The 192,692-nt window shown below is 70.3% G+C and carries 146 protein-coding genes and 1 riboswitch; of the genes, 81 read left to right on the forward strand and 65 right to left on the reverse strand.

Translation table 11 applies throughout. The features are described from left to right. Positions 1–367: 367 nt before the first annotated feature. Positions 368–2,407 carry a PilZ domain-containing protein gene (locus K8625_RS26175; RefSeq protein WP_223749480.1) on the forward strand — a complete coding sequence of 680 codons (2,040 nt, stop codon included), beginning with the start codon at positions 368–370 and terminating at the stop codon, positions 2,405–2,407. A gap of 82 nt (positions 2,408–2,489) precedes the next feature. Here K8625_RS26175 and K8625_RS26180 read toward each other — a convergent pair whose 3' ends face one another. Both K8625_RS26180 and K8625_RS26185 read right to left on the reverse strand, forming a co-directional pair. Continuing rightward, entirely contained in the window at positions 2,490–5,459 is a 2,970-nt protein-coding gene (locus K8625_RS26180; protein ID WP_223749479.1) for a M36 family metallopeptidase, read from the reverse strand. Between the two features lie 278 nt (positions 5,460–5,737). After that, complete coding sequence (locus tag K8625_RS26185) at positions 5,738–6,721, reverse strand: NYN domain-containing protein (protein WP_223784221.1); 984 nt, start codon at positions 6,719–6,721, stop codon at positions 5,738–5,740. Positions 6,722–6,967: 246 nt separating this feature from the next. Here K8625_RS26185 and K8625_RS26190 point away from each other — a divergent pair, with 246 nt between their 5' ends. Then, positions 6,968–7,450: a hypothetical protein gene (locus tag K8625_RS26190; RefSeq protein ID WP_223784222.1), complete on the forward strand. Its 483-nt coding sequence runs from the start codon at positions 6,968–6,970 to the stop codon at positions 7,448–7,450. A 73-nt stretch (positions 7,451–7,523) separates the two neighbouring features. Here the strand turns inward: K8625_RS26190 and fba are convergent, their stop codons facing one another. Next, a complete protein-coding gene (fba, locus tag K8625_RS26195) occupies positions 7,524–8,618 on the reverse strand; it encodes a class II fructose-bisphosphate aldolase (RefSeq protein WP_223784223.1) in 1,095 nt (364 codons plus the stop codon). Positions 8,619–8,732: 114 nt separating this feature from the next. Then, entirely contained in the window at positions 8,733–9,509 is a 777-nt protein-coding gene (locus tag K8625_RS26200; RefSeq protein ID WP_223784224.1) for an HAD family phosphatase, read from the reverse strand. 206 nt (positions 9,510–9,715) lie between these two features. On the opposite strand from K8625_RS26200, the gene K8625_RS26205 reads away from it, so the two are divergent. The 6 genes from K8625_RS26205 to K8625_RS26230 all read left to right on the forward strand — a co-directional run bounded on the left by K8625_RS26205 (position 9,716) and on the right by K8625_RS26230 (position 15,679). After that, positions 9,716–11,029, forward strand: coding sequence for an aspartate aminotransferase family protein (locus K8625_RS26205; RefSeq protein WP_223784225.1), 1,314 nt, complete (start codon positions 9,716–9,718; stop codon positions 11,027–11,029). A gap of 18 nt (positions 11,030–11,047) precedes the next feature. Beyond that, positions 11,048–12,085 carry a zinc-binding dehydrogenase gene (locus K8625_RS26210; RefSeq protein ID WP_223784226.1) on the forward strand — a complete coding sequence of 346 codons (1,038 nt, stop codon included), beginning with the start codon at positions 11,048–11,050 and terminating at the stop codon, positions 12,083–12,085. A 20-nt stretch (positions 12,086–12,105) separates the two neighbouring features. Continuing rightward, entirely contained in the window at positions 12,106–12,744 is a 639-nt protein-coding gene (locus K8625_RS26215) for a hypothetical protein (protein WP_223784227.1), read from the forward strand. Positions 12,745–12,810: 66 nt separating this feature from the next. Next, positions 12,811–13,728: a carbohydrate kinase family protein gene (locus K8625_RS26220; RefSeq protein WP_223784228.1), complete on the forward strand. Its 918-nt coding sequence runs from the start codon at positions 12,811–12,813 to the stop codon at positions 13,726–13,728. 26 nt (positions 13,729–13,754) lie between these two features. After that, a complete protein-coding gene (locus K8625_RS26225) occupies positions 13,755–14,630 on the forward strand; it encodes an SDR family oxidoreductase (RefSeq protein ID WP_223784229.1) in 876 nt (291 codons plus the stop codon). An 8-nt stretch (positions 14,631–14,638) separates the two neighbouring features. Next, entirely contained in the window at positions 14,639–15,679 is a 1,041-nt protein-coding gene (locus K8625_RS26230; RefSeq protein WP_223784230.1) for a hypothetical protein, read from the forward strand. An 11-nt stretch (positions 15,680–15,690) separates the two neighbouring features. On the opposite strand, the gene K8625_RS26235 is transcribed toward K8625_RS26230, so the two are convergent. After that, positions 15,691–16,443 (reverse strand): pyridoxine 5'-phosphate synthase, encoded by a 753-nt coding sequence (locus tag K8625_RS26235; RefSeq protein ID WP_223784231.1) that lies wholly within the window; start codon positions 16,441–16,443, stop codon positions 15,691–15,693. Between the two features lie 147 nt (positions 16,444–16,590). On the opposite strand from K8625_RS26235, the gene K8625_RS26240 reads away from it, so the two are divergent. From K8625_RS26240 to K8625_RS26290, 8 genes are all read left to right on the forward strand, one after another. Next, positions 16,591–16,770 carry a hypothetical protein gene (locus K8625_RS26240; RefSeq protein WP_141326135.1) on the forward strand — a complete coding sequence of 60 codons (180 nt, stop codon included), beginning with the start codon at positions 16,591–16,593 and terminating at the stop codon, positions 16,768–16,770. 116 nt (positions 16,771–16,886) lie between these two features. Beyond that, on the forward strand, positions 16,887–17,708 hold the full coding sequence (locus K8625_RS26245; RefSeq protein WP_223784232.1) for a hypothetical protein: 822 nt from the start codon (positions 16,887–16,889) through the stop codon (positions 17,706–17,708). A gap of 5 nt (positions 17,709–17,713) precedes the next feature. Continuing rightward, on the forward strand, positions 17,714–18,025 hold the full coding sequence (locus K8625_RS26250) for a hypothetical protein (RefSeq protein ID WP_223784233.1): 312 nt from the start codon (positions 17,714–17,716) through the stop codon (positions 18,023–18,025). Continuing rightward, positions 18,018–19,079: an iron-containing redox enzyme family protein gene (locus K8625_RS26255; RefSeq protein ID WP_223749465.1), complete on the forward strand. Its 1,062-nt coding sequence runs from the start codon at positions 18,018–18,020 to the stop codon at positions 19,077–19,079. The genes K8625_RS26250 and K8625_RS26255 overlap by 8 nt, the downstream gene beginning before the upstream one ends. 11 nt (positions 19,080–19,090) lie before the next feature. Continuing rightward, a complete protein-coding gene (locus K8625_RS44255; protein ID WP_305070918.1) occupies positions 19,091–22,195 on the forward strand; it encodes a peptidase domain-containing ABC transporter in 3,105 nt (1,034 codons plus the stop codon). Continuing rightward, positions 22,182–23,426, forward strand: coding sequence for an HlyD family efflux transporter periplasmic adaptor subunit (locus K8625_RS43860; protein WP_255665981.1), 1,245 nt, complete (start codon positions 22,182–22,184; stop codon positions 23,424–23,426). The genes K8625_RS44255 and K8625_RS43860 overlap by 14 nt, the downstream gene beginning before the upstream one ends. A gap of 126 nt (positions 23,427–23,552) precedes the next feature. Continuing rightward, positions 23,553–24,014 carry a helix-turn-helix domain-containing protein gene (locus K8625_RS26285; RefSeq protein ID WP_223784234.1) on the forward strand — a complete coding sequence of 154 codons (462 nt, stop codon included), beginning with the start codon at positions 23,553–23,555 and terminating at the stop codon, positions 24,012–24,014. Between the two features lie 39 nt (positions 24,015–24,053). Beyond that, positions 24,054–24,641 carry a PIN domain-containing protein gene (locus tag K8625_RS26290; protein WP_223749462.1) on the forward strand — a complete coding sequence of 196 codons (588 nt, stop codon included), beginning with the start codon at positions 24,054–24,056 and terminating at the stop codon, positions 24,639–24,641. A 9-nt stretch (positions 24,642–24,650) separates the two neighbouring features. Here K8625_RS26290 and K8625_RS26295 read toward each other — a convergent pair whose 3' ends face one another. From K8625_RS26295 to K8625_RS26305, 3 genes are all read right to left on the reverse strand, one after another. Further along, positions 24,651–25,646, reverse strand: coding sequence for an ABC transporter substrate-binding protein (locus K8625_RS26295; protein ID WP_223784235.1), 996 nt, complete (start codon positions 25,644–25,646; stop codon positions 24,651–24,653). A 67-nt stretch (positions 25,647–25,713) separates the two neighbouring features. After that, a complete protein-coding gene (locus tag K8625_RS26300) occupies positions 25,714–26,493 on the reverse strand; it encodes an ABC transporter permease (protein WP_223749460.1) in 780 nt (259 codons plus the stop codon). A gap of 3 nt (positions 26,494–26,496) precedes the next feature. Next, positions 26,497–27,396, reverse strand: a complete 900-nt coding sequence (locus K8625_RS26305; protein ID WP_223749459.1) for an ABC transporter ATP-binding protein — start codon at positions 27,394–27,396, stop codon at positions 26,497–26,499. A gap of 214 nt (positions 27,397–27,610) precedes the next feature. On the opposite strand from K8625_RS26305, the gene K8625_RS26310 reads away from it, so the two are divergent. Together K8625_RS26310 and K8625_RS26315 are read left to right on the forward strand one after the other, a co-directional pair. Further along, on the forward strand, positions 27,611–27,961 hold the full coding sequence (locus K8625_RS26310) for a hypothetical protein (RefSeq protein ID WP_223749458.1): 351 nt from the start codon (positions 27,611–27,613) through the stop codon (positions 27,959–27,961). Positions 27,962–28,016: 55 nt separating this feature from the next. After that, on the forward strand, positions 28,017–29,684 hold the full coding sequence (locus K8625_RS26315) for a serine/threonine-protein kinase (RefSeq protein ID WP_223784236.1): 1,668 nt from the start codon (positions 28,017–28,019) through the stop codon (positions 29,682–29,684). Between the two features lie 118 nt (positions 29,685–29,802). Here the strand turns inward: K8625_RS26315 and K8625_RS26320 are convergent, their stop codons facing one another. Next, positions 29,803–30,495 (reverse strand): tetratricopeptide repeat protein, encoded by a 693-nt coding sequence (locus K8625_RS26320; RefSeq protein WP_223784237.1) that lies wholly within the window; start codon positions 30,493–30,495, stop codon positions 29,803–29,805. A 74-nt stretch (positions 30,496–30,569) separates the two neighbouring features. Next, positions 30,570–31,142 (reverse strand): hypothetical protein, encoded by a 573-nt coding sequence (locus tag K8625_RS26325; protein ID WP_223749455.1) that lies wholly within the window; start codon positions 31,140–31,142, stop codon positions 30,570–30,572. A gap of 187 nt (positions 31,143–31,329) precedes the next feature. Here K8625_RS26325 and K8625_RS26330 point away from each other — a divergent pair, with 187 nt between their 5' ends. The 3 genes from K8625_RS26330 (at position 31,330) to K8625_RS26340 (ending at position 35,570) form a co-directional block, all read left to right on the forward strand. Next, on the forward strand, positions 31,330–32,421 hold the full coding sequence (locus tag K8625_RS26330; protein ID WP_223784238.1) for a glucose 1-dehydrogenase: 1,092 nt from the start codon (positions 31,330–31,332) through the stop codon (positions 32,419–32,421). A 12-nt stretch (positions 32,422–32,433) separates the two neighbouring features. Then, on the forward strand, positions 32,434–34,290 hold the full coding sequence (locus K8625_RS26335; protein WP_223784239.1) for a glycoside hydrolase family 15 protein: 1,857 nt from the start codon (positions 32,434–32,436) through the stop codon (positions 34,288–34,290). Positions 34,291–34,382: 92 nt separating this feature from the next. After that, positions 34,383–35,570 carry a major royal jelly family protein gene (locus K8625_RS26340; RefSeq protein ID WP_223784240.1) on the forward strand — a complete coding sequence of 396 codons (1,188 nt, stop codon included), beginning with the start codon at positions 34,383–34,385 and terminating at the stop codon, positions 35,568–35,570. A gap of 54 nt (positions 35,571–35,624) precedes the next feature. Here the strand turns inward: K8625_RS26340 and K8625_RS26345 are convergent, their stop codons facing one another. Then, positions 35,625–36,059: a DUF6209 family protein gene (locus tag K8625_RS26345; RefSeq protein WP_223784241.1), complete on the reverse strand. Its 435-nt coding sequence runs from the start codon at positions 36,057–36,059 to the stop codon at positions 35,625–35,627. A 133-nt stretch (positions 36,060–36,192) separates the two neighbouring features. On the opposite strand from K8625_RS26345, the gene K8625_RS26350 reads away from it, so the two are divergent. Beyond that, entirely contained in the window at positions 36,193–37,323 is a 1,131-nt protein-coding gene (locus tag K8625_RS26350) for an App1 family protein (RefSeq protein WP_223749448.1), read from the forward strand. A gap of 327 nt (positions 37,324–37,650) precedes the next feature. Here the strand turns inward: K8625_RS26350 and ppk1 are convergent, their stop codons facing one another. Next, entirely contained in the window at positions 37,651–39,807 is a 2,157-nt protein-coding gene (gene ppk1, locus K8625_RS26355; RefSeq protein ID WP_223749447.1) for a polyphosphate kinase 1, read from the reverse strand. A gap of 183 nt (positions 39,808–39,990) precedes the next feature. Between ppk1 and K8625_RS26360 the strand changes: the two genes are divergently transcribed. From K8625_RS26360 to K8625_RS26370, 3 genes are all read left to right on the forward strand, one after another. Further along, entirely contained in the window at positions 39,991–40,524 is a 534-nt protein-coding gene (locus tag K8625_RS26360) for a hypothetical protein (protein ID WP_223749446.1), read from the forward strand. A 63-nt stretch (positions 40,525–40,587) separates the two neighbouring features. Continuing rightward, positions 40,588–41,076 (forward strand): Fur family transcriptional regulator, encoded by a 489-nt coding sequence (locus K8625_RS26365; RefSeq protein WP_223749445.1) that lies wholly within the window; start codon positions 40,588–40,590, stop codon positions 41,074–41,076. Between the two features lie 224 nt (positions 41,077–41,300). Continuing rightward, complete coding sequence (locus K8625_RS26370) at positions 41,301–42,842, forward strand: HAMP domain-containing sensor histidine kinase (protein ID WP_223749444.1); 1,542 nt, start codon at positions 41,301–41,303, stop codon at positions 42,840–42,842. Between the two features lie 6 nt (positions 42,843–42,848). On the opposite strand, the gene K8625_RS26375 is transcribed toward K8625_RS26370, so the two are convergent. The 4 genes from K8625_RS26375 to K8625_RS26390 form a co-directional block, all read right to left on the reverse strand. After that, complete coding sequence (locus K8625_RS26375; protein ID WP_223749443.1) at positions 42,849–43,754, reverse strand: MBL fold metallo-hydrolase; 906 nt, start codon at positions 43,752–43,754, stop codon at positions 42,849–42,851. Between the two features lie 155 nt (positions 43,755–43,909). Next, positions 43,910–44,389: a cupin domain-containing protein gene (locus tag K8625_RS26380; RefSeq protein ID WP_223749442.1), complete on the reverse strand. Its 480-nt coding sequence runs from the start codon at positions 44,387–44,389 to the stop codon at positions 43,910–43,912. Positions 44,390–44,506: 117 nt separating this feature from the next. Further along, positions 44,507–45,424 (reverse strand): TIGR02266 family protein, encoded by a 918-nt coding sequence (locus tag K8625_RS26385; protein ID WP_223784242.1) that lies wholly within the window; start codon positions 45,422–45,424, stop codon positions 44,507–44,509. A 69-nt stretch (positions 45,425–45,493) separates the two neighbouring features. Beyond that, positions 45,494–46,846 carry an RtcB family protein gene (locus K8625_RS26390; RefSeq protein ID WP_223749440.1) on the reverse strand — a complete coding sequence of 451 codons (1,353 nt, stop codon included), beginning with the start codon at positions 46,844–46,846 and terminating at the stop codon, positions 45,494–45,496. A gap of 397 nt (positions 46,847–47,243) precedes the next feature. Here K8625_RS26390 and K8625_RS26395 point away from each other — a divergent pair, with 397 nt between their 5' ends. Further along, positions 47,244–47,585, forward strand: a complete 342-nt coding sequence (locus K8625_RS26395) for a hypothetical protein (protein ID WP_194869587.1) — start codon at positions 47,244–47,246, stop codon at positions 47,583–47,585. A 454-nt stretch (positions 47,586–48,039) separates the two neighbouring features. On the opposite strand, the gene K8625_RS26400 is transcribed toward K8625_RS26395, so the two are convergent. Continuing rightward, positions 48,040–49,608 carry a hypothetical protein gene (locus K8625_RS26400; protein WP_223784243.1) on the reverse strand — a complete coding sequence of 523 codons (1,569 nt, stop codon included), beginning with the start codon at positions 49,606–49,608 and terminating at the stop codon, positions 48,040–48,042. A gap of 265 nt (positions 49,609–49,873) precedes the next feature. Here K8625_RS26400 and K8625_RS26405 point away from each other — a divergent pair, with 265 nt between their 5' ends. The 3 genes from K8625_RS26405 (at position 49,874) to K8625_RS26415 (ending at position 52,718) form a co-directional block, all read left to right on the forward strand. Continuing rightward, positions 49,874–50,788 carry a sigma-70 family RNA polymerase sigma factor gene (locus K8625_RS26405; protein WP_223749438.1) on the forward strand — a complete coding sequence of 305 codons (915 nt, stop codon included), beginning with the start codon at positions 49,874–49,876 and terminating at the stop codon, positions 50,786–50,788. A gap of 109 nt (positions 50,789–50,897) precedes the next feature. Further along, complete coding sequence (locus K8625_RS43865) at positions 50,898–51,197, forward strand: pilus assembly protein N-terminal domain-containing protein (RefSeq protein WP_141333045.1); 300 nt, start codon at positions 50,898–50,900, stop codon at positions 51,195–51,197. A 60-nt stretch (positions 51,198–51,257) separates the two neighbouring features. Continuing rightward, positions 51,258–52,718: a protein kinase gene (locus K8625_RS26415; protein WP_223784244.1), complete on the forward strand. Its 1,461-nt coding sequence runs from the start codon at positions 51,258–51,260 to the stop codon at positions 52,716–52,718. 13 nt (positions 52,719–52,731) lie between these two features. Here K8625_RS26415 and K8625_RS26420 read toward each other — a convergent pair whose 3' ends face one another. The 3 genes from K8625_RS26420 to K8625_RS26430 all read right to left on the reverse strand — a co-directional run bounded on the left by K8625_RS26420 (position 52,732) and on the right by K8625_RS26430 (position 54,496). Next, entirely contained in the window at positions 52,732–53,481 is a 750-nt protein-coding gene (locus K8625_RS26420; protein ID WP_223784245.1) for a DUF4142 domain-containing protein, read from the reverse strand. Positions 53,482–53,579: 98 nt separating this feature from the next. Further along, the gene (locus K8625_RS26425; protein ID WP_194869471.1) at positions 53,580–54,038 is read right to left on the reverse strand and encodes a PaaI family thioesterase; all 459 of its coding nucleotides are present in this window, start codon (positions 54,036–54,038) and stop codon (positions 53,580–53,582) included. Between the two features lie 5 nt (positions 54,039–54,043). Next, a complete protein-coding gene (locus K8625_RS26430) occupies positions 54,044–54,496 on the reverse strand; it encodes a PaaI family thioesterase (RefSeq protein WP_046710288.1) in 453 nt (150 codons plus the stop codon). A 188-nt stretch (positions 54,497–54,684) separates the two neighbouring features. Between K8625_RS26430 and K8625_RS26435 the strand changes: the two genes are divergently transcribed. Then, positions 54,685–58,083 carry an amidohydrolase family protein gene (locus K8625_RS26435; protein ID WP_223784246.1) on the forward strand — a complete coding sequence of 1,133 codons (3,399 nt, stop codon included), beginning with the start codon at positions 54,685–54,687 and terminating at the stop codon, positions 58,081–58,083. 172 nt (positions 58,084–58,255) lie between these two features. After that, a complete protein-coding gene (locus tag K8625_RS26440; RefSeq protein ID WP_223784247.1) occupies positions 58,256–58,561 on the forward strand; it encodes a hypothetical protein in 306 nt (101 codons plus the stop codon). A 68-nt stretch (positions 58,562–58,629) separates the two neighbouring features. Here the strand turns inward: K8625_RS26440 and K8625_RS26445 are convergent, their stop codons facing one another. The 7 genes from K8625_RS26445 to K8625_RS26475 form a co-directional block, all read right to left on the reverse strand. After that, entirely contained in the window at positions 58,630–59,223 is a 594-nt protein-coding gene (locus K8625_RS26445; RefSeq protein ID WP_223784248.1) for a hypothetical protein, read from the reverse strand. A gap of 197 nt (positions 59,224–59,420) precedes the next feature. Then, positions 59,421–60,407 carry a nucleotidyl transferase AbiEii/AbiGii toxin family protein gene (locus K8625_RS26450; RefSeq protein ID WP_223749432.1) on the reverse strand — a complete coding sequence of 329 codons (987 nt, stop codon included), beginning with the start codon at positions 60,405–60,407 and terminating at the stop codon, positions 59,421–59,423. Then, complete coding sequence (locus tag K8625_RS26455) at positions 60,404–60,985, reverse strand: hypothetical protein (RefSeq protein ID WP_223749431.1); 582 nt, start codon at positions 60,983–60,985, stop codon at positions 60,404–60,406. Before K8625_RS26455 ends, K8625_RS26450 begins: the two co-directional genes overlap by 4 nt. Positions 60,986–61,173: 188 nt before the next feature. Further along, positions 61,174–62,661, reverse strand: coding sequence for a DUF1570 domain-containing protein (locus K8625_RS26460; RefSeq protein ID WP_223749430.1), 1,488 nt, complete (start codon positions 62,659–62,661; stop codon positions 61,174–61,176). Positions 62,662–62,780: 119 nt separating this feature from the next. Further along, a complete protein-coding gene (locus tag K8625_RS26465) occupies positions 62,781–64,235 on the reverse strand; it encodes a hypothetical protein (protein WP_223749429.1) in 1,455 nt (484 codons plus the stop codon). A 37-nt stretch (positions 64,236–64,272) separates the two neighbouring features. Continuing rightward, positions 64,273–65,151, reverse strand: a complete 879-nt coding sequence (locus K8625_RS26470) for an SDR family oxidoreductase (RefSeq protein WP_223784249.1) — start codon at positions 65,149–65,151, stop codon at positions 64,273–64,275. Positions 65,152–65,216: 65 nt separating this feature from the next. Then, positions 65,217–65,852, reverse strand: a complete 636-nt coding sequence (locus K8625_RS26475; protein ID WP_223749425.1) for a TetR/AcrR family transcriptional regulator — start codon at positions 65,850–65,852, stop codon at positions 65,217–65,219. 101 nt (positions 65,853–65,953) lie between these two features. Here K8625_RS26475 and K8625_RS26480 point away from each other — a divergent pair, with 101 nt between their 5' ends. The 3 genes from K8625_RS26480 to K8625_RS26490 are packed head-to-tail and all read left to right on the forward strand — an operon-like array spanning position 65,954 to position 71,303. After that, the gene (locus tag K8625_RS26480; RefSeq protein ID WP_223784250.1) at positions 65,954–67,663 is read left to right on the forward strand and encodes an acyclic terpene utilization AtuA family protein; all 1,710 of its coding nucleotides are present in this window, start codon (positions 65,954–65,956) and stop codon (positions 67,661–67,663) included. 5 nt (positions 67,664–67,668) lie between these two features. Beyond that, positions 67,669–69,285, forward strand: coding sequence for an acyl-CoA carboxylase subunit beta (locus K8625_RS26485; RefSeq protein WP_223784251.1), 1,617 nt, complete (start codon positions 67,669–67,671; stop codon positions 69,283–69,285). Between the two features lie 14 nt (positions 69,286–69,299). Then, complete coding sequence (locus tag K8625_RS26490; protein ID WP_223784252.1) at positions 69,300–71,303, forward strand: acetyl-CoA carboxylase biotin carboxylase subunit; 2,004 nt, start codon at positions 69,300–69,302, stop codon at positions 71,301–71,303. Positions 71,304–71,402: 99 nt separating this feature from the next. Here the strand turns inward: K8625_RS26490 and K8625_RS26495 are convergent, their stop codons facing one another. Then, positions 71,403–73,778, reverse strand: coding sequence for a YfhO family protein (locus K8625_RS26495; RefSeq protein WP_223784253.1), 2,376 nt, complete (start codon positions 73,776–73,778; stop codon positions 71,403–71,405). A 107-nt stretch (positions 73,779–73,885) separates the two neighbouring features. Beyond that, entirely contained in the window at positions 73,886–75,073 is a 1,188-nt protein-coding gene (locus K8625_RS26500; protein ID WP_223784254.1) for an MFS transporter, read from the reverse strand. Between the two features lie 113 nt (positions 75,074–75,186). Here K8625_RS26500 and K8625_RS26505 point away from each other — a divergent pair, with 113 nt between their 5' ends. Both K8625_RS26505 and K8625_RS26510 read left to right on the forward strand, forming a co-directional pair. Beyond that, positions 75,187–76,197: an isopenicillin N synthase family oxygenase gene (locus tag K8625_RS26505; RefSeq protein WP_223784255.1), complete on the forward strand. Its 1,011-nt coding sequence runs from the start codon at positions 75,187–75,189 to the stop codon at positions 76,195–76,197. Between the two features lie 12 nt (positions 76,198–76,209). Further along, positions 76,210–76,662 (forward strand): hypothetical protein, encoded by a 453-nt coding sequence (locus tag K8625_RS26510; RefSeq protein WP_223784256.1) that lies wholly within the window; start codon positions 76,210–76,212, stop codon positions 76,660–76,662. Positions 76,663–76,668: 6 nt separating this feature from the next. On the opposite strand, the gene K8625_RS26515 is transcribed toward K8625_RS26510, so the two are convergent. From K8625_RS26515 to K8625_RS26540, 6 genes are all read right to left on the reverse strand, one after another. Continuing rightward, positions 76,669–77,139 carry an NUDIX hydrolase gene (locus K8625_RS26515; protein WP_223784257.1) on the reverse strand — a complete coding sequence of 157 codons (471 nt, stop codon included), beginning with the start codon at positions 77,137–77,139 and terminating at the stop codon, positions 76,669–76,671. Further along, positions 77,136–78,026, reverse strand: coding sequence for a DUF2380 domain-containing protein (locus K8625_RS26520; RefSeq protein WP_223784258.1), 891 nt, complete (start codon positions 78,024–78,026; stop codon positions 77,136–77,138). The genes K8625_RS26515 and K8625_RS26520 overlap by 4 nt, the downstream gene beginning before the upstream one ends. 72 nt (positions 78,027–78,098) lie before the next feature. Beyond that, positions 78,099–78,473, reverse strand: a complete 375-nt coding sequence (locus K8625_RS26525) for an iron-sulfur cluster assembly protein (RefSeq protein ID WP_223784259.1) — start codon at positions 78,471–78,473, stop codon at positions 78,099–78,101. After that, a complete protein-coding gene (locus K8625_RS26530) occupies positions 78,470–79,543 on the reverse strand; it encodes an amidohydrolase family protein (protein ID WP_141324563.1) in 1,074 nt (357 codons plus the stop codon). The genes K8625_RS26525 and K8625_RS26530 overlap by 4 nt, the downstream gene beginning before the upstream one ends. Before the next feature lie 47 nt (positions 79,544–79,590). Beyond that, the gene (locus K8625_RS26535) at positions 79,591–81,930 is read right to left on the reverse strand and encodes a PAS domain S-box protein (protein WP_223784260.1); all 2,340 of its coding nucleotides are present in this window, start codon (positions 81,928–81,930) and stop codon (positions 79,591–79,593) included. Between the two features lie 251 nt (positions 81,931–82,181). Further along, positions 82,182–82,925 (reverse strand): cyclopropane-fatty-acyl-phospholipid synthase family protein, encoded by a 744-nt coding sequence (locus K8625_RS26540; RefSeq protein WP_223784261.1) that lies wholly within the window; start codon positions 82,923–82,925, stop codon positions 82,182–82,184. 404 nt (positions 82,926–83,329) lie between these two features. On the opposite strand from K8625_RS26540, the gene K8625_RS26545 reads away from it, so the two are divergent. The 4 genes from K8625_RS26545 (at position 83,330) to K8625_RS44560 (ending at position 88,212) form a co-directional block, all read left to right on the forward strand. Then, the gene (locus K8625_RS26545) at positions 83,330–84,811 is read left to right on the forward strand and encodes a M20/M25/M40 family metallo-hydrolase (protein ID WP_223784262.1); all 1,482 of its coding nucleotides are present in this window, start codon (positions 83,330–83,332) and stop codon (positions 84,809–84,811) included. A 146-nt stretch (positions 84,812–84,957) separates the two neighbouring features. Continuing rightward, on the forward strand, positions 84,958–86,076 hold the full coding sequence (locus K8625_RS26550) for a hypothetical protein (RefSeq protein ID WP_223749414.1): 1,119 nt from the start codon (positions 84,958–84,960) through the stop codon (positions 86,074–86,076). Between the two features lie 163 nt (positions 86,077–86,239). Next, the gene (locus tag K8625_RS26555; protein ID WP_223784263.1) at positions 86,240–86,848 is read left to right on the forward strand and encodes a hypothetical protein; all 609 of its coding nucleotides are present in this window, start codon (positions 86,240–86,242) and stop codon (positions 86,846–86,848) included. A gap of 137 nt (positions 86,849–86,985) precedes the next feature. Beyond that, positions 86,986–88,212: an adenylate/guanylate cyclase domain-containing protein gene (locus K8625_RS44560; RefSeq protein WP_223749412.1), complete on the forward strand. Its 1,227-nt coding sequence runs from the start codon at positions 86,986–86,988 to the stop codon at positions 88,210–88,212. Positions 88,213–88,333: 121 nt separating this feature from the next. Here K8625_RS44560 and K8625_RS26565 read toward each other — a convergent pair whose 3' ends face one another. Beyond that, complete coding sequence (locus tag K8625_RS26565; protein WP_223784264.1) at positions 88,334–90,136, reverse strand: MDR family MFS transporter; 1,803 nt, start codon at positions 90,134–90,136, stop codon at positions 88,334–88,336. 181 nt (positions 90,137–90,317) lie between these two features. Then, positions 90,318–90,532, forward strand: a riboswitch (cobalamin riboswitch). 264 nt (positions 90,533–90,796) lie between these two features. On the opposite strand from K8625_RS26565, the gene K8625_RS26570 reads away from it, so the two are divergent. From K8625_RS26570 to K8625_RS26620, 11 genes are all read left to right on the forward strand, one after another. Beyond that, a complete protein-coding gene (locus tag K8625_RS26570) occupies positions 90,797–92,161 on the forward strand; it encodes an aspartate aminotransferase family protein (RefSeq protein WP_223749410.1) in 1,365 nt (454 codons plus the stop codon). Beyond that, complete coding sequence (locus K8625_RS26575; RefSeq protein WP_223749409.1) at positions 92,158–93,717, forward strand: aldehyde dehydrogenase family protein; 1,560 nt, start codon at positions 92,158–92,160, stop codon at positions 93,715–93,717. The genes K8625_RS26570 and K8625_RS26575 overlap by 4 nt, the downstream gene beginning before the upstream one ends. 21 nt (positions 93,718–93,738) lie before the next feature. After that, positions 93,739–95,118: an acetyl ornithine aminotransferase family protein gene (locus K8625_RS26580; RefSeq protein WP_223784265.1), complete on the forward strand. Its 1,380-nt coding sequence runs from the start codon at positions 93,739–93,741 to the stop codon at positions 95,116–95,118. Positions 95,119–95,129: 11 nt separating this feature from the next. Further along, positions 95,130–96,038 (forward strand): CoA transferase subunit A, encoded by a 909-nt coding sequence (locus K8625_RS26585; RefSeq protein ID WP_223749407.1) that lies wholly within the window; start codon positions 95,130–95,132, stop codon positions 96,036–96,038. Continuing rightward, a complete protein-coding gene (locus K8625_RS26590; RefSeq protein WP_223749406.1) occupies positions 96,028–96,798 on the forward strand; it encodes a CoA-transferase subunit beta in 771 nt (256 codons plus the stop codon). The genes K8625_RS26585 and K8625_RS26590 overlap by 11 nt, the downstream gene beginning before the upstream one ends. A 24-nt stretch (positions 96,799–96,822) precedes the next feature. Beyond that, positions 96,823–98,019: a thiolase family protein gene (locus K8625_RS26595; protein WP_223749405.1), complete on the forward strand. Its 1,197-nt coding sequence runs from the start codon at positions 96,823–96,825 to the stop codon at positions 98,017–98,019. Continuing rightward, a complete protein-coding gene (locus K8625_RS26600; protein ID WP_223784266.1) occupies positions 98,019–98,351 on the forward strand; it encodes a hypothetical protein in 333 nt (110 codons plus the stop codon). The genes K8625_RS26595 and K8625_RS26600 overlap by 1 nt, the downstream gene beginning before the upstream one ends. A gap of 123 nt (positions 98,352–98,474) precedes the next feature. Continuing rightward, on the forward strand, positions 98,475–100,421 hold the full coding sequence (locus K8625_RS26605) for a lysyl oxidase family protein (RefSeq protein ID WP_223749403.1): 1,947 nt from the start codon (positions 98,475–98,477) through the stop codon (positions 100,419–100,421). Between the two features lie 12 nt (positions 100,422–100,433). Continuing rightward, positions 100,434–101,582, forward strand: a complete 1,149-nt coding sequence (locus tag K8625_RS26610) for a cysteine desulfurase family protein (RefSeq protein WP_223749402.1) — start codon at positions 100,434–100,436, stop codon at positions 101,580–101,582. Between the two features lie 97 nt (positions 101,583–101,679). Further along, positions 101,680–102,906 carry an ABC transporter permease gene (locus tag K8625_RS26615; protein WP_223749401.1) on the forward strand — a complete coding sequence of 409 codons (1,227 nt, stop codon included), beginning with the start codon at positions 101,680–101,682 and terminating at the stop codon, positions 102,904–102,906. Positions 102,907–102,918: 12 nt separating this feature from the next. Next, on the forward strand, positions 102,919–104,142 hold the full coding sequence (locus K8625_RS26620; RefSeq protein ID WP_223749400.1) for an ABC transporter permease: 1,224 nt from the start codon (positions 102,919–102,921) through the stop codon (positions 104,140–104,142). A 101-nt stretch (positions 104,143–104,243) separates the two neighbouring features. Here K8625_RS26620 and K8625_RS26625 read toward each other — a convergent pair whose 3' ends face one another. Continuing rightward, complete coding sequence (locus tag K8625_RS26625) at positions 104,244–104,414, reverse strand: hypothetical protein (protein WP_223784267.1); 171 nt, start codon at positions 104,412–104,414, stop codon at positions 104,244–104,246. 176 nt (positions 104,415–104,590) lie between these two features. Next, a complete protein-coding gene (locus tag K8625_RS26630) occupies positions 104,591–105,319 on the reverse strand; it encodes a hypothetical protein (RefSeq protein ID WP_223784268.1) in 729 nt (242 codons plus the stop codon). Positions 105,320–105,470: 151 nt separating this feature from the next. On the opposite strand from K8625_RS26630, the gene K8625_RS26635 reads away from it, so the two are divergent. Beyond that, positions 105,471–106,718: a phosphatidylserine/phosphatidylglycerophosphate/cardiolipin synthase family protein gene (locus tag K8625_RS26635; RefSeq protein WP_223749398.1), complete on the forward strand. Its 1,248-nt coding sequence runs from the start codon at positions 105,471–105,473 to the stop codon at positions 106,716–106,718. Between the two features lie 8 nt (positions 106,719–106,726). Here the strand turns inward: K8625_RS26635 and K8625_RS26640 are convergent, their stop codons facing one another. Next, positions 106,727–107,146 (reverse strand): DUF3575 domain-containing protein, encoded by a 420-nt coding sequence (locus K8625_RS26640; RefSeq protein WP_223784269.1) that lies wholly within the window; start codon positions 107,144–107,146, stop codon positions 106,727–106,729. 236 nt (positions 107,147–107,382) lie between these two features. Beyond that, positions 107,383–108,018, reverse strand: a complete 636-nt coding sequence (locus K8625_RS26645; RefSeq protein WP_223784270.1) for a hypothetical protein — start codon at positions 108,016–108,018, stop codon at positions 107,383–107,385. A gap of 257 nt (positions 108,019–108,275) precedes the next feature. On the opposite strand from K8625_RS26645, the gene K8625_RS26650 reads away from it, so the two are divergent. From K8625_RS26650 to K8625_RS26660, 3 genes are all read left to right on the forward strand, one after another. Beyond that, positions 108,276–108,800, forward strand: a complete 525-nt coding sequence (locus K8625_RS26650) for a GNAT family N-acetyltransferase (RefSeq protein WP_223784271.1) — start codon at positions 108,276–108,278, stop codon at positions 108,798–108,800. Between the two features lie 215 nt (positions 108,801–109,015). Continuing rightward, a complete protein-coding gene (locus tag K8625_RS26655; RefSeq protein WP_223784272.1) occupies positions 109,016–110,071 on the forward strand; it encodes a hypothetical protein in 1,056 nt (351 codons plus the stop codon). Between the two features lie 38 nt (positions 110,072–110,109). Beyond that, complete coding sequence (locus K8625_RS26660; RefSeq protein WP_223784273.1) at positions 110,110–111,381, forward strand: hypothetical protein; 1,272 nt, start codon at positions 110,110–110,112, stop codon at positions 111,379–111,381. 272 nt (positions 111,382–111,653) lie between these two features. On the opposite strand, the gene K8625_RS26665 is transcribed toward K8625_RS26660, so the two are convergent. The 3 genes from K8625_RS26665 to K8625_RS26675 form a co-directional block, all read right to left on the reverse strand. Beyond that, on the reverse strand, positions 111,654–112,556 hold the full coding sequence (locus K8625_RS26665; RefSeq protein ID WP_223784274.1) for a hypothetical protein: 903 nt from the start codon (positions 112,554–112,556) through the stop codon (positions 111,654–111,656). Between the two features lie 64 nt (positions 112,557–112,620). Further along, complete coding sequence (locus tag K8625_RS26670) at positions 112,621–113,979, reverse strand: sigma 54-interacting transcriptional regulator (RefSeq protein ID WP_370640388.1); 1,359 nt, start codon at positions 113,977–113,979, stop codon at positions 112,621–112,623. Positions 113,980–114,010: 31 nt separating this feature from the next. Continuing rightward, the gene (locus tag K8625_RS26675) at positions 114,011–117,040 is read right to left on the reverse strand and encodes a serine/threonine-protein kinase (protein ID WP_223784275.1); all 3,030 of its coding nucleotides are present in this window, start codon (positions 117,038–117,040) and stop codon (positions 114,011–114,013) included. 266 nt (positions 117,041–117,306) lie between these two features. Here K8625_RS26675 and K8625_RS26680 point away from each other — a divergent pair, with 266 nt between their 5' ends. The 12 genes from K8625_RS26680 (at position 117,307) to K8625_RS26735 (ending at position 133,809) form a co-directional block, all read left to right on the forward strand. Next, positions 117,307–117,717, forward strand: coding sequence for a hypothetical protein (locus K8625_RS26680; RefSeq protein ID WP_223749391.1), 411 nt, complete (start codon positions 117,307–117,309; stop codon positions 117,715–117,717). A 251-nt stretch (positions 117,718–117,968) separates the two neighbouring features. Continuing rightward, positions 117,969–119,453: a CoA-acylating methylmalonate-semialdehyde dehydrogenase gene (gene mmsA, locus K8625_RS26685; protein ID WP_223784276.1), complete on the forward strand. Its 1,485-nt coding sequence runs from the start codon at positions 117,969–117,971 to the stop codon at positions 119,451–119,453. A gap of 49 nt (positions 119,454–119,502) precedes the next feature. Continuing rightward, positions 119,503–120,756: a GTP cyclohydrolase II gene (locus K8625_RS26690; RefSeq protein ID WP_223749389.1), complete on the forward strand. Its 1,254-nt coding sequence runs from the start codon at positions 119,503–119,505 to the stop codon at positions 120,754–120,756. Next, the gene (locus K8625_RS26695) at positions 120,749–121,960 is read left to right on the forward strand and encodes a URC4/urg3 family protein (RefSeq protein ID WP_223784277.1); all 1,212 of its coding nucleotides are present in this window, start codon (positions 120,749–120,751) and stop codon (positions 121,958–121,960) included. Before K8625_RS26690 ends, K8625_RS26695 begins: the two co-directional genes overlap by 8 nt. 31 nt (positions 121,961–121,991) lie before the next feature. Then, positions 121,992–122,630, forward strand: a complete 639-nt coding sequence (gene upp, locus K8625_RS26700) for a uracil phosphoribosyltransferase (RefSeq protein ID WP_141329226.1) — start codon at positions 121,992–121,994, stop codon at positions 122,628–122,630. A 164-nt stretch (positions 122,631–122,794) separates the two neighbouring features. Beyond that, positions 122,795–124,069, forward strand: a complete 1,275-nt coding sequence (locus tag K8625_RS26705) for a DUF4215 domain-containing protein (protein WP_223784278.1) — start codon at positions 122,795–122,797, stop codon at positions 124,067–124,069. A 420-nt stretch (positions 124,070–124,489) separates the two neighbouring features. Further along, positions 124,490–125,047, forward strand: coding sequence for an MXAN_0125 family MYXO-CTERM protein (locus tag K8625_RS26710; protein WP_223784279.1), 558 nt, complete (start codon positions 124,490–124,492; stop codon positions 125,045–125,047). A gap of 377 nt (positions 125,048–125,424) precedes the next feature. Continuing rightward, positions 125,425–126,858: an EGF domain-containing protein gene (locus K8625_RS44260; protein WP_305070679.1), complete on the forward strand. Its 1,434-nt coding sequence runs from the start codon at positions 125,425–125,427 to the stop codon at positions 126,856–126,858. Between the two features lie 222 nt (positions 126,859–127,080). Beyond that, entirely contained in the window at positions 127,081–127,593 is a 513-nt protein-coding gene (locus tag K8625_RS26720; protein ID WP_223784280.1) for a hypothetical protein, read from the forward strand. Positions 127,594–127,722: 129 nt separating this feature from the next. After that, positions 127,723–129,081 carry a CapA family protein gene (locus K8625_RS26725; RefSeq protein ID WP_223784281.1) on the forward strand — a complete coding sequence of 453 codons (1,359 nt, stop codon included), beginning with the start codon at positions 127,723–127,725 and terminating at the stop codon, positions 129,079–129,081. 153 nt (positions 129,082–129,234) lie between these two features. Continuing rightward, complete coding sequence (locus K8625_RS26730) at positions 129,235–131,499, forward strand: membrane dipeptidase (RefSeq protein WP_223784282.1); 2,265 nt, start codon at positions 129,235–129,237, stop codon at positions 131,497–131,499. Between the two features lie 201 nt (positions 131,500–131,700). Continuing rightward, positions 131,701–133,809, forward strand: coding sequence for a putative metal-binding motif-containing protein (locus K8625_RS26735; RefSeq protein WP_223749381.1), 2,109 nt, complete (start codon positions 131,701–131,703; stop codon positions 133,807–133,809). A gap of 126 nt (positions 133,810–133,935) precedes the next feature. On the opposite strand, the gene K8625_RS26740 is transcribed toward K8625_RS26735, so the two are convergent. Further along, on the reverse strand, positions 133,936–134,325 hold the full coding sequence (locus K8625_RS26740) for a hypothetical protein (RefSeq protein WP_223749380.1): 390 nt from the start codon (positions 134,323–134,325) through the stop codon (positions 133,936–133,938). Between the two features lie 722 nt (positions 134,326–135,047). On the opposite strand from K8625_RS26740, the gene K8625_RS26745 reads away from it, so the two are divergent. After that, on the forward strand, positions 135,048–136,883 hold the full coding sequence (locus tag K8625_RS26745) for a putative metal-binding motif-containing protein (RefSeq protein ID WP_223749379.1): 1,836 nt from the start codon (positions 135,048–135,050) through the stop codon (positions 136,881–136,883). Here K8625_RS26745 and K8625_RS26750 read toward each other — a convergent pair. Continuing rightward, complete coding sequence (locus K8625_RS26750; protein ID WP_223749378.1) at positions 136,868–138,187, reverse strand: chloride channel protein; 1,320 nt, start codon at positions 138,185–138,187, stop codon at positions 136,868–136,870. The genes K8625_RS26745 and K8625_RS26750 overlap by 16 nt on opposite strands. 220 nt (positions 138,188–138,407) lie before the next feature. On the opposite strand from K8625_RS26750, the gene K8625_RS26755 reads away from it, so the two are divergent. Beyond that, positions 138,408–139,496 carry an SGNH/GDSL hydrolase family protein gene (locus tag K8625_RS26755; RefSeq protein WP_223749377.1) on the forward strand — a complete coding sequence of 363 codons (1,089 nt, stop codon included), beginning with the start codon at positions 138,408–138,410 and terminating at the stop codon, positions 139,494–139,496. A 94-nt stretch (positions 139,497–139,590) separates the two neighbouring features. Here K8625_RS26755 and K8625_RS26760 read toward each other — a convergent pair whose 3' ends face one another. Then, complete coding sequence (locus tag K8625_RS26760) at positions 139,591–140,496, reverse strand: hypothetical protein (protein WP_223784283.1); 906 nt, start codon at positions 140,494–140,496, stop codon at positions 139,591–139,593. 190 nt (positions 140,497–140,686) lie between these two features. On the opposite strand from K8625_RS26760, the gene K8625_RS26765 reads away from it, so the two are divergent. The 5 genes from K8625_RS26765 to K8625_RS26785 all read left to right on the forward strand — a co-directional run bounded on the left by K8625_RS26765 (position 140,687) and on the right by K8625_RS26785 (position 145,037). Beyond that, positions 140,687–141,250, forward strand: a complete 564-nt coding sequence (locus tag K8625_RS26765) for a hypothetical protein (protein WP_267698721.1) — start codon at positions 140,687–140,689, stop codon at positions 141,248–141,250. After that, the gene (lnt, locus tag K8625_RS26770; protein ID WP_223784284.1) at positions 141,247–142,878 is read left to right on the forward strand and encodes an apolipoprotein N-acyltransferase; all 1,632 of its coding nucleotides are present in this window, start codon (positions 141,247–141,249) and stop codon (positions 142,876–142,878) included. Before K8625_RS26765 ends, lnt begins: the two co-directional genes overlap by 4 nt. 154 nt (positions 142,879–143,032) lie before the next feature. Then, positions 143,033–144,190 (forward strand): bestrophin family protein, encoded by a 1,158-nt coding sequence (locus tag K8625_RS26775; protein ID WP_223749373.1) that lies wholly within the window; start codon positions 143,033–143,035, stop codon positions 144,188–144,190. Between the two features lie 95 nt (positions 144,191–144,285). Beyond that, a complete protein-coding gene (locus K8625_RS26780; RefSeq protein WP_143097513.1) occupies positions 144,286–144,699 on the forward strand; it encodes a hypothetical protein in 414 nt (137 codons plus the stop codon). Between the two features lie 197 nt (positions 144,700–144,896). Next, a complete protein-coding gene (locus K8625_RS26785) occupies positions 144,897–145,037 on the forward strand; it encodes a hypothetical protein (protein WP_170300575.1) in 141 nt (46 codons plus the stop codon). Between the two features lie 55 nt (positions 145,038–145,092). On the opposite strand, the gene K8625_RS26790 is transcribed toward K8625_RS26785, so the two are convergent. Next, positions 145,093–146,619 carry a GMC family oxidoreductase gene (locus tag K8625_RS26790; protein ID WP_223784285.1) on the reverse strand — a complete coding sequence of 509 codons (1,527 nt, stop codon included), beginning with the start codon at positions 146,617–146,619 and terminating at the stop codon, positions 145,093–145,095. 168 nt (positions 146,620–146,787) lie between these two features. Between K8625_RS26790 and K8625_RS26795 the strand changes: the two genes are divergently transcribed. Continuing rightward, entirely contained in the window at positions 146,788–147,684 is an 897-nt protein-coding gene (locus K8625_RS26795; protein WP_223784286.1) for an alpha/beta hydrolase, read from the forward strand. A gap of 53 nt (positions 147,685–147,737) precedes the next feature. On the opposite strand, the gene K8625_RS26800 is transcribed toward K8625_RS26795, so the two are convergent. The 17 genes from K8625_RS26800 to K8625_RS26880 all read right to left on the reverse strand — a co-directional run bounded on the left by K8625_RS26800 (position 147,738) and on the right by K8625_RS26880 (position 183,851). Beyond that, entirely contained in the window at positions 147,738–149,198 is a 1,461-nt protein-coding gene (locus K8625_RS26800) for a reverse transcriptase family protein (protein WP_223784287.1), read from the reverse strand. A gap of 410 nt (positions 149,199–149,608) precedes the next feature. Further along, positions 149,609–151,453, reverse strand: coding sequence for a GNAT family N-acetyltransferase (locus tag K8625_RS44565; protein ID WP_223749368.1), 1,845 nt, complete (start codon positions 151,451–151,453; stop codon positions 149,609–149,611). Beyond that, positions 151,450–157,980 carry a HEAT repeat domain-containing protein gene (locus tag K8625_RS26810; protein ID WP_223784288.1) on the reverse strand — a complete coding sequence of 2,177 codons (6,531 nt, stop codon included), beginning with the start codon at positions 157,978–157,980 and terminating at the stop codon, positions 151,450–151,452. Before K8625_RS26810 ends, K8625_RS44565 begins: the two co-directional genes overlap by 4 nt. A 54-nt stretch (positions 157,981–158,034) precedes the next feature. Further along, positions 158,035–160,764, reverse strand: coding sequence for a hypothetical protein (locus K8625_RS26815; protein WP_223784289.1), 2,730 nt, complete (start codon positions 160,762–160,764; stop codon positions 158,035–158,037). A 100-nt stretch (positions 160,765–160,864) separates the two neighbouring features. Next, a complete protein-coding gene (locus K8625_RS26820) occupies positions 160,865–161,689 on the reverse strand; it encodes a phospholipid scramblase-related protein (RefSeq protein ID WP_223784290.1) in 825 nt (274 codons plus the stop codon). 42 nt (positions 161,690–161,731) lie between these two features. Further along, on the reverse strand, positions 161,732–165,052 hold the full coding sequence (locus K8625_RS26825) for a carboxypeptidase regulatory-like domain-containing protein (RefSeq protein WP_223784291.1): 3,321 nt from the start codon (positions 165,050–165,052) through the stop codon (positions 161,732–161,734). A gap of 60 nt (positions 165,053–165,112) precedes the next feature. Then, entirely contained in the window at positions 165,113–165,799 is a 687-nt protein-coding gene (locus K8625_RS26830; RefSeq protein WP_223784304.1) for a 1-acyl-sn-glycerol-3-phosphate acyltransferase, read from the reverse strand. A 110-nt stretch (positions 165,800–165,909) separates the two neighbouring features. Beyond that, positions 165,910–169,458 (reverse strand): AAA family ATPase, encoded by a 3,549-nt coding sequence (locus K8625_RS26835; RefSeq protein ID WP_223784292.1) that lies wholly within the window; start codon positions 169,456–169,458, stop codon positions 165,910–165,912. Beyond that, positions 169,455–170,708: a DNA repair exonuclease gene (locus tag K8625_RS26840; protein WP_223784293.1), complete on the reverse strand. Its 1,254-nt coding sequence runs from the start codon at positions 170,706–170,708 to the stop codon at positions 169,455–169,457. The genes K8625_RS26835 and K8625_RS26840 overlap by 4 nt, the downstream gene beginning before the upstream one ends. Positions 170,709–170,796: 88 nt before the next feature. Next, a complete protein-coding gene (locus tag K8625_RS26845) occupies positions 170,797–174,054 on the reverse strand; it encodes a carboxypeptidase regulatory-like domain-containing protein (RefSeq protein ID WP_223784294.1) in 3,258 nt (1,085 codons plus the stop codon). A gap of 82 nt (positions 174,055–174,136) precedes the next feature. Continuing rightward, on the reverse strand, positions 174,137–176,677 hold the full coding sequence (locus K8625_RS26850; protein ID WP_223784295.1) for a carboxypeptidase regulatory-like domain-containing protein: 2,541 nt from the start codon (positions 176,675–176,677) through the stop codon (positions 174,137–174,139). 246 nt (positions 176,678–176,923) lie between these two features. Then, positions 176,924–180,160, reverse strand: a complete 3,237-nt coding sequence (locus tag K8625_RS26855) for a carboxypeptidase regulatory-like domain-containing protein (protein ID WP_223784296.1) — start codon at positions 180,158–180,160, stop codon at positions 176,924–176,926. 66 nt (positions 180,161–180,226) lie between these two features. Continuing rightward, positions 180,227–180,448 (reverse strand): hypothetical protein, encoded by a 222-nt coding sequence (locus K8625_RS26860; RefSeq protein WP_223749358.1) that lies wholly within the window; start codon positions 180,446–180,448, stop codon positions 180,227–180,229. Positions 180,449–180,584: 136 nt separating this feature from the next. Continuing rightward, positions 180,585–181,454: a cyclopropane-fatty-acyl-phospholipid synthase family protein gene (locus K8625_RS26865; RefSeq protein ID WP_223749357.1), complete on the reverse strand. Its 870-nt coding sequence runs from the start codon at positions 181,452–181,454 to the stop codon at positions 180,585–180,587. After that, entirely contained in the window at positions 181,451–182,188 is a 738-nt protein-coding gene (locus tag K8625_RS26870; protein ID WP_223749356.1) for a hypothetical protein, read from the reverse strand. Before K8625_RS26870 ends, K8625_RS26865 begins: the two co-directional genes overlap by 4 nt. Next, the gene (locus K8625_RS26875; RefSeq protein ID WP_223749355.1) at positions 182,185–183,537 is read right to left on the reverse strand and encodes a HAMP domain-containing sensor histidine kinase; all 1,353 of its coding nucleotides are present in this window, start codon (positions 183,535–183,537) and stop codon (positions 182,185–182,187) included. Before K8625_RS26875 ends, K8625_RS26870 begins: the two co-directional genes overlap by 4 nt. Further along, positions 183,534–183,851 carry a hypothetical protein gene (locus K8625_RS26880; protein WP_223784297.1) on the reverse strand — a complete coding sequence of 106 codons (318 nt, stop codon included), beginning with the start codon at positions 183,849–183,851 and terminating at the stop codon, positions 183,534–183,536. Before K8625_RS26880 ends, K8625_RS26875 begins: the two co-directional genes overlap by 4 nt. Positions 183,852–184,355: 504 nt before the next feature. Between K8625_RS26880 and K8625_RS26885 the strand changes: the two genes are divergently transcribed. From K8625_RS26885 to K8625_RS26895, 3 genes are all read left to right on the forward strand, one after another. Beyond that, positions 184,356–185,255, forward strand: a complete 900-nt coding sequence (locus K8625_RS26885; RefSeq protein WP_223784298.1) for a halocarboxylic acid dehydrogenase DehI family protein — start codon at positions 184,356–184,358, stop codon at positions 185,253–185,255. 260 nt (positions 185,256–185,515) lie between these two features. After that, positions 185,516–186,418 (forward strand): alpha/beta fold hydrolase, encoded by a 903-nt coding sequence (locus K8625_RS26890; RefSeq protein ID WP_223784299.1) that lies wholly within the window; start codon positions 185,516–185,518, stop codon positions 186,416–186,418. Between the two features lie 66 nt (positions 186,419–186,484). Then, complete coding sequence (locus K8625_RS26895; protein ID WP_223784300.1) at positions 186,485–187,147, forward strand: hypothetical protein; 663 nt, start codon at positions 186,485–186,487, stop codon at positions 187,145–187,147. Here K8625_RS26895 and K8625_RS26900 read toward each other — a convergent pair. Continuing rightward, positions 187,126–187,839, reverse strand: a complete 714-nt coding sequence (locus K8625_RS26900; RefSeq protein WP_223749350.1) for a site-specific DNA-methyltransferase — start codon at positions 187,837–187,839, stop codon at positions 187,126–187,128. The genes K8625_RS26895 and K8625_RS26900 overlap by 22 nt on opposite strands. 152 nt (positions 187,840–187,991) lie before the next feature. On the opposite strand from K8625_RS26900, the gene K8625_RS26905 reads away from it, so the two are divergent. From K8625_RS26905 to K8625_RS26915, 3 genes are all read left to right on the forward strand, one after another. Then, positions 187,992–188,777 (forward strand): alpha/beta fold hydrolase, encoded by a 786-nt coding sequence (locus tag K8625_RS26905; RefSeq protein ID WP_223749349.1) that lies wholly within the window; start codon positions 187,992–187,994, stop codon positions 188,775–188,777. Between the two features lie 25 nt (positions 188,778–188,802). After that, entirely contained in the window at positions 188,803–189,243 is a 441-nt protein-coding gene (locus K8625_RS26910; RefSeq protein ID WP_141332580.1) for a hypothetical protein, read from the forward strand. 243 nt (positions 189,244–189,486) lie between these two features. Further along, positions 189,487–192,093: a right-handed parallel beta-helix repeat-containing protein gene (locus K8625_RS26915; RefSeq protein WP_223784301.1), complete on the forward strand. Its 2,607-nt coding sequence runs from the start codon at positions 189,487–189,489 to the stop codon at positions 192,091–192,093. The last annotated feature ends 599 nt before the right edge of the window (positions 192,094–192,692 follow it).

Genomic DNA, 192,692 nt, shown 5'->3' on the forward strand with positions numbered 1-192,692 from the left:
CCCTGTGCCGCACGGTTCATCCGAGCCCCTCGGGGATCCGCGACCCCGGCGCCGATGTCGAGGAGGCGACGGGGAGCCTGCCCTCGTGGGCGGACAAGACTCGATACGTGCCGGGATGGGTGAAAGCGGACCCGACGGCGAAGCGGTGGGTGTGTCTGGCTTCCGCGAGGCGACTTGTCCCTGAATCCCAGGGGGTTGGCGCGCCGGATGTGGTTCCGCCACGCCTGTACTGTCGAACAAGTTCCCCGCCCCGCAGGAGTGGGCAGGCTATATGAACCCCGGTTCACCCAGGTGGTATCCGTACCGGGGGACTGCTTCCTTTCGCGCGAAGTCGTACAATCGACTCCCTTCTCACAACGGAGCTGGCATGCAGGCGGACACACGGGACGGGACGCGCGGCCGGGAGTCGGTGCTCGGCTACCGGGTGGGGACGGAGCTGACCGCGGTCGCCTCGTTCGGCGACGGTGACTCGCCGGGCCGCCTGGTGCAGCTCTCGCTCGAGCACCTGACCTTGCACCTGGACTCCAGGTCCTTGCCGAGCCCCGGACAGGCCGCGTCGGTGGTGCTGGGCCAGGGTGAGCGCTGGGCCACGTCGCTGGCCGCGGAGGTGACGGAGGTGCGCGGCGGCAAGCCGGAGGTGAGCCTGCGCTTCGTGTCGCCGCCGCTCGACGCGGGCCGGCGCATCGTCACGGTGCTGGAGGCGCTGCGCGACAACGGCCTGCTGTTGCCGCCCGAGACGCGGCCCGTGTGGAAGGAGCGCATCGACCGCAAGGAGCGCGTGCTGCGCATCTGCGAGGCGCTGGTGGGACGCCAGGCGCGCGGAGTCGCCCGCACGCCACAGGGCCAGAAGGTCTGTGTCACCGCCGTCCACTTCGACGCGCACAACGGCCGCATGGGCTGGCGCTTCGAGGGGCCGCTGCCGCAAGGGCCCTTCGTGCTGGAGGCCTTCGGCTACAGCAGCGTCGTCCACCTGGAGATCCACGACGCGCGCGAGGAGGCCGGCTGGGTGATGATGTCCGTGCCCACGGAGGTGGTGCGCTACCGCCACCGCTGGCTGCGCCGCGCCCCGCCGAGCAGCCCGTGCACGCTGTCCTTCGACCACCCGCTGTGGCCCCAGGTGCACGTGCGCCGGCCGGTGTTGGATTTGTCCTATGAGGGCCTGGCCTTCATGACGGAGCCGGGCGAGGACCTGCTCTATCCCGGGCTGCGCCAGCCGGTGCTGGAGGTGGCCATGGAGGGCATGGCGCCGGTGCGGCTGCGCGCGGAGGTGCGCAACATCTCCGGCACCGCGGCGGGCCGTCGGTGCGGCATGTCCGTGCGGCCGCTGGACGCCGAGGGCGCCCGCGCGTGGCGCGCGCTGGTGGAGGCGCAGATGCATCCGTCCACCCGCGTGGAGGGTGACTGGGGCGACGCCACGTGGAAGCTCTTCCAGGGCTCGGGCTACTTCGGGCTGCCGGGCAAGTCGCCCGAGGACTTCACCGAGGAGCGCCCCTGGTTCGACGCCACGCAGGAGCGGCTGGAGGGCCGCACGCGCCTGGGCTACCGCGTGGTGCGTCCGGCGGGTGAGTCGCTGGAGGCCACGCTGTCCGTGGTGAAGCCGTACGAGGGCACATGGATGGCGCACCAGCTGGCGCGTCAGGCGGTGCCCGGTCAGCGCAGCTCCGCGCGCGAGGCGCTGCGCGACATCTACCTGCGCGGCTACGAGCCCACCCAGGTGGACCCCGACGTGAAGTGGTTCATCGCCTACTGCGAGGCGAACGTGCGCTGGGTGCGCTTCACCAAGTTCGACTTCGCCAGCTGGTACGAGCACACCGGGCAGGCCAGCCTCACGCCCTTCCGCCTGATGGAGGCGGAGGTGGAGCGCGACTGGGACCACCCCGAGGACGTGGACGTCGCCGTGCCCACCGAGGCCGAGCAGGCCCGGTTCTTCCAGGAGGTCGAGCGCACCCGCCCCGTGGCGTACCGCGAGGCGCTGGACCTGGTGCCCGAGCGATTCGAGCTGTCGCGCGCGCGCACCAAGTGGGGCGAGGCGGGCCTGGGCCGCGAGCGCGAGCTGCGCGTGGCCCGCGTGGACGGCAAGGCCGTGGCCTTCGCGGTGATGGAGTCCGCACAGCCGGGCCTCAACCTCTTCAACGTGCTGGACGGCGTGCGGCTGGTGACGCTCACCGACGACGCGCAGCCGGAGACGCAGCGGGCCCTGCTCGCGCTGCTGGCGCACGCCGCGGAGTGGTACCGCCCGCGCGGCCGCCGCGTCTTCGTGCACTACGTGGAGTCGGCGTGCGTGGAGTACGTCGAGCGCGCCGCCCTGGCGGATTTGGGCGAGGGCAAGCTGTGGATCATCTCCTCCGCGCTCCTGCCCGAGTTCCTCGAGCACCTGTGCGAGGCCACCACGCCCCGCGTCGCCTGAGACGACGAAGGCCGGGTGGCCCTTGAGGGCACCACCCGGCCTCGAGTGCTTCAGGTCGGCCTCACACGAGGCCGACAAGGGCCTACTGCACGGACATGCGCACGTAGTACGTCACGCCGCCGATGTCCTGCGTCTTGGCCTCCTCGTGCTTCGGGTCCTCGAGCACGGCCGCGAACTCGTACTGGACGAAGTCGTCGGTCTGCTTTCCTTCCTTCCACTCGCGGTCCCGGAACTGGAGGCCCACGGGGAACTCCTGCTCGGGCTCCAGCCGGATGGCGATGCGGGCCTTGGTCGGGTCCGTGACTTCGAAGCGCGTCTCGCCCACCTGCTCCAGGCCCTCGATTTCGCCGCCCTGCGCCTTCAGGTGCTCCATCAGCTCGCGGCCCAGGTCCACCACGATTCCGCCGCGCTCGAGCAGCGGGCGCTTGGCCTGCACGGTGCGGTCCTGGAAGCGCAGGTTGAACAGGCGGCCTTCCGTCAGCGTGTTGCGCAGGATGAACGTGGCCTCGGAGAAGCCGAACGGGATGAGGTTCACCACGTTGGTGTTGCGCCAGATGATGTTGTTGTTCTGGCGGGTGTTGTGGTCGGGGTTGCCCAGCTCCGGGTGCGTCATCGGGTCCTGCCGCGTCACCAGGCGCGCCAGCAGGCAGTAGTGGCCCGCGGCGGCCGGGTTCCACTGCACCACCACCTCGTCATCCGCGCCGGCCGGCAGGTGCACCACCTTGGCCTCGCCAATCTCCACCCAGAGGTTGGGCCACGAGGTGCTGGTGGCCGCGGCGGTGCCGTACACCTTCACCATCACGTTGTGCGCGTCCACCGTGCTGCGGTTGCGCACCTTCACGTGCACGAAGTTCGGCTGGCCGGCCTCCGGGTTCTCGTGCGGACCGGGCGTCGCCGTGGTGCGCACCCAGATGTCCTCGCTCTCCCACATGCCGTTGGCCGCGGTGGCGGCGTCCGGCTCGGCGCCCGTGTCCCACGGCTTGTCCTTGCCCCACACGTCCGTCTTGCACGCGGCCGGCACGTTGAAGCCGTTGACGGGCGCGGTGCTGGCGGGGCCCACCGAGTTGGCGTCCACGCCCAGGCCGAAGTCGGCGAAGGCCGTCCACAGCCGGCACACGTCCTCGCCGTTGTTCAGCGCCGTCGCGGCCGTGATGATGCCGTCGCGCACCTGGGTGAAGGTGGGGCCGCAGGGCGTGTTCTTCAGGCCCTCGTTGAAGTACAGCATCATGCGCTGGTTACCGGCGCCGCCCGCGGCGTTGTACAGGTTGGTGCTGAAGCCCCAGCGGTCCACCAGCGACCAGTAGGCCTCCCACATCGCCTGCGCGAAGACGGAGCCCACGCCATGCGGCACGGCCATGCCGTTGATGCTGGCGTAGGTCCAGTTGTTCACCGTCTGGTTGGTGCTGTAGCGCTTGGTGCGGATGCCCAGGCCCGTGGTGGGCTGGCCCATGGCGTAGGTGCCCATGCCGCGGCCCTGCGGCCCGGTGTCCGTGGGGCGCGCGGTGTACATCAGCGCCAGGAAGTCGCTGATGCCCTCGCCCGGCTGCTGGTTGTTCTGCAGGCAGTTGGCGTTGCTGGGGCCACCCACCTGGCGGTTGGAGATGCCGTGCCCGTACTCGTGCACGATGATGCCGCTGTCCAAATCACCGTCGCGCCGGGGGAAGGTCTGGTTCCAGACGAACATCTCCATGCGCGGGCGCTGCCCGTCCGGCGGAGACGTGAAGTAGGCGTTGTTGAGGCCGTAGCCGTCCTGCGCCTCGGCGCGCACGGAGTCGTTGCCCAGGCCCCCGTTGCCGTAGGTGTTGTGCTGGAAGTTGCCGGCCGCCTCGTCGAACCCGTACTGGTACTGGATGTCGTGGATGATGTTGTTCCAGTAGAACAGGTTGGTGATGGCCGCCGGCTTGTACGTCGACGGGTCCTGCGTCAGGTCCAGCAGGAAGCTGCAGGTGAGGCCGGGGCCGCAGTCGGGCTGCAAGAGGGGCGGCACGTCGGCGTTGGCCGAGTCGTCGTAGGCGTGGACGTTGTTGCCGCGGTGGAGGGTGTACTCGGCCCCGGGGATGCCGTCGGTGTCGTGCCAGCCGTAGGGTGACGCGATGAGGTTGGCGGGGTTGAGCAGGCTCAGCCGGCCGTCCATGGGCGGCAGCGGCGTGTTGTGGATGGGGCTCTCCACCGGGCGCCGGTAGACGGAGTACGCGTCCGACGCCGTCCAGTCGAAGCGCGTCCACACCTCGCCGGTGTTGGCGTCCACGGTCAGGTCGTAGACGTGCTTGCTGTCGGGCGTGTGGACCTGGAAGTTCCACACCAGCCGGGCGTCACCAGGGCGGATGGGCAGCAGCGCGAGCTCGGCGTCGATGGGCTCGGTGGACAGGCCGGACTGCTCCACGCGGGTGCGCTGACGGGGGCCGTCCTGCTTCTCCAGCGCGCGGGGCGCGGTGGCCAGCTTCAGGCCGAGGTGACGCGCGGCGCCGGTGACGGCGGCGGCGGCGCCCAGGCGCGGCTGGATGCTGGCGACGCTCCGGGCGAGCGACGGCAGGAAGTCGCTGTGCACGCTGAGCACGCGGCCCTGGCTGTCGACGTTGATCTGCAGCTGGCCGTTGTAGAGGGGCAGGCCCTCGTGCGTCTGGCGCAGGTAGAGGTGGGTGATACCCGTCTGCCGCGAGTAGACGCGGTCGGTGACCTCCAGGCTGGCCAGGTCCTTGAGCTCCAGGCCGAGCAGCTCGTACTGGTTCTGGACGAAGGTGAGGCCGACGGCGAGCGCGTCACCCTTGAGGGGGGAGGTGAGCGCGCCCACGGGGTTGACCAGCGAGCGCACCAGGCCCGTGGTGGCGTCGTGCTCCACGCGCAGCTCGGGCACGCTCTTGCGGAGCTGGGCCGCCTTGTCCTGCTGCTTCGCGCTGAGGCCCTGGCGCAGGCCCTGGTTGTGGGCGACGCGGGCGTCGTGGCTGCGCACGCCCTCCGAGCCTTGGACGACGGCGAACGCCGAGGGCGCGCTGCAGACGCCCATCAGCACCAACGCCTGGGTGAGGCGTCGGCGGAAATGACCCTGTGACATGTTGGAATGCTCCGCGGTGAGGGCCGGTGGGGGATTTGAAAACCCGGCGAGCCCGCACAGAGCAGTGGACGTGCCAACGACGTCTTCCGGGCCAACACCGGAAGCGCTGTAGCGTGGGCCGTCACAAAAACGGCGGATTCGTAGCGGAAGGCGTCACGGATGACGGCGGTGACTTCGCCGTAACTTCTGGAGATTCCTGGGGTCCAGGTCGAACCCCCCCGTTTCATGCGACGACCTGGGGGCGTGGAGCCGCTGAGCGGCCCCACTGCGCCACGGTGTTACAGCCCGTCGTCCTCGTCCGGGTCGGGATAGGACTCCAACTCCTCCTCGACCTCCTCGACGCGGCCCTTGCCGTGCTTCTTGCCCTTGGACTCCTTGGGCTCCTTGGTGTCGCCAGTGTGGCCCAGGTCCGCGTCGGCGCCGACCACGTACCACTGGCGGCCCTGCTGGATGCGGCGCAGCACGCCCTCCTGCTCCAGCGCGGCGAGCAGCTTGGCGAAGGTGGCGAAGCCGTACTCGCTCTCGTCGAAGTCCGGCTCCTTGCGGACGATGGTCTCCTTGATGAGCGAGGGGTTGACCGGGCCTGTCGCGCGGGCCAGCAGGTTCTGCACCACCTCGCGGGCAATCTGCGGCACGTCCGACTTGGCGTGGCCCTTGTTGCCCGACGGCGCCTGCTTGTCGGCCTCCGCCTTGCCGCCCTTGCCCCCGGCATCGCGCCCATGGCGGCCGCGCTTGCCGTGCCCCGCCTCCTCGGACGCTCCACCGTGACGGCCCTTCTCACCCTTCTCCGAGCGCTGACGGGTGCGCAGGTAGATGAACTCGTCACACGCGTTGACGAACAGGGGGGAGGTGGACTCCTTCACCGCCAGCCCGATGACGGTGCGGCCGTTCTCGCGCAGCTTGTACGCCAGCGGGCAGAAATCACTGTCGCCGGAGGCGATGACGAACGTGTCGATGCTCTCTCTCGCGTAGCACAGCTCCAGCGCGTCGATGACCAGGCGCATGTCCGCGCCGTTCTTCCCCGCGCGCGTGGAGGGCGGCACGTCGATGAGCTCCACGCCGAACCGGTGCAGCCCAATCTTCGCGTCGCTGAAGCGCGACCAGTCACAGTAGGCGCGGCGGAAGACCACCTTGCCCTTCTCCAGCAGTCGGTCGAGCGAGGGCTGGAGGTCGAAGTTGGAGGCGCTGATGCCTGTATTGGTGACGAGGTTCTCGAAGTCGAGAAAGAGGGCGATGCGGTGCTCGTTGGTCCGACCGTTCACGTGAGGCCTCTGCGGTATGGCGCCCCGGCGCGTCTTCCGTCCGGAAGGGCGCCCGCCGGGCCTTGCGGGTGCACCCTAGCCTGTTCCCACCGGCATGGGGCGCGGGTGTTCGCCGGCTGAACACTCGGGCCACAGCGTCGGCCTGTCCTTCCGGGAGGAGGCCGGGGCGCCCTCCAGGCGTGAGCGCCGGGGCGTGACCTAGCTTCGGGCAAACGGGTCGAGGACCCCCCAGCCGGAGCATGCGTCATGACACGAACGAGGTGGAGTCGCTGGAAGAGTCTGGCCCTGGCGGTACCCGCCACGGGAGCGCTGCTGCTGCCAGCCGTCGGCGCCGCGGAGATACCCAACCATGACTCGCGAGAGTACCAGCAGAGCCAGATTGAGTTCGACAGAACCACCACGCGGGCCTCCGTCCTGCCGCCGCTCAACCTGGGTGGCATGATTGGCGTGGACGTCACGCCCACCCAGGGCCAGGTGCCCATCGTCCAGGGGCCCAAGGTGGACACGCTGCCGGACCCCAAGCGCACGAAGCAGATCTCGGGCGAGGTGGTGGAGCTGGGCAACGACGTCCTCTACATCCAGGAGGATCAGCAGGGCGCCGTCATCCCGCTGGACCTGCAGGCGCTGCGCCTGACGCAGACGCCCCGGGAGGGCCAGAAGGTGGTGGCCGACTACCAGGTGGAGAACCAGACGCGGAACCTGGCGACGGCGCTCCAGGGAGAGAAGTGAGCGCCGCCTGCTTCAGGGGAACCACTCCGGGGGAGCCGCCATCCAGCGCGCTCCTCCCCCGGATGGGACGTGACTACCTGGCCTTCTTGCCGACGACGGTGTCCGGGCGCGCGTTGTCGCCGTACTTGCCCGCCGCGTAGTCACGCGCCATCTGCTCCAGCGTGACGTGCGGCACCTTCTTCGCGTGGCCGGCCTGGCCGAACTGCTTCATGCGCTCCTCGCACACGGCCTGCATCGCCGCGCGCGCGGGCGTCAGGTAGTAGCGCGGGTCGAACTCCTCCGGCTTCGCGGTGAACGCCTTGCGGATGGCGCCGGTGATGGCCAGGCGGTTGTCCGTGTCGACGTTGATCTTCCGCACGCCCGCGCGGATGCCGCGCTGGATCTCCTCCACCGGCACGCCGTAGGTCTCCTTGATGCGACCGCCGTTGGCGTTGATGATGTCGCACAGCTCCTTGGGCACGGAGCTGGAGCCGTGCATCACCAGGTGGCAGTTGGGGATCTTCCTGTGGATCTCCTCGATGCGGCTCATCGCGAGCACGTCGCCGCTGGGCTTGCGCGAGAACTTGTAGGCGCCGTGGCTCGTCCCCATGGCGACGGCGAGCGCGTCGATGCCCGTGCGGTTGACGAAGTCCACCGCCTGGTCCGGGTCGGTGAGCAGCTGGTCCAGGGTCAGCTTGCCCTCGGCGCCGTGGCCATCCTCCTTCTCGCCCATGCCGTGCTCCAGGGAGCCCAGCACGCCCAGCTCACCCTCCACGGACACGCCGAAGCGGTGCGCCACGTTCACCACCTCGCGCGTGACGGCCACGTTGTACTCGTAGCTGGACGGCGTCTTGCCGTCGTCCTCGAGCGAGCCGTCCATCATCACGCTGGTGAAGCCCATGCGGATGGCGCTGATGCACGTCTCCGGCGAGTTGCCGTGGTCCTGGTGCATGACCACCGGAATCTCCGGATACAGCTCCACCGCGGCCTGCATCAGGTTCCGCAGGAACAAGTCGTTGGTGTACTTCCGCGCACCGCGCGACGCCTGGATGATGGCCGGGCTCTGGGTGGCGCGCGCGGCCTCCATGATGGCCTGGATCTGCTCCATGTTGTTGACGTTGAGCGCGGCGACCCCGAAGTTGTTGGCGGCGGCGTAGTCGAGCAGGGGACGCAGGGCGATGAGCGGCATGACTGTGTCTCTCCGTGGCGGATTGGAAGAAGTGAGTGAGGGCGCCTGAGTTAGCACGGACGCGGCGGCGGACGCCCCCAAAAGCTCGCCGGCCGCGTTCCCCAGCGGACGCTGTCAGCGACTGGCCACCGGGTGCAATTGGACCAGCAAGGGCAGGCTCGCCGCGCGCTCCATCAGCCGGGGCTTGGGACGCACCGCCACCGGCACCCGGGACGCACCGAGCATTTCCAGGTCGAACACGTTGTCGCCGAAGGCCGCGTACAGGGGGCGCTGGGTGCGGGCCCTGAGGCACGTCACCTTGCCGGGGCCATAAGGGATGGGCGACACCACGTCCGTCCACACCACGCCGTCGCGGGACTGGGGCGTGCTCGCCACCACCTGCTCGGGGGGGATGCCGACGACGCGCGCGGCGGCCTGCACCACGGCCAGCGGCGAGGCGCTCACCACGTAACAGGGCACGTCGTGCGCTCGTGCCCACTCCAGGACACGGTGAACCTCGGGGTGGACGCGCTCGGCCACGCCGTGTGACTCCACCACGCCGCGAGCGAAGGCGGACAGCGCCTCGAGCGTCCAGCCCGCGGCCACCCAGGTGGCCATCTCGCAGATGTCCTTCTCCGGAATGCGGCCGGCCTGGAAGGCGGAGAACATGCGGCGGGCCAGCGTGCTGGGGCTGCCCTCGGTCTCCAGGCCGTAGTGGGTGGCGACGGCCGTGAGGCGGGGCCGCACGTCCTCTCGCACGGCGTCGTGCCCCGTCATGCTCATGAACAGGTCATCGCCGACGTCGCCGCTCCACAGCGTGCCGTCTCCGTCGAAGGCCAGCACTCCGCCCGGCATGGCCTCCCGCTCGCGGGCGATGCGCTCCAGCGTCTGCTCCACGTGCTCCGTCTTCATGGCGGACATCCTGGCCGCCCATGCGCGCGCGGCCAACCCCTGTCTTTGTTTTCACGCGGAGGTGACGCGTCCTGCGAGCTGCCCGCGCGAAAAGCGCCGGGAAATGGTGACTCACCGACGGATTTTCAAGACCCCCGTTGAGACACCAGCAGCGGGGATTCGAAACGTCCAAGGGGGGACGTTTCATGCCGTTCGGGGGAGCGCGCATGTCCGGTCTCAATCTGAAGGTCCTTCCTGGGGAAGGCCCGGATGTACGAGAGGGTGCGTCCGAAGTCGCGACAGAGGGCGTCTCGAGGGCGGAGGACTTCGTCCGGGGACGCGGCATCCGGCTGGTGCGGGAGGACGGCACGGCGTTCCTCGACGCGGCGTCGGGCACCTTCAACGTGCCGCTCGGCTATGACCACCCGGAGGTGGTGGAGGCCGTCGTCGAGCAGCTGCGCCGCATGGCGCACGCCAGCTCCTCGCTGATGGCGGCGCAGGCGAAGCAGGTGCTCTCGGAGCTCCTCGCGCATGCCCCGAGTCACCTCACGGCCGGATGGATGCGCGACATCACCGGCTCCACCGCCAACGAGTGCGCGGTGCAGGTGGCCCAGAAGGCCACGGGAAAGACAGACGTGCTGAGCCTGTTCCTGTCGCATCATGGGCAGACACAGTTCACCACGGCGATTTCGGGCAACGCATTCCGGCGCAAGGGCTTCCCGGAGGCGGTGTCACCACACTCGGTGAAGGTGCCGGCGCCCTACTGCTACCGGTGCTTCTACAAGGCGAAGTACCCCGGCTGCGGGATGCTGTGCGTGGAGCGCATCAGCGACTTCGTGGAGTACGCGAGCAGCGGCTCGGTGGCGTGCATGCTGGTGGAGCCGGTGCTGGGCAACGGCGGCAACGTGGTGCCGCCGCCGGGCTACTTCCAGGCACTCAACAAGCTGTGTGAGGAGAAGGGCATCCTCCTCATCGCGGACGAGGTGCAGACGGGCATGGGGCGCACCGGGCACCTGTTCGCCTCGGAGGCGCTGGGCTTCAAGCCGAACATCGTCACGCTGGCCAAGGGGCTGGGCGGCATCGGCGTGCCGGTGGCGGCGGTGCTCTTCGAGGGCGCGCTGGACGTGCTGGAGAGCCACGAGCACTCCTTCACCTCGGGGTGCAATCCGGTGGCGCTCACCGCGGCGTCCGCCACGCTGAAGGCGATGACGTCCGGTCACCTGCTGGCGAACGTGCGTCGCAACGGAATCATCCTGGGCGAGCTCTTGCGCACCCTGGCCACGCGTCACCCTTGCGTCGGGGACGTGCGGGGGCTCGGGTACATGTGGGGGCTGGAGCTCATCCGCGAGGATGGCTCGCCGGACGTGGAGAAGACGCTGGCGCTCATCCGCGTGGCGCAGGAGCGCCACCAACTGGTGCTGCGCGGCTCGCGCTACAGCTTCGGCAACGTGGTGAAGGTGCGTCCGCCGCTCATCGCGACGCAGGACGACCTGGAAGAAATCGTCGCGCGGTTGGGCCGCGCGCTCGCGGACGTGGGCTGACTCGAGGGGGCGTGTCACATGCGGGCATTGGTGTATTCAGCGGCCTGGGAGCTGTCGCTCCAGGAGCACGCGGAGCCGGCGGCGCCGGTGCGGGACGAGGTGCTGGTGCGCGTGCGCGCCACCGGCATCTGCGGCACGGACCTGGGCATCATCGGCGGCGAGTACGCGGCGAAGCCCGGGGTGGTGCTGGGCCACGAGTCCTCGGGTGAGGTCGTCGCCGTGGGCCCCGCCGTGCGCGACGTGCGGGTGGGGGACCGCGTCGTCATCGACCCGACCTTCTTCTGCGGCCAGTGTCGGCTGTGTCGCTCGGGTCGGCAGAACCACTGCGAGCGCAAGGGCGAGACGGAGACGGGCGTCAGCGCGGACGGGACGATGGCGCCCCTGCACAGGACGACGGAGCGCTTCCTCTACACGCTGCCCGCGCACGTGGGCTTCGAGGAGGCGAGCCTCACCGAGCCCTTGAGCTGCGCCGTCACGGGCGCGAACCAGCTGCGCCTGCGGCCCTCACTGCGCGCGGTGGTGCTGGGGGGCGGACCCATGGGCGTGCTGTACGCGTGGGTGCTGTCGAGCCTGGGGCTGACGGGCACGTTGGTGGAGCGCGCGCCGGGGCGGCGGGAGCTGTGCCGCGAGGTGGTGGACCGACGCTGGGCGGTGGCCGAGTCACTGGACGAGGTGTGCGCGCGCTACGCGAGGGACGCGGCGCCGCTCGACCTGGTGGTGGACACCACGGGCCGCATGGCGGGGGACGTGCTGCCCAGGCTCTCGCGCGGCGGACAGCTGTTGCTGGTGGGGCTCAAGCGTCACGAGGTGCCGCTGGACGTGGGCGCCATCGCGGACCGGAGCCTGTCCGTGCAGGGCTCCATCGATTCGTTGGACGGCAGCTTCGCCACCGCGCTGCACCTCATCGGCTCGGGCGTCATCCCCGCGCGCCGATTGGTGTCGCACCAGCTTCCGCTGACGCGCTTCCGGGAGGGATTGGCGCTGGTGGGCTGCGACGTGGACGCGCGGCGCCAGGGCGCTCCCGCGGGCGCGCTGAAGGTCGTCCTCCAACCCTGATGCGAGCGAGGCCCACGCACATGATTCACGGACTGCTGATTGAAGGCACGGACTACGCGGGCAAGACGACGGTGTGCAAGCTGTTGGGCGCGAGCCTGTCGGCGGCGGGGCTGCCCGCGCGGCTGGGGCACTGCTACGTGCACGACCTGCCCATCCTCGACCACTTCCTGGCCGAGGCGAAGCTCACGCCGGACCTGCTGCGGATTGATTGGTTCTACTCGGCGAACATCCTGCTGGACCTGGCGCGGTGTCATCGCGGGCTGCCGTCGGGGTTCCTGGTGCAGGACCGGCACTGGCTCAGCCAGGTGGGGCGCAACCGCTTCTTCCATCCGGAGGCGGCGGGGTTGCCGAGTCAGCTCATCTGGGATGAGCACCTCCCGTTCGCGTTCAACTACTACCTGACGTCCACGCCGAAGGCGAAGCGTGAGCGCTCGCTGCTGCGTCCCTCCAAGTCGGTGCGGGACACGTACCTGCGCGACAACCCCGAGCGTCACCAGGCCTACGACGAGTTCCTCGTGTCGCTGCTGCCGCCCGAGGAGCGCTGGGTGGTGGTGGACACGAGCGAACTGCGGCCGGAGCAGGTGGCCGAGCGCATCGCGACGGACGTGCTGCGGCGGCTGCATGCGGAGGCACCGGTGCGTCCGGTGGTGGCGCGCTAGGTGGCGACGGCGGGGGAGCGACGAGGCCCGAGGGGCGGGCAGGCAATGCGGACACGGGGTGGTGACATGGAAGTGCTCGTCATCGGCAACAACACGGTGGACATCGTCTTCTCCACGCGCGAGGCGCTGGTGACGGACGGGAAGGTGCAGGCGGACGGCCTGCGCTTCTTCGGCGGCGGGCAGGGCGCCAACGTGGCGGCGATGCTGGGCGCGCTGGGGGTCACCACGCGCTACTTCGGTGTCTTCGGTGGAGGGGACTTCGGGAGGCTCGCGCGCGGCTCGCTGGTGGAGGCGGGCGTGCGGGTGGAGGGCAGCCTCACGGTGGCGGACTGTCCGCAGCACACGGCGGCCATCGTGGTGGACACGACGCACGGCACGCGCTCGCTGGTGATGCACAAGGACGCGCGGCTGCGGATGGACGGTGTCCCGGTGGAGGCCGCGCCGATGGATGCGTGTGGCCTGGTGTACCTGGACGGGCACGAGCCCGCCTTCTCGCTGGCGCTGGCGAAGCACGCGCGGGCGCGGGGGCTGCCGGTGTTGGCGGACGCGGAGGTGGCCGACGAGGCCCGGCCGCTGTTGCCGCACCTCACGAGCCTGGTGGCGCCTGGGAAGGTGCTGCGCGAGCTGACGGGGGAGCGGGAGCTGGCCTCGGCCGCGCGGGCGCTGCTGGCTGGAGGGCTGCGCGTGGTGGTGGGCACGCTGGGCGCGGAGGGGTGCGAGGGGTGGACGTCGGATGGAGAGCACCACCGCGTGTCGGCGGAGTCCTGCGAGGTGGTGGACACGACGGGTGCGGGGGATGCGTTCCACGCGGGCTACATCGCGGCGGTGCTCGCGGGGCAGGGCTTCGGTGAGGCGCTGCGCTTCGCGACGAAGGTGGCGGCGGTGAAGTGCGGCGCGCCGGGACCCCGCGCGGGAGCGGACCGGCTGGCGCTGCTGGGCACGGCACTGGGCGCGAGCGGGGGCGCGTCCTCTTCGCTGCTGTAGCGGCGAGGCGGACACGAGGCAGGGTCATGAAAGTCATTGTCACGGGAGCGAGTGGGTTCCTGGGCCGTCGCCTGATGCGCGCTCTGCGCACGAGCGGAGCCCAGGCCGTGGGGACCTGGAGCACGACGCCGCGCGAGGGCCTGGAGCGCCTGGACATCACCGACGCACGCGCCGTGGACGAGGCCTTCGCGGCGGGACGCTTCGACGTGTGCATCCACGCGGCGGCGCGATGCAACCTGGATGACTGCGAGCGAAACCGGACGCTCGCGTCGACCACCAACGTGGTCGGCACGGGCCACGTGGTGGAGGCCTGCCGACGCACGCGCACCCGTCTGCTCTACGTGTCCACGGACCACGTCTTCGACGGCGCACCCACGAGCGCGTACGTGGAGACGGACGCACCCCGACCGTTGCAGCACTACGGCGTCACCAAGCGGGAAGGAGAACTGCTCGCGCTGACACTCGAGGACGCGCTGGTGCTGCGCGTGCCCCTGCTCTACGGCCTCGCGGGGCCGGACGAGAAGGCCACCTTCGTCACGTCCACGCTGGAGCGGCTCGCGGCGGGCCAGCCCGTGTACGCGGATGGCGAACAGGTGCGCTACCCGGTGCTGGTGGACGAGGTGGCGGCGATTCTCGCGCGCCTCGCGGGGGGAGGCGTGCACGGCGTGCTGCACTTCAGCGGCGCCGAGGCCACCACGAAGTACTCGTGGGCGAGGCGACTGGCGCATGCCTTCAACCTGGACGTGACGCTGGTGCACGCGCGCAAGGAGTCGTCGCTCGCGGCGCGTCCTCGCGACAACCGGTTGGGCTCCACGCGGCTGTCCGCGCTCGGGTTCGAACCGCCGCTCACGCTCACGGAGGGACTGGACGTCCTCCGTCACCAGCGGGAGGCGGCGCGATGAGGGGGCCCGTGTCGGAAGGAGACTGGCGCGGCGTCGTGCGCGACGTGCGGGTGAACGGCCACCGCGTCACCAAGCGCGCCACGCACGGCCGGGACAAGCTCCTGCGCGAGGTGGCGTGGCTGAAGGCGCTTCCACCCAGGGCCGTCGGGTACTTCCCGCGGGTGCTGGAGGTGCGCACGGGGGAGGGCTGGGCCGAGTACGACATGGACTTCTGCCCGTGGCCGGACATGTCGCGCGTGCTGGTGGACGGCACGCTGACGGTGGACGAGGCCATCTCGGGGACGCGGAGTCTCCTCGACTTCGCCTTCGACGTGCTCTACGCGGACCATCACCGGCCGGCGCCGGAGGACTTCTTCCACGTCAGCTACGTGGACAAGTTCTGGCGCCGGGCGAGCGCGGGCCGGGGCATGTCCGAGCGCTTCGACCGGCTGTGCTCAGCGGAGCAGTTGGACATCCACGGCCGGGTGTACCCGAGCGCGGCGTCCCTGATGCGCGAGCTGCAACGCGACACCGTGTTGCTCGCGCGACTGCGTCCACCGTGCCTCGGTCGGTTCCACGGGGACTTCAAGTACGACAACGTGCTGTTCGAGCCTGCCACGGGACGCTTCCTGTTGCTGGACCCGCGCGGCTCCACCGTCACCGGGGACTCCGACAGCGACTACATGGAGGACCTGGCCAAGCTGCGCACGTGCACGCGGGGGCTCTACGACCTGGTGCGCGCGGGCGCGGCGCGGGTGAGCGAGGGCGAGGGACGCATCTCGTGGGAGTGGGCCTCGTGGGCCGGGCCGGCGTTGCAGCGCTTCGCCGCGCTGGACGCATGGCTGGTCGACGAGCTGTCTGTGAAGGCCCGCGTGCGGAGGGACGCGGACTGGCGCGTGCGGCTGGACGTGCTCGCGCCGCTGCTGCTCCTGGCGAACGCGCCGTTCCAACTCGCGCCCGTGAATCCACGGACCGAGGACATCGCGCTGGTGCTGCACGCCACGGGCGTGCGGTTGCTCGCGGAGGCGCTGGAGCTGCACGGCACCCGGGACCTGGGGGTGTCGCCATGACGGCGAGCGAATCACTCCTCCGAGGCCGCCTGGAGGAAGCCGGGCAGCACTTCACGCAGCCCCGCGATGACCGCCGCGGCCACGAAGGCATGTCCCACGGACACGAGCGTGGGGCGCACCGCGCGGATGAGCGGCGGCAGGTGACGCCGGTCCAGGTCATGCGCGGCGTTGACCTCCAGCCCGAGCTGACGCGCGCGGTCCGCCGCGAGCGCGAGGGCCTCCAGCGCACGCTCCCGCGTGGGGGTCTCGAAGCCCTCGACATACGCACGGCAGTTGAGCTCCACCGCGGCGGCGCCCGCGCGTGCGACGAGGTCCACGGCCGCCGGCTCCGGGTCCACGAACACGGAGATGCGCGTGCGTCCCTGGAGCGAGCGCACCCAGTGCGCCAGCCGTGCCTGGTCATCCTCCGCGCGCCAGCCGCGCTGCGTGGTGAGGTGCTGGGCCTCGAACGGTGTCACCACCCAGCAGCCGACGCCGGGCGTCCGCTCGAGCAGCGCGCCCAGGTCCTCGCGCAGGTCTCCGCCCACGTGCAGCGAGGCGCGCTCGTCACGGATGACCTCCAGTCGCGAGAGCGCGGAGACGTCCTCGGGCTTCACGTGCCGATGGTCCGGCCACTGGTGCACGAGCAGCGCGCGGCAGCCGCCGTCGACGAGCGCCCGCGCGGCCTCGCCGAGGTCGGGGACGGCGCTCCCACGCGACGAGCGCAGCAGCGCGACCTTGTTGAGTCCCACGCGAAGCACGGGTGTCGAGGCAGCGGCACGCATCCACGGTCCTCCGGATTCCAGGGGACCCATCCTCGCACGGGCGTCGCGCGGGGACTCGTTCGATTCAGGCGGTGGGGTGTGGCCGCCACAGGTGCAGCACGCAGCACGTAGCACGCAGTCACAACCGACACATCAAGGAGCATCACCATGAACAAGCCCCGCAGCGTTGCCATCAAGCTGTCCGCCGACACCATGAAGTGCGTCGTCGGTGGCGCCATCACCACCACGAACATCCCCGTCGTCACCCTGCCGGGTCCCATCGTCACGGGCCCGGTGGTGACGGGTCCCATCCTCGAGGGGCCGGGCCGCGTCTTCCCGGTGCTGTGATTTCGCCGGTGAAGGCTGACCGCGTGGGCCGTTGAGGCTCATGCAGGGGGGCGCGGGCCGCCTGGAAACGGGCCCGCGTCGTCCTTCCTCTTCTTTTTTCCGATGTGGCGGCCCTCATGACGCAGCCTTCGCGTGACGACCTGGTGGACCTCCTGGGTGTGGACCTGGGCCAGCTGTTGGCGCTCGAGTCCCTGACGCCCGCGCTGGAGGCCGCGGTGTTCCTGTCCGGCTCCCTGGTGGAGGGCATGGGCAACGCCTTCTCCGACATCGACGTGTTCATCGTCGGCGGGGGGGAGCCGAAGGGCACCAGCCTGCACAAGGCGGGGGAGGCGCTCTTCTCCGTGCACATGCTCGGCAAGCGGCGCGTGGACTTCGAGTACTGGAGTGACGCGGCCGTGGAGCGGCTCGCCGCGAAGCTGGCCTCGCTCGACCTGAAGGAGGGGGGGCCGGACAACGTGATGATGGAGCGGCGGATGACGGAGGACGAAATCGTCTTCCTCCACCGCGTGCGCACGGGCGTCGCGCTGACGCACGACAGCCGCCTGGAGCGGCTCCGCGCCCGCTTCGACTTCCCTCGGCTGTCGCGGTGGTTGCAGGAGGTGAAGATTCGCGAGGTCGACGACGCGCTCGAGGACCTCTACGGGATGATGGAGCAGCCGGACGTGGCGCTGATGCGCGCGCGGGAGCTGCTCAACTCCACCTGCGACGCCTTCTGTCACGCGCGGGGCAGCACGAACATCCGTCGCAAGTGGCGCACCAGAATCCTGGGGCAGCTCGCCGCGAGCGGTGACGCGGAGGCACGCACGTTCGAGCAGCGCTTCTGGGAGCTCCAGTTCCCCGACGGCGCGCGGCTGAGGGCGCAACCGGAGGCGCTCAAGGCCTATCTGGAGACGTGCATCCGGCTGTGCAACCAGCTCACGGATGTCATCGAGGGATGAGCGCCATGGACCTGCTCGTTCCCGTCACCCATCTGCGCGTGCGGCGGCGCCGCGCGGAGGGCCAGGTGCACCTCATCCTGGACAACTACTACTTCGACCTGGACGAGGGCACCGATGCCGTCTGGCGCGCCTGTGACGGCGTGAGGACGGTGGTCCAGGTGGCCGAGGTGCTGCATCGCGAGCGGGGCTGGGACCTGGAGCTCGCGCTTGCCGTCACGCGCCACACGTTGGGCGCCTTCGTTCAGCAGGAGCTCGTCTCGCTCGTGGCTCCTGCTTCTTCTTCCAACCCTTCAGCAGGCGGTGAGAACCATGAGTGACAGCAACGGCCACCTTCCCATCATCGGACGTGCCTGGCATCCCTCGACGCGCGAGCCCGGGCCGCTGCATCCCGCGATGCGGCTGTCCCTGGCGAGCTGGGTCCGTCCCGACGGGCTCGCGCGGCGCGAGCTGGTGCTCGGTGGGGCGCAGGGCGAGCCCTGGGAGGTGATGACCATCGACAGCGAGAGCGCGGAGAAGGCCTGGCGCGTGATTCCGCTGTTCGACGGGCAGCGCACGCTCTCGGAGCTGGCGCGGGAGACGAAGCTGGGTCTGGAGCTGGTGTCGTCGGTGGCGCAGGACCTGTATCACCGCGCGGTGTTGGTGCAGACGAGCGCGTTCGAGGTGGACGCGCTGGCGTACTACGAGCACCTGCGCTCGCTGGCGGGCATCGCGCAGCAGCGCTGGGGGCCGTCGGCGATGTTGCACCGGTTCTGGACGGGGCCGGTGTCGCGGCGCCTGGCGGTGGGGTACCTGCTGGAGAACTACCACTTCGCGCTGGCGGCCTCGTCGCACCAGAGCGCGGCGGTGGCGTCGCAGCCAACGGAGCGGTTGAAGACCATCCTGAGCGAGCACCTGTCGTTCGAGTACTGGCACCACGCGTGGTTGAAGCGCGGGTTGCTCGCGGCGGGGTTGACGGAGGTGGATTTGGAGCGGGCGTCTCCGCTCATCTCGATGCAGGCGCTCATCAACCACCTGCGGTGGTTGGGCATGGCGGATCCGCTGTCGTACTCGGCCTGTATCGGCGTGGGGGAGGGAGACCCGACGGCGCTGGCCACGGTGGGGAAGTTCTGGGAGCGCTTCACCGAGCACGGGGTGTTGCCGGTGGAGGCGTACGGGCCCTTCCGGGACCATGACGTGGGGGACTGCAGTGATGACCACGACCAGTTCGGGCGGGAGCCGTTCGCGGACTCGGGGCCGTTGACCGCGGCGGACCAGGCGCGCATCCGTCGCAGGCTCATCACGTTCTGCAGATTGACGATGGCGTACCACCGCGAGCTGCTCGACTTCTACGGTCCGGACGAGGGGCCGCTCGTCTTCACCGTGGAGGATTGAGTGGCGGCGCCATGAGCGTGCTCGCGGACAGCGTCGAGACGTTCGCCCTGGATGCGCGACGTGTGTCCGGGGTGCTGCGCATCCTGCCGGAAGAGGTCCGTCGACATCTGGAGCGCGCGGGGCGCATCCGTGTCTTCGCGCCGCAGGAGTTGGTGGCGACGCACGGACAGCCGTGTGACTCGGTGCTCCTGGTGCTCGAGGGGATGCTCGTGATGGGGCACCTGGGCGCGAGCCACGGTGCGTTCCTCCGGGTGACCCATGTGGCGGCGGGGGAGCTGTACGGCACGCACGCGCGTGACGTGGGGGCGACGCACGGGTTCGATGTGGTGGCGAGCGGCGGCGCGCGGGTGCTGGAGGTCCCGGGTGCTGCGTTCACGGAGGCGCTGGCCCTCGACGAGACGGGTGGACTGAAGGCGCTGCTGTGTCCCGCGCTGCGACGGGCGTTGCTGGACCTGTTCGTGGAGGACGTGGAGCCGGAGGGCGCGCTGCGGCTCGCGGCGTGCTTCCGGGAGAGCACGGTGCCGGAGGGCACGGTGCTCATGCCCGCGGGGGCCACGGCGGCGGAGTGGTGGGTGCTGCGCCAGGGCTCGGTGCGCTACGGCGAGCGGGCCCTCGGGCCGGGCGAGGACTTCGCGCTGGATGCGCTGCTCCTGGATGCGCCCGTCTTCGCCGCGGCGACGGCGCTGGAGCCGAGCACGCTCTTGTCGGCGCCCCGAGGGGCCACGGCCGAGGTGCTGCTGCGCTTCCCGGGAGTCCGCCGGGCGCTGGGGCGACGGGTGGCTCGCAGCAGCGCGCAGTTCAACCGCTGGCCGCACGTGGTGCTCACGGATGTGAGCGCGCCACCCGAGGTGCCCCCGGAGGAGGAGTCCTCCCTGGAGCTGCCCGAGCGACCCAGCGCCGCGTCGGGATGGAAGCCGGTGCCGTTCTACCGCCAGCAGGAGCACATGGACTGTGGGGCCGCGTGCCTGCGCATGGTGGCGCGGTACCACGGCCACGAGCTGGACTACCCCTCGCTGATGAAGCTGGCGGGCGTGAGCCGCTACGGCACCAGCCTGTTGGACCTGTCGCGCACGGGGGAGCAGCTCGGGTTCATCACCACGGGCATCCAGGCGGATTGGGAGCTGTTGCGCTCGGTGGACCTGCCGGCCATCGCGCACCTGCAGGACCGGCACCACTTCGTCGTGGTGTGGCGGGTGACGCGCAAGGGTGTCGTGGTGGGGGACCCGTCGTTCGCGACGCGCACGATTCCGCGAGAGGCGTTCGAGCGTTCGTGGAAGGGGATGTTGCTGCTGCTCAAGCCGTCGGACCGGATGACGACGGCGGTGGCGCCGCTGGCCCCGAAGCAGCGCGAGCAGTCCGCGCTCGGGCGCTTCTCGGTGCTGCTGCGCCCCTATCGCTGGGCCATCGCGGAGCTGGTGGGGCTGTCGCTGTTGTTGCAGGTGTTGGCGTTGGCGTTCCCGCTGGGGAGTCAGGTCGTCATCGACCGGGTGTTGATGCGAGCGGACACGGCGTTGCTCGACGTGCTGCTCGTGGGGTTGCTGGGGACGGCGGTGGTGTCCGGGGTGTTGTCCTATGCGCGCAGCTACCTGGTGCTGGAGGCGTCCACGCGCATCGAGCGCGACGTGGTGGAGACGCTGTACCGGCGCATCCTGGATGGGGCCTCGGGCCTGTTCCAGCGCTTCACGACGAGCGACATCCTCAACCGGTTCCTCGAGGTGGGGTTGGTGCGCGGGTTCATCGTCGACAACGCCATCGCCATCACCATTGACGTGGCGTTGGTGTTGAGCACGGCGGCGGTGCTGACGCTGTACTCGCCGGTGCTGGCGGTGCTGGCGTTGGCGTTGATGCCGTTGCACCTGTTGGTGTCGGCGGTGGTGGGGCGGCAGGTGCGCAACCACACGGTGGCGTACCTGTCACAGCATGACCTGTACCAGACGCACCTGATGGACTCGTTCAAGGGCTTCGAGTCGCTCAAGGCGCACGCTTTGGAGCTGCCCTTCCTGCGCACGATGCAGCGCCTGTTGGCGCCGTCGCTGCAGCACGGCTTCAAGGCGGCGATGCACGGGGCGATTGGCGCGAGTGTGTCGCAGACGTTGGACCTGATGGGCAGCGCGCTGGTGCTGTGGGTGGGCTCGAAGGCGGTGCTGCGAGGAGAGCTGACGGTGGGAGCGCTCATCGCGGCGACGCTGTTCGCGCGGCAGATGAGCGGGCCGTTGGTGCGACTGGCGACGCAGTGGCGGGACTACCAGCGGGTGCGAGCGCATCTGGAGCGGGTGGGGGCGGTGCAGGACGTGGCGGGGGAGGGGGACAAGCGGGCCTCGGCGGTGTTGGAGCTGCCGAGGGTGAAGGGGCACCTGCGGTTTCGCGGGGTGAGCTTCCGCTATGGGAGTGGCAGGGAGTCCAACACGTTGGAGCGGTTGGACTTGGAGTTCGCGCCGGGCGAGGTGGTGGCGCTGGTGGGGCCCTCGGGGTGTGGGAAGAGCACGCTGGTGCGGCTGCTGTTGCGGTTGCATGACCCGAGCGAGGGGACGGTCTCGATTGACGGCTACAACCTGCGGGACGTGACGCCCGAGTCGGTGCGTGGGCAGATAGGGATGGTGACGCAGGAGACGCAGCTGTTCTCCGGCACGGTGTTCGACAACATCGCCTGTGGGCGTCCGGTGACGGAGCAGGCGGTGGTGAGGGCGGCGCAGCTCGCGGGGGCGTACGACTTCGTCACGGAGCTGCCGTACGGGTTCCAGACGTTGGTGGGGGAGCGCGGGTTGACGTTGTCGGGAGGGCAGCGGCAGCGGGTCATCATCGCGAGGGCGTTGGTGACGGACCCGCGCATCCTCATCTTCGACGAGGCGACGGCGGCGTTGGACCCGCTGGCGGAGCAGGCGATTCACGACCGGCTGCGAGACATCGTGCGAGGGCGGACGACGCTCATCATCAGCCATCGGCTCCAGACGTTGCAGCACGCGGACCGCATCGTGGTGATGAACGAGGGGCGCATCTCACAGATGGGGACGCACGAGTCGCTGATGTCGGCGCAGGGCAAGCTGTACAGCGCGCTCGCGCAGGCGACGCCGAACTGGAAGCGCCATGGCACGGAGGTGGGGCATGGCGGTGAGTGAGGACGCGTATCGCGAGCTGCTGCCGGTGCTCGACTTCCCGAGGACGCGGCAGGTGTTGCGGACGCTGTACCTGGTGTGCGCGGGGCTGGCGTTGCTGGGCTTCGGCGCGTTGTGCTTCATCGAGCTGGACGTGGTGGTGCGAGCGCAGGCGGTGGTGGCGCCGGTGGGGGAGACAGCGCGAGTGCAGGCACAGCGCTCGGGGGTGGTGGCGGACATCTCGGTGCGCGAGGGGCAGCCGGTGGAGCAGGGAGCGGTGCTGCTGCGCCTGGATGACGCGCAGGTGCGGACGCGCTTGAAGCTGCTGGAGCAGCAGGTGGCGGAGGCGCGAGGACGGGTGTCGATGTTGGAGGCGCTGGTGGCCTCGCGAGCGGACGCGTACGGGGTGCAGGTTCGCGTGCGGAAGGCGACGGCTGTGGAGACGGTGGCGAGGCTGGAGGCGGCGCGAGCGCAGGTGAGCGCGAAGGAGCGGGAGGCGGAGGCGCGAGCGAGGGATGCGCGGCAGGCCGAGCAGCTGAAGGCGAAGGAGTTCGTGGCGCCGGTGGAGGCGGAGAACGCGGCGACGGAGGCGGAGGTCGCGCGCTCCCAGGTGGAAGCGGCGAGAGCGGCGGCGCGCGAGCTGGAGGCGAGCCTGGGGCGGCTGGAGTTGGAGCAGCGGGGGTTGGAGGGGGACGCGAGGGTGGCGTCGTTGGCGGACGGGGCCGCGTTGGCGGCGGCGAAGGTGGAGTTGGAGCGGTACGAGGGAGAGCTGGAGGAGACGCGGCTGGAGGTGGCGAGGTGGGAGGTGGTGGCGCCGCGAGCGGGGACGGTGCAGGGGCTGACGGTGTTCGACCGGGGAGACGTGGTGCAGGCAGGGAGTGTGTTGGGGTTGGTGGTGCCGTCGGAGGATGCGTTGGTGGTGCGCGCGGCGGTGACGTCGGAGGGAATCACGTTCCTGCGAGAGGGGCAGGCGGTGCGCATCAAGCTGGACGGCTATCCGTTCCAGGATTTCGGTGTGTTGTTGGGGGAGCTGTCACGCGTCGCGGGGGACACGACGCGGAGGCAGGACGACACGCTGGGGGCCTCGCCCTATCGAGTGGACGTGAGGGTGCCGGAGGCGCCGCGTTCCACGGCGGGAGTGCCCGTGAAGCTGCGTCCAGGGATGACGGGCACAGCCGAGTTCGTGGTGCGCCGCGAGCGACTCGTCTCCGCGTTGATGCGCCCGCTGCGGGGCGTGGACAGCCTGGGGCACTGACGGGTTTGACAGATGTTATACGGCTGTTTAAATCAGGTTGGCGAATTTAGCGATTTTGAATCGAGTCGAGTGATTCAAACCCCTGAATAAACAGGGATTCCTTTGCTGCTGTAGCGGAGTGCCCGCATGCTGACCAACCTCGACGACCCCGTCGCGCTTCCTCCCGAGAAGCGCCCTATCGCCGAGCAGATCCATCTGCAGCTCACCCAGGGAAAGGCCGCGTCAGGGGCTCGCCCGAAGTCGCCGGTCCTGCTCTTCCCGAACGGCGCTCAGGTCGAACTGCCGCCAGAGGCCGCGGAGTTGCTGCGCACGCTCTTCGCCGCGCTTGCCAAGGGAGAGCCGGTGAGCATCGTGCCTTCGAGGAAAGCGCTGACCACGCAGCAAGCAGCGGACTTTCTCAACATCTCACGCCAGGGACTCGTCAATCTGTGTGAGTCCGGGAAAATCAAATACACCCGAAGCGTCAAGCATCGACGCATCCTTTTCGAGGACCTCCTGCGCTATAAGCAGCAGCGGGACGAGGCAAGGGCGAGTGGTCTTCGAGAGCTCACGCAGCTCAGTGAAGACGACGAGGATTACTACAGCTAGGGCCGGTCGAAGCACGCCGGCCCGCTGCGGGGTGGGGGCGTGTTCCCAGCGGTCTTTCGGGTGTTCATCGACGCGAACGTGTTCTTCTCGGGAGTGACGCGCGACACCCTGTTGCGCGTCGCTTCGGCCGGTCTCATCCAACCGTATTGGAGTGACCGCGTCCTCGAAGAGTTCCGACGGAGCCTGATAGCGAAGAGGAACCGCACCCCGGAGTCGATCGACAGGACGCTCGCCCTGTTGGAGCTGCATTTCCCCGACTCGAGGGTGACAGGCTACGAGCACCTGGAGCCCAGCATGAGAAATCATCCGGGGGACAGGCATGTCGCCGCCGCGGCCTTCAAGGCGCAGGCGCAGGTCCTGGTGACCAACAATCTGAAGCACTTCCAGAAGGAAGACCTGCCCGACTTCATGGAGGCGCAGTCCGCTGACGGCTTCCTGCGGAATCTCTTCGACCTTGATAGTGAGACGCTGCTCCAGATTCTCCGACAGCACGCCGAGGAGAAGAAAAAACCTCCGCAGACCTTCGAGCAGCACCTCAATGCGCTGTCGAAGCCGCTCCCGGGTTTTGTTCAGGACGTGCGCGACTATCTGCGCTTGCTCGACTCCGACCCGGATGGAAGCGCATAGCGCGCTGCCTCAATCCCTCGCCCTGCGAGCCTCCTCGAGCAGGCTCAAGTCCACCAGCCCGCTGATGTCCGACGCGGGGATGAAGTGCAGCTCCTGCGCATGCCGCGCGGCCGCCGCCAGCGCGGAGCCCACCGGGTCCAGGCTCGGCTCCAGCCGTGAGAACGCCCCCTGCAGAATCGGCGGCTTCAACGGCTTCTTCGTCAACTGCCCGAACGCCGCGTTCACCGCCGTGGCGAACGCCTCCGGCTCCTTCTCCCACCGCTCCGTCAGCTTCACGTGCGCGCGCAACAGCGCGACGATGCGCGGCCGCTGCGTCTCGATGGCCTTCCGCGTCGTCACCACCACCGTCGTCGGATACCGCCCACCCGGCCACAGCGACTTCTCATCCACCAGAACCTGCCCGCCACCCCCCGGCTCCAGCAGCATGCGCGTGCCCCACGGCTCGGGCACCCACGCACCCTCGATTCCCCCGCGCAGGTACTGCACCAGGATGTCCGAGTTGCTCAGCGGCACGATCTGCAAATCCCCCGTGCCGTCCAGGTTCGTCTCGATGCCCTGCTGCTTCAGCCAGTAGCGCAGCGCGATGTCCTGCGTGTTCCCCAACTGCGGCGTGGCCAGCTTCTTCCCCTTCAGCTCCGCCGCGCTCTTCGCCGTGCGCGTCACCAACACCGCGCCCCCGTTCACCGCGCCCGCGATGACCCGCAGCTCGCGCCCCGCCTTGAGGAACGTGTTGATGGACGGCCCCGTGCCCACGTAGGACACATCCAACGAGCCCGCCACCAACGCCTCCATCGCCGCGGGCCCCGCGTTGAACTGCTTCACCTCCAGCTTCCCCACCCCAGGCTCCGACGCGAACGTCCCCTCCGCGTTCCCCACCAGCGCCTGCGCATGCGTGATGTTCGGGAAGAACCCCAGCCGCAGCGCATCGTCAGGCCCTCGCGCCGACTCGCGCTTGCACCCGACGCCCATCAACACCACGACCGCCAGGAAACGAAGAAGACGCATAGGCACCCAGCAGAAGGACGCGAAGCCAGCACTGGCAACACGTGTCACGACACGAGCGTCGGGCGCTTCACATCGCCGGCTGCAAACCCCAGCGCCGGCGCAGCCGCCCCTCCACCGTCTGGAAGAAGACACGGTCCACCGTCACGCCGATGAGCACGATGGCCACCATCACCGCCATCACCTGCGGCACGTCCATCAGCTCGCGCCCCACCGTGAGCAGCTGCCCCAATCCCCCGGACACGAACAGCAGCTCCCCCGCGAGCAGCGCGCGCCACGCGAAGCTCCACCCCAGCTTCAACCCCGTCACGATGCCCGGCAGCGCCGCCGGCAGCAGCACCCCGAACTGGAAGCGCAGCCCGCGCACCCCCAACGTGCTCGCCACACGCAACAGCTGCGGGTCCACTCCCTGGATGCTGTCCTCCGTCGCGATGGCGATGCCCAGCACGCTGCCCATCACCACCACGAACAGGATGGCCCCGTCCGTCAGCCCGAACCACAGGAGCGCCAAGGGCAACCAGCAGATGGACGGCAGCGCCTGCAGCCCCATCACCACCGGCTTCACCGCGTTGCGGAAGAACGCCAGCCTGGCCATCAGCAGGCCCAGCGGCACGCCGATGCCCACCGACATCACGTACGCGCGCCCCAACCGTCCCAATGAGCGCAGCGTCGCGCCCCACAGCTGCCCGCCGGACGCCAGCCGCCAGAGGCTCTCGGCCACGGTCATCGGCCCGGGGAACAGGTACGAGGACCAGATGCCCATCCGGGCCACGCCCTCCCACACGCCGAGCAGCAACAACACCAGCCCCAGCTTCTGGGAGTAGTTCTTGAGCGCCGAATCACGCTTCATGGCTCACCTCACCGGACGAGGCAGTCCCGCCACGGGCAGCGCGGCGGAAGGCTCCTGGGCGCGCGGGGGCTCGGGCTCGGGCTCGCTCTCGCGCTCCACCTCGCGCAAGAGCCCCTGGATGTGGCGCACCATCTCCGTGAGGGCCGCGTCGTCCGGATGACGCGGCATGGGCAGGTGGACCTCCAAATCCCTCACGATGCGCCCGGGCCGCGGAGCCATGAGCACCACGCGCGAGCCCAGCATCAGGGCCTCGTGCACGTCGTGCGTCACGAACACCACCGTCTTGTGCGTGCGCATCCAGATGGACTGCAACAGCTCCTGCATGTGGATGCGCGTCTGCGCGTCCAGCGAGCCGAACGGCTCGTCCATCAGCAGCACCGTCGGGTCCACCGCGAGCGCCCGCGCCAGGCTCGCGCGCATCTTCATGCCGCCGGAGAGCTGGTGGGGCAGCGTGTCCTCGAACCCCTGGAGCTGCACGCGGCGGATGTACTGGTCCGCGCGCTCCTTGCGCTCGGCGCGAGGCACCCCCCGGGCCGCCAGGGCGAAGGTGATGTTCCCCCGCACCGTGAGCCACGGGAACAGCGCCGCCTCCTGGAACATCAGGAGCCGGTCCGGCCCTGGCCCGCCGATGCTCTGTCCATCAATGGACACCGTGCCGCCAGTGGGGCGCACGTGGCCCGCGAGCGCGTAGAGCAGCGTGGACTTGCCGCAGCCGGACGGGCCCAGGAGGCAGACGAACTCACCCGAGCGGACGTTCAGGTCCACGTCCTTCAAGGCCACGACCTTGTTGCCGTAGCGATGCCCCAGCTGGGTGACGGAAATCTTCGCGCGCGCGGCGCTGACGTCGGCCGGACGCAAGAAGCGCAGCGAGCTTCGCCATCGGCCGAGGAGGGCACGCAGCATCGGCCACAAGCTAGGCACATGTACGCAAGACGGAAGGGGGTGTGGGCTGCCTCGGGGGCACCCGTCACCCTGCTTCCTCGCTCGCCGGGAGGGGAGTGTCGTCTCCTCCACACTCCGTCATCGGCCTCCGGACCTCTTCGCCGGACGTCCGAAAACTAGGGATGCCTCCGCCGCTTGCTTTCCGCGCCTGCTCGACCGCCTTAGACCCGGGGGCATGCTGAGTGTCGTGACCGATGTGCTGGGGGACCTGGTGGTCGGGGTGCTGTCGGTCTTCGCGAAGGACAAGCGCGGCGGCGCGTGGGCCCTGGTGCTCTACCTGCTCCTGGGGTTGGGGCTGGGGGGCCTCAGCGCGATGTTCTGGCCGGAGCCGCTCGTCGACGACTTCGAGGGCGCGCTGCTGCTGGGGTTGGCGTCACCCATCCTGGCGGGCGCGCTGGTGGCGGGCTTTGGGGGCGTGAGCGTCTGGGATTGGCGCTATGCGTTCGACCGGGCGCGGTTCGGCCTGGGCTTCGGCGTGACGCTGGGCGTGGGGCTGGGGCGCGTCATCGGGTTGCTGGTGTCCTAGCGTCCGGAACGAGGGGGGTTCCTTTCCCGGGGGAAGCTGGGGGAACCTGCGCGCAATGCACGTGGGGAGATATCAGCTCGTCCGCAAGCTGGCGACGGGCGGCATGGCGGAGGTGTTCCTGGCGAAGGTGGCCGGGCCCGGGGGCTTCGAGAAGACGCTGGTGCTCAAGCGCATCCTCCCGCACCTGGTGGAGGACCCGTCCTTCGTGGAGATGTTCCTGGAGGAGGCGCGGCTGGTCGCGCAGCTCAACCATCCCCACATCGTCCAGATCTTCGACTTCGGTGAGGCCGAGGGCAGCTACTTCCTGGCGATGGAGCTCATCGACGGGCCGAACCTGCGCCGCTGGCAGCGACAGGCCGCGTCGAGAGGACGCCCGCTGGCGCCCAACATCTGCGCGAAGGTGGTGGCGCTCGCGGCGGAGGGGCTCGCGTACGCACATGACTTCGCGGACCCGGGCACGGGGCAGCCGCTCGGGTTGATTCACCGGGACGTGAGCCCGGACAACATCCTGGTGTCGCGGCAGGGCGCGGTGAAGGTGGTGGACTTCGGCATCGCGAAGGTGGCGGGGCAGAAGCACCGCACGCAGACGGGCATCGTGAAGGGCAAGGTGGCGTACATGCCACCCGAGCAATGTCAGGCGGACCCGCTGGACCGGCGCGTGGATGTGTATGCGCTGGGGGTCGTCCTGTATGAGCTGCTCACGGGGCGGCTGCCCTTCGAGGGGGCCACGGAGCTGGCGATGATGCAGGCCATCGTCTCGCGTCCGCCGGTGCCGGTGAGTCGCCACCGCGCCGATGTCCCGAGCGCCTTGCAGGCCATCATCTCCACCGCGCTCGAGAAGGACCGGGAGAAGCGCTATCCCGACTGTCGCGCGCTCCAGGCGGACCTCGAGCGCTTCGTGTTGTCGACGGGCGAGCCCGTGGGCGCGTATCAGATTGCGCAGTCCGTGGAGCAGGTGGTGGAGGAGCGCGCCACCGCGACGCCCGCGCCCATCACGAACCGCGAGGCCCAGCGCACCGCGCCCTCGGGCCCCGCGCGCGAGAAGCGGGCCGAGGCGAGAGACGCGGCCGTGTTCGAGCAGACGACCCAGCGGCGGCCTCACAAGGACGTGGGTGCGACGCGCGGGAAGAAGCGCGTGCCGGCGGCTGTCGCGGGCGTGGTGCTGCTCGTCGCCGGTGGTGGCTATGCGCTGCTCGGGAGAGCGCCGTCCGGGCCCGTGGTGCCCGAGGTGTCGGTGAACAGGGGTGTCACGACGGAGGCACTGCCCGTTCCCTCCGACGCGAGGCTCGCCGAGACGACGCCCATGGAGGGAGTGCGACCCGTGCCTTCCGAGGTGAAGCCCACGCAAGGAGAACAGCCCGCGCCCTCCGGCGTGGAGCTCTCCCAAGCCGAGGAGGCCGCGCCACGGCCGACAGAGCCCTCCGCGCCCGATGCGGACGATGGCCTCCTCGCACCCGTGACAGGCAACACCGAGGGCACGCAGCGCAAGGGCGGCTCCGCGCGAGCGGTGACAGGGACGGTGGAGTTCCGCATCCGCCCCTATGCCGTCGTGTATCTCGATGGCAAGAAGCTGGGCGAGACGCCACTCGGCATCATCGACGTGGCCGAGGGCAACCACACCATCACCGCCGTGAACTCACGGCTGGGCAAGCGCGTGACGCGCAGCTTCGAGGTGAAGGCGGGGACCGCGAACGTCTTCAAGCTGAACCTGACGCAGGAGTGAGCGACGTCGAGGCCTGTCGAGTGCTCGGGCGAAGTCCCCGCTCGTGGACCCGCCGTGGAAGGTCTCGACGCGCGCCGGAGTCGCGCATCGCCCTCCCGCCAGCGCACGCCACCCCGCGCTACGGCTCGTCCTTCTTCGCCACATCCGGGGACGCGGGAGGAGGCTCCTCGGGCTTCTTCTTCGAGCCCATCACCGAGTCGAGCGCCGAGCCCAGCGCGTTGCCGACGTTCTTCCCCAGCGTGGACCCGGCGGCGCCCAGCTTCGAGCGCAGGTCCTTCTTCTGCGGCGCCTCCGGCTCCGGCTCGGGCGCGACGGGGGCGGGGGCTGGCGTCTCCTGGACCGCGACGGCTGGGGGCACCTCGGTTTTCGCAGGGGCCTCGGGCTCCTCCACCTTCGCGGGAGGCGCGGCCGCGGAGGCCGTGCCCTGCTGTCGCCGGACCTGCTTGCGCACCGACTCGAAGTCCCGCTCCACCTTGGGACCCGTGGCGGCGGGCAGCACGGCATCGGGCTTCAGGGACAGGCCCGCGCGGAACTCCTCCAGCGCCTGCTTCCTGCGTCCCAGGTCCGACAGGACCAGACCCCGGTAGAGCGCCACCTCGACCTGCTCGTCGGGGGTGGAGGCCACTTGCCTCGCCTGGGTCAGCCAGTGGAGGGCTTTCTCGTACTCCAGCGCTTCGTACTGCGCGCCCGCGCGCTCCATGCGGCGGCGGAACGGGCTCACGTCCTCCGCCAGGGCCAGCCCCGGCGCGAACCAGGCCCACAGCACCATCACCCATGCCCCCCAGCTTCTCAGGGTTCTAGACGCTTCCATGTCTGGCAACGCTAACACGGAGTCCCCGGACAGGAACCGGCCCGCCCCCGGGGCGATATCCACCCGTGCTCACGTCATTCCGAGACGCGGGCTGCTTCCAGGCGTCGGTGCATCCGCGTGCGCCACGCGAGCCACAGGCTGAACACGAGCAACCCCACGCCCACGCCGGTGAAGGCGCCGCCCACGCGCAGCGAGGAGCGTCGGTCATCCCGCGTCACCTCCAGCGACTGCGTGGCGGGCGAGGCGAGGTAGCGCTCCACCTGCTCCTTCACCGCGGTGGCCTCGCTCTCGACGGTGGCCCACTGGGCGAACAGGGGCAGCTTGCCCTGCGTCGTCATCAGCTCCGGCCGGAAGATGGGCACGGACTTGCGACGGGCGCTCTTCGTGCGCTCCACCTTCACGGACTGAATCGCGTCCAGCGGCAGCGTGGCCACCGGCTCGCGCGTGAGCCAGCCTGACTTCGTGAGCGTGCAGGGGCCGCCCGGCGCGCAGTGCAAATCCATCCGCGACTTCCCATCCAGCAGCCACAGGCCGAGCACCAGGAACGGCAGCGCGAGGATGAGGAACGCCACCGTCCCAATCGCCGTGGAGCGGCTGGCCAGGGGCTTGTCGTCGTCGATGGGGATGGCGGGGGTGGGCTCGCTCACAAGCTCCACTCATAGACCCGCGGGCCCCGGCCCGCAGCGGTTTCGTGCACCCCTCGCGTCGGAAAGAAGCCCCCAGGCGGCGAGCGAGCGGGCGCACCGCGCCTTCCACCCCGAGCCCCCTGGTGTCACGGCCTCCGGGTGAACACCTCAGACAGGATTCCGCACCCGCCTGTCGCAGGAGCCGCGCATGAAGGCCGTCGCCGTCTTTCCCGGGAAGCGAGCGGTGCGCGTCATCAACGACGCGCCCGAGCCCCAGCTCCAATCGCCGACACAGGTGAAGGTGCGCACCCACGAAGTGGGCGTGTGCGGCACGGACAAGGACATCGTCTCCTTCACCTACGGCTCGCCGCCGCCCGGCCTGGACTACCTCATCCTCGGCCACGAGTGCCTGGGCGAGGTCATCGAGGTCGGCTCCGCCGTGAAGGGCGTGCAGAAGGGCGACCTGGTGGTGCCCCGCGTGCGCAGGCCCTGTCCCCACGCCATCTGCACCGCCTGCCGTGGCGGCCACCCCGACTACTGCATCACCGGCGACTTCACCGAGCGCGGCATCAAGGAGGCGCACGGCTTCTGCTCGGAGTTCTTCGTCGAGGACGTGGCCTACGTGCACCGCGTCCCCTCGGAGCTGCGTCAAATCGCGGTCCTCACCGAGCCCCTCACCATCGCCCAGAAGGGCCTGCGCCAGCTGGGCCACATCCAGGAGCGCCTGCCCTGGAGGCCCGCGCCGGGGCGCGCGGTGGTGCTCGGCGGCGGACCGGTGGGCCTCTTGGGCATGCTGGCCCTGATACGGCGGGGCTTCGCCACCACGGTGTACTCGCACAAGCGGCCGCCCAACCCGAAGGAGGCCATCGCGGGCGAGGTGGGCGCGCCCTACCTGTCCACCCAGGACGTGTCCGCCCAGGAGCTGGTCCGCCGCGTCGGCGCCGCGGACGTCATCTACGAGGCCACGGGCGTGGCGAAGGCCGCCGTGGACGTGCTCGGGGCGCTGGCGCCCAACGGCGTGCTCATCCTCACGGGGGTGCCGTCGCACGGCGAGGAGCTGACGGTGGACGGGGCCGCGCTGCTCAAGCAACTGGTGCTCCACAACCAGGTGGTGTCCGGCACGGTGAACGCGGCGGCGCTGGACTTCGACATGGCGCTCGAGGACCTGAGCCACTTCCGGGCGACGTGGCCCGGCGCGGTGGAGCGGCTGCTCACCGGACGGTATCCTCCCGAGGCCTTCGTCGACGTGGTGACCGGCAAGGTGTCGGGCGGCATCAAGAACGTCATTTCCTTCCGTTGAAGCGAGGTGCGCATGGGGGTGGGAAGAAAGGCGGTGGCGGGGGATTCGGTTCCCATCGAGGACCACGGCGTCATCGGTGACCTGCGCACGGTGGCGTTGGTCGGGAACGAGGGCACCATCGACTGGCTGTGCTACCCGCACTTCGACAGTCCCAGCATCTTCGCGTCGCTGCTGGACCCGAAGAAGGGCGGCCACTGGAGCATCCGCCCCGAGCGGGACGGCGTGCTGCACAAGCAGTTCTACTGGCCGGACACCAACGTGCTGGTGACGCGCTTCTACACGGCGGAGGGCGTGGGGGAGCTGGTCGACTTCATGCCCATGGAGCACAAGGGCATCAAGCAGGTGCGCGAGGTCATCCGCCGCGTGCGCGTGGTGCGCGGTGAGCTGTCGTTCGAGATGGAGTGCTTTCCGGCCTTCAACTACGCCCGGGACTCGCACCAGACGCACCTCATCGGCGGAGGGGCGGCCTTCGAGTCGAGCTCGCTGCAGATGACGCTGTCGTCCTCGGTGAAGCTCGAGCGGGCGGAGCGGGGCGTCACCGCGCGCTTCAAGCTCAAGGAGAACCAGTCCGCGGTCTTCTCGTTGCGCGAGGGCCTGCGCAAGTCGTGCGAGGACCTGGTGCACGACCACGCGTCCTCGGAGTCGCTGTTCCGCGACACGGTGGACTACTGGCGCCACTGGCTGTCGAGCTGTCAGTACACGGGCCGCTGGCGGGAGACGGTGCAGCGCTCGGCGCTGGCGCTCAAGCTGATGACCTTCGAGCCGACGGGGGCCATCGTCGCGGCGCCCACGTGCAGCCTGCCCGAGTCACCCGGTGGCAGTCGCAACTGGGACTACCGTTTCTGCTGGCTGCGCGACGCGGCCTTCACCGTCTACGCGTTCCTGCGCATCGGCTTCAAGAAGGAGGCGGCGGCCTTCATGCGGTGGGTGGAGGCGCGGTGCGCGGAGCACGGGGACGGGCCCCTGCCGCTGATGTTCTCGCTGGACGGCAGCCCGGTGCCCCAGGAAGAGGAGCTGTCGCACCTGGAGGGCTACGGCGGCGCCAGGCCGGTGCGCATCGGCAACGCGGCGGCGGACCAGCTCCAGCTGGACATCTACGGCGAGCTGATGGACTCGGTGTACCTGTCCAACAAGTACGCGGCGCCCATCTCCTACGACTTCTGGATGCACCTGCGCCGGTTGGTGGATTGGGTGTGCGAGCACTGGAACCAGCCGGACGAGGGCATCTGGGAGATACGCGGAGGCCGGCGGCACTTCGTGTACTCGAAGCTGATGTGCTGGGTGGCGCTGGACCGGGCCATCCGGCTGGCGGACAAGCGCAGCTTCCCGGCGGACCGGGCGCGGTGGCTCGCGACGCGTGACGCCATCTTCGAGGAGATCATGGTCCAGGGCTGGAGCGAGAAGCGCGGCTCCTTCATCCAGGCCTATGGGAAGGACACGCTGGACGCGGCGAACCTGTTGATGCCGCTGGTCTTCTTCCTGTCGCCGGTGGACCCCCGGATGTTGTCCATGCTGGACCACCTGCGTCAGCCGCCGTCGCAGGGGGGCCTCGCGTCGGACGGGCTGGTGTACCGCTACGACGTGGAGGCGACGCTGGACGGCATCCCCGGCAGCGAGGGGACGTTCAACCTGTGCAGCTTCTGGTTGGTGGAGGCGATGACGCGGGCGAACTCGGCGCGGCCGGACCTGCTGGAGGAGGCGCGGCTGATGTTCGAGCGGATGCTCGGCTACGCCAACCACGTGGGGCTGTACGCGGAGCAGACGGGCATGGGGGGCGAGTCGCTCGGCAACTTCCCCCAGGCGCTCACCCACCTGTCGCTCATCAGCGCCGCCTACAACCTGGACCGGACGCTGGGGCGCAAGGACTGACGGCGAAGAGAACCACTCGTCGTCGGCCTCCGTATTGAGGGAGAGTGATGACTCACCACGTCTGGTGGGTGTCCCTCTCCCCAATCCCGCTCATGGCCGAACCGACCGTCTCCGCTCCCTCGTCGTCCCCCGCACCTCGCGCGCTCGTCGCCCGGGGGCTCAAGGCCGTCATCGCCGTGGTGGGCCTGGTGGCGCTCGCGCTGGTCGGGGTGCGGCTGCGCTACGGGGGAGGCGAACCGTACCCGGACGTGACGGGCATGCCCCTGCTCCCGGACAGCGCGCTGGAGGAGGTGGTGCGCAGCCCCGAGCCCATCGGCAACGTCGCGGTCTCCTCCACGGGCCGCGTCTTCTACACACTGCATCCGGAGAGCCGGCCCCAGGGCGCGAAGCTGTTCGAGTGGGTGGACGGCAAGGCGGTGCCTTTCCCCTCGGAGGCGGTGCAGGCGCGGCTGTTCGACACGGTGCTCGGCATCACCATCGACCGGCGCGGCTGGCTGTGGACCATCGACCACGGCAACCACGGGCTCGGTGTCCCCCGGCTGCTCGCCTTCGAGCTGGCCACCGGCCACCTGGCGCACGAGTACGACGTCCCGCCGCAAATCGCCCCGCCGGGCTCGTTCCTCCAGGACCTGCGCGTGGACGCGCGTGGCCAGACGGTGTTCATCGCGGACGTGGGCTTCTGGCGGCGCTCCCCGGCGCTCATCGTCCACGACGTGGCGACGAAGGAGTCGCGCCGCGTGCTGGAGAAGCACGACGCCGTGTTCCCCAAGGACTTCATCATCCGAAACCCCATCAAGGACATGGTGTTCTTCGGGGGGCTCGCCGCGCTCAAGTGCGGCGTGGACGGCATCGCGCTGGACCCCAGCGACGAATGGCTGTGGTTCGCCGCGATGAACCACGACACGATGTACCGCGTGCGCACCGCGGACCTGAAGGACCGCTCGCTCGATGACGAGGCCCTCGGCACGCGCCTCCAAGCCGTGGGCAGAAAGCCGCTCAACGACGGGCTCAGCGCGGACACCGAGGGCAACGCGCTGGTGACGGACGTGGAGCACGGCGCGGTGCTGCGCATGAGCCCGGAGGGACGCCTGGAGACGCTGGTGAAGTCCCCGCGCCTGCGCTGGGCGGACGCGCTCAACCACGGGCCGGACGGCTGGCTCTACGTGGCCGACAGCGCCATCCCCCACCACATGCTCCAGTCCAAGGCACACATCGCCGCGAACGCGCCGTACTTCATCTACCGCTTCAAGCCCGGCATCGGCGGCATCGCGGGCATGTGAGCCGCCAGGCAAGGCGGGCCCGGAGCTCGCGCGGCCTCCGGGCCTCCTGCCGAATCACTGCACGTTGAAGTGGTAGTTGTTGCCGAAGTTGGAGTCCCACGCCTGGCAGCCCCAGCGGCTGGTGTTCTCGAACCAGATGGCCAGGTCTCCGCGCGTGCTGAGCGGGATGGACGGCGCGGGCGGGTTGGGCGTGGAGGAGAACCCCGCCACCCAGAAGCTCTGCACCGGCCCGTTGTTGAACTGGTAGTGGCCCGTAATGGTCCACCCCGGCGTGGTGGCGTTGATGTTGCCCCGGCACTGCGTCAGGCGCGACACGTCGAAGACGATGCTCGCCGTGGCGCCGAAGGGCAGGGGGTTGGATGACGCGAACACATTCCAGCCCTGCGAGGGCGACTGGAAGGTGATGCTCGGCGTGGACTGCGACCAGGCCACCGAGGCGACGAGCAGGGAAGCGGCGGCCAGCAACCAGCGGACATGACGACGCAGCAAGGCGTGACTCCTTGTCGAGTGGGGGACGGCACCTGGGATACGGAGCGCGCCCGCGACCTGGCGCGCGGCTTTGCTCCGCCTCGGGCCCCGGAGTCTTCTACAGTCCCCCCTCCCACTCCTTACGCTCCGCGCCATGGCCGACTTCAGACCCGCCTTCTACCGACTCGCCGTCCGCGTCGACGCCCGCTATGACGCAATGAGCCGGAGCCTCCGCCGCTCGCTGGGCATCGCCCCGCCGCTGCGCATCCTCCCGTACCGGGGCCACGGCACCCCCGAGCGCGCGGTCATCAAGGCGCGCGTGCTGGAGGACCGCCACATCCAGCCGCAGCAGCGACGCCACACGGTGTGGAGCAGCGCGGTGGCCTCCTACAAGCGCTACATGACGCGCGAAATCGCCGGCGCGAAGGTGGCGGTGCGCTGGGGCGACAAGCGCTGGGAGGGCACCACCGACGAGGAGGGCTTCCTGGAGCTGTGGGTGCCCCCGCCCGAGGGCGTGCGCTCGGGCTGGCACATGGTGGAGCTGGAGCTGCTGTCGCCCGAGCCGGAGGGCGTGCCGCGCGTGGCCGCCCCCGTGCGCGTGGCCGGGACGAGCGCGCGCTACGGCGTCATCAGCGACATCGACGACACCGTCATCGTCACCGGCGTGACGGACCTGCTCAAGCGCGCCTGGGCCCTGTTCCTCACCGAGCACCGCGTGCGCCTGCCCTTCCCGGGCGTGGACGCCTTCTACGCGGCGCTCCAGGCGGGCGCGGACGGCCAGGGCGACAACCCCATCTTCTACGTCTCCAGCAGCCCCTGGAACCTGTACGAGCACCTGGACGAGTTCCTCGCCCTGCACCACATCCCCACCGGGCCGCTGCTCCTGCGCGACTGGGGCCTGTCCAGCACGGGCTTCGCCCCCGGCGGCGGCCACGGCCACAAGCTGGAGAAGATTCGCGGGCTGCTCACGGACCTGGACCACCTGCCCTTCATCCTCATCGGCGACAGCGGCCAGGAGGACGCCGAGCACTACCGCACCATCGTCCGCGAGTTCCCCGGCCGCATCCTCGGCGTCTACATCCGCAACGTGCCCGGCCACCCCCGCCGCGCCCGGGAGCTGGAGGCCATCGCCGCCGACATCCGCGACGCGGGCAGCCAGCTGCTCGCCGTGGACGACACCACCAGCGCGGCGCGTCACGCCGCCCGCTCCGGGTGGATTCAGTGGAAGGAGGTCCTCGAGGTGGAGGCCCACCGCCGCGAGGACTCCGAGCGGGGCCCGGGGTGAGTCAATTTCAGCTCTGACGGCAAATTATCGTTAAGGCTTGAATTCGGACCTGCAACTGTGGCAGAGGCGCGCCTGATTCTCCGGTCTTTCCTCTGTTTCCACACCCCTGAAGGAAGCGAGGCCCCCGTGGCCAGCAGGTCCATTCGTTTCGCCGGACGCTCCCCGCGTTGGTACCGGGTGCGCGCCATCGCCCGGAGTCCGAAGCCCCCCAGGCTCCTCTCCTGCGCCCCGCGCGCGCGCCCACGCCCTCCGGCGCGCCCTCCGCGCGGCAAGGCCCGGTGCTCCTGGTGGACGGCGAGGTCCACCTCGGCGCGCTGAGTCGGGGCCTCAGGGCAGGGGACGGGCCCCGGGGAACTGGGCGGCCCGCGTGGCGCGCTCCATGATTTCGCCCTGGGCCCAGCGCTTCTCGCCGCCGGCCGGTGGCACCAGGCGCTTCCAGGTGCCATCGGCTTGCAGCTCCCACGCGTGGGTGTTGTCCGCGAGGCTGCGCTCCAGCGAGTCGCGCACCTGCGCGGCCAGCGTGGGGTCCTCCACCGGCGCGAGAATCTCCACCCGGTGGTCCAGGTTTCGAGGCATCAGGTCCGCGGAGCCGATGTAGCAGCGCAATTCCTGTCCCCGCTCGAAGAGGTACAGGCGCGCGTGCTCCAGGAAGCGGCCCAGCGTGGACACCACGCGGATGTTCTCGGAGACGCCGGGCACGCCCGGGCGCAGGCAGCAGATGCCGCGCACGTTGAGGTCCACCTTCACGCCCGCGCGGGACGCGTCGTAGAGCGCGCGGATGATGATGGGGTCCACCAGCGCGTTCATCTTCATCTGGATGCGCGCGGGGCGCTCCAGCGTGTGCGCGACGACGGTGGCCTTGATGTGCTCGAGCAGCCCCTCGCGCATGGTGAGCGGCGCCACCAGGAGCTTGCGGAAGCTCTTGGGCCGGCCGAAGCCGGTGAGGTAGTTGAACAGGTCCGCCACGTCCGCGCCGATGTCCGGGTCCGTGGTGAACAACCCCATGTCCGTGTAGAGCCGGGCCGTCTTCGGGTTGTAGTTGCCCGTGCCCACGTGCACGTAGTGCCGCACCCGCTCGCCCTCGCGCCGCACGATGAGGATGGCCTTCGCGTGCGTCTTGAGCGACGGAATCCCATACACCACGTGCACGCCCGCCTCTTCCAGCGCGTTGGCCCACTTGATGTTGGTGCGCTCGTCGAAGCGCGCCTTGAGCTCCACCATGCACACGGCCTGCTTGCCGTTCTCCGTCGCGGTAATCAGCGCGGGCACCAGCGGGGAGCTGTCCGACGTGCGGTACACCGTCTGCTTGATGGCGAGCACGTCCGGGTCCGCCACCGCCTCCGTGACGAAGCGCTCCACCGACGAGCCGAACGAGTCGTAGGGGTGGTGCACCAGCAAATCCCCCCGCCGCATCGCCGCCATCACCGTCGTCCCCTCGGGCGCGTCCGAGTCCGGGCGCAGCCGGGGCTGGGTGACGGGCGTCCACGGCGGGTCCTTCAGCTCCGGGAAGCCGGGCGCGAAGGCGATGGCCTGCAGGTCCCCCAGGCCCAACAGCCCCTGCTCCTCGTACACCTGCCGCGACTCCAGCCCCAGCGCCTCCACCAGCGGCTCCAGCAGCTTGGGGCTCATCCCCGCCTGCACCTCCAGCCGGATGACGTCCCCGAAGCGCCGCTGCCGCAGCTCCGTCTCCACCGCCTTGAGCAGGTCCTCCGCGTCCTCGGACACGGTGAAGTCCGCGTCGCGGGTGACGCGGAACAGGCTCCAGCTGAGCACCTCCATGCCCGGGAACAAATCTCCCAGGTGCTGGGCGATGACCTCCTCCAGCGGCACGAAGACGTTGTTCTTCAGGGGCAGGAAGCGCGGCAGCAGCTCCTTGGGCACCTTCACCCGCGCCACGCTCTCCTCGCCCGCGTCCGGGTCCCTCAGGAGCACCGCGAGGCTGAGCGACAGGTTGGAGATGTACGGGAAGTGTCGGCCCAGGCCGATGGCCAGCGGCGTGAGCACGGGAAAAATCTGTTCCTTGAAGCGCTGGTCCACCTGCGCGCGCTGCTCGGCGTCCAGGTCCTTGGCGGAGAGGATGCGCAGGCCCTTCTCCGCGAGCGCGGGCCGCAGGAGCTTCTCGAAGATGGCGCTGTGGCGCTTGCTCTGCTCGAAGATGCCCTCGTGCAGCTTGTCCAGCGTCTGGCCCGGGGACGCGCCGTCGGGGACCAGCCGGGCCACGTTGCCGCGCACCTGCTCGTGCAGGCGGGCGACGCGAATCATGAAGAACTCATCCAGGTTGCGCGCGTAGATGGCCACGAACTTCAGCCGCTCGAGCAGCGGCTCGTCCGCCGACTCGGCCAGCTGGAGCACCCGGTCGTTGAAGGCCAACCAGGACAGCTCGCGGTTGAAGAAGAGCCCCTCCTCCGGGTCGGTCCCCGCGGGCAGGACGTCTCTCTCCAACGGCTTCTGGGTGCTGCGTCCGGCGGCCCCTCGCTTCGCCATCTTTCACGGCTCCTGGGTTCCTACCTCGGCGGGGGATGTAGCAGGACGGCAACCCCCGGATTGTGAACTTCCGTGTCACGAAGGGCAGCCCCTCCGCCCCCGATGTAAGGCCTGGGAAGGCGCCGGGCAGGCGTTACCGGACAGGACGCGTGGAGTTTCTTGCATCCGGGCTGTTGGAACGGCATGTCAGTCGACGTGAGCCCGACAGAGAACCCGCCGAACGCCGCCCTGGTTGCCGAGCCAACGGATTCGAGCAACCTCTTCACGGCCTTCCAGAAGGAAGGCAAGGCCTCCAAGGGCCGCTGGGCCGTGGCGCTCGTCGCGGCCCTCATCCCCGTCACGCTGGCGGTGGGCTTCTGGGTGATGGCCCGCGAGCAGGCGAACACCTTCCGCGTCGTCACGCCCCATGGCTTCAAGTCCATGCATGGGGGCATGACGTCGGACCAGGTGGTGGCGCTCCTGGGCCGGCCCATGACGCGCGAGCAGGACGCCACGGGCGCGGACTGCTACCGCCACGGCACGCCGTCGATGGAGAAGGAGTTCTTCCTCGTCTATTCCGTCTGCTACCAGGACGGGAAGCTGAAGGACGTGAAGCAGCAGAAGTTCTCCGCCTGGTCCGTGGACCCGGAGACGGGCAGCTTCGAGGCGCCCTCCGGTGGCGAGGCCCCGTCCTCCCCCGCGCAGGCGCCCGCCGCCCCGGGGACGACCCAGGGCTGAGCGCCCACGCCCGGGGTGTCGCCTGACTGGACGTGAAGTGCGACCCAGTCGCATGATGCGGCCATGCGTCGGGCGTCTCATCCATCCATGCTGGGCCCCGAGGGGCTGAACCGTGCGCTGGAGCATCTTCGCGCCTTCGTGCGGCGCAAGGGGCTCAAGAGCTCGCTGGTGCGCGAGTCGGTGGCTCGCGCGGCGCTGGAGCACGTGGGGCACTTCACGGCGGAGGAGCTGGTGCGCTCCGTGCGGGAGCGGGGCGCGGAGGACGTGCACCCGGCCACCGTCTACCGGGTGCTGCCGCTGCTGGTGGAGGCGGAGCTCATCCACCAGACGCTGGTCTCCGGCGGCGAGGGCCAGCGCTACGAGCGCGCCTTCGAGCGCGAGCACCACGACCACATCATCTGCTCCTCGTGCGGCAAGGTGGTGGAGTTCCACTTCGAGGCCATCGAGCTGCTCCAGAACGACGTGGCGAAGAGCCTCGGCTTCCGGCTCACCGGGCACATCCACGAGCTGTTCGGGGTGTGCTCGGCTTGCGAGCCCCTCGCCAGGACGTGAGCCGGCGCCTCCCGGATGGACGGCCCCGGGCTTCTATGCGACTGAATCGCAAGATTGCCCCCAGCATCGATGCTGACGCTCCGTTCATGGATGGGCTCTCCCACGTGAGTGATATCCGGAGCCGCTGAGACTGTTCACGCGTGAGCGCGTCGGCGCTCCTCGGGTGGGGGTGTAGGCGCGACCTGCGTGTCCTCACCTTAGGGCCTGTCCGGAGGGGGGCGGGTGTGGGGCGGCCGTGGACGTTCTTCCAGCGCGTGGGCGCTGGTTTCATCGCGGCCCTGCTCGTCGCGCTGGTGCTGACGTGCACGTTGGCCGTGGAGCTCGTGTCCGCGCGCTCCAATCGCAGGGCGAACCTCCTGGCGATGTCGATGGACCGGCTGGAGGTGGAGCGCCTGCGCAGGGCCTTCACCGACAAGGTCTCCAGCGAGCGGAGCGTCGTCCTGTCCGATGACGCGTTCTTCGCCGAGGACCGGGTGCGCTCTCGCGAGCGCTTCATCGTCACGCACGAGCGGCTGGTGTCTCGAGGGGTGACCCCGCCCGCCGCGGCGCTGCTCGCGTCGGTGCTGCGAGCGGAGCAGGAGCACGAGCAGGCCGTGCGGGAGTGGGTCGCCATCCACGCCACGCGCGCCGCGCACTCACGACGCGAGGCCCTGTTCGAGGAGCGGGCCCGGGACACACGGCTAGCCACCTACGCGACGCTCCAGCAACTCTCGACCCGGATGGAGTCGCAGGTGGGCACGAGCCTCCAGTCCGTGGTGGAGACGGACGAGCAGGTCCTGCTGCTCTCCCTGGTGACGATGAGCCTGGTCCTCGTGCTGGCCGCGACCTCGGGGGGACTGTTGCTGTCCCGGCTGCCACCGCCACGTGTCGAGGCCAGCCCCCCGCGAATCAAGCCGCGCGCCGAGAGCGTGCAGGCCGCGAATGGCGTCTCGGAGAGAGTCGACGAGGCCGCGCGTCCACGCACCAGGGCCGGCACCTTCTTCTTCGCGGAGGCGCTCATCGACTCATTGCTCGACGAAGACAGTCCCTCGCGCGGTGAGGCCGCGAGACCCGGCGATGGCTCCAAGACCCCACCGCGCGGAAGCCCGGAGGTGGACCCCCGGGCCGCGCTGACGGTGGAAGAGGCCACGCTCCGCAGCGACGCGCACGAGATGATGGCGCGCATCGGCGTGAGGGCGCACGACCTGGGCATCCCGTTCGACACCTTGCAGTGGCTCCTGCGCGGCCTGGAGCGGGTGGACCCCTCCTCGGAGCCGGACCGCGTGAGGGACGGAGTCGGCCGTGCGCTCGAACAATCCCGCCGCCTGGGTCAGTTGCTCTTGAACCTGTGGGACGTGTCGAGCCAGCTCACGGGTCGCCAGGTCGCGGAGCCGGTGGACCTGTCACACCTGGCGCGCGAGGTGATGGAGCGCTTCACCGAGTCCGCGACACGGGCAGGCAGCCCGCTCCTCTTCGACGCGGAGCCGGGGCTCGTGGGGCGATGGGACCGACTGGGCTTGGAGCAGGTGCTGACCCACCTCATCTCCCACGCGCTGGAGCTCGGAGCGGGGCACCCGGTGCGGCTCCGTGTCGAGCGCGTGGGGCGCACCCGCGCGCGAATCGTGGTTGAGGGCATGCCCCTTCCCGACGGTGGCGCCGGGCTGGGCCGCCACCTGGTCCAACAGTGGGTGGACGCCCACGGAGGCACCCTGCGCATGGAGGGCACCGCCACCTGCACGGTGGAGCTGCCGCTGCTCGAACAGCCCCTGGAATCGACCCCCGCCTGAGTCCCCTCAGAACGGGTGGACCTGCTGCTCGGGCGGCGTGACGAACGAGCGGAAGGCGGAGGTCTCCGTGTGCTTCTCGCGCGACTCCAGCCGCTCGAACTCCAGCGAGTCGTGCGCGCAGAACACCGTCACCTCGTCCCCGTGCAGGCGCTTGAGCTGACGCAGCCGTCGCTGGTTGTGCAGCCGCATGGGCCGGTCCTTCTCCATGAGCCGTTGATACGCGCGCAGCCCCGGCGTGCAGCGATAGCGCCCCGAGTCCATCTCCCCGTGGAAGAAGTACGCGTCGCCCGCGTGCAACAGCCACCCGCTCCCCGAGCGCACCGCCACACCCGCGTGCCCCAGCGTGTGCCCCACCAGCGGCACCAGCAGGATTTCGGGCGGCAGCCCCTTCAGGTCGCGCACGCAGTCGAACCCGAACCATCGCTCACCCACCTGTCCCGTGGGGTACGTCACCCAGTGCGACTCGTGCATCCACTGCTCGGGGCGGTAGCGCTGCCGGTCCAGCGGTGACGTCCGCGCGGTGGCCGCCAGGTACTCGTCCGCGAGCAGGTGCACGCGCGCATGCGGGAAGTCATCGAGCCCACCCGCATGGTCGAAGTCGAGGTGGGTGAGGACGATGTCGCGCACGTCCTGCGCCTTGAAGCCCATCCGCTCGATTTGCCGGATGGCCGTGGCGCCCTCGTGCAGCTGGGGCCGACACAGCATGTCCAGGAAGAGCGGGCTCTGACGGACCTGGGGATGGAGCACGTCCTGCAGGCCGAAGCCGGTGTCCACGAGGATGAGCCCGTTCGCTCCCTCCACCAGCAGGCAATGGCAGGTCAGCGCCGCGGGACCTCGGAAGCCCCGGCGCCCGTCCATGAGGCGGCCCCCGGGTGGACACAGGGTGGTGCAGTTCAGGTGATGGATGCGCATGCCGACACGTCCCAGGCCGCAAGGCCGCTCGAGTCCGTGTCTAAGGTGGGACGTGCTTCACGGACGAGGAGCCCGGGCTGCTCGCCGCCTGGAGCGCTCGCTCGTCCGGGAGACCTGCGGCCATGAGCCCGGCGCACCTCACGGGCGACCGGCCCCTACAGGTGCTCCAGTGGGTCCGCCGTGCGCTCCTCGCGCACGTTGCCCGTGTGGAGCGTGGAGGCGGGCTCGAAGAGCAGCACGTGGACCTCCTCCTCCGCCACGGGCCGATGCTCCACGCCGCGCGGGATGATGATGAGCTCGCCGGGCGCCACCTCCACCGTGCGCTCGCGCAGCTCCATGCGCAGCTGGCCCTGCAGCACGAGGAACAACACGTCCTCGTGCTCATGGTGGCGCCACGCACACGGGCCCGACAGCTTCGCCAGCCGAACGTGCCGCCCGTTGAGCTCACCGATGGGCCCGTGCTCGGAGAACAGCGCCAGCTGCTGCGCCAGGTTCACCTTGTCGACGGACGGCAGCGAGGGCGCGTCGCCCACCTGCTCACCGTCCGCCACGTTGGCGGGCTCCACGCGGCGGCGCGAGTCCCACCGGGGCGGGCGGGCAACGGGGACGGTGGGGCTTCGGGTGGGCGCGCTCATGAGGACGAAACCTTTGCATCCTCCCCATGGGATGTCTGTCTTCATCCCCGGGCATTGCCTCTCACGGACACCCCGCGCCCGCTGGGGTTGGGTATCCGACGAAGCGAGGCCGCCGCTTCAGTCGGGATAGAACATCGGGTCGCGCGTGGTGACGAACGAGGAGATGACGGACGCGACCTCCTCGGGCAGGCCGGTGAACTGCACGCCCACGCCCGGCATCAGCTCCGGCATCTTCGGGTTGGCCTCGCGCACCCAGCGCACCACGCCCGTCACCTTCATGGGGCGTCCACCGGGCAGCGTGAAGTCCAGCTCCACCTGCGTGCCGCGCGGCACCGCGTCCACCGTGGCGATGAAGACGCCGCCCTCGCTGATGTCCATCGAGAAGCCGGTGAAGAAGTTGGAGTCGCTGCGCATGTCGATGGACGTGTGCATGCGCACCCGACCGTTGCGCCGCGCGTCCGCGCCCTCCGAGCCGGAGGTCCGCGAGGGCGCCGAGGGCAGCGGCTGTCCCTTCTCGCGCGCGGCCTGGGACGCCTTCGCCAGCTCCGCCTGCCGGGCCTTCGCGGCCTCCTGCTGACGCGCCTTCGCCCGAGCCTGGGTGGCCTCCTGCTGCTGCTTCAGCGCGGCCTCCGCGTCCGCCACCGCGCGCGCCACCTTCTCCGTCTGCTCCTGCTGGATGCGCAGCGCCGCCTGCACCTCCACGCCCATCCGCCTGCGCGCCTCCAGCGCCTTCTCCCGCGCCTCCAGCGCCCTCTCCCGCGCGGCCTCCACGTCGAGTGAGGGCACGGAGGAGGCCTGGAGCCTGGACGCCTGCTCGCCCAGCTGGGGGTCGGCGTCAGGCTCCTGGTGGGCGCGGGCCAGCGAGGCGCGCACGGCGTCCAGACGGCTGGAGAGCAGGGCCGCGTCGGCCAGGGCGCGCGTCACCTGCTCGGCGAGTCGGGACTCCTGGGTGGACAGCTCGCTCTCGGCGCGAGCCAGCTCGGCCTCACGGAGGCCCGAGGCGGGCGCGCGGGAGGCAGGGGACGACGAGGTCATGTCGTGGGACTCCGGAGGGGGGCCACTGTAGCAGGCCCCCCGGAAAGTCCACGTGCCACGGCGTGTGGGTCAATCCGCGCCCTTGATGCAGGCGACCGGCTTGAGTCGGTGCGCCACCCGGGCGAGCCCCGCCATCTCCACCGTCTCCAGCACGTCATCCAGGTTCTTGTAGCAGGGGCCGGACTCGTCCAGCGGCGTCTGCCGGGTGTTGAGGATGATGCCGGCCTCGGCCATGCGCGCGTCGGTGGCGTCCTGCTTCAGCACCCGCCGCGCCTCGCCTCGGGACAGCCGCCGCCCCGAGCCGTGGTTCACCGAGTAGATGGACTTGGACGCGCCCTCCTCGGCGAAGAGGATGGCGCTGCCGGTCTCCATGGAGCCGGGAATCAGGATGGGGTGGCCGGTGCCCTCCCAGGCCGTGCGCTTGAGCGCGGGGTGGCCGGCGGGGAACGCGCGCGTGGCGCCCTTGCGGGCCACGAACCTGCCGGCCTCCTTCTGGATGAGGTTGTGCGAAATCTCGTAGTAGACGCTCGCCGTCCCGCCGAACACGTCCTCGAGCGCGGCGCACACGGCCTCGCCGATGATGAGCCGGTTGGCCACGGCGAAGTTGGCCGCCATGTTGTGCAGGTTCCAGTACTCCCGGCCCAGCGCGCTGTCGGCGTCCAGCCACACGAAGTCCTCGCTGCGGCTCTTGAGGCCCAGGTGCGCGGCGCCCTGCACGAAGAAGTGCTTGGCGATGTTCCAGCCGAAGCCGCGGCTGCCGGTGTGGAGCATCACCCAGACGCGGCCGCTCTCATCCACCTGCATCTCGGTGAAGTGGTTGCCGCCGCCCAGGCTGCCCAGCTGGCCGCGCTTCTCGTAGGCCCGGTCCGGGATGTCCACCCGGTCGTCCTCCACCGGGATGAAGTCGCGCTCGGTGACGGCGGAGCCCCGGCCCAGGGCCTTGGCGCCGTGGCGCACCACCTCCGCGAACGAGCGGTCCGACACCCGGCGCTGGTGCTGCACGCGGCTTGCGCCCACGCCCACGGCGATGCGGCGGGTGACCTGGTCGATCCACTGGCGGCGCTTGACGGGGTCGGCGACGTCCTCGGCCATGAGGGAGGTCTGCAGCTGCACCATGCCGCAGCCGATGTCATAGCCGGCGGCGGTGGGGAGCAGGACGCCGTCGGTCTCCACGACGGTGCCGATGGGCACGCCGTAGCCCACGTGACAGTCGGGGGTGACGGCGACGCGGGTGACGCCGGGGAACGACGCGGCGTTGACCACCTGGTCGAAGACGGTGTCCTCCAGCCCGGGGACCTCGGGGCCCTCGCCCCACAGCAGCTTGTCCGAGAGGAACAGGTCCGCGTCGACCCGCATGCTCTTGGTCTTGGGCAGGACGTAATGGCCCTCGGCGGCCTTCTCCAGACGTTGCTTCCAACTCATGGCTTTCCTCCCCGGACAGGGGTGAACACGCGCGAGCGACGCAAACGTCCGGAACAAGCTGACCGTCCGGACCGGGTACGCCAGGGACCACCGAGGATGCGGGTGGAGCGGGCGGGAAGGCGAGCGAAATCCGGGGGTTTCCCTCGGGAGGAGCGGGGCGCGACGCGGCGCGTGGGATGGGCCTGCCCCGGACCTGGGGACGAGGTGAGGGGGGTGGTGTTGTTGCCGTGCGGACGCCCTGGACGCATCCTGGTGGGGTGGTGCGGCGGGTGCGCGCACACGCGGACGTCCGAGCGAAAGTCGGCTCGCGTGCGAAGCGCGGCAATTGGATCGGCTCGGGGCTTGCCGCATTCCCTCGCCAGTCCCATCCATTTCCCATCCAGGTAGGGGGTGGGTGATGGGTTTCCTCGGCGGGGTTTTCCTGGCGATGGCGTTGCAGGCGGTGCCGGCGGATACGGTGGCGGGTCCGGTGTTCAATCCGTCGATTTGCGCCAAGAAGCGGGTGGACGCGTGTGGTTGTCACCACGTGTATGGGATTCGGCACTGCCACCCGAACCGGAAGGGTGAGCACTGCGAGGCGCCGGTGAAGGCGCAGGTGTCGGAGGAGAAGGCGGAGGCGCAGGCGGCGGTGGAGGGCCGCGAGCCGGAAGCCACGCCGACGGAGCAGGTCCAGCCTGTCCAGGTGCAGCCGGCTCCCGAGAAGAAGCGCTTCGACCCGAAGAAGTCCGTGCCGATGTGAGGCGGGACGGGCAGGGCCTCCGGACGTGAGGCCCTCCCCCGCGTCCAGTGACGGTGAGCCAGGAGGCTCGGGCCCGTGGGGCTCGAGCGGTCCGGCGCGGCTGTGCGCGGACTCGGGGTGGGACGGGAGCTCGGGCGGTGGAGTGCTCCAGTGAGTCCGACTCGTGAAGGGGCTCCGGAGTGCGCCGAGGTCCAGGTCCGCCCGATGTGGAGAACTTGTGGAGCGCGAGCGGACCTGAAGCCGCGATGTCGCGAGCGTGCGCATCCGCATGCGTGATGCGAGAGCCCGCGCGAGGCTGTGCATGCACGCGTCCACGACAGGCGTGAGGCCGCGTCAGCGCATGGGCGCCACGGAGGTCAAGGCCAGGTCCGAGCATGCGTGAGGCCGCGTCGGCGCATGGGCGCCACGGAGTTCACGGAGGTCGCGGCCAGGTCCGACCAGGCGTGGGGCCGCGTCAGCGCGTGGGCGCTACGGAGGCCACGGCCAGGTCCGACGCGGTCAGACGGGAGTCCTCGAGTGACTCGGTCGCGAGGGTCTCCGCGCGGCTCAAGGACAACGGACCCTCGGAGCGGATGATGACCCAGCGGGACTGAGGCGAGACCCTCAGCGCCACCGCGTTGGGACTGAGCCAGCGCAGCTCGGGTCGATACGACGTCACGGGATTCACCGTCACCGGTCCCCCCGTGGTCCACAGGCTCGCGCTCACCTCGACCCGCTGTGGCTCGCGAGAATCCCGCGCGCTCAGCGCCTGCGCCGGAGGCGAGACCCGTGCCGTGGCCTGAAGCGCCTGCGCGGGTGACGCGGTCGAGGGCGACTTCGCCCGAGCGCATGAAGGGTCGGGAGCCCCGGCCGTGCGAGGCGCGGTGCCCGTCTGCGTCCACCGAGGCTCGAGCGTGAGCGGGGCCTTCGTCGTGCTTTCGTGACCGTCGGGCTGACGCGGAGCAGACGCAGCCTGGGGAGCCGAAGGCGCACCGGCCTGCCGTGAAGCGGTACCCGCGCCCATCGGCCGCGCCTGATTGCGTTCCGTGGACGGAGCACGAACAGCGCCGCCCGTGTTCTGCGCCGCGCCGCGCGAAGGCGTCACAGGCGCGGGAACAGTCCGCGGAGCCTCCACCTGCCGAGGCGCCACGGCACCCCGAGGAGGAAACGACGTCAGCGTCCGCGCGGGAGCCGCGGGCACGGGCAACCGCTCCCCCACGAGGGCGAGCTCATATCCACGCGGCGAGGAGACCTCGGGAGCCCGTGTCTCCGCAACAGGGGGAGACGACTTCGGCGACCGTGACGCGGGTACCTGGATGGGCGTCGACGCCAGCAGCTCCGCGAGGAAGTCCGCGGTAGGCACCTCATCGAGCAGAATCCCCATCACGGTGGTGGGCGCGGGCGTCGCCACGGGCTCCACGTCGATGTCGATGGACACCTCGTCGACCAGGTCGAGAACAGACGACTCATCGTCATCGGGCACCGGCGGAGCGCTGGGCGCCACCAGGGCGCGCACGCTCACCGGAGCGATGGAAGGAACCGAAGGCAGCGGTCCCCGGACCCGAGCCTCCTCCGCCGCGCGCAACACGAACGCGGGAGGAGGAGGCGGCGGCGTGCGCGTCCTCGACTCCACCCGAGGCGCCTCCTTCTCCACGGCGAGCCCGGCCACGTCCCGATAGAGCCGCTCATCCTCCAGCGCCGTCGAGGGAGGCACCGGCGCCTGTCCCAACCGCGCGAAGTCCGAGGTCAGCTCCGCATCCCGAGGGTCCAGCTCCAGCGCGGCGCGCAGGGCCGCGCGGGCCCGGGCCTCACACCCCTGTGCGAGCAGCAGCGACGCCGCTGTCCGATAGGAGGCGATGGCCGCGCGCAGGTTCCCCGCGCGACGACACGTCTCCGCGTGTTGCACGCGCGCATTCGGGTCCTTGGGCACCAGGCGGAGGATGCGCTCCAGTTCCTGTGCACACTCGCCATACCGTTCCTGGAGGAACAACGACCGCGCGGATTCCTTCAACGCTCTCAACTGGGCCCGCGCGTGCTCGCTCATCGTCCTGTCCTCCGGAACGGATGCCCTGCGGGGGAAAGCAGGGCCCATGCCGAGGCGCGCGCACGGCCGCGTTGAATCCAGTGCTCATCGGAGACACTGGCCCATGGCGCGAAAGCCCGTCTTCGGGCGAGCATCACCCCCGGACTCCAGGCAGGCCCGTCAGGCCTGGAGACGCGCGAGGACTCCGAGCGAGCCTGTAGAAAAGGCGCCCCGCGCTGTAACAAGGAAAGCCACCGCACCGGTGGGTGTTCATCCCGAGGCGTGCATGTCGAAGCAGCCGAGTCGCTCCCACCTCTTCCTCCAGCACCTGCCGCCCCAGGCGCGGTGCTACGCGGAGGTGCCCGGGCTCGACGCGCTGTTGGACTCCTGGCTGTCCATCGCGAGACAGGCGTGGCCGGACGTCATGCTTCCGGAAGAGGACTTCCTGCGCCACGTCGCGACCCGGCTGAGCCCCAGCGACGAGCCCGCCGCGACACTCGCCGCGCTGCCCGTGGCGGACCTCTATCTGGCCTGCGCGTGTGCACGAGGACTGCCCACCGCGCACGCCGCGCTGGAGCGACATCTGCTCCCTCGTGCGGCCAGCGCGCTGACGCGGGTGCGAGGTGGCGGCCTGGACACCGCGGAGGTCCTCCAGCAATTGCGTCAGCGGCTCCTCGTCCCCCAGGGTGACGCCGAGCCGAGAATCGCCGAGTACCAGGGCACGGGCCCGCTGGCCGCGTGGCTGCGCGCGGCGGTGGTGCGCACGGCCTTCAACCTCCAGCGCGCGGAGGGCCGACGCGCCAGGGCCGAGGAGGACGCGGAGGCGGAGGGCTCCGCGTGGGTGGAGCGAGGCGGAGCGGGCGGTGACGTCGAGCTCGACTACCTGCGCCGCCGCCACCAGCAGGACTTCCGCGAGGCCCTGGCGGGAGCGCTGGGGAGCCTGTCCCCGCGCGAGCGCACCGTGCTGCGGCTGCACGTGGTGGAGGGCGTGAGCCTGGAGCGCATCGGCGCGATGTACCAGACGCACAAGTCCACGGTGTCGCGCTGGATTTCACAGACGCGGAGGACGGTGCTGGAGGGCGCGCGCGAGCGGCTGGCCGAGCGCCTCCAGCTGTCCGCGGACGAGCTGCGAAGCCTGATGCGGGTGGTGCACAGTCAGCTCGACGTGAGCCTCCTGGGGCTGTTGAAGGAACCCGGTTAGCCCCCCGCGAACTTTTTCGCGGCCCGCGTGCAACACGTCCTGGTGGCCGGTGTCACCCCGATGAAGGCAGGCGAGGACGCCTCGCTCTCATCCTGAAAGGACCCGAATCATGCGGAACGCACTGAAGAAGCTGGCCCTGGTGGCGCTGACGGTGGTGGGCACGACGGCGCTGGCGGAGGAGCGCATCGAGCTGAAGGTGGGGGACAAGCACGTCATCACCGTGAAGGACCTGACCCGCGTGGCGCTGGGGAACAGGGAGACGGCGGAGGTGAAGACGCTGGGGGGCGGGAAGCTCGAAATCACGGGGCTGGAGGCGGGCACCACGCGGCTGCTGACCTGGACGCGCGGTGGGCAGCAGGGGGACTACGCCGTGGTGGTGACGGACCCCGAGCAGGCGGCCGCGAAGTAGCCCGAGGGACCCGCTGCCTTCCCTCCAATGAGGGCAGCGGGGATGATGTGACACGCGCCCATGAACCCACCGGCCTCTCCCATGCCCGAGGCGTGCCCGGACGAGAACGTGCTCGCCGGCTTCGTGAGCGGTGTGCTGTCGGGCGCGCGGGTGCCGGAGGTGGCGGCGCACCTGGACTCGTGTGAGGACTGTCGGGCCCTGGTCGCGGTGGTCGCGGCCGAGGCCTCCTCACCGGGCGCGGGCTCGCTCACGCGTCCAGACTCGGAGGGGATGTCGACCCGGGGAGCACGCCCGTCCCCAGCAGAGCGATTGCCGGAGGGCACGAAGCTGGGGAGCTACGTGCTGCGCGAACTGCTGGGCGAGGGCGGCATGGGCGTGGTGTACGCGGCGGAGGACCCGAGGCTGGGGCGCAAGGTGGCGGTGAAGCTGCTGCGTCCCATGCGCGAGGGTGTCGAGACGGAGAGCCGCGCCCGACTGCTGCGCGAGGCGCAGGCGATGGCGCGCCTGTCCCATCCCAATGTGTTGCCCATCTTCGAGCTCGGCTCCGCGGAGGGGCGGGACTTCCTTGCGATGGAGTGGGTGGAGGGCCCGACGCTCGCGGGCTGGCTGCGCGAGCAGGAGCGTCCCTGGCGCGAGGTGCTGGAGATGTTCCACGCGGCGGGCCTGGGGCTCGCGGCCGCGCATCAGCGAGGGCTGGTGCACCGGGACTTCAAGCCCGCCAACGTGCTGGTGGGCCGGGACGGACGTCCACGCGTCACGGACTTCGGGCTCGCGAGGAGGTGGCGGGAGCCAGCGGCGTCGAACCCCACGACGGACGACCTCACCACCGCGCCGCTCGGCGTGGACGCGGAGGAGACCGCGCTCACCCGCGAGGGCACCGCGCTGGGAACCCCCGCGTACATGTCACCCGAGCAGCGGCGCGGGCAGCCCGTGGACGCGAGGAGCGACCAGTACAGCTTCTGCGTCGCGCTGCACGAAGCGCTGTATGGCGAGCGGCCCGGACAACCGACGAAGCACGGCGCATCGGTGAAGAAGCCACCCCGACTGCCAGGCCACGTGCGCGCGGCCGTGGCGAAGGGGCTCGCGAGTGAGCCCGAGGCCCGTCATCCCTCGATGGAGGCACTGCTCCAGGCGCTCTCGAAACAGACACCTCGCGAGAGGGTGTGGCTGGGCTGGGTCGCGGTGCTGGGCGTGGGGGTGCTGGGCGGGGCCGGGGCCCTCTGGTGGAAGCCGGGCACAAAGCCGCCACCATCGGTGCAGGACGCGACCTTCATGGCGCAGGTCGAGGAGGCGAGGAGGACGGGCGGCAACACGTTCTTCCCCATGGTGATGGGCACGCCGCGCGAGCTGAGAATCGAGGGACTCTCGCGCATCGCCATCGGTCGCATGGACCTGGTCGACATCAAGTCGGAGCCCGGCGTGTTGCTGCTCACACCGCTCGATGTCGGCGCGGGCCAACTGCTGGTGTGGACCCGCGACGGAGAGCGAAAGCTCTACACCGTGTCCGTCACCCGCGACTGAAGCACGGTGTCACTCAGCGCGCGCCGCGAGGGGCCTGCCTCGCCTGACGCGGCGTCTCCTGTCCGAGCAGCCGGTACGCGGCCTGACGATGTTGCTGGAGCTGGGGCAGCAGGTTGTCGAGCAGCGCCTTCAGCGACGTGTTGCTCGCGAACTGCTGCTGCGCGGCCATCACCTTGGCGATGTCCATGTCGTGGTCCCCGACCATGTCGGCCAGGTACGCGCGGTCGAACGGGGTGCCCTGGAGCGCCTCCAGCTTCTTCATCGTCGCGTGCTCGGCCTCCTGCATCGCCTGGGCGAGCGTGGAGTCCGCCTTGGGCTCCTCGAGCGTGAGGTTCTTCGACTTCGCATACGCCAGCAGGTTCTCGTCCGCCTGGCCGTGCTCGCGCTCCATGCGCGCGCCGAAGTCCTTCACCGCCTGGGACTCGCCGTTCTTCTGGGCGAGCCGTCCCATCTGGACCTCCATCTGGTTCGCGTGGTGCAGCTCCGCCAGGAACGCCTTCTCCTCGGTGGGCACGGGCAACAGGCCCCGCTGCATCCACTTCGCCGCCTGGGCGTCGCCCTGCCCCGAGCCGCCCGTGCCGGGCTGTTCATCCCCCAGCTTCTGGAGGTCCTCACCGTGGTCGATGGCCTCCGATTCGCCCATGCGAATCATTCCCTGACTGTCACCGGTGCCATCCTGGGTGGCGACATCGTCATCCTGTGCGCCCGCGGCGCCGCCCAGCACCAGCGAGCCGACCAGCATCCAACCGCTCCATCGCTTCATCGCCTGCCTCCGAGAAGTGTGAATCCGAACCTCTCGAAGGTGGCGACGGCGAAGCAGGCGCGGCCAGGGAACGACGGCCGGACGGACGAAGGCTGGGGTCAGGGCTCGGCGAGCAGGAACAGGGCGTGCGCGCTGGCGATGGGGCGGGTGCGGTCATCCTGCCAGGCGTCGACGCGCACGTTGGCCACGCGGCGGCCCTGTCGGGTGATGATGGCGCGCGCGAAGGTGTCCTGCGGCTTGCCCGAGCGCAGGAAGTCCACCGTGAGCGAGATGACCTTGGGCACGCGCGGCGTCTCCGTCTTCAAGAGCAGCTCGAAGATGGAGGCGGACTCCAGCAGCGCGCCCAGGGTGCCGCCGTGCAGCGCGGGCAGGAAGCTGTTGCCGATGAGCATGGGCTGGTAGCGCATGCGGCACATCATCTCGCCGGCCAGGTTCTCCACGCCGATGCCCATGAAGCGCGTGTAGGGGATGGCGTCGGTGAGGCGGCTGTACTCGCGCGTCTTGCGCACCTCGAGGACCAGCTCGGCGATGGCGGAGGAGGGCTTGGTGTCATTCATGGAAGTCATTCCTCCGTCAGCATGAAGGTGCCCTGCGCGGAGGCCACCGGGTGGTTCTTGTCGCCCTGATGCACCAGCGCTCGGACGAAGGCGACCTGGCGCGTGGTGCGGTAGCACTCGGCCACGGCGGTGAGGGTGACACCGGGGCGCGCGGGGCGCAGGTAGTCGATGCGCAAATCCAACGTCACCATGGGGGTCATGCGTCCCAGCCGGAGCATGACGGAGGTGCCGCACGTCGCGTCGATGAGCGTCGTCACCGGGCCGCCGGCGATGACGCCCGTCTCCGGGTTGCCGACGAGGAAGTCCGCGTAGGGCAGCTCGACGGTGGCCTCGGTGGGGGCCACGTCCACGAGCTTCAGACCCAGCGCGTGGTTGTGGGGAACGATGTCCGAGTAGAACAGGGAGCAGCGCTCCATCCGCCCGGCCTTGTCTTCGGGAAGCTTGAAGTCGTCCGACATGGGGATGCGGATAACAGAAACGTCCCGGGATGGCGCGTGACGAATCGCGTCGAGCCCTCCGCGGCCGCTCAGGAAGAGGCCTGGCTGTCCCCCTGTTCACGTCGCGCCGGGCGTGTCCCCGGGGAGCCGGATAGTGTGGCGCCCCGCAAGGCCGTGTCTCGCACAGTCCCCCAACACGAGGACCTCTGGTGAAACGACTGACCTCCGCTCTCTGCGCCCTGCTGCTCGTCCCGGGCGCGCTCGTCGCCGCGCAGCCCGCGCAGACGCCTCCCGCCGCCCGGCAGGACCCCACGCCCCCCATCCCGGTGAAGAAGGATGACGCCGCCCGTGAGGCCGGCCGCGCCGTGGAGGTGGACCCCAACGCCCCGTCCGACACCGAGTCCGCCAAGGCCGACAAGGACAAGGACGCGTGGAAGGTGGACGCTCCCGGGTTCCCGGCGAAGCAGGTGTCCATCGACGTCTCCGAGGGGACGTGGATGAACGTGGACGTGAGCCCCAGCGGGGACGAGCTCGTCTTCGATTTGCTGGGGGACATCTACGTGCTGCCGCTGGCGGGCGGCGAGGCGCGGGCGCTGACCTCGGGCGTGTCCTGGGACATGCAGCCGCGCTTCAGCCCGGATGGGAAGTCCATCGCCTTCACGAGTGACAGGGGCGGGGGCGACAACATCTGGGTGATGAAGCGGGATGGCTCGGACGTGAAGGCGGTGACGCAGGAGAAGTTCCGCCTGCTCAACAGCCCCGCGTGGAGCCCGGATGGACAGTTCATCGTCGCGCGCAAGCACTTCACGGCGCGCCGCTCGCTGGGCGCGGGCGAGGTGTGGATGTATCACCGCTCCGGCGGCGAGGGCGTGCAGCTCACCGAGCGCGCCAACGAGCAGAAGGATTTGGGCGAGCCGGCGTTCTCCCCGGATGGGCGCTACGTCTACTTCAGCCAGGACGTCACGCCGGGCCGGACGTTCGAATACAACAAGGACCCCAACGGCGAGATCTACGCCATCCAGCGGCTGGATGTGGAGACGAAGGAGATCGACCCCTTCGTCACCGGGCCGGGAGGCTCCATCCGCCCGACGCCGTCTCGCGACGGCAAGCAGCTGGCGTTCGTCCGTCGGGTGCGGACGAAGACGGTGCTCTACGTCACGGATGTGGCGTCGGGGGCGGAGCGCCCGCTGTACGACGGGCTCGACCGGGACATGCAGGAGACGTGGGCCATCCACGGCGTGTACCCGACGCTGGCGTGGACGCGTGACGACAAGGCGATTGTCTTCTGGGCGGGCGGCAAGCTGCAGCGCATCGACGTGGCGACGAAGCAGGTGACGCCCATCCCGTTCCGGGTGAAGGGCACGCGCACGATTTTCGAGGCGGTGCGCTCGCCGCGGGCGGTGGCGCCGGAGCGCTTCAACACGAAGATGCTGCGCTGGGTGCAGGTGTCTCCGAAGGGGGACCGGGTGGTGTTCCAGACGCTGGGCAAGCTCTACGTGAAGGAGCTGCCGGGTGGCACGCCGAAGCGGCTGACGAAGCAGGAGGACCACCTGGAGTTCTACCCGTCGTTCTCACGGGACGGGCGCTCCATCGTCTACACGACGTGGGACGACGAGAAGCTGGGCGCCATCCGCATGGTGTCGGCCACGGGCGGTGAGGGCAAGGTGGTGTCGACGCGGCCGGGCTACTACGTGGAGCCGGCGCTGAGCCCGGATGGCAAGTCGCTGGTGTATCGCGCGTCGGGGGATGGCTACCTGATGCCGGGGCAGTGGAGCCGGGAGACGGGCCTGTTCGTGCAGCCGGTGGCGGGAGGCACGCCGCGCAGGCTGGCTCGGGATGGAGAGCAGCCGCACTTCGGTGTGCGCTCGGACCGCGTGTACTTCCTGCATGTGGAGTCGAAGGAGAAGGAGGACGTGCGCTCGTTGAAGAGCGTGGGTCTGGACGGGAGCCAGGAGCGCACGCACGTGACGAGCGCGGAGGCGACGGAGCTGAAGGTGTCTCCGGACGAGCGGTGGGTGGCGTTCCGGGAGAACTTCAACGCGTTCATCACGCCGTTCCCCAAGGGGGCGAAGGCGGCGGTGGTGGGGCCGGACGCGAAGGCGTTGCCGGTGGCGAAGGTGAGCCGCGACGCGGGCGAGTACCTGCACTGGGCGGGCAACAGCCAGGGGCTTCACTGGGCGCTGGGGCCGGAGCTGTTCACGCGGGAGCTGAAGCAGGCGTTCACGTTCGTGGACGGCGCGCCGGAGAAGCTGCCGCCGGTGCCGGAGAAGGGCGTGGACCTGTCGTTCCTGGTGAAGACGGATGTGCCGGAGGGGACGCTGGCGCTGGTGGGTGGGCGCGTCATCACGATGAAGGGTGACGAGGTGCTCGAGCAGGGCGTGGTGGTGGTGAAGGGCAACCGCATCGTCGCGGTGGGGCCGGTGGGCAAGGTGCAGGTGCCGGCTGGGGCGAAGGTGGTCGACGTGAAGGGCAAGACGTTGATGCCGGGCCTGGTGGACGTGCACTGGCATGGGGCCATGGGGGTGGATGGGCTGATGCCGGAGCAGAGCTGGGTGCAGGCGGCGTCGCTGGCGTACGGAGTGACGACGCTGCATGACCCGTCGAACTCGTCGGAGGAGGTGTTCGCGGCGAGTGAGCTGGGGAGGGCGGGGGCGTTGGTGTCGCCGCGCATCTTCTCGACGGGGACCATCCTGTATGGCGCGGCGGGGGTGGGGTATCGCGCGCCGATTGAGACGCTGGACGATGCGCGCTCGCACCTGCGGCGGATGAAGGCGATGGGGGCCTTCAGCGTGAAGAGCTACAACCAGCCGAGGAGGGACCAGCGGCAGAAGGTGCTCCAGGCGGCGCGGGAGCTGGAGATGCTGGTGGTGCCCGAGGGTGGCTCGTTGCTGCAGCACAACCTGACGATGGTGGTGGATGGGCACACGGGCGTGGAGCACGCGATTCCGGTGGCGCGCATCTACGCGGACGTGAGGCAGCTGTGGGGGAAGAGCGGGACGGGCTACACGCCGACGTTGGGGGTGGCGTATGGCGGCAACTGGGGTGAGAACTACTGGTACCAGAAGACGAACGTCTGGGAGGACGAGCGGCTGTTGTCCTTCGTGCCGCGGCGGGTGGTGGATTCACGCAGCCGCCGGCGGACGATGGTGCCGGACGACGAGATGAATCATTTCGACGCGGCGCGGACGGCGAGGGAGCTGAATGAGGCGGGGGTGAACGTGCAGCTCGGCGCGCATGGACAGCGCGAGGGGTTGGCGGCGCACTGGGAGCTGTCGATGTTCGGCCAGGGCGGGATGAAGCCGTTGCAGGCGCTGCGCGCGGGGACGCTCGGTGGGGCGCGTTATCTGGGCATGGATGGGGAGATTGGCTCGCTGGAGGAGGGGAAGCTGGCGGACCTCATCGTGTTGGACAGGAACCCGCTGGAGGACCTGATGAACAGCCGCTCCGTGCGCTACACGATGGTGAACGGGCGGCTGTACGACGCGGCCACGCTGAACGAAGTGGGCACGCGGCAGCGCCAGCGCGCGAAGTTCTTCTTCGAGAAGGACGGCAACGAGGGCTGGAGCCCCAAGGCCAGCGCGCATACGCACACGCACTCGTGTGACTGAGTGAAGCGTGGCGTCACGGTGAGCCTCGGTGCGGGAGCTGCGTGGACCCGCACCGGATTCCTCCTCGAGGGTGAACGACTGGAGCCCGGTGGACATGACTCGGGACCGGGGCTCACTGGGATGCACTGCCGTGAACTGGGACGCTCCGGGTTGCAACACAGGAGGCGTCACCATGCTGAATCTGATGAAGCGGTTGGCGGGAACGTTCGTGCTGATGATGGCCGTGGGCTGCGGACCCATGGACCCTGCCGAGGAGACGGCGGCTCCCGAGCCTTCACCTTCCGCCGACGCTCCGACTGTCGAGGCCGCCGGTCTCCCTGAGTTCCTCGCGTGTCTCAATCCGGCGACGGAGCAGGCTCGCGCGTGCATCGTGACCTGCGTGGAGTTCTCACCCGTGTTGAGCCTCGTCCCCTGTCTGGGGAGCTGTGGGCTGCAGCTCACCGCCATCACGACGTGTCTGCCCGCGCTGGCCCTCTAGCGCACGGCTTCTCGCGCGCATGACCCACGACGGGCTCCGGAACGAACCTCCGGAGCCCGTCCCTCACGTCAGGGGATGAGCGTCAGCACCAGCGTCTGCGTGCTGGTGTACTGGGCGAGCCCCTCCGGAGAGGCGCAGGCGTTCTCCAGGTCCGCGACCACGAACACCAGCGTCCGCACCGCCGTGGCTCCCGCGTACTTGCCGGACACCACGGTGCCAATCTGCTGCGTGGTCCGCGTCGTGGTGCCACCTTGAACGACGACCTGGGTGAGCGAGAGCTGCGACGTCTCGCCCGTGTTCCACGTCACCGTCACCGAGCCTCCACTGATGCCGAGCAGCGAGTCGCAGGTGTAGTTCCTGCGCAGCGCCGGAGCGAAGCCGGTGGTGCCCGAAATCACCGGGTCCGCCAGCACCGCGACGCAGTTGGTGAGCGTCCCGCTGCCGGACACCGTCGTGTCCCGGGGCTCGTTGGTGATGGGCGGCGAGAAGGAGATGGTCGTCGTCCCGAGCAGACAGGTGACGGTGCCGAGCAGCGGCGCCTCACTCGACTCCAGCGCGGACTCCTCTTCGAGCACCGGGCTGCCCTCCGTGCCGCAAGCGGAGAGCGCGCCGGAGACCACGATGAATGCCATGAACCACAGCCAACGAATGTGCGTGTGCATGTCCACCTCGGGGTTGAAGGTGGAACCACGGTAGTGACGGCCGGTGCCGCGCCGCCGCCCCGTGCGTCGACCGTGATGGCTGTCGAGCAATGGACGTGTACCCAGGTCCAACGGGCGATGCGCGCCCCGCTCCGGTGCGGGCCCGTCGTGCGGGCCCAACTCGAGCCACATCGCCGAGTCCTGCGCTGAGCTGCCTTCTAAAGGCCGTCTGGAGACGCTGCTCCCAGACCTGTACGTTCGAGCCACGCCCGAATCGTTTCCAGCGCTTCATCGAGCGTCTTCCTCGAGCCCCAGAACATCCGACCGATGGCCTCGTGTGCTGCTCGGATGTCGTCCGTCCTCTTACAGGGAGGCAGCTGAAGAGCAGGCGCATCGGGTCGTGGCGGCTCGATGATTTGCTTCTGTGCCACCATCTCCGACGCGAGCGCGTGCACGCTGGGATAGTCAGGAAGCGTCGGCAGCCGTGACTCCGCTTCAATGATTCGTGCGGCGTCTTCGTAGTGCCTGACGAAGGATGCTGGCTCTTTCTCGTCGTGAAGAGCCTTCCGCTGAAGTGCGTCGAGTTTTTCGAGCAGTGTGACGAGCGGGTGTACGCAGCGCACAGCCTTCGGCCGATTGTCGTCGTAGTCCCCGAGTTGGCCTCTTGCTTCGAGCGCTTCATGCACGAAGGACGTCATGTCCCGATGCACGAAGGGTGTGACCCGAGCGCTGCCAATCTCGAGCAGGACGAATGGGCGGAGCACATCCGCGAGGTCACCGAGGTGCCGAGCAGGATAGCTCACCTGGATGTTCCCGGAGCGCCAGCGCTTTGTGTCCGTCGACCGCAGGTCGAGCGTGGCGCTCGTCCCTGGAATCTTGACGAGGGTCGGGAGGGCCTCGAAGTAGGCCTTCCTCTGTCCTGTCACCTTCGTCCCATCCTTGGTCCAACTCGAGACCTCGGGCAGAGAGACAGTTCCGGGCTCGAGCTTGAGGTCCAGGTCCTCGGAGAATCGACGGATGAGGTCGAAGCCCTTGGAGAGCGATGTTCCCCCTTTGAACCAGACCTGGAATCCCGTCGCATGGAGAGCCCACAGCGTGTGGGTGACCCAATAATCCTTCTCGACCAGCGCGACCGAGAGGCCTCGGTCTTTCGCGACGATTCGGAGCAGGTCGTCGAAATCGGAGTCGTCGTGAATGAAGTTCAAACGAAGTCAGCTCGGAGCGCCGTGTTGATCAGGTCTCGCGTCGGTCTTGTTCCGTAGCGCCGGGCCATGGTGCTCAGCAGCTCGCGGTCGAAGTCGCCGCGCGAAAGCGCATGCGTCAGCGCCTCGGCCATCTTCGCACGCGAGGCGCCAGCCTGCTCCGCGTTCTCGAAGAGGTCCACCACGAACCACTCCTTGGGCGCCGGCTGGGGGAAGGCAATGCGCCGCAATTCGAAGCGGCGAAGACCGAACTCGACGCGCCCGGAGCGCTTCGTGTTGTAGACGAGCGGCACCGCGAACACGGCTGTCGCTCCCAGCCCCAGTGCGTTCCAACGCTCGGGACCGGTGAACACGAAGGGGCTGTCCTTGAGGAACGCCCGCATGAGCGCATCGTCGGTAGGTGGCACCACACCGAACTTGCCGCGCTTGGGGACGGCGAACAGACCATGCGCGACCGGGACCAAGACCCCCTTGTCGACCAGCGCCTTCGCATACCTAGGAGGGTTGGAGGTCCAAGGCTCGAAGTCCTGTGTACGGTAGACCCGACCTTCTTCGAGCTGTGGGAGAACCATGGTCGCCATTGTACTTTTTCTCCGGAGAAAAAGTACAAATGGCAGCTCAGGCCCGCAAGGCCTCGTTCTAAGTCACTGGAATCCTTGAAACGGGGTTCCACCGCAGGGTGGAATGGCTGAAGCGGAGGTTCACTCGCCGCCTGCCTGCTCCTCTGCTGGGGTGGGGCAAGTCACGGATCCTCAGCGAGGCCCGAACTTCACGGCACTGGCTTGGACACCGCCGCCCCGCACTTCGCCTCGTAGCGCTGGAGCCGCTCGCGCAAGTCCTTGCGGAACTCGGCCGTGTACGCCTCGTGCAGCATGTCCACGGCGCGGCGCTGGAAGCCGACGGCCTCCGCGCACCGGTCCAGCTGGAAGAACAGCGCGGCCTGGACCGCGAGCCCGAACGGATTGCCCGGGGAGAGCTCCACCGCGCGCTTCGCCGAGGGCAGCCCCTTCTGCGGCTGGAGCGTCATCATGTAGTGCTGGGCGAGGCTCGTGAGCATGCGCACGTCATGCGGCAGCAGCCGCGCGGCCGACTCGCGCGCCTGCTCCAGCGCCTGGGGCTCGTCCTGGTCGCTCAGCATCTCCGCCAACAGGTCCCACCCGCGTCCGTCCTCCGGGTGCGCCTTCACCAGCTCCCGAGCCCGCGCCAGGTGCTCCTGGCGGTTCGAGGACAGCTGCGTGGCGAGCACTGCGGCGCTCACGTTGGTCGGGTCCTCCGTCAGGGCCTGTGCCAGCTCGGCGCCGGCCTTCTCCTTGCGCTGCGCCTGGGTCAGCTCGCCCGGGGCGCGCAGGAACATGAGCCCGCGGTTGGCGTGCACCTCGGCGCTGCCCAGCTCCCGCACCGCCACCTGGGTGGACACCGCCGGCAGCGGCAGCGTGAGGTACGCCGAGCGCCCGCTCATCAGGTACGTGCGCAAGTCACCGCCCAAATCACTCACGCCCTGGAAGGACTGCGCGAAGGCGCGCTGCGGGTCCTCCGCGCGGGCCAGCCGCGTCTGGAACGCGTCGAAGCGCTCCGGGTGCATGTTGATGAGGTAGTGCACCCAGAGCCACGCGGAGGCGTAGTGCTGCTGGCTCTCCGCGTCGCTGAGCAGCTCCTTCTGGTCCCACTCCCACAGCTCGTCGATGCCGAGCCAGCCGTTGCGCGTCACATAGTTGCGGCTGTTCGCGTTCACCCGGCCGAGCACCGCCTCGCCCGTGCTGGGCTTGATGTGCGTGGTCTCCAGGTACTGCGCCAGTCCCTCGGCCAGCCAGCGCGGCTGCCGCAGCAGGACATGCTGGCTCAGGTAGTGCGCCAGCTCATGTGTCTGTAGTTGCAGCTCGGGGCCGTTGTCCAGCAGGTAGCCCTCGCCCGACATGACGAGCAGCGGGCCACGCTCCGTGGTGGACACGAAGCCGACGTAGCGGCCCTGGGTGAACTCCGCCAGCTCACTCGTGTTGCGCAGCAGGATGACGTCGAGCGAGCCCGGGGGATTGAAGTCCGTGCCCCACGCCAGCAGCAGCGCCCGGCGCAGCTTCTCCAACTCGATGGCCGACTTCGCCGCGACCTCCGGCGACAGGTCCGTGTGCATGCGGAAGTGCTCGCTCCTCACCTCCGACCAGGCCCGGCCCCCCTCGCGCGGACACAGCGCCCGCGAGCCCGCGCAGCCCGAGAACACCAGGAGCCCCAGCAATCCCACCCACACCTTTGACATTGGCATGCGGGGCTTCTGGCACATCCTCTCCACGATTCCCACGGACCCCGGGGAGGGTTCATCCCTCTCTCATGATGAGTCCTTGGAGCCCATACAGAGACGTCAGGGGATGGGAGGCTTCGGGCTCAGCGAGGAGGCCGGTTGGCGTTGCACTTGCGCTCGAAGGTGCGCAGCCGCTCTTCCATCGCCTCGCGGAAGTCGGCGGTGGTGGACCCGTCGAGCAGGTCCCGGACCCGGTACTGCAGGCGCTTCGCCTTGGAGCAGCCATCGGAGCGGAAGGACAGGAAGGCCAGGGACGTCAGCGCGGCGGGGCTGCGAGGGTCCAGCTCCAGGGCGCGGCGGGCCGTGGGCAGGCCTTCCTCCAGGTTGCCCGTCTCGTTGTAGCTGTCGGCGACGCGGACGAGGGTGGAGACGTCATCGCGGGCCAGGCTGGTCGCGCGCCGTCGCGCATCCGCCTGCGCGCCCGGCTCGAGGGACGGGTCCAGCAGCTCCGCCAGCAGCATCCAGGCGCGCGCATCGTCGGGATGGTCCCGCACCAACGCATGGGCTCGCTGGAGATGCTCTGGAGTGTCCTCCGACAAGCGCGCGGCGAGCGTCGCCGCGTCGACATGGGTCGGCGCTTCGCCCAGGGCCCGCTGGACCTCTGCGAGCGCCTCCGCCCGCGCGTCCTTCCCTGGCGCATGCATCAGGACCCGCGCGCGCAGGACGTGGACATCGGCGGAGCCGAGTGCGCGCACGGTGACCTCCTCCGGGATGGCGGGGAGCGGTGACGCGCGAGGGACATACCGCTCGCGAGAGGCGTGCCGGCGCACACCGCTCCGCAGCGCGTCCAGGTCTCCGAAGGTCGTCTCCCACGTGGCGCGTGAGTCCTCGCCCTGGGCCAGCAACGCGAGCCACTTGCCGAAGCGCGCCGGCTGCTCCTGCGCGAGGAAGTGCACCCAGAGCCACGCGGAGGCATCGCGCCACTGCTGCTCCTCGGGGCTCGGCTTCAGCACATGCTCCTGTTCCCAGAGCGCGTCGATGTCGAGCCACCCCTTCTCGCGGACCCGCTCCAGGCTGGACGCATCCTCCCGCCCCAGCACGGCCTCGCGGGTGCCGTGCTCGACGCGCACGGTCTCCAGGGAGCGGGCGAGCCCCTCCGCGAGCCACCGGGGGCGGCTCTGCAACACGCGACGGCTCAGCTCGTAGCCCAGCGCGCGGGCCCGCGTCCTTGCTCCTCGCTCCGAGTCCTCCTGGGTGATGACGAGCAGCGCCCCTTCGGCGGACCTCGCGGAGAAGCCACCGGAAGTCCCAGGGACGAGCGACTCCAGCTCGGCGGCGTCGCGCAGGAGCACGACGTCCATCGCGCCGGGGATGTCCTCGTCCCCGCCCCACAGCCGCGACACGGCGCCGCGGAGCGTCTCCAGCTCGAGCGCGGCTCGCGTGGCCTCCTGGGGCTCCACGTTCGTCAGGACGCGGAAGTGTCGGCTGCGGACCTCGGTCCAGACCGCGTCATCCTCGCGAGGAGACGGCGCGCGCGTGCTCGCGCAGCCCGACACCATCGCCAGCATCCACCCCACCCAGAGAACCCGGAATGCCATCCCGGATTCTTGTCACGGCCGCGAGGTGGGACGCGAATCATTCCTTCGCGGGGCCACCCAGGATGCGCGGCGCGGCGGCGCGGTGGAAGCCCTCGTAGGGCTTGGAGGCGCTGGTCTCCTCCAGCGGAAAAATCTTGGTGTTGCAGGACGCGCCACCGTCAATCTTGATGACCTCGCCGGTGATGAACGCGGCCACGTCCGACAGCAGGAACACAATCGCGCCGCTCACCTCGGCCTCGGTGGCGAGCCGGTGCAGGGGCACCTCCTGCTTGAGCATGGGGATGAGCGCCTTGACGCCCTCGTCCTGGTAGCTGTCCATGCCGCTGGAGGCCACCCACCCGGGCGCCACCGCGTTGACGCGCACCCCGGCGAAGGCCCACTCCACCGCCGCCGTCTGCGTCAGGTTGAGCATGCCCATGCGCGCCGCGCCCGAGTGCCCCATGCCCGGCATGCCGCCCCACGCATCCGCGAGCATGTTGACGATGGAGCCTCCCGTCTGGCTCATCGACTGGTTGAACACCTCGCGCGCCACCAGGAAGCCTCCCGTGAGGTTGGTGGCCACCACCGCCTCGAAGCCCTTCTTCGAGATGGCCGACAGCGGCGAGGGGAACTGCCCGCCCGCGTTGTTCACCAGCCCGTGGATGCGCCCGCGCGCCGCGACGATGCGCGCCACCGCGGCCTTCACGCCCTCCTCGTCGCGGATGTCCACCGTCTCCAGCGAGCACTCGCCGCCGTCCTCGCGGAGCTCCGCCGCCACCTTCTCCAGCTTGTCCGGCTTGCGGCCCACCAGGATGACGTGCGCGCCGAGCGCCGCCAGCTCGTGCGCGGTACAGCGGCCGATGCCGCTGCCGCCTCCGGTGACGATGATGTTCTGTCCCTTGAACAACCCCGGCGCGAATACGGAGCGGTAGCCCATGTGCTCTCCCGATGTGGCCCCGCCCGAGTGTCGTCGGGGCGTGTTGTCGCGAACGTCGCGGCCCGTCAGTCCTCCGCCTTGCGCCCGGACCGGGGACGCAGCGCGTCCTCCAGCGTGAGCGCCCAGCGGTGGAGAATCTTCTTTCGCCGCGCGCTGTCGTCGCGCAGCAGGTTCGCCAGCCCCAGGCCGCGCACCAGGTCCAGCGTCGCCTGCACCAGCTCGCGCACGCCCGGCTCGCGCTCGTCCACGCCGAGCAGCGACACCGTCAGCCGGTGCACCTCCCGCCCCACCTTCGTCTCCACCGGCACCAGCTGCGAGCGCAGCTCCTCGTCCGTGCTCGCCGCCACCCACAGCTGCACGGCCGCGACGAACAGCGGGTGCGTGTAGAAGCCCGCCAGCATGTGGAGGATGCTCTCCGTGCGCCGCTGGTCCGCTGGCAGCCGGGCCGCCCGCCGACCGAGCTCCTCCATCTGCTGATGGCCCACGTACTCGACCGCGGCCGCCACCAAATCACCGCGCGTGGGGAAGTGGTGCTGACAGGCGCCGCGGGACACGCCGGCCCGCTCGGCGATGACCGTCATCGTCGCGCCCGCCCACCCCAGCTCCGACAGGGCGCTGATGGCCGCCTCCATCAGTCGCTGCCGGGTGACGCGGCTGCGCTCCTGCTCCTGTCGTCCTGTCGCGGCCGGTGCCTCGCTCACGAGGTCAGCTTGGAAGCCGCCCTGGAAAAAAGCAAGCGCGCTTGCTTTTTTAGGCATGGCCTCCCACACTGCTCCGCATTCAGGCAGGACGTGGAGAGCGCATGAGCGAGTCCCCCCTCCGTATCGGCAACGCGTCGGGTTTCTACGGTGACCGGTTCTCGGCCGTCCGGGAGATGCTCGAGGGCGGCCAGTTGGACGTCCTCACGGGCGACTACCTGGCGGAGCTGACGATGTTGATTCTCGGTCGGGACCGGATGAAGGACCCGGCCACCGGCTACGCCAAGACCTTCCTGCGGCAGATGGAGCAGTGTCTGGGATTGGCGCTGGAGAAGAAGGTGCGCATCGTCGCCAACGCGGGGGGCCTGAATCCGGCCGGGCTCGCCGAGGCGCTGCGAGCGCTCAATGACAAGCTGGGACTCAAGGCCCGCATCGCGCACGTGGAGGGGGATGACCTCTCCGGCAGCGCGGACGCGCTGGGCCTGGGCTCGCCCATCACCGCGAACGCGTACCTGGGCGGCTGGGGCATCGCCGAGTGCCTGCGCGTGGGCGCGGACATCGTCGTCACCGGCCGCGTGACGGACGCGTCCCTGGTGGTGGGGCCGGCGGCCGCGCACTTCGGCTGGAAGAAGGATGACTGGGACAAGCTCGCGGGCGCGATGGTCGCGGGCCACGTGCTGGAGTGCGGCACGCAGGCCACGGGCGGCAACTACTCCTTCTTCAAGGAGATCGACGTGCGCCGTCCGGGCTTCCCGCTGGCGGAGGTGTCCGCGGATGGCTCGTCCGTCATCTCCAAGCACGCGGGCACGGGCGGCGCGGTGACGGTGGACACGGTGCTCGCGCAGCTGCTCTATGAAGTCACGGGTGCGCGCTACGCGGGGCCGGACGCCACGGCCCGCTTCGACTCGATTGCCCTGACGGCGGACGGCAAGGACCGGGTGCGCATCAGCGGCGTGCGCGGCGAGCCGCCTCCGCCCACGGTGAAGGTGTGCCTCAACCACCTGGGGGGCTACAAGAACGAGGCGACGTTCGTCCTCGTGGGCCTGGACATCGAGGACAAGGCGCGGCTCATCCGCGAGCAGATGGAGGCGGCGCTCACGCGCAAGCCGAGCGAGGCGCACTGGACGCTGGTGCGCACGGACCGCGAGGACGCGGCCACGGAGGAGCAGGCCGCCGCGTTCCTGCGCGTGGTGGTGAAGGACCAGGACCCGAGACTGGTGGGCCGAGCGTTCAGCGGCGCCGCGGTGGAGCTGGCGCTGGGCACCTACCCGGGCTTCACCATGACGGCGCCGCCCTCGGATGGCGCGCCGTATGGTGTCTACACGCCGGCCTATGTCGACGCGAGCAAGGTGGAGCACGTGGCGGTGCTGCCCGACGGCACGCGCACCGCCATCACGCCGCCCGCGCAATCTCAGGCGCTGGCGCCGGTGGAGCCGCTCCCGTTGACGGAGCCGCTGTCCTCGGGGCCCACGCGCCGGGTGCCGCTGGGTCGGCTGGTGGCGACTCGCAGCGGTGACAAGGGCGGCATGGCGAACATCGGCGTGTGGGCGCGCTCGGATGAGGCGTGGCGCTGGCTGTCGCGCTTCCTCACGGCGGAGAAGCTGAAGGAGCTGCTCCCGGAGGCCGCGGCCTTCCCGGTGGAGCGGCACGTGTTCCCGAAGCTGCGCGGGTTGAACTTCGTGGTCGATGGAATCCTGGGCGAGGGCGTGTCGTCGTCGACGCGCTTCGACCCGCAGGGCAAGGCGCTGGGCGAGTGGCTGCGCTCGCGTCACGTGGACATTCCCGAGTCGCTGCTGCGCGAAGGAGAGGGGTGAGGCCGATGCCGAGAATCACTTCCAAGGTCAACCCGGGCTCGGAGACGTTCCAGGCGCAGCGCGCGGACATGCTCGCGAGGCTGGGCGAGCTGCGCGGCGTCGAGGCCAAGGTGCGCGCCACCGAGGAGAAGGCGCGCGAGAAGTTCCACAAGCGCGGCCAGCTGCTGCCCCGAGAGCGGCTGATGATGCTGCTGGACCGGGGCTCGCCGTTCCTGGAGCTGTCCACGCTGTGTGGCTACGGCTACCACGACGACAGTGACGGCTCGCTGGCGGGCGGCAACAGCATCGCGGGCATCGGCTACGTGTCCGGGGTGCGGTGCTTCGTCTTCGTGAACAACTCCGCCATCAAGGGCGGCACCGCGTCGCCGTGGGGTGTGCAGAAGGCGCTGCGCGGGCAGGCCATCGCGCTGCAGAACAAGCTGCCCATGGTGTCGCTGGTGGAGAGCGGCGGCGCGAATCTGATGTACCAGCAGGAGATCTTCATCCCGGGCGGAGAGACCTTCTACAACCAGGCGCGGATGTCCGCGGCGGGCATCCCGCAGGTCACCGTGGTCCACGGCTCCAGCACGGCGGGCGGCGCGTACCTGCCGGGCCTGTCCGACTACGTGGTGATGGTGAAGAAGAAGGCGAAGGTGTTCCTCGCGGGCCCGCCCTTGCTCAAGGCGGCCACGGGCGAGGTGGCCACGGACGAGGACCTGGGCGGCGCGGAGATGCACGCCACCGTCGCGGGCACCGCGGACTACCTGGCCGAGGACGACGCCGACGCCATCCGCATGGCGCGCGAAATCGTGTCCAAGCTCGGCTGGAACGAGCGGCTGGCGGCCCAGTCGAAGGCGCCCTACGCGGAGCCGCTGTACTCGCCGGACGAGCTGGCCGGCGCGATTCCGGCGGACTACCGCAAGCCGTATGACTGCCGCGAAATCATCGCGCGCATCGTGGACGGCTCGGAGTTCACGGGCTTCAAGGACGCGTACGACGCGCACACCGTCTGCGGCTGGGCGAGCCTGTTCGGCGGGCCCATCGGCATCATCGGCAACAACGGGCCCATCAGCCCGAAGGGCGCGACGAAGGCGGCGCAGTTCATCCAGCTGTGCTGCCAGTCGAACACGCCCATCGTGTACCTGCAGAACACCACGGGGTACCTGGTGGGGACGCAGCCGGAGCAGGGCGGCATCGTCAAGCACGGCTCGAAGATGATTCAGGCGGTGGCGAACGCCACGGTGCCGCAGGTGACGCTGCTGGTGGGCGGCTCGTTCGGCGCGGGCAACTATGGCATGTGCGGACGTCCGTTCCATCCGCGCTTCATCTTCGCGTGGCCCAACGCGCGCACGGCGGTGATGGGCGGCGAGCAGGCGGCGAAGGTGATGTCCATCGTCTTCGGAGAGAAGCTGGCGCGCGAGGGCCAGGTGGTGGACGAGGAGGCCATCCGCGCCTTCACGCAGCCCATCGTCGATCAGTTCGACAAGGAGTCGCATCCCTTCAACGCCTCGGCGCGGCTGTTCGACGACGGCATCATCGACCCGCGCGACACGCGGCGGGTGCTCGGGTTCGTGCTGTCCATCTGCCGTGAGGCGGAGGCGCGGCAGGTGAACCCCAACAGCTTCGGCGTCGCACGCCTGTGAGAGGAGCGGACGGGATGGAGCGTTTCAACAAGGTCCTCATCGCGAACCGGGGTGAAATCGCGGTGCGGGTGATTCGCACCTGCAAGCGGCTCGGCTTCCGGACGGTGGCGGTGTTCTCGGAGGCGGACCGGGGCGCGCCGCACGTGCTCGCCGCGGACGAGGCGGTGCCCATCGGCCCGTCGCCCGCGAAGGAGTCGTACCTGGTCATCGAGAAGCTCATCGGCGCGGCGAAGGCGTCGGGGGCACAGGCCATCCACCCGGGCTACGGCTTCCTCTCCGAGAACGCGGCCTTCGCGCGCGCGTGCAAGGACGCGGGGCTGGTGTTCATCGGCCCGGACGCGGAGGCCATCACGCTGATGGGCAACAAGCGTCAGGCCAAGCTGAGGATGATTGCGGCGGGCGTGCCGTGCATCCCGGGTTACGAGGCCTCGGACGCGGACGACGAGGCACTGGCGAAGGAGGGCGAGCGCATCGGCTTCCCGCTGATGGTGAAGGCGGCCGCGGGCGGCGGTGGTCGCGGCATGCGACTGGTGCACGAGGCGTCGCAGCTGAAGGCCGCGCTGAAGGGCGCCCGCTCCGAGGCGGCGAACGCGTTCGGCAGCGGTGAGCTCATCCTGGAGCGCGCGGTCATCAACGCGAGGCACGTGGAGATTCAAGTCTTCGCGGACGAGCACGGCAACGCGGTGCACCTGGGCGAGCGCGACTGCTCGGTGCAGCGGCGTCACCAGAAGGTCGTCGAGGAGAGCCCGTCACCCGCGGTGCACCCGCTGCTGCGCGAGAAGATGGGGCAGGTGGCCGTGACGGCGGCCAGGGCGATTGCCTACAAGGGCGCGGGCACCATCGAGTTCCTGCTGGCGCCGAACGGCGAGTTCTACTTCATGGAGATGAACACGCGTCTCCAGGTGGAGCACCCCGTCACCGAGCAGATTACCGGGCTGGATTTGGTGGAGTGGCAGCTGCGGGTCGCCTCCGGTGAGAAGCTGCCGCGCGCGCAGGAGGACATCACCTGGACGGGCCACGCCATCGAGGTGCGGCTGTGCGCCGAGGACCCGGCGAACCAGTACGCGCCGCAGGCGGGGAGGCTGCTCACGTGGCGGCTGCCTTCTCGTGAAGGCGTGCGCATCGACCACGGCGTGCGCGAGGGGCAGGACATCCCGCCCTTCTACGACTCCATGCAGGCGAAGGTGATTGCGTACGGCGCGGACCGAGAGATGGCGCGGCGGCGGCTCGTGGAGGCGCTGCACGAACTCACCGTGTTCGGTGTCACGACGAACAAGGACCTGCTGCTGCATGTGCTGGAGGATGGCGCGTTCCGCTCGGGGGCATACGATACGGGCTTCATCGGCAAGCACGCGGACGGCGCGACGCTGGAGCGGCTGTACCGCACGAGCACTCGCGAGCGGGCGCTGGCGGCGGTGGCGCTGTTCCATGACGAGGCGCTGCGGCTCTCCAGGACGAGCGGAGTGGATGCCTCGCTGGTGAACTGGAACACGGCGTATTCGCACGCGGTGACGATGACGCTCGAGGACCGGAGCGGCGAGGCGAAGGTCTCCGTGCGCCCGTTGACGTCGGAGCAGTACGAGGTCGTCACGGGCGAGGAGAAGCTGGAGGTCTCCGTGCTGGGCCTCGCGGAGGGCGTATTCGACTACGCCGTCGCGGGGGCTCGGGGGCGAGGGCGGTATCTGCGCGCTGGGGACTCGCTGTGGCTGGACCTGGGCTCGGGGGCGCGGTGCCTCGCGGACGTGACGTTCCGTCCGCCGAAGTCGGCGGAGGGCGCGGGGACGGGACGGCTGCTCGCGCCGATGGACGGCCGCATCCTGCGCGTGGAGACGAAGCCCGGGGCCACGGTGAAGCCGGGGGACGTGCTCGTCGTCCTGGAGGCGATGAAGATGGAGTTCCAGCTCGTCGCGGACATCCCGGGCACGGTCGAGGCGGTGAACGCCTCGGTGGGTGGTCAGGTGAGCGCCAAGGCGTTGTTGGTGGTGCTGACCCCGGAGGCGAAGCCGAAGGAAGCGTGAGGTCGCGAGCAGCGGAGGCTCGCTCGTGCCTCTGTGTCTGGCGCCCTCGGTGGTCAGCACGCACAGCGCGTCGAACGAATGGGTGATACGAGGTGCGATTCAGGAGGAAGTGATTCTGTGCGCGCGCCGCCGTGCCAGCACCATGGCGGTGGCCAGCGCGCACAGCGTCAGGGCGCCCACCCACAGTCCTGGCACCAGTCCGGGCGTCCGATAGCGCATCACCACGAGGTGTTCCCCCGCGGGCACCTCCACCGCGCGCACCGCGACATTGGCAGGAAGGATGGGCACGGACGCGCCGTCGAGGGTCGCGGACCAGCCGGGCTGGAGGGCGTCGTTGACCACCAGCACCGCGGGAGCGGCGGCCTCCACCTTCACCTCGAGATGCTCCGGTGTCACCCGGTTCACGGTGACATGGCCCGTTCCCGAGCCCTCCGCCACGGGCAGCGGCTCCGCGCACTCGATGACCGCCACCTCGCGACGGGGCAGCTCGGGCGCGCTCATGCGCAGCAGCGCTTCCTCGACCGAAGGAACGCACTCCGGTCGAGCCAGATGGATGCGCGGCGGCGCGTCCGGGTGGGTCAGCAACGTCAGCCCGAAGAGCGGGTCCTCCGCCGCAACCTGCGCGCGCGGCGGCAGTCCGCCCGACAACTCCTCGGTGCGCGCCAGCGAGAACGGCGTGGACAGACGAGGAGCGAGCACTCCGAACCAGCGCTCCAGATCTCCCTTGAGCTTGCGTACGCGGAGGCTCTCTCCGGGCAGGTAGCCCCCCGCGCTCTCGATGCCCCAGAACACCGGGGTGTCCGGCGCGAGCGCCGCCGTCTGCGCCAGGCTCAGCCGGTCCTTGTAGTCGTAGCCCTGGAGCCGTGGAGCACCATAGGACTTCACTCGCGTCATCACCCGCACGGGTTCCCCCGGGGGGACGGAGGCAAGGACCTGCTGGGCGAAGGGAGGCGGCGTCTCCAGGATTTCCGCGGGTGACACCTGATAGAGCGGTCCGTTCTCCAGGAAGAGCGCCACGCCCTGCACCACGACAAGTCCCGCGGCGAGGCGCGGGCGCCACGCCACCAGGGCGCACAAGAGCGCCAGCACCGCCGCTGTCGATGCCATCCGAACCACGTTGTGGGACAGGCCTTCCAGGGCGGGAGCGGGAATGTCCGGCCAGTGCGGCAGCACCCAGCCGTGTGTCCAGAGTCCGCCGAGCGACTCTCCCAACGCGATGGCGCCGCAGACGGCCGCCACCGAGCCCCCCGCGATGATGACCGCGCGCGCGTTGCCTCCCGGAGACAGGCACTGTCGCCAGCCCCACCCCGCGGCCACCGCGAGGCCCAGCACGAGAAAGGGGCCCAGCTTCTCCGGGTAGCGGAAGGGCCGCCACAAAGGCAGCACCTGATACACCCAGCCATAGACGGGCAGCGCCTGCCCCAGCGCGAGCAGCAATAGCAGCACCCACGCCGCCACCAGCACCCACGAGCGTCCCCGCCGCCACGAGCTCCCCACACCCGCCAGCGCCAGGACGAAGGCAGGCGTGCCGACGTAGAGCGAGTCCACCCACGCCCGCGTGAAGCCCCCGACGTAGACGAGCTTGCGCACCACGGCTTCCGGGATGCCGCGCATGCCCTGCGCGTCGGTGAGGAAGGGCCCGACCCACAGCTCCGCGAGGCGCAGTGGGTGCAACGAGAAGCGTTGTGCCTCCACCACGGAGCGGGCGCCAGGCTCGCCGCTCGACACCAGCCCCGCTGCGGGAAGCAACTGCGGCGCCGCCAGCAGTCCTCCCGTGACCACCAGCAGCAGACACGCTCCCACGCGTCGCGGCCACGTCTCCGAGGCGCGCAAGGGCTCCACGCACGCGAGCAGCACGCCCAGCGCCTGCACCACGGCGAACGCCTGTGCGTCTCCGGCAAACGCGACCAGGGCGAGCAGCAGACCGCCCGTCGCGAGCCGCCCCGGAGTCTGCTCTCGAATGAATCGCAGCACCCCCCACAGGGCCACGGGCAAGGCCGTGGCGGACAGGAGGTAGGTCGGATTGTTGGTGATGCAGACCAGGTATCCGCTGAAGGTGAACGTCAGCGCGCCGAACAAGGCCCCGGCCCGGGAAACGCGCAGCTCGCGCAGGAGCGCTGTCGTCCCGAGGAATGCGAGCGTGAAGCTCAGCATCATCGTGACCTTCACCGCGGTGCCAAGCGGCAGCAGCAGGTGGAGGAGCGTGGTGGGGTGGAAGGCGCCCGAGATGAAGATGGCGGTGAACGACTGGCCGAAGCCGTCGAAGGGGAACCAGTCCGGGAACTGTCCCTGGGATACGCGCGAGGCCCAGTAAGCGCGTATCGGATAGAAGACCCGCAGCGTGTCGCCTGCGAGGAAGACATCGCGCGAGAAGGTTGCCCGGAAGAAGAAGACCCCGGGCAGCGCGAGCGCCAGCACTCCGAGCAGCCAACCCCAAGCGCGGCGGTCATCGTCCGCCCGGTGGGGCGTTTCCATCGAGGCTCCCGAGAGGAGGTTTCTGTGTCGCCATCGTCCGCTGTTCCCGTCTCGACGCCAAGCGCCCTCTGCGCGCCGCGCCTCCGGGGGGGAGCTGGGAATGCGTCTCAGCGATTTCTCCCCGGGAGCAGTATCAGCAGTCCGGTGACACAGAGCGCGGCGCCCGCGGCGCAGACGCCCGTCCAGCCGGCGTGGGTCCACGCGGTGGTGCCGAGCCAGGAGCCGGCCGCGCCGCCGGCGAAGTAGGTCACCATGTAGAGCGTGTTGAGGCGGCTGCGAGCCTCGGGGCGCAGGGCGTAGACGCGGGTCTGGTTGGAGATGTGGTTGCCCTGGGCGCCCAGGTCGAGCAGCACCACGCCCAGGGCGATGCCCCACAGCCAGCGCCCCAGGGGCCACATCACGACGAAGGACAGCAGCAGCACGCCGATGGCGAACATGTTGATGCGCCGGCCTCCGTGCGAGTCCGCGTAGCGACCGACGACGGGGGCGATGAGCGCGCCCACCACGCCGACGACGCCGAAGAGTCCGGCGACCTGGGGGCCGTAGTGCTCGGGGAGGCTCTCCAGATACAGGGCGAGCGTGGACCAGAAGACGCTGAAGGCGCCGAAGGTGAGGGCGCCGAGCACCGCGTGGATGCGCAGCACGGGCTCGGTGCGCGCCAGGTGCACGAGCGAGCGCATCAGCTCCGGGTACGGCATGGCGGCCACGGGCGGCTGCGAGGGCAGGGTGAAGCGCAGCACGACGGCGAGCAGGAGCATGAAGCCCGCGGCGAGCCAGAACATGGCGCGCCAGCCCAGGTGGGTGCCCACGAAGCCAGCGGCGGTGCGGGACAGGAGGATGCCGATGAGCAGGCCGCTCATCACGGTGCCCACCACGCGGCCGCGCTGCGCCGCGGGGGCGAGGTGCGCGGCGAAGGGGACGAGGAGCTGGGGGACGACGGTGGTGGCGCCCACGAGGAAGCTGGCGATGACGAGCCAGGGCAGGGTGGGAGCGAGCGCGGCGCCGACGAGGGCCAGGCTCACGAGCGCGGACATGGTGACGATGACGCGTCGGCGCTCCAGGCTGTCGCCGAGCGGGACGATGAGCAGCATGCCCGCCGCGTAGCCCACCTGGGTGAGCGTGGGCACCAGGCCGAGCATCCCGCCCGAGGCCCCGAGGTCCCGGCCGATGTCTCCGAGCAGGGGCTGGTTGTAATAGAGGTTGGCGGCGGTCGCGCCGGAGGCGGCGGCCATGAGCCACACGAGTCCGGGGCTGAGCGTGGCGTGCGGCGATTCGGAAGGTGCTGACGTGGACATGGCGGACGCGGCGCACTCTCCACCCGGGGGCAGGTCGGGTCCAGCGCCGTCATGCTCGCTTGCTCTGGAGGTGCCACACACGGTCCGAGTGCGGGCCGGTATAGGCTCCGAGCATGGCTGGAGTCCCCTCGTCCGGAAGTCTGCCTGTCATCGAGATGTCCCCGCTGTTCGACGCGTCCCGCTCCGAGGCTCGGCGGCAGGTGGCGCGAGACATCGAGCAGGCGTGTCGTGACACGGGCTTCTTCTACGTCTCGGGGCACGGTGTGCCCGACGTGCTCCTCGCGCGCATGGAGGAGCTGAGTCACCGCTTCTTCGCGCTGCCGCGTGAGGCGAAGGAGGCGATGGACATGTCGCGGGGTGGCGCCGCGTGGCGAGGGTGGTTTCCGTTGGGTGGAGAGCTCACGTCGGGCAAGCCTGACCGCAAGGAGGGGCTCTACCTGGGCACGGAGCTGGGGCCCGAGCATCCGCGCGTGAAGGCGGGCTGGCCGTTGCACGGCGCGAACCTGTGGCCCGTGGATTTGCCGGAGCTGCGCGGCGTGGTGCTCGAGTACATGGACCGCGTCACGCGCGCGGCGCATGCGCTGATGGAGGGTGTGGCGGAGAGCCTGGGGTTGGAGCGGGACTACTTCCACCGTGCGTACACGGCGGACCCGACGGTGCTGTTCCGCATCTTCCACTATCCGGCGGAGCCGGAGCCCGTGGACGGTGAGGAGCGCTGGGGCGTGGGTGAGCACACGGACTATGGGTTGCTGACGCTGCTCGCGCAGGACGCGAACGGTGGGCTGCAGGTGAAGTCGCGACGGGGTTGGGTCGAGGCTCCGCCGATTCCCGGGACGTTGGTGTGCAACATCGGGGACATGCTCGATCGGCTCACGGGAGGTTGGTATCGCTCCACGCCGCACAGGGTGAAGAACGTGAGCGGGCGGGACCGGCTCTCGTTCCCGTTGTTCTTCGACCCGGACTTCGCCGCGGAGGTGCCACCGCTTCCGAACGTGGCCGTGGATGAGGACCGTGCGCAGCGATGGGATGGTGCGAGCGTCCATGCGTTCAGCGGGACGTATGGAGACTATCTGCTGGGGAAGGTGTCGAAGGTGTTTCCCCAGCTCGTGCGGCGGGTGCTGTAGCTTGGGTTTCGCATGTCTCCCAAGCCCCAGCCCTACACGACGCTCCCCGGTGCGCGGTTCGAATCCCTGGCCGCGGATGAGGGCCTCGCGCGCTACGACCTGCTCGGGGTCAGCGATGATTCGGTGAACTACGAGGACCTCTTCGGCGGAGGTGACGTCAACTTCGTGGTGCACGAGGGCACGCTCTCGCTGAGGGGGCCGACGTACGTGGGCAATGAGGACCCCCTGGTGTGTGTCGTCGAAGGCGATGTCATCGTCGACGGTCCGCTGGTGATTCGGGACGTGGGCGTCTACGTGCCGCTGTGGATCAAGGGCTCGCTGATTGCGCGAGACCTGTTGCTGAGCGACGAGTCCCAGGTGTTCATCGAGGGGGATGCGCTCAAGGAGAAGCGGGTTCCCACACTGAGCTCGTCACAGTCCTGGGTCGAGCACGTGCTGGCGGGACAGCGGCTGTTGCGCGACTGAGGATGCTCAGGCTTCTTCGTCGGGCAGGAGCGTACGGAGAAGCTCGTCGTCGGGACCGAGTGGGCGCCATCCCGTGGGGGGTGGGTTGGCGAAGAGAGCGTCGCTCACCTGGTCAACCCGCGCCTTGTGGCTCTCTGGCGTGAAGGAGTACCAGCCGGCCAGCACGCGCGCTGCCTTGAAGCGGTTTTCGTTCTCGAGCGGGAACGGCCAACCGCTTGGAAGATGCGTGTGCAATTCGCGCACGAACTGTCCACGAACCAAGCGGGTGACCTGATGGCTTCGCTCCGCTTCTTCTACGAGGCCGCTGAACACCTGCACTCCGGCGATGTCGTCCGGGCCCAGTTCCTCGGCCAACGCCACAAGCGAAGCAGTAGGGCGAGCTTCTGCAAATGCGGTGAGAGACTCATGACCGCGTTCACGAACACGCTCATACAGGCGGACCTTCCAGTTCCCCTGCCAGGAACGTCCATCGGTCATCGGCCGCGCCCCGAAACGACTTTGCGCGGGATGTCGTAGCTCTTCATTTGATCGGCGACGATGTCGAGGATCTCGTTTCGCGTCAACGTTCGGCCATATCTGGCCTCGGTTCGCAGAAGTTCATCCATGATCATCCGGTTCCACTCTCTTGGCCACGTGCGCCCCAGCTTCCAGTTGCCACCACCGTGAATCGCTTCATGCTGGGACTGCTCCAACCGGACGCAGAACTGGTCGATGTCCATGTCACCCTTGAAGCCGCGCTGCTCGAACCACGTGCGGTGCTCTCTCGGTAGGACATGGTGCTTCGGCGGCTCGGCCATGCCCGCGCCCGCTCTGTCCGTCACCCGCATGCCGCGCACCTCGGGGCTGTCTCCCAGTGCCTCTCGCACGCCCTCGGGCAGTTCCTCGTTCGCCTGGGCCATCAGCACCTGGCCCCCGTGGATGCGGACCGCCGCGCTCACCGCCGGCGCGGAGATGACGCCCGCCTGCACCAGCCGCCGCCCCGCCATCCGGAGCAGCGCCAGCTCCATGTCCGAGTCCTCTACCTCCGAGGCCTCGCCCATCCAGACCATCGCGCTCCCCAGCTCGCCACGCGCCCACGTCAGCTGCCGCGTCCCCTGCTCGAGATACCTCCCGAACACCCCATCGAACCCCCGGCCCCCGAAGTCCGACGGCCGCTCCTCGAGCACGGCAAGCGCCGCCCTGCTCTCACCCAGGGACCCCTTCACCTCATCGACGGAGTGCAGGGCCGCGCCATGCACCGACGCCACGTCCTCGCGCCCACCCCGTGTCGAGCCCTCACTGAACCGCTGGTACCGCAGCAGCCCGTGGTCCTCGGAGGCACAGCCCATCACGAGCCACAACACCACCACCATCCATCGCGCCATACCCATCCCAAAGCAAAGGGCCCGTCACCCACCCGGATGACGAGCCCGCTCCAACCCAGACGAACAGCCGCTTCAGCGCGACGTCGGCGCCTCACCTCGGGGAATCATCCGTCCCCCGAGCATCGTGATTCGCTTCGCCGCCAGTCGCTCCCGGGCGTCCGGGTGGATGTCCTGCGGCGTCCACGTCAGGTCGTGGTCGAACTCCACGTGCACGGACTCGACACCCTCCTGGCCCGTGAGCCGCTGCTCGATCTCCCGCATGAAGTACGCGGCCATCATGCACATGGGCGAGGTGATGTGCAGACGCACCGTCACCTTCCCTTCCTGATGAACCACGCTCTCGATGAGCCCCATCTCCCCGATGCCCAGCGGCACGCCCGTGGCCAGGCTGCACGGGTCCGGAATCCCCTGGATGCGCTCGCGCAGCGCGCTCTCCACGGGCGTCACGGCCGCCCTCCCTGGTAGCTGTACGGCTGGATGTTCCCCTTCGCCTTCTTGCGCGCGAACTCGTCGTTCGCGATGCGCTTCTTCACCGCCTCCACGTCCACGCCCGCGTAGCGCGCGTAGTTGTCGCAGAGAATCATCCGCTTCACCTCGGGCGTCACCTGCATGCCGCACACCTGGGTGAGCTCCTCGGGCAGCTGGAAGTCGTTCCAGAACTTCTCCAGCGCCGGCTGCGGGTGGCTGAACACCGTGCCGGAGCCCCACATGATTTTCGCGGGGCCCGCCCACTTGAGCAGCTGCGCCAGCGACTCGGCGAACCAGCGCTCGCGCTTCACCAAGAGCGCCCCCGTGACCTCCAGGTTCACGTACACGTTGGGGAACAGCGACAGTTGCATGCCCGTCTCGTCCAGGAACGCCATGCCGCCGTGGACGATTTCGAAGTTCAGGTCCGGGAACGCATCCGCCGCGCCGCCGATGTCGTCGACCTTGTACGCCTCGATGGGCACCGCCCCCATCGGCAGGCCCTTGTGCACCGCGATGTTCTTGATGCCCAGCTTCTGCGCCCGCTCGAACAGCGGGAACGCGATGCGCGGGTCATCCATCCGCCAGCCCGTGTGCTTGAACGAGTCCCCCAGCCACGCCGCCGGATAGAGCTTCAGGCCCGTGGGCTTGAGCTCCTCCACCTGCTTCTCCAGGTCCTCCAGCGCCGCCGTGCCCCGCAGCGGGTCCACGCCCGCGTACACCAGGAAGCGGTCCGGGAAGCGCCGCTTGATGTCGAGCGTCTTCTCGTACGAGCACAGCCCGTCCGTGTAGAGCGTCTGCAGCGGCAGCACGTGGTGCACCGCGAGGTCGACGTCGCTCTCCACGAAGAGGATGTGGGCCAGCTCGTCCACGGACCAGTCCTTCATGAACTGCTCCGGCTTCACGACACGGTGCGTGTCGCCGGACAGCCCCGAGTGCAGGCCGAAGATGAGCTGGGCCAGGGATTCGGCGTACTTCCCGGCACGCCAGTTGGACGGGTGCAGGTTGTACGCGTGCGTAACCGCATCGATGACGAATCCGCCGCCAATCACCAGGGAACTCCCTTCAGGGGCGCGCCGGGACATCCGGCGCGGTGGTTTCACTCCAGGCCGGAGACATCACCGTCAACCCCGACGGCCAATACCTCTCCGACCAGCTGCTGAATCATCTGCGCGTCGAACGGCTTCTCGATGCGCGGGTTGGGGATGCGCTCCAGGAACTGCCGCGCCCGGGCCGTGTACGAGCCGCCGGTGATGAAAATGAAGCGCAGGCTCAACCCCGGCTCCCGCTCGCGCACCCGCTCGTAGACGTCCATGCCGGTGATGCCCGGCATCATCAGGTCACAGAAGATGGCGTCGAAGGGAGCGCCCGAGTCCAGCTTCGCCAACGCCTCCTCGCCGCTGCTCACCACCGTCACCTGGTGGCGCTTGCCGATGATGCGCGCCAGCGAGCGACCCACCGCGGGCTCGTCGTCGATGACCAGCATCCGGCCGGCGCGCTCGGACGAGGGCGGCAGCAGCACGGGCACCTCGCGAGGCGCCGCGTCCGCGGGCGCGGGGGGCAGCAGCACCGTGAAGGTCGTCCCGTGGCCCGGCTCGCTGCGCACCGTGATGTCGCCGCCCAGGCCGCGCATGATGCCGTGGCAGATGGACAACCCCAGGCCCGTGCCCGAGCCCACCGCCTTGGTCGTGAAGAACGGGTCGAAGATGCGCGCGAGCACGCTGGGCGGCATGCCGCTGCCCGAGTCGCTCACGTCCACCGCGACGCCGCCATGCGGCCCCGGGCGCACCCAGAGCGTCACGTGCTGGTTCGTCGGGTCCCCCTCGGGGATGGCCTGCGCCGCGTTGACGACGAGGTTCAGGAACACCTGCCCCAGCCGAGACGCGTCCGCGTGCACCAGCGGCACGTCCTCGTACTTCTTGATGACCTGGGCGCGCGGGCGCAGCTCGCTGGAGGCCAGCTTGAGCGAGAACTCCAGCGACTCGCGCACGTCGAGCAGCTCGCGCCGCTCCTCGTCCTGGCGGGAGATGTACTTCAGGTCCCGGACGATGTTGCGCACGCGGGTGGCGCCTTCGTGCGCCTCCTTGAGCAGCTCCACCGTGTCCTTCAGGGTCATGGACCAGCTCGGCGCGAGCGCGCCGTCGGGCAGCATCCTCCCCAGCTCGCCGCCCAGCCGGTGCATCGCGTCCAGGGCCGACTCCAGGTTGGCCATGACGTAGGTGAGCGGGTTGTTGATTTCGTGGCCCACGCCCGCGGCCAGCGTGCCCGCGAGCACCATCCGGTCCGATTGGAGCAGCTGGGCCTGCATGCGCTTGCGCTCGGTGATGTCGCGCGCCATCACCACGACGGCGCCCACGCCGTCGAAGTCCACGGGCAGCCCCGCGCTCTCCGCGTCGAACCAGGTGCCGTCTCGGCGCAGGTAGCGAATCTCGCGCAGCGGGGCCAGCTCGCCCCGGGCCACCACCGCGTGCACGCGCTGGCGCACCATGTCCAGGTCGTCCGGGTGGACGATGGTCCAGATGGACCGGCCGATGAGCTCGCTGGCGTGCTCGTACCGCAGCGCGCGCAGCAGCGTGGGGTTCACGTACACGAAGCGCTGGTCGCGGTGGACGAAGATGACCTCGGGCGCCGTCTCGATGAGCTTGCGGAAGCTCTCCTCGGAGCGGTGCAGGGCCTCCTCGGTGCGCTTGCGCTCGGTGACGTCCTCGAAGGCGAACAGCCGGTAGCGGGACTCGTCGCCGCTGGCGCCCATGGGCGTGGACAGCCGGCGCAGGGTGCGGCCGTTGGTCAGCTGCGCCTCGTCCGCGTGCAGCGGAGGCGGGGTGTCTGCCTCCGTCGGGGAGACCAGGCGCAGCACGCTCGCGGCCTCACCCGCGCGCAGGCAGTGGCCGAGCACATCCTCGTGGGTCACCTGCCCCTTGCGGATGGCGCTCTCCAGCGACTCGATGCCCCACAGCTGGCAGAAGCGGCGGTTGGCGTAGAGCACCGCGCCCGTGCGCACCTCCACCACGTAGAGGCCCAGGGGCAGGCTGTCGCTCATCGCCCACGGCGGCAGCGGACCGCCGGGCTCGGAGGTGGTGGGGCCGGGCTCGAGCGCGGGAGGCGACTCCAGCCTGCGCACCGTGCAGTACAGCGGGCCGCCCACCGCGGAGCATGCCACGCTCCACACCAGCCACGCCCACGTGCCGTCCCGACAGCGCCACCGGCAGGAGAAGCGGGTGGTGCCCATCCTCCGCGCCAGCGACTCCAACCGGGAGTCCACCTGGGCGAGGTCCTCGGGATGGATGAAGCCCCGATAGCCCTCCAGCCGCAGCTCCGTGGGAGACCAACCCACCGTCACGTTCCAGGCCGGGTTGGCTTCCAGAATCCGTCCCTGCGAGCCCAGCACCGCGAACAGCTCGGTCGAGAGCTCGAAGAATCGGTGAGCCCACTGCTCCATCAACATTGCGTTCCTTCGACGTCCTGAGGCTCGACACACCACGGCCCTGGGGGGAGGTCATGGCGTCGCTGGGGTGCGTGACGGGGACTAACGTGCCTTCAGCGACATAGACACCATTTCTGGAAAAAATGCATGTCCGTATTTCTTTGACCCAGGGGAGTGAGTGGGTGCCCGGGTGCAGGGCAACCACAGGGCCGAGCCCCTGACGGTGGGGCTCAATTCCTGTCGCATTGCTGGAACCGCGCGAGCGCTCAAGTGGGGCGGCGCAACAGATAGAAGACGTAGCCGTAGGCGTGGCCATGGTGACGGTAGAGGTCCGTCTCGCGGTGGGCGCCGGCGATGACCTGGCGGAGGGTCTCGTCGGCGGTGGGGGCGAGGCGCCGGGCGCGCTCGAGCAGCGGGGTGTAGTAGTCGTCCCACCACGCGGAGGGCGGGAGGGTGAAGGTGCCCAGCACCTCCATGCCCGCGGCGAGCGCGGCGGCGCGGTTCTCCTCGATGGTGCCCATGGTGGGGTAGCCCTCGGTCCAGAACTCCACGGCCTCGGCGGGGCGGGTGTCGGTGAGCCAGGTGCACTCGGTGATGGCGGCGAGGCCGCCGGGTGCGAGCAGGGGCCGCCAGCGCGTGAGGCCGGGGCCGAAGCCCAGATGGTAGATGGCGCCCTCGGACCAGAGCAGGTCGACGGATTCGTGGGGGAGGTCGAGCGCACCCATGTCCTGACAGCGTGTCTGGATGAAGGCTTGCAGTCCTCGCGCGCGGGCGTCCTGCTCCAACTGCTGGAGGAAGGGGGGGTGGAGATCCACCGCGAGGATGGAGGTCCGCAAGGCTTCGGCGAGCGCCAGCGTCTGTCTTCCGTTGCCGCAGCCCAGGTCCACGACGCGGGGGGCGGGTGGCAGGGAGGGGAGGCGTCCCAATGCCTCACGTGTGCAGGCATCACTGCCAGGGCCCAACCGTGGCAGGTCGCTGTAGAGGGTGAAGAAGGCTTCGTCTGTCGTCATGGGCTCGTTCTTCGCTGAAGACCACAGTTGCCCACCCGTGGATGGCGCTGTGGCTGTAAAATTGAACCACTTCCTGGGAAAAGATTGTCCGCTTGTACGCTGAGTGAGGTGCCGGGCTTGACGGCGTTGCGAATGATCTTCAACATGCCCGCCACGTTTCCTCCCAAAGAGTGAGACGCAGCGGCGGCTATCGCCTCCCCCAAAAGCGATACCGCCGTATGAAGTCCCAGTTGAGCCCCGCGCGCCGCGTTCCCCCTCTCGGCGCGCGGTGGCCCCTGGGATTCTCCGAAATCCTCTCCAGCTTCACCAGGCAAGCGTCCGTGACTCGCACGGTGCGTCGAGCGCATCTGGCTTGCGAGCCCTGAGGGCCGGGCGGAGAGTGGGCGCCTCTTCCGGAGGTCCTCTTGCCCGTCTCCACGCTCATCCTGTCGTCATCCCTGGCGCTGCAGCTCGTGTCGGGCGCCGCCCCCGCCGCTCCCGCGAAGTCCGCCGCGCCCGCGAAGAAGGCGTATGCGCCGCCGCTGGCCGTGGCGGAGAAGCTGGTGGGCTCCGCGCTGACGGAAGGACACTCCTACGCGCGGCTCGCGGAGCTGACGGATGGGATTGGCCCGCGCCTGTCGGGCTCCGAGGGCGCCGCCGCCGCGGTGCAGTGGGCCCTCAAGAGCTTCAAGGCCGACGGCGTGAAGGCATGGACCGAGCCCGTGAAGGTGCCTCGCTGGGTGCGCGGCGAGGAGCGCGCGGAGATTCTCCCTTCCGCCACCACGCGCGGCCACCCGCTGTTCATCCTCGCGCTGGGTGGCAGCCCGCCCACGGCCCCCGAGGGCCTCACCGCCGAGGTGGTGGAGGTGACGTCGCTGGAGGCGCTCGCCACGCTGGGTGACTCGGTGAAGGGGAAGATCGTCTTCTTCAACCACACCATGTCGTCGCCCGCGGACTACGGCCGCTTCGCGGGGCTGCGCGGCCGAGGCCCGGCGCTCGCGGCGAAGGCGGGCGCGGTGGGCTCGCTGGTGCGCTCGCTGGCCACGGCGTCGCTGCGCACGCCGCACACGGGCTCCACCCGCTTCGATGACGAGGGGCCTCGCATCCCCGCCGCGTCGGTGACGACGGAGGAGGCGGACCAGCTGCACCGCCTGCTCGCGAAGGGCCCGGTTCGCGTGAAGATGGTGCTCGGGTGCTCGGAGCTCCCGGACGCGGACTCGCACAACGTGGTCGCGGAGATTCGGGGCCGCGAGAAGCCGCAGGAAATCGTCCTCATCAGCGCGCACCTGGACTCGTGGGACGTGGGGACGGGCGCGCATGACGACGGAGCGGGCGTGGTGATGGTGATGGAGGCCGCGCGGCTCATCGCGAAGCTGCCCCAGGCGCCCCGGCGCACGGTGCGGGTGGTGCTGTACATGAACGAGGAGAACGGCCTGCGCGGTGGCCGCGCGTACGCGGAGGCGCACGCGGCGGAGCTGTCCAGGCACGTGGCCGCCATGGAGATGGACTCGGGTGGCGGGCGGCCGGTGGCGGTGAGCCTGCGCTCTGGGCCGGGTGGCAAGGAGCTGCTGGAGCCGTGGCTGTCGCCGCTGGTGGCGCTCGGCGCGGCGCAGTTCTCCCCGCGCGAGGCCGGGGGCGCGGACATCAGCCCGCTGCTCCCCGCGCGCGTGCCGTTCTTCGGCGTGGAGGTGGACGCGAGCCGCTACTTCGATGTGCACCACACGCACGCGGACACGTTGGACAAGGTGGACCCGCAGGACCTGGCGCGCAGCACGGCCGCCACCGCGTGGGTGACGTATGCGATGGCCGAGTCCCCGGACACGCTCGCGCGGCCGGAGGCTCCGGCTGCGCCCCCGGGTGGCGGGGCTCCCGTGGCCGCCCCTGCGAAGGCTTCGTCGGGGCACTGAGCAGAGGAGGGGCTCGGGACTCCGGGCCCCTCCGTGGCGCCTGGACGGGCTCTGGGTGTCCGTGACTTAATTTTGTCGATAATCGAGTGATAGCTATCAGCGAGCTAGCTGGTTGCTAGGAATCGTAGCAGTATCGACAAAATTGAATGAAGCCCGATAGACCCCACTTCAGGGAAGAGTTCTGGAAGGACCCGCCGACGCTTCCGGCGGGCGTGGAGCTGGTGCGTCAGGAGGGGTTGATCATCCCGCGGACCGGTCCGGGAGGGGAGTCGGCGTATGACCTCGCGGAGGTCCGACTTCCGGAGGCCAGGGTCCCGGTGCTGTTGAGCTACCGCGCGCCCCTGTTCCCCGCGCAGGTGGTGGCCCAGAAGGACAAGCTGCTGTCGCTCCGCGAGCAGCTTCGTCACCGGGAAACGGACTTCGACAAGCTGCCGACCTTCCGTGTGCCGATGCTCGTCACCGACTCCGCGTCGCCTCGCGTGGTCGAGGCCTGCGCGAACGAAGAGCTCGCGCTGGTGGATCAACGCGGCACGTTCTTCCTGCGCACCGGGAGCACCTTCATCCGGATTCAGGGGCGCGGCTCCTCGAACCGCGTCCCTCGCGAGCCGGTGTTCCACGGCAAGGGCAGTCGCATCGTGCGCGCGCTGCTCGAGTCCCCCGGCCGTCGCTGGACGGTGCGCGCCCTCTCGGACCAGACCCAGACGAGCTACGCGTATGCGCATGGGGTCATCAAGCGACTCACCCAGGAGGGACTGGTGGACGTCGGTGGCGGCGTGCGCCTTCGCGAGCCCGTGGGTCTGCTCAAGACGTGGATGAAGCACGGACGTCCCACGGCCATCTCGAAGGAGGGGTTCAACGCGCCCTCCACGACGTCCCAGGCGCTCGAGGCGGGGTATCGGAGGCTGAGCTCCCAGGGGATTCGCTCCATCTTCTCCCTGGCGAGTGCCCTTGAACCCGAGGAGCGGTTCGTCTCGGGGCTGCCCCACGGGCTCTATCTCTCCGGTTCGCAGGAGGCGGCCATCCGCGCCTTCGAGCTGCGCCGGATGACGCCGCACAACTTCTGGATTCTCCGCGCGGAGCCCTCCGCGGAGACGGAGGTGGGAGGCATCTATTCCAGTCCGCGCGCCCTCCCGCATGGCCCGGGCGTGGCGCTCCCCCAACTGGCCGTGGACTTCCAGCACAGCGGCGGGCGTGGTGAGGAACAGGCGGACGAGCTGCTGCGTCGCTTCGCGAGGTCGTTGCCGCTCGTCGAGGACTTCGAGTGACCGACGAGGAGCGGTTCGACGAAATCCTGGGCGAGCTCCGGGAGCTGTTGCTCGACCTGGGAGCGCTGTCGACGCCCGTGATGCTCATCGGTGGACAGGTGCTCGCGTTGGAGTCGAAGCGCCGCGGAGGCTCGGGGTCATCGCCGTCGAGACGGACACGGGCGTGGCCGTGGAGCGGGGGTTCTCGTTCGAGCCCGACCTGCTGTTCGACATGGACGGCTCGGAGTTCATGGCGGGCCGGCTCCCCGAGGTCTTCTCGGGACGAGGCTTCTCCCGACGCTCGAAGGGTTACCGTTGGTCGAAGGACCTGCCCAGTGGTCAGCGCATGGACCTGGACCTCTTCGCGCCGGGCGATGTGGAGGTCGACGCGCTCCCCACGCAGATGACGCCGCTGCTGGACTCTCGCGTCGCCTTGCGTCGGAGCCAGCAGGTGTCGCTCACCGTGGGCGGAAAGTCCCTGGCGATTCTGTTGCCCGACGCGGTGGGCTTCCTCACGATGAAGGAGCGCGCCAAGCGCGAACATCGTCCCGAGAAGTCCAAGGACAGCTTCGACATGTTCGTCTACGTCAAGCTGGTGGGCGCGCAGTCCACGCGCGAGGCGCTCGACTCGGCGGGTGACGAGGGTGAGCGGCTGCGAGCGCGGCTGAAGACGCTCTTCTGGAGCAGGGACGCGGCGGGCGTTCGGGATGTCCTCACGTACGCGTCGCAGCATTCCTCCGACGAGCAGGAGTTGTTGGCGCAGGCCGTCGTCGACCTGTTCGACGAGCTGTGAGGTCCACGCACACTCGTGGGGGGGCGGGGACAGGCACCCGCCCGCTCGCTCTCCGAGGTCTCCGTTGACGCTCCGGGTTCGTCATGGTTGCTTCGCGCCCGGCCCGGCTCGGCCCGCCGGGGGGTGGTGAGCGCCTCGTGAAAGTGAATGCCGGAGACTCGCGAAGCCTTCGCGACCATGCCTTCTCCTCCGTGGTGGGCTGGCTCGCCGTGGAAGCAAGGCGTCTGCCCAATCCCGTGCCGCTGCTGTCGGGCCTGTGTGAACGGCTGACGGCGTGCGGTGTGCCCGTGTCGCGCGCCTCCATCGTCCTCTTCACGCTGCACCCGCTCCTGCACGCCCGGAGCTTCCGCTGGCGCGTCGGACATGGCGCCACCGCCGAGGTCCACCCCCACGGCCTCCAGCACCTGCCCGCGTTCTCGAAGAGCCCCTTCAAGGCCCTGCGCGAGGGGCTGCCCGTCATCCACCGCCGCCTGGAGCAGCCGCTCCCGGACGGCGACTTCCCCATGTTCACCGAGCTGCGCGCCGAGGGGCTCACCGAGTACCTCGCGCTGCCGGTGTGCTTCAGCGATGACTCGCGCCACGGCGTCTCCTGGGCCACCTCCGAACCCGGGGGCTTCACGGACGCGCACCGCGCCCTGCTCCACGAGCTGCAGCCCATCCTGGAGCTGGTGCTGGAGGTCTTCGCGCGCAAGGACATGACGGGCGTGCTGCTCGACACGTACCTGGGCCGCGACGCGGGGCGCCGCGTCCTCCAGGGACAGATTCGGCGCGGCGACGGCGAGACGACCTCCGCCGTCATCTGCCTGAGCGACTTGCGCAGCTTCACCGCGCTGTCGGATGCGCTGCCCCGTGACGCATTGCTCGAGCTGCTCAACGCCTACTTCGAGACGATGGTCGGCGCGTTCCACTCGCACGGCGCGGAGGTGCTCAAGTTCATGGGCGACGCCGTGCTGGCCATCTTCCGCATCGACGACCACGCCCTCGTGGAGGACCGCTGCGCCGCCGCCGCGCGCACCGTGCACGAGGCGGTGCGTGCCAGCGAGCAGGACAACGCCTCGCGCCGCCGCAGGGGCCTGCCCACCTACGAGTTCGGCGCGTCGCTCCACGTCGGCGACGTGATGTACGGGAACATCGGCGCGTCGGACCGGCTCGACTTCACCGTCATCGGCCCGGCGGTGAACCTGGCCAGCCGCATCGCGGGCCTGTGCGCGGGGCTCAACGAGCCCGTGCTCCTCTCCGAGTCCTTCGTCTCCCACTACCGTGGCGACGTGAAGGACCTGGGGCACCACCCCGTCAAGGGCGTGCCCCACCCCGTGCGCATCTACACGCTCGACTCGGAGTCCTCCGCGCTCACCGCCGCGTGAGCCCGGCGCTGTCCGGTCCGTGGTGGTGACGCCCGGCACACCGCCCCGGCGCCCTCGCGCACTGGCGTGTGTACCGGCGCAAGGCCCGGTCCGCCTCCGTGCTCGTTGCGCGCCGCCGAGCTCATTCCGTGGGTGCCGGTGCCCGCGCGCGCCCGCGTTGCAGGGGTTGTTCGGGCAGCCGCAGTGTCACCAGGAACGCGAGCAGCGCGACGAAGATGGCGCAGCGGTACACCGCCTCCACCGCCCGCGTGAAGGACTCCTTCAGCGCCAGCGCTGTCCGGTCGACCGCCTCCAGCGCCCGCTGTTCCTTCGCGTCCACAGTGGAGAGCGCTGACGCCGCGGCAGGCTGCTCGCGCGCATCGGAGGGCGCCGTTTCCTTCGCACGTTGCTCCCGTACCTCCGGGCGCTGAAAGGCCTGCCGCTCGGCCTCCAGCTCCGCGCGCACGCGCTCCTTCACCTTCTCTGCCTGGAAGGCCGACTGCGCGGGGCCCGCCTCGCTCCCGTCGACACCGGGCACCGCGGACGCCAGCTCGGCGCGCAGCTTCGGCGGCAGTCCCTCCGTGGCGCTCGCCACGCGGGTGCCCAGCTGATGCGACAGCGTCGTCGCGAACACCGCGCCGAGCAGCGCCACGCCCAGCGTCATCCCGAGCTGACGGAAGAACGTGGCCATCGCCGTGGCCACGCCGATGCGCTGGGGTGACACCGCGTTCTGGATGGCCAGCGTGTAGAGCGGAATCGACGGTCCCAGGCCCACGCCCACCAGGACCATCTTCACCGTGACCTCCGTCTGCGTCGACGTGGGCGTCAGCGTGAACCCCATCACCGTGAAGCCCACCATCAACACCACCAGCGAGCCCAGCATCAGCCCCTTGTACCGGCCGATGCGCGACACCAGCTGACCGCTGAGGATGTTGCCCGCCACCACGCCCAACGTCAGCGGCGTCAACGTCAGCCCCGCGTGCGTGGCCGACAGCCCCACCACGTTCACCATGAACAGCGGCAGGAACACCACGCCCGACAGGAACACCGCGCCGATGACGAACACCGCCGCGTTCCCCAGCGCGAACGTCCGGTCCTGGAACAGCTTCAGGTCCAGCAGCGGCTCCTGCGCGCGCCTCTCCTCGCGCAGGAACAACACCGTCCCCGCCGCCGCGAGCGCGAACAACCCCAGCACCTGCCACGAACCCCACGCCCAGCCGCCACCGTGCGCCACCTGCTCCGCGCCACGCCCCAGGCTGAGCGCGAGCAGGAGCGGCACCACCGCCAGCGCCAGCAGCACCGCGCCCGTCACATCCAGCCTCCCGCGCGAGGCCCCCGGAGGCTTGAGCGCCGGCATGCGCGAGAGCACGAGCGCGAGCGCCACCGCGCCCACCGGCAGGTTGATGAAGAACACCCAGTGCCACCCCAGCCGGTCCGTGATGAAGCCTCCCGCCAGCGGCCCCACCACGCTCGACAGGCCGAACATCGCGCCGAACAGGCCCTGGTACTTGCCTCGCTCGCGCGGCGGATAGAGGTCCGCCACCACCGACAGCGACGCGGTGAAGAGCGCCGCGCTGCCCACCCCCTGCACCGCGCGGTACAGGATGAGCGTCAGCGTCGAGCGCGACACGCCGCACAGGAAGCTGCCCAGCAGGAACACGACGATTCCCGCCGCCAGCACAATGCGCCGGCCCAGCAGGTCCGACAGCTTCCCCCACACGGGCACCATCATCGTCGACGCGACCAGGTACGACGTCGTCAGCCATGGATAGAGCGCGGGAGAGATGCCCAGGTCCGCCTGGATGGAGGGACCCGCCGTGGCGACAATCGTCTGGTCCAGCGCCGCGAGCAGCAGCCCGAGCAGCGCGCCCGACATCGTGAACACCCTCTGTGCACGGGTGAACGTGAAGGGCGCGGCGGCGGTGTTCGCGGCGGACGGAGCCATGGTCTGGAGGCGTCCTCCGACGCGGAGCGCCACCGATGAAGGTGACGCCTGCGCGCGGGATGCGCCAGCGCTCATGCACGGCAGGTTGCTCGTCGAACATCCCCGCGCACCGGCAGACGTCACGTCCCCGCGCGTCGAGCGCGCACCGGCGCTTCGCTTGACAGTCCGAAGAGGCGAACAGTACATACCGCCCCATGTTGGTGCTCGGACCTCGGTCCGAGCTTAAAAGGGAACCCGGTTCGAATCCGGGGCTGCCCCGCAGCGGTAAGTGAGAACGAGCCTCGTCATCCGCACTGGTTCCCCTGGGGAGCTGGGAAGCGACGAGTCGTAGGAAGCCGGCCCCCAAGGCCGAAGCGCTCACGAGCCCGAAGACCTGCCCGCATCCGACCGTGGGAGAAATCCACGGACGGTTTCGACCTGGAGCCGCGTGGGACGGCCGGAAGGTTCGAGCGGCGCTCGTGCCTCGACGGGCCCTCACGCACGCTCGACTTCTCCGACCTCCATCCCCCGTGTCTCCAGTCGCCCGTGGGGGCGAAGGTCGGTCCGTGGGCTCCAGTCGGGGCCTGGTGTGCGCTCACGCGCGCATCGTGACTGCCCTTCTTCCACGCGGGAGCCCTGTCGGGCGACCTCCGGTCGTCCGCGCTGCGTGGAGGACGGACGATGCGGGACGAAGCCAGGCACACGGTGCGCTACCCCCAGGGGAACGTGCTGCTGCGCAATCTCGCGCGCGACTTCCCCGTGGTGACGCACGGCCAGGGCGTCCACCTCTTCGACGCGAGCGGCAAGCGCTACCTCGACGCCTCCGCCGGTGCGCTCGTGGCCAGCGTGGGTCACGGCAACCGCGAGGTGGCGGACCGCATCCATGAGCAGCTGCTGCGCGTCGCCTACGTCAACGGCACCCACTTCACCACCGACGTCACCGAGGCGCTCGCCACGCGCCTGTGCGCCCTCGCGCCCCAGGGGCTCACGCGCGCCGCGTTCCTCGGCTCGGGCTCCGAGGCGGTGGAGGCCGCGGTGAAGTTCGTCCGCCAGCTCTGGGTCGAGCGCGGCCAGCCCCAGCGCGGCAAGGTCATCGCGCGCGTGCCCGGCTACCACGGCAACACGCTGTACGCGCTCTCGCTGTCGGGGCGGCCCCACTACAAGACCTTCTTCGGCCCCCTGCTGGCGGAGGTCGTCACCACGCCCGCGCCGTACCCGTACCGCTCCGGGCTGGAGGACTACGCGCGCGACGGCGCCGAGCACTACGCGCGGCTGCTCGAGGAGACGATTCGCCGCGAGGGCCCGGACACCATCGCCGCCTTCATCGCGGAGCCCGTCATCGGCTCGTCCGCGGGCGCGTCGCCTCCACCGCCCGGGTACTTCGAGCGCGTGAGCGCCGTGTGCCGCGAGCACGGCATCCTCACCATCGCCGACGAGGTCATGTGCGGCTGCGGGCGCACCGGCCGCTTCTTCGCCAGCGACCTGTTCCACTTCACCCCGGACGTGCTGGTGCTCGGCAAGGGCATCAGCGGGGGCTACGCGCCCTTGAGCGCGCTGCTCATCCGCGAGGAGCACCTGGAGGAGCTGCGCCGGGGCTCGGGCGGCTTCATGCACGCGCAGACGTACCTCCAGGCGCCCGCGATGACGGCGGCGGGGCTGGCGGTGCTCGACTACTACGAGCGGCACGACCTGGTGGCCCACGCCGGGCGCGTGGGCGCGCACCTCCAGCGCCGCCTGCGTGAGGCGCTGGGCGCGCTGCCGCATGTCGGCTCCGTGCAGGGCGTGGGGCTGATGGCCGGCATCGAGCTGGTCGAGGACACCGCGAGCAAGCGCCCCTTCCCACGCGCGCGCAAGGTCATCGAGCGACTGCTGTCGGCGCTGTTCGAGCGGGGGCTGGTCCTCTGGTCCAACACGGGCCACGCGGACGGGACGAACGGGGACCTGCTCATGGTCGGCCCCCCGTTGGTCATCACCGAGGCGGAGGTCGACGAACTGGTCGACACGCTCGCCCGCGGCATCCACCACTTCTTCCAGGAGGCGTCATGAGTTTCCGCATCACCTACTCGGTGCTGGAGGCGGACCTGTCCGCGCTGCACGCGCAGTTCGACGAGGCGCTCGCCGCCGTGCGCTCGACGCTGGGCGGAGAGCTGCCGTCGTGGCTCGGCGGCGAGGCGTTCCGGAGTGGAGACCTGCTTCAGAGCCGCAACCCCGCGCGGCCGGACGAGCTGCTCGTGTCCGTCCACCGCACGCCCGTGGCCGAGGTGGACCGCGTGGTGCGCGTGGCGCGCGAGGCCCAGCGCGGCTGGGGCGCGACGCCGTGGCAGGAGCGCGTGCGCATCCTCCGCCGCGCCGCGGACCTCATCTCCGAGCGGCGCATGGAGCTGTCCGCGCGCATGACGCTGGAGGTGGGCAAGAGCCGGCTCGAGTCGCTCGGTGACGTGGAGGAGTCCGCGGACCTGCTGCGCTACTACGCGGGTCAGCTCGAGCAGGCGGAGGGCTACTCGCGGCCCATGGCGCGGCTGTCCCCCAACGAGGACACGCGCAGCGTGCTGCGGCCCTACGGCGTCTTCGTCATCATCTCGCCGTTCAACTTCCCGCTCGCGCTCGCGGCGGGGATGAGCGGCGGCGCGCTGCTCGGCGGCAACAGCGTCATCCTCAAGCCCAGCGAGGAGACGCCCTGGTGCGCGGAGGGCCTGTACCAGGCGCTCGTCGACGCGGGCCTGCCTCCGGGCGTCTTCCAGGTCGCGCACGGCGAGGGCGAGGCGGTGGGCGCGGCGCTGGTGCGCCACCCCGGCATCGACGGCGTGTCCTTCACCGGCAGCAAGGCGGTGGGCATGGAGCTGCACCGGCGGATGTCCACGGGCCGCGTGCGGCCGTGCCTCCTGGAGCTGGGCGGGAAGAACCCCGCCATCGTCTGTCGCGACGCGGACCTGGAGGCCGCCATCGAGGGTTGCTTCCGCTCCGCCTTCGGCATGTCCGGTCAGAAGTGCAGCGCCCTGTCGCGCATCTACGTGCATGAGTCGCTGTACAACGCGTTCACCGACGGCCTCGCCGCGAAGGCGCGTGACGCGCGGGTGGGTGACCCGTCGCTCGCGTCCGTCTTCACCGGTCCCGTCATCAACGCGGCGGCGGTGAAGCGCTTCGAGCGGGCGGTGGACGAGGCCCGCCAGGACGGCGCGGTGATTGCGGGAGGTGGACGTCCCCGTCTGGAGGCCGCGCTCGAGGAGGGCCACTTCGTGGAGCCCACGGTGGTGGCGCTCTCGCACGGACATCGCCTCATGCGCGACGAGCTGTTCCTGCCCTTCGTCGGCGTGACGCGCTTCTCGACGTTGGACGAGGCGCTCCTGCGGGCCAATGACTGCGACTACGGCCTCACCGCCGGCATCTTCAGCCGCGATGCCGAGGACGTGGAGCGCTTCATGGCCCAGGCCGAGGCGGGCGTCCTCTACGCCAACCGCCGCACGGGCGCGACGACGGGCGCGTGGCCCGGCGTGCAGTCCTTCTGCGGTTGGAAGGGCAGCGGCGGGTCCGGCAAGGGCGGCTGCGGCCCCTACTACGTCGCTCAATTCATGCGCGAGCAGGCGCAGACACGGATGGGCTGACGCCCTCGACAGGAGACCCCCATGACCATGCTCCATCCCGAAGTGAAGACCGCCCTGCCGGGGCCGAAGGCGCGCGCCATCATCGAGCTGGACCAGCGCTTCAGCTCGCCCTCGTACATCAAGGAGTACCCGCTCGTCGTCGAGCGCGGCGAGGGCCCCTGGGTCCACGACGTCGACGGCAACCGCTTCCTCGACTTCATGGCGGGCATCGCCGTGGCCTCCACGGGCCACGCGCATCCTCACGTGGTGAAGGCCGTCCAGGAGGCCGCGGGCCGCTTCCTGCACATCTGCGGCACGGACTTCTACTACGACGCCTTCTCGAAGCTCTGCGCCAGGCTCGCCGGCTACCTGCCCGAGATGGGACCCAAGAAGGTCTTCCTCACCAACTCCGGCACGGAGGCGGTCGAGGGCGCCATCAAGCTCGCGCGGCACCACACGCGCCGCCAGTACATCGTCGCCTTCAAGGGCGGCTTCCATGGGCGGACCTACGGCGCCATCTCGCTCAACTCGTCGAAGGTGGCCCAGCGCGCCTTCTTCGGGCCGCTCCTGCCCGGCGTCATCCACGTCCCGTACGCGAATCCGTACCGCTGTCCCAACGGCTGCGCGCCCCAGACGTGCGGCGACGCGTGCAACCCGGCCCTGGCGCTGGAGCGCGAGTGGTTCGTCAACCACGTGGACCCGCGCGAGGTGGCCGCCATCTTCGTGGAGCCCATCCTGGGCGAGGGCGGCTACGTGGTGCCCCCGACGAGCTTCCTGAAGGAGCTGCGGCGCATCTGCGACACGCACGGCATCCTGCTCGTGTTCGACGAGGTGCAGTCGGGCATCGGCCGCACCGGGCACATGTTCGCGGCGGAGCACTTCGGCGTGATGCCGGACATCCTGCTGTCCGCCAAGGGCATCGCCTCCGGCATGCCGCTGGGCGCCATCATCGCGAAGGAGTCGGTGATGACGTGGCCGCGCGGCTCGCACGGCAGCACCTACGGCGGCAACCCCGTGTGCTGCGCGGCGGCGCTCGCCACGCTGGACGTGGTGGAGGGGCTGCTCGACTCCGTGCGCGCCACCGGTGCGCTGCTCCAGCGTGGGCTGCGGGAGCTGCAGTCACGCCACCCCGTCATCGGCGACGTGCGCGGCGTGGGCCTCATGGTGGGCGCGGAGTTCGTGGACCCCGCGACGCGCGAGCCCGCGAGCGCCTACGTGGGCGAGCTGGAGCAGCTCGCGTTCCGCAAGGGCCTGCTGCTCTTGTCGTGTGGCAAGTCCACCATCCGCTTCGCGCCGCCGCTCGTCGTCGGTGAGCACGAGGTGGCTGTCATGCTGCGCATCCTCGACGCGTGCCTGGGCGAGCTGTCGCTCGACCTGTCCAGGGCCGCGCCCGCCCGGGCCGCGGCGGGGGTGAAGCTGTGAAGCCAGGGGCCGTGGACAAGCGCTGCTCCATGCGCGAGGCCATCTCGGCCAGCGTCAAGGACGGCAGCTCCATCGTCATCGACGGCTTCACGCACCTCATCTGCTTCGCCGCGGGCCACGAAATCATCCGCCAGGGCGTGAAGGACCTCACCGCCATCCGGCTCACCCCGGACCTGGTCTACGACCAGCTCATCGAGGCGGGCGCGGTGAAGAAGCTGGTCTTCAGCTGGGCGGGCAACCCCGGCGTGGGCAGCCTGCACGCGCTCCGCCGCCGCGGCGAGGCGTCCTCCTCCGAGCGGCTGGAGCTGGAGGAGTACTCGCACTTCGGGCTGCTCTCGCGCTTCCTCGCCGCGAGCGCGGGGCTGCCGTTCTGGCCGCTGAGCAACTACCAGGGCGCGGACATCGCGCGGGTGAACCCGGCCATCAAGACGGTGCGCTGTCCGTACACGGAGCGGGAGCTGGCCACCGTGCCCGCGCTCCACCCGGACGTGGCCATCATCCACTGCCAGCGCGCGGACATGGAGGGCAACGCGCAGGTGTGGGGCCTGCTCGGCTCGCAGAAGGAGGTGGCCTTCGCCGCGCGCAAGGTCATCGTCGTGGCCGAACAGATTGTCCCCACCGAGGTCATCCGCAAGGACCCCAACCGCACGCTGGTGCCCGGCATCATCGTGAGCCACGTGGTGCACGAGCCCTGGGGCTGTCACCCCAGCTTCGTGCAGGGCTTCCATGACCGGGACAACGACTTCTACGTGAAGTGGGAGGACATCTCCCGCAAGCCGGAGACGTACCGCGCCTGGCTGGAGGAGTTCGTTTACGGCGTGAAGGACCGTCAGGGCTACCTGGCGAAGCTGGAGACGGGGTTGCTCGACAAGCTGCGCGCGAAGGCTCGCGTCTGCGAGGGGGTGGACTATGGGTACTGAGAACAACGTCTCCACCGCGTCCGAGCGGATGGCGTGGCGCGCGGCCCAGGAACTCCACGACGGTGACGTGGTCTTCGTGGGCATCGGCCTGCCCAACCTCGCGTGCAACCTGGCGCGGGCCACGCATGCGCCGGGCCTGTTCATGATCTACGAGTCTGGCGCCGTGGGCGCGATTCCCGAGCGGCTGCCCGTGTCCATCGGCGACCCGTCGCTCGTCACGGACTCGCTGGCCGTGGTGGGGCAGGCGGACATCTTCCAGTGCCTGCTCCAGCGCGGGCTCATCGAGGTGGGCTTCCTGGGCGGCGCGCAGGTGGACCGGTGGGGGAACATCAACACCACCGTCATCGGCGACTACGCGAACCCCAAGGTGCGCCTGCCCGGCAGCGGCGGCGCGTGTGAAATCGCGGTGCACGCGCGGCGGCTGCTCATCGTCATGCGCATGGGCCCGCGGACCTTCGTGGAGAAGTGCGACTTCATCACGAGCCCGGGCCACCGGATGAACGGCAGGACGCGCGCGGAGCTGGGCCTGCCCGGCGGTGGCCCCACGCGCATCATCACGGACCTGGGCGTGCTCGACTTCGACGCCACCGGCGAGGCCGTGCTGTCCGAGGTCTATCCCGGCGTGACACCCGAGCAGGTGCGCGCCGCCTGTGGCTGGCCGCTGCGCGTCGCCGACTCCGTGCGCACCACGGGCGAGCCCGACCTGTCCGTGCTGTCGCTCCTGCGCGAGCGACTGGACCCGCAGCGCCTCTATCTCTGAACGCATCCCCAGGAGCCCCTTCTTATGGCAGAGGCCTTCATCGTCGACGCGGTCCGTACCCCCATCGGTCGATTCCGAGGCGCGCTCAAGGGCGTGCGGCCGGATGACCTCGCCGCGCACGTGCTGCGCGCGGTGCTCGAGCGCAACGCATTGGATGGCGCGCGCGTCGACGAGGTGTTCCTCGGCTGCGCGAACCAGGCGGGTGAGGACAACCGCAACGTGGCGCGCATGTCGCTGCTGCTCGCGGGCCTGCCGCACTCGGTGCCCGGCGTCACCGTCAACCGCCTGTGCGCCAGCGGACTGGAGGCCATCATCCAGGGCTGCCGCATGATTCGGCTGGGTGAGGCGGACATCGTGCTCGCCGGCGGCGTGGAGTCGATGACGCGCGCGCCGTGGTCCATGCCCAAGCCCGAGGACGGCTTCCCCTCCGGCAGGTGGGAGGCGTGGGACACCGCCCTGGGCTGGCGCTATCCGAACCCGAGGCTCGCCGCCCTGTTCCCGCTGGAGCAGATGGGCGAGACGGCGGAGAACGTGGCCGAGCAGTGGGGCATCGCCCGCGAGGCGCAGGACGGCTTCGCGCTCGCCTCGCACCGCAAGGCCGTGGCCGCGCAGGCGGAGGGCCGCTTCGCTCGCGAGCTCATCGCCGTGGACGTGCCCCAGGCGAAGGGGGCTCCCGTGCGTGTCCAGGTGGACGAGGGGCCTCGCGCGGACACGTCGTTGGAGCGGCTGTCCGGCTTGAAGGCCGCGTTCCGCGCGGGAGGCAGCGTGACGGCGGGCAACTCCTCCACGCTGAACGATGGCGCGTCGGCGGTGCTGCTCATGAGCGAGGCGGCGCTGAAGTCCTCGGGCGCCACGCCGCTGGCGCGCTTCGTGAGCAGCGCGAGCGTGGGCGTGGACCCGCGCACCATGGGCATGGGGCCGGTGGGCGCGTCGCGCGCGGCGCTGGAGCGCGCGGGGTGGAGCGTGGACTCCGTGGACCTGGTGGAGCTCAACGAGGCCTTCGCCGCGCAGGCCCTGGCGTGCATGCGCGAGCTGAGGCTCCCGTCGGAGAAGGTCAACGTCAACGGCGGCGCCATCGCGCTGGGGCATCCGCTGGGCTCCAGCGGGGCGCGCATCGTCACCACGCTGGTGCACGAGCTGGGGCGTCAGGGCGCGCGAAGGGGCCTCGCCTCGCTGTGTGTCGGCGTGGGGCAGGGGCTGGCGCTGACGGTGGAGCGCTGATGCGAATCGAAGACCTGCGTCACGAAGCCCGGGAGGAGCGCTTGTCCGCCACGCTGCACATCTACCCCGCGACGGAGGCGATGCCCTGGCACTACCACTTCGATTGCCCACACGGGCACGAGGAGTCCGGCACGCTCGAGTCGCTCGACGCGCTGGCGGACGTGCTGCGCCGCTGGGGCCGCCACCTGGTGGACCTGCCGTGGACGGTGCTGCCCACCTTCGGTGGCGCGGCGCCAGCCCGCACCGAAGGGGTGTGGAGCTGGGATGACTCGCGCGTGCTCGTGGGCTCGGATGTCCACGCGCTGACGCTGTGCCCTCGCGAGCAGACGTAGGGCGCCAGATGCCCTTCATCCGGCAAGCATCGCAAACGGGGCCGCGACGGCGGACATAGCCTCTTGCGCCTCACGACTCCCGGCGGGGGGCGCCTTGCGCCGGAGCGTTCGAGAGGAGCGACCATGTTGCGTCTGTCCTTCGTCGTATCGGCCTCCATGCTGTTGGCTGTCCTGGGGGGGTGTGACGACCCGGACCCCAGGCCCGAGCCCGAGCCGGGCCCCGAGCTGTCGGAGACGCCGCTGTGGCAGGTGAAGGGCACCATGACCGAGGCGGGGGAGTGCTTCGGCGGCTCGGTGGCGCTCGCGGACTTCGATGGCGATGGCCAGAAGGACCTGGTGGTCGGCTCATTGCCCTGTCAGGTGCTGCTCGCCCCCACGCGCCATCCCGGGGGCGTGTACCTCTTCAAGGGGCAGCCTCCCTACTTCTCCACCGAGGCCGCGTCCGCGCGGATGAGCTGGACGAACACGCATCCCCAGACCTCCGGGACGCAGCTGCGCGTGAGGACGGGCGAGGTGAACGGGGATGGGTTCGCGGACCTGCTCGTCCAGGGGCGCTATGGCAGCCAGGTCTTCCTGGGGCAGGCGGACCTGAAGGCGATGCTGGCCGCGCCCGCCTTCCGCGCGCCGGGCAATGGCCTCTTCCTCAGCAGCCTCTTCGCGGACCTGGATGGGGACGGACGCGACGACCTCATCGTGAGCCGCGCCAACGAACAGAGCTTCTACCGGGCGACCCCGGGCTCGGAGCAGGGCCCCTTCACCCTGGTGCACTCCCGCCCGGGCTACTACGCCATCGAGGTGGTGGAGGACTTGAACGGGGACGGCGCCGACGACGTGCTCATGACCACGGAGACGGGAGGCCGCGCGTACTTCCTGGGGTGCAAGCCGGGCAGCACCTTCGCGTGTCAGGGCCTGCTGTCCGCCGAGCCCGTGCGCCAGGAGCCCTTCGAGGGCCTGGGCTATCGGCTCCCGGACATGAACGGGGACGGGCACCGGGAGGCCGTCGCCTCCGCGGACAACGGGCCGTACTCCGTGCACCTGTCCGAGCCCGATGGGACGTACGCGTCGACCGCCATCTGGTCCACGCAGGGGGACCCGGCCTTCCCGCTGCTGGGCAGCTTCCAGGCCGTGGGCGACCTGGACGGCGACGGTCACCGCCAGGACTTCGTGATGGGCTCCCTGGGGCGGCTCTACTTCTTCTCGCCCAAGGAGGACCTCTCGCAGTCGCTCCACCCCGTCTGGGCATGGCCTCGCGCGGACACCATCCCCAACGGCTATGAGAACTATCGGCGCTACAGCGTCGCGGTGCCCGGGGACCTCGACGGCGATGGCCGTGATGACCTGGTGGTCGCCTCCGTGCCGACCGGGGACCTGCTGGAGCATCCCCTCGGGGACGTGTCCGTCTTCTCCGGAGGGCGCGTGCCGAAGTCGCCGGCGGAGCCTCCGCACCTGATGGCCGCCAGGTCCTGCGGCCTGAACCTGGACCCGGTGAACGGCAAGCCCGACCTCACGGTGGACCAGGACGTGCTCGAGCGCACCGCGCACGTGACGTGGAAGACCTTCGCCGCCGACTCCTGCGAGGTGCGGGAGCAGTGCGTGATTGCGCCGGGCCGCCGCAAGCTGCTTCGCTTCAGCACCTCCATCATGAACCTGGGCAACAAGGCCGCCATCTTCCCGCCCATCGAGGAGAACCCGGACCTGTATGTCTTCGACGAGTGCCATGGCCATCACCACCTGGCGAACTTCGCCGCGTACGAGCTGCGCGACGCCCAGGGCCACCAGGTGATGTCCGGCCGCAAGCAGGGCTACGCGCTGGTGGACGTGCAGAGCTACTGCTCGGACGCCGAGCCCTGGAACTACTACGAGCCGATGGGCATCTCCGCGGGCTGGTCGGACATCTACACGCTCGACGTGCCGTGCCAGTGGGTGGACGTCACGGACGTGCCGGACGGCACCTACACCTTCCAGGTCAGCGTGGACACGCGCGACATCGTCGAGGAGGCGACGGTGCACCCCAACACCGTGTCCTTCCCGGTGCGCCTGCAGGGAGACACGGTGACGGTGCTGCCGTAATGCTGCGGGGCCATGAGCCCCGAGCGCCCGCTGTACCTGGACCACAACGCCACCACCCCCGTGGACCCGGAGGTGGTGGACGCCATGCTGCCGTACCTGCGCGAGCACTTCGGCAACCCCTCCAGCGGACATGCGTACGGCCGCCGTGCCCACGCGGCGCTGGAGGAGGCCCGCCGCAAGGTCGCCGCGCTCATCGGCGCGAGGCCCGACGAGGTGTTCTTCACCTCCGGCGGCACGGAGGCCAACAACCTGGCCATCCGAGGCACCGCCGAGGCCCGCGCGGACCGGCGCCACCTGCTCACCTCCGTCATCGAGCACCCCGCCACGAAGCTGCCCTGCGACGCGCTCGAGTGGCGCGGCTGGCGCGTGACGTGGCTGCCCGTGGACGCACAAGGGCGCGTGCGCGTGGAGGACGCCCGCGAGGCGCTGGACGCGGCGGGCGGCGAAACCGCCCTCGTGTCACTGATGCACTCCAATAACGAAACGGGCGTGCTGCAGCCGGTGGCGGACCTCGCGGCCCTCGCGCGTCGTCATGGTGCCAGCGTGCACACGGACGCGGCGCAGTCGGTGGGCAAGGTGCCGGTGGACGTGACGGCGCTCGGCGTGGACCTGCTCACGCTGGTGGGCCACAAGCTGCGTGCCCCCAAGGGCGTGGGCGCGCTGTACGTGCGACAGGGCACGCCGCTCCGGGCCGTCACGCTCGGCGGCGGGCAGGAGCGGGGGCTGAGGCCCGGCACGGAGAACGTCCCATACGCCGTGGGGCTGGGCGTCGCGTGTGAGCTGGCGGGCCGGCGGCTCGCCCAGGGCACCCAGGCGCTGCTCGCGCTGCGCGAGCGGCTGTGGACCGGACTGCGAGACGCGGTGCCGGGGCTGGCCCTGAGCGGGCAGGACGCCGAGCGGCTGCCCAACACGCTCAACGTCCGCTTTCCCGGGGTTCGGGGTGGGGCGGTGCTGGCGGCGACGCCGGAGGTGGCCGCGTCCACCGGCTCGGCGTGCCATGACGGGGGCGAGACGGCGTCGCCCGTGCTCCGGGCCATGGGAATCCCGGAAGCGGACGCCCTGGGGGCGGTGCGCTTGTCCCTCGGACCGGACACCACCCAGGAAGAAGTCGCGCGGGCGGTGGTTGTGCTCGCGCGCGGGTGGAAGCAGGTGGCGGGCTGAAAACTTCCGTGCAATCACCCGACCTCGTCCGGCGTAGGGCGTTCTACCGGGGCAGGCCAACGGTGCGGCGCCACCCACCGGCGCGAGAGGGTTTCACGTGAGCTTCAGGGTCGACGTGTGGGAGGGAGGGCGCATCGCGCTGTTCTCCCTGCGGGCCAACCGGCTGCGCACGGTGCTGACGACGGTGGGCATTGGCGTGGGCGTGTGCACGCTGCTGGCCATCGTCGGCATCATCCAGGGAATCAACCAGTCCTTCGCGGACCAGCTCGCGCAAATCGGCGCGAACACGCTCCAGGTGTCCAAGTTCCCCTGGACCATGCGTGGAGACTGGTGGGAGTACCGCAACCGGAAGAACCTGTCGGCGGACCTGGTGGAGCCCATCCTCCAGGCCTCCGAGCACGTGGTGGCCGCCGCTCCGCTCTACTACGACCGGGTGGAGGCGCGCTTCCTGGAGCGGCGCATGGCGTCGGTGACGGCGCTGGGGACCACGGCGGACTACGCCATCATCTCCTCGTTCACGGTGGACAAGGGCCGCTTCCTGACGGAGGCGGACGTGGACAACCGGGCGCAGGTGGCGGTCATCGGCGCGGAGCTGGCGCGCACGCTGTTCCCGGGCCTGGACCCGGTGGGCCACCGCATCATCCTGGGCTCCAAGCCCTACCGCGTGGTGGGCTCGCTGGAGGCCAAGGGCACCATCCTGGGGGAGAACCAGGACACGGTGGTGGTGGTGCCCTTCCGCACCTTCCAGGCGGACTTCGGCAAGCGCAACTCGCCCAACATCGCGGTGTCGGTGGACTCGCCGGACAACGTGCTCAAGGTGCAGGACCAGCTCACCGTGGCGCTGCGGCGTGAGCGCAGGACGCCGCCGGAGGCGAAGGACGACTTCGCCATCAACCGGCCGGAGCAGCTGGCCAACATGTACGCGCAGCTCACCGGCGCGCTCTACGGCGCGGCCACGGGCGTGGGGCTGATTACCCTGCTGGTGGGAGGCATCGGCATCATGAACATCATGCTGGTGTCGGTGCGCGAGCGGACGCGGGAGATCGGCGTGCGCCGCGCGCTGGGGGCCAAGAAGCGCACCATCATCATCCAGTTCCTGATGGAGGCGGCCAGCGTGTCCGCGGTGGGCGGGACGCTGGGGACGGTGGTGGGGTTGGGGCTGGCGAAGACGGTGTCGTTCATCACGCCGCTGGCCGCGACGGTGGAGCCGTTGACGGTGGCGGGCGGCGTGGGGTTCGCGGCGATGGTGGGCCTGCTGTTCGGCATCTGGCCCGCGGCGCGCGCGGCGAACCTGGACCCGGTGGAAGCGCTCCGCCACGACTGAGGACGACTGCCCATGATGGCCTTGCTGGACACCTTGCGGCTGGCGTTCGGGACGTTCGTCTCCAACCCGCTGCGCTCCTTCCTGACGCTGCTGGGCATCGTCATCGGCGCCACTACGGTGGTGTCGATGATGGGTCTCATCGAGGGCCTGCGAATCCAGGTGAACGAGAACCTGTCGGAGCTGGGCGCCAACTGCTTCCAGGTGCAGCGGCTGCCCTTCGGCGCGGGCAACCTGTCGCTGGCGGAGCTGTCGCGCCGGCCGCGCTTCACGCATGAGGACCTGGAGGCCATCCGCGAGCTGCCTTCGGTGCTGACGGCCGCGGGGGAGGACTCGTCCGGTGGCCTGAAGGCGTCCACGCAGCTGCGCGAGTCGCGGGCGAACGTGAGCGTGTGGTCGGGGACGCCGGAGTACTTCCAGACGAACTCCGTGGTGGTGGCGCACGGGCGCGCCTTCACGCAGACGGAGTACCTGGATGGCAGGCGGGTGGCGGTCATCGGCCCGGACCTGGCGGAGACGCTGTGGCCCTCGCTGGACCCGCTGGGCCAGTCGTTCCGCCTGAAGGGGCGCAACTTCATCGTGGTGGGCGTGCTCAAGCGCAAGGGCGGCTTCCTGGGCGGCAGCGGCCAGGACAACCAGGTGATGACCCCGCTGACGGCCTTCCGTCCGCTGTTCGGCGTGCGCGACTTCCGGGTGAGCATCCAGGCGACGTCCGCGGAGGTCGTCAAGCGCGCGCAGGACGAGGTGACGGTGCTGATGCGCCGGCGTCACAACCTCAAGCCGCTGGAGCCGGATGACTTCTTCGTGTTCTCCAACGAGAGCTCCACGGAGATGTTCAACAACATCTCGCAGGTGATTTCGGTGGCCAGCTTCGGCGTGTGCCTCTTGTCGCTGCTGGTGGGCGGCATCGGCATCCTGAACATCATGCTGGTGGCCGTGACGGAGCGGACGCGGGAGATTGGCATCCGCAAGGCGCTGGGCGCGAAGAAGCGGCGCATCCTGGCGCAGTTCGCCACGGAGGCGGTGGTGCTGTCCCTGGCGGGCGGCCTGCTCGGCGTGGCGCTGGGGGTGGGGCTGGCGCACCTGGCGCGCTGGGTGCTGGGCCTGCCCACCGAGGTGCCGGGCTGGGCCATTGGCCTGTCGCTGGCGATGAGCAGCGGCGTGGGCCTGGGCTTCGGAATCTATCCGGCCGCTCGCGCCGCGAAGCTGGACCCGGTGGAGGCGATGCGCACGGAGTAATGCGCCACCTGGCGCCGAGCCGTGTCTGGTGAAAAGGGGCCCGCCCGCGAGCGTTTCCGCGGACCGGGCCCCTTCCTATTCCACGCGCGAGGGCGTGGGGACTACGGGCAGGGCGCCGTGCAGATGAGCTGGCCGGTGATGGGGTGCTTGTAACAGAACGGCGCGCACTCGGACTTCGGGGCGGTCTCGGTGGTGAAACCCGTGGTGACACCGAAGACAGCGGCGGCGGCGGTGAAGACGACGGCAACGCGGAGGTGCTTGAGAGCCTTCATTGGGGTGTGTCTCCAGACAGCGTGTCCGTACGGCCCGGCAAGAATGGCGCTGGGCGTAATTAATGACAACTAAGAAATTGAGAACATCTCTGCGCGTGTGGCTTTGCTGGTGAGACACGCACAACGCGCGCCGGTGAGACATCCTGGATTGGAGAGGGATTGCGGCGCGCTTGTAACTATCGCGTGGGTTGGTGCGAGCGGGGACCGCCGCCGGCCCACTGGTAGCCGAGCGTCGCGCCGGAGCCGACGAAGGCCAGGGCGATGAGCTGGCGCACGGCCTGGAGGCGGGTGCTGGGCTCGGAGAGCTTCGTCAGCAGGCCGTCGACGGCGGCGGCCAGGAGGGTGCCCGCGGCGGCGCCAGCGAGGGCTCCGACGTAGGCGTCGGCCCTGTCCTCGCTGCGGCCGAACGCGAGCTCGCCCAGGCCCCAGGTCCCGAGCGCGGCGAGGGGCGGGGTGAGCAGGAGGCCTCCGCCGACGGCCGCGACCTCCAGGTCCATGAAGCGTCCGCTGCCCGGCGTGGCGGGGCGGAAGAAGAGCAGGCGCGAGGGCAGGTAGCCCCCGAGCATCCCCGTGGCCGTCTGCGCGCTCGTGGCGCCCAGGCGTGTGTCCCCGCCGACGCGGGTTGCGCCCCAGATGCCGGTGAGCGGGAGCAGCGCGAGGCCGCCGTGCGCGACCCAGGCGCCCGTGGAGAGGGGCGCGTCCTCGGGACGGGTGGGCTGGTACGTGCTGCTCGCGCCGAGCGGAGGCGGGGTGGTGGGCTCCAGCCGAGAGGCTCTCAGCGGGACATCGGCGCGGGACTCACGGGGCGCGACGAGGCCCGCGCCCACGAGGAGCCAGGTGCTCAAGATGACGAGATGTCGTGACATGCGCGCTCGGGCCGTGAGGAAGAACGGGAGGGTGCTCACGTGGATGCACCCGCTCCACCTCGCCCCGGGGCCGAGTGACGTGCGTCACACACTGTCCTCGCGCCCGGGTGTTGTCCGGTGGACGCCGTGTGCGTGCGCTCGGTGTCACCAGACAGGTGCCGCGACAGGGGAGCGCCATTAGCTTCCCAAGGTGAAGCTGGCCTGCTCCGTGCTCGTCGCGTTGCTCGTCGCCGGGTGCCCTGCTCCGAATCATCGGCACGACCTCCGGCTGCGCGCGCTGCCCACCGCGGCGGATGAGACGCGCTCGCTGGCCTTCTTCCAGTCGCTCGGCGTCGCGCTCACGCCCGGCCACCACGTGGAGCTGGTGGAGAACGGCCGCGTCTTCGATGTGCTCGACGAGGAGATTCGCGCCGCGCGCTCCAGCATCCACATCGCCAGCTACATCTGGCGCCCGGGTGAGCCCTCGGAGCGACTGGTGCGCGCGCTGCGCGAGCGACAGCCCGGGGTCGCGTGCCGCGTGCTCGTGGACCCGCTGGGCAGCGTCAACTTCGACTCCGTGGGCATCGCGCTCGCGAACGCGGGCTGCGAGGTGCGCATCTTCCGTCCCATCCAGGGCGCCATGCCCTCGCTCGACGCCGCGCGCATCAAGACGCGCCTGCACCGCAAGCTCGTGGTGCGCGACGGCGAGGTCGGCGTCACCGGAGGCTTCGGCATCTGGCGCAGCTGGCTCGGCGACGCGGAGGGGCCGGAGTACTGGCGCGACATGAGCGTGCGCGCCGAGGGCCCCGCCGTGCGCGAGATGCAGGTGGCCTTCGCGCAGAACTGGCAGGAGGCGGGCGGAGACTTCCTTCCACCCGAGGCCTTCCCGGAGCTCGCCTCCCGAGGTGAGGCCCGCGCGGGCTTCGTCGCGAGCACGCAGAACCGCTTCCTCTCCGACGCGCGCCGCATGACGCTGCTCACCATCGCCGCCGCGAGGCGACGCCTCTGGATTTCAAACTCGTACTTCATCCCCTCCGACGCCATCGGCGACATGCTGCTGGAGAAGGTGAAGCAGGGCGTGGACGTGCGGGTGCTCGTGCCCGGGCGACATCACGACATCGCGCCGGTGCACGCCGCGCAGCGCGCGTCCTACGCGAGGCTGCTCGAGGGCGGGGTGCGCATCTGGGAGTACGAGCTGTCGATGATGCACTCCAAGACGATGCTCGTGGACGAGGACCTGTCCGTGGTGGGCTCGACGAACCTGGACCCGCTGGCGTTGAGCACCTCGGACGAGTGCTCGCTGGTGGTGGAGGACCCGGCGCTGGCCGCGTCGCTCGCCGCGGCGTTCGAGAAGGACATGCTCCACTCGCGCGAAATCCACTGGGACGGCTGGCGCCGCCGGGGACTGCTGCAGCGGCTGGGCGAGAAGCTGCCGTGGCTCATCGGCGACTATCTCTGAGGCACACCTCAGAACCGGAACGACGTGCCCAACTGGAGGAGTGGCTCCTCGGCCTCCCACGTTTCGGTCCGCGGCGCGGCGGCGGGGCTGCACATCCCGAAGGGGCAGAGCAGGATCGGAGGTGGATAGGTCGTCCTGCGTGTCCGCGTGGACTGGACGCCCACGCCGAGCGACAGGTGCCACCGGGTGCTCAGTGGATGGGAGTAACCCACGAGCCCTCCGAAGGAGCTGCGCCTGCCGAACGTGTCGTCGCCCACGGTGAACAGGGTGTAGCTCGCCTGCGCCGCGACGAAGACACCTTCCTGGAACGTCTCGCCGAAGAAGACGCGGCTGCCCACCTGCGCGCCCACGAGGTTGATGTCCGGGCCGAAGTGGGTGCCGCCGAAGAACGACAGGTGCCGGAAGGGCTGATGCTCCATGCTCACCATGAGGAGGGGGAGCTCGGCCCGTGTCCGGTCGAAGCTCCAGGAGTGGCCTCGCGCCCCGACGTTCACCGCCCAGTTCCGGGACTCGAGGTTGGAGGGCGCGTGCCCGGAGGGGCGCGGTGGGGGGCTGGTGTCCCCCTGGGCTCGGGCGAGGAGGGGGAGGGCGACGAGTCCGCTCAGGAGGCCGCATCGAATCAGGTCGAGGTTCATGGGGGCGTGGACCTGGGGAGGCGTGGGGGTCAGAACCGGAGCGTGAGCGCCAACTGCAGCACGGGCTCCACGGCCTCCGTCTCCGAGACGGCCTCCTGGGCGGCAACCTCCTGCTTGCAGTAGAGGAAGATGCAGGGCGCGATGTTCGAGGCAGGGGAGGTCTGCGTCCGGGTGCGGGTGCTCTGTGCGCCGGCCCCGACGGAGATGATCCACCGCCGCTCCAGCACATGCGAATAGCCCACGAGCCCTCCCAAGGAGGTGCGGGTGCCATCCGTGTTGGAGTCCACCTCGATGAGGGAGTGGCTGGCCTGCGCCGCCACGAAGAAGCCTTCGTGGAACGTCTGGCTGAAGAAGACCCGGGTGCCCACCTGCCCTCCGAAGGTGTCGAGGTCCACCTTGAAGTGGAGGCCCCCGTACAGGGACAGGTAGCGGAAGAGCTGCTGCTCCAGGTTCACCGTGAGGAGGGGGAAGCCGGCGGGCGACTCGTCGAACGAGAACGACTGGCCGCGCACCGCCAGGTTCAAGGACCGAGTCCAGCGGTCGGCCTCGACCTCGGTGGCGGGGTCGAGGAAGGGCGAGGGCGCCGCCTCTTCCTGGGCGTGTGCGAGGAGGGGGAGGGCGACGAGTCCGCTCAGGAGGCCGTGACGCAACGAGCTCAAGTTCATGGTGGCGTGGCCCCAGGGCAAAGGGTGTGCCGGGCGCAACCCGGCGGGATGACAACCCCCGGGACGCGCGAAGTGAGCAAGCCGGTGCACAGACGCGAAGCGCGCTTCGCGAGGCACCGCGTCTTCCAGGTGGCGATGCCCACCGGCGCCGGGCTCAAGCTCGACGAGGTCGGCGCCGTGAGAGGGCGGAGGACTCGCGGTGCGTCGTCGGACGCGCCCCAGACAGTGACGCGCCACGCGTGGTAATGGCTGCGGGCATGAGCACCCAGGACGTGGTGGGGCGGGCCCTCATCCGAGAGATACGGCCCGAGGATGATGTGGCGGTGGGAGAGCTGCTGGTCGAGGCCTTCACCACCCAGTACGCGAAGAAGCTGCCGGAGGTGGTCTACACGGAGGAGCGCAAGCGCGAGCTGCGCGACGTGGCGGCTCGGCGGAAGATCGCCTCGCTCCTGGTGGCGGAGCTCGATGGCGAGGTCGTCGGCACCGTGGCCCTCTTTCCTCCCGGCGCGCCGGGCTCGGAGGCGTGGCTGCCTCGCGCGGCGGACCTGCGTGGGCTGGCCACCGCGGTGAAGGTGCATGGCACCGGCCTGGCCCGGCCGCTGCTCGATGCCGCCGAGGCCCTGGCCCGGCGCTGGGGCGTGGACGCGGTGTGTCTGCACGTGCGCCGGGGCGCCGTCGGCGTCGCCCGCATGTACATGTCCCGCGGCTACGTGCGCGAGCCCGAGGGCGACATGGACCTGCCCACGGTGTTCCTCGAGGCGTACGTGCTGCGCCTGAAGTAGCCGTGCTCCGGTGGCCGCCGCCCTGATGACCCCTGTCATCAGGCCCTCGACGGCGGTCACCAGGAGCGCGCCCACCTCGGCCCCCGGAGTCGCGGACCTCCTCTGTGATTCCAGGGGCTTGGCGAGTCACCGACCCTGGCACACCTCGTGCTCAAGGCACCTGCATCGGCTGACCTGGCTCAGCCCCTCGCAGCCCAGCCCCCGAGGACCTCGTCATGGCGCTCTCCCCCATCTCCCGCTCCGCCGTCTCCCCCGTCGCCCCCTCGCTGTCGTCCCGCGCCGAGTCGGTGTCGCAGGCGGCGCGGCCGACGCCGATGAACGCGCCCTCCGCCCAGTCCCTCTTCCAGAAGGACGGCTTCGAGGTGGGCGGGGGCCTCAAGAGCGCGGAGGGACTCCAGAAGCTGGTGAAGGTGCTCGCCTCGCAGCTGGAGGTCCTCAATGAGCTGGCGCAGGTGCTCGGTGGCGCGCAGGGGCAGGGCGGCACGGGCGTGCCCCCGCTGAGCGGCGCGCAGGGGCAGGGCGGCACGGGCGTGCCTCCGCTGGGTGGCGCGCAGGGGCCGGGCGCGCTCGCGGGCTGCGCCGAGACCTCCGCCGCGGCCCCGTCCCCGCAGGTCCCGAGCATCGGCGCCGAGGCGCCGTCGCCTTCGGGCAAGGCCGCGGCCCCGTCCCCCGGACAGCCCGCGGAGGCGGTCGGCGCGAAGCAGAAGGTCTCCGACTCGCAGGGCGTGAAGAAGGACGGCAACACGCTGTCGCTGCACAACGACGGCGACAAGCCGATGACCATCCAGTTCACGCCCAACGCGGGGGAGAAGGCGGTGGACCCGGTCACCCTCCAGCCGGGCGAGAACCGCACGGTGAAGTTCCCCGAGGGGTGGTCGGGCAACTTCCGCAGCACGTCGGGCGACGGCAAGAACGCCACGCTCGGTGAGGTGAAGTTCGACGGTGGCTTCGGGAAGACCTACTACGACGTCAGCTACATCGAGGGGCACAACACCGCGATGACGATGCAGCCCGCCAGCGGCGGCCGGACGTCCGGGACCCTGGAGAACCTGCTCTCCTCCGCGCCCGACGCCGTGAAGGCCCGAGGTGAGGACGGGTCGGTGTATGGCATCAAGAAGACCACCACCTCGGAGGTGAAGGACCCGGCGGTGGTAGACTTCTTCCGCAAGCACGTCGGCGCGGACCAGGGTTATGTCATCCCCACCGACGACGCGAGCACGCTGGGCAGTGGTGACAGCAACCTGGTCGTCCGCTTGAAGAACCTCACCTGAGTCCCACCGGCGCCGCGCGCGCCGGCCGTGTCCCCTCCATGAGCGTCCGCCTCCCGCCGAATGCCCCCCGCCCCGGAGTCCCCCCTCGGTCCGCGAGGGAGGAGGCGGCGCGAGAGCAGGCGAAGCCCGCGGAGGCGAAGAAGTCGGACAAGTCCACCCAGGCGAAGGGCACCGGAGGCAAGCCCGCGACGGGTGGGAAGACCGGGGCCCGCCCCGCCGAGGGTGAGCAGGCGCAGCAGGGCGCGCAGGGCGGCGTCCACCGCGACGGGATGGATGCCGGCGCCCAGCGCGGCGGCTCCGGCGGGCTCGAGGGCTTCACCCAGGGCGGCGCGGAGGCGCTCGGCACCGCGCCCCCGACGGGCACCTCCACGGGCATGGCGGCGAAGCCCGCGCAGGTGGCGACGCCCACGCCTGCGACGCAGCCGCAGCCGTCCACGCGCGCCGAGCAGCAGGCGCCTCCGACGCCGCAGCAGCCCGCGCGTGAGTCCACTTCGGCCCAGGCTCCGCGCGAGCGGGACCTCGCGGAGCGCGCGCCGCGCGAGGAGACGCCGGCCTCGCGGGAGGGCCGCGCGAGGGTGCGCGCCGCCGTGATGGACCGGCTGATGCGGGGCTACGCGGACCTGGAGGCCAAGCTCTCCCAGTTCGTGCAGGCCCCGGGGCGTCACCAGGGCGTCGTCACGGTGCCCATCATGATGAGCGAGAGCTCCGTCACGCTCGAGTTCTGGGCCGTGGCCGCCGGGACGGCCGATGACCGGGCCTTCCTGGCCGAGGTGCTCGGGGTGCCGGCGAACGTGGATGACGCGTACCTGCTCGAGCTGTTGCGCGAGGAGATCCACCTCGCCTTCGACGTGTTCCAGCGCTCGGAGCCGGGCAAGCAGGCCCGCGCGGCGTACGAGGCGGTGCTCACGCGCTACGACGCGGCCCGCATCCAGCCCGTCATCGAGGGCCACGACGCCGGCCCGATGGTGTCCGAGTGCGCCCGGCTCCAGCTGTCGTGCGAGCCGGCCTTCACCCGCTCACTGCTCCTGTCCCCGCTCCAGCTCGCCGTCGCGCGCTTCGCCGACGAGGGCAGCGCCACGCAGGTGATGGTGGCCGGGCTGACGCTGCAGCAGCTGGGCTCGCTCGTGGGGCACCTGCGCACGCTCAACCCGCTGCTCAGCAACGCGCAGGTGCGCAACCTCCTGTTCCGCGCCTCCACGGATTTGAAGCTCGCGTTGCGAAAGCCACTGGGTGACGCAGAGGTGGAGCGCGTGCAGGAGCTCGCGAAGCAGCTCCTCCGGCTCCAGGCCGTGGAGTACCTCCACGTCTGAGGAGCGACGCCCACGAGGGACATCGCCCGAGCGTCGTGCACTCCGGCGCGGGGCGAGGGAGGCGTCGCGCCGACACGCGTGTGACGAGGGTGCCCCTTGCAACGGGAGCACGCCGCCCGCGCATTGCGCGGGGCAGCGCGGCTCCAGCTCGGCCTGCTCAGCAGAGGCGTCGCGCCGGCATGCGGTCGGCTCGAGACGCAGGTCCCGCTCCGCGCGTCAGTCCGCCAGCCTTCGCGGCGAGCGTGACGCGCGGCCCAGGTAAGGCCCTCCGCTCAGGAGGACTCGCGGGCGAAGGCGCCCCTGCGGGAGCCGCCGCCATCGGAGTTGCCCAGCGCCGTGGCAATCTCGCCGCCGCGCTGCGCGCGCTCGGCCTCGGTGGTGCCCTCGGCCTTCTCGACGACGAGCATGCCGCCGCCGTTGTGCTCGCTCCAGGCGGTGCCCACCGCGTCCTCGAGCGCCCCGGCGTCCATCTTCACGCTCTTGCCGGTCCCCGGGTCCTTCACCGTGTAGTTGCCCTGCGCGTCCTTGCCATCGACGGTGACCCAGTGCGCGCGGCCCTTGCCCGCGTCCTTCGCGTTCGGGTCCACCTTGTTGGAGTCCACCAGCACCGCGGCCTTGCCGTCGCGCGCCAGGGCTTCATCCATCAGCTTCTTGTCGAAGGAGCCGGAGGCCTGCGTCACCGCCGCGCCCTCGTGCGCAATCATGTTCGACAGCTCGTGCGGCGTCGTCCCGTCGCCGTTGGTGAAGCGCGACTCGAGCGAGTCCATCGTCTCCGTCGACGGCTTCGCGCCCGTGGTGCCCTTGTCCTTGCCCAGCATCACCGCCACCGCGGACCCGCAGTTGGAGTCCTTGGTCTGCTGGAGCACCGAAGCGCCGTCCGCGGGCCCGCCCAGCTGGGGCACCTTCATGGACGACAAGTCACTCACGCAGGCCACCTGCTGGGGCTGGGTGGCGGACGCCGTACCCACCGCGCTGGCCAGCGCACCGAAGCGCTGCACCCACTCGCTCAGCTGCGCCTCCTGCGCGCCGTACGCATCCGTGGGCGCCTCCACCGGCGTCACCTCGGGGGCCGCCGCCGTGCCCGTCCCGGATGCTGCGGCCCCCGGCGCCGGCGTCACGTCGACGCGTGGCTGCTCGAGGGTCCTCACCAGGGTCGGAGAGAGGGGGATGCGCACGGGGGGCCTCCAGGGACAAAAGGGGTACGTGGTCATCCCACTCTAACCCGAAAGTCCCTCCGCGTTAAGAGTCCCGCCCCGTATCCAGGTCGTGCTTGCGCAGCAGTTTCTTCAAGTAGACACGGTCGATGTCCGCCTCGCGGGCGGCCCGGGAGATGTTCCCCTCGCAGCGCTCCAGTAGATTTTTCAGGTAGTCGCGCTCGAAGCCCTCGATGAGGCGCTCCTTGGCTTCCTTGAAGGGGAGGTCCAGCTCGACCTTGGCGCCCCCCTCCTCGCCGGAGGACTCCAGCTCCGGCAGGGCCTCCTCGCCCAGGTTGACCACCTGCTCCACCACGTTGCGCAGCTCGCGCACGTTGCCGGGCCAGGGGTACTGGGCCAGCAGCGCGCGCGTCTGGACCGACAGCGCGCTGGGCGCCCGGCCCGTCTGCTTGAGCATGTGGTCGATGAGCGCCGGGATGTCCTCGGGGCGCTCGCGCAGGGGCGGCAGGCTCACGCGCAGCACCGCGAGCCGGTGGAACAAGTCCCGCCGGAACTTCCCCTGCTGCACCGCCTGCTCCAGGTTCACGTGCGTGGCGGCCACCACGCGCATGTTCACGGAGATGTAGTCGTTGGCGCCCACGCGCTTGACCTGCCGGCGCTCCAGCACGCGCAAGAGGCGCGGCTGCAGCTCCAGGGGCAGCTCGCCCACCTCGTCCAGGAACACCGTGCCGCCCTGGGCGCGCTCGAAGGCGCCCGCGCGGTCCGTCTGCGCGCTGGTGAACGCGCCCTTCACGTGGCCGAACAGCTCGCTCTCGATGAGCGTGGGCGGCACGCCCGCCAGGTCCACGATGACGAACGGGCCCTTCTTGCGCGGGCTCTGCTGGTGGATGGCCTCCGCGCACAGGTCCTTGCCCGTGCCCGTCTCGCCCTGGATGAGCACGTCCGCGCCGCCGGGGGCCAGCCGCTCCAGCAGCGTGAAGGCCTCGCGCATCTTGCGGCTCTGCCCGACGAGCGCCCCGAAGTGGTCCTTGTCCGACAGCAGGACGGCGCGCTCGCGCGTGTCCTCGGGCATCAGCTTCAGCTCGGTGGTGCCCAGGGTGATGACGGTGCCGGGGCGCAGCTCCAGGGACGTGAAGCGCAGCCGCTCGCAGAACGAGCCGTTGTGCGATTCCAGGTCCGTGGCCACCACGTGCTCGTCATGCACCTCCAGCCTCAGGTGCTGTCGGGACACGGCCTTGTCCGCCAGGACGATGTCGCACGTGGGCGCCTTGCCCACCACGTGCGTGCCCTGTCGGAGCGGATGCACCTTGCCGGAGTCCGGACCCGAGAGGATCCGGAGCACCATCTTCACCTGACCCGCCCGTCCGCGCGTCAGCGTGGCCGTGGCATCCAGGTTCGCCTCTTCCTCGTCCGGCGGCAGCGACACGAGGGCGGACGCTAGCACGCCCCGGCGGGGGTGCCACCTTCCACGCGTGTCACCGCTTCCGGGGGCGCACCAGCGCGCGCACCGGCCGCGCGGCCTTCTTCTCCTCGGGCAGGGAGGCGAGGAAGCCGTCCACCTCCCCCGCGCGCTCGGGCAGCTCCGCCTGGGTGAACCACCCCTTGGCCCGCGCGGCCTCCTCGCGCGCCTGGGGCACCTGCCCCGTCCGGGCCAGCGCCTTCGCCAGCGCGAAGCCGGACTCCGCCAGCGCGTCCGGGGGCGCGTCCGGGAAGCCCACGGCCTCGCGCAGCAGCTTCACGGCCTCGTCCGCGCGGCCCAGCCCGAGCAGCGCCTGGCCCACGCCGTCCAGGGAGAACTGCAGCTTGTCGTCGCCCGCGGGCAGCACCTTCTGCTTCATCGCGAGCGCGCGCTCATACGTCTTCAGCGCGTCCTCGAAGCGGCGCAGGCCGAGCTGACACATGCCCAGCTCGTCGAGCGCCTCCGCCAGCTTCAGGTTGTCCGCGCCGTAGATGGCCTGGAGGATGTCCGCCGCCGCCTGCGCGTGGGGCAGGGCCTTGTCGTCCTGCCCCTGCTCGCGCAGCGTCATGGACAACAGGCCGTGGCGCCGGGCCACGTCGGGGTGCTGCGGGCCCATGGCGGCGGTGGTCTTCTGGAGCGCGTCCTCCATCAGCCTCAGCGCGAGCGCCGAGTCACCGAGCGAGTTCACCACGTGCGCGAGCAGGAACGTGGTGCGCGCGCGCTTGGGGTGCTCCTCCGGCAGCGCCCTCGCGTAGAGCGCGCGGGCCTCCTCCACGCGCGCCTTGGCCACGTCGTACTGCTCCTGGGTGATGGCCAGGTTGGCTTGATTGACGCGCACGTCGCCCAGCAGCACGGCGTCTCCGCCCATGCGCTCCAGGGTGGCCTCGGCCAGCTCGCCCCAGCGCGCCGCGGGCTCGAAGTGCTCGAGTCCATCCTCCACGAAGAGCAGCTTGTTGAGCGCCGTCACCTTCAGCCGGTCCGCGTGGCCGGCCTCCGCGTCGAACACCGCGCGCGACAGCAGCTTCGCGGCCTCGGCGGAATCGCCCGTCTGCTCGAGCAGCCAGCCGTTCAGGTACCGCGCCTCGGAGCGCAGCGGCAGGTAGCCGGTGGCCTCGACGGGGGCCATCAGCGGTTGGATGGCCTCCAGGGCCTGGGGGTGTCTGCCCGCGTCCATGAGCGCGCGCACGTGGGAGAGCTTCTCCTCCAACAGCTCGATGTCCGCGCGGCGCAGCGGGTCCGAGGGCCGTCGCTGCGCCGAGGCCAGCGCCTCCGCGTCCTCGCACTCCCACAGCGAGGGCAGGGCGAGCGCCGCGTCCAGCGACTTCTCCACCATCGCCGCGTCCGCGCTCGACAGCAGCTCCACCGTGGCGCGGAAGTCCTTGCGCCGACGCTCCAGGCACACGAGCTGCCGGTCCAACTGCTCCTCGGGCTTCACGCCCTGCACCTGGGTGGCCTCGCACGCCTGCACGCGCTGCTGCTTCCACGCCTGGGCGTAGTCTTCCAGGGCGTGCGTCACGCGCTCGGCCATCGTCTTCGCGAAGGGGCGGCCCGTGGCCTCGAACGCGGTGGCCAGCTTGTCGCGCGTGGAGGACGACCACGCCTCGTCCATCTGCGCGCCCGCGTCCACGCACGTGCGTGACTGGTGCCACACCGCGCCCGCCGTCAGCGCGAGCGTGGTGCCCAGCGCGCCCGCCGCCGTCGCCCACCGACGGCGCTGCAGCCGGTGGTGCTCCTGGGACAGCGCCTCCAGCAGCGCGGACATCGAGGGGAAGCGCTGGTCGGCCTCCAGCGACAGGCCGCGCAGCACGGCGTCGCGCACCCAGCCGGGCACCTTCGAGTCGCGCGGCGGCTCGCGCACCGCGAGCGGAGGCGGCCGCGTGGAGGAGGTCGCCAGGGCGCCCCGGGGCGTGGCGAGCGACTCGGTGCGCCCGCCGGCCTCGACCATGCTGGAGATGACGTAGGCGCGCACGCTCCCCGGGTCGAAGGGGCGCGCGCCATAGAGCGCGCCGTACAGCGCGGCGCAGAAGCTGAACTGGTCCGTGCGCCCGTCCAGCGTCGCGCCCCGGAACTGCTCCGGGGACATGTAGTTGGGCGTGCCCACCAGCGCGCCATGTCCGGTGAGCGTGGTGTCCAGCATGCGCCGACCGGAGGCGAGCGTCTCGCGGGTCTCCTCGGGGAGCGGGTCCTCCTCGCGCAGCTCGCCGATGGGACGCGCCAGGCCGAAGTCCATCACGTACACGCGGCCCGCGCGGCTGATGAGCACGTTGGCCGGCTTGAAGTCGCGGTGCACCAGCCCCGCCGCGTGCGCGGCCTCCAGGCCCCGGCCCGCGTCCACGTAGCGCGTGAGGATTTCGCGCCACGAGCGCGGCGACTCCTTCAGCCACGACGCCAGCGTGCCGCCGTCCACCAGCTCCATCGCGACGAAGACCTGGTCGCCCCACATGCCCACGTCGAACACCGGGATGACGTGCGGGTGGGAGACGCGCGCCATGGCCTGCGCCTCGCGCAAGAGCCGCGCCCGCGCCTCCTCGGACTCGTCGTGGCGTCCGTCCGGATGCAGCAGCTTGAGCGCCACCTTCCGGTCCAGGTCCGGGTCATAGGCCGCGTACACCACGCCCATGCCGCCCTGGCCCAGTCGGCGCAACAGCACATACCGGCCCACCTGGGAGAACGGCGGCGCCCGGCGGCGCGCCTCGTCCGGCCCCGTGGCGGAGTCGTCACCGTGGGAGCTCGAGCCCACATCCCGATCTCCAGTGCCATAGGAGCGCGAGCCCGCACCTCGGGCCCCCGTCCCGTGGGAGCCCGCGCCTGGGACGCCCGCGCCCAGGGACGCTGTCCCCTCGAGCTTGTCGCCCGTGCCCAGGGACATCGTCCCCTCGGGCTCGCCGCCCGTGCCCAGGGACATCGTCCCTTCGAGCTTGTCGCCCGTGCCCAGGGACATCGTCCCCTCGTCCGCGGGGGCCGGGACGAGCGACACCGTCCCCTCGTCCTCGCCGCCCGTGCCGACGGAGCCCTCGCCCCTGTCGCCTGTGTCGTTCTTGGTCATTCCTGGCGCACCCTTCCCCCGAGTGTACCCAAGCTCTTTGGGACTCCCAGGTTCTCGCCGCCTCGCGTCAGTCGCCTGGCTGCTCCAGGACAGACGCGCCGACCGGACGCGAGGTGTCCGCCGGGACCTCGTGCCCTCGGGTGAGGTCGGAGCACAGGCCGCGATGTGGGAAGGTCGCACCTGCGCGAAGGTCCCTCCAAGACCCCACGTCGACGGCGCCCAGGTCCTTGTGCCCACGCGAGGGAAGGCGCGAGCCTGGGTGGGCCATGTCCATCCGCAAGGACTACGTCGAGCGTCTCATCGAGCAGTTCGCCGCCGCGCTGGCGCGACTGCTCAAGGCCCGCCACGAGAAGCGCTTCGCCGACGCGGCGGCGCTCATCCGCTCGACGGCGCTCGACACGTTGGGGATGGAGTACGCGGCCCTGCTGATGGTGGACGCCGCGTCCACCGCGCGCCTGCTGGGCGACCCGCTGCGCGTGAAGGTGCTCGCGCGACTGGTGGCCGAGGACGGCGAGCTGCACCTGGAGCAGGGCGACTCCCAGAGGGCCACCGAGCGCTTCGAGTACGCGCTCGCGCTGTATGCCGAGGCGCGCCGCCTGGGCCTCCCCCATGACGCGGAGGACTCCGCCGTCCTCACCCGCCTGCGTGCGTGGTTGGGTCCCGGCGCGAGCGCTTGAAAGACAACACTGTCGCCTGAGTCCGCCCGCACCCGTCAATGAATGACGCGGCGCGGCCCATGACGCCATGCATTGAAGACCCCATGGGATGCCTTTGCGGGAGGGGGTCCTCTTCCCGACAGGTGGAGTGCTGGGGTGCAGGACAGTCGCCCGGCATTCTGGCGGGCGGCCCCGGGGGTGGGTTGCGGTGATGTCTGTGTTCGCGGCTACGATGAAGCGCACGTCCTCGTTGCCATGTCTGGGGTGTGCGCTTGTCGTTCGTCGAGCTTCCCGAGAGCGTCGTTCCGTGTCGAAACCTGGTGGGAGGTGAGTGGCTGCTGCCGCCGGGCGCGACGCTGCTGGATGTCCGCAGCCCCTACACCGGCACCGTCATCGGCCGGGTTCCCCTCACGCCCGCGGACGGTGTCGCTCAGGCGGTGGAGGCCGCGCGTCCCGCCGCCGCGCTGTGGAGGAGCCTGTCTCCGCGCGAGCGCACCCAGCCCCTGTTCCGCTTCCGGAGCCTGCTGGAGCGGGACCTGGACCGGCTGTCGAACCTCGCCGCGAGCGAGGCGGGCAAGACGGTGGCGGAGGCGCGCGCCGGCGTGCTCAAGGGCCTGGAGGTGTGTGAGTTCGCGCTGTCCCTGCAGAACCTGGACAGCGGCGCGCACCTGGAGGTGAGCCGGGGCGTCACGTGTGAGCTGCGCCGCGAGCCCTTGGGCATCGTCGCGGGCATCACCCCGTTCAACTTCCCGGCGATGGTGCCCATGTGGCTGTTCCCCATCGCGGTGACGCTGGGCAACGCCTTCATCCTCAAGCCGTCGGAGAAGGTGCCCCTCACCGCGTGCGCGCTGGGCGAACTGATGCGCGAGGCGGGCTATCCCCCCGGCGTCTTCTCCGTCGTGCACGGCGGGCGCGAGACGGTGGACGCGCTGGTGGAGCACCCGGACGTCAAGGCGCTGGCCTTCGTGGGCTCGTCGGCCGTGGCGCGGCAGCTCTACGCGCGCGGCGGTGAGCGCGGCAAGCGCGTGCTCGCGCTGGGCGGCGCGAAGAACCACCTCATCGTCGCGCCGGACGCGGACCCGGACCTCACCGCGCAGGCCGTGGTGGACTCGTTCACCGGCTGCGCGGGCCAGCGCTGCATGGCGGGCAGCGTGCTCCTGGCGGTGGGCGACATCGAGCCCTTGCTCCAGGACATCGCCCGGCGCGCGGCCCGGCTCGAGGTGGGCCCCGGCATGGGCGCCATCATCGACAAGGGCGCGGTGGAGCGGCTGGAGGCGGCCATCGCCCGCGCGGCGTCCGAGGGCGCGCGCCTCACGCTGGACGGGCGCGGCAAGCGTCCGGCGGGCGAGCAGTGGGCCGGCGGCAACTGGCTGGGCCCGTCCATCCTGGACCACGTGCGCCCGGACATGGAGGCCGCCAGGCGCGAGCTGTTCGGCCCGGTGCTGTCCATCATCCGCGTGCCCACGCTGTCGGCGGCGCTCGCGGTGGAGAACGCGTCCACCTACGGCAACGCCGCGTCCATCTTCACCACCAGCGGCGCGGTGGCGCAGGCGGCGGTGGAGGGCGTGCGCGCGGGCATGGTGGGCGTCAACGTGGGCGTGCCCGTCCCGCGCGAGCCGTTCTCCTTCGGCGGCACCGGCGAGTCGCGCTTCGGCCACGGCGACATCACCGGCGTCTCCAGCCTCGACTTCTGGACGCAGCTCAAGAAGGTCACCCGCAAGTGGTCGGCTCGCACCGACGGCTCGTGGATGAGCTGAGCGTTCCTCCCGCACGAGCTCCAGTCGCGCCCGCAAGGAGGGCGCTCCCATGGCAGACAAGAAGCCCGTCAACTCCATCCGTCTCACCTCCCATCCGGATGGCGACACGCCCAGCGTGCCCATCCGCTGGGGCGAGGTGGATCCGCTGCGCCGGGGGCCCGTGGTGGCCACGCTCACCGAGCCCGGCCACCGCAACGTCATCGGCACGCACGCGGGCTCCTACGCCGTCTACCGCGCGCTCGCCGTGGCCGCGGGCATGCTGCCGCAGGACCACCGCGCGGACCTGAAGGACACCTCGCCCGCCGCGGAGATTGGGCCGCATCCGTCCTGGAGCAACCCGGACCGCATCGTCTCCCTGGACCCGTGGGGCGCGGTGGCGCCGCAGGCCTTCCGCCCCTTCTACGAGCAGGGCGTCGACTTCCGTCCCACCATCGCCGTCACCCGCGCGCACATCAACCTGCCGGAGCTGCGCGACGCGGTGGAGGCGGGCCGGCTGGTCCCGGACGGGGACCTGCTCACCGCCAACGGCGACATCAAGGTGGTGAAGGCCGCGGTGGACCCGGTGTGGCACCTGCCGGGAATCGCTCGGCGCTTCGGCCTGACGGAGAGCGCGCTGCGCCGCGGCCTCTTCGAGCAGACGGGCGGCATGTTCCCGGAGCTGATTACCCGCCCGGACCTGCACGTCTTCCTGCCGCCCATCGGCGGGCTCACGCTGTATGCCTTCGGTGACATCCGCTCGGTGGCGAACAAGGACATCCCGCTGGCGGTGCGCGTGCATGACGAGTGCAACGGCTCGGACGTGTTCGGCAGCGACATCTGCACCTGCCGGCCGTACCTGGCGCACGGCATCGAGGAGTGCGTGCGCACGTCGCAGGCGGGCGGCGCGGGCATCATCGTCTACCTGCGCAAGGAGGGCCGCGCGCTGGGCGAGGTGACCAAGTTCCTGGTCTACAACGCGCGCAAGCGCCAGGAGGGCGGCGACTCCGCGGCCACGTACTTCCACCGCACCGAGTGCGTGGCGGGCGTGCAGGACATGCGCTTCCAGGAGCTGATGCCGGACGTGCTCCACTGGCTGGGCATCACCCGCATCCACCGCTTCGTGTCGATGAGCGACATGAAGCACGACGCCATTGTCCGCTCGGGCATCGAAATCCTCGAGCGCGTGCCCATCCCCGAGGAGCTCATCCCCGCCGACGCGAAGGTGGAGATGGAGGCGAAGAAGGCGGCGGGCTACTTCACCAAGGGCCCCGTGGCGGACGCGGCGGGCCTGGCGCAGGTGAAGGGACGGGGCCTCGATGTCTGAGCGGCCCGTGGCGAGGACGGACGTGTCCCCGGCCGTCGCGTGGCTGCGCACCCCCGCGGCCATCCGCGAGCGCTGCCATCAGCTGCTGGACCTGGGGCTCGCCGGGAAGCTCACGCACTTCCGCGTGGAGCCCTCGCGACTGCCGGCCGTGGTGGACACGGTGCTGGCCGTCACGCGCGAGGCGTACCCCACGCTGGACATCCCGCTGCACAGCCGCTGGCGTCACTTCGACGCGGGCGGCGTCAAGCGCGTGGAGGAGCTGGAGGCGCGGCTGAAGGGCGTGTCCCCCGAGGAGCGCGCGCGGGCGAAGCTGGACCTGGCCGTGGTGAGCGTGCTGCTGGACGCGGGCAGCGGCCCGAAGTGGCGCTACCGCGAGCAGGGCGGCGGCACGTGGGCGCGCTCGGAAGGCCTGGCGGTGGCCAGCTTCCGCATGTTCATGGACGGCGTCTTCTCCTCGGACCCGGACCGGCCGCTGCGGGCGGACTCGGAGGCGCTGAGCCGGCTGTCGCTCGACGCGCTCGCGCAAGGGCTCCAGGTCACCGGGGCGAACCCGCTGGACGGGCTCGAGGGCCGGCTGCACCTGATGCACGGCCTGGGGCGCGTGCTGCCCAGGCCCGGGACGCTGTTCGACCTGGTGGTGGCGCAGGGGCGCAGCGTGCGCGCCTCGGAGCTGTTGGGGCACGTGCTGGAGCAGCTGGGCCCCATCTGGCCGGGGCGGGTGATGGTGGACGCGGTCAACCTGGGCGACGTGTGGCCGCACTCGGCGCTGGGCCCGGTGGAGGGCGTGGACGCGCTGGTGCCCTTCCACAAGCTGTCCCAGTGGCTGACGTACTCGCTGGTGGAGCCGCTGGAGGAGGCGGGGCTCCGCGTGTTGGAGCTGGACGGGCTCACCGGCCTGCCCGAGTACCGCAACGGCGGCCTCTTCGTGGACCTGGGCGTGCTGGTGCCCCGGGACGCGCGGCTGACCCGCGAGGCCCTGCACCCGAGCGAGGAGCCCATCGTCGAGTGGCGCGCGCTGACGGTGGCGCTGTTGGACCGGGTGGCGGCGCTGGTGCGCGGCCGGCTGGGGATGAGCGCGGAGGAGCTGCCCCTGGGCAAGGTGCTGCAGGGAGGCACGTGGACGGCGGGGCGCAAGGTGGCCGCCGAGGCGCGCCCCGGCGGTGTGCCGCCCATCCGCGTGGACAGCGACGGAACGGTGTTCTGACAACCCGCAGATTCGACGAGGGAGGGACGCAATGGAGTTCCCCAACTGCACCGTGGTGGACCATCCACTGGTGAAGCACAAGCTGACGATGATGCGGCGCACGGAGACGAGCACCGCGACCTTCCGCTCGCTGCTCCAGGAGATTTCGCTGCTCCTGGCGTACGAGGCGCTGCGCGACCTGAAGGTCCGCGACGAGGACATCCAGACGCCCATGGCGCCCATGCGCGCGCCGATGCTGGAGGGCAAGAAGCTGGTGCTCGTCGCCATCATGCGCGCGGGCCAGGGCATCCTCGACGGCATGCTCCAACTGGTGCCCTCCGCGCGCGTGGGCCACATCGGCCTGTACCGCGACCCGGAGACGCTGACGCCGGTGGAGTACTACTACCGCGTGCCCGGGCAGCTGGCGGACCGCGACGTGGTGGTGTGTGACCCGATGCTCGCCACGGGCAACTCCGCGGTGGCGGCGCTCCAGCGCGTCAAGCGCAGCAAGCCCGGCTCCCTGCGCTTCGTGTGCCTGTTGGCCTGTCCGGAGGGCCTGGCCAACCTGCGCGAGCACCACCCGGACGTGCACGTCTACACCGCCGCGGTGGACGAGAAGCTCAACGAGCACGGCTACATCCTCCCGGGCCTGGGCGACGCGGGCGACCGGCTCTTCGGCACCAAGACGTGACGTGCGCCAATGCCTGTCATGGATGACCCCGGGTTCTTCTTGAACTCAGGGGCGTCCGTGTCTGGGATTGTCGCGCCCTCGACGTCCCGAATAGCCTCGCATCCCTCCTGGGGGCCGTGAGCCCATCCCGGGCTCCAGCCCGCCTCGGGGGGACGAGGGACACGATGATGCGCGGACGATGCGGCTGGGGCTGGGTGGCGCTGGCATGTCTGGTGGGCGCCTGTGACGTCGAGCAGCCGGTGGACGAAGCGCCGCGGGAGGAGGTCTCGCGGGCGGCCCTGGCCCCGCCGGAGCCGAACCACGCGGACGCGGTGGCCGTCTCGGGCACGTCGTCGTCGGTGCTGAACCCGGGCGCGGCGGTGGGCCCGCCGGACGGCATCGCCGCGACGCTGCCCATGGACACCACGGCGGGGCTGATGCTGGACCTGGGCGAGGGGCAGGAGGCGACGGGGATGCTGACCGTCTACTACCGGGGCCCTCGCGAGGTGTCGTCGCAGTCGACGGTGCTGTTCCTGGCGGTGGACGGCAGCTACCTGTACGGGAGCACGCTGTTCGTGGTGCCGCGGGGTGAGGGCACCTTCGAGTGGACCGTGTGGAACGGGCAGACCATCCCCTATCGCTATGTGCTGCTGCGCGGGGCGGCCGAGGCGCCCATCCTGGTGGACGCGGTGCGGGGCCTGCGCAACCCGGTGTGTGGCGACGGCGTCATCGACGGCTCCGAGGAGCGCTGTGACGACGGCAACCAGAGCTCCGGAGATGGCTGCAGCAGCGTCTGCTGGCCGGAGGCCGGCTATACCTGCTCGGGCGAGCCGAGCGTCTGCGCGGACGTGGACGAGTGCGCCCTGGGCACGGACACCTGCGCGCCGGAGCAGGTCTGCGTCAACACGCCGGGCGGCTTCCAGTGCCAGACGCCCGCGTGCCTGCCGCCGAACCTCCCGTGTGGCTCGGCCTGCGTGGACCCGAGCAGCTCGAGCGAGCACTGCGGCGGCTGCGGGAATGCCTGTGGTGGGGGCGCGGCCTGTCAGGCGGGCGCGTGCGTGGGCACGTCGCTGCTGCAGATTTCAGCGACCTGGAGCCGGCCCGGAGACGCGGACCTGTATGTCCGCACGCCGGGCGACAAGCTCATCCACTACAACAACCGCGGACCGGACGCGCAGACCGAGTACGGCGAGCTGGACCGGGACGAGGTGACGGGCACCGGCCCGGAGAGCGTCTTCTGGGCGAATGGCCGGATTCCGCCCGTGGGCGGCTACCGCGTCTGTTTGATGGCGGTGGGCTTCTCTCCCCAGCCGAGCCCCTCGAATCCCGTGGGCTACACCGTCCGCGTCCGACGCGCGGGCAGGCCGGAGGTCGTCTACACCGGCGCGCTCACGCAGCTGCCCTCCACCTGGGGCTGCGACTGGGGCGACCCCGCGGTGGCGTCCTTCGGCATCCCCTGAGGCTGTCGCCCCGCGGGGGCGCCGGGCCGGGCATGGTGAGTGTTGGCCATGTCCCAGCCCGGGCTTCGCTCGAGCAGGGCGCGCAGGCGTTGTCGGCGCACCCCTCCGCGAACGAGGTGGAGGATGGGACCACCGTCGCCGTACGCAACCCGGACGCCGCCCTGGGCGCCCCCGCCGGCCTCGTCCGAGTGCACCGAGGACAGCGAGGCCCGCATCCGGGACCTTCACCTGGTCTGCCTCGCCGTGACGTGAGGTGCCTGGGCTCGCCCGAGGACCACCGGGCGGTCCCTCGCCGAGTCAGGGGACACGGTGTCTGGGTGGAGAAGGTTGCCCTGGGCAACGATGTCTGGCTCCGCTCCCTGTCAGGGGCCAGGATGCGTGCCCGCGCAGGGGCCGACATTCGAGGCGGAGGTATCGAGGATGCGAACGACGTTCATTCCCCGGGGCCTGTCCATGCGGCTGGGGTGGGTGTTGGCGACGGCGGTGGTGGTGGGTTCGGCGGGGCCGGCCCGGGCCGAGAGCGAGCCGTGTGACTGCGTCACCGAGCGACAGAGCGTGGTGTCGGAGAAGCCGTGCCTCATCATCTCCACCTACGCCACGTGCGGCACCAGCCGGGTCCGCAACGCGTGTGACGAGCCCGTGACGCTGGTGGGCTGGCCGCTGGCGGGCTGCGAGGGCGCGACGGTGTGCGACGAGGAGCTCCTGCCGAACGAGGAGGCCTCCTTCTACTTCGCCAACGACCAGCGCGCGGACCCGCTCCAGAAGGGGCAGGTCGAGGAGCGCTTCGAGGAGGAGCACTACGTCGTCTCCGTGGACGGCCAGGAGCACGACGTCGTGGTCTCCGCGAACGTGGCCTGTGTGTCGCGGGACACGCCGTCGGGCGGCTGTTCCTCCACGTCCACGGGCGGAGGGCTGCTGCTCGGAGGCGTGCTGGCCCTCCTGGGCGCGGTGCTCCGCCGGCGCCGCGTCGCGCGCTGAGCCGGCTTCGTGTCTGTCTTTGATTGAGGGGAGAGGTCCACCTGGGTGGGGTCTCCGGGTGGACCCGTGGGTCTGGCGCGAACCCCATCATCGTGTTTCGAGAAACATGTGTCTGCCGTGTTCTCGAAAAGAGAGACATGGTGGGTGTTCGTGTCTCGGAACGTGACGTGGGGGCGAGGGGTGTGTCGACTGTCTTTCGCCAGGGTGGGGTGTGGCGGCTGGCATGTCCGCTCGCGCACGGCGCGGGGGACTGCTCGCGGAAAATCGCCGCAAGAAAAAGCCGTCGTGCGTTTCTTGGAGTGAGACGGAAGTCCCCACCGTCATCTCCCTGCACGCGGGCTTTTCCGTCCAGCCAGACGAGCGGAATGGAGCAGAACATGAAGGTCAATCGTGGTGTCTCGGCGTCGCGCTGGTTGAGCGCGGTGTTCGCATTCGTCGTGGGTGGTTGTGGCGTCGCGCTCGAGGAGGACACGTTCCCGACGGAGGATGTGGTGACACGGGAGCAGGCCCTGGCCCCGAACTACGCGAACGCGGTGGTCCAGAGTGGCGTCACGCTGGTGGCCAATCCGCAGAACGCGGTGGGGGCGCCGGATGGGCAGACGGCGAACTTCCTGAGCCTGTTGGGCGGCGCGCTGACGCTGGACATGGGGCAGGGTGAGGAGGGCACGGGGCCCTTGCGCATCTACTACCGGGGGTTGTCGCTGGGGGTGGTGGTGCAGGTGGAGTTCCGGCGCGCGGACATGAGCGTCATCGCCACGGGGCAGGCGCAGCTGCTCGACGTGGGCGTGGGGACGCACTCCGCGCTGGTGCCGTACCTCCAGCCTGCTGCCTACCGTTACGTGACGCTGCGTGGCGCGTTGCTGTCGCTGTACCAGGTGGACGCGGTGGAGGCGACGGGGGGCGCGACGGGCGGGATGTGTGGGGACGGGATGGTGGGGACGGGCGAGCAGTGTGATGACGGAGGCCGGGTGGCGGGCGATGGCTGTGGCGCCACGTGCCAGGTGGAGCCGGGCTACACGTGTCAGGGCCAGCCGAGCGTGTGTCACGACGTGAACGAGTGCACCAACGGCACGGCGCAGTGCTCGCCGAACGCGTACTGCACGAACACGCCGGGCAGCTACACGTGTACGTGCCGGCCGGGCTACACGGGCAATGGCTTCACGTGTGTGGACATCGACGAGTGCGCGCTGGGGACGGACAACTGTGGGCCGGGTGAGCAGTGTGTGAACACGCCGGGGGGCTTCCAGTGCAATCCGCCGAGCTGTCCGTCGCCCAGGGTCCAGTGCGGCCAGGTGTGCACGGACTTGTCCTCGGACCCGAACAACTGCGGCTGCTGCGGCAACGTCTGTGGGGCGGGGAAGACGTGCTCGTCGGGGGTGTGCGTGGGGGGTGGCGGTGGTGGTGGTGAGCCGCTGCGGTTCACGGCGACGTGGGGGCGGGACGGCGACGCGGACCTGGTGGTGAGGACGCCGACGGGGAAGATTGTCTCGTATGGGAACCCGGGGCCTGGGCCGAGCACGGACCAGGGGCGGTTCGAGGGGGACGTGGCGAGCGGGATGGGGCCGGAGAACGTGGCCTGGTACGAGGGGACGATGCCGCCGGCGGGGACGTACGACGTGTGCCTGAAGGCGGCCAACTTCCACCCGGCGGCGAGTGAGGCGACGCCGGTGCACTACTCGGTGACGGTGAAGCGGGCCGGGCAGGCGGACCAGGTCTTCACGGGGGCGCTGAAGCGCCAGGACGTCGGCGACGAGTGCCACCCGAAGCACCATGCCTACGTCGGGTCCATCGTGGTCGCGGGCTCGCACTGAGCGGGTGACACTACTTCCGGCGCGTGGGCACGGTGCCTGCGCGCTGGAGGGTTTGGCCTCCTGCACCTTCCTCCAGGGGGGATGTTCAGCGTGAGACCCGTGGACGGCCCGCAGCGCGGAGAGATGCGGCCGCGCTGCCGGATTGATGGGATTGCGGTGCGAGACGCGCCTAGGACCGCCAGGCCCGTTCTCTCCGGACGGGCCTGACGGGAGTCGATGCACATGCGCGCGAATCGTGGCCTGTGGATGTGTTTGTTGTCGGTGGTCCTCCTCTCGACGTCCGCGCGAGCGCAGCTCGTGCAGCTCACTTGTCCGGGTACGGAGGCGACGCACTACGAGCCGGGCGTCACGCAGACGCCCCGGACAGTGGCCTTCACGGGGCAATCCACGCTGGGCCCGTGCGTGGGACTCCCGCTGGGCGTCATCTCCGCGAGCATCCAGGTGGTGGGCTCGGGGGTGCTGAGCTGCTCGCTGGGGTCGTCGACCTTCTCGATGCGCATCGACTGGAACGATGGAACGTGGAGCACGGCCGAAGGCACGTCACTCATCAACGCCCGGCCCGCCGGAGAGATGGTCATCGTGCTCACCGGCAAGGTGACGGCAGGGCGCTTCCTGGATGCGACGGTGGTACGCACGCTGACGCTGCTCCAGACGGACCTGGCGGCCTGCTGGACCCCCGAGGGCGTCACGGATGTCGCGGGCGTGGTGACGCTCACTGTCTCCAAGCTGCTCTGACGAGGCGCGGGCGACACTCGCCGAGTCGGAACGGACTTCCTCTCATCACCCAAGAGAGACACCGGATGAAACACCGCGTCGAGCCGGCGTGTGAGGGGGATTCCGTGGGCCTGGACTAAGCTGTCGGGCGTGCCTGCGCCTGTCTTGTTGTTGGTCCCCTTGCTGTTCGCCACCGCGCCCACCCACGTCGAGCTCGTGTTCGGCGGGGATGTGATTCCGCATGGGGAGGTGAAGACGGTGGCTCGGCTGCACGCGCGCAACGGCGCCGAGCCTCCCGAGGGTGGGCCCGCGCCGTCGCTGAACAACGACGGCTGGGACCACGTCTTCGGCCCCATCGCGGACGTGCTGCGCACCGCGGACATCGGCGTCTTGAACCTGGAGACGCCCGTCACGGACAACAAGAAGGCGGTGACGCGCGAGCTGCTCTTCAACGCGCCGTCCTCCATGGCCCGCGCCATGGCGCGCGCGGGCGTGAAGGTGGTGTCCACGGGGAACAACCACGCCAGGGACCAGCTCCCCACGGGCCTGGTGGAGACGCTGCGGCACCTGGACGCGGTGGGCCTGCGTCACACGGGGACGGGCGCGACGAGGGACGCCGCGTGGGAGCCCGTCTTCATGGACGTGCGAGGCATGAAGGTGGGCTTCCTGTCCTTCACGCGCTGGCTCAACGGCTTCAGCAACCCGAAGGAGGCCGAGGCGCCGCACGTGGCCTTCGTGCCCTACCCGCAGCACCGCTTCCACCGGGGCCTGACGACGGACGAGGTGACGCAGAAGGTGCGCGAGCTCTCGGCGCGCTGTGACGCGCTCATCGTCCTGGTGCATTGGGGCGTCGAGTACGCGGACAGCCCGCACCCGGACGACCGCAAGCTGGGGCAGGCGCTGCTGGACGCGGGGGCGCTGGCCGTCGTGGGGCATCATCCCCATGTGCTCCAGCCGCTGGAGGGCTACACCACCGCGGACGGACGGCGAGGGCTCATCGCGTTCTCGCTCGGCAACCTGGTGGCGAACCAGGACCGCTTCTATCTCCACGCGCCCAAGCCGAAGAAGGGCATGGCGGGCGACAAGCGAGACTCCATGCTGCTGCGAGTCTCCCTGACGCGTCCGAGCCCCAAGGCGCCGGTGGTGCTGGGCGACGTCGCCGTGCTGCCGGTGTGGATTGAGAACAACGCCGTGGGCCGCAAGCGCAAGGAGACGCGCAACATCCAGCCGGTGCTCATCGACCGGGAGCTGGAGGCGGTGACCGAGCGCCTGGCGACGCTGGCCGCGCGGCCCGCACCGCAGGACCAGGAGACGAAGGAGGAGCGCGCGGAGCTGGAGCGTCGGCTGGACGGCTCCCGTCACCGCCGGGAGCGAATCCTCCGAATGCTGCCCGAGGGCTTCGCCGTCGCCTCCCCCGCGCTGCGCCAGCGCGCCACCGCGTACGTCCCACCGGCGTACGTGCCGCCCGTGTATGCGCCCACCGTGGTGGCGGAGCCCGCGGGCCCCTGAGTCGCGACGCGGTGCATCAGCGTTGCGTCAGTCACGGCATGGCGCCGACTGGCTTGAAGTCAGGGTGGGAGGTGTCGCTAAGTGGGGGTTTCCACCTGAAGGGAGTCCCCCATGTCCCGTCCGCGTCTGCTGCGATGGTGTACCACCTTGGTCATGGCATCCGCGTTGTCCTGCGTGCCCGTCGAGGAGGGCGAGAGCCCCCAGGCGCTCGCCGAGGTTGAAACAGAGAAGACGGCGAGGCTGGCAGGCGTGCCGGGCTTCGCGGAGCTGCACCACCACATGTTCGCCGAGGAGGCGTTTGGTGGCGGTTGGTTCCACGGCACGGTGACGGACGCGCTCACGCGGTGTGACGGAGGGTGGCCGGAGAGCGACCACGCGCGGGTGCGGATGGACTTGAGCCATCTGCTGAACCTGTGTCCGAACTCGAGCAACATCGACCTGCGCGGAGTGCCGGTGTTGTCGCAGCTGTTCGGCATCGCGGGCGCGGTGGGCTCGGAGTTCCTGGGGAAGATTGAGGGCACGCAGGGCGACACGGGCCTGCACGACGGGCGGCGCAATCCGAACAGCGAGTGGCCGCGCTGGGACACGATTGCGCACCAGCAGTCGTGGGAGGGGTGGCTGCGCCAGGCGCACCAGGGCGGCATGTCGCTGGTGGTGGTGTCGGCGGTGAGCAACGGCTTCCTGTGTGACGCGCTGCCGCCGCAGAACCGCACTCGGGCGTGTGACGAGATGACGGACGTGGAGGTGCAGCTGCAGAAGGCGCGCGACTTCGCGGCGACGCGGGACTGGGTGGACCTGGCGCTGACGCCGGCGGACGCTCGGCGCATCATCGGCGAGGGGAAGCTGGCGATGGTGCTGTCCATCGAGACGAGCAAGCTGTTCGGCGCGAAGGACTGGCGGGCGGAGCTGGAGCGCTTCCATGGGTTGGGGGTGCGCACGTTGCAGCCGGTGCACCAGCTGGACAACCGGTTCGGCGGGGCGGCGCCGCACAACGCCATCTTCCAGGCGGCGCAGTTTTTGGAGAACTGTCACATCGACTCGGACTGTGGGCTGACGGTGGGCGGGAAGACGTTGGGGTTCGACGTGGATGGGAACTGCAAGAACACGAAGGGCCTGACGGGGGAGGGGCGGGCGCTGGTGCAGGCGATGATGGACAAGGGGATGCTCATCGACCTGGCGCACCTGTCGGAGAAGGGCATCCAGGATGCGTACTCGGTGGCGGAGACGAACAAGTACTACCCGCTGTACGTGAGCCACGGACACTTCCGCGAGGTGATGAACGGGAAGCTGGCGGAGAACGAGAAGACGACGCCGGCGTGGGTGGTGCAGATGTTGCGGCGCACGGGCGGCATGTTCGGCTTGCGCACGGCGCATGACGAGACGCGGACGTATACGAAGTCCGGCGTGGAGAACAACTGCCAGGGGTCGACGCGCTCGTTCGCGCAGGCGTACGAGTTCGGTCGCCAGGGGTTGAAGGTTCCGATGGCGTTCGGAGCGGACTTCAACGGGTTCATCCAGCAGACGCGGCCGCGGTTCGGAGACGACGGGGCGTGCTCGGCGGGGTTCCAGGCGGAGGCGGACGCGCAGGCGCGTCAGCAGGAGCTGCAGGGGCCTGGGCGGTTGGGGACGGCGTTCGACGAGGCCGGTCTGGCGCACGTGGGGTTGTTGCCGGACATGGTGAAGGATTTGAGGAACCTGGGGGTGAACACGGCGGGGCTGACGGGCTCGTCGGAGACGTTCATCCGGATGTGGGAGCGGGCGTCATTGCCGCGGGTGGGGATGGCGGACCCGGCGAACGACATCGACACGTCGGGGGTGGCGGCGTGGGTGAAGCCGGAGGACCGGGAGGCGGCGTATCCGACGGTGTGTGGGAAGCACTACGCGCCGGACAGCAAGGACATGAACGAGCAGTGCCGGTTCGACGACGAGTGCCTGACGGAGCAGTGTTCGTCGGTGGTGTGCAGCCTCATCAAGGGTCGGTGCGTGTGCAACGGGGATGAGGACTGTGGCGGGGTGGGGTACTGCCAGAAGGACACGCCGGGGAATCCGGCGGACAACGACTGTGTGCCGAAGAAGGCGGACTGGGTGTCGTGCAGCCGGGATGGACAGTGCCAGTCGGGGGCGTGTGGAGGGTGTGCGAACGCGGTGGGGTGGTGTTTCACGCCGGACTCGAAGGGGTACGGGGAGACGTGCAAGTCGGATAGGGAGTGCAGGACGGACCGTTGCAGCGCGGACTGTTACCTGAATCCGACGGGCAGTTGCCTGTGCGACAGCGACTCGCACTGTGGTGCGACCCAGTACTGTGGCTGGGGGTTGAACTCGGGCAAGTGCCAGAACAAGAAGGGCCGAGGGGCGGCCTGCGGGTCCGGTCGCGAGTGCCTGTCGGGCACGTGTCGGTGGTCCTTCACGTGTAAGTAGGCGAGAGCCTTGGGGATGCTGGGGGTCGAGGGGCCCCTGGTGTCCCTGGGTGCGGGGATGTGGCGCTCGGAACCTTGGAATGCTGGGTGGAGGGGGAGCCAGGACGGCAGGGTGGGACTTTTGCCGGGAGGCTGACGGCAAGGGGGCGTGGAGTACGAGGAGAGCGCCAGGGGGCGGAGGGGTGCGGTAGAGTGCGGACCCATGCGTCGCATAGCCCTATTCCTGTTCCCGTTGCTGCTCCTCGCGTGCTCCAAAGATAAGGAGCAGGCGGGACAGCAGGTCATCATCAAGTACACCAAGGGGTTCCACAAAGGCTGTTTCAGAATCCAGGCCGAGGATCTTGCCGATTCCAGCCGGACGCTTGTGGCGCCTCCTGTCGCTCCCAGGGCGGACCGGGATGACGAGGACGGAGGCCCCTTCGTGAATGTTGCGATACTCCAGAAGGAGGGGTGGAGTAATCGCATCCAGGTGACGGTCTCGGTGCACGAGGAGCCGTGCGACCAGAACGGCAAGCTGGTGGATACGAAGAGCGAACCATTGACCTTGCCTGGAGAAGGCGTCTCTCCGAATCCGTTCGTGATGCAGTTCAATACGCCTGATCAAGATGATGATGGCTTCTTGCCCATCGCGAGCGGCGGGACTGACTGCGAAGACCGTGACCGGGAACAGAACATCAAGTTTGCCGAGGTCTGCGACGACAAGGACAACAATTGTGACGGCACCGAGGACGAGGGCTTTGACAAGAAGTGGTATCTGGACGAAGACGGTGACGGCGTGCCGCGTGGGCCTGATTTCGTCTCGTCATGCACCTCTCCTGGTGAGAAGTACAAACACCACGTCGAGGGGCAACGGTTCGACTGCAAGGATACCGGGGCGGACGCGGAGAAGATGTTCCCTGGCAACCCGGAGACGTGTGACGATGTCGATAACGATTGTGACGACATCGTCGACAACGGGTTCGCGCCTCGGGGCGTGACTTGCAACCCTGAGTGCCAGGGGTTGACTGTCTGCTCGGGTGATGGCACGGCGGTCGTTTGTAGTAAGGAGCCTGGGCGTTACTACCATCCAGACCGGGATGGTGATGGGCAGGGAGCGAAGGGCTCTGCGCGTATTTTGAAGTGTGGAACGGAGCCAGCGGATCCAGGGACCGTGCCTAATGACAATGATTGTGATGACGCGGATGTCGCTGCTCGGGCGGGGCTGGCTGAGGTGTGCGACGCCATCGACAATGATTGTGATGGGACCGTGGACAACACGGCGCAGGCGTGTGGAGGCACGCTGAAGAACGTGGAGAGCTACTTCGTGACCTTGGCTGGTCATCATTGGAAGACCGTGTCGGTAGGCGCGAACGGTCATGTCTGGGTCGCGGGAGACGGCGGCAAGTTGGCCTTGCGTAGGCCAGGTGAGCAGAAGTTCGAGAGCTTCAGTTACTATTCAAATGCCCCGGCACCTCCGTCGGACGGCAGCCTTGTTCTCAATGAGAACAACTGTCAAAATAAGAACTGGACAGCTTCCTGGGTGAACGCCAATGGCGTGGTATTCCTGGGAGGTGATGGTGGCACTGTGGCCATCCACCCAGGTGCTCGCGGGACCGCCGCGTACGATTGTGTGCCAGCAGAGACGCCTGGACAGAGCAGAATCACGGGGATGATAGGGTTTGAGGGAGATGCGAACGGGCCGATCATCTATCTGGCCGACTCCTCAGCGCGACTGTACCGGTGGCGCCCGAGTCTTCCCGTCGCAGAGCGATTCACGGAATTGAACAACGGGGATTTCGCCTACTATGGGGTGCATGCCCTGGCACCAGAGTTCGTTCTTGCTGTAGGAGGAACGACAACGGGGGGCACCGTCCAGAAGTTTTACTCTCACAATGTGCAACTCCAGAATCAGACCTCTGCCGCCAACCCGCACACAGTCAATCCCGATAACGTCAATGGCAATGCCCGAGCTGTATGGATGGGGTCTGCCACGAGCGCTTGTGCGGTGGGCGACAATGCTGCGGTGTGGCGCTGGGATGGTGGGACGACCTGGAACAAAGTGGATGGGCCTGCTGGAGTCGCAGGTCGCTTCAGCGGGGTGGTGATGCGCAATGATGCGCAGAGCCTGCTGACAGGCCAGTGCTACATTGTGGGCGGAGACAACTCTTCTCGGTCCAAGGTCCACCGATTGACGACATACGGCTGGGCCAAGCCCCTCGAAATCCAGTCATCCACAGCGAACGTGGCCCTCAACGACCTCGCCATCACGGCGACTGGAGAAATCTGGATCGTCGGTGAGGACGGTCGCGTCTTCCACTACCCGGAGCCGTAGCCGCTGCCCGAAGTTCCTAGCCATGCTCTGGCGCGTTGTCTGGAGCATGGCCTGTTGGGGTGTGGATGACCCTGTCCTGACTTTTGGGATTTGCAGGTCTGGGTTTAAGGTGCAGGCATGACCAAGTCATGCCTGTGGGGGGAGTGCCTTGCAGTTGTCCTTTGCGTGTCCGTGGTGCTGCCACTGCACGCCGCCAGGGCTGGTGCCGAGGTCCAACGCCATCTCGCCGAGGCCAAACGCCTCTACGAAGACCTCGAATACGAGGTGGCCCTGGAGCGGCTCCAGTTCGCCGCCCGACTGCCGCTGGACGAGGGCGAGGTGGTTTCCCTCGCGTTGCTGCGAGGCATCATCCGCGCGGACATGGGGAAATGGGAGGAGGCACGGGCGGACTTCCGCTCGGCCCTCCTGACCCGGCCCGACGCACAGCTTCCCTTGCGGGTCTCTCCCAAGGTGTCGCTCGAGTTCGAGACGCAGCGCCAATTGGTGCGTGACGAGCTCGCGCGTGGAGGTCGTCAATCCCCTCTCCGTGAGGATGGAGGCGCCTTGGTTGAGGGGGCCCGTCGCGAGGATGGGACGAAGACCCCTGGCTCAGGCTTGATGCCCCAGGACGATACCTCTGGATCGTCCCAGCCTCCTGCGTGGGCTGGCAGCTCCTCCCCAGAAGTGGAAGGGCAGGGCCTTCGGTTCGCGGGGCGGCGAGTGCCACTCGTGAGCATGGTCCTGTTAGGGGCTGGCGTGGCCGCGGGAGGAGCAGGGGCGGTGTTCGGACTGTCCTCTCGCAGTCAGGTGGAGGATGCGCGTGCCGCACTGGCCTACGCAGACTTGGAGAGACACCACTCACGGGCCCAGGGCAGCGCAACGACAGCAAACGTGCTCTTCGGCACAGCCGCGGCTGCGGCTGTGGGCGCGCTCACGACGTGGCTCTTGCTGGGGGCTACTGAAGACGTCGTGGCGGAAAGAGGTGCACGATGAGCCACCGCGGATTCTGGTGGGGGGCTTGCTTGGTCGTGCTTGGGGGCTGTTCAGTTCCGAGTCTTGAGGAACTCCAGGCGGGCAGGGGCGTCCCGATCACAATCAACTACACGCCGAGCTTCAAGACTGGATGCATTGAGCTGCAGACAGCGGATTCTGCGACCCCATCAAGGTACACGACGGAGACCATCGAAGGGACGAAGCTGGCAAACGGAACATCGCCACGGCAGGTCATGCTCCTTCGAGGGACGGGGTGGAGCCCCCAAATGCAGGTAACCATTCGCGCGCGGGAGCAGAACTGCACGGGAAAGATCGTGGATGAAAAGGTATTACTCGTTCATTCACCAGGAAACGGGTCGCAAGCGACGCTTGAGGTAACGCTCATTGCTCCGGATGAGGATGGTGATGGGTATGTTGCGATTCTAGGTGGAGAGAAGGGCGGTTCGGACTGCGACGACCGTGACAGTGGGCGGAGTCCCGCTCAGGTAGAACTCTGCGACGATAAGGACAACAACTGTAACGGCGTCTCCGACGAGGGTTTCGACAAGAAATGGTATCTGGACGAAGACGGTGACGGCGTGCCGCGCGGGCCAGATTTCGTCTCGTCGTGCACCTCCCCCGGTGCGAAGTACAAACATCATGTCGAGGGGCAACTGTTCGACTGCACGGATACGGGTCCGGACGCGGAGAAGATATTTCCTGGCAACCCGGAGGTGTGTGACAATATCGATAACGATTGTGACGACGTCGTCGACAACGGCTTTGCGCCTCGGGGCGTGGCGTGCAACGCCGAGTGCCAGGGTGTGACGGTTTGTTCAAATGATGGCACAGCCGTCGTTTGTAGCCAAGCGGCTGGACGTTACTACTATCCAGACCGGGATGGTGATGGACAGGGGGACTGGGGTACGCAGTCCACCATAAAGTGTGGACTGGAGCCGCCGGACCCAGGGACTGTGCCCAACGATGATGATTGCGACGACCTGGACCCAGCTGCGCGTACAGGCCTTGCTGAGGTGTGCGACGCGATTGATAACAACTGCGATGGTGTCGTGGATAACGCTGCGCAGGTGTGTGGTGGCACGCTGAAGAATGTGACAGACCACCATGTGACATCCTCGAGCCAGGATTGGAAGACGGTGTCAGTGGGGACGGGCGGTCATGTCTGGGTTGCGGGGCGCGGGGGCAAACTGGCATTGCATAGGCCCGGCGCCCAGAAGTTCGAGGGCTTCAGCTTTGGTGACACCACGGTTCCTCCGACGGATGGAAGCGCTGCGCTGAACCCCAATAACTGTGGCGACCGTAACTGGACGGCGTCCTGGGTGAATGCAGGTGGTGTTGTGTTTCTGGGCGGCGAGGGGGGCTGGCTTGCAATTCACACCGGGGCCTCTAGTTTTAGCTGTGATCCCGGCCAGTTGCCAACGAGTACGGATAACATCACCGGGATGGTGGGGTTTGAGGAGGGTGGTGTGACGACGCTCTACTTGAGCGACACCTCGGGTCGGTTGACCCGGTGGCGGCCAGGTGCTCCAGTCGCGGAGCGATTCACGTCGTTGAACAACAGCGACTCTTCCTACTATGGCTTGCATGCACTGGCGCCTGACTTCGTGCTTGCGGTCGGCGCAGAGCCAGCGGGGTCGAATGTCCAGAGATTCCTCTCCTATAACGTGGACGCGCAAAGCAACGTGTCTACGCCCATCGAACATACCGCCAATCCCAACAACGTTGGTGGCACCGTCCGGTCCGTGTGGATGGGGTCCGATACGAGTGCCTGCGCAGTGGGAGACAACGCGGCGGTGTGGCGCTGGGATGGTGGGACGGCCTGGAACAAGGTGGATGGGCCTGCTGGAGTCGCAGGCCGCTTCAGCGGCGTGGTGATGCGCAATGACACTCAGTCCCTATTGACGGGGCAGTGCTACGTCGTTGGCGGAGACGGCACTTCTCGGTCCAGGGTCCACCGATTGACGCCATACGGCTGGGCCAAGCCCCTCGACATTCAGTCGGCGACAGCAAACGTGGCCCTCAACGACCTCGCCATCACTCCGACTGGAGAAATCTGGATCGTCGGTGAGGACGGCCGCGTCTTCCACTACCCGGAGCCCTGACCCCCAGGCCCACCGTCCCCGGGTCGCTCAGTGACAGGCCCGGGGACCGTGCTCTCCATCTCCCGCAGCGGAACCCACCGTCCAAACCCCGGTCCCCCATCCTTCCGCCGTCCAATCCGCTGCGCCGGGTAAATCCCCCGGTGGCCCGTCAACACATACGCCACCGTCGACACAATCATCACATGGGGCAGCACCCCTGCCCCCACCAGCTCCACGGCCATGATGGACAGCGCCAGGGGCGTATTCGCCGCCGCGGCGAACAGCGCCGCCATGCCCACGGCCGCCCCCAGGTCCACCGGCAAGCCCAGCATCCTCGCGAGCACGTTCCCCAGGCTCGCCCCGATGAAGAACAGCGGCGTCACCTCCCCACCCAGGAACCCCGTCCCCAGCGTCACCACCGTGAACGCCAGCTTCCACGCGAATGCGGAGACAGGGAGCCCCGGGTCCTCGAACGCCCGCACGATTCCCGGCACCCCCAACCCCAGATACGCATCCGTCCCCACCCACAACCACAACATCACCACCGCCGTCCCACCCATCGCCATCCGCAACGGCAACCACGGCACCCGCCGCTCCATCACCGCCTTCAACCGGTGCAACCCCTCCACGAACACCACCGCCACCGCCGCCACCCCCACCGCGAACACCAACCACTTCCCAATCACAACCACAGTCAGCGGCAACGCCCCAGGCACCGGATACACCGTGTGCTGAATCCCCAGCCCCCGCGTCACCACATCCCCCACCACCGACGCCACCAGCGCCGGCAGCAGCGCCTCGTACCCGAGCCGCCCCACCACCACGACCTCCAACCCGAACACCGCCCCCGCCACCGGCGTCCCGAACACCGACCCGAATCCCCCCGCAATCCCCGCGGCCAACAGCTCCCGCCGCAAGTCCGCCCCCGCCCGGAACCGGTGCGCCACCCAGTCCGCCAGGCTCCCTCCCATCTGCACCGCCGTCCCCTCCCGCCCCGCGCTCCCGCCGAACAGGTGCGTCAGCACCGTCCCCACCAACACCATCGGCGCCATCCGCAACGGCACCTGCGCATCCCCCGTGTGCACCGTCTCCAACACCAGGTTGTTCCCCCCTCGCACCGGCCCGCCCCACCGCGCATACACCGCCCCCAACACCCACCCCGCCAACGGCAGCGCGTACACCAGCCCCCCGTTCGCCTCCCGAAGCCGCGTCGCCTCCTCCAAGAGCCACAGGAACGCCGCCGACGCCACGCCGCACACCACCCCCACCAGCGCCCCCAGCGCCAACCACTGCCCCAACACCCGCGCTCCCGTCTTCCACCTCACCTGTGCCTTCTCCCGCTGTATTGAAACATCGTGAAACACCGCGTCAAACGTCGCGCCGCGTCAGGAATCAGACACCCCAAGCCCTCGTGGGACAAAGTTTCACGCATTCCTCGAATTCTGACTGAACGCGTTATTCCAGTTTGCGGGTGATTCGCGAATCGACGGCGTGTACGGTTCGGGTTCCCCCTACATCCCCCCGTGGGAAGAGAAGAGAGCGGGCATGTTCTTCCGTCGCAATGGGCTGTCCTTCGCGGTTGCCGTGGCCACCGCAGCGGTGAGTGGTAGCGCCCTGGCGAGCACCATCAACCAGAACACCTCGTGGACCATCGACCGGTCCACGTCCACGACGAAGTATCGCGTCGTGGCGTACGGCGACTCCATCTATGCGGGCTACAACGGGGGCCTGACGGCCGTCGCGCGCCGCGCGGCGCCCGTGGTGCAGGGTGAGTACCTGGCCAAGACGTGGAACGCGGACATCGAGGTCATCCGCCGCACCAAGTCCGGCGCGAAGGCGGACGACATCTACAACAACAAGATTGTCTCCGAGCGCTCGTACATGCAGACGGCCAACACGCGCGCCGTGATGTTCGAGATGTGCGGCAATGACTACCTGCAGGCGCGCAGCGCGTTCTCGGGTCAGTCCGGCACCTGTGACTACAGCGGCCTGGAGGCGGCGCTGGCGGCCTGCACCACGTACACGGAGCGGGCCATGCAGGCCATCAACCAGTACGCGACGTCGGCCAAGGTCAAGATTGTCTCCAACATCTACTACCCCGGCTTCGACGCGGACAACGTGCAGACGTCCTGCCGTGACGCGTCCACGGGCGCCACGGTGAACAAGCAGGTGAAGTTCCTGCCCCTGCTGGCGCGCAGCAACTGGCGCACGTGCAACCTGGCGGCGAAGTACGGCTTCCAGTGCGCGGACTCCTTCGCGGAGATGATGGCGGCGGACTACGACAGCAACGGCGACGGCCAGGTGGACTCGGCCGCCATCCGCTACATCGCGGGTGAGACCGAGGCCGCCTACGTGGCCCGCATCACCGGCGCCCTGCGCTCCACGCTGCGCGACGCGAACACCCACTTCGTCAACTCCAGCACCAGCTACGACTACATCCAGTCGGACAACACCCACCCGACGTACTTCGGCACCACCATCAGCGTGAGCATCTTCTCGGGCTCGGGCTCCGGCACGGGCGCGCCCCAGTTCACCGACACCCAGGTGGTCAACGGCAAGAACCCCGAGTGGAACAAGACCGGCCACGAGCGCATGGGCTGGGAAGGCTCGCGCTTCAACCCCGCGACGCCGTGAGGTCAGCGCCCGCTGGGCGCGGGTGAACCGCTGCATCCCAGGGCCTCCGATGCTCGTCCGAGCGTCGGGGGCCCTCGTCGTTCCAGCCCGGCCCTCACGACAGGAAGCGCAGCGCGGTGAAGGCCATGATGCCGCCGTAGTACACGAGGCGGCAGCACCACTCGACCCCTCGGCGCACGCCGCGCGTCCACGAGGGAAACCACTTCGCCGCCGCCAGCGACAGTCCTTCCGCCACCGCGCGCCAGAAGACGGCGATGAGCAGGAGGCTCAGCGCGATGGGCGCGTAGTAGCGACCGAACGAGCGCAGGTACGCGGAGAGCCCCGACATCTGGTACTCGCCGAACGGACCGCCGAAGGCGATGTACTGGTGCGCCCGGAAGAAGATGCCCGCGGGCACCAGCGGGAACACCACCAGCTTGAGCAGCAGGTGGTACCAGCGCTTCTTCCACAGCTCCCGCCGCGCCCGTCCATAGCGCACCAGCGGATGCGACGCGGCCTCGCCCAGCGAGCCCTCGCGGCGGCCGAGCGCGACGAGCAGCGGCAGCGCGTCCTCGACCTCCAGGCCGTGCCCCAGCGCGCGTCCCGACTTCATGCGCACGACGAGCCCCGGGCCCGGCAGCGGCAGTCTCCACGGGCGCACCGCGTCCACGACCTCGAGCGGAACCTCCAGCCGCGCGCCGTCTCGCAGCGTGAGCGTGAGGCCCGTGGCGCCCACCTCGAGCGTGGCGCGGGCCCGGGCGCGCATCCCCGCGACGAGCACCACCGGGAGCCCACAGCCGAAGGCGAGGCCGAGGAGGAGCGGCTGCGCGGTGAGCGTCTGCGAGCCCTGGAGGATGTCCGACATCAGCCAGGTGGTGAAGACCAGCAGGCAGGTCATCATCACCAGACGCGCCGTCACGGCCACGCCGCGTTGCGCCGTCGTCCAGGCGTGGAGCGTGAAGCGCTCGGGCTCGGCGGTGGGCGTGGGGGAGGGGAGGGCGTCGACGGAGGAGAGGCTCATGGTGCGAGGGGCGCGGGGTCGCCGGGGGGCAGCAAGTGGCCACATTGCCTCGGCGAGAGGCTGTCCGTAGCATACGCAGCGCGGAGGTCTCCCGGCGAGCATGCGGCCGCAGCAACCATCTCCTGAACGCCGTGTCGACCGTGACGGGGTCACCCACGTGGCCGCCTCGCGCCCCTCCTCGGGAGGTGGCGTGGCGAAGTGGCTGGTGGGCGGCGCGCTCGTCTTCACCGTGCTGACCATCGCGGTGAGCCTGTGGTGGAGCTCCTCGGCGGTGGAGGTCGAGGACCCGCCGCCCTTCGTCGAGGCCCCCGCCCCCGTCGCCGAGCCCGCGCCCGTGGTGGCGCGCGCCCCGGTGCCTCGCGCCGCGCCGCGAGCCGTTCCCCAGGTGCCTGTCGCCATGGCCGCGCCCCTCGAAGAAGCGCCGCCGCCCGCGCCGGAGCCCGACATGCCCTCGGAACAGCCCACGGGGCTGCAGCTGTACAAGCGTGGCACCAAGCCCCTCAAGCGAGGCCTCGTGGTGCCCGAGGACTTCGAGCTGCCGCCGGGCTACGTGCGCCACTACCAGTCCACGGACGAGGGTGAGCGCGTCGAGGCCATCCTCATGTTCCATCCGGACCACAAGCCGGTGGACGCGAATGGCCAGCCCATCCCCATTCCGGAGAACCGCGTGGTGCCCGAGGAGCTGGCGCCCCCGGGCATGCCCGTGCGCATGCTGGAGCTGCCGAAGTCCGACGAGTCCAAGGACGCGCCTTGAAGCTCGGCCGTCTGGAGCCCTCGCCCGGAAGACACCTGGCCGACGCGCTGGTCGCCGTCGCGCTCACCACCGTGGCGCTGTGGGCGTTCTCGTCGCTCGTCTCGCCGTGGACCGCGCTGGGCTGGGTGGCCCTGACGTTCTGGCTCGCGGCCGTGGACCGCGCGCGCTCGTCGAAGGAGGCCCTGGCGCTCGGCGCGGGGCTCAGCGTCACGTTCAGCGCCACGGTGTTCCAGTGGTTCCCCGCCGCGCTCCAGGGCTATTCGGGCGCGCCCCTGTGGCTGTGCTGGGGCGCCATGCTGCTGCTGGCGCCCGTGTTCCAGCCCCAGCTCGTGCTCACCGCACTCGCGCGTCACCTGGCCCGCCGTGCCGTGGGCGAGCGCGCCGCGTGGCTGCCCGCCGTGACGAGCATGCTCGTGTACGTGGGCGTCGAGTGGCTCGCGCCCAAGCTGTTCTCGGACACGCTGGGACAGGGCTTCGTCTACTCGGAGCGACTGCGACAGTTCGGCGATGTGGCGGGCGCGGCGGGGCTCACGCTCGCGCTCCTTGCGGTCAACGAGTGTCTGCTCGGCGCGGTGCGGGTCTTCCGCGCCCGAGGCGTGGCGCGCGCGCTGCGTCCCCTGGGCGTGGCGGTGGTGCTGCTCGTGGGGCTCACGGGCTATGGGGCCCTGCGGCTGGTCCAGGTGCGCGCGGCGACGGACGCGGCGCCGGCGCTCGTGGTGGGCGCGGTGCAGGCGAACATCACGAACTACGAGAAGCTCAAGGCGGAGATGGGCGCGTACGAGGTGGTGCGCAGGGTGCTCGACACGCACTACGCGCTGTCGGACGCGCTCCTGCGCGAGGCGCCGCTCGATGTGCTGGTGTGGCCGGAGACGGTGTACCCGACGCCCTTCGGTGTGCCCAAGAGCGAGGCGGGCGCGGAGCTCGACGCGGAGATTGCCGGCTACGTCGCCGCGCGGAACGTGCCGCTCGTGTTCGGCTCGTACGACGTGGAGGACGGCCACGAGTTCAACGCCGCCATGTTCCTCGCGCCCGCGTCTCGTGAAGGCGGTGCGCCCGAGCGCGCGGTGTATCGCAAGTCGAAGCTCTTCCCGTTGACGGAGTGGGTGCCCGAGTCCATCGACTCGCCCACCTTGCGCGAGTGGCTGCCGTGGACGGGGCGCTGGACGCCGGGCCCGGGGCCCCGGACGCTGCCCCTGCGTCGGCGGGACGGACGCGTGCTGAACGTCGCGCCGCTCATCTGCTACGACACCGTCTTCCCCTCCTACGTCGCCGAGCAGGCGCGGCAGGGCGCGGACCTCCTGCTCACGCTGAGCAATGATTCATGGTTCACCGGCACGCCCGGTCCCCGGATGCACCTGACGCACGCCATCTTCCGCAGCATCGAGACGCGCAGGCCGCAGGTGCGTGTGACGAACTCCGGTGTGTCCGCGCTCATCGATGCGACGGGGGAGGTGCTCTCCGAAATCGGCGACGCGCAGCGGGGCACCCAGGTGATGCGGGTCCCCGCCTCGCCCGGCCTGTCCACGCTGGCGCTCGCCTGGGGACACTGGCTGGGTCCCGTCGCCCTGGTGTGCGCGGTGGCGCTGCTCGGCGGCGCGGTGCTGGGGGCTCGCGGCTCCCGGCGCTGACGGCGGACTCTGCTCGCTTGAGGACACTCGGGGCTGGGGTCCGCGCCGCTGCGTGACACATCCGGGTGGCAGACCGACGGCGCCCGTTGTCGGCATGGGGCGTCGTCACTACACGCTCCGCGCGGCGCAACCTCGTCCTCGGAGTCCTCTCGCGATGATTGTCGGTCGGAGCCTGTCCTGGCGCATCATCCTGCGTTACACGGGCCTCCCCGTCACCGTGCACGTCCTCTTCGCGTTCGCCATCATCGTGGGCTACCGCGTGTACGACGCGTCCTGGATGGCGGTGCCCGCGCTTCCCGTCACGGTGCTCGCGGCGGCGCTCGGCGTGCTGCTCGCCTTCCGCAACAACTCCGCCTACGACCGCTGGTGGGAGGCGCGCACGCTGTGGGGGGGCGTGGTGAACTGGTCGCGCTCCTTCGCCCGACAGGTGCTCACGCTGCTGCCGCGGCCCGGGAGCACGCAGGATGAGCAGCCCCTCTCCGAACTCGAGCTGGCGGCGGTGCCCTCGCCCCTCTTGCGCAGCGCCGTGGACCGTCCCGCCGCCCTGACCGCCGTATCGGGCGCCCGCGCGAGCGACGGTGCCGTGCGCGACAGGTTCGGTCAGGCGCGCATGCCCACCGACGCCAAGGTCTCCCTGGAGAACATCGCCGTCCTCGACAGCCCGCCCGAGGAGCAGCGGGGTGTCATCACCAAGATGGTGGAGAGCATCACCGAGGACTCTCGCGAGCTCATCTACGCGCAGATGGGTTTCGTGCACGCCTTGCGCTGTCACCTGCGCCGCCAGGACCCGTTGCCCGAAATCGTCCGCTTCTTCCGCCCCTCCGTCATCGAGGCCCTGCGCGAGGAGCAGAACGTCCCCTCCGCCATCATCCTGTGGATGGCCACCCGCCTGCGGCGCATCTACGGCCAGGTGTCGGACCCGCAGAAGGTCGTCTTCCTCCACGTCACGATGGACCGCACGCTGTCCGAGATGACGAACCTGCTGGGCGCCTGCGAGCGCATCAAGAACACGCCGCTGCCCCGGCAGTACGACATCCTCCTGTTCGTGATGACGCGCGCCTACCTTGTCCTGCTGCCGCTCGGCGTGGTCGAGGAGCTGGGCTGGCTCACGCCCATCGTCACCGCCATCATCGCGTTCCTCTTCATCGGCCTGGACGCGGTGGGCCGCGACATCGAGACGCCCTTCGAGGACGACGTCAGCGACACGCCGATGACGGCCCTGAGCCGGACCATCGAAATCAACCTGCGGCAGATGCTGGGCGAGACGGAGCTGCCCCAGCCCGTGCAGCCGCAGAAGGGCCTCTTGTACTGAAACGAGCTGCCCGAATGGGGCCTGTGAGGGCGCAACGTCGCACCCCGGGTCCTCGCGTTGCGGCGGACCCACGCGCGGCGTATACCCGGAGCACCGTGTCCGGACTGTCCCGCATCCTCACGCTCGTGTTGCTCGTCGGCTGGCAGGTCCTGGCCAGCGGCGTCGCGGGCCTGGGGCACTACTGCGAGAAGCAGGTCGCGACCCGCGCCACCAAGTGCCGCTGCCACGAGCACGAGAAGGAAGGCGGCCACAAGGCCTCCTCCTCGCCCGACGGGCCGGCGCTGAGCTGGAACTGCTGCGAGGAGCCGCACTGGGACTTGCCCGCGCCCACCGAGGCGGGTGGCTCCAGTGGCGCGCCCTTCGTCGTGGCGCCCCCCGTGCTGCTCCCGGTCGCCTGGGTGTCTCCTCGTCCGCCGGAGTGGGTGCCCCAGCGCTCACTCTCCTGGTGGCAGGTGCCTCCCGCCCAGGGACCCCCTGTCTTCCTCCGCGTCCGCACGCTCCTCATCTGAGCGCTCCGGCGCGCGGTGACGTCGTGTCCTCCCTCGGGAGTCACGCGATGGCCGCCTCGTGCCCGGGTTGCGCGCGTCCGTGGTGTCCACGGACGTCGTGCCGCCCTCGGAGTGTCCCTGAGGAGCCGGGTGCGCGAGTCGTTCGCTCTCTCCGGCATGGCAGTCAGTCGGTCTGAAGAATCCAGAAGAGCGAAGCCATGGACATGATTTGGGAGCTGATGATTGGGACGGTGCTGCTGACGCTTCTCATCGTGGTGATGACACCGGCGATGTGGAGCTCGCGGCTCAGCCTGCGCGAGAAGCCGAAGAAGCCCGAGGGCCAGGGCCCCAAGGACTGAGGCCCGTGAGGAGACACGGCCACCTTCCAACGCGTGGCCGTGTCCTCCGTGCGCGTCAGAGCCTGCCGGCCTTGAGCTCGCCGACCAGGTGCGCGCTGGCTCGCACGGCCAGGGCCATCATCGTCAGCGTGGGGTTCTGCGGTCCCTGCGAGGGGAACGCCGAGCCGTCCATCACGAAGAGGTTGGGCACGTCCCAGCTCTGGTTCCACGCGTTGAGGACCGACGTGCTCGGGCTGGTGCCCATGCGCGCGGTGCCCACCTCGTGGATGGCCATGCCCGGCGTGGAGAGGGTGTCGTTCACCTTCTCCACCGTGAAGCCCGCCTCCTTCAGCATCTCCTGGCAGGCGGCCACGGCGTCCGCGCACATGCGCAGCTCGTTGTCCGAGTGACGGCACTCGATGTGCGCCGCGGGAATCCCCCAGCGGTCCTTCACGGTGGGGCTCAGCGTCACGCGGTTGTGCTCGCGCGGCACCATCTCCCCGAAGGGCACGAAGTGGCACGAGTCCCCGAAGGTGAACACCTGCACGCCATAGCCGCGTGAGAAGCCGTCCGCAGGGGAGGTGACGTTGCGGAACTGGGGGATGTACGCCCAGCTCTGCTCGGCGCGCTGCTCGGAGGCGGGCAGGTTCATCTTCGCCTCGATGCCGAGCAGGTACGTGTGGTCCATCAGGTTGCGGCCCAGTTGCCCCGAGGAGTTGGCGAGGCCCTCCGGGAACGCGGCGCTCTTCGAGTGCAGCAGCAGGCGCGTCGTCTCGATGGTCCCCGCGGCGAGCACCACCACGCGGCCATGGGCCTCGTGCGTCCTGCCCGTGTCGGAGTCGATGTACCGCACGCCGGTGACCTTGTTCGTCTTCGGGTCGTGCAGCACCTGGTCCACCACCGCGTGCGTGCGCAGGGTGAGGCGGCCCGTCTTGAGCGCGGCGGGGATGGTGACGGGGGCGCCCGCGGTGCGGCGCACGACGACGCGGCGCTCGGGCCAGCGGCGCTCCACGCGCTCCTTCAGGCGCTGCTCGGCCGGGTTCATCGCGATGGACGCGGCGAAGATGGAGTCGGGCAGGGTGTCCAGCCCGTCCGTGTTGCCGTGGAGGCCCATCCACCGCTCCACCGTCTCGTAGTGCGGCGCCAGGTCCGCCAGCGTCAGCGGCCAGTCCGGGCCCTGGCCGTCGCGCCCGCCTGCTTTGAAGTTGAAGTCCGACAGCCGGTAGAACTGCCGGCCGTGCGCCTTCACCGAGGTGCGTCCGCCCACCTGTCGCGCGCGAATCCACGTGAAGGGCGCGTCCTTCGGCGTGGTGTACGGGTTGTCGACGTCATCCACGAAGGCGTGCGGATGGAAGGGCCACGCGAAGGTGGTGGACTGCACCGACTGGCGCTGCTTGCGCGCGCTGTCCGTCTCCGCCTGGTAGCGGAAGAGCTTCTGGCGGACCCGGTGCATCACCCACAGCAGCTTGTCCGCCTGGTTGCTGCGCCCCGCCTCCAGCACCAGGACGTTCAGCCCCGCCTCGGTGAGCTGCTTGGCCGCCCAGCCACCACACGCGCCGGAGCCCACCACCACCGCATCGAAAGTCTTCTTGGACGTGCTCACAGCGACCCGGCGAGTGCAAAGGGGATGCGCGGCGTGACTCACCGCGAGTTGATTCGGCGCAGTGTAAGCTGCCGCGCGCGAGCTTGACCATTGGACGCCCGCCTGTGTCGCGAGTGACTCGCGTGGGGCTCGGGCGAGCAGCCGGGGGATGCCCGGGGAAGGTGTTGCATGAAGTGGCGGCGAGTCGTGGCGGCGGTGGTGGTGTTGGGGGTGCTCGCGACCCTGGCGCTCTTCGCGCGTGCGCTGCGGCACTCGGAGGCGTACTTCCACTATCCCCGGGTGGCGCCGGAGCGCCCCGCCGACTTCGCGGACGCGCAGGACGTGCGCCTGTTCACCTCGGACGGGCTGGAATTGCGCGGGTGGTACGTGCCCTCGAGGAACCGCGCCGCGGTGGTGATGACGCACGGCCTTTCACAGACACGCGCGGACGTGCTGCCGGAGGCGCGCATCCTGCGGGACGCGGGCTACGGCGTGCTCCTGTTCGACCTGCGCGCGCATGGCGCAAGTCAGGGCGAGACGTCCACGTGGGGGGATTTGGAGCGGCGGGATGTGCGGGCCGCGCTGGAGTTCGTGCGGGCCCGGCCCGACGTGGACCCGGGGAAGGTGGGCGCGCTGGGGTTCTCGATTGGCTCCGCCGCGGTGGCGGAGGTGGCCGCGAAGGACACGGACGTGCGCGCGGTGGTGCTGCTGTCCCCGTTCAACACGCTGTGGCTCGCGGCCGCGTATGACTTCCGGCGCTTCGGTGCCATCACCCAGACGGGCGCGCTGGTGCCGTTCTGGCGGCGCGGCATCCAGCTGGAAGAGGTGCGCACCATCGACGCGGTGGACCACATCCGGCCCAGGCCCCTGTTCATCGTGATGGGGACGGAGGAGTCCGGTCAGCCACTCGCGGATGAGCTGTTCGCCCACGTGCGCGAGTACGCGCGGACGTGGCGCATCCAGGGCGCGGGGCATGGCGGCTTCGCCACCGTGGAGCCGACGGAATATCCCCGCCGGCTGCGCGCCTTCTTCGACGCGGCGCTGCTCGCAGGCGGGGAGGGGAGCGCGGCGAATCCCGCGCCTTGAGCCGACGGGCCCGGAGGTGAATCACCTACCGCCGAGCCCGCGACCCCAGCACTTCAGGGCGCCTTGGGCGCCGCTTCCTTCTCGCGGGCCTCGAGCTGCTCCAGGCTCTTCAGGAAGGCGCGGCCCTTGGTCTCGTCCGTCATGTAGACGAAGGCGGCCATGCCCTTGAGCTGCTCGAGGGACTCACCCTCGCGGCCGGGCTTGCCCTTCTGTCGGTTGTGGATGGCCGCGCGCAGCCGGCGCACGACATCGCGCGGCACGCGGGCGGAGGCCACGCCGTCACGGACCCTGTTCACCACCAAGCCCGTCACCTGCTGACGCGTGCCCTTGCGGCTCACCCGCGTCTTCTCCGGGTGCACGCGGAAGCCCTCGGACTCCACCACGTCCTTCACGCGCGCGAGCAGCACGGCCACCGGCGCACCCTGCGCGCGCCGCGCCTTGGGCTGCTTCGTCTTCGTCCACGAGAACGTCAGGTCGTCCGCGTAGCGCGTGTAGACGAAGCCCAGCTTCTTCGACAGCGCGGACAGGCGCTTGTCGAGCTTGAGGCACAGGGCGTTGGTGATGCCCGGAGACGTAGGCGCACCCTGCGGCAGCGAGCGCGGACCCTTGGCCACGTAGAGCGTCTTGCCGCGGAACTGCACCGCCTCGCGCGGGGCCTCCGTGGACATCAGCGCCAGCAGCGTGGACGTGTTCTCCGGCAGGCCGCCCTTGCGCAACAGGCCCTTCACCCGGCGCCACGTGACGGAGGGGAAGAAGTCCTTCAGGTCCACCTTCACCACGACATCCGCGCTGTGGTGCGCGAGCGCGTTGGTGAGGATGGAGCGCCCCGCGACGAAGCCGTGCGCCGCGCCGTGCACGGGCAGTCGCTCCACCACGTTGGACAGCACCCAGCGCTGCGCTTCCTTCAGCTCCGGCTTGGGGGACGTAATCGTCCGCGTCCCGCCGTCGCGCTTGGGGATGCCCCAGCTGATGTAGTGCGAGCCGGTGTCCACCTCGCGGTGGAACGCGAACCAGCGCAGCTTGGAGACGCTCAGCCCCAGCGCCTTGGCCAGCGCCTCCGCGGAGCCCAGCTCGGGAAGCCCGTTCGCGCGAGCACGCTCCTCACGGTGCGCGATGTCGAACTTGTCGGAGCCGCCTTCCTCCTCCCAGTGGACCCCGGCGCCCAGGTGTCCCACGTGGGTGGCCTTCCAGGCCTCGTGGGCCTGGCGCCCCAGCGCGCGACGCTCGGCCGCCTCGGCCTTCTTCTTCTCCTTCCAGGCCGTCTTCTCCTTTTCCGAGGCGCTGGAGAAGTCGAGCTCGCCCACGGCGAGGCCGCGAGAGACCAGCTGGGCCTGCGCCCATTCCTCGGCGCCGCCAGCCTCGACGATGGCCTTCCAGCGGGTGAGCAGTGCCTCGTGCGCGGCGCGACGGGCCTCGCGTTGGGCGAGCGTGTTGGCGGACGGGGCCTGGGGCGCTGGCGTCGCGACGGCTTGCGGCGCGGCAGCGGGGACGAACGACTCCAGCCTGGCGGTCATGTCAGCACCTTCGAGGGGGCGCGGCGGCTTCGGACGAAGCGGCTGTCATTCGCGAGCAGTCGAGGGAGGCCAGGAAAGCACCACCATCTCACCTGGGGCACGGTAGCCTCACCGGCTCTCCCCTCCCATGCACTACGGCCGGGGTGGGCAAACGGCGGTCGCGTCGTTGGCTCCGCTGCCCACCCCGGCCGTAGTGCATGGGAGGGAGAGAGCCAAGAACAGGCTACCTTGCGGAGAGTGTCCTGCATTCAAACCGGAGCGGCGCAACGCCGCTCCCGCGCTCGAGGCGCTCAGGCTGATGCACTCCAGACCTCTCTCGGCTGCTCGCGCGTGAAGCGCGCTTCATCGTGTCTTCCGTCGCACCTTCCCTGTCGGCCGCCTTTGAAGGCGACCGAGCCGTGGTTGAGGGTTTACACCAATGACGAGGCCGCGTCGATGTAGCCGTCGGCCGAAAGCTTCTCCAGGCGCGTGAAATACGCGGTGCGCGCCTCCACGTCCGTGTCGAACCAGAGCCGCTGGTGACGCGCTTCGCCGGTGCGAAGGCCCCACTCCACGGCGACCACCTGGCCATCCAGGGAAACGCGGTACACCATCTCCTGTCCGCTCTCCGCGTCGCGGCGCACGTACGAGCGCGTCTCGGCGCGGATGTGCTTGCGGCCCTCGGGCGTCTGCCGGAGCGCCTCCTCCTCGGCGCGGCGGCGCGCGTAGACCAGGCGCAGCGCGAGCTGGTGCTCGCACGGACCCTCGCGCATGCCGGAGCGGCGGAAGTGCGGACACCCGCAGGACGCGTCCTTCACGCGGCCTTCCAAATCCAGCGTGAAGCTGGGGAAGAAGCTGCGCACGGCCTCGCGGTCCACCACCTCGCCGTGGATGCGCGTGCCCTCGCCCACCATGTCGTGCACCTTGGTGAGCTTGACCTCGCCGGCACCCGGGCCGCCGTCGCCGAGCAGGCGGTGGGCGCGGGCCTCGCGCTCGCTGCCGAAGCGGATGACGGACTCGTCCACGGGCGTGGCCATCAGCTCGCGCGGGCGGTACTTGCCCTGGGCCACGTCGAAGAGGACGCGGCCGCGCAGGCACTCGAGCTGCAACGCGGCGCGCACCTGCTCCTTCGTCGCGCCACCGGCGGCGGCGACCAGGGGCTCGAAGGTCTGCGGACCGTCGGCGCGCAGCTTCCCGCGCAGCTTCTCGGCCAGCCCTTCCGGCACCGCCCGGGGCATGAGCACGTCGAAGGCCGCGGCGGAGGACCAGCCGCTCTCCGTCCAGCCCGTGAGGCCCATGGTCAGCGTGGCCTGGCCCATGTCGATGACCCAGAACACCGGCAGGCCCGGACCCATGAGCTGCAGGCGCACCGACTTCGCATGCGGCAACAGGCGCGCGAGCGCGACCAGCCGCTGGCGGCCGAACGTGCGCACCACCGCGGGCGCGGTGCCGGTGTACTTGCCGCCGTGGCACTCGAGCACCAGCTCCCACGGCTCCAGCACCAGTCGGGGCGGAGCGCCGGGGACCAGCTCGAAGCGCAGCGCGCGCGGGGCCTTCTTCGCCTTGCGGGTGCGCAGCGCGAAGAGGAGGTTGTACAGGTCGATGGGCGCCAGCTCGCACGTATTGGCGGGCAGCGTTGCGGCGGACTGCACCTGGAGGAAGCCGCGCAGCCACGCGTGCGGCACCTGCACGTTGCGCGGCTCACGGGCCTGCTTGGCGGGCAGCGCGACGTGGGCCTCCAGCGACACGGGCAGGTAGGTGCGCAGCCGGTCCATGCGCGAGAGCAGGTCCGACGGGACGTCCAGGAAGGTGGAGCCGTGCGCGGCCTCGCGGCCCTCGAAGAGGCTGTTGTCCAGGGACAGGCGCGCGTAGGCGCTCTCGTCGCGGGAGAACACCTCCAGCGAGACGCTGTCCGGGTCCACGGTGAGCACCGGGTCCAGCACGGCGTCCTGCTTCTGCTCACCGTCGAGCGCGTTGTCGAGGAAGGCCTTCTGGGCCTCCCAGATCTGCGCGCTCGCCCGCTTCCCCTTCTTCATGAGGTACGCGAGGTACGCGGTGCGGTCCTTGCCCCGGTAGCGCAAGTCGCTCGCGAGGATGCCGAACGTGGCGGTGAGCGCGTCGCGGAACAGGGACGCGTCCTTGAGGCGGCCTCGCACGCCGACGGTGCCGCGCGAGCCCTCCAGGGCCAGGAGCACGCGCGAGGCGTCCGCGTGGGACTCCACGTCGCTCGCGGTGGCGTAGCGAAGCTCGACGGGGTGACGGGTGGCGGTCGTCACGACGGGTTGCCTTCCTTCCGGTGGTTCTTCGCGCGCTCGGCGGCGCGACGTGCACGTTTGTGGGCGCGCCAGGCGGCCTTGCGCAGCTCCACGGACTGAGACTTGTCGAAGGCGGCCGTGTGCAGCAGCTTCGCCGCCTCGTCACCGCCCAGCCGGCCCATGCCGGCCCAGGCTTCCTGCTTCACCTCGGGCTTCGCGCTCTGCGCCAACGCGGCCAGCGGCGCGAGGTTCCCCTGACCCAGCAGCGAAGGCTCGGCCAGGCGACGGCCCTCGGACGTGGCCAGGGCCTCGGCGGGGACCTTCGCGCCCGTGGGCCCCAATGCCACCGGGTCGAACGGCTTCACCTCCAGCGCCCAGGCCGCGGCCTTCTCGGGGGCCAGCCGCGCCAGTGCATCCGCGGCCGCCGAGCGCACCCGGGCGTCCGGGTCCGTCAGCGCGCCCTTGAGCACGTCCGCGGAGGCGGCGCGCTCCTTGTCGTTGGACAGCACGGGCGTCGAGGTGTCCTGGCCCTGGAGCTTCAGCGTGGCACCGGCCGTGCCCAGGCGGGACAGCACGCGGGCCGCCTCCTGACGCACGGTCGCGGGAGAGCCATGCTCACCGGCCTTGAGGATGTCGCGCGCGGAGTCGGCGAGCCCCGCCGTGCCCAGCCGCGAGCCGGCCCACAGGAGGCGCTCCCACGCGGAGGCGAGCGCGGTCTTCTTCGGGCCGGGAGGCGTGGCCGCCCAGTCCTTCGCGGTGCGCCGCTCGGAGGTGACCAGCGCGCGGGACAGCGCCGCCAGGTCCACCTGTCCGGAGGCGCGCGCCTCGCCGGTCCACGTGCCAATCAGCAGGGCCGCCTCCTGGCGGGCCTCCGCCTTGTCGTGCTCCAGCAGCGTCACCGTCTCGGGCACCGGCAGCGCGCCGCGCCGCGCGAGTCCCCGACGCAGGCTCAGCCGCAGCTCCTCGTTGGTCAGCGTGGCGAGCCGGGGCACCAGCAGCGCCGGGTCGCCCTCGCGGGACAGGTACGTGACGGCCGGCTCGGAGATGTCCTGGTAGCGGCTGGCCACGGCGAGGAACTCGACGCGGGTGCGCTCCTTCGGGAACAGCTCGTCCAGCGCCTTGCGCGCCTCCTTGCGGAGCAGCTCCGTGGAGTCGTCCAGGATGGTGGCGAGCGTGGTCTCCGCCTCCACGTCCTTGAGCTTGCCCAGCTCCTGCGCCGCCGTGATTCGCACGAGCAGGTGGGTGTCCGTGTCGAGCAGCAGCGCCTCGACCTTCACCCGGGCGCGCTCGCCGCCGATGGCGCGAAGGCCCTTCACGCCCGCCTGCTGGAGCGAGTAGTCGGCGCCCTCCACCGCGGCGGCCTCCACCTTCTCCTCGACGCGGCGGCGCTCCTCGCCGTCCGGCAGCCGGCCCGCGAGACGACCCAGGCCCTCCACCGCCGCCCACATCATGCTCGGCTCGGTGGGCGCCTCGGGCGTGCCACCGGCGGCCACCGTCTCCAGCTCGCTCAGCGCCCGCGCGTCACCCAGCGTGCCCAGGGCGAGCAGGGCGCGCTCGCGCTGACCGTCCTCACCGGCGCGCGAGTACAGCAGCAGGGGGCGCAGCGCGCTCACGCCGCGCAGGTGCGCGACACCCTCGGCGGCGGGCAGCATCAGCTCGCGAGCCCCACCGCGCAGCACGTCCTCGAGCGGGCCCACGGGGGCGGCGTGCTCGATGACGCGCTTGGAGTACAGCGACACGGCCTCGGCGCGCACCGTGACGTCCCGGTCGTTGAAGAGGCTCACCAGGACCTCGGACTGGCCGGCCTCGGCGCCGTGCTCCAGCTGGCGCAGGGCCACCTGTCGCACCGCCACGTCCAGGCTCTTCACCGCCTGCCGCAGGAAGCGCAGCGCCAGCGTCGCGTCGCGCTTCTTCACGTCCGCGCCCGCCACCTGCATCGCCGCGGGGACACACGCGACGCGCACCGCGCTGGTGTCGTCCTCCAGCACGCGGCGCGCGAGCACGTCCAGCGCCTCGGGGCGGCGCGTCTGTCCCAGCGCGTCCACCAGCCGCAGCCGCTCGTGCGGGTCCGTGGACACATTCAGCCGCGCGGCCAGGGCGCTCACGGCGGAGGGCGTGGCCAGTCGGGCGAGCGCCTCCACCGCGCGCCTGGCGACGGCGGGCGTCTCCGAGCGCAGGAACGAGGCGAGCACCTCCACCGCGCGCTCGTCGCCGCGCCACGCGAGCAGCTCGGACGCGCGCAGGCGCAGGTCCTCGTGCTCGCTGGACATGGCCCGACCCAGCGCCTCGGTGACGCGCGAATCGTTGGCGCCGGCCAGCCGCTCGATGACGCCGACGCGCAGGTCCGCGTGCTCGCTGCCCAGCGCGGCCAGCAGCGGCTCCAGGCTGCCGGGAGGGCTGAGCTTCTCGAGCAGCTCGAACGCGTAGCGGCGCACGTCCGACAGCGGCGAGTTGAGCGCGGCGGTGATGCGCGGCTTCGCGGCGTCCCCACGCTCGGCCAGCTCGTCCAGCGCGATGCGCGCCACGTCGGGCGACAGCGAGGCCAGGGCCAGCGAGAGCGGCTCGTCGCTGCCCGCGGGGAACAGCTCCTTGAGGCCGGTGAGCGCGGCCTTGCGCACCAGCTGGTGCGGGTCCTCCAGGGCGCGCAGCAGCGCGGCCACGGCGGCGGGCGTGCCCGCGTAGCCCTCCTGGGTGAGCTTCACCACGCGGTCCACGGCGTCGCGACGGACGCGGTGGCCCTCGTCGTCACCGGCGGACACCTGGCGCAGCAGACCCACGTACGCGCCGAAGGCCAGCCGGCGCAGGTGCTGACGCTCGGCGTTCGTGGCCGCCTCGGGCGAGGAGGTCTCCGGCGTACCGGGCTTCGTGGCGGAGAACAGCCGGCGCAGCCAGCTCTTCGCGGGCGTGGCCTGCACGGGCGACACGTTGGGCGCCGTCTCCGGCTTCCACGGGGCGTCCAGCGAGCTCGGCCGGGCGACCTTCAAGGCCTCGCGGAAGTAGTCGAGCGGCTTGTTGCGAAGCAGCAGCACCTGGGCCGCCGCGTAGCGCTGCTCGGGCTGACCGCTGGAGAGGGCCTCGGCAAGCCCGACCATGCGCTTGGCGCGGTCCTCCTCGGAGGGCCAGTCCTTCATGTCGCCGACCTTGTCCGGCTTCGGCGGCAGCAGTCCCTCGACCAGGTTCGCGCGGTACGCGTCCGTCTCCGTGCGCAGCTCCAGCGCGCGGGCCGCGGCGTAGCGCACCTCGGGCCGTCCGCTGGACAGCGCGCTGGCGAGCAGGTCGGGCGGCTCACCGCGACGGGTGGCGCGCAGGTCCCGCGCGAGGACGATGGCGAACACCATCTCCTGCACCTCGCGCGCGCGGTCCTCCAATCCGTGCAGCAGGCCACCGTCGCCCTCGGAGCCCAGGGCCGCGAAGGAGAGGATGGCGCCCAGCCGGATGGGCAGGTGGTCATGGCGCAGGTTGCCGGTGAGCACCGGCAGCGCACGCGCATCACCCAGGCGCGACAGGCCGTCCGCGCCCCACGAGCGCACCGCCACGTTGGCGTGGCTGAGCGCGTCCAGCAGGTAGCCCTCGTCGCCCCGACGGCTGGCGGTGGCGAGGCCGCGCGCGCCCTGCTCCTGCAAGTCCCCCAGCTCGCTCGTCAGCAGCGTGGTGGCGAACCAGGACAGGAGCCGGCGCGAGCCCAGCGTCGCGAGCGCGCGGGCACCCCGGATGCGCAGCGGGATGAGGAACGCGGGCGGGTACTGCCGCTCCAGCTCCTTGTCCATCAGGTTGCGCATCGGCTCGATGATGTCCTCGGCGCCACGGGGCGCGAGCAGCTCGGACGCGCGCACGCGCACCGGCAGCGAGGCGGAGGACAGGCCCGCGAGCAGCGGCCCGTTCTCGCCCGGAATCAGCTTGTCGAGCGCCTCCAGCGCGGCGACGGCGACGTCCAGTTCCTCATCCTGCACGCGCTTGAGCAGCGGCGAGCGCAGGGGCTCGGCGGGCGCGTGCACGGAGCCCTTCGCGGCCAGCACGCGCAGGGCGGGGTGCGTCGACGCGAGCGCGGCCAGGTGCGGCTCGGGCTTCTCCTTGCCCACCAGCTTCACCCACGCCTCGTACGCGGCGGTGGCGACGCCCACGTCGCGGTCCTCCACGGACTTCTTCAGCCGCTCCTGGGCCCAGCCCTCGGCGCCGCGCTGCGCGAGCACCTCCACCGCGCGGCCACGCAGGTCCGGGAAGCGGCCCGCGAGCGCGCGGTCCAGCGCCTTCTCCGGCACCTTCTCGTTCCACGCCCACAGCGTGCGGAACGCCTCGCCGCGCACCTTGGCGGACTCGTCCTCGAGCGCGTCACCGAGCAGCGGCTCGGCACCTTGCGCCGTGGCGCCCAGCTTCACCAGCCGGTCCAGGCCGCGCACGCGCACGTCCTCGTGACCGGAGCGCAGGGCCGCCTCGGCGGAGGCCAGCGGCGCCTCCGCGTCCAGCGCCACCACGGCGTCGAGCGAGGCCGCGCGCACGTCCGCGTTCTCGTCGTCCAGCATCCACACCAGCCGCTCGCGGGCGCGAGCGTCCTGGAGCGCCTGGAGGGCGGCGGCGGCCTGACGGCGGATGGCCGGGTCCGGCTCACGGGAGAGCTGCAGGAGCGCGCCCAGCGCCCGGGCATCGCCCAACTGCGCGAGGCCCCGGGCGCCCCGGACGGCGGTGTCCGGCGTGCGGCAGGCCATGGCGGCCACCAGCGGCTCCAGGTCGCTCTCCGTCAGCGAGGCCCCCACGGCGCCCTGAGCGGGCATCGCGTCGCGCGCGGCCTGCACGTCGGCGTCCGTGAGCGCGGCCGTCTGTCCCTGCCGCGAGCGCTGCGCGAGCCGGCGGGCCACGTCCTTGGTGGAGCGCGCGAAGTCCTCGTCGCGGCCCTCTAGCGCGTGCGCCAGGGCGCGGCGCTCCAGCACGCGGATGGTGAAGGCCACGCGGCGCACGTCCGCGTCGGCGTCATCCAGCGCGCGGGCGACCAGTGGCTGCAGCTGGGCGTGGCCCAACAGGCCCGCCCCGGCGATGCGCACCAGCACCTCCACGCGCAGGCGCGGCTGGCCCCGCTCGAAGGCGGCGCGCAGGGGCTCGGTGTCGGCGGGCGCGGAGACCTCGGAGAGGGCGTCCAGCGCGGCCAGCCCCACGGTGGCGTCCGACTCACCCAGCTTGCTGGCGATGAGCGCGGGGACCAGCGGGGACGCGCGGCCCAGCTTCGCCAGGCGCTTGAGACCCGCCACGCGCATGTCCACGAAGCGTGACTCCAGCGCGGCGCGGGGCGCGGCCAGCGGCGACTCCGTCTCCAGCGTGTCGAGGGCCTTGAGGGCCTCCTCGCGCACCTGGGGATGGTCGTCGTCCAGCCGCTCGCGCAGCTTCGGACGGGCGGCGACGCGGCCCTTCTCGCCCAGCTCGCGGGCGGCGAGGCGGCGCACCTCCGCCTCCTTGTCCGTGGAGAGGACCTGCAGCACGAAGTCGAGCGCCTCCGTCTCCTCCAGCGCCACGGCCTCGCGCACGGCGGCCTCGCGCTTGGGGCGCCCCGCCTTCAGCGACTCCGTCAGCAAGTCGAGCCCGTGCCGCGACACGGCCTGCCCGTTGGCCGGCTTGCCGTCCGTCTCGATGCCGAAGCGGAAGACGCGCCGGTCCTCGCCCGCCGTGAAGATGGCGCCCAGCGACGTGCGCGCCTCGCGCGGGTTGCCGGGCGCCACGAACACCAGCGCGTTCACCGGCTTGGAGCCGCAGTCCAGCGTGCGCGGCTTGCGGCGCTCATCCAGCCGCCACACCTTCACCTTGCCGTCGCTGCCCGCGGACCAGACGCGGTCGCCGGGCTCCTCGTCGTCCTGCGCGGCGGGCGTGGGCGGGAACACGAGCGCGAGCACCGCTCCGGCGTGACCGGAGTCCTTGTCGCCGCGCACCTCGAACTCCACCGCGCCCACCAGGTACCAGAAGCGCACCTTGCCGTCGTCGCCACCGGAGGCGAGCCGGCCGTCGCGCGGCGTGAAGGCCAGCGCGCGCACCGCGCCCTCGTGGCCCGCCATGTCGCGGCGCTCACCGGTGGCCTTGGTGAACGAGCGCACCACGCCGTCATCACCGCCGCACGCGACGAACGTCCCGGACGGGTCCACCGCCACCGCGCGCAGGGGCTGCGGCGACGCCTTCCACTCGTGCACCTTGCGCGCGCCGTCCCACTCCCAGCCGCGCACCACGCCGTCCGCGCCCACGCTGAACAGCACCTTGCCGTCGGGGCTGGAGGCCAGCGCGGTGACGCCGCCCAGGTGCGCGTCGGTGAGGCGCGTCTGCACCTGCCCGTCGGAGACGGTGCCCAGGCACAGGGTGCCGTCGGACAGGGCCGCGGCGAAGCGCTCGCCCGACAGGGCCAGGGCGCTCACGGCGGAGGGCAGCTCACTGCTCCACAGCACCTTGTTGGAGGCCAGCTCGTACGCGGTGAGGCGGCTGGGCGCGGACGCGCGGGCGCCGCCGAGCAGCAGCACGCGGGGGTTCGCCGCGAGCGCGCGGAGCTTTTCGATGTTGCCGATGGCGAGGACGGACATGAAGTTCTTTCCGGGGCGCCCGTCGGGCACCCGTTACGCTGGGAATGCCGACGCTCAGAAGCCCCCGAGCTGCGCGCTCGGATGCGCGGTGCGCAGCTGGACCAGGGACGCCAGGCAGCTCTGCCACTCACCCTTCGCCATGGAGCCGGTGAACTCCCCGAGCACCGGCGCGATGACCCGGGCGAAGCTCTCGTCCTCCAGGCCCAAATCGCGCACCAGCTCGATGACCCGGCGCTTGGCGACGCTGGCCGACAGGCGCTTCTGCACCTCGCCCTCGCGCGCCTCCTTGGCGCGGCCCGGGGGCAGGCCGAAGAGCATCTTGCGCAGGAACTCGCGCAGGGCCGGCACGTCCGCGAACGGCGCGCCGCCCCCCGTGGCGGGGGCCTCCTTCGCGCCCGCGGGCTTCCACCCCTCCGGCAGGTGCGTGGGGCGGTGCTTCTCCCAGAGCAGGCGCACCGCGAACAGGCCCACCTCGCGGTCCGCGCTCTGCATCAGCCACGTCAGCCGCTCGGCGCCGCCCAGCCTGGCGTAGTGCCGGCGGATGAGCTCCACCGCCACCTCGCGCGTGCTGCGCTTGGTGCTCTCCGTGAGGGAGAAGACCTTCACCGGGTCCAGCTCCTCGGGGTGCAGCACGTAGCGGGCGTCCGCGCCCTCCTCACCCGCGCGCAACAGCGCGTCGTAGGCCAGGTTGCGGATCTCCTTCGCCTCGGCGTCCGCCAGCTCGTACACCCGCGTGTGCCAGCCCCACGCGCGCAACTCCGCGCGGGTGACCGCGAGCGCGAAGCGGCGCACGTCGTCGCGCGCGTCGAACAGCGCCGGCCACAGCTTCTCCGGCGTGTACGCCTTGCGAGGCGCCTTCGGCTTGATTTCGTAGGACTTCGACTCCGGCTGCTCCGGCCCGATGAGGGGGTGGTGGCAGCGCAGGTACGTCTGGGCGAACGCGCGCACGGGCACCGGCTGCTTGGCGCCCAGCGCCAGCTCGAACAGGCGCTCCAGGCCCGCCGCCGCGTCCCCCGTGTCGCTGAAGTCCGCGGGCACCACGTACTCGAGCAGGTAGCGGTGCGCGAAGTCGTGCAGCGTCGGGTCCGCGCGCCGCGCCAGCGCCAGGAGCCAGGGCACCGTGAGCTGCCGCGCGGTGAACAGCTTGCGGTTGCCCAGGAGCGCCAGCGCCACGTGCCGGTGCTTCGCGCTGAAGACCAGGCCCTTCACCTTCTCCACGTCCAGCCCCGGCAGGCTGTCCGCGCGCTGCAGCCACGTGGCCACCTGCGAGCCGATGCGCGGGTGCGCCGCCTTGTCCAGGAGCCACTCCGGACCGATGGCCGCCGGCGCGTACGACGACAGCGCCTTCACCACCAGGCCCTCCACCGGGTACGGCTTCTTCGTCAGCCGCGGGTCCTCCAACAGCTCCTTCCAGAACGCCACCGGCATCTCCCCGGCCGCGTACTTGGACTGCACGTACCCCTTGGCCCAGTTGAGCTGCTCGGACGTGCCCAGGTACATGTCCCGCAGGAAGCCCGACGTCAGCTCCGCCCGGTCGAACGACTGCTCCAGCGACTTCGCCGCGAACGCCGCCGTGGCCTTGTAGGGCAACAGCCGCCCCAGCAGCTCCATCCCCAGCTCGCGCGGGTTTCGCTTCTCCAACGTGGCGGCCGCGAAGGACTTCACGTCGTTCTCGCCCTTGGCCACCAGCTCCACCAGCCGCTCGGCGGCCAGGTCCTGCGCGTGCGCCCGGGCGTACTCGATGGCGTACGTGCGCGCCTTGCCACTGGGTGACATCAGCAGCGCGATGACCGCGTCGTGCAGGCCCAGCTCGCGCAGCTTGCTCTGGTGGAACTCAGGGGAGCCCTGCAGCGTCTCCACCAGGAAGTCGTGGGCGCTGGCCAGGGGGCGACGCGCCAGCCGGTCCAGCCACGCGGGCGTCACCTTGCGCAGGCTCTCCGGGAAGTCCTTGCGCAGGCCCTGGATGGCGAAGCGCGCGGCGGGGTCCGACATGCACGTGTCGAGCAGCCGCATCAGCGCGTCCGGCGAGCGCTTCCACGCCTCCGTGAACGCGCGCTGCTTCACCATGTCGCCCGGCGGCTGGATGCCGAACGAGCCGCCCGTGTAGTTGCCCGTGCCGTGCGCCCAGATGTGGTTCGCCACCCAGACCGAGTACCAGGACGTGTCCTCCTGGTAGTGGCGCAGCACCTCCACGGCGAACTGCGGGTACAGCTCCGGGACGGCGGCGCCCAGGTGACGCAGGTAGCGCCACGCGCGGCGGCGCAGGTACTGGAGCGTCCCGCCGGAGACCTCGTGCTTGTAGGACTGCCGGCGCTCCACGTCGAAGCGCCACGCGAGCACGCCGAACAGCTCCGCGTCGTGGTCGGCCTCGGCCAGCTTGTAGATGCGCTTGAGCCCGCCCCACAGGCCGAACTTCAGGTCCGCGGTGGCCGCCAGCTTGAGCAGCACCGCCCGCGACGCGTGGGTGTTCTTGCGGTACAGCGACACCAGCAGATCCGCCAGCGCCAGCCGCGCGGGCTGGGGCACGTCCTTCTGGGCCAGGAAGCGCTGCCACGCGTCCGCGGAGGCCTCACGCCGTGAGTCGCTGTCGTAGCGGGCCTGCGCCTGGGCGAGCGAGCGCAGCAGCTTCTCGAAGGTGAAGGCGTCCTTCGGCGGGGCCTTGCCTTCCTCCGGCTCCGGCTCCTCCTGCTCCAGGAGGGCAAGCACGGCATCGGCCAGGTCCGGTGACTCCGCCTGGGCCAACCGCTCGAGGTCTGCTGCGTTCAGCGCGTCGCTCGTCGACATGGGCCAGGGGACTTAGCACATGCCGCCACTGCTGGCAGTGTGCGCACGCCCGCGTCCAGGTCTTCTCGCTTTCGGATGTTCCGCGACTCGCAGGAAGCCCTCAATCCACGATGTCCACGCCGGTGCCGAACAGCGAGCGATTCTTGCGGTTGTCGAAGTAGGTCAGGTCCACCAGCAGCGCGGCGGCCAGCACCAGTTGACGCAGCCGGCCGTCGGCGCACGAGGGCTGGAACTCCAGGCTGAAGTTGTCCGCGTCGCTGAAGGTCTCCTGCAGCAGGCCGCTCCACTTCTTGCGGATGACGGCCACCTGCCCGCCGCGCTGGAGGATGCGGAACGTCCACGGCTTCCAGAAGGGCCCCTCCACCGTGGCCAGCACCGCGCCGGTGGGCGACACGATGTCGAAGCCCCGGCCGAACAAGCGGAAGCGCTGGACGATGTCCCCCATGGGCCGGCCATCCCACGCCGTCACCTCCGCGCGGGCGAAGAAGAGGTGCCAGGGCAGCTCCACCGCCATCGCCAGCGTGCCGCCCACCGTCATGCACTCCAGTCGGGCGCGGTAGAAGGGCCAGAAGTTCCGCGCCAGCCGCGACATCCAGCCCTCGCCCGTCTCGCCCACGTACACGGTGCCACGGCCGTCCTCGCCACAGACCTCGTACTTGTTCTTCCCCTCCCAGCCGATGAGGATCTCCAGCGTCTCGCGGAACTGGCGCATGCGCAGCGTGGCCGACGTCAGCACGGCCTCCAGCGACAGCCGCAGCTCCAGGCTCATGTAGCGCGGGTCTCCGGGTGCCCCCTTGCCCGCGAGCGCCTGCGCGGGCTCCTCGGGAGCGGTGGACGGCGCGTCCCGGGGCTCGGAGCGTGCCTTGCGCGCGCCCCAGTCCAGCTCCAGCTCCGAGTCGGTGCCCCACCCTGGCTTGTCACCCATGGAAGCAGGGCTTAAGCGGCATCCCGCGCGGACGCAAACGCCTCACTCGGACTCCGAATCCTCCGCCACCTCGATGGGCTCCAGGGGGTGCCAGGTGGGCTGGATGTCGAGCGTGACGGCGCCGCTCGCGGGCAGGTCCACCTCGCCCCGATGCACCTGCTCCCGGCGCGTGTCGAAGTTCAGGCTGCTGAAGAAGAACGTGTAGTGCCCGGCGGGCAGCTCCTCGAACGTGGTGTCGGTGTGGGGCCAGGACTGGACCGCCAGCCTCCGGCCCAGCTGCTCCAGCTCCAGCAGGGACTTGGGCAACGGCACGTCGCCGGGGAACAGGTAGGTGTTCAGGATGGCCACGCGCTCGTTCATCATCATCGTCCCCCGCGCGGGGAGGTTGAGCTTCAGCGTCGTCGCGCCCGCCATCTCCTGGAAGTGGAGCACCTTGCGCTCGCTCGGGCCCAGGCGCACGCGCTGGGGGAGGAAGCGCACGGAGTCGCCCTGGAAGCTCATGTCCTCCCCGGGCGCGACGGTGTACTCGCCGGGCGGCAGGCCCGAGACGCGGAACGTCCCGTTGCCCCGCTCCACGTCCAGGGCGTCCTCGGGGGAGAGCAGGTTCACCACCTGGACGTGGGTGTCCACGGGGCGGCCCTCGCGGTCCTTCACGGTGCCCTCCAGGCGCGCGCCGGAGGACATGCGCAGCTCCAGCGGCGCGCTGCTGTCGCCCACCTGCTCGCTGAGCGGCAGGTAGTCCGGATGGGTGAGCGTCAACACGAGCGGCCCGGGCTCGAGGGGTGGGAGCTCGAAGGTGCCATCCGCGCGGGTGATGGCCGACGCGAGCGAGGGCGGTCCCTCGTCCAGGTCCTCCGAATCCTCGTCCCGGCGCGCCCCGGCGCCAGGCGACTTCACGTCCACCTCCACGCCCACCACCGGCGCGGAGGTCCGCGCGTCCAGCACGCGGCCGCGCAGCCGACGTCCGGCCTTGAGCACCACGTCGCCCAGGTCCAGGTCCTGGCCCCGGGGGACCTCCACCTGGCGCACCACGCGCGTGAGCCCCGGGGCATCGAGGGTCAGCCAGGTGGTGCCCGGCTGCTCCAGGGACACCTGGAAGGCGCCGTTGGCGTCACGGTAGGGCACGTCGTCGATGTTGAAGCGGGTGACGGGTGTGCCGTCCTCTCGCACCAGGCGCCCGCGGACTCCGCCCACGTAGCGCACCACCAGCCTCAGGTCCGTCACGCCCGCCTGCGCCTGCACGCCCGAGATGCGCCGGGGGTCGTCGACGTCTGTCGCCTCGTCCGCGCCGCGCAGCGTGTAGCCCGCCATCGTCAGGTCCACGCGGTAGCGCCCCGGCGACAGGTGCTCGAGCGTGAAGCGCCCGTGCTCGTTGGACTGGGCCTGCGCGGGAGGGGGCAGGGGCGCGTGGTGTCCGAACCGTCGCCGGCCCGAGTCGGGCTCGGTCAGCGGATAGGCGAAGACGCTCGCGCCGGGCTGGGGCGTGCCGGCCTCGTTCACGACGAGCCCGGAGATGGACAGGCCTCCGTCCATCCGCACCGTCACCGTCTTCGTCTCGGTGGCCGTCAGCGTCACGTCGACGGTGGCCTCCCCCACGCCGCTGTGCTCGAGCGAGGCGCGCAGGACGAACCGGCCCGCTGGCGCGCCCTCCAGTCGGAAGGCGCCCTGCGCGTCGCTGCGCACCCAGATGGGCACGGGCTCCTCCTGGCCCGCGGGCGTCAGCGTGATGGCCACGTTCGGAATCGGGGTGTCCTTCAGGTCCACCACGGCGCCCACCACGCGCGCGCCCGGCTGCATCACGACGCGGACGTCCTGGGCGGGCGCCTCCACTTCCAGGGTGGTCGCGAGGAACCCCGGCACATCGGGCGTGAGCCGGTGGAGGCCGGGCGAGGGGAGGTTGAGCACGAAGCGCCCCGCGTCATCCGTCAGCGCGTCGATGACCGGCCCATCCGCGAAGGGCGCGTCCGGGTCTCCATGCTCCAGGTCATGGGGCTTGCCGTCGCGTCGGCCCTTGGGCTGACGCAGCCACTTCATGGCGGAGAGGGTGATGTCCGGCAGCGGTGTGCCCGCCGGGTCGACCACGATGCCCTCGATGACGAAGGCCCGCTCCATCGTGAGCTCCACGGGGGGCGTGCGATGCGTGACCTCCACCTCGGTGGTCTCGGTGGGAAGGAAGCCCTTGGCCGACACCGTGAAGTGGTGGATTCCCAGCGTCGCCTCTTCCAGCTCGAAGCGCCCGTCGGCTCCCGTGACGGCTTCCGTGTCGGTGTAGACGGTGCCGCGTGAGTTGGCGAGCACCGTGGCGCCCTCGATGGGCTGGCCCGCGGTGTCGCGCACCACGCCCGTCACCCGCACGAGCGTGCCCAGGCGCACCGTCACCTCCGCCTCGGTCTGCTCCTCGTCGAGGGTCGTCTCCGCCTGGCCCTGGTGCTGTCCGTGACGGGCCTTCAGCACGTAGTCGCCCGGAGGCAATCCCTCCAGGACGAAGCGCCCGCGCGCGTCCGTCTCGGCGGTGACGCGGGTGTCGACGACCTCCACCTGGACGTTGGCGACGGGCTGCTCGTCGAGGAGCACCTGGCCCACGATGTTGCGGGGCCGGTGGAGCACGATGTCCTCCGCCTCCAGCTCATCGGGCGAAATCGCCCGCATGCACGGACCGACCCGCTGGTCGTCGTCCACCTGGAGTCCGTAGGTGCTCGCGGGCAGCGGGCCCAGCGTGAAGCGGCCGTCGCCGTTGCTGGTCGTCTGGAAGAAGCGCGAGTGTGCGGTGTGGAAGAGCGTCAGCTTCGAGCCCGCCACGGGGCGCAGGGCCTCGTCCACGACGCGGCCGGTGAAGACGACGCTCGGCTCGAGCACCAGCTCCACGTCCTCCGTCCCTGTCGTCACCTCCGTCGCCAACGCGGCGCCCTTCGCGCCCACGGCCCACAGCGCGACGGTGCCCTCGGGAAGGTTCCGCACCTCGAAGGCGCCCTCCGCGTCCGTGGTGACGCGCGCCACCACGGGCGTGTCGCCGCGGCCCGCCTGGATGAGGTCGCGCAGGGTGGCGAGCATGCCCGGGTCCTCGCACTCCGCCGCGGAGAGCGGGGTGTCGACGTCGGTTCCACAGGGGCGCAGCGAGAGCGACTCGCCGGGGAGGGCGCGCGAGACGGAGAGCTCCACGCCTGGGGCGGGGCTCTTGTCGGCGGCGAGCACGCGGCCCCGGAGGCTCAGCGTCCCGCGCACCTGGGCCAGCGGCGCGCTGTAGGAGGGGGTGACGGAGGCCGGCGAGGTGGAGGGCTCGGGGGGTGACTCCTGGACGAGGACGAAGGCCGCGCCCAGGGCGAGCACCGCGAGCGTGAGCGCCAGCACCAAGGGCCTTCGCATGGTTCCCTCCCCGTCGGAGGCCCACGGTAGCAGGGCTTCCGGCAGGAAGTCGCCAGGGGCTCAGGCGCGGGTGGAGAGCGCTTCCAGGCGGGCCTTCTCGGCGACGATGAGGTCGCGGACGTGGTCACGCAGCGCGGCGACGTCCTGGAAGCCCGAGGGGTCCACCGGAGGCATCACCTGCACGTGGCAGTGCGCGGAGGTCTCCAGCACCAGGCCGTGCTTGGGCAGGGTGCGCGCGGTGCCGGTGAGGACGATGGGGATGACGGGGCACTGCGTCTTGAGGGCGAGCGCGAAGGCGCCGTCCTTGAAGGGCTTGAGCTGGCCGTCCTCGGAGCGCGTGCCCTCGGGGAACATGAGGATGGGGACGCCGCGCGCGAGCCATGCCTCGGACTGGGCCAGCATCTTCAGGATGCTCGCCTTGTCGCCACGCACCAGCGGCACGTAGCGGTTGAGGTGCATGTTCCAGCCGATGAGGGGCAGCTTGAAGTTGGCGGCCTTGGAGACCCACTTGAAGGGGCGGTACAGGCCGAAGAGCACCAGGATGTCGCCGAGCGACTCGTGGTTGGACACGAGCACCGCGGCGCCCTTCCACGGCAGGTGCTCGCGGCCGTCCACCTTCAGGTGCCACAGCGGATTCACGTAGAAGTAGAGCTGCGCCCAGAAGCACGAATACAGGTGCAGCACGAGCCCGTTCCGGTCGAAGGGCGTGGTGAGCGCCCACACCACGACGGCCCCGAGGAAGAGCAGCAGGCTGGAGATTCCGAGGAACGTCCAGAAGACGATGGAGAACAGGAGTCGAATGGCGCGCAGTGTGCCACAGGCTCGCGAGGGGGAAAGCAGGGAGTTGGGCGCGCCCGTCATCCCGCTCTGCGCGTGGTGGAGGCTTCGTGGGCCTCGAGCACGAGCAGGCGCGCGCCCTCGGCCTCGAAAAGGGCGCGCAGCCAGGGGTGACAGGTGAAGGCAATGACCTGTTGTTGCTCGGCGAGCCGGGCGAGCAGGTGGATGGCGCCTCGGGCCCGCGTGGGGTCGAAGTTCACCAGGATGTCATCCACGATGAGCGGCAGCGCCCCCCGGGTCTCCCCGAAGTCGCGGACCACGGCGAGCCGGAAGGCGAGGTAGAGCTGCTCACGGGTGCCGCGCGAGAGCTGGGCGGCGGGCCAGTCGCGCTGACCGTCGCTGACGCGCAGCTCGCGCTCGTCACCGGCGGGGATGAACACGCGGCGGTAGCGGCCCTCGGTGAGCAGCGCGAAGTGCTCGGAGGCGAGCTGCACCACGCGGGGCTGCTGCTCCTCCTCGAAGCGATGGCGGGCGCGGTTGAGCAGGGCGAGGGCCAGCTTGTCCTCGGCGTAGCGGGTGGCGAGCTCGGCGACCTTGGCGCGGAGGGTCTCCTCCTGGATGCGCAGGCGTGAGAGCAGGTCGTCGTTCTCCCACTGTTCGAGCTGGTTCTGCGTGGCGCCCTGCTCGGTGAGGACGTCCTTGAGCTTCGACTGTGCCTCCGAGTGACGCGAGCGCACCTGTTCCAGCGTGACGCGCAGCCCGTCCGCGCCGCCGAGGGAGCGGAGGGCCTCGCGGACCTGCGCGTCGGAGAGCCCGGTGCGCGCCTCGATGCGCTGGGCCAGCTCGCGGGTCTGCCGGACGAGCCCGGCGTGGCGGCGGGCCTGCACGGCCCGACGACGGAAGGTCTCCTCGTCACCACCGCCACCTTCGTGGAGCAGGGCGGCGAGGGCTGCGTCCTCGGACTGACAGAGTGTGTCGAGGCGCGCCTTCTCCTCGCGCAGCTCGCGACGACGCTCGTCCACGGCGCGCCGCTCGGTCTCGCGTTCACGGTCCGCGTCGAGGGCCGAGTTCACGCTCGCGACGAGTGCCTCCGTGGTCCTGGAGGAGAGGAGGTCCTCGTCGTGGAACGAAGCACCTCCGTCGAGCGCCGGAGGGACGCGAGCCCCGCGGAGGCCCGTCGTGCTGGACGCCGTGAGGGTCACGGGCGACGAGGCCTCGGTCGACGCATCGCGGTTCGGCGAGCCCGAAGCGTTTCGCAAGGACGTGTGTGAGTCCGCCGTCCTGGTGAAGTGAAGGGCGCCTTCGTGGGTCGGAGTTCCGTCTGGCGACGCCGGACCCGTCAGCGCGTGGGTGCGCTCCGTGCCGCTCGCGGCGAGTGCCACGGGCGTATTCAGGGACAAGGACCCGGTCGGCGCATCGAGGCCCGACGAGACGGACCCCGCCTGGGTGCGCCCGGACGCGTTCGTGAACAGTCCCCTCGTCAGCTCATGGAGCCGCGTCACCACCGCCGCGCAGGTGTCCTCATCCGCGTTGACGGCGGCCTCCTCGGCGCTCACGTCCTGCCAGCGCTGTCGGAGCGCGGAGGCCTCCCGCCACAGTGTCAGCGCCGCGGGCGCGGGCAATCCCGAGGGGAACTTCCGTGACGCCAGGCACACCGCGAGCTCGGCGTTCAGCGTCGCGAGCCGCCCCTCATGTCCACGCAGTGTCTCGCCCGCCTGTCGCTCATCACGCGAGGCCACATCATGGCTGGCACGCAGCACGTCCCGCTCGCGCAGCAGCACCTCGCGCCGTCCCGCCTTCTCCAGCAGATCCGCCAGCATGCCCTCGCGCACGGTGATGTCCGCGAGCGTCGCCAGCGGCGCGAGCCCCGCTTCCATCGACGCCGTGAGCAGCTCCCGATGCAGCACCTCCTCGCGAGCCGCCAGTCCCGCGAGCGTCGCGCGGAGCCGCTCCTCCGTCTGCTGTCGCTCCCGCAGCCGCGCCGCCTGCGCCGCGCGCTCCACATCGCGAGCCGACTCCACGCGCCGCCGAGCCAGCTCCACCAATCCCGTGAGCAGCAGCCCACCCGCGAGGCACATCGCCCCCGCCGCCGAGCCACCCATCAACCACGCGCCCACGGCCAGCGCCACCACGATGGCCGCGGCCGCCGGCACCCACCACACCGGAATCACCGCGACGTTCGGCGCCCCAGGCCCCACGCCGGAACTGCGAGAGCCCTCGAGCTGTCGCCGGGTCTCCTCCTTCTTCTCCCCCAGCCGCTCCAGCTCACCGCGCACATCGCGCATCCGACGTGAGCCCGCCTGCTGTTGCCGCACATGCGAGGGCCGCACATCCGGCAGCTCCGCGAGCTCCGCCTCCAACCGCGCGAGCACCCCATCCAACCGCTCCCGCTCGGAGCGAGCCCGCCCCCAGGCGGCGAACGACTCCCGCCGTCCCGTCTCCTCCGCCTCCAGTCGCGTCGACAGCGACTCCAGCCCCGCGCGAGCCCCCGCGCTCAAGTCGAGCCCCATCAACCCCACGCCATCGACGTCGAGCCCCAGCTCCTCCAGCGACATCTCCACCTGACGCCGCTTCACCCGCAGCGCCGCACGCCGGGCCGGCAGCGCGCGAATCCGCTCCGAGTGCTCCGCATACGAAGCCAGCGCCGAGCGCAGCGCCTCCTCCCGCCCATGCACCGGCGAAGGCGCGGACAACCGCGTCAACTCCGCCTCGGTGGACGACAGCTTCTCCGCGAGCCGGGCCACCTCACCGCGATAGCTGCGACTGCGCTGGAGCGCATCCTCCAGCCGCGCCTCGCCACCCTCGGGGAAGGTCTCCAGGGACGGCAGGCCCTCCAGCTCCGCCCGGGCCTCCGCCAGCGCCGTGACTTCACTCAGCGCCGAGGACAGGCGCTCCAGCCGCTCCAGCTCACGCCCGTCCTCCAGGACCCGAGTCTCCAGCCCGAGCAGCTCCCCGCCCAGCGCCTCCAATCGCTCGCGCTTCGCGAAGTAGAGCGCGGGCCGGTTCCCCTGCTCGCGAAGCTGCTCCTGGACCTCCTCCAGCTCACGGAGCTTCACGTTCAGCTCGGGGTTCGTCCCGCTCGCCTTGTAGAGCCGCTCGGCGCTCTTGCTCAGCGCGGACATCGCCTCCGGCAGTCGCCGGGCCCCGCGCATGCTCGCGGCCACCAGCGCATCGGAGGCACCCCGAGCCTCCGTGAGCTGCTCGAAGCCCGCGAGCTCCTCCAGCCGGAAGGCGAAGACATCGAAGTACAGCTCCCGCGTGACATGTCCCCGCGCGTCCTTCAGGCGCTCCTCGGACACCGGCTCGCCATCGGCCCCGAGCACCGTCAGGCTCTCGGCCTTCCGTCCGCGAGGCGTCGCCATGCGCCGCACCGTCAACGGCCCCGTCGCCGTGAGGAGCCGCAGCTCACCGCCGAAGGGCGTGTCCTCCTCCGAGGGCGCATACCGCTCCGGATGCCCGCGCTTCTCGAAGCCGAACAGCATGGCGCGAAGGAAGGCGAGCAGCGTGCTCTTGCCGGCCTCGTTGGGCCCGTACATCAGGTGCAGCCCGGGGCCCAGCTCCAGCGACAGCTCGGAGAAGTGCCCGAAGCGTCGCACCCGCAGCGAGTCGATGCGCAAGCCTGGCTTCATGCCCCGTCCTCCTCGTGCAGCGCCTCGACGCCCAGCAGGCTCGCGCGGGACACCCACTCCTTGCGAGGCGTCTCCAGCACCTCCACGCCCAGGCGCTTCAGCTTCTGTCCCAGGCTGCCGAGCGCCTCCTCCTCCCACAGGCGCGTCAACGCCCCCGGGTCCTCCTCCAGCGCGCGAGCCTCCTCCAGCAGCGTCCGAGCGAAGCCGCCCTCCGCCGTGAGCGCATCCCAGTCCAGCTCGGGACGGCTCGAATCCCGCAGCGACTCCAGCAGCACCGGAGGATGTCCCGCCGCCAGCTTCGCGCGAAGCCCCTCCTCCAACTGCGAGAGCGCCCCCGGACGCGCCAGCTCCCGGTGCAGCGGCCCGCGTCCCGTGAGCACCACGCGCACCGCGTGCCCGTCCAGCTCCTGGGTACATGCCGCGTCCACGGCCTCGCTCAGCGTACCCATCAACCCATCCAGCGTGGCCACGCCCGTGAGCGGCACCTCCACCCGATGCCAGCGCACCGTGTCCACGGGCACGAAGCGCCGCCGCGTCCCGCCGTCCTCCACCTCCACCAGCACGCAGCCGCGCTCACCGGTCTCCAGCACGTGCCGGCCCTGCGGATTGCCCGGGTACACCGCGAGCCCGCCGCCGGGGAGCGTCAGCTCGCCGCGCGTGTGCACGTGTCCCAGCGCCCAGTAGTCCAGCCCGCGCGAGCCCAGCCCCGCGGGAGTGCAGGGGGCGTAGTTCGCATGGCCCTCGGCGCCGCCCAGGTTCGCGTGCAGCAGGCCCACGCTGAAGCCCTCGCCGGTGCGACGGAAGCGCGAGGACAAATCATCACGCACCTCCACGTCGGGATACGAGACACCCTGCACGCGGCACAGCCGGCGGCCCTCGCGCCGCACCTCCGCCTCCTCCCAGTCCGGGCCGAAGACCTTCACCGAGGACGGCAGCCCGAGCGTCCCCGTGTCGCCGCTGAGCGGATCATGATTCCCGTGGACGATGAACGCCTCGATGCCCGCGACGTGCAGCCGCTCCAGCTCCCGGCGCAGGACGAGCCGCGCGCGCACGGAGCGGTCCTTCACCTCGAACAAGTCTCCGGCGAGCAGGAGGAAGGTGACGCGCTCGCGCAGGCACAAGTCGACGATGCGCGCCAGGGCGCGGAAGGTTGACTCCTGGAACCGGGTCAGCAGCGGGCCGTGGGCGGCGATGCCGCGGAAGGGAGTGTCCAGGTGCAGGTCTGCGGCGTGGACGAACTTGAAGTGCATGGCGGGCCCCGCACCGTACCTGAAGCACGGCGCGGCTCTCGTTTCCAGCCCGCAGACGCACGCGTGATGTCCGACAGTCGCGAGGCGACTACTCCTGGGTGACGTCGAGCCTCCGCCACGCGAGCTGTAGCGTGCGAGACATCGTGCCACTCGCGGGGATGTCCAGTTCCTCGGTGTGGAAGCGACCGAGCGCGTCGGGCGTGAGGAAGAAGACGGTGACCCTGCCCTGCGGGACATGGGCGAACACCACTTCGGTGTCCCCCACCTCGTAGGTGCCGGAGATGCCCTGGAACATGACCTGGCGGAGCGCGGCGGGGCTCGTGGGCGGAGGCACGCTGCCGGGCACCAGCGCCATGTCCACGCCTTGGTCCGTGGGCACGCTCAGCCGCACCGTGGCGCCGCCCGCTGCGGGCTTGAACTGCACGGACACTTCGCCGCTCGAGGGCACGTTCACCTGTTGTGGCAGGTAGGCCAGGGAACGGCTCTGCCGACCGCGAGGCTCCATCCGCAGCGTGTACTTCCCGGGGTTGAGCGCGCTCGCCTTCCCGGCGCCGTTCTCCAGGACGATGGCGCCCTCGGCGCCCGGGCCCTGATAGCTGACGAAGCCGTCGATCTTCTTCCCCTGCGCATCGCGCGCCGTCACGTTCAGCCGAGCGCCGGGGTCCATGCGCACCGTCACCTCGGTCTGCGTGGCGTTGATGGGGACGAGCTGCTCCCGGTAGCGCTCGTGCAGGAATAGCCGGAGCGTGAGGGGGCGGGCTTCCAGCTTGCCCAGGTCGAAGCGGCCGTCGCGGTCCGTGGTCTTCAGGACGAGCTGTCGCGGGAAGTCGCGGCCCTCGTCGCGCAGCTCGCTGTCGAGCGCCACCAGGACGTTCTCCGCGGGCTCGCCCGTCGTCGCGTCCAGCACGACGCCCGTGAGCGAGCGGCCCGCTTCGAGCCGGATGTCTCCCAGGTCGACGTCGGCAGACGCCTCGCCGCCTTGCACGGCGCGAGACACGGTGGGCAGCCCCTCCGCGCTGAAGACGAACTGGGCGCGTCCCTCCGTGGAGTGGTTGGGGAGCGAGAAGGTCCCGTCCTCGGACTCCAACTGCTCCGCGTTCACGCGGAAGCGGGGGATGGGCGCGCCGTCGGGTCCGAGGAGGCGACCTTTGACATGCGAGTGCCGCTTCATCACGAACCGGGCCTGCTGCGTGTCGGCCTGGATGAAGAGGTCCTCGGAGCCCGTCGCCGCCGGGCTGGAGGAGGGCGTGGAGCGCTCCGGCAGCAGGGTGTAGCCGTGCTTCGTGGCGGCGAGCCTGTACCCGGTGGCCTCCAGGTGTCGGAGCATCGCGCGTCCGTTCGCGTCCGTGCCGACGCCCGAGGCGAGCCGATGCATCTCCGAGTATTGCTCCTCGGAAGTGGGGACCAGCGGCTTGGCTTGCACCAGGGCCTTCTCCACGGGCTGTCCGGAGGTGTCGACGACGAGCACCTCCACGGAGCGCTCCTCGGGCAGTCGCATCGTCACCTTCGCCACGGCGCCGTCGCGCACCTCCACCTCGGCCTCGGCCTTGCGGTCCACGCTGGGGGACGACCGCCTCGCGAAGATGCGGTAGCGCCCGGGGGCGATGCCCTGGCGACGGAAGACGCCCTGGTCATCCGTGCCCATCGTCTCCAGCGGTTCTTGGGCCTCATCGCCCGCGTCCACCCGCCCCAGGACCACATGGAAGCGCGGCATGGGTTGCCCTCGTGAGTCCGTCACGGTGCCTTCGACGGTGCCACCGGCGCTCAGCGTCAGGAGCACGTCCTTGGCGGGGGCGGGCGTCGACAGGTTGAATGGGACGAAGCGCTCGCTGAAGGTGAGCACCTTGTAGTCACCGGGCTCGGTGGCATCGAGCACGAAGGAGCCGTCCTCGGCCGAGAAGGTGCTCTCCTGGGGCTCGAAGTCCCCGGCGTGCTCGACGATGCGGTGCAGGTCGAGCTTGATGCCCGCGAGCGGACGTCCCGAGCCGTCGACGACGCGGCCGGTGACGGACGTGGCGAGCGTGAGGGTGAAGTCCTGGGAGCGCATGTTGGAGGACATGACGCGCTCCTCGGCCTGGAACATGTCCACGTAGCCGTCGGCCTCGATGGTGAAGTCCCAGCCTCCGGGAGCGACGGGCCCCGCGCGGTAGCGGCCGTCCGGGCCGGTGAGCGTCTCCAGCTCCTCGACGCGTGAGCGGTCCGTGGAGCGGAGCTTCACGCGGGCCTTGGCCACGGGGGCGCCCTGGTCGTCAGTGACGCGTCCCTCGACACCGAGCGCCTCACCGAGGTTCAGTGTCACGGGGGACGAAGGCGTCTTGCCCAGCTCCACCAGGGCGCGTGCGTACTGGCCTTCGTGTTCGGCGGTGAGCCGGTAGTGACCGCTGCCGGGCTCGAAGGTGAAGCGGCCTTGCGCGTCCGTCTTCGCGCGCAGCGGCGGCCTGTCCTCCATGACCTTCTCGCGGGAGGCGAGCACCTCCACATCCTTCACGGGAGCGCCATTCGAGAGGACTCGCCCGGTGAGCGTATGTCGACGGCTCAGGCGGATTTCGTGAGGCTCCTCGCGGAGCTGGAGCCAATCGAGTGTCGGACTCCAGTCCTGCTTCGCGGCGAGGACGACGTAGGAGTCGAAGGGAAGGGGGCCGAGCTTGAAGTGGCCCCGGGCATCGGTGGTCGTGTCGAAGAAGCGCGTGTTGCGCCAGCTGGCGAGCGTGATGGCGACGCCGGGCACGGGGGCGCTGTCCTCATCGAGGACGCGACCGGACATGAACAGCGGGTCGTCGAGCATCAGTGGGACGCCGCTGCTCCCGGCGGGTACCCCCATGCGAGTCCCCGCGCCCTGGGAGGAGAGCGCGAGCAGTGTCTGGGGGCCTTCGGGCAGACCCTCGAGGACGAAGGAGCCATCCTCGGAGGACAGCGTCTCCGCGTGCACGGGGGCCTCGCCCTGACGAGCGAGCAGCAGGGAGACGAGGATGCTCTCCGAGGCGGGCATGCAGTCGACGAGCATCCGGGTCGCCCAGGGCTCCGGGCTCAGCGCATCGTGACGGGAGAGCAGCTCCTTGGGGCAGAGCGTCGCGGACAGCGTCTCACCGTCCTCGGGCCAGGACGCGGAGACACGCGCACCGGCGACGGGCTTGCCCGATGTGTCCAAGACGGTGCCGCGGATGATGAGCCCGGCGCTGGACGGGGGCAGGGGAGCGGACGTGCGAGGCAGCGCGTCGTGTGCGGCGCGAGCCTGTCCCGTGGGCGCGCGAGGAGGAGCCGAGGGCTCACCGCTCCACGGCCGCCACACGAGGAGCACGAGGACTCCGATGACGAGGATGCTGCCCCCCAAGAACCACCTGCGCATGCACGAGCTCCGGCTGCTGACGTCGAAGCCTCAGGATAGCAGCCGGAGCCCCACGAGCCTCTGGGCAAGTCGCGCGTGGCCGTCACCCGCCGGGGGAGATGCGGACCGTCACTTCATGCTGCGAGGCATCCACCTGCACGGCCTGCGTGAGGACCTTGTCGTGAACGCTCAATCGGAGCGTCAGCGGCCCGGCGGGGACATGGTCCAGATTGAAGCGTCCGTCCTTGTCCGACCTGGAGTGGGCGAGCATCCTGGAATGGCGAGAGTATTCATCGTCCTCGAGCCATTCACTCAAGAGCATGACCTCAACGCCCTTGACGGGCGCTCCTGTCTCCGCGTCGAGCACCACGCCCCGAAGCGCTCGGCCGGTCTCCAGCCGTATCTCCCCGAGGTCGACGTCCGGCCCGTCCCAGCCACCCAGCACACCGCGCTCCACGGAGGGCAGGCCCTTCACGCTGAAGATGAAGGGCGCGACCTTCACGTGCTCATGATTCTCCAGGGAGAAGGTTCCATCGGGTGAAGTCACGGGCATGCGATTGACCTCGAACTCACGAATCGGCGCACCTTCGGGACCGACGAGCCGGCCTCGGACATGGGTGCGCCGCTTCATCACCAGCCGCACCTGCGTCGCGTCTGCTCCGACATGGGCCTCGTTGTCTTTCGCGGTGACCCCTGTCGAACGCTCAGCGCGCAGTTCATGGCCCGCGAGGGTTGCGCTGAGAGAGTAGGTCTCGAGGCCCAGTCCTCGGAGGATGAAGCGTCCATCTGCATCGGAGGCGACTCCCTCCGGGATGCTCACGCCGCAACCCCACTTGAGATTCATCTTGTTGAGGCCTCGCCCGGCGGGTGCCTCGGCGCGCACGAAGACGCCGCGCAACGGAGTCCCGCTGGAATCGACGACGACTCCTTCCAGGGTGCGAGGCTCAGGGAGTCGTAGCTCCACCTTCGTCACCTCGCCCTCTCGCACCTCCACTTCGGTCCAGGTCGCCAGGTCCGCGCTCGGTGTCAGCGCCTCTGCCCGCAACTGGTAGCGTCCAGGTGCGACCGCCTCATGTGAGAAGCGGCCGAGCGGGTCCGTGTCTTCATTCGCCAGAGGTTGAGCGGGGTCGCTGAATTCGAGGGGGACCAGGTAGACGGTGTACTGGGCGAGCGGGAGCCCACGCGCATCGGTCAGGGTTCCTTGCACCGAGCCCCCCGTGCTCATCGTCACGAGCAGGTCCTTCGCGGGCGCTCTCGTCTTCAGATGCTGCGTGACGAAGTGGTCGCTGCGTGCGGTCAGCACGAAGTCATGGGGCGCGGCCACATCCAGGACGAAAGCGCCCTCGGAGTCCGTGTACGTGCTCCAATCCATGTGTAACAGGTAGTCCGGTGAGTCCTCCAGGGAGAGATAGGCTCCCGCCAGGGGACGTCCTTCCTTGTCCACCACGCGTCCCGCGATGGAGATGGCGTCCATTAGCGCGAAGTTCATGGGGCCCATGCCGTGCGCCAGCTCGACGCTCGGGTCGCTGTTGTACGAGTCGATGTATCCGGGGGCATCGATGGCGAAGCGCCAGCGGCCCGGCTCCACGGGGCCCAGGCGGTAGCGTCCATCCGCGCCGGTGGTGATCTCCAACGTCTGTTGGGGGCTCTGTTCAGGTGTCGCCTTCACGCGTGCGCCCACCACGGGCTCTCCCCGAGCCTCGCCGACGATGGTTCCCTCCACGTACAGGGCGTCGCCCAGGTTCAGGACAACCTCGGGCGGCGACTCCGCGTCCAGGCTCACCCGAGCGAGCGCGGCGAGTCCCGCCTGCTCCGCGGTGAGCACATACGTGTCCGCGCTCAGCTCGAACGCGAAGCGCCCCTCCGCATCCGTTCGCGCCTCCGAGCGGCCCCCGTCCCGTCTCCAGTCCTTCGGGCTCGCGATGACCTCCACACCCTCCACGGGCACGCCCTGCAACACCACGCGGCCCGTGAGCGTGCGCGGTGGGTACATCCGGAGCTCGAGGCCCGGGGAGGGAAAGAACTCCGAGATGAACCTGGGGCGCCAGCCCTCTTTCGTGGCGAGCAAGTGGTACTTGCCGTCTGGCAGGGGACCCATCTCGAATCGTCCCCGCGCATCGGTGCGCGCGTCGAAGAATCGGGTGGTCTGTGCGCTCACCATCAGCACGGAGACTCCTTCCAGGGGCTGGTCGTCATCACCCACGACCTGTCCTGAGAGCTTCTCCCGGGACTCGAGGGCCAGCTCCACGCCTTGACTGCCCGCGGGCACGCCCGTACGCAGAGCGGCCCCTTGCTCCGAGATCGCGAGCACCGCTTGGGGGCCCGAGGGCAATCCCTCCAGGACGAAGGTGCCATCCTCGGCCGACAACGTCTCTGCGTGGACGGGTGACTCGCCTTGCCGCGCGAGGAGCATGTCGAGGAGGTCGTCGTCGGAGGCGGAACTGCAGCCCAGGAAGCCCTGTCCGTGCGAGGGCTCGCGCGACAAGGCCCTCTTGCGTGACAGGGACTCCGCCGAGCAGGAGAACGCCGAGAGCGTCTCTCCCTCCTCGGGCCACGACGCAGACACGCGCGCCCCCGCGATGGGCCTGCCCGAAATGTCCACGACGATGCCCCGGATGGAAAGCCCGGTGCGCGGGCGGGGCAAGGGAGGAGACCTGCGTGCAAGGGCACCTGACTCCGGTGCGGACACGCGTTGGGCAACGTCCTCTTCCCGCCGAGTCTCCGACGGCGCGTCCTCCCCCCACAGCACCCAGCAGAGGAGCACGAGCACCCCGGCGGTGATGCCTCCCACAATCCATCCACGCATGACGGGCTCCGGTGGTCCGACGTCGAGGCGTCAGGATTACGACCGGTGCCCCCGCGACTTCCTCACGACTCCTTCATGACTTCCTCACGGCTGGCTCGCGGCGACCCCGAACGTCCGCCAGACGGGCCGCACCGAGTGAGACATCGTGCCGCTCGCGGGAACGTCCAGCACCTCCGCGTGGTACCGGTCGTCCTCGGGCCCCATGAAGAAGAGGGTCGTCTTCCCCGTGGGCACATGGGTGAAGGTGAAGACGTGCTCCGTGTCGTCCCCTCCAAGCTGCCCTTCCTGTCCCAGGCTCATCCACCGCTGGAGGTCCTCGGAACGCTCGGGCAGCGGCGGGGTGCCGTGGACCAATCGCAGGTACGTGTTCTCGTGGAAGGCGACGCGGACCGTCAGCGTGGAGCCCCCGGTCACGGGTTGGAGGAGCACGGACACCTCCCCACTGTCGGGGACCTCCACGGCTTGCGGCAGGTAGTTGAGGGCGCTGTCCTTCTTGCGCGCCCCTTCCGCCTTCAGCAGGTAGCGACCCGGCGTGAGCCCTCCCATCTCCATGCGGCCCTTGTCCAGGGTCGCCCAGTCCGAAAATCCCTCGGGCCCCTGGACGGTGACGGTTCCGTCGAGCGGCGCACCTCGGAGGTCCACCGCCTTCGTGAGCAGGCGCGCGCCGGGCTGCAGCCGCACCGTCACCTCCTGCTGCGAGGCCTCCACCGTCACGCGCTCCTCGCGGTAGTTTCCGCGCTGGCTCACGAGGAGCGTGAGCGTCCCCGTGGTGACGGGCCCCAGCGCGAAGCGCCCCGCTTCGTCCGTCAGGCTGTGGATGGCGGTCCGCTCGTTGACGTGCACCTGCACGTTGGCGCGAGGCAGGGGCGCTCCCGTCCGTGCATCGACCACCACGCCCCGCAGCCTCCGTCCCGCCCCCAGCCGAATCTCCCCCAGGTCGACATCCGGCCCGTCCAAGCCGCCCTTCACGTCGCGCAGCACCGAGAGCAAGCCCTCCGCCTCGAAGGCGAAGGTGGTGATACCGGGACCCTCACGATTGGGCACCGAGAAGGTGCCATCCTCGGACGTCACCCGAATGGAATCGACGTTGAACTCGGTGACGGGTGCGCCCTCCGGCCCGACGACGCGTCCCCGCACGTGGGCATACCGCTTCATCACCAGCCGCACCTGCTTCACGTCGACAGGGGCGACGACCAGGCCGTTCTCGAGGAGCACCCCCGTGGATTGCTCCGGGCTCAGCGCGTAGGCCAGGTGCAGGGCGGTGAGCGAGTGCTTCTCCAGCCCCATCCCTCGAATCAGGAAGCGTCCGTCCGCGTCGGTCTCGACCCCGTTCGGTGGCCCATGGCGATGGCGCGGATGGACGAGCACCAGGCCGCCCTGGGGGTTCGGCGCGAGCGAGTGGGCCCGGACGAAGGCCCTGCGGATGGGGGCTCCCGCGCCATCGACGACGATGCCCTCCAGGTTGCGCTGCTCGGCGAGCCGCAGGTCCACCTTCGTCACCTCGCCCTGACGGACCTCCACCTCGGTGGAGACCTCCTGGTTCACGCCGTCCGTCACCTGCTGGGCCACGATGCGATAGCGCCCCGGAGGAACGCCCTTGCGCGAGAAGCGTCCCTCGGACGTCAGGCCCCGCGCGGTCAGTATCTCACCCGGCTCTTCGGTCTCCAGCGGAGCGACGTACACGGTGAACCCGGAGAGCGGCAGGCCCCGGGCATCGGACAGCGTCCCCTCCACTTCGCCACCGGCGCGCAACATGACGAGCACATCCCGAGCGGGAGCCGTCATCTTCAATCGCTGGGTGACGAAGCGATAGGTCTGCGGGATGAGCTCGTACTCACCGGGGGCCGATGCATCCAACACGAACGCACCGTCTGGGTCGGTGAGCGCGGTCTCCTGCGTCACGTAGTCCACCGGGTCCTCGAGCCCGGCCTGCTCCAGGTTCAAGTGGATGCCCGCGATGGGATGGCCCGCTTCGTCCACCACGCGTCCGGAGATGGAGGCGGCGCGCTCCAGCGTGAAGTCATGACGGCTCGAACCCGGAGTCAGCTTGAGCTCCTGTCCATGGGGCAGGTCGAGGTATCCGCGAGCCTCGACGAGAAAGTCCCACGGGCCCGGCTCCACGGGACCCAGTCGATAGTGTCCATCGGTGCCCGTGGTGGCCTTCAGCTCGCGATGGGGAAGCAGCTGGGAGGTCGCTGTCACGACAGCCCCTGCCACCGGTTCGCGTTGAGTCGCGCCGAAGACCGAGCCCTCGACATGGAAGGCCTCTCCCAGGTTCAACACCACCTCGGCAGGAGGCGTCTTCTCCACCGTCACGCGCGCGAGCGCATGGCGCCCTTCCCGCTCCGCGGTGAGCACATACACGCCCGGGTCCAGCTCGAACGCGAAGCGCCCCTCCGGGTCCGTGCGCAGCTTCAGCGGAAGCTCCCCCTCCTCACGGGTCGCGACCACCTCCACGTCCTTCGCGGGGGCGCCCGAGGACAGCACCCGACCGGTGAGCGCGCGTGGCCGCGACATCCGAATCTCCAGGTGCTTGTCCAGATAGAGCTGGTCGGCGAGCACGGGAGGCCAGCCCTCCTTCGTCGCGAGCACGACGTGGCTGTCCGCGGGGAGCGGTCCCACCTCGAAGCGTCCCTGCGCATTGGTGCTCGTATCGAAGAAGCGCGTGTGCTGGTGGCTCACCACCAGGATGGAGACCTCGGCCAGGGGCGCGCCGTCCTCGTCCACCACCTGCCCTGACACCCGCGGGCGATGCTCGACCAACAGCTCCACGTCCTCGCTCCCTGCGGGCACGCCGGGTCGCGAGGCCGCGCCCTGCTCGGAGAGCGCGAGCAGCGTCTGCGGCCCCGCGGGCAGTCCCTCCAACACGAAGGTGCCGTCCTCGGCGGAGACGGTCTCCGCATGGACGGGGGACTCGCCCTCGCGCGCCAGGAGCAGCGAGAGGACGGTGTCCCGGGTCCTCGGCAGACAGTCCGTGACGTTGTCCTGGCGCGTGGTCTCCACGAGGAGCTCCGGGTGGGCGCCACCCTCCCAGGGGCACGGCAGCGTGGACAGCGTCTGCCCGTCCTCGGGCCACGACGCGGAGACGCGAGCGCCCGACACGGGACGACCGAGCCGGTCCACCACGGTGCCGCGGATGGACAGGCCCGCGCTCGAGGGCGGCAGGGGCGCGGACGTCCGAACCCGCCTGGCGCGCTCGGAGCGGGTGCGCGACGCGGAGGCGCGCTCACGCGTGGGAGAGGACTCCTCGGCGCGCCACCGGCCCCAGGCGAGGAGCACCAACAAGACCGCGATGCACGCCCCCACAATCCACCCGCGCATGAAGACTCCGGCTGACCGACGTCGCGGCGTCAGGATAGCAGCCGGAGCCCTCTTGCGCGGAAGGCGCTACCGCATCTGGCCGCTGCCCGCGTCGGTGCCCTGCATCTGCTGGCCGTTGCCGTAGTTGCCGCTGCCGCCGGTGCCCTCCTGGTGCTGCAGGGCATCCCGGTTGCGACCCGAGCCGCCCATGGCTCCCGAGTTGTCCTCACGGCTGCGCTCCCGGCAGCCCGTCGCCATCAGCGTCGCCGCCACCGCCACCACCGTCATCCATCGCGTGAAGGTCTTCATTTCGTGCCTCCTTTCAGGCTCGCCCAAGGCTGGGGGCGCACCTGGCGGGGCGCACGATGGACGCGGACGCTCGGCCCCACGACCGCCCCGGACCCGGAGGCCGCCTGGGGTGTCTCCACGTCGCGAGAACCGTTGCTCAGTCCTCGCGACGCAGCACGAGCAGGCCGTACTCGAGTCCGCCATCCATCAACGCCTGCTGGAGCCGCAGGTGCTCGCGGCGCGACTCGCTCCGGGCGAGCACGCGCGAGGGCGGCTGTCCCGGTGTCGAGTAGCGCTCATGCGCGAGCAGCTCCAGCGTGAGCGACCAGAACCCCACCGCGCGCCCGGACACGTCGTCGCGCACCTCCAGCTCCAGCCCGGCCGCGTGCGCGGCGGACAGGTACTCATCCACGGCTCCGATGCGCGTGCGCCAGTACCGGTCGAACGGCGCGGCCAGCTCCGGTCGCCCCAGGAAGCAGTCCGCGATGGCCAGCACGCCGCCGGGACGCAAGAGCGCGCGCACCCGGCGGAACCACTCCGCGCGAGGCAGGTAGCTGCTGCTCTCCACCGCCACCACCGCGTCGAAACACGCGCGCCCCGGCACCGCCAGCGCGTCACAGTGCATCGGCTTCACCCGCGCGCCCACGCCCTCGATTTCGGCGAACGTGCGCACCAGCTCCACGTGCGAGGGCACGTTCGTCACCGCCGTCACCCACGCCCGATGCGCGGAGGCCCAGTACAGCGCGCCGCCGCCCAGGCCGCAGCCCACGTCCAGCACGTCGCCGCCGTCGGGGAAGCGCCCCACCGCGCGCGCCAGCTCCGCGAGCAGCGCCTCCTGGGACGCATGCACGCGCTCGCGCACCAGCGGCTCGGGCTCGCCGGGTGGGGGCACGTCATCCACCAGGCCCACGTGGAAGTGCACGCGCGGACCGGGGCCATAGCGGCGGAGGATTCGCTCGGTCTTCTCTTCGTAGTAGGCGGCCACGGCGTCGTGGCGGGCTTCGGACCGTGGGGGTTCGACCCTCATGGCTCCACCTCCGGAAGAATGGGTTCGATGCGTCGCAGCGCCGCGTCCAGGCAGCGCAGGTCCTGGGCGCGCAGCGACTCGGCGGCCTGTCGTGCCCACGTCACCACCGTGAGCCGGTCCTCCACGGGCATGGAGGTGAAGCGCGTGTCCTTGGAGCGGATGTCCTCGGCGACATGCGCCGCCACGCCCAGCGCGAGCCCCACCTGCACCGCGCGCTCCTCCAAGCGAGTGCCCGCCCACAGCACGCGCAGGTACGCGGCCCACTGCCTTCCCGCGATGCCCTCCGCCACGCGGCGGAACAGCGGCGCCGTCCACTCCCGCGCGCGCACCTCGAGCGCCTGGGGTCCCGCGGCGAGGGCCAGCATCCGCGCGCCCTCCTCCAGTGCATTCACGGGCACGCCGGCATGGGGCTCGGCGAGCGTGGCCCACGCCAGGTTCTGCAGGAGGAACTGCGCGCAGGGGCCCACGCGCAGCGGCTCGTCGTAGTAGGTGCAGTCGCCGTCGATGAGGTCATCGGCGAGGTTGCCCGCGCAGAAGCTGAGGAACAGGCCCACGCCGCGCGCGGTGAGCATGGAGCGCTCCAGGCCCGCCTCGGCGCCGGCCTCGTAGAACAGGGGGAGGGGACCGGGCTGCGCGGCCTCGAGCGCGGCGAGCACATCGCGCTCCGACGCGTCGGGCAGCTCCAGCCGCCGCAGCACCCGCAGGGCCTCCTGGTACAGGGCTCCTCCGCTCATCGGTACTCCCTGGGTAGGAACAGGCGCAGCAGGGCTCCGCCGTCGGGGGCATTGCGTCGGTGCAGCGTCCCGCCGCTGGCGCGCAGCAGGCACTCGCTGGTGTACAGGCCCAGGCCGGTGCCCTCGGGCTTGGACGTGTAGAGCTGCTCGGCGGGCACATCGAGCAGCGCGCTGGGGAAGCCCGGCCCGTCGTCGGCGATGACGACCTCCAGCCGTCCGCTGAGCGGCTCCACGCGGGCCTGGATGCTCACCCGGCTGGCGCCGCGCTTGCCGTCGCCTTCACACGCGTTGAGCACCAGGTTCTCCACCACGCGGCGGAGCGTCGTGGCGCCGCCGCGCATCATCGCGCGCAGGGGCTGGCCGGGCTCCACCGACAGCTGGATGTCCACGTCGGGGAAGCGCAGCCCCACGCTGGCGCGCACGCCCTCGAGCAGCGCAGGCAGCTCCACCGGCTCCGGCTCCGAGCCGACGTAGCGCCGGCCCTTGGCGCGAATCTCCGCGACCATCTCCCGAATCTGGCGGAGGCTCTCGTTGAGGGTCCTGAGCAGGTCCTCATGGTCGGCGCGGCCGTGGCCGCCGCGCTGGGTGCCCATGAACGACAGCATGTCCGCCGCGGTGGCCGCGGACATGAGGGCGCTGTCGAGCTCGTGGTGGTGACCGAGGATTTCCCCCAGCGCGCGCGACAGCCGGCCCACGTCCTGCTCCTGTTGCTCCAGGAGCTGGGCCTGCACGGCGGCGCGCAGACGCTCGGCCTCCGCGCGGGCGCGGTCGTGCTGCACGGCGAAGGTGCCCAGGTACAGCTCCGCGGTGAGGGCGGCGGGGCCGATGACGCCGAACAGGCCCAGGTGCTCGTCGCTGTCGCGCAGGGGCAGGGCCGCGAGCAGGGCCACGGTGGTGCCCAGCGCGAGGAAGGGCTGTCGGGGCGTCACGCGGTGGAGCCGGCCATGGAACGCGGTGGTGAAGAGGAAGAGCGAGGCGATGACGGTGGCGCCCTGCAGCTCCGACATGGCCATCAGCGCGGCGAGGAAGAAGTGCAGGCTCGTCACGCCGAGCACCAGCCACACCCAACCCCACGTCTCGAGGTGGCTGCGTCGGCGGTGGACGGCGGAGAAGAGCAGGCCGCTGACGAGCATGGGGGCGGCGCACAGGAGGCCCTGCGCGAAGGGGATGCCGAAGGTGCGCTGGGCGCCGGGGGCCCACGCGACGACGGCGAGCACGGCGAGCACCACGGTGGTGAGCACCCACCAGGGGCCCACGCCGGCGGCGGCCAGCACCTCGCGAGGGTCCTGGGCGAGCGTCCAGCGGCGGAAGGCGGCCGTGACGGCGCCACCGGTGGGGCGAGGGCTCATACGGTGGTGGTCAGGGACGAGCCCGCCACTCGCTGGAGCAGGTTGACCTCGCGCGTGGCGTCCTCGACGCGCTGGCGCAGCTCGTGGACGAGCGAGGCGTGTCCGCGGCGCGTGACGCGCACCTCCACCTCGCCGCCGGCGAGCAGGTGATGCAGCGCCTCGAGGACGGGCTCGAGCGCGGGGTTGAGCCCCACCGCGCCGCCGGGTCCTTCCACGGCGCCGAGCTGTTGGATGCGCAGCAGGTAGTCGTTCACCGCGCTGGCGAGCGGCACGTCGACGCGCCGTGGTGCCCAGGTGTCGTGGTCTGCCTGCATGTCGCTCTCCCCCGGGCGCGTGGTGGCGTCCTCGCTGCGATGGTGGGACTGGGGCGGAAGGCGCCGCGGGTGGGGCGTCCGCCTGGGCCCGGTGCACGCGAAGGAGCACGGGGCCTCGCATCCGTCGCCGCGGGAAGCGGGGCGGAGGCGCACGTGGGGGCTGTTTCGATGAGGTCGCGCGAAGGCATGGAGACGCACGGGTCTCCGGTGGTGCGCGTCGACGGCTGTCGAGACCTCATGCTGGTTGCCCCCCGCGAACCAGTCAGGCGCGCGGCCATCCGGCGTCGCGCGACAGGCAGCAAAGCGAGCCGTCGCCGAGGGGTCAAACGAGGCCCGTCGGGAGTGTTCTGTAGTCCGCGAGGGCCCCACCCCGAGGGGCGGCGGTGTGACGAGGGGAGGACGGGTGGGTGGGCCTGGGGAGCGGGGACATCCGGGCGGCCGGGCGTGGGGTGGAGGTGTGCTGGGCGTCGAGCCATCCGCACCGTTGCCGGCGGGGGTGTCGTCATGGCCAGGGTGAAGCAGGTGAGCGAGCAGGAGGCGCGGGGCGACGTCGAGCGCGTCTACCACGAGCTGCGCAGGACGATGCGGGTGACGGGGGTGGACGTGTCGTTGCGGACGTGGGCGGCCTGGCCGCGCTTCTTCGTGGCGATGTGGGAGGCGATGGGGCCGAACGTGGAGACGCGGGCCTTCGAGGAGTCGGCGTTGGAGCTGTGGCAGCAGACGCTCGACACGACGGTGGCGTGGGACGAGCTGGGGGCGTGGGAGGCGGCGAAGCTGGGGCCGAGCCAGCGCTTCCACGTGCGCGGCGTGCTGGAACTCTACGAGACGATGCTGCCGAGGGTGACGTTGATGGTGGCGGCGGTGCGGCTCGCGTTGGAGGGGCAGCGGGTGGGGCGCGGGGAGTCGCCGGGAGTCGGTGAGCGGCTGGAGCGGGGCGCGCCCTCGCGGATGGCGGCGATGGAGTGGGTGGCGGAGAAGCCGACGGAGCCGGGAGTGAAGGCGGTGTTCGCGGACATCGTGAAGACGGTGGGCCCGCCGGGGGTGCCGGGGGAGTACCGGGCGCTGGCGTGCTGGCCGGGATACCTGGAAGCGGCGTGGCGTCGGCTGAAGCCTCGAATCGGGGACGCGTCGTACCAGCAGGCGGCGGAGGTGCTGCGTGAGTCCGCGAGGCGGCGCGCGCGGGAGCTGCCGTACGTGGTGACGCTGAGCCGCCAGCGGGTGACGGCGCTGGGCGAGGACGCGGACGCGGTGCTGAAGGTGACGGAGGCGCTGGAGCGACGAGGCACGGTGTTGCTGCTGAACCTCTCGCAGCTGGTGCAGGACGTGCCGGACATGCTGCGCCAGCCGATGCCGGGCGCCGCGAGGCTGGTGCCGGACTGGGTCGCGGCGGAGGAGCTGCGATGAACCTGCGCGATGCGCGGCGGAGGTGGCGTCTCTTGCTGACACGCGCGGTGCCGCGGCGAGGGTCCACCCCTGCCTTCAGGAGACGCGGTGATGGCATGGGCACTGGCCGCGCCGCCTGGTGACGCGGCGAGTGACGGACCCGGTGGTGGCGGAAGCACCGCGATGGGCTGTCGTGGTGCGATGAAGGGATGGTCGTGCCTCTGGATGGCGCAAGCCGCGACGAGGTGCATGACGGAGCCGATGGCGACGGGGGAGCAGCGATGAACTGGCGCGAGTGGCAGGGGCGGCAAGAGGTGATGGAGTCGGGTGGCCACTTCGTGAGCTACGTGGACTGGGGCAAGGGGCCGCCGGTGGTGTTGCTGCACGGCATCCCGACGTGGAGCTATCTGTGGAGCGGGCTGGCGCGAGCGCTGGCCGCGTCGCACCGGGTGTTGGTGCCGGACCTGTTGGGGTACGGCTTCTCCGACCGGAGAGACAGGTTCGACCGCTCGGTGACGCGACAGGCGGAGGTGCTGGAGGCCTGGATGGAGCGCCTGGGCGTGGTGGACGCGGCGGTGGTGGGTCACGACGTGGGAGGCGGCGTGGCGCAGCAGCTCGCGGTGCGCTACCCGCGGCGCGTGAGTCGGCTGTGTTTGATGGACAGCGTCTGTTACGACGCGTGGCCGCTCGCCCTGATGTCGCAGCTCGGCACGCCGGGGATGGCGAGGAAGCTGTCACCCGAGCGGATGACGAAGCTGCTGCGATTGGGGCTGAAGAAGAAGGGCTTCGTGAAGGCGCAGTCAGCGGAGCTGCTGGAGGGACTGCTCGCGCCCTACACGACGGAGGTCGGCTGGGTCTCGCTGTCGCGCAACGCGGTGGCGCTGAACACGAACCAGACCCAGGAGCTGGCGCCGAAGCTGGGCCAGCTCGCGGTGCCGACGCTGGTGATGTGGGGCGCGGAGGATGGACTGCTGCCCGCGAAGTACGGCGAGCGCCTGGTCTGGGACATCCCGGGTGCGCGGTGGATGCAGGTGCCGGACGCGGGGCACTTCGTGATGTGGGACGCGCCGCACACGGTGGCGATGGAGCTCTTCCGTTTCATCGAGGGCGCCTCTCCGGTGAACCATGCCCAGGTGCGCACGGTGGCGGAGGAGCTCTGGGGCACGCAAGCGCCCGTGGCCTGAGTCGAAGCGGAGGGGCGAGTGTGTTGGTGCTCGCGCGCGGAGCGTGCACGCGCTAGAGGGCGCGGCATGCGTGACCGAATCCAGGCGGTGCTTCGCCAGCTGGCCCAGTCGTCCGAGCTCGAGGCTCGCTGGCTGCACACCCTGTCCCTGATGGAGTTCATCGGCGCGAGGAAGATTTCGCGCACGGTGGCGGACCGGCATCCGTCGTTGAGCGTGCTCGAGCACCTGGCGGACGAGACGCGCCACGCCTTCGCGTTCAAGCGCCTGTCCGTCGAGCTGGCGGGAAGCGAAATCACCACGTTCCTGTGTCCGGAGGGCGCGGGCCGCTATTTCCAGGCGCTGGACCACGAGCTGGCGAAGTGGGCCACGTCGTACACGGGCGCGCCGGACGTGTACCTGCACTACCTGCTCACGACGACGGCCATCGAGCGTCGCGCGATGGTGCTCTATCCGCTCTACAAGGCGGCCACGCGCAGCCCGAGCGTGAAGGAGGAGCTGGGGCGCGTCGTCACGGAGGAGCAGGGCCACCGGCGCACCATCGAGGACGCGTGCGTGGCCCGGCTCTCCGCGGTGGGCGCGTCACTGGACGACGCGCTGGCGCTGGAGGAGCGGTTGTTCGGGGCCTTCATCGAGGAGCTGGAGTCCGTGGTGGCGAGCGAGCTGTCCGCCCTGCCCGTGGCCCTGAGCGCCACTGGCGCACCTTGGACCTACTCCGAATCCGAGGCCTGAGCCGCCGCGTCGTCCTGGGTGAGCACGAGCTTCTGCTCGTGCCACCGCGCGCGCAGGTTCCGAGCCTTGCGCGCGCGCTTGCGACTGAGCTCCACGCCGATGGCCTCGAGGCCCATCGCGTTGGCCACGGCGAGCGCGGTGCCATGGCCACAGAAGGGGTCCACGACGGTGCGCGTGGGGGTGTGCTCGAGGATGAAGCGGCACGCGAGCTGACACGCCTCCACGCCCATGCCGCGGGTCCACGTGACCTCGCCCGCGTCGGGGAGCACATCGGCGGTGGACTTCCCCAGGTCGACGCGGATGCCGCGAGAGAAGCACAGCATGTGGGAGTACGCGGGCCGACCGAAGGTCACGGTGCCGGGGGCGCGGCGGCAGACGACCTTGTGCCAGAGCAGCCCCAGTCCCGACTCCTCGGCGGCGCGCGAGACGAGGTAACCCTTGTCGACCCAGAGCCCCTCGTCCTTCACATCGGTCTGGTAGAAGATGGCCACGCCGTCATCGGGCACGCGCGACATGACGAGCGCGGCCGCGCGGATGAACCACGCCTTCCACTCGGTGAGGGACAGCGTGGGGAACTCGGACGCATCCGGTAGCGAGGCCACCGCCGAGCAGCCCGTCAGGATGGGTTGCGCCGCGAGCCACGTGAGCGCGTCCTCGCAGTGCACCGTTCGCCCGGCCGTGGTGTGGAGCATCCCCTCTCGTTATCACTCCACGAGCCAACCTCACACGTACCGGCGGCGAATGCCTACATGGGAATCTTGAGCCGCTCCCGGGTGTCCTGACTTGCTTTCGCTCCCGTACATTAATTCAATGCCGCTTTATCCTTTTCGTCCGGAGAGACGACATGCCCACGATTTCCGCAACTGACGGGACTTCACTTCACTACCGAGTCATCGGTGACGGGCCGCGCACGGTGGTGTTGGTGCACGGGTGGATGGTGTCGGGTGCGGTGTGGGACGGGCTGGTGGAGCGGCTGGACCTGACGGGGTTGCGGCTGGTGATTCCGGACGCGCGAGGCACGGGGCAGTCGGGCAAGGCGGCCGGCGGCTACACGCTGGAGGGCCTGGCGAGGGATGTGCTGACGGTGGTGGACGCGGTCGGTGCGGAGCGCTTCACGGTGGTGGGGCACAGCATGGGTGGGCAGCTGGCGCAGTGGGTCGCGTCGGAGGTCCCCGCGCGGGTGGACGCGCTGCTGCTGCTCAACACGGTGCCGGCGTCGGGGTTGCCGCTGCCTCCGGACGCGGCGGGGCTGTTCCGCACGTCGGCGGGAGACCGCGAGAAGCAGAAGACCATCCTGGGGCTCGCGTGCAAGAAGCTGCTGCCGGAGCAGTTGGAGGTCTTGTTGAAGGACGCGGGCGCGGTGAGCGCGGCGTCGATTGAGGGCGCCTTCGATGCGTGGACGAAGGGTGGCATCCAGGAGCGGCTGGCGCGCATCGCGGCGCCGACGTTGGTGGTGTCCACGGATGACGCCTTCCTGCCGCCGGCCTTCTTGAGGGAGGCCGTGGTGGCGCCCATCCGGCGCGCGCGCATGGCTCACATTCCGGGCCCGGGTCACTATCCGCACGTGGAGCACCCCCAGGAGACCGCGGCGGTGTTGTCCGCCTTCCTGGCCGGCTCCGCGCCCGCCTGATTCCGGCTTCGAGGGAGGCATCACGATGGCCTGGAGCATGTCCTTCGACTACGACGCGCCGAACGATGTCGTGACGGCGAACTTCACGGACTGCGTCCTGGTGAATGAGGAGGATGTCCTGCGATGGCGGCGTGAGGTGGAGGTGCACCTCGCGCGCTACGCGGGCTCGGGCAAGGTGGACCTGCTCATCAACCTGGATGGGTTGGTGGTGAAGTTCACCGCGGGCCGGGTCTTCGGCAAGGAGCGCCGCGAGGTGCTTGAGCGCTACACACACCGCTCGTACCGCTTCGGTGGTGACGAGATGACGCGCATGTTCGTGCTCACCAGTGGCGCCATCAACGGCGCGGCGGTGAACCACTACCTGACGCGAGACGAGGCGCTCGCCGCGCTGAAGGCCGAGCGCGAGGCCTTGCGTCAGCGGGGCCCGTCTCCGTTCGGCGGTGGCTTCATCGGCGGCAAGGTCTGAGGCGCGAGGGCCCGAGCCCGGCGCATCACCTGTCGCACCTTCCTCCCAGCACCCATGGATGGACGCTGGGAGGACGCTCCCCATGGGATGTGTGTGTCATCGGCCTGACGAGGACCTGCCTCGTGGGGAGGTGTGGGGCAGGAGCCGGGCAGGCGGTCCTGGCGGGGAGCGTGGCCGGTTGCTTGGGAGGCCGCGTGCTTGTCGATATCGTGTGGCACCCGACATCGCTGAGAGGACGTCACCATGAACCGAGCGAACTCGATGCGCCTGGCCCTGCTCGCTGGCGCGCTGGTGCTGTCCGTGGGGTGCCATCTCGAGGAGCCCTTGGGGGTGAGCCCGGAGGCCACGGGCTCGCTGCGCGTGGTGACGGTGTTGCCGCGCTCGCTGCCATTGGACCAGGTGGCGAAGGTGGAGGTGACGGTGACGCCGACGCAGGGCGAGCCGGTCTCGATGGTCCTCGAGGGCGCGGGTGACTCCTGGGGCGGACTGATGAGGAGCCTGCCCCCGGGCCGCGTGGGCACGGTGAGGGCGCGGGTGCTGGACGCCGCGGACGGGGTGGTGGGAGAGGTGAGCGTGGCGGACGTGGAGCTGGAGAAGCACCGTCCCGCGCTGCTCGTGCTGGTTCCCCATCGGGTGAATCCTTCGTTGGGGAGCACGGCGCCCATCATCGATGCGGTGGTGGGCTCACGCGCCGCGGTGTCTCCGGGAGAGTCCATCCGGTTCCGGGTGGTGGCGCGGGGCGCGGAGACCTCGGAGACGCTGACGTATGCGTGGGAGGCGGTGGAGGGACAGTTCGCCGACAAGGGGGGCTCGGATGCGGAGTGGACGGCGCCGCTGCGCCGCGGGCCGGATGCGTTGACCTTGAAGGTCGTGGGGGCGCAGGGGGCGGTGTCCACGCTGCGGTTCTCCGTGGACGTGGCGCTCGGGGGTGGGTGGGGAGCTGCGCACGAGGCCTCGCTGGAGCGCGACCCGGTGGTGACGGAGCTGGGCGCCCGGCCGGGCTCCCAGGTGCGAGTGGGCACGCCGGTGGAGCTGGAGGTGACGGCGGTGGATGACGATGGGGACCTGCTCTCCTACGCGTGGACGTCCACCTGCGAGGGCGAGTTCGAGGACGCGACCTCACCGACGACGCGCTTCACGCCGATGGAGGCGCCCCAGGTCGCGTGTGACAATTGCCAGTTGAGCGTGAGGATTTCCGACAACGCGACGAGGGCCTCGCAGGTGCGCTCGTTGAATCTGTGCGTGACGAACCCCCAGCCGCCGACGCTCACGGAGGTGACGCAGTCCTCCGAGGACGCCTTCGCGGGGCAGCTGGTGCGGCTGTCCGCGTCCGCGACGGACCCGCAGGGGGAGCCGCTGACCTTCGCGTGGACGGCGAACACGGGGCTCCTGGGGAACATGGTGCGAGGGGCCGGAACGGGCTCGGCGGACTGGGTGATGCTGTCCTGCGCCCCGAGGGATGTGACGCCCACCATCACGCTGACCGTCACGAATGCCTCCGGGTTGAGTGTGACGCGAGTCCTGGTGGTGGAGTGGGAAGACCTGTGGTGTGACGAGCATGCGCCGTGTCCGGCGGTGTTGGGAGCCTCGACGGTGACGTTGACGGCGGACTGCACCACGGCGCAGACGGTGTGGATTCCGGACGGGTACACGCTCGACGGTGGCGGTCACGTGCTCACGGCGGTGGACCCTCGCGACGGCCGCTTCCGAGGCGCGGTGTTGAGCAGCCTGGGGACGACGGCGCATGTGAGGGACGTGACGGTGGCGGCGCGAGGGTTGTCGGAGCTGACGTGTGACGCGGGCTCGGCCCGGCTGCGCGGCATCCTGTTCGACGGCGCGAGCGGCTCCATCCTCGACAGCGTGGTCCGGGACGTGAACCAGAAGGAAGGGGAGGGGGGCTGTCAGGAGGGTGTGGCCATCGAGGTGCGCAACGCGCGCGACGCCGAGTCGGTGACGCACGTGGAGGTGCTGCGCAACCACGTGGTGGGTTACCAGAAGGCGGGCATCGTCGGCACGGGCAAGGTGGAGCTGAACCTGGAGGACAACCGTGTCGAGGGCGGTGGGCCCGTGCCCTTCATCGCGAGGAACGGCATCCAGTTCAGCGACGGGGCCACGGGGCGGGCCACGGGCAACCGCGTGACGGGGCACGCCTACACGGGAGACTCCGCGGTGGCCTCGGGCATCCTGGTCGCGGGCGGGGCGTACTACGGGTTCGCGCTGTGCGAAGACATCGTCCTCTTCGAGAACACGGTGGAGGACAACGACGTCGGCATCAATCTGTCTCAGGGAGAGGCGGGCGGAGGGCCACTGGCGGTATCGACCCGGCTCCAGGTGTCGCGAAACACCGTGACCCACCGCGGGCCGGTGACGAACGGCTATCCGTACCAGGCGGGCATCTCCGACCTGGGGGGCGCCAACGCCATCAGCCAGAACAAGGTGAGCGGGCCCGGGTATGACCGAGGCACGCAGCCTGGGGCCACCTTCGATGTGGACGTGGTGGCGGGCGCGGCTTCCCAGCTCTTCTTCATGAGCCCGGCGCGAGAGACCGCGGTGGGCCGATGCTCGGAGGGGCTGGTGGTGCAGAGCCAGGACAGTCGAGGCAACCTGTCCGCACTGGCGGCCCCCTCGCTGACGCTGGAAGGGACGGGACCGGCGGCGGCGGGGGTGTCCCTCTTCGCGGATGCGACCTGTACGACGCCGCTGGCGACCTCGGGAGACGGGTGGTCGCTGGTGCTGGAGAGGACGCAGCAGGAAGCGACGTTCTATTTCCAGGCGGCGCAGGTGGGAGAGCTGACGCTCACGGTGAGCGGGGACGGCGTGACGGGCTCACAGCTCCAGCGCGTGCGGTGATGCATCGATAGGGAGCGGAGGCTCCCAGTCTCCATGTAGGTGCATGGAGCAGCTGGAACGGGCGTCCGAGCCAGTGGGACAAGTAGACGACCCAAGGCTCGTTCTCTTGGTTGGGCTCACGCCGAGCTCCCAGGGTCGAGCGTTTTTCCGAGGCGTGGATTCAAGGACGGCGCCCGGTGGTTCACGGTCGCAGCGGGAGTTCCTCCAGCAGGTTGGCTGGAGCCGTGCCCGGGTGAGATCCGCCGGGGGACGGGGTGGGGTGGAGAAATCCGACGCGCCCTGTCACGAAAAGTTGATGCGTTTCCAGGATCAGTGGTACATGCCGCTCCCCCGCAACGAAGCCGCGCACTGGCGCGGAGCACTTCGTGGTGGGAGCAGGAACATCGACGGAATACAGCGGTCAACGAAGCGAGTTGACAGGAGACGCGGCGGTGATAGAAGCCGCGCCCCCGACGAAGAAACCCGAGCGGTAGGCGGGCAGGAGCGGCGGGGCGGTCAACGAAGCAGCGGTTGACACGGGATGCGGCGAAGAGGTAGAAGCCGCGCCCCTCCGGAAGAAAGCAGCGGAAGCCACTGGGCGGCGCTGAGGACTTCGGGAG

The sequence above is a fragment of the Myxococcus sp. AS-1-15 genome, from assembly GCF_020037055.1.
Classification (GTDB): domain Bacteria; phylum Myxococcota; class Myxococcia; order Myxococcales; family Myxococcaceae; genus Myxococcus; species Myxococcus fulvus.

What these genes read in the sequence shown, in the direction of transcription:
- K8625_RS26175 (WP_223749480.1), top strand. Translation starts at nt 368, where the DNA reads ATGCAGGCGGACACACGGGACGGGACGCGCGGCCGGGAGTCGGTGCTC.
- K8625_RS26180 (WP_223749479.1), bottom strand. Translation starts at nt 5,459, where the DNA reads ATGTCACAGGGTCATTTCCGCCGACGCCTCACCCAGGCGTTGGTGCTG.
- K8625_RS26190 (WP_223784222.1), top strand. Translation starts at nt 6,968, where the DNA reads ATGACACGAACGAGGTGGAGTCGCTGGAAGAGTCTGGCCCTGGCGGTA.
- fba (WP_223784223.1), bottom strand. Translation starts at nt 8,618, where the DNA reads ATGCCGCTCATCGCCCTGCGTCCCCTGCTCGACTACGCCGCCGCCAAC.
- K8625_RS26200 (WP_223784224.1), bottom strand. Translation starts at nt 9,509, where the DNA reads ATGAAGACGGAGCACGTGGAGCAGACGCTGGAGCGCATCGCCCGCGAG.
- K8625_RS26205 (WP_223784225.1), top strand. Translation starts at nt 9,716, where the DNA reads ATGTCCGGTCTCAATCTGAAGGTCCTTCCTGGGGAAGGCCCGGATGTA.
- K8625_RS26210 (WP_223784226.1), top strand. Translation starts at nt 11,048, where the DNA reads ATGCGGGCATTGGTGTATTCAGCGGCCTGGGAGCTGTCGCTCCAGGAG.
- K8625_RS26215 (WP_223784227.1), top strand. Translation starts at nt 12,106, where the DNA reads ATGATTCACGGACTGCTGATTGAAGGCACGGACTACGCGGGCAAGACG.
- K8625_RS26220 (WP_223784228.1), top strand. Translation starts at nt 12,811, where the DNA reads ATGGAAGTGCTCGTCATCGGCAACAACACGGTGGACATCGTCTTCTCC.
- K8625_RS26225 (WP_223784229.1), top strand. Translation starts at nt 13,755, where the DNA reads ATGAAAGTCATTGTCACGGGAGCGAGTGGGTTCCTGGGCCGTCGCCTG.
- K8625_RS26235 (WP_223784231.1), bottom strand. Translation starts at nt 16,443, where the DNA reads ATGCGTGCCGCTGCCTCGACACCCGTGCTTCGCGTGGGACTCAACAAG.
- K8625_RS26240 (WP_141326135.1), top strand. Translation starts at nt 16,591, where the DNA reads ATGAACAAGCCCCGCAGCGTTGCCATCAAGCTGTCCGCCGACACCATG.
- K8625_RS26245 (WP_223784232.1), top strand. Translation starts at nt 16,887, where the DNA reads ATGACGCAGCCTTCGCGTGACGACCTGGTGGACCTCCTGGGTGTGGAC.
- K8625_RS26250 (WP_223784233.1), top strand. Translation starts at nt 17,714, where the DNA reads ATGGACCTGCTCGTTCCCGTCACCCATCTGCGCGTGCGGCGGCGCCGC.
- K8625_RS26255 (WP_223749465.1), top strand. Translation starts at nt 18,018, where the DNA reads ATGAGTGACAGCAACGGCCACCTTCCCATCATCGGACGTGCCTGGCAT.
- K8625_RS44255 (WP_305070918.1), top strand. Translation starts at nt 19,091, where the DNA reads ATGAGCGTGCTCGCGGACAGCGTCGAGACGTTCGCCCTGGATGCGCGA.
- K8625_RS43860 (WP_255665981.1), top strand. Translation starts at nt 22,182, where the DNA reads ATGGCGGTGAGTGAGGACGCGTATCGCGAGCTGCTGCCGGTGCTCGAC.
- K8625_RS26285 (WP_223784234.1), top strand. Translation starts at nt 23,553, where the DNA reads ATGCTGACCAACCTCGACGACCCCGTCGCGCTTCCTCCCGAGAAGCGC.
- K8625_RS26295 (WP_223784235.1), bottom strand. Translation starts at nt 25,646, where the DNA reads ATGCGTCTTCTTCGTTTCCTGGCGGTCGTGGTGTTGATGGGCGTCGGG.
- K8625_RS26300 (WP_223749460.1), bottom strand. Translation starts at nt 26,493, where the DNA reads ATGAAGCGTGATTCGGCGCTCAAGAACTACTCCCAGAAGCTGGGGCTG.
- K8625_RS26305 (WP_223749459.1), bottom strand. Translation starts at nt 27,396, where the DNA reads ATGCTGCGTGCCCTCCTCGGCCGATGGCGAAGCTCGCTGCGCTTCTTG.
- K8625_RS26310 (WP_223749458.1), top strand. Translation starts at nt 27,611, where the DNA reads ATGCTGAGTGTCGTGACCGATGTGCTGGGGGACCTGGTGGTCGGGGTG.
- K8625_RS26315 (WP_223784236.1), top strand. Translation starts at nt 28,017, where the DNA reads ATGCACGTGGGGAGATATCAGCTCGTCCGCAAGCTGGCGACGGGCGGC.
- K8625_RS26320 (WP_223784237.1), bottom strand. Translation starts at nt 30,495, where the DNA reads ATGGAAGCGTCTAGAACCCTGAGAAGCTGGGGGGCATGGGTGATGGTG.
- K8625_RS26330 (WP_223784238.1), top strand. Translation starts at nt 31,330, where the DNA reads ATGAAGGCCGTCGCCGTCTTTCCCGGGAAGCGAGCGGTGCGCGTCATC.
- K8625_RS26335 (WP_223784239.1), top strand. Translation starts at nt 32,434, where the DNA reads ATGGGGGTGGGAAGAAAGGCGGTGGCGGGGGATTCGGTTCCCATCGAG.
- K8625_RS26340 (WP_223784240.1), top strand. Translation starts at nt 34,383, where the DNA reads ATGGCCGAACCGACCGTCTCCGCTCCCTCGTCGTCCCCCGCACCTCGC.
- K8625_RS26350 (WP_223749448.1), top strand. Translation starts at nt 36,193, where the DNA reads ATGGCCGACTTCAGACCCGCCTTCTACCGACTCGCCGTCCGCGTCGAC.
- ppk1 (WP_223749447.1), bottom strand. Translation starts at nt 39,807, where the DNA reads ATGGCGAAGCGAGGGGCCGCCGGACGCAGCACCCAGAAGCCGTTGGAG.
- K8625_RS26360 (WP_223749446.1), top strand. Translation starts at nt 39,991, where the DNA reads ATGTCAGTCGACGTGAGCCCGACAGAGAACCCGCCGAACGCCGCCCTG.
- K8625_RS26365 (WP_223749445.1), top strand. Translation starts at nt 40,588, where the DNA reads ATGCGTCGGGCGTCTCATCCATCCATGCTGGGCCCCGAGGGGCTGAAC.
- K8625_RS26375 (WP_223749443.1), bottom strand. Translation starts at nt 43,754, where the DNA reads ATGCGCATCCATCACCTGAACTGCACCACCCTGTGTCCACCCGGGGGC.
- K8625_RS26380 (WP_223749442.1), bottom strand. Translation starts at nt 44,389, where the DNA reads ATGAGCGCGCCCACCCGAAGCCCCACCGTCCCCGTTGCCCGCCCGCCC.
- K8625_RS26385 (WP_223784242.1), bottom strand. Translation starts at nt 45,424, where the DNA reads ATGACCTCGTCGTCCCCTGCCTCCCGCGCGCCCGCCTCGGGCCTCCGT.
- K8625_RS26390 (WP_223749440.1), bottom strand. Translation starts at nt 46,846, where the DNA reads ATGAGTTGGAAGCAACGTCTGGAGAAGGCCGCCGAGGGCCATTACGTC.
- K8625_RS26395 (WP_194869587.1), top strand. Translation starts at nt 47,244, where the DNA reads ATGGGTTTCCTCGGCGGGGTTTTCCTGGCGATGGCGTTGCAGGCGGTG.
- K8625_RS26400 (WP_223784243.1), bottom strand. Translation starts at nt 49,608, where the DNA reads ATGAGCGAGCACGCGCGGGCCCAGTTGAGAGCGTTGAAGGAATCCGCG.
- K8625_RS26405 (WP_223749438.1), top strand. Translation starts at nt 49,874, where the DNA reads ATGTCGAAGCAGCCGAGTCGCTCCCACCTCTTCCTCCAGCACCTGCCG.
- K8625_RS43865 (WP_141333045.1), top strand. Translation starts at nt 50,898, where the DNA reads ATGCGGAACGCACTGAAGAAGCTGGCCCTGGTGGCGCTGACGGTGGTG.
- K8625_RS26415 (WP_223784244.1), top strand. Translation starts at nt 51,258, where the DNA reads ATGAACCCACCGGCCTCTCCCATGCCCGAGGCGTGCCCGGACGAGAAC.
- K8625_RS26420 (WP_223784245.1), bottom strand. Translation starts at nt 53,481, where the DNA reads ATGAAGCGATGGAGCGGTTGGATGCTGGTCGGCTCGCTGGTGCTGGGC.
- K8625_RS26425 (WP_194869471.1), bottom strand. Translation starts at nt 54,038, where the DNA reads ATGAATGACACCAAGCCCTCCTCCGCCATCGCCGAGCTGGTCCTCGAG.
- K8625_RS26430 (WP_046710288.1), bottom strand. Translation starts at nt 54,496, where the DNA reads ATGTCGGACGACTTCAAGCTTCCCGAAGACAAGGCCGGGCGGATGGAG.
- K8625_RS26440 (WP_223784247.1), top strand. Translation starts at nt 58,256, where the DNA reads ATGCTGAATCTGATGAAGCGGTTGGCGGGAACGTTCGTGCTGATGATG.
- K8625_RS26445 (WP_223784248.1), bottom strand. Translation starts at nt 59,223, where the DNA reads ATGCACACGCACATTCGTTGGCTGTGGTTCATGGCATTCATCGTGGTC.
- K8625_RS26455 (WP_223749431.1), bottom strand. Translation starts at nt 60,985, where the DNA reads ATGGCGACCATGGTTCTCCCACAGCTCGAAGAAGGTCGGGTCTACCGT.
- K8625_RS26460 (WP_223749430.1), bottom strand. Translation starts at nt 62,661, where the DNA reads ATGCCAATGTCAAAGGTGTGGGTGGGATTGCTGGGGCTCCTGGTGTTC.
- K8625_RS26465 (WP_223749429.1), bottom strand. Translation starts at nt 64,235, where the DNA reads ATGGCATTCCGGGTTCTCTGGGTGGGGTGGATGCTGGCGATGGTGTCG.
- K8625_RS26470 (WP_223784249.1), bottom strand. Translation starts at nt 65,151, where the DNA reads ATGGGCTACCGCTCCGTATTCGCGCCGGGGTTGTTCAAGGGACAGAAC.
- K8625_RS26480 (WP_223784250.1), top strand. Translation starts at nt 65,954, where the DNA reads ATGAGCGAGTCCCCCCTCCGTATCGGCAACGCGTCGGGTTTCTACGGT.
- K8625_RS26485 (WP_223784251.1), top strand. Translation starts at nt 67,669, where the DNA reads ATGCCGAGAATCACTTCCAAGGTCAACCCGGGCTCGGAGACGTTCCAG.
- K8625_RS26490 (WP_223784252.1), top strand. Translation starts at nt 69,300, where the DNA reads ATGGAGCGTTTCAACAAGGTCCTCATCGCGAACCGGGGTGAAATCGCG.
- K8625_RS26495 (WP_223784253.1), bottom strand. Translation starts at nt 73,778, where the DNA reads ATGGAAACGCCCCACCGGGCGGACGATGACCGCCGCGCTTGGGGTTGG.
- K8625_RS26500 (WP_223784254.1), bottom strand. Translation starts at nt 75,073, where the DNA reads ATGTCCACGTCAGCACCTTCCGAATCGCCGCACGCCACGCTCAGCCCC.
- K8625_RS26505 (WP_223784255.1), top strand. Translation starts at nt 75,187, where the DNA reads ATGGCTGGAGTCCCCTCGTCCGGAAGTCTGCCTGTCATCGAGATGTCC.
- K8625_RS26510 (WP_223784256.1), top strand. Translation starts at nt 76,210, where the DNA reads ATGTCTCCCAAGCCCCAGCCCTACACGACGCTCCCCGGTGCGCGGTTC.
- K8625_RS26515 (WP_223784257.1), bottom strand. Translation starts at nt 77,139, where the DNA reads ATGACCGATGGACGTTCCTGGCAGGGGAACTGGAAGGTCCGCCTGTAT.
- K8625_RS26520 (WP_223784258.1), bottom strand. Translation starts at nt 78,026, where the DNA reads ATGGCGCGATGGATGGTGGTGGTGTTGTGGCTCGTGATGGGCTGTGCC.
- K8625_RS26535 (WP_223784260.1), bottom strand. Translation starts at nt 81,930, where the DNA reads ATGGAGCAGTGGGCTCACCGATTCTTCGAGCTCTCGACCGAGCTGTTC.
- K8625_RS26540 (WP_223784261.1), bottom strand. Translation starts at nt 82,925, where the DNA reads ATGACGACAGACGAAGCCTTCTTCACCCTCTACAGCGACCTGCCACGG.
- K8625_RS26550 (WP_223749414.1), top strand. Translation starts at nt 84,958, where the DNA reads ATGAAGCCCGATAGACCCCACTTCAGGGAAGAGTTCTGGAAGGACCCG.
- K8625_RS26565 (WP_223784264.1), bottom strand. Translation starts at nt 90,136, where the DNA reads ATGGCTCCGTCCGCCGCGAACACCGCCGCCGCGCCCTTCACGTTCACC.
- K8625_RS26570 (WP_223749410.1), top strand. Translation starts at nt 90,797, where the DNA reads ATGCGGGACGAAGCCAGGCACACGGTGCGCTACCCCCAGGGGAACGTG.
- K8625_RS26575 (WP_223749409.1), top strand. Translation starts at nt 92,158, where the DNA reads ATGAGTTTCCGCATCACCTACTCGGTGCTGGAGGCGGACCTGTCCGCG.
- K8625_RS26580 (WP_223784265.1), top strand. Translation starts at nt 93,739, where the DNA reads ATGACCATGCTCCATCCCGAAGTGAAGACCGCCCTGCCGGGGCCGAAG.
- K8625_RS26590 (WP_223749406.1), top strand. Translation starts at nt 96,028, where the DNA reads ATGGGTACTGAGAACAACGTCTCCACCGCGTCCGAGCGGATGGCGTGG.
- K8625_RS26595 (WP_223749405.1), top strand. Translation starts at nt 96,823, where the DNA reads ATGGCAGAGGCCTTCATCGTCGACGCGGTCCGTACCCCCATCGGTCGA.
- K8625_RS26600 (WP_223784266.1), top strand. Translation starts at nt 98,019, where the DNA reads ATGCGAATCGAAGACCTGCGTCACGAAGCCCGGGAGGAGCGCTTGTCC.
- K8625_RS26605 (WP_223749403.1), top strand. Translation starts at nt 98,475, where the DNA reads ATGTTGCGTCTGTCCTTCGTCGTATCGGCCTCCATGCTGTTGGCTGTC.
- K8625_RS26610 (WP_223749402.1), top strand. Translation starts at nt 100,434, where the DNA reads ATGAGCCCCGAGCGCCCGCTGTACCTGGACCACAACGCCACCACCCCC.
- K8625_RS26620 (WP_223749400.1), top strand. Translation starts at nt 102,919, where the DNA reads ATGATGGCCTTGCTGGACACCTTGCGGCTGGCGTTCGGGACGTTCGTC.
- K8625_RS26625 (WP_223784267.1), bottom strand. Translation starts at nt 104,414, where the DNA reads ATGAAGGCTCTCAAGCACCTCCGCGTTGCCGTCGTCTTCACCGCCGCC.
- K8625_RS26640 (WP_223784269.1), bottom strand. Translation starts at nt 107,146, where the DNA reads ATGGTGAGCATGGAGCATCAGCCCTTCCGGCACCTGTCGTTCTTCGGC.
- K8625_RS26645 (WP_223784270.1), bottom strand. Translation starts at nt 108,018, where the DNA reads ATGAACTTGAGCTCGTTGCGTCACGGCCTCCTGAGCGGACTCGTCGCC.
- K8625_RS26650 (WP_223784271.1), top strand. Translation starts at nt 108,276, where the DNA reads ATGAGCACCCAGGACGTGGTGGGGCGGGCCCTCATCCGAGAGATACGG.
- K8625_RS26655 (WP_223784272.1), top strand. Translation starts at nt 109,016, where the DNA reads ATGGCGCTCTCCCCCATCTCCCGCTCCGCCGTCTCCCCCGTCGCCCCC.
- K8625_RS26660 (WP_223784273.1), top strand. Translation starts at nt 110,110, where the DNA reads ATGAGCGTCCGCCTCCCGCCGAATGCCCCCCGCCCCGGAGTCCCCCCT.
- K8625_RS26675 (WP_223784275.1), bottom strand. Translation starts at nt 117,040, where the DNA reads ATGACCAAGAACGACACAGGCGACAGGGGCGAGGGCTCCGTCGGCACG.
- K8625_RS26680 (WP_223749391.1), top strand. Translation starts at nt 117,307, where the DNA reads ATGTCCATCCGCAAGGACTACGTCGAGCGTCTCATCGAGCAGTTCGCC.
- K8625_RS26690 (WP_223749389.1), top strand. Translation starts at nt 119,503, where the DNA reads ATGGCAGACAAGAAGCCCGTCAACTCCATCCGTCTCACCTCCCATCCG.
- K8625_RS26695 (WP_223784277.1), top strand. Translation starts at nt 120,749, where the DNA reads ATGTCTGAGCGGCCCGTGGCGAGGACGGACGTGTCCCCGGCCGTCGCG.
- upp (WP_141329226.1), top strand. Translation starts at nt 121,992, where the DNA reads ATGGAGTTCCCCAACTGCACCGTGGTGGACCATCCACTGGTGAAGCAC.
- K8625_RS26705 (WP_223784278.1), top strand. Translation starts at nt 122,795, where the DNA reads ATGATGCGCGGACGATGCGGCTGGGGCTGGGTGGCGCTGGCATGTCTG.
- K8625_RS26710 (WP_223784279.1), top strand. Translation starts at nt 124,490, where the DNA reads ATGCGAACGACGTTCATTCCCCGGGGCCTGTCCATGCGGCTGGGGTGG.
- K8625_RS44260 (WP_305070679.1), top strand. Translation starts at nt 125,425, where the DNA reads ATGAAGGTCAATCGTGGTGTCTCGGCGTCGCGCTGGTTGAGCGCGGTG.
- K8625_RS26720 (WP_223784280.1), top strand. Translation starts at nt 127,081, where the DNA reads ATGCGCGCGAATCGTGGCCTGTGGATGTGTTTGTTGTCGGTGGTCCTC.
- K8625_RS26730 (WP_223784282.1), top strand. Translation starts at nt 129,235, where the DNA reads ATGGCATCCGCGTTGTCCTGCGTGCCCGTCGAGGAGGGCGAGAGCCCC.
- K8625_RS26735 (WP_223749381.1), top strand. Translation starts at nt 131,701, where the DNA reads ATGCGTCGCATAGCCCTATTCCTGTTCCCGTTGCTGCTCCTCGCGTGC.
- K8625_RS26745 (WP_223749379.1), top strand. Translation starts at nt 135,048, where the DNA reads ATGCAGGTAACCATTCGCGCGCGGGAGCAGAACTGCACGGGAAAGATC.
- K8625_RS26755 (WP_223749377.1), top strand. Translation starts at nt 138,408, where the DNA reads ATGTTCTTCCGTCGCAATGGGCTGTCCTTCGCGGTTGCCGTGGCCACC.
- K8625_RS26760 (WP_223784283.1), bottom strand. Translation starts at nt 140,496, where the DNA reads ATGAGCCTCTCCTCCGTCGACGCCCTCCCCTCCCCCACGCCCACCGCC.
- K8625_RS26775 (WP_223749373.1), top strand. Translation starts at nt 143,033, where the DNA reads ATGATTGTCGGTCGGAGCCTGTCCTGGCGCATCATCCTGCGTTACACG.
- K8625_RS26785 (WP_170300575.1), top strand. Translation starts at nt 144,897, where the DNA reads ATGGACATGATTTGGGAGCTGATGATTGGGACGGTGCTGCTGACGCTT.
- K8625_RS26795 (WP_223784286.1), top strand. Translation starts at nt 146,788, where the DNA reads ATGAAGTGGCGGCGAGTCGTGGCGGCGGTGGTGGTGTTGGGGGTGCTC.
- K8625_RS26800 (WP_223784287.1), bottom strand. Translation starts at nt 149,198, where the DNA reads ATGACCGCCAGGCTGGAGTCGTTCGTCCCCGCTGCCGCGCCGCAAGCC.
- K8625_RS26810 (WP_223784288.1), bottom strand. Translation starts at nt 157,980, where the DNA reads ATGTCCGTCCTCGCCATCGGCAACATCGAAAAGCTCCGCGCGCTCGCG.
- K8625_RS26815 (WP_223784289.1), bottom strand. Translation starts at nt 160,764, where the DNA reads ATGTCGACGAGCGACGCGCTGAACGCAGCAGACCTCGAGCGGTTGGCC.
- K8625_RS26820 (WP_223784290.1), bottom strand. Translation starts at nt 161,689, where the DNA reads ATGGGTGACAAGCCAGGGTGGGGCACCGACTCGGAGCTGGAGCTGGAC.
- K8625_RS26825 (WP_223784291.1), bottom strand. Translation starts at nt 165,052, where the DNA reads ATGCGAAGGCCCTTGGTGCTGGCGCTCACGCTCGCGGTGCTCGCCCTG.
- K8625_RS26835 (WP_223784292.1), bottom strand. Translation starts at nt 169,458, where the DNA reads ATGAAGCCAGGCTTGCGCATCGACTCGCTGCGGGTGCGACGCTTCGGG.
- K8625_RS26840 (WP_223784293.1), bottom strand. Translation starts at nt 170,708, where the DNA reads ATGCACTTCAAGTTCGTCCACGCCGCAGACCTGCACCTGGACACTCCC.
- K8625_RS26845 (WP_223784294.1), bottom strand. Translation starts at nt 174,054, where the DNA reads ATGCGCAGGTGGTTCTTGGGGGGCAGCATCCTCGTCATCGGAGTCCTC.
- K8625_RS26855 (WP_223784296.1), bottom strand. Translation starts at nt 180,160, where the DNA reads ATGCGCGGGTGGATTGTGGGGGCGTGCATCGCGGTCTTGTTGGTGCTC.
- K8625_RS26860 (WP_223749358.1), bottom strand. Translation starts at nt 180,448, where the DNA reads ATGAAGACCTTCACGCGATGGATGACGGTGGTGGCGGTGGCGGCGACG.
- K8625_RS26865 (WP_223749357.1), bottom strand. Translation starts at nt 181,454, where the DNA reads ATGAGGGTCGAACCCCCACGGTCCGAAGCCCGCCACGACGCCGTGGCC.
- K8625_RS26870 (WP_223749356.1), bottom strand. Translation starts at nt 182,188, where the DNA reads ATGAGCGGAGGAGCCCTGTACCAGGAGGCCCTGCGGGTGCTGCGGCGG.
- K8625_RS26875 (WP_223749355.1), bottom strand. Translation starts at nt 183,537, where the DNA reads ATGAGCCCTCGCCCCACCGGTGGCGCCGTCACGGCCGCCTTCCGCCGC.
- K8625_RS26880 (WP_223784297.1), bottom strand. Translation starts at nt 183,851, where the DNA reads ATGCAGGCAGACCACGACACCTGGGCACCACGGCGCGTCGACGTGCCG.
- K8625_RS26885 (WP_223784298.1), top strand. Translation starts at nt 184,356, where the DNA reads ATGGCCAGGGTGAAGCAGGTGAGCGAGCAGGAGGCGCGGGGCGACGTC.
- K8625_RS26890 (WP_223784299.1), top strand. Translation starts at nt 185,516, where the DNA reads ATGAACTGGCGCGAGTGGCAGGGGCGGCAAGAGGTGATGGAGTCGGGT.
- K8625_RS26895 (WP_223784300.1), top strand. Translation starts at nt 186,485, where the DNA reads ATGCGTGACCGAATCCAGGCGGTGCTTCGCCAGCTGGCCCAGTCGTCC.
- K8625_RS26900 (WP_223749350.1), bottom strand. Translation starts at nt 187,839, where the DNA reads ATGCTCCACACCACGGCCGGGCGAACGGTGCACTGCGAGGACGCGCTC.
- K8625_RS26905 (WP_223749349.1), top strand. Translation starts at nt 187,992, where the DNA reads ATGCCCACGATTTCCGCAACTGACGGGACTTCACTTCACTACCGAGTC.
- K8625_RS26910 (WP_141332580.1), top strand. Translation starts at nt 188,803, where the DNA reads ATGGCCTGGAGCATGTCCTTCGACTACGACGCGCCGAACGATGTCGTG.
- K8625_RS26915 (WP_223784301.1), top strand. Translation starts at nt 189,487, where the DNA reads ATGAACCGAGCGAACTCGATGCGCCTGGCCCTGCTCGCTGGCGCGCTG.